Source organism: Stutzerimonas stutzeri (assembly GCF_009789555.1).
Lineage (GTDB): Bacteria > Pseudomonadota > Gammaproteobacteria > Pseudomonadales > Pseudomonadaceae > Stutzerimonas > Stutzerimonas stutzeri_R.
Genome location: NZ_CP046902.1, coordinates 1,548,412 through 1,775,083 on the forward strand (window position 1 = coordinate 1,548,412; position 226,672 = coordinate 1,775,083).

210 protein-coding genes, 5 tRNA genes, 1 other RNA gene and 2 pseudogenes (2 of these 218 running past the window's edge) are annotated in these 226,672 nt (G+C 62.5%); 124 read left to right on the forward strand and 94 right to left on the reverse strand.

The window, feature by feature from the left end:
* From GQA94_RS07225 to exaC, 3 genes are all read right to left on the reverse strand, one after another.
* Nucleotides 1-556: the 5' end (the start) of an ethanolamine ammonia-lyase subunit EutB gene (locus GQA94_RS07225; RefSeq protein WP_158187373.1), read on the reverse strand. It extends 839 nt beyond the left edge of the window; 556 of the gene's 1,395 nt are visible here — the first part of the coding sequence; it begins with the start codon at nt 554-556; its stop codon lies off the left edge, out of view.
* Nucleotides 557-637: 81 nt separating this feature from the next.
* Nucleotides 638-2,086: an ethanolamine permease gene (gene eat / locus GQA94_RS07230; RefSeq protein WP_158187374.1), complete on the reverse strand. Its 1,449-nt coding sequence runs from the start codon at nt 2,084-2,086 to the stop codon at nt 638-640.
* Nucleotides 2,087-2,292: 206 nt separating this feature from the next.
* A complete protein-coding gene (gene exaC, locus GQA94_RS07235) occupies nt 2,293-3,813 on the reverse strand; it encodes an acetaldehyde dehydrogenase ExaC (RefSeq protein WP_158187375.1) in 1,521 nt (506 codons plus the stop codon).
* 203 nt (nt 3,814-4,016) lie between these two features.
* Between exaC and mpl the strand changes: the two genes are divergently transcribed.
* From mpl to GQA94_RS07250, 3 genes are all read left to right on the forward strand, one after another.
* Nucleotides 4,017-5,366, forward strand: coding sequence for a UDP-N-acetylmuramate:L-alanyl-gamma-D-glutamyl-meso-diaminopimelate ligase (mpl, locus tag GQA94_RS07240; protein WP_158187376.1), 1,350 nt, complete (start codon nt 4,017-4,019; stop codon nt 5,364-5,366).
* 101 nt (nt 5,367-5,467) lie between these two features.
* Nucleotides 5,468-6,097 (forward strand): flavin prenyltransferase UbiX, encoded by a 630-nt coding sequence (gene ubiX, locus GQA94_RS07245; protein WP_158187377.1) that lies wholly within the window; start codon nt 5,468-5,470, stop codon nt 6,095-6,097.
* 54 nt (nt 6,098-6,151) lie between these two features.
* Nucleotides 6,152-6,451, forward strand: coding sequence for a YceK/YidQ family lipoprotein (locus tag GQA94_RS07250; protein WP_158187378.1), 300 nt, complete (start codon nt 6,152-6,154; stop codon nt 6,449-6,451).
* Nucleotides 6,452-6,483: 32 nt separating this feature from the next.
* On the opposite strand, the gene queG is transcribed toward GQA94_RS07250, so the two are convergent.
* Nucleotides 6,484-7,557 carry a tRNA epoxyqueuosine(34) reductase QueG gene (gene queG, locus GQA94_RS07255; RefSeq protein WP_158187379.1) on the reverse strand — a complete coding sequence of 358 codons (1,074 nt, stop codon included), beginning with the start codon at nt 7,555-7,557 and terminating at the stop codon, nt 6,484-6,486.
* 151 nt (nt 7,558-7,708) lie between these two features.
* On the opposite strand from queG, the gene GQA94_RS07260 reads away from it, so the two are divergent.
* The 11 genes from GQA94_RS07260 to GQA94_RS07310 all read left to right on the forward strand — a co-directional run bounded on the left by GQA94_RS07260 (nt 7,709) and on the right by GQA94_RS07310 (nt 20,644).
* Nucleotides 7,709-9,208, forward strand: coding sequence for an NAD(P)H-hydrate dehydratase (locus tag GQA94_RS07260; protein ID WP_158187380.1), 1,500 nt, complete (start codon nt 7,709-7,711; stop codon nt 9,206-9,208).
* Nucleotides 9,196-9,666, forward strand: a complete 471-nt coding sequence (tsaE, locus tag GQA94_RS07265; protein ID WP_158187381.1) for a tRNA (adenosine(37)-N6)-threonylcarbamoyltransferase complex ATPase subunit type 1 TsaE — start codon at nt 9,196-9,198, stop codon at nt 9,664-9,666. The genes GQA94_RS07260 and tsaE overlap by 13 nt, the downstream gene beginning before the upstream one ends.
* A 17-nt stretch (nt 9,667-9,683) precedes the next feature.
* Complete coding sequence (locus GQA94_RS07270; protein WP_158187382.1) at nt 9,684-11,099, forward strand: N-acetylmuramoyl-L-alanine amidase; 1,416 nt, start codon at nt 9,684-9,686, stop codon at nt 11,097-11,099.
* Entirely contained in the window at nt 11,096-12,973 is a 1,878-nt protein-coding gene (mutL, locus tag GQA94_RS07275) for a DNA mismatch repair endonuclease MutL (protein WP_158187383.1), read from the forward strand. The genes GQA94_RS07270 and mutL overlap by 4 nt, the downstream gene beginning before the upstream one ends.
* Nucleotides 12,974-13,048: 75 nt before the next feature.
* Nucleotides 13,049-14,020, forward strand: a complete 972-nt coding sequence (miaA, locus tag GQA94_RS07280; RefSeq protein WP_158187384.1) for a tRNA (adenosine(37)-N6)-dimethylallyltransferase MiaA — start codon at nt 13,049-13,051, stop codon at nt 14,018-14,020.
* 90 nt (nt 14,021-14,110) lie between these two features.
* Entirely contained in the window at nt 14,111-14,365 is a 255-nt protein-coding gene (gene hfq / locus GQA94_RS07285) for an RNA chaperone Hfq (RefSeq protein ID WP_158187385.1), read from the forward strand.
* Nucleotides 14,366-14,377: 12 nt separating this feature from the next.
* Complete coding sequence (gene hflX / locus GQA94_RS07290; protein ID WP_158187386.1) at nt 14,378-15,679, forward strand: ribosome rescue GTPase HflX; 1,302 nt, start codon at nt 14,378-14,380, stop codon at nt 15,677-15,679.
* Between the two features lie 97 nt (nt 15,680-15,776).
* Nucleotides 15,777-16,958 carry an FtsH protease activity modulator HflK gene (gene hflK / locus GQA94_RS07295; RefSeq protein ID WP_158187387.1) on the forward strand — a complete coding sequence of 394 codons (1,182 nt, stop codon included), beginning with the start codon at nt 15,777-15,779 and terminating at the stop codon, nt 16,956-16,958.
* On the forward strand, nt 16,958-17,830 hold the full coding sequence (hflC, locus tag GQA94_RS07300; RefSeq protein ID WP_158187388.1) for a protease modulator HflC: 873 nt from the start codon (nt 16,958-16,960) through the stop codon (nt 17,828-17,830). Before hflK ends, hflC begins: the two co-directional genes overlap by 1 nt.
* A gap of 243 nt (nt 17,831-18,073) precedes the next feature.
* Nucleotides 18,074-19,261: an ATP phosphoribosyltransferase regulatory subunit gene (locus tag GQA94_RS07305; RefSeq protein WP_158187389.1), complete on the forward strand. Its 1,188-nt coding sequence runs from the start codon at nt 18,074-18,076 to the stop codon at nt 19,259-19,261.
* An 87-nt stretch (nt 19,262-19,348) separates the two neighbouring features.
* A complete protein-coding gene (locus GQA94_RS07310; RefSeq protein ID WP_158187390.1) occupies nt 19,349-20,644 on the forward strand; it encodes an adenylosuccinate synthase in 1,296 nt (431 codons plus the stop codon).
* A 156-nt stretch (nt 20,645-20,800) separates the two neighbouring features.
* Here the strand turns inward: GQA94_RS07310 and GQA94_RS07315 are convergent.
* Together GQA94_RS07315 and GQA94_RS07320 are read right to left on the reverse strand one after the other, a co-directional pair.
* A tRNA-Leu gene (locus GQA94_RS07315) sits at nt 20,801-20,887 on the reverse strand.
* Between the two features lie 105 nt (nt 20,888-20,992).
* Nucleotides 20,993-21,079 (reverse strand) — tRNA-Leu (locus tag GQA94_RS07320).
* Between the two features lie 204 nt (nt 21,080-21,283).
* Between GQA94_RS07320 and rnr the strand changes: the two genes are divergently transcribed.
* The 11 genes from rnr (at nt 21,284) to GQA94_RS07370 (ending at nt 34,264) form a co-directional block, all read left to right on the forward strand.
* Nucleotides 21,284-23,815 carry a ribonuclease R gene (gene rnr, locus GQA94_RS07325; RefSeq protein WP_158187391.1) on the forward strand — a complete coding sequence of 844 codons (2,532 nt, stop codon included), beginning with the start codon at nt 21,284-21,286 and terminating at the stop codon, nt 23,813-23,815.
* The gene (gene rlmB / locus GQA94_RS07330; protein ID WP_158187392.1) at nt 23,812-24,561 is read left to right on the forward strand and encodes a 23S rRNA (guanosine(2251)-2'-O)-methyltransferase RlmB; all 750 of its coding nucleotides are present in this window, start codon (nt 23,812-23,814) and stop codon (nt 24,559-24,561) included. The genes rnr and rlmB overlap by 4 nt, the downstream gene beginning before the upstream one ends.
* A 195-nt stretch (nt 24,562-24,756) precedes the next feature.
* Nucleotides 24,757-26,145: a PAS domain-containing protein gene (locus GQA94_RS23615; protein ID WP_423835398.1), complete on the forward strand. Its 1,389-nt coding sequence runs from the start codon at nt 24,757-24,759 to the stop codon at nt 26,143-26,145.
* 4 nt (nt 26,146-26,149) lie between these two features.
* On the forward strand, nt 26,150-26,932 hold the full coding sequence (locus GQA94_RS23620) for a response regulator (protein ID WP_423835434.1): 783 nt from the start codon (nt 26,150-26,152) through the stop codon (nt 26,930-26,932).
* Between the two features lie 179 nt (nt 26,933-27,111).
* Complete coding sequence (gene rpsF, locus GQA94_RS07340; protein WP_158187393.1) at nt 27,112-27,534, forward strand: 30S ribosomal protein S6; 423 nt, start codon at nt 27,112-27,114, stop codon at nt 27,532-27,534.
* A 28-nt stretch (nt 27,535-27,562) separates the two neighbouring features.
* Nucleotides 27,563-27,793 (forward strand): 30S ribosomal protein S18, encoded by a 231-nt coding sequence (rpsR, locus tag GQA94_RS07345; protein WP_019340128.1) that lies wholly within the window; start codon nt 27,563-27,565, stop codon nt 27,791-27,793.
* 34 nt (nt 27,794-27,827) lie between these two features.
* A complete protein-coding gene (locus tag GQA94_RS07350; protein ID WP_158187394.1) occupies nt 27,828-28,721 on the forward strand; it encodes a hypothetical protein in 894 nt (297 codons plus the stop codon).
* A 21-nt stretch (nt 28,722-28,742) separates the two neighbouring features.
* Entirely contained in the window at nt 28,743-29,189 is a 447-nt protein-coding gene (rplI, locus tag GQA94_RS07355; protein WP_158187395.1) for a 50S ribosomal protein L9, read from the forward strand.
* A 104-nt stretch (nt 29,190-29,293) separates the two neighbouring features.
* The gene (dnaB, locus tag GQA94_RS07360) at nt 29,294-30,688 is read left to right on the forward strand and encodes a replicative DNA helicase (protein WP_158187396.1); all 1,395 of its coding nucleotides are present in this window, start codon (nt 29,294-29,296) and stop codon (nt 30,686-30,688) included.
* 99 nt (nt 30,689-30,787) lie between these two features.
* Nucleotides 30,788-31,867, forward strand: coding sequence for an alanine racemase (alr, locus tag GQA94_RS07365; RefSeq protein ID WP_158187397.1), 1,080 nt, complete (start codon nt 30,788-30,790; stop codon nt 31,865-31,867).
* Nucleotides 31,868-31,978: 111 nt separating this feature from the next.
* Nucleotides 31,979-34,264, forward strand: coding sequence for a YgiQ family radical SAM protein (locus tag GQA94_RS07370; RefSeq protein WP_158187398.1), 2,286 nt, complete (start codon nt 31,979-31,981; stop codon nt 34,262-34,264).
* A 49-nt stretch (nt 34,265-34,313) separates the two neighbouring features.
* Here GQA94_RS07370 and GQA94_RS07375 read toward each other — a convergent pair whose 3' ends face one another.
* Both GQA94_RS07375 and GQA94_RS07380 read right to left on the reverse strand, forming a co-directional pair.
* A complete protein-coding gene (locus tag GQA94_RS07375) occupies nt 34,314-36,278 on the reverse strand; it encodes a methyl-accepting chemotaxis protein (RefSeq protein WP_158187399.1) in 1,965 nt (654 codons plus the stop codon).
* Between the two features lie 48 nt (nt 36,279-36,326).
* On the reverse strand, nt 36,327-37,940 hold the full coding sequence (locus GQA94_RS07380; protein WP_158187400.1) for a response regulator: 1,614 nt from the start codon (nt 37,938-37,940) through the stop codon (nt 36,327-36,329).
* Nucleotides 37,941-38,154: 214 nt separating this feature from the next.
* Here GQA94_RS07380 and GQA94_RS07385 point away from each other — a divergent pair, with 214 nt between their 5' ends.
* Entirely contained in the window at nt 38,155-39,210 is a 1,056-nt protein-coding gene (locus GQA94_RS07385; RefSeq protein ID WP_158187401.1) for a DUF2333 family protein, read from the forward strand.
* 34 nt (nt 39,211-39,244) lie between these two features.
* On the opposite strand, the gene GQA94_RS07390 is transcribed toward GQA94_RS07385, so the two are convergent.
* The 4 genes from GQA94_RS07390 to GQA94_RS07405 form a co-directional block, all read right to left on the reverse strand.
* A complete protein-coding gene (locus GQA94_RS07390; RefSeq protein ID WP_158187402.1) occupies nt 39,245-40,585 on the reverse strand; it encodes a sigma-54-dependent transcriptional regulator in 1,341 nt (446 codons plus the stop codon).
* Between the two features lie 111 nt (nt 40,586-40,696).
* Nucleotides 40,697-42,289, reverse strand: coding sequence for a sensor histidine kinase (locus GQA94_RS07395; protein ID WP_158187403.1), 1,593 nt, complete (start codon nt 42,287-42,289; stop codon nt 40,697-40,699).
* The gene (locus GQA94_RS07400) at nt 42,279-42,515 is read right to left on the reverse strand and encodes a PP0621 family protein (RefSeq protein ID WP_158187404.1); all 237 of its coding nucleotides are present in this window, start codon (nt 42,513-42,515) and stop codon (nt 42,279-42,281) included. The genes GQA94_RS07395 and GQA94_RS07400 overlap by 11 nt, the downstream gene beginning before the upstream one ends.
* Nucleotides 42,516-42,612: 97 nt before the next feature.
* Nucleotides 42,613-43,620, reverse strand: a complete 1,008-nt coding sequence (locus GQA94_RS07405; RefSeq protein WP_158187405.1) for an outer membrane protein assembly factor BamD — start codon at nt 43,618-43,620, stop codon at nt 42,613-42,615.
* A gap of 292 nt (nt 43,621-43,912) precedes the next feature.
* Between GQA94_RS07405 and rluD the strand changes: the two genes are divergently transcribed.
* The 6 genes from rluD (at nt 43,913) to GQA94_RS07435 (ending at nt 48,831) form a co-directional block, all read left to right on the forward strand.
* Complete coding sequence (gene rluD / locus GQA94_RS07410) at nt 43,913-44,887, forward strand: 23S rRNA pseudouridine(1911/1915/1917) synthase RluD (RefSeq protein ID WP_158187406.1); 975 nt, start codon at nt 43,913-43,915, stop codon at nt 44,885-44,887.
* A complete protein-coding gene (pgeF, locus tag GQA94_RS07415) occupies nt 44,884-45,618 on the forward strand; it encodes a peptidoglycan editing factor PgeF (protein WP_158187407.1) in 735 nt (244 codons plus the stop codon). The genes rluD and pgeF overlap by 4 nt, the downstream gene beginning before the upstream one ends.
* Before the next feature lie 185 nt (nt 45,619-45,803).
* Nucleotides 45,804-48,374, forward strand: a complete 2,571-nt coding sequence (gene clpB, locus GQA94_RS07420) for an ATP-dependent chaperone ClpB (RefSeq protein ID WP_158187408.1) — start codon at nt 45,804-45,806, stop codon at nt 48,372-48,374.
* 214 nt (nt 48,375-48,588) lie between these two features.
* A tRNA-Asn gene (locus tag GQA94_RS07425) sits at nt 48,589-48,664 on the forward strand.
* Nucleotides 48,665-48,673: 9 nt separating this feature from the next.
* Nucleotides 48,674-48,750: transfer RNA gene (locus GQA94_RS07430), tRNA-Pro, on the forward strand.
* 5 nt (nt 48,751-48,755) lie between these two features.
* Nucleotides 48,756-48,831 (forward strand) — tRNA-Lys (locus tag GQA94_RS07435).
* Nucleotides 48,832-48,978: 147 nt separating this feature from the next.
* On the opposite strand, the gene GQA94_RS07440 is transcribed toward GQA94_RS07435, so the two are convergent.
* The 3 genes from GQA94_RS07440 to GQA94_RS07450 form a co-directional block, all read right to left on the reverse strand.
* The gene (locus tag GQA94_RS07440; RefSeq protein ID WP_158187409.1) at nt 48,979-50,274 is read right to left on the reverse strand and encodes an NAD(P)/FAD-dependent oxidoreductase; all 1,296 of its coding nucleotides are present in this window, start codon (nt 50,272-50,274) and stop codon (nt 48,979-48,981) included.
* 60 nt (nt 50,275-50,334) lie between these two features.
* Nucleotides 50,335-50,508: a DUF3094 family protein gene (locus GQA94_RS07445; protein ID WP_158187410.1), complete on the reverse strand. Its 174-nt coding sequence runs from the start codon at nt 50,506-50,508 to the stop codon at nt 50,335-50,337.
* Nucleotides 50,509-50,644: 136 nt separating this feature from the next.
* Nucleotides 50,645-52,930, reverse strand: coding sequence for a DUF1631 domain-containing protein (locus tag GQA94_RS07450; RefSeq protein WP_158187411.1), 2,286 nt, complete (start codon nt 52,928-52,930; stop codon nt 50,645-50,647).
* 337 nt (nt 52,931-53,267) lie between these two features.
* Between GQA94_RS07450 and nadC the strand changes: the two genes are divergently transcribed.
* On the forward strand, nt 53,268-54,116 hold the full coding sequence (gene nadC, locus GQA94_RS07455; RefSeq protein WP_158187412.1) for a carboxylating nicotinate-nucleotide diphosphorylase: 849 nt from the start codon (nt 53,268-53,270) through the stop codon (nt 54,114-54,116).
* Nucleotides 54,117-54,156: 40 nt separating this feature from the next.
* Here the strand turns inward: nadC and GQA94_RS07460 are convergent, their stop codons facing one another.
* The gene (locus GQA94_RS07460) at nt 54,157-54,588 is read right to left on the reverse strand and encodes a YhcB family protein (RefSeq protein WP_158187413.1); all 432 of its coding nucleotides are present in this window, start codon (nt 54,586-54,588) and stop codon (nt 54,157-54,159) included.
* Between the two features lie 253 nt (nt 54,589-54,841).
* Between GQA94_RS07460 and GQA94_RS07465 the strand changes: the two genes are divergently transcribed.
* The 3 genes from GQA94_RS07465 (at nt 54,842) to zapE (ending at nt 58,171) form a co-directional block, all read left to right on the forward strand.
* Nucleotides 54,842-55,468: an alpha/beta hydrolase gene (locus GQA94_RS07465; protein ID WP_233270229.1), complete on the forward strand. Its 627-nt coding sequence runs from the start codon at nt 54,842-54,844 to the stop codon at nt 55,466-55,468.
* 95 nt (nt 55,469-55,563) lie between these two features.
* Nucleotides 55,564-56,922 (forward strand): tryptophan--tRNA ligase, encoded by a 1,359-nt coding sequence (locus GQA94_RS07470; protein WP_158187415.1) that lies wholly within the window; start codon nt 55,564-55,566, stop codon nt 56,920-56,922.
* 154 nt (nt 56,923-57,076) lie between these two features.
* Complete coding sequence (zapE, locus tag GQA94_RS07475) at nt 57,077-58,171, forward strand: cell division protein ZapE (RefSeq protein WP_158190053.1); 1,095 nt, start codon at nt 57,077-57,079, stop codon at nt 58,169-58,171.
* Between the two features lie 86 nt (nt 58,172-58,257).
* On the opposite strand, the gene GQA94_RS07480 is transcribed toward zapE, so the two are convergent.
* Entirely contained in the window at nt 58,258-59,250 is a 993-nt protein-coding gene (locus GQA94_RS07480) for a GlxA family transcriptional regulator (protein ID WP_158187416.1), read from the reverse strand.
* Between the two features lie 172 nt (nt 59,251-59,422).
* On the opposite strand from GQA94_RS07480, the gene nfi reads away from it, so the two are divergent.
* The 4 genes from nfi (at nt 59,423) to GQA94_RS07500 (ending at nt 63,909) form a co-directional block, all read left to right on the forward strand.
* Nucleotides 59,423-60,151 carry a deoxyribonuclease V gene (gene nfi / locus GQA94_RS07485; RefSeq protein ID WP_158187417.1) on the forward strand — a complete coding sequence of 243 codons (729 nt, stop codon included), beginning with the start codon at nt 59,423-59,425 and terminating at the stop codon, nt 60,149-60,151.
* Nucleotides 60,152-60,223: 72 nt separating this feature from the next.
* A complete protein-coding gene (ampD, locus tag GQA94_RS07490; protein ID WP_158187418.1) occupies nt 60,224-60,775 on the forward strand; it encodes a 1,6-anhydro-N-acetylmuramyl-L-alanine amidase AmpD in 552 nt (183 codons plus the stop codon).
* A gap of 23 nt (nt 60,776-60,798) precedes the next feature.
* Complete coding sequence (gene ampE, locus GQA94_RS07495; protein WP_158187419.1) at nt 60,799-61,635, forward strand: regulatory signaling modulator protein AmpE; 837 nt, start codon at nt 60,799-60,801, stop codon at nt 61,633-61,635.
* Between the two features lie 243 nt (nt 61,636-61,878).
* Nucleotides 61,879-63,909 (forward strand): methyl-accepting chemotaxis protein, encoded by a 2,031-nt coding sequence (locus tag GQA94_RS07500; protein WP_158187420.1) that lies wholly within the window; start codon nt 61,879-61,881, stop codon nt 63,907-63,909.
* Between the two features lie 12 nt (nt 63,910-63,921).
* Here the strand turns inward: GQA94_RS07500 and GQA94_RS07505 are convergent, their stop codons facing one another.
* The gene (locus GQA94_RS07505; RefSeq protein WP_158187421.1) at nt 63,922-64,593 is read right to left on the reverse strand and encodes a response regulator; all 672 of its coding nucleotides are present in this window, start codon (nt 64,591-64,593) and stop codon (nt 63,922-63,924) included.
* Nucleotides 64,590-68,006, reverse strand: a complete 3,417-nt coding sequence (locus GQA94_RS07510; RefSeq protein ID WP_158190054.1) for an ATP-binding protein — start codon at nt 68,004-68,006, stop codon at nt 64,590-64,592. The genes GQA94_RS07505 and GQA94_RS07510 overlap by 4 nt, the downstream gene beginning before the upstream one ends.
* A gap of 388 nt (nt 68,007-68,394) precedes the next feature.
* Here GQA94_RS07510 and urtA point away from each other — a divergent pair, with 388 nt between their 5' ends.
* The 9 genes from urtA (at nt 68,395) to GQA94_RS07555 (ending at nt 77,564) form a co-directional block, all read left to right on the forward strand.
* Complete coding sequence (gene urtA, locus GQA94_RS07515) at nt 68,395-69,567, forward strand: urea ABC transporter substrate-binding protein (protein WP_423835435.1); 1,173 nt, start codon at nt 68,395-68,397, stop codon at nt 69,565-69,567.
* Between the two features lie 72 nt (nt 69,568-69,639).
* The gene (urtB, locus tag GQA94_RS07520) at nt 69,640-70,557 is read left to right on the forward strand and encodes an urea ABC transporter permease subunit UrtB (RefSeq protein ID WP_158187423.1); all 918 of its coding nucleotides are present in this window, start codon (nt 69,640-69,642) and stop codon (nt 70,555-70,557) included.
* Between the two features lie 115 nt (nt 70,558-70,672).
* Nucleotides 70,673-71,854 (forward strand): urea ABC transporter permease subunit UrtC, encoded by a 1,182-nt coding sequence (urtC, locus tag GQA94_RS07525; protein WP_158187424.1) that lies wholly within the window; start codon nt 70,673-70,675, stop codon nt 71,852-71,854.
* Nucleotides 71,851-72,612, forward strand: a complete 762-nt coding sequence (gene urtD, locus GQA94_RS07530) for an urea ABC transporter ATP-binding protein UrtD (protein WP_158187425.1) — start codon at nt 71,851-71,853, stop codon at nt 72,610-72,612. The genes urtC and urtD overlap by 4 nt, the downstream gene beginning before the upstream one ends.
* Before the next feature lie 43 nt (nt 72,613-72,655).
* The gene (gene urtE, locus GQA94_RS07535) at nt 72,656-73,345 is read left to right on the forward strand and encodes an urea ABC transporter ATP-binding subunit UrtE (RefSeq protein WP_158187426.1); all 690 of its coding nucleotides are present in this window, start codon (nt 72,656-72,658) and stop codon (nt 73,343-73,345) included.
* Nucleotides 73,346-73,575: 230 nt separating this feature from the next.
* Nucleotides 73,576-74,805, forward strand: a complete 1,230-nt coding sequence (gene fmdA / locus GQA94_RS07540) for a formamidase (RefSeq protein ID WP_158187427.1) — start codon at nt 73,576-73,578, stop codon at nt 74,803-74,805.
* An 84-nt stretch (nt 74,806-74,889) separates the two neighbouring features.
* Nucleotides 74,890-75,237: an FmdB family zinc ribbon protein gene (locus tag GQA94_RS07545; protein WP_158187428.1), complete on the forward strand. Its 348-nt coding sequence runs from the start codon at nt 74,890-74,892 to the stop codon at nt 75,235-75,237.
* Between the two features lie 106 nt (nt 75,238-75,343).
* Complete coding sequence (locus GQA94_RS07550; RefSeq protein ID WP_158187429.1) at nt 75,344-76,384, forward strand: aliphatic amidase; 1,041 nt, start codon at nt 75,344-75,346, stop codon at nt 76,382-76,384.
* A gap of 130 nt (nt 76,385-76,514) precedes the next feature.
* Nucleotides 76,515-77,564: an AAA family ATPase gene (locus tag GQA94_RS07555; protein WP_158187430.1), complete on the forward strand. Its 1,050-nt coding sequence runs from the start codon at nt 76,515-76,517 to the stop codon at nt 77,562-77,564.
* On the opposite strand, the gene GQA94_RS07560 is transcribed toward GQA94_RS07555, so the two are convergent.
* Genes GQA94_RS07560 through ada form a run of 3 tightly spaced genes read right to left on the reverse strand, consistent with a single transcriptional unit; the run spans nt 77,561 to nt 79,707 of the window.
* A complete protein-coding gene (locus tag GQA94_RS07560) occupies nt 77,561-78,340 on the reverse strand; it encodes a TatD family hydrolase (RefSeq protein WP_199270110.1) in 780 nt (259 codons plus the stop codon). The genes GQA94_RS07555 and GQA94_RS07560 overlap by 4 nt on opposite strands.
* A 34-nt stretch (nt 78,341-78,374) precedes the next feature.
* Nucleotides 78,375-78,620, reverse strand: coding sequence for a hypothetical protein (locus tag GQA94_RS07565; RefSeq protein ID WP_158187432.1), 246 nt, complete (start codon nt 78,618-78,620; stop codon nt 78,375-78,377).
* Nucleotides 78,621-78,669: 49 nt separating this feature from the next.
* A complete protein-coding gene (ada, locus tag GQA94_RS07570; protein WP_158187433.1) occupies nt 78,670-79,707 on the reverse strand; it encodes a bifunctional DNA-binding transcriptional regulator/O6-methylguanine-DNA methyltransferase Ada in 1,038 nt (345 codons plus the stop codon).
* A 158-nt stretch (nt 79,708-79,865) separates the two neighbouring features.
* Here ada and GQA94_RS07575 point away from each other — a divergent pair, with 158 nt between their 5' ends.
* Both GQA94_RS07575 and bfr read left to right on the forward strand, forming a co-directional pair.
* Entirely contained in the window at nt 79,866-80,756 is an 891-nt protein-coding gene (locus GQA94_RS07575; protein ID WP_158187434.1) for a PA4780 family RIO1-like protein kinase, read from the forward strand.
* 221 nt (nt 80,757-80,977) lie between these two features.
* Entirely contained in the window at nt 80,978-81,442 is a 465-nt protein-coding gene (gene bfr, locus GQA94_RS07580; RefSeq protein WP_158187435.1) for a bacterioferritin, read from the forward strand.
* Nucleotides 81,443-81,449: 7 nt separating this feature from the next.
* Here the strand turns inward: bfr and cueR are convergent, their stop codons facing one another.
* Both cueR and GQA94_RS07590 read right to left on the reverse strand, forming a co-directional pair.
* A complete protein-coding gene (gene cueR / locus GQA94_RS07585; RefSeq protein WP_158187436.1) occupies nt 81,450-81,848 on the reverse strand; it encodes a Cu(I)-responsive transcriptional regulator in 399 nt (132 codons plus the stop codon).
* Between the two features lie 118 nt (nt 81,849-81,966).
* On the reverse strand, nt 81,967-84,348 hold the full coding sequence (locus GQA94_RS07590) for a heavy metal translocating P-type ATPase (RefSeq protein WP_158187437.1): 2,382 nt from the start codon (nt 84,346-84,348) through the stop codon (nt 81,967-81,969).
* 149 nt (nt 84,349-84,497) lie between these two features.
* Between GQA94_RS07590 and GQA94_RS07595 the strand changes: the two genes are divergently transcribed.
* On the forward strand, nt 84,498-84,689 hold the full coding sequence (locus GQA94_RS07595) for a heavy-metal-associated domain-containing protein (protein WP_158187438.1): 192 nt from the start codon (nt 84,498-84,500) through the stop codon (nt 84,687-84,689).
* A gap of 40 nt (nt 84,690-84,729) precedes the next feature.
* Here GQA94_RS07595 and GQA94_RS07600 read toward each other — a convergent pair whose 3' ends face one another.
* Entirely contained in the window at nt 84,730-85,365 is a 636-nt protein-coding gene (locus tag GQA94_RS07600; protein WP_158187439.1) for a TetR family transcriptional regulator, read from the reverse strand.
* 203 nt (nt 85,366-85,568) lie between these two features.
* On the opposite strand from GQA94_RS07600, the gene GQA94_RS07605 reads away from it, so the two are divergent.
* The gene (locus GQA94_RS07605; protein ID WP_158187440.1) at nt 85,569-86,768 is read left to right on the forward strand and encodes a Bcr/CflA family multidrug efflux MFS transporter; all 1,200 of its coding nucleotides are present in this window, start codon (nt 85,569-85,571) and stop codon (nt 86,766-86,768) included.
* Between the two features lie 17 nt (nt 86,769-86,785).
* Here the strand turns inward: GQA94_RS07605 and GQA94_RS07610 are convergent, their stop codons facing one another.
* Nucleotides 86,786-87,799, reverse strand: coding sequence for a zinc-binding alcohol dehydrogenase family protein (locus tag GQA94_RS07610; RefSeq protein WP_158187441.1), 1,014 nt, complete (start codon nt 87,797-87,799; stop codon nt 86,786-86,788).
* A 99-nt stretch (nt 87,800-87,898) separates the two neighbouring features.
* Here GQA94_RS07610 and GQA94_RS07615 point away from each other — a divergent pair, with 99 nt between their 5' ends.
* On the forward strand, nt 87,899-88,816 hold the full coding sequence (locus GQA94_RS07615; protein ID WP_158187442.1) for a LysR family transcriptional regulator: 918 nt from the start codon (nt 87,899-87,901) through the stop codon (nt 88,814-88,816).
* 27 nt (nt 88,817-88,843) lie between these two features.
* On the opposite strand, the gene GQA94_RS07620 is transcribed toward GQA94_RS07615, so the two are convergent.
* From GQA94_RS07620 to GQA94_RS07630, 3 genes are all read right to left on the reverse strand, one after another.
* Entirely contained in the window at nt 88,844-89,794 is a 951-nt protein-coding gene (locus GQA94_RS07620; RefSeq protein ID WP_158187443.1) for an adenosine deaminase, read from the reverse strand.
* 502 nt (nt 89,795-90,296) lie between these two features.
* Entirely contained in the window at nt 90,297-90,584 is a 288-nt protein-coding gene (locus GQA94_RS07625; RefSeq protein ID WP_158187444.1) for a hypothetical protein, read from the reverse strand.
* 145 nt (nt 90,585-90,729) lie between these two features.
* The gene (locus GQA94_RS07630; protein WP_158187445.1) at nt 90,730-91,320 is read right to left on the reverse strand and encodes an IMPACT family protein; all 591 of its coding nucleotides are present in this window, start codon (nt 91,318-91,320) and stop codon (nt 90,730-90,732) included.
* 191 nt (nt 91,321-91,511) lie between these two features.
* Here GQA94_RS07630 and GQA94_RS07635 point away from each other — a divergent pair, with 191 nt between their 5' ends.
* Nucleotides 91,512-91,841, forward strand: coding sequence for a four-helix bundle copper-binding protein (locus GQA94_RS07635; RefSeq protein WP_158187446.1), 330 nt, complete (start codon nt 91,512-91,514; stop codon nt 91,839-91,841).
* Between the two features lie 44 nt (nt 91,842-91,885).
* Here the strand turns inward: GQA94_RS07635 and GQA94_RS07640 are convergent, their stop codons facing one another.
* From GQA94_RS07640 to dksA, 3 genes are read right to left on the reverse strand one after another with little or no spacing between them, the layout of a single operon-like run.
* Nucleotides 91,886-92,536 (reverse strand): DUF1826 domain-containing protein, encoded by a 651-nt coding sequence (locus GQA94_RS07640; RefSeq protein ID WP_158187447.1) that lies wholly within the window; start codon nt 92,534-92,536, stop codon nt 91,886-91,888.
* Nucleotides 92,536-93,738 (reverse strand): zinc metallochaperone GTPase ZigA, encoded by a 1,203-nt coding sequence (zigA, locus tag GQA94_RS07645; protein ID WP_158187448.1) that lies wholly within the window; start codon nt 93,736-93,738, stop codon nt 92,536-92,538. The genes GQA94_RS07640 and zigA overlap by 1 nt, the downstream gene beginning before the upstream one ends.
* Nucleotides 93,739-93,747: 9 nt before the next feature.
* Nucleotides 93,748-94,152 (reverse strand): RNA polymerase-binding protein DksA, encoded by a 405-nt coding sequence (gene dksA / locus GQA94_RS07650; protein ID WP_158187449.1) that lies wholly within the window; start codon nt 94,150-94,152, stop codon nt 93,748-93,750.
* Nucleotides 94,153-94,438: 286 nt separating this feature from the next.
* Here dksA and GQA94_RS07655 point away from each other — a divergent pair, with 286 nt between their 5' ends.
* On the forward strand, nt 94,439-95,059 hold the full coding sequence (locus tag GQA94_RS07655) for a LysE family translocator (protein ID WP_158187450.1): 621 nt from the start codon (nt 94,439-94,441) through the stop codon (nt 95,057-95,059).
* 86 nt (nt 95,060-95,145) lie between these two features.
* On the opposite strand, the gene GQA94_RS07660 is transcribed toward GQA94_RS07655, so the two are convergent.
* Complete coding sequence (locus tag GQA94_RS07660) at nt 95,146-95,949, reverse strand: helix-turn-helix transcriptional regulator (protein WP_158187451.1); 804 nt, start codon at nt 95,947-95,949, stop codon at nt 95,146-95,148.
* A 95-nt stretch (nt 95,950-96,044) separates the two neighbouring features.
* Here GQA94_RS07660 and GQA94_RS07665 point away from each other — a divergent pair, with 95 nt between their 5' ends.
* Both GQA94_RS07665 and GQA94_RS07670 read left to right on the forward strand, forming a co-directional pair.
* A complete protein-coding gene (locus tag GQA94_RS07665; protein WP_158187452.1) occupies nt 96,045-96,503 on the forward strand; it encodes a carboxymuconolactone decarboxylase family protein in 459 nt (152 codons plus the stop codon).
* 249 nt (nt 96,504-96,752) lie between these two features.
* Nucleotides 96,753-97,778, forward strand: coding sequence for a CNNM domain-containing protein (locus GQA94_RS07670; protein ID WP_158187453.1), 1,026 nt, complete (start codon nt 96,753-96,755; stop codon nt 97,776-97,778).
* 77 nt (nt 97,779-97,855) lie between these two features.
* Here the strand turns inward: GQA94_RS07670 and GQA94_RS07675 are convergent, their stop codons facing one another.
* The 6 genes and pseudogenes from GQA94_RS07675 to GQA94_RS07700 form a co-directional block, all read right to left on the reverse strand.
* Nucleotides 97,856-99,157 (reverse strand): PQQ-dependent sugar dehydrogenase, encoded by a 1,302-nt coding sequence (locus GQA94_RS07675; protein WP_158187454.1) that lies wholly within the window; start codon nt 99,155-99,157, stop codon nt 97,856-97,858.
* Entirely contained in the window at nt 99,154-99,582 is a 429-nt protein-coding gene (locus GQA94_RS07680) for a DUF2231 domain-containing protein (RefSeq protein ID WP_423835401.1), read from the reverse strand. Before GQA94_RS07680 ends, GQA94_RS07675 begins: the two co-directional genes overlap by 4 nt.
* 403 nt (nt 99,583-99,985) lie before the next feature.
* Nucleotides 99,986-100,354: pseudogene (locus GQA94_RS07685) on the reverse strand (hypothetical protein); the annotation flags it as partial.
* 133 nt (nt 100,355-100,487) lie between these two features.
* On the reverse strand, nt 100,488-100,952 hold the full coding sequence (locus GQA94_RS07690) for a DUF2214 family protein (RefSeq protein WP_158187455.1): 465 nt from the start codon (nt 100,950-100,952) through the stop codon (nt 100,488-100,490).
* A gap of 3 nt (nt 100,953-100,955) precedes the next feature.
* Nucleotides 100,956-102,335, reverse strand: a complete 1,380-nt coding sequence (locus GQA94_RS07695; protein WP_158187456.1) for an MATE family efflux transporter — start codon at nt 102,333-102,335, stop codon at nt 100,956-100,958.
* A gap of 106 nt (nt 102,336-102,441) precedes the next feature.
* Nucleotides 102,442-102,735, reverse strand: coding sequence for a hypothetical protein (locus GQA94_RS07700; protein ID WP_158187457.1), 294 nt, complete (start codon nt 102,733-102,735; stop codon nt 102,442-102,444).
* Between the two features lie 213 nt (nt 102,736-102,948).
* On the opposite strand from GQA94_RS07700, the gene GQA94_RS07705 reads away from it, so the two are divergent.
* The gene (locus GQA94_RS07705; protein WP_158187458.1) at nt 102,949-103,881 is read left to right on the forward strand and encodes an SdiA-regulated domain-containing protein; all 933 of its coding nucleotides are present in this window, start codon (nt 102,949-102,951) and stop codon (nt 103,879-103,881) included.
* A gap of 18 nt (nt 103,882-103,899) precedes the next feature.
* Here GQA94_RS07705 and GQA94_RS07710 read toward each other — a convergent pair whose 3' ends face one another.
* The 5 genes from GQA94_RS07710 to GQA94_RS07730 all read right to left on the reverse strand — a co-directional run bounded on the left by GQA94_RS07710 (nt 103,900) and on the right by GQA94_RS07730 (nt 106,690).
* Complete coding sequence (locus GQA94_RS07710; protein WP_158187459.1) at nt 103,900-104,349, reverse strand: DMT family transporter; 450 nt, start codon at nt 104,347-104,349, stop codon at nt 103,900-103,902.
* Nucleotides 104,350-104,423: 74 nt separating this feature from the next.
* On the reverse strand, nt 104,424-104,984 hold the full coding sequence (locus tag GQA94_RS07715; RefSeq protein WP_158187460.1) for a DUF4136 domain-containing protein: 561 nt from the start codon (nt 104,982-104,984) through the stop codon (nt 104,424-104,426).
* A 34-nt stretch (nt 104,985-105,018) separates the two neighbouring features.
* Nucleotides 105,019-105,618, reverse strand: a complete 600-nt coding sequence (locus GQA94_RS07720; RefSeq protein WP_158187461.1) for a DUF4136 domain-containing protein — start codon at nt 105,616-105,618, stop codon at nt 105,019-105,021.
* 20 nt (nt 105,619-105,638) lie between these two features.
* A complete protein-coding gene (locus GQA94_RS07725; RefSeq protein ID WP_158187462.1) occupies nt 105,639-106,388 on the reverse strand; it encodes a methyltransferase domain-containing protein in 750 nt (249 codons plus the stop codon).
* Nucleotides 106,385-106,690, reverse strand: a complete 306-nt coding sequence (locus GQA94_RS07730; RefSeq protein ID WP_158187463.1) for a nucleotide pyrophosphohydrolase — start codon at nt 106,688-106,690, stop codon at nt 106,385-106,387. The genes GQA94_RS07725 and GQA94_RS07730 overlap by 4 nt, the downstream gene beginning before the upstream one ends.
* Nucleotides 106,691-106,793: 103 nt before the next feature.
* Between GQA94_RS07730 and GQA94_RS23375 the strand changes: the two are divergent.
* A pseudogene (locus tag GQA94_RS23375) lies at nt 106,794-107,034 on the forward strand (hypothetical protein); the annotation flags it as partial.
* Nucleotides 107,035-107,126: 92 nt separating this feature from the next.
* On the forward strand, nt 107,127-109,532 hold the full coding sequence (locus tag GQA94_RS07740) for a membrane-bound PQQ-dependent dehydrogenase, glucose/quinate/shikimate family (protein WP_158187464.1): 2,406 nt from the start codon (nt 107,127-107,129) through the stop codon (nt 109,530-109,532).
* A 261-nt stretch (nt 109,533-109,793) separates the two neighbouring features.
* Here the strand turns inward: GQA94_RS07740 and GQA94_RS07745 are convergent, their stop codons facing one another.
* Nucleotides 109,794-111,377 carry a peptide chain release factor 3 gene (locus GQA94_RS07745; RefSeq protein WP_158187465.1) on the reverse strand — a complete coding sequence of 528 codons (1,584 nt, stop codon included), beginning with the start codon at nt 111,375-111,377 and terminating at the stop codon, nt 109,794-109,796.
* 624 nt (nt 111,378-112,001) lie between these two features.
* Here GQA94_RS07745 and GQA94_RS07750 point away from each other — a divergent pair.
* Nucleotides 112,002-113,165, forward strand: a complete 1,164-nt coding sequence (locus GQA94_RS07750) for a type III PLP-dependent enzyme (RefSeq protein WP_158187466.1) — start codon at nt 112,002-112,004, stop codon at nt 113,163-113,165.
* Between the two features lie 770 nt (nt 113,166-113,935).
* On the opposite strand, the gene GQA94_RS07755 is transcribed toward GQA94_RS07750, so the two are convergent.
* Nucleotides 113,936-114,763 (reverse strand): tetratricopeptide repeat protein, encoded by an 828-nt coding sequence (locus tag GQA94_RS07755; protein ID WP_158187467.1) that lies wholly within the window; start codon nt 114,761-114,763, stop codon nt 113,936-113,938.
* Entirely contained in the window at nt 114,764-115,444 is a 681-nt protein-coding gene (locus GQA94_RS07760; protein ID WP_158187468.1) for a Fe2+-dependent dioxygenase, read from the reverse strand.
* A 164-nt stretch (nt 115,445-115,608) separates the two neighbouring features.
* Here GQA94_RS07760 and GQA94_RS07765 point away from each other — a divergent pair, with 164 nt between their 5' ends.
* Entirely contained in the window at nt 115,609-117,897 is a 2,289-nt protein-coding gene (locus GQA94_RS07765; RefSeq protein ID WP_158187469.1) for a TonB-dependent receptor, read from the forward strand.
* 197 nt (nt 117,898-118,094) lie between these two features.
* Here the strand turns inward: GQA94_RS07765 and GQA94_RS07770 are convergent, their stop codons facing one another.
* From GQA94_RS07770 to GQA94_RS07795, 6 genes are all read right to left on the reverse strand, one after another.
* Nucleotides 118,095-119,660: a sulfite reductase subunit alpha gene (locus tag GQA94_RS07770; RefSeq protein ID WP_158187470.1), complete on the reverse strand. Its 1,566-nt coding sequence runs from the start codon at nt 119,658-119,660 to the stop codon at nt 118,095-118,097.
* A 187-nt stretch (nt 119,661-119,847) separates the two neighbouring features.
* Nucleotides 119,848-120,723: a DUF4198 domain-containing protein gene (locus tag GQA94_RS07775; protein ID WP_158187471.1), complete on the reverse strand. Its 876-nt coding sequence runs from the start codon at nt 120,721-120,723 to the stop codon at nt 119,848-119,850.
* Nucleotides 120,724-120,737: 14 nt separating this feature from the next.
* Nucleotides 120,738-121,247: a DUF2271 domain-containing protein gene (locus GQA94_RS07780; protein ID WP_158187472.1), complete on the reverse strand. Its 510-nt coding sequence runs from the start codon at nt 121,245-121,247 to the stop codon at nt 120,738-120,740.
* A 9-nt stretch (nt 121,248-121,256) separates the two neighbouring features.
* Nucleotides 121,257-121,850 carry a PepSY-associated TM helix domain-containing protein gene (locus tag GQA94_RS07785; RefSeq protein WP_158187473.1) on the reverse strand — a complete coding sequence of 198 codons (594 nt, stop codon included), beginning with the start codon at nt 121,848-121,850 and terminating at the stop codon, nt 121,257-121,259.
* Between the two features lie 163 nt (nt 121,851-122,013).
* Entirely contained in the window at nt 122,014-124,215 is a 2,202-nt protein-coding gene (locus GQA94_RS07790; RefSeq protein WP_158187474.1) for a TonB-dependent receptor domain-containing protein, read from the reverse strand.
* A 249-nt stretch (nt 124,216-124,464) separates the two neighbouring features.
* Complete coding sequence (locus GQA94_RS07795) at nt 124,465-125,154, reverse strand: SIMPL domain-containing protein (RefSeq protein WP_158187475.1); 690 nt, start codon at nt 125,152-125,154, stop codon at nt 124,465-124,467.
* A 149-nt stretch (nt 125,155-125,303) separates the two neighbouring features.
* Between GQA94_RS07795 and GQA94_RS07800 the strand changes: the two genes are divergently transcribed.
* The 6 genes from GQA94_RS07800 (at nt 125,304) to GQA94_RS07825 (ending at nt 130,134) form a co-directional block, all read left to right on the forward strand.
* Nucleotides 125,304-126,557 (forward strand): ATP-binding protein, encoded by a 1,254-nt coding sequence (locus GQA94_RS07800; RefSeq protein WP_158187476.1) that lies wholly within the window; start codon nt 125,304-125,306, stop codon nt 126,555-126,557.
* A 32-nt stretch (nt 126,558-126,589) separates the two neighbouring features.
* Nucleotides 126,590-127,150: a response regulator transcription factor gene (locus tag GQA94_RS07805; RefSeq protein WP_158187477.1), complete on the forward strand. Its 561-nt coding sequence runs from the start codon at nt 126,590-126,592 to the stop codon at nt 127,148-127,150.
* A 115-nt stretch (nt 127,151-127,265) separates the two neighbouring features.
* Nucleotides 127,266-128,207, forward strand: a complete 942-nt coding sequence (locus GQA94_RS07810) for an AEC family transporter (RefSeq protein ID WP_158187478.1) — start codon at nt 127,266-127,268, stop codon at nt 128,205-128,207.
* 169 nt (nt 128,208-128,376) lie between these two features.
* Nucleotides 128,377-129,360 carry a M23 family metallopeptidase gene (locus GQA94_RS07815; protein ID WP_158187479.1) on the forward strand — a complete coding sequence of 328 codons (984 nt, stop codon included), beginning with the start codon at nt 128,377-128,379 and terminating at the stop codon, nt 129,358-129,360.
* Entirely contained in the window at nt 129,341-129,697 is a 357-nt protein-coding gene (locus GQA94_RS07820; RefSeq protein ID WP_158187480.1) for a hypothetical protein, read from the forward strand. The genes GQA94_RS07815 and GQA94_RS07820 overlap by 20 nt, the downstream gene beginning before the upstream one ends.
* Before the next feature lie 14 nt (nt 129,698-129,711).
* Nucleotides 129,712-130,134 (forward strand): bactofilin family protein, encoded by a 423-nt coding sequence (locus tag GQA94_RS07825; RefSeq protein ID WP_158187481.1) that lies wholly within the window; start codon nt 129,712-129,714, stop codon nt 130,132-130,134.
* Between the two features lie 56 nt (nt 130,135-130,190).
* Here GQA94_RS07825 and GQA94_RS07830 read toward each other — a convergent pair whose 3' ends face one another.
* From GQA94_RS07830 to gatC, 6 genes are all read right to left on the reverse strand, one after another.
* On the reverse strand, nt 130,191-131,279 hold the full coding sequence (locus GQA94_RS07830; protein ID WP_158187482.1) for a calcium/sodium antiporter: 1,089 nt from the start codon (nt 131,277-131,279) through the stop codon (nt 130,191-130,193).
* 28 nt (nt 131,280-131,307) lie between these two features.
* Nucleotides 131,308-132,393 (reverse strand): calcium/sodium antiporter, encoded by a 1,086-nt coding sequence (locus tag GQA94_RS07835; protein ID WP_158187483.1) that lies wholly within the window; start codon nt 132,391-132,393, stop codon nt 131,308-131,310.
* A 33-nt stretch (nt 132,394-132,426) separates the two neighbouring features.
* Nucleotides 132,427-132,810 (reverse strand): septal ring lytic transglycosylase RlpA family protein, encoded by a 384-nt coding sequence (locus GQA94_RS07840; protein ID WP_158187484.1) that lies wholly within the window; start codon nt 132,808-132,810, stop codon nt 132,427-132,429.
* Between the two features lie 169 nt (nt 132,811-132,979).
* Nucleotides 132,980-134,425 carry an Asp-tRNA(Asn)/Glu-tRNA(Gln) amidotransferase subunit GatB gene (gatB, locus tag GQA94_RS07845; RefSeq protein WP_158187485.1) on the reverse strand — a complete coding sequence of 482 codons (1,446 nt, stop codon included), beginning with the start codon at nt 134,423-134,425 and terminating at the stop codon, nt 132,980-132,982.
* A 10-nt stretch (nt 134,426-134,435) separates the two neighbouring features.
* Nucleotides 134,436-135,887, reverse strand: a complete 1,452-nt coding sequence (gene gatA, locus GQA94_RS07850; RefSeq protein ID WP_158187486.1) for an Asp-tRNA(Asn)/Glu-tRNA(Gln) amidotransferase subunit GatA — start codon at nt 135,885-135,887, stop codon at nt 134,436-134,438.
* A gap of 14 nt (nt 135,888-135,901) precedes the next feature.
* Nucleotides 135,902-136,189, reverse strand: coding sequence for an Asp-tRNA(Asn)/Glu-tRNA(Gln) amidotransferase subunit GatC (gatC, locus tag GQA94_RS07855; RefSeq protein WP_158187487.1), 288 nt, complete (start codon nt 136,187-136,189; stop codon nt 135,902-135,904).
* Between the two features lie 313 nt (nt 136,190-136,502).
* Here gatC and mreB point away from each other — a divergent pair, with 313 nt between their 5' ends.
* The 8 genes from mreB to tldD all read left to right on the forward strand — a co-directional run bounded on the left by mreB (nt 136,503) and on the right by tldD (nt 147,660).
* Nucleotides 136,503-137,540 (forward strand): rod shape-determining protein MreB, encoded by a 1,038-nt coding sequence (mreB, locus tag GQA94_RS07860; RefSeq protein ID WP_025242938.1) that lies wholly within the window; start codon nt 136,503-136,505, stop codon nt 137,538-137,540.
* Between the two features lie 265 nt (nt 137,541-137,805).
* On the forward strand, nt 137,806-138,765 hold the full coding sequence (gene mreC / locus GQA94_RS07865; RefSeq protein ID WP_256371961.1) for a rod shape-determining protein MreC: 960 nt from the start codon (nt 137,806-137,808) through the stop codon (nt 138,763-138,765).
* Nucleotides 138,762-139,250 carry a rod shape-determining protein MreD gene (gene mreD / locus GQA94_RS07870; protein WP_158187488.1) on the forward strand — a complete coding sequence of 163 codons (489 nt, stop codon included), beginning with the start codon at nt 138,762-138,764 and terminating at the stop codon, nt 139,248-139,250. The genes mreC and mreD overlap by 4 nt, the downstream gene beginning before the upstream one ends.
* An 85-nt stretch (nt 139,251-139,335) precedes the next feature.
* Nucleotides 139,336-139,926 carry a Maf family protein gene (locus tag GQA94_RS07875; protein WP_158187489.1) on the forward strand — a complete coding sequence of 197 codons (591 nt, stop codon included), beginning with the start codon at nt 139,336-139,338 and terminating at the stop codon, nt 139,924-139,926.
* 87 nt (nt 139,927-140,013) lie between these two features.
* Nucleotides 140,014-141,471, forward strand: a complete 1,458-nt coding sequence (gene rng / locus GQA94_RS07880; protein ID WP_158187490.1) for a ribonuclease G — start codon at nt 140,014-140,016, stop codon at nt 141,469-141,471.
* 49 nt (nt 141,472-141,520) lie between these two features.
* Nucleotides 141,521-145,324, forward strand: a complete 3,804-nt coding sequence (locus GQA94_RS07885; protein ID WP_158187491.1) for a YhdP family protein — start codon at nt 141,521-141,523, stop codon at nt 145,322-145,324.
* A gap of 45 nt (nt 145,325-145,369) precedes the next feature.
* On the forward strand, nt 145,370-146,215 hold the full coding sequence (locus tag GQA94_RS07890) for a carbon-nitrogen hydrolase family protein (protein ID WP_158187492.1): 846 nt from the start codon (nt 145,370-145,372) through the stop codon (nt 146,213-146,215).
* A 2-nt stretch (nt 146,216-146,217) separates the two neighbouring features.
* Nucleotides 146,218-147,660, forward strand: a complete 1,443-nt coding sequence (gene tldD, locus GQA94_RS07895; protein ID WP_158187493.1) for a metalloprotease TldD — start codon at nt 146,218-146,220, stop codon at nt 147,658-147,660.
* 54 nt (nt 147,661-147,714) lie between these two features.
* Here tldD and yjgA read toward each other — a convergent pair whose 3' ends face one another.
* On the reverse strand, nt 147,715-148,236 hold the full coding sequence (gene yjgA, locus GQA94_RS07900) for a ribosome biogenesis factor YjgA (RefSeq protein WP_158187494.1): 522 nt from the start codon (nt 148,234-148,236) through the stop codon (nt 147,715-147,717).
* A 106-nt stretch (nt 148,237-148,342) separates the two neighbouring features.
* On the opposite strand from yjgA, the gene pmbA reads away from it, so the two are divergent.
* Complete coding sequence (pmbA, locus tag GQA94_RS07905; RefSeq protein WP_158187495.1) at nt 148,343-149,689, forward strand: metalloprotease PmbA; 1,347 nt, start codon at nt 148,343-148,345, stop codon at nt 149,687-149,689.
* A gap of 16 nt (nt 149,690-149,705) precedes the next feature.
* On the opposite strand, the gene GQA94_RS07910 is transcribed toward pmbA, so the two are convergent.
* The 10 genes from GQA94_RS07910 to GQA94_RS07955 form a co-directional block, all read right to left on the reverse strand.
* Entirely contained in the window at nt 149,706-149,978 is a 273-nt protein-coding gene (locus GQA94_RS07910; protein ID WP_158187496.1) for an HPr family phosphocarrier protein, read from the reverse strand.
* 8 nt (nt 149,979-149,986) lie between these two features.
* Nucleotides 149,987-150,844: an RNase adapter RapZ gene (gene rapZ, locus GQA94_RS07915; RefSeq protein WP_158187497.1), complete on the reverse strand. Its 858-nt coding sequence runs from the start codon at nt 150,842-150,844 to the stop codon at nt 149,987-149,989.
* A gap of 129 nt (nt 150,845-150,973) precedes the next feature.
* Nucleotides 150,974-151,438: a PTS IIA-like nitrogen regulatory protein PtsN gene (gene ptsN / locus GQA94_RS07920; protein ID WP_158187498.1), complete on the reverse strand. Its 465-nt coding sequence runs from the start codon at nt 151,436-151,438 to the stop codon at nt 150,974-150,976.
* Nucleotides 151,439-151,444: 6 nt separating this feature from the next.
* Nucleotides 151,445-151,753, reverse strand: coding sequence for a ribosome hibernation-promoting factor, HPF/YfiA family (gene hpf / locus GQA94_RS07925; RefSeq protein ID WP_158187499.1), 309 nt, complete (start codon nt 151,751-151,753; stop codon nt 151,445-151,447).
* A 79-nt stretch (nt 151,754-151,832) separates the two neighbouring features.
* Nucleotides 151,833-153,344, reverse strand: a complete 1,512-nt coding sequence (locus GQA94_RS07930; protein WP_158187500.1) for an RNA polymerase factor sigma-54 — start codon at nt 153,342-153,344, stop codon at nt 151,833-151,835.
* Nucleotides 153,345-153,492: 148 nt separating this feature from the next.
* Entirely contained in the window at nt 153,493-154,218 is a 726-nt protein-coding gene (gene lptB, locus GQA94_RS07935; protein ID WP_158187501.1) for an LPS export ABC transporter ATP-binding protein, read from the reverse strand.
* Entirely contained in the window at nt 154,218-154,766 is a 549-nt protein-coding gene (gene lptA / locus GQA94_RS07940; RefSeq protein ID WP_158187502.1) for a lipopolysaccharide transport periplasmic protein LptA, read from the reverse strand. Before lptA ends, lptB begins: the two co-directional genes overlap by 1 nt.
* Nucleotides 154,753-155,325 carry an LPS export ABC transporter periplasmic protein LptC gene (lptC, locus tag GQA94_RS07945; RefSeq protein WP_158187503.1) on the reverse strand — a complete coding sequence of 191 codons (573 nt, stop codon included), beginning with the start codon at nt 155,323-155,325 and terminating at the stop codon, nt 154,753-154,755. Before lptC ends, lptA begins: the two co-directional genes overlap by 14 nt.
* Before the next feature lie 9 nt (nt 155,326-155,334).
* Nucleotides 155,335-155,856 carry a KdsC family phosphatase gene (locus GQA94_RS07950; protein WP_158187504.1) on the reverse strand — a complete coding sequence of 174 codons (522 nt, stop codon included), beginning with the start codon at nt 155,854-155,856 and terminating at the stop codon, nt 155,335-155,337.
* Nucleotides 155,857-156,831: a KpsF/GutQ family sugar-phosphate isomerase gene (locus tag GQA94_RS07955; RefSeq protein WP_158187505.1), complete on the reverse strand. Its 975-nt coding sequence runs from the start codon at nt 156,829-156,831 to the stop codon at nt 155,857-155,859.
* Between the two features lie 259 nt (nt 156,832-157,090).
* Here GQA94_RS07955 and GQA94_RS07960 point away from each other — a divergent pair, with 259 nt between their 5' ends.
* The 11 genes from GQA94_RS07960 to hisC all read left to right on the forward strand — a co-directional run bounded on the left by GQA94_RS07960 (nt 157,091) and on the right by hisC (nt 165,708).
* The gene (locus GQA94_RS07960) at nt 157,091-157,906 is read left to right on the forward strand and encodes an ABC transporter ATP-binding protein (RefSeq protein ID WP_158187506.1); all 816 of its coding nucleotides are present in this window, start codon (nt 157,091-157,093) and stop codon (nt 157,904-157,906) included.
* Nucleotides 157,899-158,696: a lipid asymmetry maintenance ABC transporter permease subunit MlaE gene (gene mlaE, locus GQA94_RS07965; protein ID WP_158187507.1), complete on the forward strand. Its 798-nt coding sequence runs from the start codon at nt 157,899-157,901 to the stop codon at nt 158,694-158,696. The genes GQA94_RS07960 and mlaE overlap by 8 nt, the downstream gene beginning before the upstream one ends.
* Nucleotides 158,696-159,154: an outer membrane lipid asymmetry maintenance protein MlaD gene (mlaD, locus tag GQA94_RS07970; protein ID WP_158187508.1), complete on the forward strand. Its 459-nt coding sequence runs from the start codon at nt 158,696-158,698 to the stop codon at nt 159,152-159,154. The genes mlaE and mlaD overlap by 1 nt, the downstream gene beginning before the upstream one ends.
* Before the next feature lie 11 nt (nt 159,155-159,165).
* Nucleotides 159,166-159,816 (forward strand): MlaC/ttg2D family ABC transporter substrate-binding protein, encoded by a 651-nt coding sequence (locus tag GQA94_RS07975; RefSeq protein ID WP_158187509.1) that lies wholly within the window; start codon nt 159,166-159,168, stop codon nt 159,814-159,816.
* Nucleotides 159,809-160,135, forward strand: a complete 327-nt coding sequence (locus tag GQA94_RS07980; protein ID WP_158187510.1) for an STAS domain-containing protein — start codon at nt 159,809-159,811, stop codon at nt 160,133-160,135. Before GQA94_RS07975 ends, GQA94_RS07980 begins: the two co-directional genes overlap by 8 nt.
* Nucleotides 160,132-160,614 (forward strand): phosphate-starvation-inducible protein PsiE, encoded by a 483-nt coding sequence (locus GQA94_RS07985; RefSeq protein WP_158190057.1) that lies wholly within the window; start codon nt 160,132-160,134, stop codon nt 160,612-160,614. Before GQA94_RS07980 ends, GQA94_RS07985 begins: the two co-directional genes overlap by 4 nt.
* Nucleotides 160,615-160,712: 98 nt before the next feature.
* A complete protein-coding gene (locus GQA94_RS07990; RefSeq protein ID WP_025242912.1) occupies nt 160,713-160,952 on the forward strand; it encodes a BolA family protein in 240 nt (79 codons plus the stop codon).
* 101 nt (nt 160,953-161,053) lie between these two features.
* Nucleotides 161,054-162,319 (forward strand): UDP-N-acetylglucosamine 1-carboxyvinyltransferase, encoded by a 1,266-nt coding sequence (gene murA, locus GQA94_RS07995; protein WP_158187511.1) that lies wholly within the window; start codon nt 161,054-161,056, stop codon nt 162,317-162,319.
* A gap of 120 nt (nt 162,320-162,439) precedes the next feature.
* The gene (gene hisG, locus GQA94_RS08000) at nt 162,440-163,069 is read left to right on the forward strand and encodes an ATP phosphoribosyltransferase (protein WP_158187512.1); all 630 of its coding nucleotides are present in this window, start codon (nt 162,440-162,442) and stop codon (nt 163,067-163,069) included.
* 131 nt (nt 163,070-163,200) lie between these two features.
* Nucleotides 163,201-164,511: a histidinol dehydrogenase gene (gene hisD, locus GQA94_RS08005; protein WP_158187513.1), complete on the forward strand. Its 1,311-nt coding sequence runs from the start codon at nt 163,201-163,203 to the stop codon at nt 164,509-164,511.
* A gap of 129 nt (nt 164,512-164,640) precedes the next feature.
* Nucleotides 164,641-165,708: a histidinol-phosphate transaminase gene (gene hisC, locus GQA94_RS08010; protein ID WP_158187514.1), complete on the forward strand. Its 1,068-nt coding sequence runs from the start codon at nt 164,641-164,643 to the stop codon at nt 165,706-165,708.
* 36 nt (nt 165,709-165,744) lie between these two features.
* Here hisC and algW read toward each other — a convergent pair whose 3' ends face one another.
* Nucleotides 165,745-166,902 carry a Do family serine endopeptidase AlgW gene (gene algW / locus GQA94_RS08015; RefSeq protein ID WP_158190058.1) on the reverse strand — a complete coding sequence of 386 codons (1,158 nt, stop codon included), beginning with the start codon at nt 166,900-166,902 and terminating at the stop codon, nt 165,745-165,747.
* Nucleotides 166,903-167,115: 213 nt separating this feature from the next.
* Here algW and GQA94_RS08020 point away from each other — a divergent pair, with 213 nt between their 5' ends.
* From GQA94_RS08020 to cysN, 3 genes are all read left to right on the forward strand, one after another.
* Nucleotides 167,116-167,874, forward strand: a complete 759-nt coding sequence (locus GQA94_RS08020; protein ID WP_158187515.1) for a Nif3-like dinuclear metal center hexameric protein — start codon at nt 167,116-167,118, stop codon at nt 167,872-167,874.
* A gap of 177 nt (nt 167,875-168,051) precedes the next feature.
* Nucleotides 168,052-168,969, forward strand: a complete 918-nt coding sequence (gene cysD / locus GQA94_RS08025) for a sulfate adenylyltransferase subunit CysD (RefSeq protein ID WP_158187516.1) — start codon at nt 168,052-168,054, stop codon at nt 168,967-168,969.
* Between the two features lie 12 nt (nt 168,970-168,981).
* Nucleotides 168,982-170,880, forward strand: coding sequence for a sulfate adenylyltransferase subunit CysN (gene cysN, locus GQA94_RS08030; RefSeq protein WP_158187517.1), 1,899 nt, complete (start codon nt 168,982-168,984; stop codon nt 170,878-170,880).
* Nucleotides 170,881-171,303: 423 nt separating this feature from the next.
* Here cysN and GQA94_RS08035 read toward each other — a convergent pair whose 3' ends face one another.
* Nucleotides 171,304-172,965, reverse strand: a complete 1,662-nt coding sequence (locus GQA94_RS08035) for a PglL family O-oligosaccharyltransferase (RefSeq protein ID WP_158187518.1) — start codon at nt 172,963-172,965, stop codon at nt 171,304-171,306.
* Between the two features lie 75 nt (nt 172,966-173,040).
* Complete coding sequence (locus GQA94_RS08040) at nt 173,041-173,484, reverse strand: pilin (protein WP_158187519.1); 444 nt, start codon at nt 173,482-173,484, stop codon at nt 173,041-173,043.
* A gap of 224 nt (nt 173,485-173,708) precedes the next feature.
* Here GQA94_RS08040 and pilB point away from each other — a divergent pair, with 224 nt between their 5' ends.
* The 5 genes from pilB (at nt 173,709) to yacG (ending at nt 178,747) form a co-directional block, all read left to right on the forward strand.
* On the forward strand, nt 173,709-175,412 hold the full coding sequence (gene pilB, locus GQA94_RS08045) for a type IV-A pilus assembly ATPase PilB (RefSeq protein WP_158187520.1): 1,704 nt from the start codon (nt 173,709-173,711) through the stop codon (nt 175,410-175,412).
* A gap of 1 nt (nt 175,413) precedes the next feature.
* Nucleotides 175,414-176,631, forward strand: a complete 1,218-nt coding sequence (locus tag GQA94_RS08050; RefSeq protein WP_158187521.1) for a type II secretion system F family protein — start codon at nt 175,414-175,416, stop codon at nt 176,629-176,631.
* 3 nt (nt 176,632-176,634) lie between these two features.
* Nucleotides 176,635-177,501, forward strand: a complete 867-nt coding sequence (locus GQA94_RS08055; RefSeq protein WP_158187522.1) for a prepilin peptidase — start codon at nt 176,635-176,637, stop codon at nt 177,499-177,501.
* 443 nt (nt 177,502-177,944) lie between these two features.
* Entirely contained in the window at nt 177,945-178,553 is a 609-nt protein-coding gene (gene coaE, locus GQA94_RS08060; RefSeq protein WP_158187523.1) for a dephospho-CoA kinase, read from the forward strand.
* A complete protein-coding gene (yacG, locus tag GQA94_RS08065) occupies nt 178,550-178,747 on the forward strand; it encodes a DNA gyrase inhibitor YacG (protein WP_102836851.1) in 198 nt (65 codons plus the stop codon). The genes coaE and yacG overlap by 4 nt, the downstream gene beginning before the upstream one ends.
* A 49-nt stretch (nt 178,748-178,796) precedes the next feature.
* On the opposite strand, the gene GQA94_RS08070 is transcribed toward yacG, so the two are convergent.
* Both GQA94_RS08070 and GQA94_RS08075 read right to left on the reverse strand, forming a co-directional pair.
* Nucleotides 178,797-179,492 carry an energy-coupling factor ABC transporter permease gene (locus GQA94_RS08070; protein ID WP_158187524.1) on the reverse strand — a complete coding sequence of 232 codons (696 nt, stop codon included), beginning with the start codon at nt 179,490-179,492 and terminating at the stop codon, nt 178,797-178,799.
* A 115-nt stretch (nt 179,493-179,607) separates the two neighbouring features.
* Nucleotides 179,608-180,645, reverse strand: a complete 1,038-nt coding sequence (locus GQA94_RS08075) for an NADP(H)-dependent aldo-keto reductase (RefSeq protein WP_158187525.1) — start codon at nt 180,643-180,645, stop codon at nt 179,608-179,610.
* Nucleotides 180,646-181,038: 393 nt separating this feature from the next.
* Here GQA94_RS08075 and rplM point away from each other — a divergent pair, with 393 nt between their 5' ends.
* The 7 genes from rplM to GQA94_RS08110 all read left to right on the forward strand — a co-directional run bounded on the left by rplM (nt 181,039) and on the right by GQA94_RS08110 (nt 185,868).
* Nucleotides 181,039-181,467, forward strand: coding sequence for a 50S ribosomal protein L13 (gene rplM, locus GQA94_RS08080; protein ID WP_019342644.1), 429 nt, complete (start codon nt 181,039-181,041; stop codon nt 181,465-181,467).
* 14 nt (nt 181,468-181,481) lie between these two features.
* The gene (gene rpsI / locus GQA94_RS08085) at nt 181,482-181,874 is read left to right on the forward strand and encodes a 30S ribosomal protein S9 (RefSeq protein WP_158187526.1); all 393 of its coding nucleotides are present in this window, start codon (nt 181,482-181,484) and stop codon (nt 181,872-181,874) included.
* Between the two features lie 248 nt (nt 181,875-182,122).
* The gene (gene petA, locus GQA94_RS08090) at nt 182,123-182,716 is read left to right on the forward strand and encodes a ubiquinol-cytochrome c reductase iron-sulfur subunit (protein WP_158187527.1); all 594 of its coding nucleotides are present in this window, start codon (nt 182,123-182,125) and stop codon (nt 182,714-182,716) included.
* Entirely contained in the window at nt 182,716-183,927 is a 1,212-nt protein-coding gene (locus GQA94_RS08095; protein WP_158187528.1) for a cytochrome b, read from the forward strand. Before petA ends, GQA94_RS08095 begins: the two co-directional genes overlap by 1 nt.
* On the forward strand, nt 183,927-184,736 hold the full coding sequence (locus GQA94_RS08100; RefSeq protein WP_158187529.1) for a cytochrome c1: 810 nt from the start codon (nt 183,927-183,929) through the stop codon (nt 184,734-184,736). The genes GQA94_RS08095 and GQA94_RS08100 overlap by 1 nt, the downstream gene beginning before the upstream one ends.
* 88 nt (nt 184,737-184,824) lie before the next feature.
* Entirely contained in the window at nt 184,825-185,442 is a 618-nt protein-coding gene (locus GQA94_RS08105) for a glutathione S-transferase N-terminal domain-containing protein (RefSeq protein ID WP_158187530.1), read from the forward strand.
* 12 nt (nt 185,443-185,454) lie between these two features.
* Nucleotides 185,455-185,868, forward strand: a complete 414-nt coding sequence (locus GQA94_RS08110; RefSeq protein WP_158187531.1) for a ClpXP protease specificity-enhancing factor — start codon at nt 185,455-185,457, stop codon at nt 185,866-185,868.
* A gap of 92 nt (nt 185,869-185,960) precedes the next feature.
* Here the strand turns inward: GQA94_RS08110 and GQA94_RS08115 are convergent, their stop codons facing one another.
* The 4 genes from GQA94_RS08115 to GQA94_RS08130 all read right to left on the reverse strand — a co-directional run bounded on the left by GQA94_RS08115 (nt 185,961) and on the right by GQA94_RS08130 (nt 189,382).
* Nucleotides 185,961-186,539 carry a BON domain-containing protein gene (locus GQA94_RS08115; protein WP_158187532.1) on the reverse strand — a complete coding sequence of 193 codons (579 nt, stop codon included), beginning with the start codon at nt 186,537-186,539 and terminating at the stop codon, nt 185,961-185,963.
* A complete protein-coding gene (locus tag GQA94_RS08120) occupies nt 186,536-187,129 on the reverse strand; it encodes a phosphoheptose isomerase (RefSeq protein ID WP_158187533.1) in 594 nt (197 codons plus the stop codon). Before GQA94_RS08120 ends, GQA94_RS08115 begins: the two co-directional genes overlap by 4 nt.
* A 106-nt stretch (nt 187,130-187,235) precedes the next feature.
* Nucleotides 187,236-187,604 carry a YraN family protein gene (locus GQA94_RS08125; RefSeq protein WP_158187534.1) on the reverse strand — a complete coding sequence of 123 codons (369 nt, stop codon included), beginning with the start codon at nt 187,602-187,604 and terminating at the stop codon, nt 187,236-187,238.
* Nucleotides 187,601-189,382 carry a penicillin-binding protein activator gene (locus tag GQA94_RS08130; protein ID WP_199270111.1) on the reverse strand — a complete coding sequence of 594 codons (1,782 nt, stop codon included), beginning with the start codon at nt 189,380-189,382 and terminating at the stop codon, nt 187,601-187,603. The genes GQA94_RS08125 and GQA94_RS08130 overlap by 4 nt, the downstream gene beginning before the upstream one ends.
* Before the next feature lie 120 nt (nt 189,383-189,502).
* Here GQA94_RS08130 and rsmI point away from each other — a divergent pair, with 120 nt between their 5' ends.
* From rsmI to lpxC, 18 genes are all read left to right on the forward strand, one after another.
* Nucleotides 189,503-190,378: a 16S rRNA (cytidine(1402)-2'-O)-methyltransferase gene (rsmI, locus tag GQA94_RS08135; RefSeq protein ID WP_158187535.1), complete on the forward strand. Its 876-nt coding sequence runs from the start codon at nt 189,503-189,505 to the stop codon at nt 190,376-190,378.
* A gap of 93 nt (nt 190,379-190,471) precedes the next feature.
* An RNA gene (rnpB, locus tag GQA94_RS08140) (RNase P RNA component class A) lies at nt 190,472-190,830 on the forward strand.
* A 290-nt stretch (nt 190,831-191,120) separates the two neighbouring features.
* A complete protein-coding gene (mraZ, locus tag GQA94_RS08145; RefSeq protein WP_158187536.1) occupies nt 191,121-191,576 on the forward strand; it encodes a division/cell wall cluster transcriptional repressor MraZ in 456 nt (151 codons plus the stop codon).
* A complete protein-coding gene (gene rsmH, locus GQA94_RS08150; protein ID WP_158187537.1) occupies nt 191,573-192,520 on the forward strand; it encodes a 16S rRNA (cytosine(1402)-N(4))-methyltransferase RsmH in 948 nt (315 codons plus the stop codon). Before mraZ ends, rsmH begins: the two co-directional genes overlap by 4 nt.
* 17 nt (nt 192,521-192,537) lie before the next feature.
* Nucleotides 192,538-192,807 (forward strand): cell division protein FtsL, encoded by a 270-nt coding sequence (gene ftsL, locus GQA94_RS08155; protein WP_423835436.1) that lies wholly within the window; start codon nt 192,538-192,540, stop codon nt 192,805-192,807.
* Nucleotides 192,804-194,531, forward strand: a complete 1,728-nt coding sequence (locus GQA94_RS08160) for a peptidoglycan D,D-transpeptidase FtsI family protein (RefSeq protein ID WP_158187539.1) — start codon at nt 192,804-192,806, stop codon at nt 194,529-194,531. The genes ftsL and GQA94_RS08160 overlap by 4 nt, the downstream gene beginning before the upstream one ends.
* Nucleotides 194,531-195,994: a UDP-N-acetylmuramoyl-L-alanyl-D-glutamate--2,6-diaminopimelate ligase gene (locus tag GQA94_RS08165; RefSeq protein ID WP_158187540.1), complete on the forward strand. Its 1,464-nt coding sequence runs from the start codon at nt 194,531-194,533 to the stop codon at nt 195,992-195,994. Before GQA94_RS08160 ends, GQA94_RS08165 begins: the two co-directional genes overlap by 1 nt.
* On the forward strand, nt 195,987-197,363 hold the full coding sequence (locus GQA94_RS08170) for a UDP-N-acetylmuramoyl-tripeptide--D-alanyl-D-alanine ligase (RefSeq protein ID WP_158187541.1): 1,377 nt from the start codon (nt 195,987-195,989) through the stop codon (nt 197,361-197,363). Before GQA94_RS08165 ends, GQA94_RS08170 begins: the two co-directional genes overlap by 8 nt.
* On the forward strand, nt 197,363-198,445 hold the full coding sequence (gene mraY, locus GQA94_RS08175; protein ID WP_158187542.1) for a phospho-N-acetylmuramoyl-pentapeptide-transferase: 1,083 nt from the start codon (nt 197,363-197,365) through the stop codon (nt 198,443-198,445). Before GQA94_RS08170 ends, mraY begins: the two co-directional genes overlap by 1 nt.
* A 6-nt stretch (nt 198,446-198,451) precedes the next feature.
* Nucleotides 198,452-199,795 (forward strand): UDP-N-acetylmuramoyl-L-alanine--D-glutamate ligase, encoded by a 1,344-nt coding sequence (gene murD, locus GQA94_RS08180; protein WP_158187543.1) that lies wholly within the window; start codon nt 198,452-198,454, stop codon nt 199,793-199,795.
* A complete protein-coding gene (gene ftsW, locus GQA94_RS08185) occupies nt 199,795-201,027 on the forward strand; it encodes a putative lipid II flippase FtsW (protein WP_158187544.1) in 1,233 nt (410 codons plus the stop codon). Before murD ends, ftsW begins: the two co-directional genes overlap by 1 nt.
* Nucleotides 201,017-202,087 (forward strand): undecaprenyldiphospho-muramoylpentapeptide beta-N-acetylglucosaminyltransferase, encoded by a 1,071-nt coding sequence (gene murG / locus GQA94_RS08190; RefSeq protein ID WP_158187545.1) that lies wholly within the window; start codon nt 201,017-201,019, stop codon nt 202,085-202,087. Before ftsW ends, murG begins: the two co-directional genes overlap by 11 nt.
* A complete protein-coding gene (murC, locus tag GQA94_RS08195) occupies nt 202,080-203,540 on the forward strand; it encodes a UDP-N-acetylmuramate--L-alanine ligase (protein WP_158187546.1) in 1,461 nt (486 codons plus the stop codon). The genes murG and murC overlap by 8 nt, the downstream gene beginning before the upstream one ends.
* Nucleotides 203,537-204,481 (forward strand): D-alanine--D-alanine ligase, encoded by a 945-nt coding sequence (locus GQA94_RS08200; protein WP_158187547.1) that lies wholly within the window; start codon nt 203,537-203,539, stop codon nt 204,479-204,481. The genes murC and GQA94_RS08200 overlap by 4 nt, the downstream gene beginning before the upstream one ends.
* 2 nt (nt 204,482-204,483) lie before the next feature.
* Nucleotides 204,484-205,341, forward strand: coding sequence for a cell division protein FtsQ/DivIB (locus GQA94_RS08205; protein WP_158187548.1), 858 nt, complete (start codon nt 204,484-204,486; stop codon nt 205,339-205,341).
* A 12-nt stretch (nt 205,342-205,353) separates the two neighbouring features.
* Complete coding sequence (gene ftsA / locus GQA94_RS08210; protein WP_158187549.1) at nt 205,354-206,601, forward strand: cell division protein FtsA; 1,248 nt, start codon at nt 205,354-205,356, stop codon at nt 206,599-206,601.
* Between the two features lie 47 nt (nt 206,602-206,648).
* The gene (gene ftsZ / locus GQA94_RS08215; RefSeq protein ID WP_158187550.1) at nt 206,649-207,836 is read left to right on the forward strand and encodes a cell division protein FtsZ; all 1,188 of its coding nucleotides are present in this window, start codon (nt 206,649-206,651) and stop codon (nt 207,834-207,836) included.
* A gap of 111 nt (nt 207,837-207,947) precedes the next feature.
* Nucleotides 207,948-208,859 (forward strand): UDP-3-O-acyl-N-acetylglucosamine deacetylase, encoded by a 912-nt coding sequence (lpxC, locus tag GQA94_RS08220; protein ID WP_158187551.1) that lies wholly within the window; start codon nt 207,948-207,950, stop codon nt 208,857-208,859.
* A 93-nt stretch (nt 208,860-208,952) separates the two neighbouring features.
* Here lpxC and GQA94_RS08225 read toward each other — a convergent pair whose 3' ends face one another.
* Genes GQA94_RS08225 through GQA94_RS08235 form a run of 3 tightly spaced genes read right to left on the reverse strand, consistent with a single transcriptional unit; the run spans nt 208,953 to nt 210,148 of the window.
* Nucleotides 208,953-209,486 carry a ferritin-like domain-containing protein gene (locus GQA94_RS08225; protein WP_158187552.1) on the reverse strand — a complete coding sequence of 178 codons (534 nt, stop codon included), beginning with the start codon at nt 209,484-209,486 and terminating at the stop codon, nt 208,953-208,955.
* A gap of 41 nt (nt 209,487-209,527) precedes the next feature.
* Complete coding sequence (locus GQA94_RS08230; RefSeq protein WP_158187553.1) at nt 209,528-209,737, reverse strand: hypothetical protein; 210 nt, start codon at nt 209,735-209,737, stop codon at nt 209,528-209,530.
* 12 nt (nt 209,738-209,749) lie between these two features.
* Complete coding sequence (locus GQA94_RS08235) at nt 209,750-210,148, reverse strand: Rho termination factor N-terminal domain-containing protein (protein ID WP_158187554.1); 399 nt, start codon at nt 210,146-210,148, stop codon at nt 209,750-209,752.
* Between the two features lie 370 nt (nt 210,149-210,518).
* Between GQA94_RS08235 and rfbD the strand changes: the two genes are divergently transcribed.
* A complete protein-coding gene (rfbD, locus tag GQA94_RS08240; RefSeq protein ID WP_158187555.1) occupies nt 210,519-211,445 on the forward strand; it encodes a dTDP-4-dehydrorhamnose reductase in 927 nt (308 codons plus the stop codon).
* A gap of 138 nt (nt 211,446-211,583) precedes the next feature.
* Complete coding sequence (locus tag GQA94_RS08245; protein ID WP_158187556.1) at nt 211,584-212,483, forward strand: AEC family transporter; 900 nt, start codon at nt 211,584-211,586, stop codon at nt 212,481-212,483.
* Nucleotides 212,484-212,495: 12 nt separating this feature from the next.
* Here GQA94_RS08245 and GQA94_RS08250 read toward each other — a convergent pair whose 3' ends face one another.
* The 12 genes from GQA94_RS08250 to aroQ all read right to left on the reverse strand — a co-directional run.
* Nucleotides 212,496-213,251, reverse strand: coding sequence for a VC0807 family protein (locus GQA94_RS08250; protein WP_158187557.1), 756 nt, complete (start codon nt 213,249-213,251; stop codon nt 212,496-212,498).
* Between the two features lie 89 nt (nt 213,252-213,340).
* Complete coding sequence (locus tag GQA94_RS08255; RefSeq protein WP_158187558.1) at nt 213,341-214,291, reverse strand: lysylphosphatidylglycerol synthase transmembrane domain-containing protein; 951 nt, start codon at nt 214,289-214,291, stop codon at nt 213,341-213,343.
* A 318-nt stretch (nt 214,292-214,609) separates the two neighbouring features.
* Nucleotides 214,610-217,408, reverse strand: coding sequence for a hybrid sensor histidine kinase/response regulator (locus GQA94_RS08260; protein WP_158187559.1), 2,799 nt, complete (start codon nt 217,406-217,408; stop codon nt 214,610-214,612).
* A 115-nt stretch (nt 217,409-217,523) separates the two neighbouring features.
* The gene (gene purD / locus GQA94_RS08265; RefSeq protein WP_158187560.1) at nt 217,524-218,813 is read right to left on the reverse strand and encodes a phosphoribosylamine--glycine ligase; all 1,290 of its coding nucleotides are present in this window, start codon (nt 218,811-218,813) and stop codon (nt 217,524-217,526) included.
* Nucleotides 218,814-218,989: 176 nt separating this feature from the next.
* Nucleotides 218,990-220,594, reverse strand: a complete 1,605-nt coding sequence (gene purH, locus GQA94_RS08270) for a bifunctional phosphoribosylaminoimidazolecarboxamide formyltransferase/IMP cyclohydrolase (protein WP_158187561.1) — start codon at nt 220,592-220,594, stop codon at nt 218,990-218,992.
* A gap of 84 nt (nt 220,595-220,678) precedes the next feature.
* Nucleotides 220,679-220,999 (reverse strand): DNA-binding transcriptional regulator Fis, encoded by a 321-nt coding sequence (gene fis, locus GQA94_RS08275; RefSeq protein WP_131649971.1) that lies wholly within the window; start codon nt 220,997-220,999, stop codon nt 220,679-220,681.
* On the reverse strand, nt 220,996-222,009 hold the full coding sequence (dusB, locus tag GQA94_RS08280) for a tRNA dihydrouridine synthase DusB (protein WP_158187562.1): 1,014 nt from the start codon (nt 222,007-222,009) through the stop codon (nt 220,996-220,998). Before dusB ends, fis begins: the two co-directional genes overlap by 4 nt.
* 197 nt (nt 222,010-222,206) lie before the next feature.
* Nucleotides 222,207-223,496 carry a zinc-ribbon and DUF3426 domain-containing protein gene (locus GQA94_RS08285; RefSeq protein WP_158187563.1) on the reverse strand — a complete coding sequence of 430 codons (1,290 nt, stop codon included), beginning with the start codon at nt 223,494-223,496 and terminating at the stop codon, nt 222,207-222,209.
* Between the two features lie 114 nt (nt 223,497-223,610).
* On the reverse strand, nt 223,611-224,492 hold the full coding sequence (gene prmA / locus GQA94_RS08290; RefSeq protein ID WP_158187564.1) for a 50S ribosomal protein L11 methyltransferase: 882 nt from the start codon (nt 224,490-224,492) through the stop codon (nt 223,611-223,613).
* Nucleotides 224,493-224,638: 146 nt separating this feature from the next.
* Nucleotides 224,639-225,988 carry an acetyl-CoA carboxylase biotin carboxylase subunit gene (accC, locus tag GQA94_RS08295; protein WP_158187565.1) on the reverse strand — a complete coding sequence of 450 codons (1,350 nt, stop codon included), beginning with the start codon at nt 225,986-225,988 and terminating at the stop codon, nt 224,639-224,641.
* A gap of 17 nt (nt 225,989-226,005) precedes the next feature.
* Nucleotides 226,006-226,464 carry an acetyl-CoA carboxylase biotin carboxyl carrier protein gene (gene accB / locus GQA94_RS08300; RefSeq protein WP_158187566.1) on the reverse strand — a complete coding sequence of 153 codons (459 nt, stop codon included), beginning with the start codon at nt 226,462-226,464 and terminating at the stop codon, nt 226,006-226,008.
* Between the two features lie 79 nt (nt 226,465-226,543).
* Nucleotides 226,544-226,672 carry the 3' portion of a type II 3-dehydroquinate dehydratase gene (gene aroQ, locus GQA94_RS08305; RefSeq protein ID WP_158187567.1) on the reverse strand. 315 nt of this gene lie beyond the right edge of the window, so the window shows 129 of its 444 coding nt (coding positions 316-444); the start codon falls outside the window, past its right edge; the stop codon is at nt 226,544-226,546.

Sequence of the window (226,672 nt, forward strand, 5' to 3'; positions counted from 1 at the left end):
TACCGTAGAGCAGGCCGTCGACGATGCTGGCGGCGATGCCGGCGCCGTCGTCGGTGGGGTGGTTGGGCTGCAGGCGGGTAGACATGCGTCCGCGTAGGCCGATGGTGTTGCGAAAACGGCTGACCACGCGCACCTTCTGCGCAACCAGGATCAGGTCCTGCACGCGCATGATCTTCGATACCGCAGCGACCATTTCGGGTGTCAGCCCAGGCGCAAGCGCTGCCAGTGAGGCTTCGTTGGCGTCTTCGCCCAACAACCAGTTGCGGAAATCGCCAACGGTCAGGTGGCTGACCGGGGCGAAGGCCTGAGCGTCGTGGCCGTCGATGATCAGGCGGGTGACCTCGTCGGTTTCGTAGGGGATCAATGCGTGTTCAAGGAATTGCCTGAGCGGAATCTGCGCCAGGCACATCTGCGCAGCGACCCGCTCGGCATCGCTGTCCGCCGCGATTCCGGCAAGAACGTCGCCGGACCGCGCCGGGCTGGCTTTGGCCATCACGTCGCGCAGGCTGTCGAATCGCCACTGGGTGCCGCCTACGCTGTGGGTATATCCCGCCATGCCTTGTCCCCCGGTCCGCAGGCCGTCGTTCGGCCGCCTTTGCCATGTCCGCCCTTGTCGGCTACCTGTTGGACAACGCTGTCAGTGCAGCGATGCCTCGGCGTTCTCGATCGCGGCGAACTCCTCTTCCGGCGTGCCGGCGACCAGGTGGTGCCGGCTATACAGCGCGAAGTAGGCGATGAAAATGCCGTAGATGATCGCGGCCGCAATGACCACTCGCGGGTCGACGAGAAAGCCGGCGACCACGGCGATGCAGGCCAGCACGAGCGCGACGCCCGAGGTCAGCATGCCGCCGGGCGTCTTGTAGGGGCGTTTCAGATCCGGACGGCGCACGCGCAGGGCGATGTGTGAGGCCATCATCAGGACGTAGGAAATGGTTGCTCCGAACACGGCGACCAGGATCAGCAGATCGCCCTGGCCGGTCAGCGACAGCAGGAAGCCGATGACTCCGGGGATAACCAGCGCCATGACTGGCGCCTTGTTGCTGTTGGTCAGCGACAACCTGCGAGGCAGGTAACCGGCGCGAGACAGCGCGAAAATCTGTCGCGAGTAGGCGTAGATGATCGAGAAGAAGCTGGCGATCAGGCCGGCCAGGCCGACCAGGTTGACGAAGCCGCTCATCCAGGTCGACGAGCCATAGGCGGTGGTCAAGGCTTCGACCAACGGATTACCGGACGCCACCAGGGTGCTGGAGCCCGCGCCGCCGGGACCGACCAGCAGGATCAATCCGGCGAAGGCGACCAGTATCAGCATGGCGCCAATCAGCCCGCGCGGCATGTCGCGTTGCGGGTCCTTGGTTTCCTCGGCGGCCAGCGGCACGCCTTCGACCGCGAGGAAGAACCAGATCGCGTAGGGTATCGCCGCCCAGATACCAACGTAGCCATAGGGCAGAAAGCTGCTGGCGCCAGCGGCGGTGGTCGGTGCGATGTCCAGCAGTTTGTCGACGGAGAAGTGCGGCACCATTGCGACGATGAATACGCCCAGCGCCAGCGCGGCGACCGCGGTGATGATGAACATCAGCTTCAGCGCCTCGCCGACGCCGAAGATGTGGATGCCGATGAAAATAATGTAGAACGCCAGATAGATCGCCCACCCTCCGATCCCGAACAGGGACTCGCAATAGGCTCCGATGAACACCGCGATCGCGGCCGGGGCGATGGCGTATTCGATGAGGATCGCCGTGCCGGTGAGAAAGCCTCCCAGCGGGCCGAAAGCGCTACGGGCAAAGCCGTAACCGCCGCCTGCGGTGGGAATCATCGATGACAATTCGGCCAACGAAAAACACATGCACAGGTACATCGTCGCCATCAGCAAGGTGGCGATGAACAACCCGCCCCAACCGCCCTGGGCGAGCCCGAAATTCCAGCCGGCATAGTCACCGGAGATCACATAGGCGACGCCAAGGCCGACCAGCAGCACCCAACCGGCGGCGCCTTTCTTGAGTTCGCGTTCCTTGAAATAGGCACTGCCAACTGCTTCGAAATCGATGGTGCGTGTCGGGGGTGTCGCACTGCTGTGTTCGAGAGCCATGGGAATCATCCTCTGAAGGGTCGAGTACGGCTGGAACCTGGAAACCTGCCGATGCTTGCCGCCAGCGGCGACGAAGCGTTCGCAGTGTCGAGTGCAAACGTTGTGCCCAGCGACGGATGCCTGGATACGCCTGACGACCGGCCTGTGCGGGCACGACGCGCACCAGCCCGACGCCATCAGGCGCGGGCGGGCACTTTTTCAGCGCGCTAGAAGAACCCCAGTGGATTGATGTCGTAGCTCACCAGCAGGTTCTTGGTCTGCTGGTAGTGGTCGAGAATCATCTTGTGGGTTTCGCGACCTACGCCTGACTTCTTGTAACCGCCGAACGCTGCATGCGCCGGGTAGAGGTGGTAACAGTTGGTCCATACGCGACCGGCCTTGATCGCCCGGCCCATGCGATAGGCGCGATTGATATCGCGGGTCCAGACACCCGCACCGAGGCCGTACTCGGTGTCGTTGGCGATCGCCAGCGCCTCGGCTTCATCCTTGAAGGTGGTCACGCCGATCACCGGCCCGAAGATTTCCTCCTGGAACACCCGCATCTTGTTGGTGCCCTTGAGCAGCGTCGGCTGGATGTAATAGCCGGTCGCCAGACTGCCTTCGAGTTTCTCCACGCCGCCACCGGCAAGCACCTCGGCGCCTTCCTGCTGGGCGATTTCCAGGTAAGACATGATCTTGTCGAACTGCTGCTGGCTGGCCTGGGCGCCGACCATGGTGTCGGTGTCCAGCGGATCGCCGCGTTTGATCTGCGAAACCTTCTTCATCACCGCATCCATGAAGGGCGCGTAGATCGATTCCTGCACCAGCGCCCGCGACGGACAGGTGCAGACTTCGCCCTGGTTGAAGAAGCCCAGTACGAGGCCTTCGGCGGCTTTCTCGATAAACGTGGGCTCGGCCTGCATGATGTCTTCGAAGTAGATGTTCGGCGATTTGCCACCCAGTTCCACGGTGCTCGGGATGATGCTTTCGGCGGCGCGCTTCATGATGTGCGAGCCCACCGGGGTGGAGCCGGTGAATGCGATCTTGGCGATGCGCTTGCTGCTGGCCAGTGCCTCACCGGCTTCACGACCATAGCCCTGCACGACATTGAGCACGCCAGGGGGCAGCAGGTCGCCAATGAGTTCCATCAGCACGGTGATGCCCAGCGGTGTCTGTTCAGCCGGTTTGAGCACCACGCAGTTGCCGGCCGCCAGGGCGGGCGCGAGTTTCCACGCGGCCATCAGGATCGGGAAGTTCCACGGAATGATCTGGCCCACCACGCCGAGCGGCTCGTGAAAATGATAGGCCGCCGTGTGTTCGTCGATTTCAGCGCTGGTGCCTTCTTGGGCGCGGATGCAGCCGGCGAAGTAGCGGAAGTGATCGGCCGCCAGCGGAATATCGGCATTCAGTGTCTCGCGTACCGCCTTGCCGTTGTCCCAGGTTTCGGTGATGGCCAGTCGTTCGAGATTCTGCTCGATGCGGTCGGCGATCTTCAGCAGGATCAGCGAGCGCGCCTGCACGCTCGTCTTGCCCCAGGCATCGGCGGCAGCATGGGCGGCGTCCAGGGCCTTTTCGATATCCGCGGCGTCAGAGCGGGGAAACTCGGCGATAGGTTGGCCGTTTACCGGGGACAGGTTGGTAAAGTACTGACCATTGACCGGCTCGACGAACTCGCCGCCGATGAAGTTGCCGTAGCGGGCTTTGAAGGAAACGACAGCGCCTTCGCTGCCGGGATGGGCGTAACGCATGGTGAGTCTCCGGGTCTTGTAATTGTTGGGACTGCTGTGTTCCAGCGTAGAACAAAGCCCGTTCGTCGGTTGGCGAGGCGACGTGCGGCGCGGGGGCTGGCGGATCGGCGCTGTGCTAATCTGCGCCGCAGTTTTCGGCGCCGAGAGGCGCAGCTGAGCCGCCTGATCCGATTGCCTGGCGCGGCGTTTTCCAGAGGTCATTCATGCACATTCATATTCTCGGCATCTGCGGCACCTTCATGGGATCGCTCGCGGTGCTCGCCAAGGAACTGGGCCACCGGGTCACCGGCTCCGACGCCAACGTCTATCCACCGATGAGCACGCAGCTCCAGGCCCAGGGCATCGAGCTGACCCAGGGCTACGAGCCGAGCCAGCTCGAGCCGGCCCCGGATCTGGTGGTCATCGGCAATGCGCTTTCGCGCGGCAACCCGGCCGTTGAATATGTACTGAACAAAGGCCTGCCCTACGTATCGGGCCCGCAGTGGCTGGCAGACCATGTGCTTCAAGGGCGCTGGGTACTGGCGGCGGCCGGCACCCATGGCAAGACCACCACCAGCAGCATGCTTGCCTGGGTGCTCGAGCACGCCGGCATGAGCCCGGGGTTTCTCATCGGCGGCGTGCCGCAGAATTTCGGCATTTCAGCGCGCCTGGGCGGCACGCCGTTCTTCGTGGTCGAGGCCGACGAGTACGACAGTGCCTTCTTCGACAAGCGCAGCAAGTTCGTTCATTACCGTCCACGAACGGCGATTCTTAACAATCTTGAGTTCGACCACGCGGATATCTTCCCGGACCTCGCCGCCATCGAGCGGCAGTTTCACCATGTGGTGCGCACTGTGCCCAGCGAGGGGCTGGTCATTCATCCGCAATCCGAACACGCACTCAAGCGCGTGATCGGCATGGGCTGCTGGACGCCGGTACAGACCACGGGCGAAGGCGGCCAATGGCAGGCCAATCTGCTCAGTGCCGACGGCTCGCGTTTCGAGGTGATCTTCGAGGGTGTCGTGCAGGGCGTGGTGGATTGGGAATTGACCGGGCAGCACAACGTCAACAATGCCCTGGCCACGCTCGCGGCGGCGCGTCATGTGGGTGTCCTGCCGAAGCAGGGCGCCGAGGCGCTGAGCGAGTTCCGCAGCGTCAAGCGCCGCATGGAAAAGGTCGCGCAGGTGAGCGGGGTGATCATTTACGACGATTTCGCCCATCACCCGACCGCCATCGCGACGACACTCGACGGGCTGCGCAAGCGCGTCGGCGATACGCCGATCATCGCGGTGATCGAGCCGCGCTCCAACTCCATGAAGCTCGGCGCGCACCGGGAGGGCCTGGCCGACTCGGTGGCGTTGGCGGATCAGGCCATCTGGTACGCGCCCGCCAACCTCGGCTGGGATCTGGCGGCGACGGTGGCCGGTTCGCCGGTCGCGACGACGGTCTGCGATTCGCTGGAGTCGATCATCGCCAAGGTGAAAGCCGACGCCACGGCGGGCACCCAGGTGGTGGTGATGAGCAATGGTGGTTTTGGTGGTCTGCACCTCAAATTGGCTGAGGCGTTGAAGTAGGGCGGGCGCCTCCCGCCGATACGGTGCCGAGGCCGCATTCCGCTCGGTGCCACCGCATTCCACGCCGTACACGCAAGCGCAGCAGCTTTGGGAGCACATTCATGAGTGGACCGGAACGCATCACGCTGGCCATGACCGGCGCATCGGGCGCCCAGTATGGCCTGCGCCTGCTGGACTGCCTGATTCAGGAAGATCGCGAGGTGCATTTCCTGATCTCCAAGGCGGCGCAGTTGGTCATGGCCACCGAGACCGACGTGGTGCTGCCGGCCAAACCGCAGGCCATGCAAGCGTTCCTCAGTGAATACACCGGCGCTGCGGCAGGGCAGATCCGCGTGTTCGCCAAGGAGGACTGGATGGCGCCACCGGCCTCCGGTTCCGGCGCGCCGACGGCGATGGTGGTGGTGCCGTGTTCGACCGGAACCCTTTCCGCGATCGCCTGCGGTGCTTGCAACAACCTGATCGAACGCGCCGCCGATGTCGCGCTGAAAGAGCGCCGCCAACTCATCCTGGTGCCGCGCGAGGCGCCGTATTCCAGTATTCATCTGGAGAACATGCTCAAGCTGTCCAACCTCGGCGTGACCATTCTGCCCGCGTCGCCGGGGTTCTATCACCAGCCGCAGACGCTCGATGACCTGGTCGACTTCGTCGTCGCGCGGATTCTCAATCTGCTCGATATTCCGCAGGACATGCTGCCGCGCTGGGGTGAGCACCATATCGTCAGCGATGATTGAAACCGTGGCCGGACTCATGCGCGCCGTGATCGGCGTGTGCAGCCGAGGCCTGCGATGAGGCGCTCGACTGCGCGGCTGGTGCCGACGATGCTCGCCGTCCTGCTGCTCGGCGGCTGCGCCACGGTGCGCACCCTGGATGCGGCCAAGCCGGGCGCGCCAGTCGTCTACTCCGGCACACGCCTGGACTGGTACAGCCTCAACGGTGGCTGCTGCCCGCTCGACCGTTTCGGGGCGCGCGCGCCGAAACACGCGGCGCTCGACCTGCCCGCCAGCCTGTTGCTCGACACGCTGCTGCTGCCGCTTTCGCTGGCCACCGTGCTCGGCCTGGGCCTGAACGTGCAAGGCGGCTTGTGAACGGGCTGAATGACTCGTCTGCTGGCTGAGGTTCAGCCGTTCTGACGAGCGGCATGCTGCGCCAGCGCCCATTGCACATGCTCGCGCACCAGTTCAGACGGGTCGTCGCGGCGTGCCTGGAGGGCTTCGAGCACCGGGATGGTCGAGGGCGCGTTGCCCAGCCCCACCGCCAGGTTGCGCAGCCAGTTCTGGTAACCCGTCCGGCGCAACGGCGAGCCCTCGGTGCGGCTGAGGAATTGCGCCTCGCTCCAGCGGAACAGCGCCGCCAGTTCGGCATTATCCAGGCTGTGCCGCGGCTGAAAGTCGCTTTGTTCGGTTGGCTTGGCGAAGCGGTTCCACGGGCAGACGATCTGGCAGTCGTCGCAACCGAACACCCGGTTGCCGATTTTCGAGCGCAACTCGACCGGGATCGGACCTTTCAGCTCGATGGTCAGGTAGGAGATGCAGCGCCGCGCATCGAGCACACGCTCGCCCACGAAGGCTTCCGTGGGGCAGATATCCAGACAGGCGCTGCAACTGCCGCAGTGATCGCGCGCGGTGGGCTCGTCGATGGGCAGGTCGATGTCGACGAACAGCTCGCCCAGAAAGAACCAACTGCCGGCCTTGCGGTTGAGCACCAGCGTGTTCTTGCCGATCCAGCCGAGGCCGGCTTGCTGCGCCACGGCCTTTTCCAGCACCGGCGCGCTGTCGACGAAGGCACGAAAGCCGAACGGGCCGATGGTTTGCTGGATGCGCTCGGCCAAGTGTTGAAGGCGCTTGCGGATCAGTTTGTGATAGTCGCGGCCCAGCGCGTAGCGCGACACATAGGCGTTCTCCGGCGTCGCCAGCTGCTGCGCCATGCGGGTATCGCCTGGCAGATAGTCCATGCGCAGCGAGATGACCCGCAAGGTCCCGGGCACGAGCTGTTCCGGGTGCGAACGCTTGCTGCCATGGGCCGCCATGTAATCCATCTCGCCGTGATAACCGGCTGCCAGCCAGCGCTCCAGGTGCGCTTCGTGCTCGGCCAGGTCGATGCCCGTGATACCGACCTGCTGAAAGCCGAGCTCGCGTCCCCACGCCTTGATGGCCTGAGCGAGAGCGACGGGGTCGAGAGAGTGGCTGGACATGAGGCGGGTCTTCGAGGGATGGCGGCTGCGTATGGATGGCCTGGCGCTCGCCGGAATGTGCGCTTCGAGCGGCTGCGATGAAGTTCGACGCGCACAGGCAGGCGGTAAGGCGCATGCGTATAATTCTGCCAGATATTCGCTCGGGTGATTCATGTCTCAGACCACCGATACCCTGCCCACCTCTTTATATTCAGCCGCACAAGTGCGTGCACTCGACGCGCGCCTGATCGCCGCCGGAACGCCCGGCTTCGAGCTGATGCAGCGTGCGGCGCATGCCGCCTGGCGTGCGCTACGCCGCCGCTGGCCTGGCGAGCAGCACATTACCGTGCTGGCAGGGCGCGGCAACAACGCGGGGGACGGCTATCTGATCGCGGCCTTGGCGCAGCGTGCCGGTCGTCGGGTTCAGGTGCTCGCGGTGGGTGATCCGCAGCAGTTGCAGGGCGACGCCGCGCTGGCCTTCGCCGAAGCACAGGCAGCCGGTGTGACGCCGCTGCCCTGGACACCGGACGCGATGCTGCGGGGCGTTCTGGTTGATGCACTGCTGGGCACCGGGCTCTGCGGTGAGGTTCGTGAGCCGTATGCGACGGTCATTCGTTCGATGAATCAGAGCGCGCTGCCGATCCTGGCGGTCGATCTGCCATCCGGCCTTTGCGCCGATACCGGGCGCGTGCTGGGGCAGGCGGTGCGCGCCGACCTGACGGTGACCTTCATCGGCCTCAAGGTTGGACTGTTGACCGGCGAAGGCCCGGACCGGGTTGGCGAGCGGGTGTTCGACGATCTGCAGGCCGACGCCGCGATCCTCGAACAAGCCCAGGCCCGCGCCGAGCGTTTATGCGTGGCGAATCTTCCTGTGTTGGCCCCTCGATCGCCGACCGCGCACAAGGGCAGTTTTGGCCAGGTGCTGGTGATCGGCGGCGATCTGGGGACAGGCGGTGCGGCCTTGCTCAGCGCCGAGGCGGCGCTGCGGACCGGGGCGGGGATGGTGACGCTGGCGACCCGGCCTGAACACGTGACGGCTGCGTTGGTTCGACGGCCGGAAATCATGTGCAGCGGCGTCGAGTCGACCTACGGCCTGGCAGCGCTGGCTCGGCGCGCCGACGTGGTGATAATCGGGCCAGGGCTGGGACAAGCCCCGTGGGGGCGCAGCCTGCTGTCACTGGCGCCGCAGTGCCGGGTGCCGCAAGTGTGGGATGCCGATGCGCTGAATCTGCTGGCCGAAGGCGCGGTCGAACCGCCGGCCGATTGCCTGCTTACGCCGCACCCAGGCGAGGCCGCGCGTCTGCTGGGTATTTCGGTCGCCGAGGTCCAGGCGGATCGGCCCGCCGCAGTCCAGCAGTTGGCCATCCGTTACGGCTGTAGCGTGCTGCTCAAAGGCGCGGGTACGCTGATCGCAGACCCAACGGGTCGCTTGATGTTGTGTGATCGTGGCCATCCGGCGATGGCCAGCGCAGGCCTTGGCGATGTCCTGGCGGGTGTCGCAGGGGCGTTGCTGGCACAAGGATTCGTGCCATTCGATGCGGCGTGCCTGGCGGTCTGGTTGCATGCCGTGGCCGGCGAGCGTGTCGGCGCGCAGGGCCGGGGGCTGGCTGCCGCCGATCTGATTCCCGCCATCCGCCAGTTGCTCGAGGAACAATCGCCATGCAGGACGTGACGCTGTTTGCGGCAGATGAATCGGAGATGCTCGCGTTGGGTGCGCGCATTGCCCAGGCGACCGGTGGTCGGGGCGTGATTTATCTGCACGGTGATCTCGGGGCCGGCAAGACGACGTTGTCACGCGGGCTGATTCGTGGGTTCGGCCATCAGGGCAAGGTCAAGAGTCCGACGTTCACCCTCGTCGAGCCCTACGAAACGCCGGGGGCGCGTGTCTTCCATTTCGACCTGTATCGGCTCGTCGACCCGGAGGAGCTGGAATTCCTGGGCATTCGCGACTATTTCGAAGGCGACGCGCTGTGCCTGGTAGAGTGGCCAGAACGTGGCGCCGGCATTTTGCCAAAGGCCGACCTGGACATTACCATTACGCCCGAAGGCGCCGCCCGCTCGCTGCGTCTGACGCCGCGGGGCGAGCGCGGGGTTGGCTGGTGTTCTGTCCTGACCATCGGTAATCAATGAACAACATGGGGTTGGGTATGCGCATGCGCGCGCTGGTAAGTGGTTTGGCATTGATGCTCGCGGCCGTGCAGGTCCTGGCTGCTTCCGACGTGCAGAGCGTGCGTTTGTGGAGAGCGCCGGACAATACCCGTCTGGTGTTCGATCTTTCTGGCCCGGTTAAACACAACGTCTTTACCCTGACGGCCCCGGATCGCATCGTGATCGATGTCGACGGCGGTAATCTGCCCAGGCCGTTCGAGCAGTTGCCGTTGAAAAACACGCCTATTTCCGGTCTGCGTGCGGCCAAGTACGACGCCGATACGCTGCGCGTGGTCATCGACCTTTCGGCGCAGGTCACGCCCAAGAGTTTTACCCTCACGCCCAATCAGCAGTACGGCCATCGACTCGTGGTCGACCTGTATGACGAGGGCGCCGAGCCGTCGGCGACGTCGGACGTTCCTGCCACGAGTTCGCCAGGCACGCCTGCCGCGCCCGTGTCGCCAACCCTGCCAGCGCTGAAGTTGCCGCCATTGCCGAGCAGCAAGCGTGACATCGTTATCGCCATCGACGCCGGCCATGGCGGCGAAGATCCTGGAGCGATCGGGCCGGGCAAGGTCTACGAAAAGAGCGTGGTGCTGCAGATATCCAAGGAGCTTCAGCGCCAGATAAATGCCGAAAAGGGCTTTCGTGCCGAGCTGGTGCGAACCGGCGATTATTTCATCCCGTTGCGCAAGCGCACCGAGATCGCACGCAAGAAGGGCGCGGATCTTTTCGTCTCGATACATGCCGATGCCGCGCCGCGCTCGGCGGCCTATGGCGCGTCGGTGTTCGCGTTGTCGGATCGCGGCGCGACTTCGGAAACCGCGCGCTGGCTCGCCGACAGTGAAAACCGTTCGGACCTGATCGGCGGGGCCGGCAATGTCAGCCTCGGCGACAAGGATCAGATGCTTGCCGGTGTCCTGCTGGACCTGTCGATGACGGCGTCTTTGTCGTCCAGCCTCAATGTCGGTCAGAAAGTGTTGAGCAACATGGGGCGCATCACCCCGTTGCATAAAAGCCGCGTCGAGCAGGCTGGATTCATGGTGCTGAAATCCCCTGACATCCCGTCGATCCTGGTGGAGACAGGCTTCATTTCCAACCCGTCCGAAGCACGCAAGTTGCAGACTGCGTCCCACCAGCAATCGCTGGCTCGCTCGATTCACAGTGGCGTGCGGCAGTTCTTCCACGAGAACCCACCCCCCGGCACCTATATCGCCTGGCTGCGTGATTCCGGCAAGATTGCCAGCGCCCCGCGCGAGCATGTTGTCCGCTCCGGCGAAAGCCTGGCGTTGCTTGCCGCGCGCTATCAGATCAGCCTGCCGGCATTGCGCAATGCGAATGGTCTGAAAAGCGATGTGATCAAGGTCGGTCAGACGCTGAACATTCCGGCCACGACCCTGGCTTCGCAACCATGACCGAAGCAGCGCGCATCCAACTGCTCAGCCCGCGCCTGGCCAACCAGATCGCGGCAGGCGAAGTGGTCGAGCGACCTGCCTCGGTCATCAAGGAACTGCTGGAAAACAGCCTCGATTCGGGCGCCACGCGCATCGAAGTGGATGTCGAACAGGGCGGCGTGAAACTGCTCCGGGTGCGCGACGATGGCTGTGGCATCCCGGCCGATGACCTGCCGCTGGCCCTGGCGCGCCATGCGACCAGCAAGATTCGCGATCTGGAAGACCTAGAACGGGTCATGAGCCTGGGCTTTCGGGGTGAAGCGCTGGCGTCGATCAGTTCGGTCTCGCGCCTGACGTTGACGTCGCGCACGGCGGACGCCGCAGAAGCCTGGCAGGTCGAAACCGAAGGCAGGGACATGCAGGCGCGTGTCCAGCCGGCTGCGCATCCGGTCGGCACATCCGTCGAAGTGCGCGATCTGTTTTTCAATACGCCGGCGCGTCGCAAGTTTCTGCGCACCGAGAAAACCGAATTCGATCACCTGCAGGAAGTCATCAAGCGGCTGGCGCTGGCTCGCTTCGATGTGGCCTTTCACCTGCGTCACAACGGCAAGGTAGTACTCGCACTGCATCAGGCCAATGATGCGGCTTCGCGGGCGCGGCGCGTGGCTTCGGTGTGTGGCCCGGCTTTTCTCGAGCAGGCGCTGCCGGTGGAGATCGAGCGCAACGGTCTGCATCTCTGGGGCTGGGTCGGCTTGCCGACGTTTTCCCGCAGCCAGGCGGACTTGCAATATTTCTACGTCAATGGGCGGATGGTCCGCGACAAGCTGGTCGCCCATGCGGTACGCCAGGCCTACCGCGATGTGCTGTTCAACGGTCGCCATCCGACCTTCGTGTTGTTTCTGGATGTCGATCCGGCAGTGGTGGATGTGAATGTGCATCCCACCAAGCATGAGGTGCGTTTCCGCGATAACCGCATGGTGCACGATTTCCTCTACGGCACGCTGCATCGTGCGCTCGGTGACGTGCGCCCGGAAGATCAGCTCGCGGCACCTGCCAGTGTGACGCCCGTTACCCAGGTCACCGGCCTGGCCGCCGGAGAGTTCGCCGGGCAGAACGAGATGAGTCTTGCGGCCAGTGTGCTGGAGCAGCCGCAAGCCGAACAGCCTGCCTGGCGCGGGCCTGGCGCGGGCTATCAGTCGCCTCGGCCGTTGCCGGCGGGCCATGTTGCCGAGGCGCAAGGCGCCTATCGCGAGTTCTTTTCGCCGCTCGCCGAGGCAGCCCCGGCGCCCCTGCCTGATACACGAGATGACGTCCCGCCGCTCGGCTATGCGCTGGCTCAGCTAAAGGGCATCTATATCCTGGCGGAGAACGCGCACGGCCTGGTGCTGGTGGATATGCATGCGGCTCACGAGCGGATCATGTACGAGCGGCTGAAAACGGCCATGGCCAGCGACGGCCTGCGTGGCCAGCCTTTGCTGGTGCCTGAGTCGATCGCGGTGAGCCAGCGCGAGGCAGACTGCGCCGAAGAACACGCCCAGTGGTTCCAGCTGCTGGGTTTCGAATTGCAGCGATTGGGCCCCGAAAGCCTGGCGATTCGACAGATTCCGGCTTTGCTCAAGCAAGCCGAGGCGACCCGCCTGGTCCAGGACGTTCTGGCCGACCTGCTCGAGTACGGCACGAGTGACCGTATCCAAGCGCACCTGAACGAGCTTCTCGGCACCATGGCCTGCCACGGTGCCGTGCGTGCGAATCGGCGTCTCACGCTGCCGGAAATGAATGGCCTGCTGCGCGATATGGAAAGCACGGAGCGCAGTGGTCAGTGCAACCATGGGCGCCCGACCTGGACTCAGATGGGCATGGGCGATCTGGACAAACTGTTCCTCAGGGGGCGATAGCTTGCCGTTGTGCGGCATCCCTGCCCGCGGATCGATCCACGCCGTCTAACCGAACCACTTCCAGTCGAGCCCTCGATGTCCCGATTACCCCCTGCCATCTTTCTCATGGGTCCCACGGCCGCCGGCAAGACCGACCTGGCCATCGAGCTTGCCCGGCAGTTGCCCTGCGACTTGATCAGTGTCGATTCGGCGCTGGTGTACCGGGGGATGGACATCGGTACTGCGAAGCCGTCAGCCGAGGTGTTGCGGGCGTTTCCGCACCGACTGATCGATATCCGCGACCCGGCGCAAAGCTACTCGGCGGCCGACTTCGTCGAGGATGCGCTGGCGGCGATGGCGCAGAGCACTGCGGCTGGACGCATCCCGTTACTGGTTGGCGGGACCATGCTCTACTTCAAGGCGCTGAGCGAGGGGCTCGCGGACATGCCCGCTGCCGACGTCGCGGTGCGCGCGGAGCTGGAGGCGCAGGCGCGCGTGCAAGGGCTGGCGTCTTTGCATCGGCAACTGGCCGAGGTGGATCCGGAGTCGGCGCTGCGGATTCACCCCAATGATCCGCAGCGCCTTGTCAGGGCGCTGGAGGTCTACCGGGTCAGTGGTATCAGCATGAGTGAGCACCGTGCCCGACAAAGGTTGCAAAAAGCTGGAGCGGGCACGCCAGACGGCCTCGTCTTGCCTTATACTGTCGCGCAGTTGTCCGTTGCGCCCGCGCAGCGACACGTCTTGCACCAGCGTATCGAACAACGCTTCGTGGCAATGGTTGAACAGGGCTTTGTCGAAGAGGTCGAAGCCCTTCGTAGGCGTAGCGATCTGCATCCCGAACTGCCTTCCATGCGCGCCGTAGGCTATCGTCAGGTCTGGAATTATCTGGATGGTGCCTGCTCGCGAGAGGAAATGGTTCAGCGCGGCGTCATCGCTACTCGGCAATTGGCCAAGCGTCAATTGACCTGGCTGCGAGGATGGGAAGGCGTTCACTGGCTGGAAAGCTCGGCCTGCGACAATCTGCCGCGAGCATTGAAATACTTGGAGAGGCTCACCATATTGAGCTGACACTGCAATTTGACCGGCTATATTCAATCCTTGATCGGCCGTGTTCGATTCTAAAAAATTAATGAAAAGATCCTTTAAGGAGTGCGGCACATGTCAAAAGGGCATTCGCTACAAGACCCTTACCTGAACACTTTACGTAAGGAACGCGTTCCGGTTTCCATCTACCTGGTCAACGGTATCAAGCTGCAGGGCCAGATCGAATCATTCGACCAGTTCGTCATCCTCTTGAAGAACACTGTCAGTCAGATGGTCTACAAGCATGCTATCTCGACCGTCGTTCCCGGTCGTCCGGTGCGCCTGCCCGCGGCCGGCGATGCAGAGCAGACCGAGTCGGGTAACGACTAAAGGGGGCTTTCTTTGTTCTTCGAACGTCCCGGTGGTGGTGAGCGGGCTATCCTGGTTCATCTGGATGGTCAGGATCCAGCGGCGCGTGAAGACCCTCAGGAGTTTCGGGAGCTGGCACGGTCAGCCGGCGCCGAAACCGTCGGTTTCGTCAATGTGGCCAAGCATCAGCCTTCCGCCAAGTTTCTGATCGGCAGCGGAAAGGTCGAAGAGCTGCACGATCTCGTCAAGGACGGCGAGGTTGAGCTGGTCATCTTCAACCACACGCTGACTCCCAGTCAGGAGCGCAACCTCGAGCGCGCGCTCGAATGCCGTGTGCTCGATCGAACCGGCCTGATCCTCGATATTTTCGCCCAGCGAGCCCGCACCCACGAAGGCAAGCTGCAGGTCGAGCTGGCTCAGTTGGAGCACATGAGTACGCGGCTTGTGCGTGGCTGGACTCACCTTGAGCGGCAAAAGGGTGGTATCGGTCTGCGTGGCCCGGGTGAGACCCAGCTGGAAACGGACCGTCGCCTGTTGCGTGTGCGTATCCGTCAGATCAAGCAGCGCCTGGAAAAGGTTCGTGGCCAGCGTGAGCAGGCCCGCCGCGGGCGTCGCCGTGCCGATATTCCGCTGATTTCGCTGGTGGGCTACACCAACGCGGGTAAGTCCACGCTGTTCAATGCCTTGACCGACTCCGAGGTCTACGCGGCCAACCAGCTGTTCGCCACGCTCGACCCGACCTTGCGTCGCCTGGAACTGGACGATCTGGGGCCGGTGGTGCTGGCCGACACGGTGGGCTTCATCCGTCATTTGCCGCACAAACTGGTCGAATCCTTCCGGGCCACGCTTGAAGAGTCGAGCAATGCCGACCTGCTGCTGCACGTTATCGATGCGCACGAGCCCGAGCGAGATCAGCAGATCGAGCAGGTGTTGGCGGTGCTGACCGAAATCGGCGCGCATGAGTTGCCGATTCTGGAGGTCTACAACAAGGTGGATCTGCTGGACGGTATCGAGCCGCAGATCCAGCGTAACGCCGACGGTGTGCCGCAGCGCGTCTGGGTGTCGGCCCAGCAGGGGCTGGGGCTCGACCTGTTGAAGCAGGCGGTCGCGGAGTTGCTCGGCAATGACCTGTTCGTCGGCACGCTTCGGCTCTCGCAGGACCTTGGCCGCTTGAGGGCGCAGCTGTTCGAACTGGGTGCGGTGCAATCCGAGTCGCATGACGACGAGGGTGGCAGTTTGCTGGATGTGCGGTTACAGCGTGTCGAGTTGCACCGCCTGATCAGTCGCGCAGGCTTCGAGGCGGAGCAGTTCTTCGAGCAACACACTTTGCAATAAAGCTCGGGGGGCTTTTGAGCCGTTCGATCCGGGCTTTCGGTAGCATTGGCGGGCGCGCCGTTGGCGCGTCTTTAGCTTTATTTGAATGGAGAGCGCTATGGCTTGGAATGAGCCGGGTGGCAACTCGAACAACCAGGATCCCTGGGGGAGCGGTGGCGGTGGTCGTCGCGGCGGTGGCGATCAAAAGGGTCCGCCGGACCTGGATGAGGCTTTCCGCAAATTACAGGACAGCCTCAATGGCATGTTCGGCGGCAAGAAGCGCAGTGGCGGTTCGCCCGGTGGCGGCACTGGCCGGCGTGGCGGATTCGGGCTGGTCTGGGTCGGTCTGGTATTGCTGCTCGCCGTCTGGCTGTTCAACGCGATCTATATCGTCGACGAGCAGGAACAGGCCGTGGTGCTGCGCCTGGGTAAATATCACGAGACCGTAGGGCCGGGTCTTAACATCTATTTCCCGCCATTCGACCGCAAGTACCAGGCTAACGTCACCCGCGAGCGCTCCTACAGCAAGCAAGGGCAGATGCTCACCGAGGACGAGAACATCATCGAAGTGCCACTGACCGTGCAGTACAAGATCAGCGATCTGCAGGCCTTCGTGCTCAATGTCGAAGAGCCTGAAGCGTCATTGCAGCATGCGACGGATAGCGCCGTGCGCCACGTGGTGGGTTCGACCGCCATGGATCAGGTGTTGACCGAAGGCCGTGAAGCCATGGCGGGCGAGGTGAAAGAGCGGCTGCAGCGTTTCCTCGACAACTACGGTACCGGCATCATCGTGACCCAGGTCAACCTGCAGAGCGCGGCGGCCCCGCGTGAAGTGCAGGAAGCCTTCGATGATGTGATCCGTGCGCGTGAAGACGAGCAGCGCGAGAAGAACCAGGCCGAGTCCTACGCCAATGGCGTCATCCCCGAGGCTCGTGGTCAGGCCCAGCGCATGCTGGAAGAGGCGAGCGGCTACCGTGATGCGGTGATCTCTCGTGCGCAGGGTGAGGCAGACCGCTTCTCCAAGCTGGTTGCCGAGTATCGCAAGGCGCCGGATGTGACGCGTGAGCGCCTGTACCTGGAAACCATGCAGGAGTTGATGAGCAACACCAGCAAGGTGCTCGTGACCGGCGAAAGTGGGCAGAACAACCTGCTCTATCTGCCGCTCGACAAGATGATCAACAGTCGTGGTGCCACCACCGAGCGGTCTGCGCCGGCATCCACCTCGGGCGCTTCGACTCAGACTACACGGCTGCCTCCGGAGCTGGATCCGCGTGAAGTGCGTACAAGGGAGGTCCGCTAATGAGCAATAAGTCCCTGACCGCCCTGATTGTGGGGGTCGTGCTGGCGATCGTGATGTGGAACAGCTTCTACATCGTCTCGCAGACCGAGCGTGCGGTGATGCTGCGCTTCGGCCGTATCGTCGAGCCCGATGTGAAGCCGGGTCTTCATTTGAAGATTCCTTACGTGAACAGCGTACGCAAGTTCGACGCGCGCCTGATGACGCTTGATACCAGCACGGCACGCTTCCTGACGCTGGAAAAGAAAGCGTTGATGGTCGATTCCTACGCCAAGTGGCGTGTGGATGATGCCGAGCGGTTCTACACCGCAACGTCCGGTATGAAGCAGATTGCCGATGAGCGCCTGGCGCGTCGCCTTGAGGCTGCGCTGCGCGATCAGTTCGGTAAGCGAACCCTGCACGAATCGGTGTCGGGTCAGCGCGATGAGCTGATGAGCCTGGTGACCAACAGCCTGAATCGGGCGGCGCAGCAGGAGCTTGGAATCGAGGTGCTCGATGTGCGCGTCAAGGGCATCGATCTTCCACGTGAAGTGAACCGCAGCGTGTTCGAACGCATGAGCTCCGAGCGTGAACGTGAGGCACGCGAGCATCGGGCCAAAGGTAAGGAACTGGCCGAAGGCATCCGTGCTGACGCCGACCGTCAGCGCCGGGTGCTGCTGGCCGAAGCCTTCCGCGAAGCCGAGGAGCTGCGTGGTGACGGTGATGCTCAGGCGGCTGCCATCTACGCCGCGGCTTACGGTCAGGATCGCGAGTTCTATGCGTTCCATCGTAGCTTGCAGGCCTATCGCGAAAGCTTCGCCACCAAGGAAGATGTGCTGGTGCTCGATCCCAAAAGCGATTTCTTCCGCTATCTGGAATCTTCCACGGCACAATGAGCCTGAGTTCACCCGCCGGACGATGCCGTCCAGCGGGTGACCCATTGGCGAAACATTGTTATGATCGACAAGCCGGGCAAAACCCGGCTTTTTTGCGTCTGCGCCCCAGTGGAAAGCAGACTGATCCGTGCATGGTTAGCCATGGTTCGAACACAATCGCACGCGACCGATGGGCAGCTCAGGCTATGGCCCCGGTGTTCGTCTGCTTGACTAGGCTTGCCGTATCGAGAGGTGATTGGCGAAATGGCAACGGTAGACCGCTGGCTACTGCCAGATGGCATCGAAGAGGTGCTGCCGCCGGAGGCGGCGCGTATCGAAACCGCACGACGTCGTGTATTGGATCTGTTCCAGCGCTGGGGCTACGAGCTGGTCATCACGCCTCACGTGGAGTTTCTCGAGTCGCTGCTCACGGGCGCGGGGCAGGATCTTGATCTGAAAACCTTCAAGGTCATCGATCCGTTGTCGGGACGGCAGATGGGCTTGCGCGCCGACATCACGCCGCAGGTAGCACGCGTCGATGCCCACACCTTGCGCCGCGAAGGTCCGAGCCGGCTGTGTTATGCCGGTAGCGTACTGCATGCCAAGCCGCAGGCGCTCGCCACGTCCCGCAGCCCGATTCAGCTGGGCGCGGAGCTCTACGGCGATAGCAGTACTTCCAGTGACCTCGAGGTGATCAGCCTGATGCTGGAAACCCTCAGCCTCGCCGATGTGCCGGACGTGCACATGGATCTGGGGCATGTGGGGATCTATCGCGGATTGGCGCGCGCGGCAGGCCTGTCCGGCGACGCCGAGCAGCGCCTGTTCGATGCGCTTCAGCGTAAAGCGATGGACGAGATTTTCGTATTGACGGCCGATGTCGAGCCTGCCCTGGCCAGCATGCTGCGTGCCTTGGCGCGACTCTGTGGCGGACGCGAGACGCTCGATGCGGCGCGCGCCGTCCTGGCTGAGGCGCCGGCGGTGGTGCGCGACGCGCTCGAGGGACTGATTCATATCGCCGACCAATTGGCGGTGCGCTATCCGCAATTGCCGTTGTATTTCGATCTCGGCGAACTGCGCGGCTATCACTACCACACCGGCGTGGTCTTCGCGGTATTCGTCCCAGGTGTCGGCCAGTCGATCGCTCAGGGCGGCCGTTATGACGACATCGGTGCGGATTTCGGCCGGGCGCGTCCGGCGACGGGGTTTTCGACGGACCTGAAGACATTGGTCAGCCTGGGTAATGCCGCGCTCGTGACGTCTGTAGTGGGAATATGGGCGCCATACGGCACCGATCCTGCGCTGTGGCAGGCGGTCTGTCGTCTGCGTGAGCAGGGTGAGCGTGTCGTGCAGGCGCTCGATGGCCAGCAGGATGATGCGGCATCGGGCGTGGGCTGCGACCGGCAGCTATTGTTGCATGAGGGTTCCTGGACCGTAGCGCCGCTGGCCCGCTGATGCGGGCCCTGGCTGAGCGCGCCAGGCTGTTTTCCAGATTTTTTCGCCGGTCCTGGACCGGTATGCTTCGCCAAGAGGACAAGGTTTATGGGTAAGAACGTCGTGGTCCTGGGCACCCAGTGGGGTGATGAGGGCAAGGGCAAGATCGTCGATCTGCTGACCGACCAGGCAGCGGCCGTGGTTCGTTTCCAGGGCGGCCACAATGCGGGTCACACCCTGGTCATCGACGGCGAGAAAACCGTGTTGCACCTGATCCCGTCCGGCATTCTGCGTGAAAACGTCCAGTGCTTGATCGGCAACGGCGTGGTCGTTGCGCCGGATGCCTTGATGCGCGAAATCACCAAGCTGGAAGAAAAAGGCGTACCGGTACGCGAGCGTCTGCGCATCAGTCCGGCCTGTACTCTGATCCTGCCGTACCACGTGGCGCTGGATCAGGCGCGCGAAGCGGCGCGCTCGGAAGGCAAGATCGGCACCACGGGCCGTGGTATCGGTCCCGCCTACGAGGACAAGGTGGCTCGTCGGGGGTTGCGTATCGGTGATCTCTTCAACCCGGAGCGCTTTGCCGTGAAGCTGCGGGAGCTGCTCGAGTATCACAACTTCATCCTGCAGAATTTCTACAAGGTCGAGCCGGTCGATTTCCAGAAGACCCTGGACGAGGCGCTGGGCTATGCCGAAATACTCAAGCCGATGATGACCGATGTCTCGGCTCGCCTGCACGAGCTGCGCAAGCAGGGCGCGCGCATCATGTTCGAAGGTGCCCAGGGTTCGCTGCTGGACATCGACCACGGCACCTATCCGTACGTCACCAGCTCCAGCACCACGGCTGGCGGTACTGCGACCGGTTCCGGTTTCGGGCCGCTGTACCTGGACTATATTCTGGGCATTACCAAGGCCTACACGACGCGGGTGGGCTCCGGTCCGTTCCCGACAGAATTGTTCGACGATGTCGGTGCGCGTCTGGCGGAGCGTGGCCACGAGTTCGGCTCCACTACGGGGCGCGCGCGTCGCTGCGGCTGGTTCGATGCGGTGATTCTGCGTCGCGCCATCGAAATCAACAGCGTCTCGGGCATCTGCCTGACCAAGCTCGATGTGCTCGATGGGCTCGAAACCATTCGAATCTGCGTGGCCTACAAGGATCGCAATGGCGAGATGCTGGTCGATGCGCCAACGGATGCGGATAGCTACCAGGGCTTGCAGCCGGTCTACGAAGAGCTGCCGGGCTGGTCCGAGTCCACCGTTGGCTTGAAGTCGCTCGATGAGCTGCCTGCCAACGCGCGCGCCTATATCAAGCGGATCGAGGAGCTCGTCGAGGCGCCGATCGACATCATTTCGACTGGTCCGGATCGCAACGAGACGATCGTGTTGCGCCACCCGTACGCCTGATCAATCTGGCGTTGCAAAAGGCCGCCCTTGGGCGGCCTTTTTCTTTTCAGGGGCTGGCGTCGTCAGGTGTGCTGGGCGCCTGGACAGGCCGCCCTGTATGCGCGCGCGGGGCAGAAACGAAAAAACCGAGCCAATGGCTCGGTTTTTTCTGAAGAGTGGTGCCCAGGAGAAGACTCGAACTTCCACGATGTTGCCATCGCTAGGACCTGAACCTAGTGCGTCTACCAATTCCGCCACCTGGGCACATTGCGATGATTGCTCACCGACTTCTTGTCGATTGCTGGTCGAGGTCGACAGCCTCGTTACCTATGAGACGCTTGCGAAGCGCAAGAATTTCATCGAAATAAATGGTGCCCAGGAGAAGACTCGAACTTCCACGGTGTTGCCACCGCTAGGACCTGAACCTAGTGCGTCTACCAATTCCGCCACCTGGGCACTGCAAACGATGATACTTCATCGTTTCCGTGTTACAACGTCTACCAGACATTGTGGGCGCGAACTATACGGGCGAGGTTATGCCTTGTAAAGCCCCGTGCAGGAAAAATAATTCGCGCGAAACGTGCCGCCGACGTGCGTTTCGCGCTTCAATAGATATAGGGCGTTCTGCCTCTATAAATGAATGAAAGGTGACATCTCTTAATGGCCGATTGGCAATCCCTCGATCCCGAGGCCGCCCGTGAAGCGGAAAAGTACGAAAACCCCATTCCTAGCCGCGAGCTGATTCTCCAGCACTTGAGCGAGCGTGGCTCGCCGGCGGCACGTGAGCAGTTGGTGGAAGAGTTCGGATTATCTTCCGAGGATGACATTGAAGCTCTACGCCGCCGTTTGCGTGCGATGGAGCGTGACGGTCAGCTCATCTATACCCGGCGCGGCACCTATGCCCCGGTGGACAAGCTGGACCTGGTATGCGGTCGCGTCAGCGGCCATCGCGACGGCTTCGGTTTCCTGATTCCCGATGATGGCAGCGACGACCTGTTTCTCAGCCCCGCACAGATGCGTCTGGTCTTCGATGGTGATCGTTGCCTGGCGCGTGTGGCTGGCCTCGACCGCCGTGGTCGCCGCGAAGGTGCGATCGTGGAAGTCATTAGCCGCGCGCATGAAACGATCGTTGGGCGTTATCAGGAAGAAAGCGGAATCGGCTTCGTCATGGCCGACAATCCCAAGATCCAGCAGGAAGTACTGGTGACGCCGGGCCGCTCCATGGACGCCAAGCCCGGTCAGTTCGTCGAAATCAGAATCACCCATTGGCCGACCCAGCGTTTCCAGCCGCAAGGCGACGTGGTGGAGGTGATCGGCAATTACATGGCGCCGGGTATGGAAATCGACGTTGCGCTGCGCAGCTTCGACATTCCCCATGTCTGGCCTGATGCGGTCAAGCGCGAGGCGGCCAAGCTCAAGCCGGAAGTCGAAGAAAAGGACAAGCACAAGCGTGTCGACCTGCGTCATCTTCCCTTCGTCACCATCGATGGCGAGGATGCGCGGGATTTCGACGACGCCGTCTATTGCGAGAAACTCAGCGGCTGGAAGCTGTTCTCCGGCGGTTTTCGCCTGTATGTGGCGATTGCGGACGTCTCGCACTACGTCAAGGTGGGCTCGGCCCTGGACAAGGAAGCCGAGTTGCGTGGCACCTCGGTGTACTTCCCTGAACGCGTCGTGCCGATGCTCCCCGAGGAGCTGTCGAATGGTCTCTGCTCGCTGAATCCGCATGTCGACCGCCTGGCCATGGTTTGCGAAATCACCCTGAGCAAATCGGGGAAGATGACCGACTACCAGTTCTACGAGGCCGTGATCCACTCTCACGCCCGGCTGACCTACAACAAAGTCAGCAGCATGCTGGAGCAGCCATCTTCGGCCGAAGGCAAGCGTCTGATCGGCGAGTATGGGGATGTGCTGCCACACCTCAAGCAGCTCTATGCACTGTACAAGGTGTTGCTCAAGGCCCGCCATACGCGCGGTGCGATCGACTTCGAAACCCAGGAGACGCGGATCGTCTTCGGCGCCGAGCGCAAGATCGCGGCGATCAAACCCACCGAGCGCAACGACGCGCACAAGCTGATCGAGGAATGCATGCTGTGCGCCAACGTCGCCACGGCGCGCTTTCTTCAGGACCATGATCTGCCCGGCTTGTACCGTGTTCATGACGGTCCGCCTTTGGAGCGCCAGGAAAAACTGCGCGCCTTCCTTGGTGAGCTGGGCCTGACGCTGCACAAGGGCAAGGAGGGTCCGACGCCCAAGGATTACCAGGCGCTGCTGGAGCGCATCCAGGGGCGTCCGGATTTTCATGTGATCCAGACGGTGATGCTGCGCTCGCTCAGCCAGGCGGTCTACAGTCCGGACAACAACGGGCATTTCGGCCTGAACTACGAGGCCTACGCGCACTTCACCTCGCCGATTCGCCGCTATCCGGATCTGCTGATTCACCGTGCGATCCGCAGCGTGATTCGCTCACGCCGCGATACGTCGCACGTGCGCCGCGAAGGCGCCACGAGCATGCCCAAGGCGCGCATCTATCCGTACGACGAAGCCGCCCTGGAACAGTTGGGCGAACAATGCTCGATGACCGAACGGCGTGCTGACGAAGCGACCCGCGACGTGGTGAACTGGCTCAAATGCGAGTTCATGAAGGATCGGGTCGGCGAGAGTTTTCCGGGCGTCATCACGGCGGTTACCGGCTTCGGTCTGTTCGTTGAACTCACTGATATCTATGTCGAAGGCTTGGTGCACGTGACCGCCATGCCAGGCGATTACTACCACTTCGATCCCCTGCATCACCGGCTCTCCGGTGAGCGCAGCGGGCGTAATTTCCGACTCGGCGACAGCGTCGAGGTGCGGGTGATGCGCGTCGACCTGGACGAGCGCAAGATCGACTTCGAATTGATCAGCGGCGGCAGCAAGAGCGGAACGGGTGATCGTGGCGCGGCGGATGCTCGTGGTGCTCGCAAGGATGGGCGCGGCAAGAAGTCGGAGACATCGACCGCCAGGGAGCGGGAGCCGGTCAGTGCGGACGTCCGCAAGAGCCGCGAGATGAAAAAGGCCTTGCTTGACGACGCCAAGGGCGGCCGGCCGGCGAAGAGCAAACCCAAGCGCAGCTCATCGAAGCCCAAGGCCGCAGGCAAATCGTCGGCCAAGCCGGACGGTAGCGCGCCGCGCAAGCGTAAGGCCAAGCCATGAGCGATCTGGAAAAGATCTACGGCCTTCATGCCGTAGAGGCTTTGCTGCGGCATCATCCGAAGCGGGTCAAGCAGGTCTGGCTGGCCGAGGGGCGCGACGATCCGCGGGTGCAGGCGCTGGTCCAGTTGGCCGCGCAGGCCAAGGTGCGCGTCGGCCAGTGCGAGCGGCGCGAGATGGATGCCTGGGTCGAAGGTGTGCATCAGGGCGTTGTCGCCGACGTCAGCCCCAGCCAGGTCTGGGGCGATGCGATGCTCGAGGAGTTGCTGGATCGAACCGAGGGTCCGCCGTTGTTGCTCGTGCTCGACGGTGTCACCGACCCCCATAATCTCGGCGCCTGTCTGCGAACGGCCGATGCGGCCGGCGCGCTGGCCGTGATCATTCCCAAGGACAAGTCCGCCACCCTGAACGCTACGGTGCGCAAGGTGGCCTGCGGTGCGGCGGAAGTCATTCCCCTGGTCGCGGTCACCAACCTTGCACGGACGCTGGAAAAACTCCAGCAGCGCGGGCTGTGGGTCGTGGGGACGGCGGGTGAGGCCGAACAGGACATCTACGATCAGGATCTCAGCGGGCCCATCGTCCTGGTGATGGGGGCCGAGGGCAAGGGCATGCGCCGCCTGACTCGGGAGCACTGCGATTTCCTGGTCAAGCTGCCAATGGCCGGAAGCGTAAGCAGCCTCAACGTATCGGTCGCCACAGGCGTCTGCCTGTTCGAAGCGCTGCGCCAGCGCCGCCCGGCGAGCCGCTGACACAACGCGACGGCGCCGGCAGGCGCCGATCCTGCGCCAATGCCCGCTCCCTCGAAACCGATCGTGCCCTGTGCGGTCAATTATCTGTTCCGGGGCTGTCTGGCGGTCTCTGAATCAATATTTGGTCGGTGCCTGGTTCTGCCTGGCGCCAGTGTTTGATCGCAGCCGGCGACAGGCTCGCATCATGGAGGTTGTATGCCGCAACGCCCGCCTTTCGAGGCATTGTTCAGGAATTCTCCGAACGCCTACCTGCTGCTTGATCGCGAGCTGACCATCCTGGATGCCAACGAGGCGTACCTGAAGCTCACCGATCGTGCGCTCGAAGACATCGTCGGGCGGCGTATACATGATGCGTTCGCCGCTGATCCGCAGGCGCCGGAAACCACTCACGTCGACGAGCTGCTGGAATCGTTTTCACGCGTTCTGCGTAGCAAAACCGTCGATACGCTTCCGGTCATTCGCTATTCGATCGCGGTGAGTTCGGCTACCGGGACGGCGTACCAAGATCGCTACTGGAGCGCGACACACACGGCGATACTCGACGAGCAGGGGGAAGTGAGCGCCATCCTGCAGCACACTGTGGACATCACCGAGCTGCAGTCGCTGAAAGCGTCGCTGCGTTCGGCCGAGCTGCGTGGCCAGCCCCTGCAGCAGATCGAGGCTGCGATCATGTCGCGTGCCCGGTCGATGCAGGATGAAGGCAATCAGTTGCGCCAGTTGTTCGCCCAGGCGCCGGGCTTTGTCTGTTTTCTGCGCGGCCCGGAGCATGTATTCGAGCTGGTCAACGAGGCCTATCAGCAATTGACAGGCCATCGCGAGCTGCTTGGCAAGCGGGTACTCGATGGCTTGCCCGAATTGCAGGGGCAAGCCTTCATCGATCTCCTGGATCAGGTCTACCGGTCCGGCGAGCCGTATATCGGCAGGGGAATGCGGGCGCTGCTGCAGCGCCATCCCGGCATGGCGCCTGAGGAGGTGTTCGTTGACTTCGTGTTCCAGCCGATCATCGAACGCGACGGGCGCGTGTCGGGCATTTTCGTGCAGGGCAGTGACGTAACCGAGCAGCAGCGCAGTCAGTGGGAGTTGCAGGAGCATCGCGAGCATCTCGAGGAACTGGTTCGCGAGCGCACGCGCGAGCTGATGCATAGCGAGTCCGAGCGGCGAGTGGCCGAGGCGGCGTTGATGCAGTCGCAGAAGCTCGAGGCGGTGGGCAAGCTGACCGGCGGCATCGCGCATGACTTCAACAACATGCTGCAGATCATCGGCGGAAACCTTCAATTGCTGCGCCGTAACCTGGGTGCGGACGAGACCGCGCAGCGGCGCCTGGAGTCGGCTGTCGGCGGTGTGGAGAAGGGCGCCCGCCTGGCGTCCCAGCTGCTTGCCTTCGCCAGCCGCCAGCCGCCAGCCGCTACAGCCCCAGTCGGTCGACCTGGGCGAGCTGCTCGGGCAGATGAGCGAGTTGATGAGTGGCGCGCTGGGGCGGGCGGTGCAGGTGGATGTCGATATCCAGCCGAACCTGTGGCCGGTTTTCGCCGACGTGGGCAATCTGCAGGCGGCGATCCTCAATCTTGCGGTCAATGCGCGTGATGCGATGACCGATGGCGGTGACTTGTTCGTGCGCTTGCGCAATCGCTCACTGGATGCCGAGCAGGTTGCGTCTCACCCCAATGCTGCGGCGGGCCCCTACGTCGAGCTGAGCGTCATCGATGAGGGCGAAGGCATGCACCCCGAGGTGCTGGAGCGCGCGTTCGAGCCGTTCTTCACGACCCGCCAGGACGCCAATGCTTCCGGGCTTGGCTTGAGCATGGTGTACGGCTTCGTCCGGCAAACGGGCGGTTTCGTCGTGCTGGAGAGCGAGGAAGGGCGCGGTACGTCCGTCCGGGTCTACCTGCCGAGCAGCGTCGGCGAAGGGGCGCACGCGGCGCACGAAACGGCGCAGGCCGATGGTCGCGGCTCGATGGTCGAGTCGGGCGCCTCCGACTCGGCGCCAGCGCCATCGGGTGGCATGCGTATTCTTTTCGTCGAGGATGACCCTACGCTGCGCATGTTGACGGGCGAGGTGATGGAGGAACTCGGTCACGAGGTCAGTCTCTGCGAATCGGCCGAGGCTGCGATCGACCTGCTCGAGCAGCGTCGCTTCGATGTGCTGGTGACCGATGTGGGGCTCGCCGGCATGAGCGGTATCGAGCTGGTGCGCCAGGCGAAGGCGCGCGATGCGGCGCTGAGCGTCGTCATCGCTTCCGGTTACGCCATCAATGCCCGGGACGAAGGGCTGGACGACCTGCGTACGATGCTCAAGCCCTACGACATCCATCAGGTCAGGTCGCTGCTCGATAGCATCCGGGCTGAGCGGACAATGGCTGGGCACGGCTGAGCAGCGTTGGTCAAATATTCACCACAGCGCCTTGCGCGCTTGGCCGGGCTTCTCTAGAATTGCGCCCCTTGCCCGGATGGCAGGCGTTTGCGCGCCTCTCTGGCAGGCAAGACAACATACTCATTCACTCCTTGCCTGATCCGTATCGTGCGGCAGGCTGCAACCCGTAAGGAGCAACAATGCGTCATTACGAAATCATCTTTCTGGTCCACCCCGACCAGAGCGAGCAGGTTGGCGGCATGGTGGAGCGTTACACCAAGCTGATCGAAGAAGATGGCGGCAAGATCCATCGTCTGGAAGATTGGGGCCGTCGTCAGCTGGCTTACGCCATCAACAACGTCCACAAGGCTCACTACGTGATGCTGAACGTCGAGTGCAGCGGCAAGGCACTGGCCGAGCTGGAAGACAACTTCCGCTACAACGACGCCGTCATCCGTAACCTGGTCATTCGTCGCGATGAAGCCGAGACTGAACAGTCCGAGATGCTAAAGGCCGAGGAAAACCGTAGCGAGCGCCGTGAGCGTCGTGATCGCCCTGAATCTGACTCTGTCAATGAAAACGACAGTGACAGCGACAGCCGCGACAACAACGCTGACGAGTAATCCACGGACCTATTGAGGAGCCTATTTCATGGCACGTTTTTTCCGTCGTCGTAAGTTCTGCCGTTTCACCGCAGAAAACGTGAAAGAGATCGATTACAAGGATCTCAACACACTGAAGGCCTACATTTCCGAAACCGGCAAGATCGTTCCTAGCCGTATCACCGGAACCAAAGCACGCTATCAGCGCCAGCTGGCCACCGCTATCAAGCGCGCCCGTTTCCTGGCCCTGCTGCCCTACACCGACAGCCACGGCCGTTGATCGAACTGTTCGACAGACGTAAAGGATAAATCGCATGCGCGCCCTGGCTGACTTCATCATGCGCGGCCGTATGCAGGCGATTGTTGTAGTGGCTGGCTCCGCGGCGCTGCCGATGTTGTTCTGGCTGTGTGCCGCTGCAGGAAGCCTGGTGTTGTTGCGTCGCGGGCTGAATGACGCGCTGGGCGTATTGGTCTGGGCTGTATTGCCCGCCCTGGTCTGGTGGTATTTCGGCGATCCGCGCACGCTGTTGGTATTGCTGGGATCGTTCGGGTTGGCGCTGTTGTTGCGCAACCAGCGTTCCTGGCGCCAAGTGTTGTTGTGCAGTGTGGGGCTCGGGTTGCTGTATGCCTGGGCCCTTGGAATGGTTTTCGGCGAGCCGATCGCGGCGCTCGCCACCGAATTGCAGAAAGTGCTTCCTGACATGCTGTCGGATGCCTATCAGCAGCTTTCGGTGGAAGAGCAGGCGCGCTTGGGTGCGTTGCTGACACCGGTTCTGACCGGTTTGCTGGCGGCGCTGCTGCAGATCACGACGCTGCTCAGCCTGATGCTTGGACGATACTGGCAGGCGTTGCTGTACAACCCGGGTGGTTTCGGGCTCGAGTTCCGGGCGCTGCGTTTTTCACCAGTGCCGGCGATGCTGCTCCTGGTGGGCATGTTGCTTGGACCGAGTCTCGGCGTGCAGGTGGCGATGCTGGCTCCGCTGTGCAGTGTTCCACTGGTGTTTGCCGGTATCGCACTGATGCATGGACTGGTGGCGCAGAACCGGATGTCGCGGTTCTGGCTGGTGGGGCTTTACGTCACGCTGGTGTTGTTCATGCAGTTGATTTATCCGCTACTGGCCGTCTTGGCCATTGTCGACAGCTTGTTTGATTTTCGCGGTCGGGCATCTCGTGATGACGATGCGGGACCTGCGAACGGTGAAGGTTAAAAGTTAAGAGGTAAGACTCAAATGGAAGTCATCCTGCTGGAAAAAGTCGCGAACCTGGGCAACCTGGGCGACAAGGTAAACGTCAAGTCTGGTTACGGCCGCAACTATCTGCTGCCGCAGCGCAAGGCTACTGCTGCGACCCCGGCCAATATCGCCGAGTTCGAAGCGCGCCGTGCCGATCTGGAAAAAGCTGCTGCCGAGCGTAAGGCTTCCGCCGAAACTCGCGCTGCCCAGCTGTCCGAACTGGAAGTCACCATCACCGCCACTGCGGGCGATGAGGGCAAGCTGTTCGGTTCCATCGGTACGCACGACATCGCCGACGCCCTGACCGCCTCCGGCGTTGAAGTGGCCAAGAGCGAAATCCGCCTGCCAAACGGAACCATCCGTCAGGTCGGCGAATACGACGTAGCCGTGCATCTGCACACCGACGTCGAAGCGACCGTGAAGCTGATCGTGGTTGCTGGCTGAGACCGGCCTGCGTCTGGCACCCCTGGTGCCTGACGCGTAACATCGGGCACGTTTCCACGCGAGTGGAACGTGCCTTTTGTTTTTCTGAACGAAATTCGAGTGCCATGAACGACATCAGTGTGCCCCAACAGTACGACCTGGAAACCGCAGCGCTCAAGGTGCCGCCTCATTCCATCGAGGCCGAGCAGGCCGTACTGGGTGGGCTGATGCTGGATAACAACGCCTGGGAGCGCGTGCTTGACCAGGTGTCGGATGGCGATTTCTACCGCCACGACCACCGGCTTATCTTCCGTGCCATCTTCACCCTGGCCGAACGCAACTCGCCGTTCGACGTCGTGACGCTGTCCGAACAGTTGGACAAGGAAGGTCACCTGTCGCAAGTGGGCGGCCTCGCTTATCTGGGCGAACTGGCCAAGAACACACCGTCAGTAGCGAACATCAAGGCCTACGCGCAGATCATTCGTGAACGCGCGACGTTGCGCCAGTTGATTGGCATCAGCAACGAAATTGCCGACAGCGCCTATGCGCCGCAAGGACGCACGGGCGAGGAAATTCTCGATGAGGCCGAACGGCTGATCTTCCAGATCGCTGAAGCCCGTCCCAAGACGGGCGGGCCGATGGGGATCAACGATATTCTGGTGAAGGCGATCGACCGGATCGATTCGCTGTTCAATGCCGGTGAGGCGATTACCGGTATATCGACCGGTTTCACCGACCTGGACGAGGCCACCAGCGGCCTGCAGGCAGCCGACCTGATCATCGTGGCTGGCCGTCCCTCGATGGGTAAGACCACCTTTGCGATGAACCTGGTGGAAAACGCGGTCCTGCGTTCCGACAAGGCGATTCTGGTGTTCTCGCTGGAAATGCCTGCCGACTCCATCGTGATTCGTATGCTGGCCTCGTTGGGCCGTATCGACCAGACCAAGGTGCGGACCGGTAAGCTCAGCGATGACGACTGGCCGCGATTGACCTCGGCGGTCAATCTGCTCAACGACCGCAAGCTGTTCATCGACGATACCGCCGGCATCTCGCCCTCGGAAATGCGTGCCCGTACCCGGCGCCTGGCGCGCGAGCACGGCGAAATCGGCATGATCATGGTCGACTACCTGCAGCTGATGCAGATTCCCGGTTCCAGCGGCGACAACCGGACCAACGAGATTTCCGAAATTTCCCGCTCGCTGAAAGGCCTGGCGAAGGAATTCAACTGTCCGGTGATCGCGCTGTCGCAGCTCAACCGCTCGCTGGAGCAGCGGCCCAACAAGCGTCCGGTCAACTCGGACTTGCGTGAATCGGGAGCCATCGAGCAGGACGCCGACATCATCATGTTCGTCTACCGGGACGAGGTCTATCACCCGGAAACCGAGTACAAGGGCGTTGCCGAAATCATCATCGGCAAGCAGCGGAACGGCCCTATCGGCACCACGCGGCTGGCATTCCTCGGCAAATACTCGCGCTTCGAGAATCTGGCGCCCGGCAGTTACCAGTTCGACGACGAGTAAGCCGCTGTCGCGACGAGCCGATGTCTTTTCACGGCTTGCGGCGCTGGCGAAAGGCGCCGGACAATAGGCGCTGCCTGTTCCCATTCCCAAGGACTACCCATGCGTCCCCTGGTTGCCACGGTCGATCTGACAGCCCTTCGCCATAACTATCAACTTGCCAGGCAGTGCGCGCCGGGCCGCAAGGCGTTCGCCGTGGTAAAAGCCAACGCGTACGGTCACGGCGCGCCGGCAGCCGTGCGCTGTCTGGCAGATATTGCAGATGGTTTCGCAGTCGCTTCGCTGGAGGAGGCCGAGCAAGTGCGGGCCGTCGACCGGAGCGCGAGACTGTTGCTGCTCGAAGGCTGCTTCGAGCCGGGCGAGTACGTCAGGGCGGCCGAGCTTGGACTGGATGTGGCGGTTCAGGGCGAGGCGCAGGCTAACGCGTTGCTGCAGGCCTCGCTATGCCGCCCATTGAACGTGTGGTTCAAGCTCGACTCCGGGATGCACCGGCTGGGATTCACGGCCCCGGCTTTGCGCCAATGGTACCCGCGATTGGCTGACGCGCCGCAGGTCGCCGAAATCAATCTGATGAGTCATTTCGCTTGCGCCGATGAGCGCGGCCATCCGCTCAACGAAGCTCAGCTCGAGCAGTTCACCGGTCTGTTGGACCTGGATTTCACTCATCGCTCGTTCGCCAATTCAGCGGCTGTACTGACGATGTCGGCTGCGCATATGGATTGGCTGCGTCCTGGCATCATGCTGTACGGCGCATCGCCCTTCGCGGACTTGAGCGCTGCGACATTGGGCCTGAAGCCGGTGATGACCTTGACCGCTGCGATCATCGCGATACGCGACGTCGCTGTGGGGGAATGCGTCGGCTACGGTGCCAGTTGGGTGGCGCAGCGTCCATCGCGTATCGCCACCGTCAGTTGCGGTTACGCCGACGGTTATCCCCGTACGGCGCCACCCGGCACCTGTGTGGCGATTCGTGGTGAGCGGGCGCCTCTGGCCGGGCGGGTGTCGATGGATATGCTGGCGGTAGATGTCACCGATCTGCTGCAGGTGGCGCTGGGCGATGAGGTGGAGCTGTGGGGCGCGCGAGTACCGATCGATGAACTGGCCCAGGCCTGCGGCACAATCGGTTACGAGTTGCTGACCAAAGTCACCCAGCGCGTCCCCCGGCGCTACGTCAGCGACTGAGCGGCGTTTCGTCTGATCTCGTTCGGATAAAAGCCGACTGATACGGTCGGCCTTCCTGATCATTTTTTGTGCTATATTCCGCGCCCGTTTTCGTTGCCCCGGTTCCTTGCCATGCACGCCGCCAAACCCCTGTTCGACTATCCCAAGTACTGGGCCGAGTGTTTCGGTCCGGCGCCATTCCTGCCGATGAGCAGGGAGGAGATGGATCAGCTCGGCTGGGATTCGTGCGACATCATCATTGTCACAGGCGACGCCTACGTAGACCATCCGTCGTTCGGCATGGCGATCATCGGCCGCCTGCTGGAGGCCCAGGGATTTCGCGTGGGGATCATCAGCCAGCCCAACTGGCAGAGCAAGGACGACTTCATGAAGCTCGGCGAGCCGAACCTGTTCTTCGGGATCGCGGCCGGCAACATGGACTCGATGATCAACCGCTACACCGCTGATCGCAAAATCCGGTCCGACGACGCCTATACGGCCGGTGGCCTGGCAGGCAAGCGTCCGGACCGGGCGAGCCTGGTCTATAGCCAGCGTTGCAAGGAGGCCTACAAGCACGTGCCGGTGGTGCTCGGCGGCATCGAGGCCTCCCTGCGGCGGATCGCCCATTACGATTACTGGTCGGACAAGGTGCGCCGCTCGATCCTGATGGACGCGACCGCGGACATCCTGCTCTATGGCAACGCTGAACGCGCCATCGTCGAGGTGGCCCAGCGGCTTGCGCGGGGCGAGACGGTCGAACAGATCACCGATGTGCGCGGTACTGCCTTTATCCGCAAGGATGCGCCGCAGGACTGGTTCGAAATCGACTCGACGCGCATCGATCGGCCTGGCAAGGTCGACAAGATCATCAACCCCTACGTCAGTACACAGGACCTGCAGGCCTGTGCGATCGAGCAGGAGAAAGGACCCACCGAGGATCCTAACGAGCCCAAGGTCGTCCAGTTGCTGCCCAATCCTAAAATCGAGCGTGATCGAACCGTGATCCGCTTGCCTTCGTTCGAAAAGGTTCGCAACGACCCGGCGCTGTATGCCCATGCCAACCGGGTGCTTCACCTGGAAACGAACCCGGGCAACGCCCGTGCGCTGGTCCAGCGGCACGGCGACCATGACATCTGGCTGAATCCGCCACCGATACCGTTGACCACCGAGGAAATGGACTACGTATTCGCCTCGCCGTATGCGCGGGTGCCACATCCGTCCTATGGCGAGGCGAAGATCCCCGCCTACGACATGATCCGTTTTTCGGTGAACATCATGCGTGGCTGTTTCGGTGGCTGCACCTTCTGTTCGATTACCGAGCACGAAGGGCGAATCATCCAGAACCGCTCCCACGAATCGATCCTGCACGAGATCGAGGAGATGAAGAAACTGCCCGGCTTCACCGGTGTGGTCTCGGACCTGGGCGGCCCGACTGCGAATATGTACCGCATCGCCTGCAAGAGTCCGGAAATCGAACAGCACTGCCGCAAGCCGTCGTGCGTGTATCCGGGCATCTGCGAAAACCTCAATACCGACCACAGTTCCCTGATCGAGCTGTACCGCAAGGCCCGCGCGTTGCCGGGCGTGAAGAAAATCCTGATCGCCTCGGGCCTGCGCTATGACCTGGCGGTGGAATCGCCGGAGTACGTCAAGGAGCTGGTCACCCATCATGTCGGCGGCTATTTGAAGATTGCTCCGGAGCACACCGAGCGCGGGCCTCTGGACAAGATGATGAAGCCGGGGATCGGCAGCTATGACAAGTTCAAGCGGATGTTCGACAAGTATTCGAAGGAAGCGGGCAAGGAGCAGTACCTGATCCCGTACTTCATCGCCGCGCATCCCGGAACCACTGACGAGGACATGATGAACCTCGCGCTGTGGCTCAAGGCCAACGGCTTCCGCGCCGACCAGGTGCAGGCCTTCTATCCCTCACCCATGGCCAGCGCCACGGCGATGTACCACAGCGGCAAGAACCCGCTGCGCAAGGTGACGTACAAGAGCGAGGGCGTCGTGATCGTCAAGAGCGAGGAACAACGTCGGTTGCACAAGGCGTTCCTCCGCTATCACGACCCCAAGGGTTGGCCGATGCTGCGCGAAGCGTTGCAGCGCATGGGGCGGGCCGATCTGATCGGCAGCGGCAAGCATCAGCTGATTCCTGTCCATCAGCCGGCTAGCGAAGGCTACCAGAGCGCGCGCCGCAAGAACTCGACGCCCGCCGGCAGCAAGAAGGCCGGGCAGGGCGGCCAGATTCTTACCCAGCACACTGGCTTGCCGCCGCGCAGTCACGACGGCAACGCCTGGGACAAGCGTGAGCAGGCCAAGGCCGCCGCCGAGGCGCGACGCAAGGCGGCTGCGGGTGCCGGAAAACCATCGGCAAAGAACCGCAAGCCATCGCAGCGTCCCGTCGCTCCCCGCTGAAAGGGCTCAGTACGGGACGCACGCGCGCCGCTGGCTGCACGGGTGTCGTTCAGCACTTGAATGCCAGCGTCGCCTGACTCAGGTCGTTGGCCAGCTTCAACATCTGTTCGCTTTGCTCGCGGCCACGGCCGATATGCGCCAGGTTGCTATCGCCCAGGTGGTGGATGCGTTCGCTGTGTTCGCGGATTTCGCTCACAGCGTCGCTCTGCTGCGCGGTGGCCTGCGCGATTCGTTCCGCCATCTGTTCGATGGTGCCGATGGTGGTCACGATCTCGTTTAGCGCCAGGTCAGCCGTTTCAGCGAGTCCAGCGGTGGCTTCGGCATGATCGACCTGCACGCGCATGGCCTGGACGGACTGATGGGCGGCCTTCTGCAGATTGCCGATCAGCTGCTGGATTTCCTCCGTGGCCCCGCTGGTACGCTGTGCCAGCGTGCGGACTTCATCGGCCACGACGGCGAAACCACGGCCTTGCTCTCCAGCCCGCGCGGCTTCGATGGCCGCGTTCAACGCCAGCAGGTTGGTCTGCTCGGCAATCGAGCGGATCACGATCAGCACTTTGCCAATGACGCTGGTTTCGTCGGCCAGATGCTCGATGGCCTGGGCATTGTGCTGGACTTCGCTGACCAGGCCCTTGAGGCCCGCGAGGCTCTGGCTGATGACCCTTTGTCCATGACTGACGGCCTGTCCCGCCGCCCGGCTGGCATCTGCGGTCTGGCTGGCACCATTGGCGACGTCCTGGATGGTCGCCTCCAGTTCACCCAGCGAATCGCGTATCTGTGCCGTATCGCCGGTCTGGCGACTGGCGCCCTGGTGAAGATCGCTGCTCATCTGCGCAAGGCTTTGGCTACCGCTGTTGACCTCTTGCGCGTGCTGGCGCAGCGTGCCGACCAGCATCAGCAGGTAGCTGCGTAGCTGATTCAGCGAGGCGGCAATCTCGACCATTTCAGGCGTCTTCGATTCCAGCTGCGCCGTCTCGCCAAAGTCCCCCTGGGCCCAGGCACGCAGGGCTGGGGCGAGCTGGCCCAGCGCGCGGGTCACTTTGCGCTGCAAACGATCGATGGCGAGGGCGACCAGTAATATCAGTGCGATGATCGTGCCCTGGATCAGACGCACCTCCGACTGGATGCGCCCATGCTCGGACCGTATCACCGGTTCAAGCTCGGTAAGTGCGTGTTGCAACGCGGTGACCTTCTGCTCGCTGCTGGCCATCAACGCGCTGCGCTGGCGGATCAGGTCGCGGGTCCGCTGAAGCTCGGCCGGATAGCGCTTGATCAGGCCGAGCAGCTCGCGCTTGAGGGCGATGCCCTGATCTTCGCCGGCGTGTTCCGGCTGCTCTCCCTCGAGGTCGAGCAGTGCGGCGAACGCGCTGGCGCCTGTACGCCGTTCGCCTGCGATGCCGAGTAGAGGCAACGCCTCGAGTGCATCAGCCTCCCTGCTCAACGCCTGCAGGGTCTGTTCAACGTCTGCCGCCAGTTCGTCTCGTCCGCTGCTCGTCAGCTTGTCGCGCGCGTGGCTCAGGCGCAGCAACTGGCGGCTGGCCTCGAACAGAGGCGCCTGGTACCGGTTGGCCGAAGCCTGGGTGCTTTGCGCCGCGTAACGATGCAACTGTAGCAGTGCGCTGGCCATTTCCCGCTCGGCTTGCAGCAGCAGACCTTGCGGATCGCCGGCAAGCTTGCCGGCGGCGAGCAGCTCGGTCGCGGTAAACCCGTTGAGCTGCTCAAGGCTCGGTTGCAACCGCTCGGCGAACTGCTTCGGCAGGGCTGCAACGTCCGCCGCAAGACTGTCCAGCGCTTGCATTGCCGCGTTATGGCGGACCGCGTTGCCGTTGGCCAGGTAATCCTGGATGTTGCTCGCGACCTGGTGCTCGAAGCGTTGGGAAAGCCCGAGGTAACGATCCATCAACTGATAGGGACGCTGCAGCGCGCGCTCCGACCACCAGAGCGTGACGCCCAACGCGAGGCAGATCGCAACGAGCAGCAAGGTGTTGAGTGTGGTGAGCGACTTCAGACGCATCCTGACCTCCGGTTGATGGGGAGGTCAGCAATATATGGCTATTTGATGTCACTCACGTGACAGCGTGAACCGCTCCACACGGTTGCGTCCGCCATGTTTGGCCCGATAGAGGGCTTCGTCGGCCTGCTGGGTCAGCGCCTTGACGTCGGCCTCGAGGGTCAACTCGGCGATGCCGCAGCTGAACGTACAGGAGAGATCGGCCGGTTGCGCAGGGTAATGGATCTCGGCAAAGCGCTGGCGGATCTCGTCGAGGACCTTTACCGCGTCTTCCGCCCGGGTGTCCGGCAGGACGACGGCGAACTCCTCGCCTCCATAACGGCCAATATGGTCCGTCTTGCGCAGACGTTGCTTGAGGAACAGGGCCAGGCTCTTGATCACCCGGTCGCCCATGGGGTGCCCGTAGGTGTCGTTGACCCTCTTGAAATGATCGATATCGATCATGGCGAAACACAGGGACTGGCCGTCACGCCGGGCCCGCGAGCTGGCGTCTTCGAGCAGCTGCAGGCTATGGGTATGGTTGTAGAGCCCGGTCAGGCTGTCGCGCACGATCCGGGCCTTCAGGTGGCGCGCGCGTTCGGCGCGGGTCCGCACCGTGGCGATCAGGTGGCTGGGCTTGATCGGCTTGGTCAGGAAGTCGTCGCCTCCTTCGTTCATCGCATCGAGCTGTTTGTCGAGGTCGTCTTCCGCGGACAGGTAGATGATGGGCACGCTCACGTAGCGTTCGTGCTGGCGAATGACCTTGGCCAGTTCCGTGCCCATGCATTCGGGCATATACATGTCGAGGATGATCAGGTCGGGCTGGAAGTCTGCCAGGTGGCTGATCGCCTGAATCGGCTCATTGAGCGTCTGGGTGATGATCCCCGCATTGTTCAGGACCCGTTCGGTATGGGTCGCCTGCGCACGCGAGTCGTCGATGATCAGCACTCGGAAAGGTTCGTAGTGGGCGGTGCGGGTAAAGATCTCGATCTTTTCCAGCAGGCTGGAGGCGTCGATGGTGCCGGTGAAGAAGTCCAGTCCGCCGGCGCGCACGGCGGCCAGGCGCATCGGCGTGTCGGTTTCTTCATGGCTGAAGAAGATCACGGGCAGTTTCTCCTCCAGGCCCTGTTGTACGCGTTCGACGAGCCGCAGGCCCTCGCCTGGGCCGTTGAAGTCGACGTCCATTACCAGCGCCGCGGGATGGCGCTCGTGCATGGCGGCGCGAAACTCGCTGTCGCTGGAGAACGCCCGGGCGGCCATGCTGAAGAACTCGAGTTGCCGCACCACATGCTTGGCGCGCTCATGGTCTTCGAGGGCGATATAGACGGGCTTGCTCAATGGCGGAACGTAGCCCGACTGGCCACGTGGATCGCTGTGGCGAAGCCCGGTTCGTCCGAGGCGGTAGACCAGTTGGCTGAGGGTGGCGATGGTGTTGCTGGACAATCGGCCGCGGTTGTCCTGAATGTCGTCCAGGCAATTGTCGATGCCGATGGCCAGTTCCCGATGCTCGGTCTGCTCGAAGCGCTCGGCAAATCGGCGCAAGCGCTGGTTGGCATCGGTGAGCGCGGCACGGTAGCTGTCGTTCCACTCGCTACGCTGCAGTTGCTGCCAGACCTCCAGCACTTCCCGTGCCTGGTGGATGACCCGTTGCGCGAAATGCTGTTTGAGTTCTTCCTGATCCGACATGTCCGTTCCCTGGCCGCTGCGGCAGTGCATTCAGAGGCCTCTTTGGTGGCTTCATGCTACCACCGTTCGAGGCGTTGCAAGACGCTGCATAAGGCGGTCTGGTTCTCATTATGCGGCTTGCCCGGGATCAGCTGCGTTATAGTGGTTCACATGCCGCGACGCTCATCGCTATCGGCGGTCGAATCTCTGAATTCCGAAAGAAGGACAGACGCCCATGTTGGATTGGAAGAACCGCTTTGGCCGCCTTGGCTCATCGGCAAGCACCGCCAGAGCGCAAGGGCCGGCGCGCAATCCGCTCGTGCTGGCACTCGCCGTGGTGGTGGGGCTCTATCTGCTGGTTGCGCTACTGGTGGGCTGGTACTGGAGTTCCGAGCCTGACCGTTTCCCGGTGCAACAGCATGTCCGGCAGGCGGCCGATGCGTCGCAACGACAGATCGTCAATGGTTTCACGACGGTCGAAACCCTCAAGCGGGTCGCCAGCACGCTGCTCGACAAACCCGGCGGCTACCTGACCAATGACGTTGCGCCGCCCGGCCTGTGGCTGGACAACATGCCCAGCTGGGAATACGGGGTGCTGGTTCAGGTCCGCGACCTCAGCCGTGCGCTGCGCAAGGATTTCGCCCGCTCGCAATCCCAGTCGACCGAGGACGCCGACCTGTCCAAGGCCGAACCGCTGTTCAATTTCGATAATCGCAGTTGGGCCTTGCCGGCCAGCGAATCGGAATACCGTAACGGTATCCGCTTTCTGGACCGCTACCTGGCGCGTTTGAGCGATCCGGCGCCCAAGGCGCAGTTCTATTCGCGGGCAGACAACCTCAATAACTGGCTGGGCGATGTCGGCACCCGGTTGGGGTCGCTGTCGCAACGTCTGTCGGCCAGCGTCGGTCGGGTGCGCCTGGACCCTCAGGTCTCGCCTGACATGGAGCGTGACGGGGTACAGCAAGTGGTCGAGGAAGCCCGCGTCGAGACCTCGTGGTTGCAGATTGATAATGTCTTCTACGAAGCGCGCGGACAGGCCTGGGCCTTGTCGCATCTGCTGCGCGCCATCGAGGTCGACTTCGCCGATGTGCTGGCCAAGAAGAACGCCACGGTAAGCGTCAGGCAGATCATCCGCGAACTCGAGGCCGCGCAGGAGCCACTCTGGAGCCCGATGGTGCTCAACGGCAGCGGCTATGGTGTGCTCGCCAACCATTCGCTGGTCATGGCGAACTACATCTCGCGCGCCAACGCAGCGATCATCGATCTGCGCAATCTGCTGTCGCAGGGCTGAGGGGGAGCGACCCTTCGGGGTCGCAGCGGGCTGCTCAGTCCAATCCGAGCTTTTTCAGGCGATAGCGCATCGAGCGGAACGACAGGCCGAGCCGTTGGGCGGCGGCGGTGCGATTCCAGCGTGTTTCCTCCAGCGCCTGCATGATCAGCTTGCGCTCGACCTCCTCGAGGTGGTCTTCGAGGTTGTCGATCTGCGCCAGGCTCGCCTCGCCGTTTTCGGGCGCACCTGGGGCTTCGGATAGGCGCAGGTCGCTGGCTTTGATCTCCTCGCCCTCGCACAGCGTATAGGCGCGCTCGAGCATATTTTCCAGTTCGCGCACGTTGCCGGGGAATCGGTAGCTCTGCAGCTTTGCCAGCGCGTCGGGGTGCAGCCGCGCGGGCGGGGCGCCACCGTCCTGAGCGAGGCGGCGAAGCATCACTTCGGACAGTTGGGCAATGTCCTCACGGCGTTCGCGCAAGGGCGGAACGCGCAGCTCGATGACGTTCAGGCGATAGTACAGGTCCTGGCGGAACCGGCCCGCGGCCACTTCGCAGGCCAGATCCTTATGCGTGGCGCAAAGGATCCGTACGTCGACCACAACCTCCTTGGCGCCGCCCACCGAGCGCACGGCCTTTTCCTGGATCGCACGCAGCAGCTTGACCTGCATGGGCAGGGGCAGGTCGGCCACCTCGTCGAGGAACAAGGTGCCGCCGTCCGCCGCCTGGAACAATCCCGGCTTGTCCTCCATCGCCCCGGTAAAACTGCCTTTCTTGTGCCCGAAGAACTCGCTTTCCATGAGCTCAGACGGGATGGCCCCGCAGTTGACCGGAACGAATGGGCGCTCGTGACGTGGGCCTTGCTCATGGATCAGCCGCGCCACCAGCTCCTTGCCGCTGCCCGACTCCCCGCTGATGTACACCGGTGCCTGGCTGCGCGCCAGCTTGCCGATCTGCTTGCGTAGCACGTTCATGGGGGGCGAGACGCCGAGCAGGCGGCTGTCGACCGTCAGGTCGTTCGGGTTCGGATTACGCAGCCGCAGCGCGGTGTTGACCAATTCGCGCAGGCGGCCGAGATCCACCGGTTTGGTGAGAAAGTCGAACGCCCCCGCCTTGAGCGCGCCAATGGCCGTGTCGAGGCTGCCGTAGGCCGTGATCATGGCCACGGGTAGCTGCGGATACTGCTGCTGGATGAACTGCACCAGTTCCAGGCCGCAACCGTCGGGCAGGCGCATGTCGGTCAGGCACAGGTCATAGTGTTCGCGCGACAGGCATTCTCGGGCTTCCTTGAGGTTGCGCGCGCTGCGGGTGTCCAGTTTCATACGCCCGAGGGTGATCTCCAGGAGTTCCCGGATATCGGGCTCGTCATCGATGATCAACGCTTTCTGGCGGGCAGTCATGGTCTTGGTCTTCTGGCTTGCGGGTGGCGCTGGGCTTGTAATGTTAACGCTACAGCGCGTGCTTTGTACGCTGAGCTGACCGATGTGTGACCCTTGCCTCCCTGGCAGGCCTCAGCTCAGTTTGCGCGGGTGTGCGAAGACGATGCGAAAACAGCTGCCACCCTCGTCGCGCTCGCGGTAGTCCAGGCGGGCCTGGTTGCTTTCGCACAGCTCCCGGGAGATATAGAGGCCAAGGCCTGTGCCCTTGCTCTCGGTCGTGAAAAAGGGCTCGAAAATGTTCTGCAGCTGCTCTCGTGGCACCCCCGGCCCGTCATCCAGCACTTCGAGCACCGGCAAATCGCTCGGCTCGTCGCGCGACACCTGCAGCCACACCTGCGCGTGACCGTGTTTCTGGCCGCTGTAGCGCAGGCCGTTCTGAACCAGATTGGTCAGTACCTGGATCAACTGGTTCGGGTCCATGCGGGTCTGTAGCGAACTGCCCCGGGTCTCGACGTGCACGCTCTGGCCAGGCGGCAAAGTGCCGCGGAACTCGCTGGCGAATCGGTGCACCCAGTATTTCAGGTCCAGCAGCTGTGGCTCGGCCTGACGTCGACGTGACAGCTGAAGCACGTTCTCGATGACCAGGTTCATGCGGCGCGAATGATCCTGGATGATCTGCGTGAGCCTCAGATCCGCGGCGTCCAGCGCTTCGGATTCCTGCAGCAGCTGGGCGGCGTGGCTGATGGCGCCAAGCGGATTGCGAATTTCGTGGGCGATGCTGGCGGTGAGTCGACCGAGCGAGGCGAGCTTGAGCTGCTGGGCCTTCTGCGCGATCTGCGACGTGTCTTCGAGAAAGACCAGCGTGTCCTGGTTTTTGCCATGTTGCAGGGAGGCGAAGCTCGGCTGCAGCGTGGCGCCGTCCGGCGTGGCTTTGAAGTTGCGCGGACGCAGGGTGGGATTGTCGCGCCATTGCTGCAGCCCTTTGATCAGCTCAGGGCAGCGAGGTGCCAGCCGTTCCCCGGTCAGTGACTGCTGGCCGAGCAGTTCCAACGCGCCTTGATTGGCGAGCAGCACGCGCTCCCGGGCGTCGAGCACGATGATCCCCGTGCGCATGCGTTGCAGGATCAGCGCGTTGAGCGCTTCGAGATTGGCAACTTCTTCGGCGCGCTGGCGAGCCAGCGTTTCGCTGACCTGCAATCGTCGCGTCAGGCCCTGCACCAGTAGCGCGGCGGCGAAGCATAGCGTCCCCAGCGCAGCGGCCTGGACGTATTGGCTGCTCGCGGCGGGGTCGCTGAGGCTGAGGTAGAAGGTCAGGTAGATCAGGCCGGTGGCGGCCACGGCCGCAATGAAAAACCCCACGCGGCCATGCAGCAGGATGTTGGCGATGGCGACCGCGACGATCAGCAGGTTACCGATGCCGCTTGGGGTGCCGCCGGCAAAGTAGAACAGCGCGGCGAGCAGCGTCACGTCCATCAGCGCCAGCGCCAGTACCGGCAGCTCCCGTTTGGGGTTTTGCAGCAGTACGGCAATGACGATGTTGAAAATCAGGTAAAGCCAGGCGCCATAGCGAAACGCTGCCGGATTGGCCATGCGCATCAGGTCATTGTGCAGGTCGCTGCTGACCAGCAGGACCAGCACCAGCCCGATTGCGACGCGATAAAGGTGGTAGAGGCGAAGGATTCGCCGGCCCTGATGGCTCAGTAACGCCAGTCCTTCAGTGGCCACCCGACTGGCTGTCCTGTTCCAGGTGGGCCTGGCTGCAATACCAACGGTCCTGGCTTTGCAGCGCCCGGTCGCGCGGCAGGTGAACACCGCACTGGGCACAGCGAACCGTCGTTACCGTGGTTTCATGTGGTTTGCCGGGCGACTTGGGCTTGCTCGTCAGGCGGCGCCAGAGCCAGAACGCGGCAGCAATCAGAACGATCCAGAACAACAGACGAAACAGACCCATATCTTTTACTTCCTGGCTAAGCCATGCGGGCCTGCCGGTCTGGCAGGCTCCGTGCGTCGTGCATCCTGATCGATGGAATCCGACGCCGCGTCTCGTTTCAGTCGAGCAGGCCGAAGGTCAGGTAGCTCCACCAGGAGCGGCCCTCGCGTTGCTGTTCGCTCTGCGCTTGCGCTTCAGCCTCCCTCAATACCGGGCGCAGCTCGTCAGGCAGGTCCTGCGCCGCGCTCTCGTATTGACGGACCACGTCGCGGTTCGATTGCGAGCTGTCCGGGGCCTTGTTTTCCGTTTCGATCAGGCCGAGCGTGGCTCGAGACAGCCAGCTGCGGTTGTCGGCTTCCTGCTGGCGCGGCACGAACTCGCCGTCTTCCAGGCTTGGATGTTCAGGGTAGTTGTGTTTGAGCGTTTCCAGGCTGGTGGTGGCCAGCTCGTCGAGCCCGAGGCGCTGGTAGGCTTCGGTCATCACGGCCAGGCCGTCGCCCACGGCAGGCGTGCCCTGGAAGTTTTCGACGATGTAGCGTCCACGGTTGGCGGCGGCGACATAGGCCTGGCGGCGCAGATAGTAGTCGGCGACATGGACCTCGTTCGCCGCCAGCAGATTGCGCAGGTAGATCATTCGCGCCTTGGCATCTGGCGCGTAGCGGCTGTTCGGGAAGCGTGTCGTCAGCTGGGCGAACTCATTGAACGAGTCACGCGCGGCACCGGGATCACGTTTGGTCATGTCCAGCGGCAGGAAGCGCGCGAGCAGACCGCGGTCCTGATCGAAGGACGCCAACCCTTTGAGGTAGTAGGCGTAGTCGACGCTGGGGTGCTGCGGGTGCAAGCGGATGAACCGCTCGGCCGAGGAGCGTGCGGCTTCCGGCTCGGTGTTGCGGTAGTAGGCGTAGATCAGCTCCAGCTGCGCCTGCTCGGCAAAACGACCGAAGGGGTAGCGCGACTCCAGTGTCTTCAGTTTATTGATGGCGCTGGTGTAACTCTTGTTGTCCAGGTCGGCCTGCGCCTGTCGGTACAGCTCCGCTTCGCCGAGGTTTTCGCTAATGGTTTCGTTGGACGAACAGGCAGCGGTAAGGGCGAAAATGGCGATCAGCAGCAGGTGTTTCACTTGCATGGCGGCTTGCGTCCCTGTGACGGCTGGCTGTCTCGCGCTGAGCCGTCCTGTTATGATGGGCGCCCCGGCTGGCCGGGACAAAGACGCCGTATTTAAACACAAGCGTGTTGCCGAAACCAAAGGCCCCGCCTGCTTCGCTGCCGAAGGGATGTCTGCGCGTCGGGCGGCCCGACCCTACGGCATGCCAGTCGATCCGGGCATCGTGACCGCCGCCTTGCGCGACGGCCATCAGCCTGTCACCTCTAGTCGAACCGCACCGTTGCCTCTTCCTACTTATGAAGCGCCCTTAATTATGTCCACGAACTCTCCGCAGGCCATCCATCTCCGCGCCGAGGTGCCGTTCGACCTCGGCGGGCAGCGCCTCGATCAGGTCGCGGCGCAGCTGTTTTCCGAACACTCCCGCTCGCGCCTGGCGGCATGGATCAAGGATGGACGCCTGACGGTCGACGGCGCCGCGCTGCGGCCCCGTGACACGGTGCATGCCGGCGCCGTGCTGGAGCTTTCCGCCGAGCAGGAGGCGCAGGGTGAGTGGGTCGCGCAGGACATCCCGCTGGACATCGTTTTCGAGGACGACCACATCCTCGTACTGAACAAGCCGTCCGGGCTGGTCGTGCACCCGGCCGCCGGCCATGCCGATGGGACCTTGCTCAACGCGTTGCTGCATCATGTGCCGGACCTCATCAACGTGCCGCGCGCAGGCATCGTGCATCGCCTGGACAAGGACACCACCGGGCTGATGGTCGTTGCCAAGACGCTGCAGGCACAGACGCGCCTGGTCGAGCAATTGCAGGCGCGTAGCGTCAGCCGGATCTACGAGGCCATTGTCATCGGCGTGATTATCACCGGCGGCACGGTCGACGCGCCGATCGGGCGCCATGGTCAGCAGCGTCAGCGCATGGCCGTGGTCGAAGGCGGCAAGCCCGCCGTCAGCCACTACCGGGTACTGGAGCGGTTCCGTTCGCATACTCATGTTCGGGTCAAGCTTGAAACCGGACGCACCCACCAGATCCGTGTGCACATGACCCACATCGGTTATCCATTGGTAGGCGATCCGTTGTACAGCGGGCGCTTCCGCATTCCGCCGGCGGCCAACCCGACGATGGTACAAACGCTGCGCGATTTTCCGCGTCAGGCGCTGCATGCGCGCTTCCTCGAGCTGGACCATCCGGTCACCGGGGAACGGATGAAATGGGAGTCGCCGCTCCCTGATGATTTCGTCTGGCTGCTGGCACTGCTGCAGCAGGATCGTGAGGCGTTCGTCGGGTGAGAGGCTGGCCTGGCGACTGGATCGTCCCGGATTGGCCGGCGCCAGCGCGCGTGCGGGCGTGCGTCACCACCCGTAGCGGTGGCGTGAGCCAGGCGCCATTCGACACGTTCAACCTGGGTGATCATGTGGGCGATGCGCCTGATGCGGTGGCTGCCAATCGATCTCAGTTGCAACAGCTCATCGGCAGCGAAGCGGCCTGGATGAGTCAGGTGCATTCGAGCGCCGCGGTCGAGGCCGATCCTCGAACCTGCCGCACTGCCGATGCCAGTTGGACGAGCGCACCTGGCGTTGCCTGCGCCGTGCTGACCGCCGACTGCCTTCCCGTGCTGATCTGCGATTTAGACGGGACGCGGGTGGCGGCCGCCCATGCCGGCTGGCGCGGGCTGGCCGCCGGTATACTGGAAGCGACCGTGGCGGCCATGGCGGCGCCCGGCAGCCACCTGATGGCCTGGCTTGGCCCGGCCATCGGGCCTGCCGCCTTCGAGGTTGGCGCCGAAGTGCGGGAGGCCTTCGTATCACGCCATGCCGCAGCATCCGACGCCTTCGTCGAGAGTCGCAACGATGGACGCTACATGGCCGATATCTACCGGCTCGCCCGCATTCGCCTGGCTGACTGCGGTGTCACGGCCGTGTTCGGTGGCGGCTTCTGCACAGTCCACGACCAGCGTTTCTACTCCTATCGCCGCGCTGCCCGGACCGGTCGCTTCGCCAGTCTGATCTGGCTGGACTGAGCTCCGGGCCCGTCCCGACCTGACCGTTCGGTCAATCCGCCCGCTTGAGCGGAGGCCCAGATGATCTGGGTCAATGCCATCCGGCTTGAATCTCCAACAATCAACCTCATCTATGTTCCATCTCGCAGGCTTTTGTCGAGGTGCGATTGAATGCGCCGGCCTGCCTAACCAGAAAAGGTGATTACATGCGTATCGATCGTTTGACCAGCAAGCTGCAGCTTGCGCTCTCCGATGCCCAATCCATCGCCGTCGGCCTCGACCATCCGTCTATCGAACCGCTGCATCTGATGCAGGCGCTGCTCGATCAGCAGGGGGGTTCGATCCGGCCGCTGTTGATGCAGGTGGGTTTCGATATCAATGGCCTGCGCCAGGCGCTGACCAAAGAGCTGGACCAACTGCCCAAGCTTCAGAATCCGACCGGCGACATGAACATGTCGCAGGACCTGGCGCGCCTGCTGAATCAGGCTGATCGCCTGGCACAGCAGAAGGGCGACCAATACATTTCCAGCGAGCTGGTGCTGCTCGCAGCCCTGGACAGCAACACTCGCCTGGGCAAGCTGCTGCTGGCCCAAGGGGTGAGCAAGAAGGCGCTCGAGAACGCCATCAGCAATCTGCGCGGGGGTGACGCCGTCAACGACCCCAACGCCGAGGAGTCGCGCCAGGCGCTGGACAAATACACCGTCGACATGACCAAGCGCGCCGAGGACGGCAAGCTCGATCCGGTGATTGGACGTGATGATGAAATCCGCCGGACCATCCAGGTGCTGCAGCGGCGCACGAAGAACAATCCCGTGCTCATTGGTGAGCCCGGCGTCGGCAAGACCGCCATCGTCGAGGGGCTGGCGCAGCGTATCGTCAACGGCGAAGTGCCTGACGGGCTCAAGGACAAGCGTTTGCTGGCCCTGGACATGGGCTCGCTGATCGCGGGTGCCAAGTTTCGCGGCGAGTTCGAAGAACGCCTCAAGGCGGTGCTCAACGAACTGAGCAAGCAGGAAGGTCGCGTCATCCTCTTCATTGACGAGCTGCATACCATGGTCGGCGCCGGCAAGGCCGAGGGCGCAATGGACGCGGGCAACATGCTCAAGCCTGCGTTGGCTCGTGGCGAACTGCATTGCGTCGGCGCGACCACGCTCGATGAATATCGCCAGTACATCGAAAAGGACGCGGCGCTGGAGCGGCGCTTCCAGCGTGTGCAGGTCGATGAGCCGAGCGAGGAAGACACCATCGCGATTCTGCGTGGCTTGAAAGAGCGTTACGAGGTGCATCACGGCGTCTCGATCACCGATGGCGCGATCATCGCCGCGGCCAAGCTGTCGCATCGCTACATCACTGACCGGCAGTTGCCGGACAAGGCCATCGACCTGATCGACGAGGCGGCCAGCCGTATCCGCATGGAGATCGACTCCAAGCCGGAAGAACTGGATCGCCTCGATCGACGCCTGATCCAGCTGAAAATCGAGCGTGAGGCGCTGAAAAACGAAGACGATGAGGCCACCAAGAAACGCCTGGCCAAGCTCGATGAAGAAATCGTCAAGCTCGAGCGTGAGTATGCCGATCTCGAAGAGATCTGGAAGTCGGAGAAAGCCGAGGTCCAGGGGTCGGCCCAGATGCAGCAGAAGATCGAGCAGGCCAAGGCCGATCTGGAGGCGGCGCGGCGCAAGGGTGACCTGGCGCGCATGGCCGAGCTGCAATACGGCGTCATCCCCGACCTCGAACGCAGCCTGCAGATGGTCGATCAGCACGGCAAGACCGACAACCAGCTGTTGCGCAACAAAGTGACCGACGAGGAAATCGCGGAGGTCGTCTCCAAGTGGACGGGCATCCCGGTCTCGAAAATGCTCGAAGGCGAACGCGAAAAATTGCTGAAGATGGAAGACCTGTTGCATCAGCGGGTGATCGGGCAGCACGAGGCGGTCGTTTCGGTCGCCAATGCGGTGCGTCGGTCGCGCGCCGGATTGGCCGACCCGAATCGGCCCAGCGGTTCCTTCCTGTTCCTTGGCCCGACCGGCGTGGGCAAGACCGAGTTGTGCAAGGCGCTGGCCGAGTTCCTCTTCGATACCGAGGAGGCGATGATCCGCATCGACATGTCCGAATTCATGGAGAAACATTCGGTGGCGCGTCTGATCGGGGCACCACCCGGCTATGTCGGCTACGAGGAGGGTGGTTATCTGACCGAGGCTGTGCGTCGCAAACCGTACTCGGTGGTGCTGCTGGACGAGGTCGAGAAGGCCCATCCGGACGTTTTCAACATTCTTCTGCAAGTGCTGGAGGATGGACGCCTGACCGATAGTCACGGGCGCACGGTGGATTTCCGCAACACCGTGATCGTGATGACCTCTAACCTGGGGTCGAGCCAGATTCAGGAGCTGGTAGGCGATCCGGACGCGCAGCGGGCTGCGGTCATGGATGCGGTGAGTACCCACTTCCGCCCTGAGTTCATCAACCGTATCGACGAAGTCGTGGTGTTCGATCCGTTGGCGCGTGAGCAGATTGCCGGTATCGCCCAGATTCAGCTGGGTCGCTTGCGCCAGCGTCTGGCCGAGCGCGAATTGAATCTGGAACTCAGTGACGAGGCCATGGATAAGCTGGTGGCCGTCGGCTACGACCCGGTGTACGGCGCCCGGCCACTCAAGCGCGCGATCCAGCGCTGGATCGAGAACCCGCTCGCTCAGAAAATCCTCTCCGGTGCATTCGAGCCGGGCTCGACCATCATCGGCAAGGTGGAGGGTGACGAGATTCAGTTCGCCAAGGCGTGAGCCTGCTGACGGAGCCGCGCCGAGGGGCGGCTCCGCTGGCGTGTCGCAAGGGCTTGCGGTGTCGTTTGGCCCGAGGCTGGAGCTCACTCGCAACGCATTGTACTAAATCGCATTTTTTCTGTTGACAGGCGCGTCGAGAACCGTAAAATGGCGCGCCTCTGAGGGGGGTTTGCAAAGCAGTACAGCAAGCCAACCAACGAGCTGGAAGAGTAGTTCCGCGATAGCTCAGTCGGTAGAGCAAATGACTGTTAATCATTGGGTCCCAGGTTCGAGTCCTGGTCGCGGAGCCAATTTCCAATCGGGGTATAGCGCAGTCCGGTAGCGCGCCTGCTTTGGGAGCAGGATGTCGGGAGTTCGAATCCCCCTACCCCGACCAATTCTGGGTCGTTAGCTCAGTTGGTAGAGCAGTTGGCTTTTAACCAATTGGTCGTAGGTTCGAATCCTACACGACCCACCAAATAGCCTTTCAGTAGGCATGAGAACCGGAAGACTCCGAAAGGATCTTCCGGTTTTTTATTGCCCGGACGTTTTTGCAGCATGAGCGCTCGGCTTATCGCTTCCGGCCAGCGCCTTGCTTGCAAACGGCGCTGGCCGAGCGTGCCGGTCAGTGCAGCTTCAGGCGCGGCACCGTGCTGGTGCTGAGTTTGTCGCCGATCATCATCAGCCCGGTGCGGGCGATTCCATACAGTGCGATCTGGTGCATCCGGTACAGCGAAACGTAGAACATCCGCGCCAGCCAACCTTCGAGCATGACGTTGCCGGTGAGGTTGCCCATCAGGTTGCCGACGGCCGAGAAGCTCGACAAGGAAATCAGCGAGCCGTAATCGCGGTAGCGATAGCTGGGCAGGCTTTGGCCCTGGAGGCGCCTGGCAAGCGATTTGGCGAGTAGCGATGCCTGCTGATGCGCCGCCTGGGCTCGCGGGGGGACGTTGCGGTCACTGTCCGGTTGTGGGCAGGCAGCGCAGTCGCCGAACGCGAAGATGTTCTCGTCTCGAGTGGTTTGCAGCGTCGGCAGCACCTGTAGCTGGTTGATCCGATTGGTTTCCAGGCCGTCGATTTCGCGCAGGAAACTGGGGGCTCTGATGCCGGCGGCCCATACCTTCAGGGTGGCGGGCACGAAGTCGCCATTGCGGGTTTGCAGCCCTTCTTTCGTCACCTCGCTGACCGCCGCGTCGGTCAGCACCGTGACGCCCAGATCGCGAAGCGTCTGGTGCACCGGTTGGCTGATGCGCTCCGGCAGAGCGGGCAAGACCCGCGGACCTGCTTCTATGAGTGTGATGTGGACGTTTTCCGGCTTGATGCCGTCCAGGCCGTAAGCGGCGAGCTCACGGGCCGCATGGTGCAGTTCGGCTGCCAGTTCGACCCCGGTTGCGCCGGCGCCGACGATTGCCATGTTGATGGTGCCGTGATGGCCCTCGCTGGCATGAGCGCGCATGTAATGACCGAGCAGTTGACGGTGGAAGCGTTCAGCCTGCTCGCGTGTGTCGAGGAAAATGCAGTGCTCGGCCGCGCCCAGGGTACCGAAGTCGTTCGTGGTACTTCCGACCGCGATCACGAGTGTGTCATAGGCCAGTGTGCGAGCCGGAACCAGTTCGACGCCGTGCTCGTCGCACGAGGCTGCCAGGTGGACGCACTTGCGCGCGCGCTCCAGGCCGCTCATCCGCCCCATCTGGAACTCGAAGTGGTTCCATTTCGCCTGTGCCACATAGTTCAGCTCATCGGCGGACGAGTTCAGCGAGCCGGCTGCGACCTCATGCAGCAAAGGCTTCCAGATATGCGTCAGGTTGGCGTCGATCAGCGTGATGCGGGCCTTGCCGCGCTTGCCCAGGGTTCTACCCAGGCGGGTAGCAAGCTCCAGGCCGCCGGCGCCCCCGCCGACGATTACGATGCGATGTGTCATGGGATGAACTCATAAGGCTTTGCGGAATTCGGGCGAGCCGCTGGGGGAGCGAAGGATTGCTCATGACACCAGGTGACTCAGGAAGCGGCTCAGCAGGCCCAGTCCAATGACCACGACGAGTACCAGCACAAGAAGCAGCCAGGGTCGGAAGGGCTGGCGCTCGACCTGGTGCTGAGGTGCGCTGAGATACTGGTCAACGCGTTTCTGGTCTTCGGGATTCAGGCGGCTGGGCATACGCACCTCGAAAGGGGATGCAGGCATTCTAGCGGTGCGGGAGCAAAAGCCAAGCACGGCGGTGCGTTCGTGCACCGGTGCAAGGCGGAATGGCGGGGGGGGGCCGTGCAGGCGACAACCTGCACGGCGCGTTCGCCTAGCGTCCGTTGTTCTTCAGGCTGCGCAGGTTGCCGATAACCGACTCCAGTGCGCGATCGAAGAGCAGCGCATCGTTGAGCAGGCGGATAGCGCCGCGCCGGAATTCGATGGCAAGCCCCATCCGGGTCTTTTCCAGGACCTTCATGCCAGTGCGATTGACAAAGATGTATTTGCCCGTGGGCTTGATCACGGCGGCCAGCTTGCAGCGCAGCTTATGGTCCTCGTCTTCCTGGAACTCCACCCAGCTACCGACTCGCAGGTTGTCGACCTGCGCCAATGCTTCATCGTGATCGGCCAGATCGATCTCGGGCTCCTGCTCGCGGCTTTCGCCGGGCGCCAGCAAGACGATTTCTTCGCTGACCTCGACCATGGCGGGCGTGTCCGCTTCAATGGCGTGATCGTCGCGTGGCGGCAGTTCCAGCTTTTGTCCGGTTGCGATCTCGTCCCGAACCCGGTCATCGATGGGGGCGGGTCGAGCTTGCTCGATGGGCTGGTCGAACTGCTGCATCGTCTGGACATGCAGTGCTTCGAGCCGGGTGAAGAAATCGCTGGTGGAGAAGGGATCGAATGCGGCGCTGACCAGCCCTTCACGAAGGTTTTTCAGCAGGCTCGGAACCAGTTCCAGCAGTTGCGCGCGCGATTCGGGCTCGTCGTGCGGCGTGACGCTCCATATCAGGTCGTCCATCGTGGACAGGGCGGCCTGCCATTGTTCGGACTGCGTGCCGTGTTTCAGGCATGTCAGCAACAGCACTTTGCTCCACGCCTCTTGCAGTAGGCGGACCACGACTTCGGGAAGGGTCTTGCCGAGCAGGCGCTCGTTGAGTGCGTGTTCGACTTCCTGGCGGGCCATTTCGGCCTTGGCACGTCCTTCTTCGGCGTCCCGTGTGCGCTGTTCGAGGAGTTCGCTGCGCCGACGCTCGTCGCCGGTGAACGCAAGGAAATCGGCAAGCAGCTCGGAGAAGATGGCCGGGTCGTCGACAAAATCGTTCAGCAGGCGAGACACGACCTGCTCGATCTTCTGGTAGAGGCTGTCGCGCTGCGCCTCGTCCTGATCGACCCAGCCCATGGCGGCTGAAGCAATCTCGTTGAGCAGGCGGCGGGCCGGGTGACTGCCCCGGCTGAAGAAGGTCTTGTCGAGGACAGCGACCTTGAGCACCGGGATCTGCAGGCGCCCGATCAGCGCCTTGAGCGAGTCGGGTAAGGTGCGGTCGTCGAGAATGAACTCGAACAGCATCGACACCAGGTTGATGACGTCTTCGTCGACCTCGCCAACCACGCGCGACTTGCCACTCTTGGCGCTGACGCGATGCAGGAGTTCCTCAAGCTGGCCTTGCAGGTCGTATTCATCCACCTGCTGAGGTGCCCGCGACTGCAGATGCGAGAGCAGCCGCATCAGGTCGTTGCTCGAGATCGGAACGGCATCGCTGGGCAGATTGCGGGCGGGCAGCGCACTTCCGCGTAGCTCCGAAAGCAATGCCTGCAACGTGCCGAACGCCTCGTGCACGCCCTCGTCCGTATAGGCCGGCGACTCGCCGAAGCCCGACCGCGGGGTGCTGCCGCTCGCTGCGCCAGGGCGGCTTGCGCGACGCGGCTGGGCCGACTGCAGTTCCGGCAGGATGCCGGCGGCAACCAGCGTCTGGTTCGATTCGGCGTACAGCTGTTCGAGGTCCGTCAGTACGTAGCGCTCGAAGAGCTTGAGGATGATCAGCTTGACCTTGATCTCGACGCCCAGGCTGCGGCAGGCCTCGAGGAAGTATTCACACAACTGCTGGGGACCCAGCGGATTGCTTTTGTCGTCCAGTTTTCTGCTGACCAGCACGTTCATGCGCGTGGTGAGGTGGCTGAGCGGCTGGCTGGCGCGGCTCATGACCTTGGCGACCATGGTGTCGATGGCAACCGACTCTTCCAGTTCGTCGTTCTGCACCAGCGCCAGGCTTTCGAAGGATGCTTCGGGCTGCGGCGGCTTGCCGATTTCATACTGATTGAGTTTGGCGAAAGACTCGAACACTTGCTGCAGGAAGCTGCGTTCGATTCCGCGACGCTTCATGCGCAGGTCGCGCATGGCTTCGAAGAAGGCGTTCTGTTCAGCGTTGCTGGTGGCGCGGTCGGCAATCTCGAAGAGCGAGTCGTCTGCGTTGTCGAACAGTGTCTGCAAGGCCAGCCGCAACTGCTGCGCTGCCTTGTCGCGCACACTGATGAGCGCGACAGGTAATCTACCTGCCGGCGAGGTCGGCTTTTGCTCAGGGGCAGCCTTCAGGTGCACCACTTTCGCATCGGTTCGCATCAAGACTCTCCGGTCGCCTGTGATTCAAGCGCTCAACACCGCTTAGCATGCCGCTGATCATGGGCAGGGGCAACGGCTCGTCCATTTGGCAAAGGGGTTCGCCATTTCCGTGGCGCCAATTTATGAGTCCATTATATGCAGCTTGTTCATTAGCCTAGCGCGGTTTTGTTTTGGACATGATGCAGCTCACAGATACTTGAGCGAATTCCTACGGGCGGTCGGAAAAAATGCGAGTCGCATAGTCGTAATCGCTGATTGCTCTCGCTCCGTATGCCACACCCATGCTGCTGGGGTCGTTTGAACCTTATACTCTCTGCGAATTTTATGGGAGGCCGTCGTGACCAATATCACCCTTGCTGACTTGTCTGCGGAAATCGAAACCAACGTGCGCAAGGCACTGACCGAGGATGTCGGTACCGGCGATATCACGGCCATGCTGATCCCGGCCGAGCGCCTGGCCCATGCCACGGTCATCACGCGCGAAGCGGCGGTCATCAGCGGTACGGCCTGGGTCGATGCAGTGTTTCGCCAGTTGGACCCGCGGGTCGCCGTGCATTGGCAGGTGACCGATGGCGAACGGGTAGCGGCCGATCGGGTGCTGTTTCATCTCGAAGGGCCGGCGCGCGCGCTGCTCAGCGGCGAGCGCGCGGCGCTGAACTTCCTGCAGACGCTTTCGGGCGTTGCGACTCGCTGCCGGCATTATGCCGACCTCGTCGAGGGCACCGGGGTGCAGTTGCTCGACACCCGTAAAACGATTCCGGGCCTGCGACTGGCGCAGAAATACGCAGTGACCTGTGGCGGCTGCCATAACCATCGCATCGGTTTATACGATGCGTTCCTGATCAAGGAAAATCATATCGCCGCCTGCGGTGGCATCGCCGAAGCCGTGGCGGCCGCGCATCGCATCGCACCGGGCAAACCGGTGGAAGTCGAGGTGGAGAGTCTTGAGGAACTGGAGCAGGCGCTACGTGCTGGCGCCGATGTGGTGATGCTCGATGAGCTGAGTCTGGCCGACATGCGCACCGCCGTTAACGTGGCGGCGGGTCGGGCCAAGCTTGAGGCCTCCGGCGGAATCGACGATGAAACGCTGCGCGCAATTGCCGAAACCGGCGTGGATTACATTTCCATCGGGGCCTTGACCAAGCACGTTCGGGCAGTCGACCTGTCGATGCGCCTGACTCAATAACGCCGGTATGAAAGGCGGCACACAGGTGCCGCCCTCCGGCTCAATGCTTGCCTTTGAGGCCGAAGTTCTCGTGGAGTGTGCCGGGGACATCGGAGTCCTTCGGTGCGTAATCCTTCGGCGGCTCGGTGAACGTCGGCGAGTTGAGGCGTTCGCGGTGGCTGTGGTTTTCTTCGCTGTGCAGCGCGGCGAGTAGACGCTGGCGGGTCTGTTCATCCAGCGCGAGTTTGTCCGCGCCTTCGGACAGATGATCCTGCATGTCCTGATAGCTGTTGGTCAGCTTGCGCAACAGGCTGGCCGTCGTGTTGAAATGCGTCACCACTTCGCTTTGATAGGTGTCGAAGCGCTCCTGCAGCTCATCCACCTGACGCTGTGTGCTGTTCGGCGCACTGTTTCGCGCGATCAGATAACCAATGGCGATGCCGGCAATCACGCCGACAATTGGGAGCAACCAGGTCGCGAGGGTCTGTTCCACGAGTACTTCCTCTATATAAACGGCATGCTTTCAGGCCGTGACAAAAACCGTGTGGTGGCGATCAGGCAGGGCGGCTATCAGGCCAGGCCGCAACTGATATCCGGGTTCTGCAGCGCCTTGTGCAGTGGTTTTCCCACGGCCTGATACGTTAACGTCTCGTACCTGCCCTGTATACCGCGAAGCGATGCGAGCGGCCTCAGGCGACGTCAAAGCAAGACGAGTCGACTTGCCCCAAGGTCACGGAGTTATTTTCTTGAAACGTGAAACCCCTGTTTCGATCAACGGCCCGGCCGGTGTGCTGGAAGGTTTGTACTTCGATCAGCCTGATGCGCGCGGACTGGCACTGATCTGCCACCCCAACCCCGTGAAGGGCGGGACCATGCTCAACAAGGTGGTCTCGACGTTGCAGCGCACGGCGCGCGACGAAGGCTACGCAACGCTTCGCTTCAATTTTCGTGGGGTGGGCGGCAGTGAAGGCAGCCATGACATGAACACAGGTGAGGTCGAGGATGCCGAGGCTGCGCTGAAGTGGCTGCGAGCGCAGCATCCCGAGCGGCCGTTGACCTTGCTCGGCTTTTCGTTCGGCGGTTTCGTGGCCGCGACGCTGGCGGGGCGGGTCGAGGCGCGTGGAGAGCCGCTGGACAAACTGTTCATGGTCGCGCCTGCGGTCTCGCGACTGGCGGATCAGCCGCTGGCCGAGCGTTGCGCGCTCACCATCATTCAGCCGGACGACGACGAAGTGATCGAGCCGGGCTCGGTGCATGCCTTCTCGGCAGCGCTTGGGCGTCCCCACGAGCTGCTGAAAGTGGCAGAATGCGGCCACTTTTTCCATGGCAAGCTGGTAGAACTCAAAGAGCTGGTGGCGCCCCGGCTGGCGTAAGGCGCTGACCTACGCAGGCCGTGCCGCCGGGCGTGCGTGTCACGCCCTTTGAACCGTCCACTGGCCGCTTGCGCAGACTGACTCGAGACGATCGTATGAAAACCCGAATTCTTACCGGCATCACCACCACGGGCACGCCCCATCTGGGCAACTACGCGGGGGCCATCCGCCCGGCGATCGTCGCCAGCCGAGAGGCCGATGCCGACTCCTTTTATTTCCTCGCCGATTACCATGCGCTGATCAAGTGCGACGATCCGCTGCGTATCCAGCAGTCGCGACTCGAGATCGCCGCCACCTGGCTGGCCTGTGGTCTGGATGCGGAACGGGTGACCTTCTATCGCCAGTCCGATATTCCCGAAATTCCTGAACTGACCTGGCTGCTGACCTGCGTTGCGGGCAAGGGCCTGCTGAACCGCGCCCATGCCTACAAGGCTTCGGTGGACAGGAATGTCGAGCTGGGTGAAGACCCTGACGCCGGTGTCACCATGGGATTGTTCAGCTACCCGGTGCTGATGGCCGCGGACATCCTCATGTTCAATGCGCACAAGGTGCCGGTCGGGCGCGACCAGATCCAGCACGTGGAGATGGCGCGCGACATCGCCCAGCGTTTCAATCATCTGTTTGGCAATGGCAAGGAGTTGTTCACCCTGCCGGCCGCCGTGATCGAGGACGGGGTGGCGACGTTGCCGGGCCTCGACGGTCGCAAGATGTCCAAGAGTTACGACAACACCATCCCGCTGTTCGCCAGTGCCAAGGCACTCAAGAGCACCATTGCCCGTATCGTCACCGACTCCAGGCTGCCGGGCGAGCCGAAAGATCCCGACGACTCCCATCTGTTCACGATCTACCAGGCATTCGCGACGCCGGCGCAACTGGCCGAATTCCGCGCCGAGCTGGTCGGCGGGCTGGCCTGGGGGGACGCCAAGGCACGGCTGTTCCAACTGCTTGATAACGAGCTGGGTGAGGCGCGCGAGCGCTATCACACACTGCTTCAGCGTCCCGGTGACCTGGAAGACATTCTGCAGGCCGGCGCAGCCAAGGCGCGCAAGATCGCCAAGCCGTTCCTCGGTGAGCTGCGTGAGGCCGTCGGGCTGCGCAACTTCCGCAGCGAAGTGGCCAGCGCCGCTCCGGCGAAGAAGAAAGGGGGCAAGATCGCCCGCTTCGCCAGCTTCCGCGAACGCGATGGCAGCTTCCGTTTTCGCTTTTTCGCAGCAGACGGTGAAGAGCTGCTGCTGTCACGCCCGTTCAGCGATCCCAAGGCGATCGGGGCGATCAGCCAGCGTCTGATCGCCCAGGGCGTGGATGCGTTGGAACTCCGTGCCGACGAAGACAATCAATTCACCTTGTGGCTGGATGGGGAATGCATCGCCGACAGCCCGGCCTATGCCGATGAACCGGCATTGGAAGCCGCCATGCTGCGCCTGCGCCAGGCGCTGGCGACGCTCATGGTGTAATTGGCGCAGGAACACGCCGGGCACCGTTCGTACCGGCACGATGCTGCGAAACGCTGATAACTGGAGGCCCAAGCGCTTGAACGACCTGCGTAAATTGCCAACCACCGAGGGCGCGGCTAAAGTGTCGGCCCCGTTTCACTACCCAGACCCCGCCATGACCCCGCTTGAGCGCTATCAGGAAGACCTGAAACGTCCCGATTTTTTCCACGATGCGGCGCAGGAAACGGCCGTGCGCCATCTGCAGCGTCTGTATGACGACCTGGTTGCCGATGACCGCAACAAGGCCGGGTTGCTTGGCAAACTGTTCGGTCGGAAACAGCAGCAGCCGGTAAAAGGGCTGTATTTCTGGGGGGGCGTCGGCCGCGGCAAGACCTATCTGGTCGATACCTTCTTCGACTCGCTGCCGTTTGAGCAGAAGACCCGTACTCACTTCCATCGCTTCATGAAGCGCGTGCATGAAGAAATGCGCACCCTCAAGGGCGAAAAGAATCCCCTGACCATCATTGGCAAGCGCTTCGCTGACGAGTCGCGAGTGATCTGTTTCGACGAGTTCTTCGTCTCCGATATCACCGATGCGATGATCCTGGCGACCCTGCTCGAAGAGCTGTTCAAGAACGGCGTAAGCCTGGTGGCGACCTCCAACATCGTCCCGGACGGCCTGTACAAGGATGGTCTGCAACGTGCTCGCTTCCTGCCCGCCATCGAACTGTTGAAGAAGCATACCGAGATCGTCAACGTCGACAGCGGCATCGACTACCGCCTGCGCGCGCTCGAGCAGGCGGAGCTTTACCACTTCCCGCTGGACGCCGAAGCGGAGCAGAGCCTGGAAAAGAGCTTCCGCAGCCTGCTGCCGGAGCAGTGCCGGGTGCAGGAGAACGAGGCGCTGATGATCGAGAACCGCGAGATCGTTGCGCGCAAGACGGCGAGCGGCGTCGCCTGGTTCGAGTTTCGTGAACTCTGCGATGGTCCGCGCAGCCAGAACGACTACATCGAGCTGGGCAAGATTTTCGATGCGGTGCTGGTTTCCAACATCGAGCGAATGGATGTGTCCAAAGACGACATGGCGCGTCGCTTCATCAACATGGTGGACGAGTTCTACGACCGCAACGTGAAGCTGATTCTCTCCGCCGAGGTTGAACTCAAGGACCTCTATGCCGGTGGGCGCCTGGAGTTCGAATTCCAGCGCACCCTGAGTCGCCTGCTGGAAATGCAATCGCACGAATATCTGGCGCGTCCACATAAGCCGTAGAGCGCGACTGTCCGCTGGAAGCAGGCGGATGCCCGGGCGTAGGGAAATGCAGCCGATATCTTCCTACGCGTGTGGCGCTTCCAGCTTCAGCTGTTCTTGAACCTGTACTGCTGCCGGTACTGGTTAGGCGACAGTTCGGTGTGTTGGCGGAACAATCGCGCGAAGAAGCTCGCGTCGTCGTAGCCCACTTCATAGCTGATCGTCTTGATGCTCTTGCGGGTGGTGGACAGCAACGTCTTGGCCGTTTCGATACGCAGCCGTTGCAGATAGTGCAGCGGTTTGTCACCCGTTGCCGTCTGAAAGCGCCGCATGAAGTTGCGGATGCTCATGCCATGGTCGCGGGCCACGTCTTCGAAGCGGAACTTCTCGGCGAAATGCTCTTCCAGCCATTCCTGGATCTGCAGGATGCGAGTGTCCAGATGAAGTTTCTGGCCGCCGAAGCCGATGCGTCCGGGACTGTAGTTGCGCTGTACTTCGAACAGAATGTCGCGCGCCATGCCCTGCGCGATGTGCGCGCCGCAGAAGCGCTCGACCAGATGCATGTACAGATCGCACGCCGAGGTGGTGCCGCCTGCGCAGTACAGGTTATCGCTGTCGGTCAGGTGCTTTTCCTGGGTGAACAGCACTCGCGGAAAGCGTTCGGCGAACTCCCGCGCGAAGCGCCAGTGGGTGGTGCCTTCGCGTTCGTCGAGCAATCCCGCCGCTGCCATCCAGAACGCGCCGGAGGCTTCGCCGCAGATGGCGCTCCCGGCTTCGTGTCGAGCCTGTAGCCAGGGGCCCACCTGTGGATACTGGCGGCAGAGCGCATCGAAATCGCCCCAGAATGCCGGAAGGATTACCGCATCGGCATCATCCAGCGCCCCGTCGACCTCGATACGTGGCCCGCTGAATGTGCTGACCGGCTGACCATCGGGACTGACCAGTACCGTTTCGAAGGCGGGTGTCAGGTCCAGGCCGAGTTGCTTGCCATATCGCAGGCTGGCCATGTGAAAGAAATCCTTGGCGTGCAACAGGGTGGACGCAAATACCCCGTCGGTGGCCAGAATGCTGATACGTTTCAAGGGTTGGGCGGTGGGCATGCTCAGGGTCTTCTGACTGTTCCGTTTATTTTTGTATAGGCAAAGCAGGGTAAAACTGCCGCAGTCCGGCGGGAGCGTCTTATTTTTTTGCATGACTGTCCAGTCGAACGTGAGTCTAAGATGCTTGAAGGGCCGACACGCGGCGAGTCGGAACAGACATCAGAGGGTTTGCATGACCGTAAACACACCACGACCCCGAGCCGATGCGTTCAGTGAGTGGGATGGCAGCCCTGCGGCGGCCAGGGAAATTCAGAAGCAACTGGCCGGCAAGGTTGTGCTGGAGGACGATTTCGGCCCGCTGCGGCTGATCGCGGGGGTCGATGTCGGCTTCGAGGCGGGCGGCGAAATCACCCGCGCGGCGGCGGTGTTGCTCGATGCGGAAACGCTCGAGCCGTTGGCGCAGGCATTGGCGCGAATCCCCACGTGCATGCCCTATATTCCCGGCCTGTTGTCGTTTCGCGAACTGCCTGCGGTGCTGCAGGCGCTCGATTCGCTCGGGTACACCCCTGACCTGATCCTGTCCGACGGGCATGGCATCGCCCATCCCCGTGGTCTCGGCATCGCCGCGCACCTTGGCGTGATCACCGGACTGCCGACGATCGGCGTGGCGAAGAAGATCCTCACGGGGCACCACGCGCCACTCGGCGAGCGGCGCGGCGAGCGGGTCGACCTGCTGGACAAGGGGGGCAGCGTGATCGGCAGCGTGTTGCGAAGCAAGGACAAGGTGCGTCCATTGATTATCTCGCCGGGCAATCGGGTCAGTCTGGCGAGTGCGCCACAATTGGTGCTGCGCTATGTCACCCGCTACCGGTTGCCGGAACCGACGCGGCTGGCGGATCGCCTGGCTTCGCGACGCGATGAAAAGCGCGCCGATGCCCCGCAGGCGACGGACGGCGAATAGCCCAGGCGGCTTGCAGGCTGCCGCTCGCAGGCGCTAGCCTGCAAGCCCGCCGATCACCCAGGTTTCACGCTCATGCAGTTGGATCACGCGACAGGCTGGTGCCGAGGCATTCGCCATTGCCCCTCGCCCAACTTCAACCAGCGTCCTGATGGCGAAATATCGCTGCTGGTCATTCACAACATCAGCCTGCCGCCTGGTTGCTTCGGGACCGGCAAGGTCCAGCAGTTCTTCCAGAACTGCCTGCCCACCGATGAGCATCCCTTCTTCGAAGAGATCGCGAGCCTGCAAGTGTCGGCACATTTCCTCATCGAACGTGATGGCGCCATCACTCAGTTCGTCTCCTGTCTGGATCGTGCCTGGCACGCCGGCGTGTCGTGCTTCGGCGAGCGCGAGGGCTGTAACGACTTTTCCCTCGGTATCGAACTGGAAGGCACGGATGACACACCCTTCAGTGAAGCCCAGTACGAGAGTCTGACTCGCCTTTGCCAACTGCTGCAGCAAGCCTACCCGGGGATCACTCCGGAGCGGGTCTGCGGCCATAGTGATATCGCACCGGGGCGCAAGACCGACCCTGGCCCGGCATTCGACTGGCAGCGCCTGCGCGCGGCCTCGATCGTTGCCTGAGACCGCCCTCATAGGATACGAACATGATTTTTCTCGTGGTGCTGCTGGTTCTGCTTATCGACAAGCTCACCCACTGGCGGCGAGACGTGCAGCACGACGGAGCCTGGCTGCGTCTGCTACAGCGGGTCGAGGGCGATGCCGGGACGGTCGCCAGGCCCTGGTTGGGCCTGTTGCTGCTGGTGCTCGCGCCGGTGCTGCTGCTCGGTGTATTGCTGATGGCGCTCGAACCTCTGGCGTATGGCTGGCTCAGTCTGCCGCTTCATCTGCTGGTGTTGCTCTATAGCCTGGGGCGCGGCGAGGGCAAGCGCGAGTTCGGTGCATTTCGCGATGCCTGGCGGCGGGGTGACGACGAGGCCGCCGTGCTGGTGGCCGAGCGCGACTTGGGACTCGGCGCGCCGGACGCGCCGAGCTTGCTGCGGGCGGTTGAGGCGCAACTGCTCTGGCGCAGCCACCAAGGCTTCTTTGCGGTGATTTTCTGGTACGTGCTGCTAGGCCCCATGGCCGCGCTGGCATACCGGCTGCTTGCGTTGACCGTCGAGCATGCGCGCAGTGAAGACATGCGCGAGCGGGCCGGGCAACTGCGTCATGCGTTCGACTGGCTGCCGGTGCGGGTCCTGCTGGCCAGCTTCGGCCTGGTCGGCAACTTCGTCGCGGTCAACCGCGCCTTGCTGCACGACCTGTTGCACTGGGACATCCCGGCGCCCCGGTTGCTGGCCGAGGTCGGTCCGGCGGCGGCCGACCTGCGCGAGCCCTTCGAAGGCGAGGCGGGCATCGCCCGGCTCGACAGCCTCGCCGCCCTGCTGGTGCGTACTCGCATGCTCTGGTACACAGCCATCGCGCTCTGGGTCCTGCTGTTCTAGGGGCGGCGAACGGGGTAACGCGCCGCCCGGTCATGGTCGCGACCCTTACCGGGCGTCGGATAAACAGGGTGGATATGCCGGAATCGGCGCGCCTTCTGCCACTTGTTGAGCTATCACCCTGCCACTACCTTAAGTTACATAAACGGCGACCGATATCCCGTATAAGTGTGCTCGCGCCACTCTCTGACGAGCCCCGCTGCAGCCCCGATGCTGACGGCAATAATAAGAATTGGGAGACGTCTCTTGAACAGTCTGTTGTATCCCGCGATCGCATTGATGAATCGTCTGAGCTTCGGCATGAAGTTCAGCCTGATCAGCGTGCTCTTCTTCGTCCCCATGCTGCTGACCAACTTCTACGTGGTGCGTGACTCGTACCGGGAATTCGTGGGCACCCGTACCGAGCTGCAGAGTCTGGAGCTGATGGGCACCGCGTTGCAGCTGCGTCGGGAAATGGAGACGTGGAGGGACTTGGTGGAGATCGAGGGCATCATCGGCCAGACCGGCGAAGTGCAAGCACTCGTGACCCGGTTGGCCAATGTCGAACGGGCGCTCTCCGAGCGGATGCAGCGGCTGGCGCCGGTGAGTGAAAACCCCGAGCAGGTCGCCGAATTCAACACCCGCCGGGATGAGCTCGATGCCGCACTGCGCGAGGCGCAGGCGCAGCAGTCCTTGCAGGCCAAGGTGGCGATGGCGCGTGCGCTGTTGGGCAAGGCGCAGGTAATGATCAAGTTGATCGCCAGCCAGTCGGGGCTGAGCCAGGACGGCCAGCGCGACGTGCGGATGCTGGCCGAACTGCTGACCTCGGTGACGCCCTCGATCACCGCCGCGCTCGGCGAGGGCCGCGCGGTGGGTTCCTATACCTTCGGCCAGGGTTTCCTGAATTCCGACGCCAGCAACACCCTGGACAACCTGCTGCTCGAGCTGGAGAAGCAGCACGCCCAGTACGGCGCTCAGTTGCAGGACGTGCTCGGCGGCAGCGCCGCTGCGTTGCGTCAACTCGAAAGCTACGCCGAAGCCAGCCGGGGCTCCCTGCAGACCAGCAGTGATATTTTCCAGGATCAGGTGATCATGGCCGAGGCACTCGATCGTCCCTGGGAAAGTTTCTACGACCAGATCGGTACCGAGATGGCGAAGACCTACGCGCTCAATGACGCCATTCTCGGCTTTCTCGATGATGAGCTCGAGCAGCGACTGGAGCAAAAGCGTCTGTTGATGATCCTTCTGCTCGCCGCACTGGCGCTGGTATTCCTGCTCGTGGTCTACCTCTATAGCGCTTTCTACATGTCAACCCGTGCATCGCTGCGCAGCCTCGGCGCGATCATGGACCGCGTGGCCGCAGGCGACATGACGGCGCGTTTCACCGTTCAGAGCCGCGATGAGCTGGGCGAGCTTGGCCAGGTGTTCAACGACACGGTGGCCAGGATTCGCGAGCTGATCGAACGGGTCGGCCAGACGGTTGGCGAAGTGCAGCGTCAGGCGTCACGGGTCGAAATGGTCTCGGGCGAGAGCAACCAGACCGTGTCGCAACAGCGCGGTCAGATCGAGCAGGTCGCCACCGCCATGAATGAGATGTCCGCGACCGCTCAGGAAGTAGCCACCAGCGCCGAAGCGGCCGTCGGCAGCGCTCAGAGCGTCAACGATGAAACCGCCAGCGGTCGGGGGCTGGTGGTCGCCCAGGTCGGTGGAATCGGACGCTTGGCGGCGGAGATCGAGCAGTCGGTCAAGGTGATCAATCAACTGGCCAGCGACAGCAAGGCCATCAGCCAGGTGCTGGATGTCATCAAGGGTGTGGCCGAGCAGACCAACCTGCTCGCGCTCAATGCCGCGATCGAGGCGGCGCGGGCCGGTGAACAAGGTCGTGGCTTCGCTGTGGTTGCCGATGAAGTGCGCAGCCTCGCCAAGCGTACCCAGCAGTCGACCGAGGAGATCGAGCACATGATCGCGCGGTTGCAGGGCGGCGTCGGCGCGGCGGTCAAGACCATGCATGCGAGCCATTCGATGGCCGAAGAAACAGTCAGCCAGTCGGCTCAGGTACAGCAGGCGCTGGATAATATCCTTGGTGCCGTCGGTATCATCGTCGATCAGAACCAGCAGATTGCCGCGGCTGCGGAGCAGCAGACTGCCGTCGCGCACGACATCGACCGGAATATCGTCGCGATCAACGAAGCCGGACAACGCACCGCCGAAGGCGCAGGGCACACCGAACAGGCGAGCCGCGAGCTGACCGAGCTGGTTGCCCGTCTGCAGCAACTCATCGGAGCGTTCCGCGTCTGAGGCGCCGCCAGCTCAGCGAGACATGCCCGCGGACATGGCAACCGCCGCCGCGGCGGTTCGCGTCTCGACGCCGAGCTTCACGTAGACGTGTTCCAGGTGCTTGTTCACCGTGCGAGGGCTGAGGCCGAGGATGTCGCCGATGTCCTTGTTGGTCTTGCCGCAGGCGACCCAGTGCAGCACCTCGATTTCCCGGCTGGTGAGCTGGAAGCGCTGGCTCAGTGCCGCCTGGGTCCGGCCTTCATCCGCCGGCGTGGCAGGAGCCAGGCCGATCCTCGCCGATTGCAATGTACGCGCGGTACGCAGGTGCGCCGCGACCCGCGCCAGGACCTGTTCGGCATGGATGGGTTTGGTGACATAGTCATTGCCGCCGGCGGCAAACCCGGCAAGCACGTGTTCGCTTTCGGTCAGGGCGGTCATGAACAGTACCGGTATGTCTTGCAGGTCGGCTGAGGCCTTCATCTGGCGGCAGGTGTCGAAACCGTTCAGCCCCGGCATCAGCGCATCCAGCAAGACGATATCCGGGCGCAGGCGCTGCATGCGCTCCAGTGCGCTGACGCCGTCCATTGCGACCAGCACCATGTAGCCGGCGCGCTCCAGCGCATCGGATAACAAGGCGAGGTTGTCCGGAACGTCGTCGACGATCATCACGGTGCCTTGCTGGTCGATGGCGTGCGCCAGGTTCATTGACTCTGCTCCTCTGTCGGGTCGGTCTGTTCGGCTCGGCCGGGGGCTTGCGCGGCGAGGGTCAGCTGACGTGTCAACTCGTTCAGCTGGAAGCGTTTGGCCAGCTTCTGCAAACTCATGATGAAAACCCCGCAATCGGGTTCGCTTTGGGCGAGCTTGTCCAGGTGATCGAGCAGGCCTCGCACGTAGCCGAGCGAGGCCAGTTCCTGCAGCTCCTGTATCGCCTGGAGGGGAAGCAGGGCCATCGTCGGCGCGGGCACTTGGCTCATGTCGCGCTTGACCCACTCCAAGGCGAGGTGGGTCTGTATTTTTTCCAGCAGTACGGGTGTGTGCACGGGCTTGGCAAGGTAGTCCGTGCAGTGTCCGGGCGCGCTCGTATCACGGTCGTCGGCGAAGGCGTTGGCCGAGACGACAATGACGGGCGCGGTCGATCCGACGGATTCGCGGATCAACCGGCTGGTCTGCCAGCCGTCCATGTGCGGCATCGACAGGTCCATCAGGATCAGATCGGGGTTGAGCAGCGAGACCTGGCTCAAGGCTTCCTGCCCATTCGCCGCCATCGCGACTTCGAAGCCCAGCGGCGCCAGCATCCCGGCCAGTACCCGCCGATGGTCGAGGTGATCGTCCACCACCAACACGCGACGGCGTGGACCCTGATAGCCAATGATGTCGTGTTCGACATGCACCACCGCTTGGGGGGCCCGTACCTCCGACAGAAACAGCCGAACCTGGAACGCGGTGCCCTGGCCCACGTCGCTTTTGACCTGCAATTCGCCACCCATGAGCGCGGTGAGCATCCGGGTGATGGTCAGTCCCAACCCCAGCCCGCTGTCCTGGCGCAGCGGATCGCCGCGTTCGAAGGGCTGGAACAGTCGTTCGAGCTGCTCGGGTGCGATGCCGACGCCGGTGTCGATGATTTCGAAGGTCGCCGTTTCACGTAGATAGCTTGTGCGCAACCTCACACTGCCCTGGTCGGTGTAGCGCACGGCATTGCCGAGCAGGTTGATGAGGATCTGGCGCACCCGCTTTTCGTCGCCGCGAACCACTGATGGGATGCGTCCGCGCGTCTCGAAATCCAGGCTCAGGCCTTTGTCCTTCGCTTGTGGGGCGACCATCTGTTGCAGCTGCGTGAGAAATTCCGGAAAGGGAATCTCCGAGGGTTCGAGGTTGAGTTTTCCCGCTTCGATCTTGGCCACGTCCAGCAAACCGTCAATCAGCGAAAGCAGGTGCGCACCGCTGCGGTAGATGGTGTCGAGTGAGTCTCGATGGTGGGGCGGCATGGCGGCGTCGCGCTGGAGAATCTGGGCATAGCCGAGGATGCTGTTCAGCGGTGTACGCAGCTCATGAGAAAGACCGGTCACGTAGCGGCTCTTGGCGGCGTTGGCCGATTCCGATGCCTCCTTGGCGCGTTGCAGTTGCTCATCCGTCTTGCGGTGCGCCTCGATTTCCTGCATCAGCAGGGCGGTCTGACGATCGGACTCCTGCTGCGCCACGCGCCGGCTTTCGCGTGTCAGGACCAGCCACCAGGCGAGAATTCCGGCAAACAGCGACAGCGTCAGGAAGCCCTTGAAAAACGCCTGATCCAGCGCCTCGAAGGCTTGTGCCTGATTGGCGGCGACGCCTTGCGATACCTGGCTGTAGATCAGCCACAGGGCCAGGAACAATAAGCCGATGATCAGCCCCAGCACGCTGAGGTAATGGACCAGGCGGGTGTGCAGACGGGGCACCGAGGCCTGAGGAAATACCCATCTGATGAAATCATCGAACTGCTCGGTCAGCCGTGCGCGTGGTTTGCAGGCATCGCCGCAACGGGCATCGAGCGAACAGCACAGTGAGCAGATCGCACAGCCATAGGCCGGACAGGCGGCCATGTCTTCGCGCTCGAACGCGTTGCTGCACAAGCCGCAGACCACGCCATCCTGGCTGTCGGGATAGATCAGTTCGGGCGCGCTCTGGCGCGCGATGTAATAGCGGCCACGGGTCAATCGCGCGATCAGCGGTGCACAGAGCATCGCACTGCCCAGGGCGATTACCGGTGAGCCTGCCTGGGCCAGGTCGCCGAACGCGCCAAAGTGCGCCAGGATCGACAGCAGCGAGGCGATCAGCATGGCGCCGACGCCCACCGGGTTGATGTCATACAGATGCGCACGCTTGAATTCGATGTGCCTGGGCGAAAGCCCCAACGGTTTGTTGATCACCAGGTCCGCGACCAGGGCGCCGATCCAGGCCAGCGCCACGTTGGCATACAGCCCCAACACCTCCTCGATGGCGGCGAATACCCCCAGCTCCATCAGCATCAGCGCAATCGAGACGTTGAAAACCAGCCAGACCACGCGCCCCGGATGGCTGTGGGTGACGCGGGCAAAGAAGTTCGACCACGCCAGCGAACCGGCGTAGGCGTTGGTCACGTTGATCTTGATCTGGGAGACCACGACGAACAGCACCATCGCCGCCAGCGCCCACTCGGGCGAGGTGAATACATAGCTGAAGGCCACCAGATACATCTGGGTCGGCTCGGCCGCTTTCTCGATGGGAATCTGATGTTGCAGCGCAAGGAACGCGAGAAACGCCCCGGCAAGCATTTTAAGCGCGCCGGGAATAATCCAGCCGGGACCGGCCAGGATGACCGCGGCCCACCAGCGCTTGCGGTTGTGCTGGGTCTTTTCCGGCAGGAAGCGCAGATAATCCACCTGCTCGCCAATCTGGGTGATGAGCGCCAGCCCGACCGTGCAGGCGGCTCCGAAGGACAGCAGGCTGAACGCGCCGCCGTTGGCTTCGCGACCGGCAAAGGTGGTGAAGTCGGACAGCGCATCAGGGTTCTTGAACAGGACGAAGGCGTAGGGCAGCAACAACAACGTGAGCCAGACGGGCTGTGTCCAGAATTGCAGACGGTTGATCAGGGTGATGCCGTAGGTCACCAGCGGAATCACGATGATCGAACACACCACATACGCCAGCGCCAGCGGCATGCCGAAGTACAGCTCCAGCGCCAGCGCCATGATGGCGGCTTCGAGGGCGAAGAACAGAAAGGTGAACGTCGCGTAGATCAGCGAGGTGATGGTCGAGCCGATGTAGCCGAAACCGGCGCCACGGGTCAGCAGGTCCATGTCCAGGCCGTAGCGGGCCGCGTAATAGCTGATCGGCAGCCCGGTCAGGAAGATTGCGAGACTGACCGCAATCACCGCCCACAGGGTATTGGTAAAGCCGTAACTCAGCGCCAGGGTGCCGCCAATCGCCTCCAGCGCCAGGAACGAGACCGCGCCCAGCGCCGTGTTGGCAATGCGGAACTCCGACCATTTGCGAAACGACTTCGGTGTGAAACGCAGCGCATAGTCTTCCAGCGTCTCGTCCGCAACCCAGCGGTTGTAGTCGCGACGAATCTTGACGACTCGCTGAGTACCTGTGGGATGCACGTCGAGACTCTCGGTCGATTGGGTCTCTCCATCAAGCAACTTGCATGCCCTCCGATTGCGTGTTCGCCGCGTTCGCGCAGGCGTTGTCCCCACGTGGTGATTTCGCTGGGAGAAAACACGCGCGCCGCCCTCTGCGTAGCGCGCAGCATGCACCGGTTTCGGGCGTTGGCGCGCTACGTCAGATGACGTATGGGGTTACGTCAATCTGCGTATACCGAGGATCGCTGCCCCACCGCATCCTTGCTCTCGACCCGATGCCGGCCCGTCGCAGCTTGCGGCAAACCACGCACGGCCCACCGAGACAGGAGCACAGATCATGGATTCAAAACTGACGGGTTCGTCACTTCGTCTACCCCGCCGATTCGCGCAGGGAGCCGCGGCGCTGTCGATGCTTGCCTTGAGCGTTTTCGCATCGTCCACCATGGCCCAGGACGTGAATTCCACGGGCCTGGCCGTTACCGACACGGAAGTGGTCGTGGGGCAGTTGCACTCCGCAACCGGGACCATGGCGATATCGGAAACCGGATCGATCCAGGCCGAGCGCCTGGCCATCGACCAGATCAACGCCAGCGGTGGCATCCTCGGCCGGCAGATCAAGGTCATCCAGGAAGACGGCGCGTCCGACTGGCCGACCTTTGCCGAGAAGGCCCGCAAGCTGCTGGAGCGTGACAAGGTCGCGGCGGTCTTCGGCTGCTGGACATCCGCCTCACGCAAGGCCGTTCTGCCAATCTTCGAGCGTCAGAACGGGTTGCTCTACTACCCGACCTTCTACGAGGGTCTCGAACAGTCGAAGAACGTCGTCTACACCGGCCAGGAAGCCACCCAGCAGATTCTTGCCAGCCTTGACTGGATCGCCAAGGAGAAGGGCGCCAAGACCTTCTACCTGCTGGGTTCCGACTACATCTGGCCACGCACCTCGATGAAGATTGCGCGCAAGCACATCGAAACGGTGCTGGGCGGCAAGGTGGTCGGCGAGGAGTACTACCCGCTCGGCAATACCCAGTTCGGCTCGCTGACCAACAAGATCAAGCTGAGAAAGCCTGACGTGATTTTCGCCGCCGTGGTCGGGGGTTCCAACGTTGCGTTCTACAAGCAGCTCAAGGCCGCCGGCATCACCGCGGACAAGCAGACCCTGCTGACCCTGTCGGTCACCGAGGACGAACTGCTGGGCATTGGCGGTAACAACATGGAAGGCTTCTACGCCTCGATGAAGTATTTCCAGAGCCTGGATAACCCGAACAACGTCGCCTTCGTCAAAGCCTTCAAGGAAAAGTATGGCGCCGATTCGGTCATCGGCGACGTGACCCAGGCGGCCTATCTCGGCCCCTGGCTGTGGAAGGCGGCGGTTGAAAAGGCTGGCAGCTTCGACGTCGACAAGGTGGTCGCCGCGTCAGCTGGTCTGGAACTCGACACCGCGCCGGAAGGCTACGTCAAAGTCCACGACAACCAGCATCTGTGGAGCAAGACCCGCATCGGCGAAGTGAAGGCCGATGGTCAGTTCACCGTGGTCTACGAGTCCGACCTGATCGAGCCGAACCCATTCCCCAAGGGTTATCAGTAACGCCCGAAAAACCCGAGCGTCCGACCCACATCGTCGGACGCCGGGCTTCTGCGGCTTTTCGAGGACACCACTATGCAATGGCTATCGGAGTTCGGCGCCATCACCGTCATGCAGGGGTTCAATGGCCTGTCGGTGTTCTGCGTGTTGCTGCTCATGGCGCTGGGACTGGCGATCATCTTCGGTCAGATGGGCGTGATCAACATGGCCCACGGCGAATTCCTGACCGTTGGCGCCTACACCACGTATCTGATTTCAACCCTGACGCTGCAATTCGTGCCTGGGCTGCAGCCGTACTACTTCTTTTTCGCCATCGTTGTTTCGTTCGTGATTGCCGGAGCGCTCGGCTGGCTGGTCGAGTGGGCGATGATCAGCAAGCTCTACCACCGCCCGCTCGACACCCTGCTCGCGACCTGGGGGCTTTCGCTGGTGATGCAGCAGACGTTCCGCTCGATCTTCGGCGCACGCGAGGTCAGCGCCGAGTTGCCCGAATGGCTGATGGGCTCGTTCAACCCCACCGACGCCATCGATATTCCGCGCAACGGCCTGTTCATGATGGCGCTGGTGCTGGTGCTGACCTCGACGATCTTCTTCCTCCTGTATCGCTCGCGCTGGGGCTTGCAGGTTCGCGCCACCATGCAGAACCGGGTGATGAGCCGCGCGGTCGGGATCAACACGAAAAAGGTCGATCGCATGACCTTCGCGCTGGGCTGCGGCGTGGCCGGCGTGGCCGGCGCGGCCTTTACCACCATCGGCTCCACCGGGCCGACTTCCGGCTCGCTGTATATCGTCGATACCTTCCTGGTGGTGGTTTTCGGTGGCGCGCAGAGCCTGTTCGGCACCATGGCATCGGCATTCGCCATCGCGCAGACGCAGTCGATATCCGAATTCTTCATCAGCGGTTCCATGGCCAAGGTGCTCACCCTGTCCGCGGTGATCCTGATTCTGATGATGCGCCCGCAGGGGCTGTTCTCGATCAAGGTGCGCAAATGAGTCGCCGCGTGCTGTCGCGTTCGAGCCGGTGCGCCGCGATGGCCGGTCGGTCCTGGCGTGGACGCGCCGCTGCGCAGGCGTGTGTACATGAACCATATTGCAGAGGGCTCCGCTCATGAAACGCGCCTACACGAATCTGCTCGGCGGCAGACAGGGAGCGGTTGGCCTGTTGGTACTGGCCGCCCTGATCCTGGTGGTCTTCCCGCTGTTGCTCGACAGCTTCAGGCTGAACATGGTCGGCAAGTACCTGACCTACGCGTTCGTCGCGGTCGGCTTGGTGCTGTGCTGGGGCTACGGCGGCATTCTCAGCCTCGGCCAAGGCATATTCTTCGGTCTGGGCGGCTATTGCATGGCGATGTTCCTCAAGCTGGAGGCGTCGGACCCGGAAAGCACCAGCATCCAGTCGACGCCCGGCATTCCGGACTTCATGGACTGGAACCAGCTCACCGAGCTGCCGCTGTTCTGGGAACCCTTCCACAGCTTTGGTTTTACCTTGCTCGCGGTGGTCGCGGTGCCGGTGATTCTGGCGCTGGTCATCGGCATGGCGATGTTCAAACGGCGCGTGGGCGATGTGTATTTCTCCATCGTGACCCAGGCCATCGCGGCGATTCTCACCATCCTCATCATCGGCCAGCAGGGCCTCACCGGCGGGGTCAATGGCATCACCGACCTGAAGACCCTGATGGGTTGGGATATTCGCGGCGACGAAGCCAAGGTCACGCTCTACTTCGTCTGCGCGGTGCTGTTGCTGTGCTGCATCCTGCTAGGCCGTTTCATCCTCACCTCCAAGCTGGGGCGACTGCTGATGGCCATGCGCGACAAGGAGGAGCGGGTGCGCTTTTCCGGCTACGACGTGGCCAGCTTCAAGATCTTCGTGTTTTGCGTGGCCGCCGCGTTCTCCGGAATCGGCGGCGCGCTGTTCACCTTGCAGGTCGGCTTCATGTCGCCCAGCTTCGTCGGCATCGTGCCCTCGATCGAGATGGTCATCTTCGCGGCGGTGGGCGGGCGCATGTCGCTGCTGGGCGCGGTGTACGGCGCCTTGCTGGTCAATTACGGCAAGACGGTGTTTTCCGAGAGCTTTCCGGAACTGTGGCTGTACTTCATGGGCGGCCTGTTCATCGTCGTGGTGATGTATTTCCCCAATGGCCTGGCCGGGCTTTACCAGAGTCACGGACGCAAATGGCTGGCGCGGTTATCGGCGAAACGCGGGATCAGCCCGCCAGCGACCACCGCCCGGGCCGAGCCTGTTTCGCCCGTCGAAACCGACAGCCGCAAGGAACTGGAGACCACGCCATGACCGCCACAGCCGCGTTTCATATGCCCAAGCCGGTGCTGGTCGTGGAGGGCCTGACGGTCTCGTTCGATGGCTTCAAGGCAGTCGATGACCTGAATCTGTATCTGGATCGCAACGAAGTGCGAGTGGTCATCGGCCCCAACGGCGCTGGCAAGACCACCGTGCTCGATCTCATCTGCGGCAAGACCAAGGCCACTGGTGGCAGCATTCAGTTCAACGATCGTGAACTGACGAAAATGCGCGAGTACGACATCGTCCGGGCCGGCGTGGGGCGCAAGTTCCAGAACCCTTCGATCTACGAAAACCTGTCGGTGTTCGAGAATCTCGAAATGTCCTATCCGGTGGGCCGCAAGGTCCTCGGCGCGTTGTTCTTCAAGCGCACCGCCGAGGTGGTCGCACGGGTCGAGGAGGTCGCCGGGGAAATCTTCCTCTCCGATTTCCTGCACCAGCAGGCCGATCTGCTTTCCCACGGGCAGAAGCAGTGGCTGGAAATCGGCATGTTGCTGATGCAGAACCCGGAGCTGCTGATGCTGGACGAACCGGTGGCCGGCATGAGCGTGTCCGAGCGCGCGCAGACGGCCGAGCTGCTCAAGCGCATCAGCCAGGGGCGCTCGGTGCTGGTCATCGAGCACGACATGGAATTCGTCAAGAGCATTGCCCACAAGGTCACTGTGCTGCATCAGGGCAAGGTGCTCGCGGAGGGCAGCATGGATGCGGTGCAACAGAACCCGAAAGTGATCGAGGTCTACCTGGGGCATTGACCGGTGCTGCAAGCGGTCGTGGCGCCATTCAAAGGAGAAAAGCATGTTCAAGGTCAGCAACCTCGCATCCGGTTACGGTCAGAGCCAGATACTTCACGACCTCAGCCTGAACGTGGACAAGCGGGAAATCGTCGCGATCATGGGCCGTAACGGCATGGGCAAGACCACGTTGTTCAAGACGCTGATGGGCATCATCGAGCCGAGTGCCGGCAGCGTTCGGGTCGATGGCCAGGAAGTGGGCGATCTGCAAACGCATCAACGCGTCGAGCGCGGTGTCGCCTATGTCCCCCAGGGGCGGATGATATTTCCCAGTATGAGCGTGCTGGAAAACATCCAGACCGGGTTGCCGGCGTCGGCTCACGGCAAGGTTCCCGAGGATATCTATGCGCTGTTTCCCGTGCTGCACGAGATGCGCAAGCGCAAGGGCGGCAATCTGTCCGGCGGTCAGCAGCAGCAACTGGCGATCGCCCGGGCGCTGGCGACCAACCCCAAGGTGCTGTTGCTCGACGAGCCCACCGAGGGCATCCAGCCGTCGATCATCAAGGACATCGCGCGCACCCTCAAGGAGATCCGCAACCTGCGCGACCTCACCATCGTGGTCTCGGAGCAGGTGTTGTCGTTCACCATGGAAATCGCTGACCGCTTCCTGGTGATCGAGAAAGGTCGCTTCGTGCTGGAAGAAACCCGCGGCAAGGTCGACGAGCACCTCATCAGCCGCTACCTCTCGGTGTAGACCGCGCGGGCCCGAAGGCATGCGGACAGGCGCGACCTGCCGCATGCCGACGCCGCAACCGTGACGTGATGTCACGGTGATCCAGCGTGCCTGAAGCGCTGGAATCGCCCGTCACTGCTGGCCTCTGGCCCTACGTCATCCGACGTATTCCGCAAAATCGCCCTTCGGAAAAGACTAGCCCGGTACTCAGCGAGACCGCTGATTTCCCCACGGGTCCCAGGAGCTTCGTCATGACCGAAACGCTGATCAAGGTCGATTTGAATCAGGCCGCCACCGAGAACGAAAACATCCACAACCGCTGGCATCCCGATATCCCGATGGCCTGCTGGGTCAAGCCGGGCGATGACTTCATCCTCGAAACCTACGACTGGACCGCTGGCGCCATCAAGAACGATGACGACGCCAGCGATGTGCGCGACGTCGACCTGTCCACCGTGCATTACCTGTCCGGTCCGGTAGGCGTGCAGGGCGCCGAACCGGGTGATCTGCTGGTAGTCGATCTGCTCGATATCGGTGCCCGTCAGGATTCGCTCTGGGGTTTCAATGGCTTCTTTTCGCAGCAGAATGGCGGCGGTTTCCTCACCGATCATTTCCCCCATGCGCAGAAGTCCATCTGGGACTTCCAGGGCATGTTCACCCGTTCGCGGCACATCCCGGGTGTCAACTTCGCCGGCCTGATTCATCCTGGCCTGATCGGCTGCCTGCCCGATCACAAGATGCTCGCCGACTGGAACAAGCGCGAACAGGAACTGATCGACAGCAACCCCACGCGCGTGCCGCCGTTGGCCAATCCGCCGCTGGCGGCGACCGCGCACATGGGCAAGCTGACCGGCGAGGCGCGCGACAAGGCTGCGCTGACCGGCGCCCGCACCGTGCCGCCACGCGAACACGGCGGCAACTGCGACATCAAGGACCTGTCGCGCGGCTCGAAGATTTTCTTCCCGGTCTATGTGGACGGCGCCGGGCTGTCGGTGGGCGACCTGCACTTCAGTCAGGGGGACGGGGAAATCACCTTCTGCGGCGCCATCGAAATGGCTGGCTGGGTGCACATGAAGGTGGAACTGATCAAGGGCGGGATGGCCAAGTACGGCATCAAGAACCCGATCTTCAAGCCCAGCCCCATCGTGCCCACCTACAACAACTACCTCATCTTCGAGGGCATTTCGGTCGACGAGGCGGGTAAGCAGCATTATCTGGACGTCAACCTTGCCTACAAGCAGGCCTGCCTGAACGCGATCAACTACCTGACCAAGTTCGGCTACTCGCCCGCCCAGGGCTACTCGCTGCTTGGCTCGGCGCCGGTACAGGGGCATATCAGCGGCGTGGTCGACATTCCCAACGCCTGCGCGACCCTCTGGTTGCCGACCGAAATCTTCGAGTTCGACATCAACCCCAACGCGTCCGGCCCGATCAAGCATCTGGATGGCAGTGTCGACCTGCCGATCGCCCTGGACAAATGAGTTCGCTGCCCGCGTGTATCCGGTGCTTTGGACGGCGGCCAGGTACGCGCGGGTGGTGGGCGCCACGACCGCGAGGAGTTCGTCATGCCGATCTATGAATACGACTGCGCGCAATGCGGCGACTTCAGTGTGCTACGGCCCATGGCCGAGCGCGACGAGGTCTGCGCGTGCCCCTGCTGCGCGGGTGAAAGCCAGCGCGTGATTCTCTCGGCGCCGGGTCTGGCAACCATGGCCGGCAGCCAGCGGCGCGCGATTGAAACCAACGAGCGCGCCGCGCACGCACCGCAAACCCTTGCCGAGTACGCGAGCAGGCGCAAGCACCCGGCCGGCTGCAATTGCTGCGGCCCGAGCAAGCCGAACGTGCCGACCAAGGCCAACCCTCATGCCATGAAAGGCAAACCGGCCGGTCGGCCCTGGATGATCAGCCACTAATTCCATCAACTGCGGGTGGCTTCAGGCCGCCCTTGTGCGGTTGGGGAAAGCCCATCCCGCGCTACCCAACGCACGGTCGCCCGCCGTGGATACCGAGGAGAACAACATGCGTCACGGAGATATTTCCAGCAGTCCCGATACCGTCGGCGTTGCCGTCGTCAACTACAAGATGCCGCGCCTGCACACCAGGGCAGAAGTCCTGGCGAATGCACGCCAGATCGGCGAGATGATCAAGGGCATGAAACTCGGCCTGCCGGGCATGGACCTGGTGGTGTTTCCCGAGTACAGCACCATGGGGATCATGTACGACCCCGCCGAGATGATGGAAACCGCGACGACCATTCCCGGCGAGGAAACCGCGATTTTCGCGGCTGCCTGTCGCGAGGCGAAAACCTGGGGCATCTTTTCACTGACCGGCGAACGCAACGAAGACCCCGGCAAAGCCCCGTACAACACGCTGATCCTGATGAACGATCAGGGTGAGATCGTGCAGAAATACCGCAAATGCATCCCGTGGTGCCCCATCGAGGGCTGGTATCCGGGCGACCGCACCTATGTCTCCGAAGGCCCGAAGGGCATGAAGATCAGCCTGATCATCTGCGACGACGGCAACTACCCCGAAATCTGGCGTGACTGTGCGATGAAGGGCGCCGAGTTGATCGTGCGCTGCCAGGGTTACATGTATCCGGCCAAGGAGCAGCAAGTGCTGATGTCCAAGACCATGGCCTGGGCCAACAACTGCTATGTCGCGGTGGCCAATGCGGCGGGCTTCGATGGCGTCTACAGCTATTTCGGTCACTCGGCGCTGATCGGTTTCGACGGACGCACGCTGGGTGAGTGCGGCGAGGAAGAAATGGGCATCCAGTACGCACAACTGTCGGTTTCGCAGATCCGCGACGCCCGCGCCAATGACCAGTCGCAGAATCACCTGTTCAAGCTGTTGCACCGTGGCTACACCGGCATGCACAACTCCGGCGACGGTGACCGTGGCGTCGCCGATTGTCCTTTCGAGTTCTACCGCACCTGGGTGCTCGACGCCGAGAAAGCCCGCGATGAGGTGGAGGCCATGACCCGGACGACCGTCGGCGTAGCGGATTGCCCGGTTTACGACCTGCCTCACGGCGGTCGGGAAAAGACGGTGGGGTAGGGCGACCTTGGTCCGCCGCAGACGGCCACGTAGCCCGTCGGCGGCGGCTGTCTTGATCGCAGCGCTGCGTTGAAGCGCGTTCTCGGGCTTCGACGCCGCTGCACGCTCGCTCCCCTTCCGGAAATGACCCATGCCTTTCGTCAACGACCTCATCGATTACAACCGAGAGCAGGCGGCACGAGGCGTCGAAACGGCCCGTGCGAAGCCTGGCGCTTCGCGCTATCTGTTCGAGCCGGCCGAGGTCATGGCCTTGTTGCGCAGCCGCATCGTGGGGCAGGAGACGGCCCTGGACGCGATCGAGGCCACGCTCAAGGTGATCAAGGCCGAGATCGGCGCGCCAGACCGACCGCGTGCCGTGATGTTGTTCCTCGGTCCCACCGGTGTCGGCAAGACCGAGACCGTCCGCCTGCTGGCCCAGGCCATTCATGGCAAGCCCGATGCGTTCTGTCGCATCGACATGAATACCCTGGCCCAAGAGCACTACGCGGCGGCCCTGACCGGCGCCCCACCGGGTTACGTGGGAAGCAAGGAAGGCACCACCTTGTTCGATATCGAGGCGATCCAGGGCAGTTTCAGCCGCCCGGGCATTGTCCTGTTCGATGAGCTGGAAAAGGCCAGCCGCGAGGTCGTGCGCAGCCTGCTCAACGTGCTCGACAGCGGCCAGCTGACACTCTCGGCAGGGTCCCGCACGATCGACTTCCGCAACAGCCTGATATTCATGACCAGCAACATTGGCGCGCATGAGGCGTGGCTGGCGCGGAGCCGCTACCAACGTGGCTGGCGGCGTTGGCTTGGCATGCGTGCGGTCGATGATGCGCAGGTGCTGGACGATGCGTTGCACCGGGATTTCGAGCCTGAATTTCTCAATCGGATCGACCGCATACTGCGCTTCGAGCGCCTGGACGATCAGTGGCTGCAGGCGTTGCTGGATATCGAGTTGGGCAAACTCGATCAGCGTCTCGCCCGGCGCGGATGCAGGCTCATGCTCAGCCCTGCCGCACGGCAGCTGCTGTGCGTCGCGCACGATCCTCGCTTCGGCGCGCGGGAATTGACGCGCAGGGTGCGCACGCTGCTGGAGCCGGCGCTGGCCGATGCACTGCTGCAGCACCCGGCTGCGGCGACATTCGAGGCCGACGTGGAAGGTGAGCAATTGCGCGTGCGGCCTGTTCCGGCCGCTTAGCCCCAGCCAAACAGTTCGCAGCTGTTTCGGTAGCTCGCCTCGGCCAGTTGCTCAGGGCTGATGCCTTTGATGTCGGCCAGCTCGCGGCAGATATCAGGCAGGAACTCCGGACTGTTGCGCTGGCCAGCATGGCTGTGGGGCGCGATGTCGGGTGCGTCGGTTTCCAGCACGATGCTGTCCAGCGGAAGCTGCTGGAGCACCCGGTGCATGCGGTGCGCCTGCGGCCAGGTGCCGGCACCGCCGAGGCCCAGCTTGTAGCCGAGGCGAATGTACTCGCGCGCTTCCTCCCAACTGCCGCTGAAGGCATGGGCGATACCGGCGCGCTTGAGCTTGTGCTGCTTCAGGGTGGCAATCATTTGCGCATGGGCGCGGCGCACATGCAGCAACACCGGCAGTTCGAATTCGTCAGCCAGATCGAGCTGGGCGTCGAGCAACTGTTGCTGGCGCGCCTTGTCAGGGGCTTCGATGTAGTAGTCCAGGCCAATTTCGCCGATGGCACAGAGTTTGTGCTGCCCTTGCAGCCGTACCAGCCAGCCGCGCAATTGGTCGAGGTGCGCCGGTTGGTGGTCGTGCAGAAACACCGGGTGCAGGCCCAGCGCGGCGTACACCGACGGTTCGTCCAGCGCCATTTGCCACACGCGCGCCCAGTTCGCCTGATGCACGCCGAGCACCAACAGCCGCTCGACACCGGCTTCGCGGCAACGCGCCAGCACCTGATCGCGGTCAGGGTCGAAAGGGTGGAAATCGAGATGGGTGTGCGTGTCGATCAGGCGCACGACCGGCTTCTCCTGGTCTGGCTGGATGGGGGGATCAGCGGCTCGGTTCTTCCTCGATCTGGATGTCGCTGACACCCAGCTCCGCCATGCGGCTGTGCTCGCTGGGCCGCGTTGGAATCTCCCAAGGGGCATCCGTTGCCGCTCGCGGCTCGCGGACATGATGCAGGAGAATCTCCAGTTCGGCTTGTTCCATGTCCGGTTCTTCGAAGGCGCTGAGCGTGAACGAGGCCGGTTTGCCGTTGATCAGGTAGTGGATGCGATAGCGTTTCAGTTCGGTCATGGCGGCTCTCGATTCCGGGGTCATGGAACATCGGACCGCCAAATCGCCGTCAGGCTCCCGTGTCTTCGCGCTCCGATTCGAGTAGCGCCGCCTTGCGCTCCAGCCCCCATCGATAGCCGGTCAGCGACTGGTTGGCGCCAACGACGCGATGACAGGGCACCAGCAACCCGACGGGATTGCTGGCGCAGGCCCTGGCGACCGCGCGGGCGTGGCTGCCGAGGTGTTCGGCCAGCTCGCCATAACGTCGGGTCTGGCCCACCGGGATGGCTTGCAAGGCTTGCCAGACGCGCTGCTGGAACGCGCTGCCACGCAGATCGAGCGGCAACCGGGCGGCGCGAGAGGGCTCCTCCAGTTGCGTCAGGATCGAGCGCAACCATTCGCCGAGCCCGTCCTGGTCGCGTACGAGCTCGGCGGCAGCGAAGCGTGATTGCAGCTCGCTCAAGAGTTCGTGCTCCAGCTCGCCAAACAGCAACGCGCAGATTCCGCGCTCGCTGGCCGCGATCAGCAGCAGCCCCAACGGACAGGCGCTGGTGGCGTAGCGCAGCGATTCGCCGGCCCCTTTTCGACGGCGCTGCGCCGGGCTCAGCGCCGTGCTGCTCTGATAGACGCCGCGGGTGCTGCCGTAGCCGGCCTCCAGGGCTGCGTCGAGCACCGAATCGGCGGCCGGCAGGCGTGTTTCCAGCCGCTCGCGGCGTCGACCGGCCGCCCAGGCGCGTGGCGTGAGGCCGGTACGCGATTTGAACGCCCGTGCCAGATGCGACGCGGACAGGCCGATACGTGCGGCCAACTGGTCGAGAGTCACCGGCTCGGCACGCTCATCCAGCAGCCGACAGGCCGCGACGACCAGCGCGTCCAGCTGTTCGGCCGGGCTCTGGCCTTGTGGCGAGCAGCGCTTGCAGGCACGGTAACCGGCGGCTTCGGCATCCGCGGCAGTGCTGAAGAAGCTGACGCCGTCACGCCTCGGTCGGCGCGCCGGACAACTGGGACGGCAGAAGATCCGGGTCGAACGCACGGCGAACACGAAACGATCGTCATAGCCTGGATCGCGGTCGCAGAGTGCTTGCCAACAGTGGTCGAAATCGAGCATTGCGGTGCTCCCTGGGTGGTTGATTCGAATTGTCCGCCCTGCTCATCGTGGATGCCAATCCGCAACGCGCTTTTAAACTTGGCGGCGACCATGGAAGCCCGATGACGATTACCGTAACCTGCAATCCTGCATAGTCGAAAAGGGTCTATACGCTGCTGATGAAAACGCCAAAACGACTCGAGCCGCTTGTCGAGGATGGGCTGATCGACGAAGTGCTGCGGCCGCTGATGAGCGGCAAGGAAGCAGCGGTCTATGTGGTGCGCTGCGGCGACGAGCTGCGCTGCGCAAAGGTCTACAAGGAGGCCAACAACCGGAGTTTTCGCCAGGCCGTCAAGTATCAGGAAGGTCGCAAGGTGCGTAGCAGCCGCGATGCCCGTGCGATGGCCAAGGGCTCCAAACACGGGCGCAAGGAAAAGGAAGAAAACTGGCAGAACGCTGAAGTCGCTGCGTTGTTCCGCCTGGCCGATGCGGGCGTGCGCGTGCCCAAGCCTTACGATTTTCTCGACGGTGTGCTGCTGATGGAGATGATCACGGGCGACGATGGCGATGCCGCGCCGCGTCTCAACGACGTCGATCTGCATCCTGACGATGCGCGCGAATTCCACGCGTTCATGATCGGCGAGGTAGTGAAGATGCTTTGCGCCGGTCTGGTCCATGGCGATCTGTCCGAATTCAACGTGCTGCTCGACGGCTACGGGCCGGTGATCATCGACCTGCCGCAGGCGGTCGACGCTGCCGGCAACAACCACGCGTTCGAGATGCTCGAGCGCGACGTGGGCAACATGTCGGCGTACTTTGGCAGGTTCGCCCCTGAACTCAGGTTCACCCGCTATGCCAAGGAAATGTGGGCGCTCTATGAAGACGGCAAGCTCACCCCGGAAACAGAGCTGACCGGCGAATTCGCAGAACCGGAAGACGCCGCGGATCTCGACGCGGTGATGCGCGAGATCAAGGCGACCCTGGCTGATCAGACTCGCAAGGAGGCGCTGCGCAACGCCACGGACGAGCCGACTGACGAACCGCCTACGCCGCCGTGGATGCGTAACTGACCGAGCTGGCCATCGACCGTTCCGACGGTCGGGTATCGCACCGGCTGGCGTGGCGCACGGCGCTTTCGGTGCGGAGCGTCCTGCGGTCAGCGCTCTGGCTCGGGTATCGGCCCATGCTCGGATGACCGGGCACTGGCCCGTCTGCAGCAACGCACGTCGGTTCGTCAGCCGCCGATTGGGCGTATCATGGTCGCTGATTCAACTCGAGCGGGAGCGTCGCAATGCAAGGTCAGCCACAGGTCATCGAATACCTCAAGGAACTGCTGCGTGGGGAGCTGGCCGCGCGCGATCAGTATTTCCTGCACTCGCGGATGTACGCCGACTGGGGCTTCAGCAAACTCTACGAGCGCATCAACCACGAGATGGAAGAGGAAACCCAGCACGCTGACGCATTGCTGCAGCGCATCCTGTTCCTCGAAGGTACGCCCGACATGACGCCCGAGCCGCTGAACGTCGGGCACACCGTGCCGGACATGCTGCGCAGCGACCTGGCACTGGAATACAAGGTGCGGGCCGCGCTGGCCAAGGGAATCGAGCTGGCCGAACAGCACGGCGACTATCCGACGCGCGACATTCTCGCCGCGCAACTGATGGATACCGAAGAAGATCATGCCTACTGGCTGGAGCAGCAGCTCGGGCTGATCGATCGCATCGGCCTGCAAAACTACCTGCAATCGCAGGCGTAATCGCCGCTCAACAGCAGCCGCCGGACTCCAGATCCTTTAGGATCGGGCAGTCCGGGCGGTCGTCGCCGTGGCAATGGTCGATCAACTGTTGCAGCGTGTCGCGCAGGCCCACCAGCTCGGCGATCTTCTGGTTCAGCGCGTCGATATGCGCGCCGGCCAACGCCTTGACGTCGGCACTGGCGCGCTGGCGGTCCTGCCAGAGCGTCAGCAGCTTGCCTACTTCCTCCAGAGAAAACCCAAGGTCCCGCGAACGCTTGATGAAGGCGAGGCGGTGCAGGTCTTCCTGACCGTAATGGCGATAGCCGTTGGCACTGCGCCCGGCGGGGCTGATCAGGTCGATGGATTCGTAGTAGCGGATCATCTTCGCCGACAATCCGGTTTTCTTCGCCGCTTGGCCAATGTTCATGCGGGTCTCCCCAGGTATCTCAGGGTGGGTTTGTGTGGGTGCCGGTGGGTATCGCCGCGCAAAGGCGCATCCTTCGTCGTGTGCGATCCGTCGGTGCGGGCGCAGGGCGTAACCGTCATCACGCCCCCGGCTTCCAGCGTCTGAGCAAGAGGGCATTGCTGACCACGCTGACGCTGGACAGCGCCATCGCTGCCCCGGCTACCACCGGGCTGAGAAAGCCGAAGGCCGCCAGCGGGATACCCACGAGGTTGTAGATGAAGGCCCAGAAGAGGTTTTGCTGGATCTTGCGATAGGTGAGCCGGCTGATCTCCAGGGCCGCCGGCACCAGCCGGGGGTCGCCGCGCATCAGCGTGATGCCGGCGGCATGCATGGCTACATCGGTCCCGGTGCCCATGGCGATGCCCACATCGGCGGCGGCCAGGGCCGGAGCGTCGTTGATTCCGTCGCCGACCATGGCCACGACCGCGCCGCCTTGTTTCAGCGCTGAAACGGTGGCGGCCTTGTCCGCTGGCAAGACCTCGGCGTGCACGCTGTCGATGTGCAGCGCCTCGGCCACCGCGCGGGCGCTGCCTCGGTTGTCGCCTGTGATCAGGTGGCTGCGGATATGCCGTGCCTCGAGGTCGGCAATGGCCTTGGCTGCACCCGGTTTGAGGCTGTCACCGAAGGCGAACAAGCCAAGCACCCGTGACTGCGGAGCCGTCTCGATGAGCCATGACAGGGTGCGCCCTTCGGCTTCCCAGGCGTGCGCGTCGGCGTTCAGTGCGCCTGGTTGCAGCCCGCTGTCATCGAGCAGTCGCCGGTTGCCCAGCGCGAGAGAACGGCCATCGAGTTCACCGGCAATGCCGCGCCCTGTCAGTGACTGGCTTCGGCGTACCGTGGCGATCGCCAGGCCCTCCTCGGCGCAGCGGTGGAGCACCGCCTGAGCCAACGGGTGTTCGCTGCCACGTTGCAGCGCACCGGCCTGTTGCAGGAGGCTCGCCTCGTTGCCGTCCACCGCCAGCAGATGAACGATGCGCGGTTGGCCGGAGGTCAGGGTACCGGTCTTGTCGAAGGCCACGGCGTTGACGGCATGAGCGATTTCGAGCGCCTCGGCGTCCTTGATCAGGATGCCGTGGCGCGCCGCCACGCCGGTACCGGCCATGATCGCCGCCGGGGTGGCCAGGCCGAGCGCGCAGGGACAGGCGATGACCAGCACGGCAACGGCGTTGATCAACGCGACGTCGGCCGGGGCGCCGGCCAGCAACCAGCCGGCCAAGGTGAAACAGGCAATGATCAGTACGGCCGGGACGAACACCTGGCTGACTTTGTCCACCAGCTTCTGGATCGGCGCTTTCGCTGCCTGCGCGTCTTCGACCAGCCGGATGATGCGCGCCAGCACGGTCTCGCCGCCCAGTGCGGTGGTGCGGACCAGCAATCGACCTTCGCCGTTGATTGCACCGCCCGTGACGCGGTCTCCCGGCGTCTTGGCCACGGGCAGGCTTTCGCCGCTGATCAGTGCTTCGTCGGCCTGGCTCTCGCCTTCGACCACCTCTCCATCGACCGGAAAACGTTCACCTGGCTTGACCAGTACGTGGTCGCCCAGCCGTATCGCGGCGATGGCGACGTCCTCTTCGCGGCCATCGACGACCCTCACCGCGCGCTCCGGGCGCAGTGCTTCGAGTGCGCGGATCGCGGCGCTGGTCTGACGTTTGGCGCGGCTTTCGAGGTATTTGCCCAGCAATACCAGGGCGATCACCACTGCCGAGGCTTCGAAATACAGATGCGGCACCTGCCCGGCTGGCGCCGCCCACCACTGATAGAGGCTCAGGCCATAACCGGCGCTGGTGCCGATAGCGACCAACAGGTCCATGTTGCCGGCACCCGCGCGCACGGCCTTCCAGCCGGCGATATAAAAGCGCGCACCGAGGATGAACTGCACGGGGGTTGCGAGCAGCAATTGCAGCCACGGCGGCAGCATCCAGTGGAGGCCGAACAGTTCGCCGAACATCGGTATCACCAGCGGCGCCGACAATGCCAGCGCGGCGATCACCGCAGCGCGCTCGCGGCGCATACGGCGTCCTGCATCGCCCGTGTCCGGTCGTTCGGTGCCGCTGGTGCGGGCCTCGTAGCCTGCGGCTTCGACGGCCTGGATCAGTGCCGTCGGATCGACGGCGCCGAGCACGTCGACATGGGCACGCTCGCTGGCCAGGTTGACCGAGGCGCTGCGGACCCCGGGGACCTTGAGCAGGGCGCGTTCGACGCGGCCGACGCAGCTGGCGCAGGTCATGCCGTCGACCGCCAGTTCCAGCGTGTGTACCGGCACGCCATAGCCGGCGTCCTCCACGGCCTGGATAAGCTCGGCGACGTTGCCTGCGGCGGTCTCCACCCGCACCTGTTCGGCCGCCAGGTTCACGGCTGCGTGTTGTACGCCGGACACTTTCAGCAGGGCGCGCTCGACCCGTCCGGCACAGCTGGCGCAGGTCATTCCGCTAATGGGCAGGGTGTAGGTTGAGATGGACATGATGGGCTCCGAATGGCGACTCGTCCACGATGCTCAACCTTTACCTTATGGGAATGTCAAGTCCAGTACCAGGTTGTCGCAGCAAGGGCCGACGACCTCGACTTCATGGCAAGCTTGGACATCATCACGAACAGACACGGGAAACCACGATGCAGACCTTCAACGTACACGGCATGACCTGCGCGCATTGCGAACGCGCGGTAACACGGGCTATCCAGGCGCTAGATCCCCAGGCGGGGGTCCGCGTAGACCTGGATGCCGGGGTGGTTCAGGTCGAAAGCGCGCTAAGCGATGCGGCGATTCGCGAGGCGATCGAGCAGGAGGGTTATCGGATCGAATGACCGCACGGCGGCAGCCTCGGCTGCCAGCCTCGCTGAATCGTCAATTGACTACCGTGGCCGCGGTGTCCCAGTCGCGCACCAGACCCCGGAAGAGCGGGTCGACCAGCGCCGGGCCGTCGATTTGTGGGTCGAACAGCCCTGGGTCCCGGGTCCAGTCGCTGAACAGGCCGACCATCAGTCCGTGCACCGTGCGCGCGGCCAGTCGCGGCGTCACGCCCGGATACAGGCAGTCCGCGGCCTGTTCCAGCAGTTTTTCGCAGAGTTCGATGAACAGGTTGATGAAGGCGTGGTGGCGCTCTTCCGCTTCGCGAAGTTCCTCGGTGAATTCACAGCGGTGCAACAGGATGGTCAACACCCGGCGCTTCTGTTCGTCACGGCCCAGCGCGCCAATGCCCTCCAGGCAGAGGTCGCGCAATGCCTGCAGAGGTTGCGCCTGGGTACAGCTGCAGAGTCGCTCGGTCATCTGCTCCGGCGGAAGGCGTACCTGATTGAGCATCTCGTGAAACAGATGGGCTTTGTTTTGAAAGTGCCAATACACGGCCCCGCGGGTCACGCCGGCATCGCGGGCGATCTGATCGAGGCTGGTATGCGCCACACCCTTGTCCAGAAATAGTCGCTCGGCGGAAGCGAGCAGGGCGATACGGGTCTTTTCGGCGTCTTCTTTGGTTCTTCGCATGTCTGAGCTACGGCAGCTTCGGGCTGCGTTGGGACCCTGTCGGGCGGATGGTGCGAAGCCGATCCCTCGGCTCACTGCAACTTTGGCTGTTTACAATCGTCTCTGTATGTAACAGCATCTTGGCTTCTCTGCAAATGTTCGATATCAGCCACACCCCGGTCGTGCGCTGGCGAACCGCCTTTCTTGTTCTGCGAGTTTTTTCAATGCCCCTTGCGATTCTGCTCATTCTGGGCGCTCTCAGCGCCTTCGGCCCGTTGGCGATCGATTTCTATCTACCCGCGTTCCCGGCTATGGCGCGCGCTTTTGCCACAGACGTGGAGCACGTTCAGCTGTCGCTGGCAGCCTATTTCGTCGGTCTGGCCTTCGGTCAGCTGATTTACGGGCCATTGGCCGACCGGTACGGGCGGCGCTGGCCCCTGTTGGTCGGCGTCACGCTGTTTACCCTGGCCTCGCTCGCGTGCGCATTCGCACCTTCGCTGGACGGGTTGATCGCAGCGCGTTTCGTCCAGGCGCTGGGTGGCTGCGCGGGCATCGTGGTGACCCGTGCCGTGGTGCGTGACAGCTGCGATCCGGTGCAAGGCGCCAAGGTTTTTTCACAGCTGATGCTGGTCATGGGGCTGGCGCCGATTCTCGCCCCGCTGGCGGGTGGGATCTTGATGAATGCCTTCGGATGGCAGTCGATCTTCGTATCGCTGACCGTGTTCAGCGCGCTTTGCGGAATTGCGGTTGCACTGCGGCTGCCGGAAACACTGCCGGCCGATGCCCCGAAACACCCGCTGAGCGGTACCTTGGGGCGCTACGTCGCCTTGTTCCGCGACCGTGAATTCATTGCCTTCGCGCTTGCCGGTGGTGTGGCGATGGCGGGCATGTTTGCCTACATCGCCGGCTCGCCGTTCGTCTTTATCGAATTGTACGGCGTACCGGCCGAGCATTATGGCTGGCTGTTCGGCAGCAATGCGGCGGGATTCATCCTGGTCTCGCAGATCAACGCGCGGTTGCTGCGCCTGCGAGGGCCGGGCTTCTGGCTACGGCGCTTCGTCTGGTTCTACTTCGCCTGTGGTGCGACCTTGCTTGTCATCGCCCTGGCCGAGCCGGACGCACTGTGGCCGTTGCTGATCCCACTGTTCGCCGGGTTGGCGAGCCTCGGCAGTATCCTGCCGAATGCGACGGCCTGTGCCATGGCCAGGCAGGGCCAGCAGGCGGGGCTGGCCTCGGCCCTGATGGGCAGCCTGCAGTTCTGCGTGGCTGCCATCGCCTCGGCCATGGTCGGTTGGCTGCACGACGGCACGGCCATGCCGATGGCGCTGCTGATCACGGTATGTGCGCTGGTGGCGGCGTGCCTGGCCTGGTACACCGGCCAGAGCGCCGTTTCGACGCGCAGCGAGGACATCGCCTCATCCTGAGCTGGCCGCGGCCGACCTCAGAACCCTTCGAGCACGATCTTGCCCTTGGCCTTGCCGCTTTCGATGAACGCATGAGCGCGGCGCAGATTCTGCGCATTGATCGTGCCGTAGTGCTCGCCCAGGGTGGTCTTGAGCACCCCGCGGTCGACCAATTCGGCGACGCGGTTGAGCAGTTGATGCTGGGCAATCATGTCGGGCGTCTGGTACAGCGAGCGGGTGTACATGAACTCCCAATGCAGCGACAGGCTCTTGCGCTTGAGCAGGCTGACATCCAGGCTCGCCGGGTCGTCGATCAGCGCCAGGCGACCTTGAGGCCGCAGCGCCTCGACGATCTGTGGCAAATGCGAATCGGTGTGGGTCAGGCTGGCCACGTGAGTGACGTCGTCGATGCCCAGGCGCCGGAGTTCTTCGGCGAGCGGCTGGCTATGATCGATCACTTCGTGGGCACCGAGTTCGCGAACCCAGCGGCTGGTGTCGCTGCGCGACGCGCTGCCTATCACCTTGATCCCGGTCAACTGCCGCGCCAACTGGGTGAGGATGGAGCCGACCCCACCGGCTGCGCCGATGATGAGCAGGCGCTGATCCTGATCCTCCTTCCCTTCGCGGATTTGCAGGCGTTCGAACAGCAGTTCCCAGGCGGTAATCGATGTGAGCGGCAGTGCCGCTGCGGCGGCGAAGTCCAGCGAGGCAGGCTTGCGCCCAACGATGCGTTCGTCGACCCGATGCAGTTGGCTGTTCGCACCGGGGCGGTCCAGCGCGCCGGCATAGAAGACCTCATCGCCCGGCTCGAAAAGCTCCACCTCGCTGCCGACTGCCCGCACCACGCCGGCCACGTCCCAGCCGAGTACCTGGTACTGGCCATCTTCCGGCTGGACGCGCATGCGAATCTTGGTGTCGACCGGGTTCACCGAGATGGCGCGCACCTCGACCAGCAGGTCACGCGGTCCGGGCGTGGGTTCGGGCAATTCGACGTCGAGCAACGAGCGTGGATCGTCAATGGGTAATGACTGTCGGTAACCGATGGCTTTCATGGATGCGCTCCGTTGATGAGTGAAGCGGCCATGGTCGTCTTTCGGGCTGTGAATAAAAACTGCATATTTAACTGAGGCTCTTTCAACGGAATATTGAAAATGCTGCGATCCGATGATTTGCAGGTGTTCGTCCTGACGGCGGAGCTGGGCAGCTTGTCCGCTGCGGCCCGGCGAATGGAATTGTCACCGGCGGTGGCGAGCGCCGCGCTGAAGCGGCTGGAAGCGGGGCTGGGCTGTCGCTTGCTGGTGCGTTCGACCCGCAGCCTCCGGTTGACGGCCGAGGGCGATCAGTATCTGGGGCACGCCCGCGCGGCCCTGCAGAGCCTGGCAGAGGGACAACAGCTGCTGACGGGCGGCAGGGCGTCGATCAGCGGCCAGCTGCAACTGGCTGCACCCTCGGACTTTGGCCGCAATGTGCTGTTGCCCTGGCTGGACGACTTCCAGCTTCAGCACCCGCTGATCAGCCTGCGACTCTTGTTGGCCGACCGAAATGCCGATCTGTTTCGCCAGCCCGTGGACGTCGCTTTGCGCTATGGACCGCCGGACGATTCCAGCCTGGTGGCCCTTGCAGTGGCGGCCGCCAATCGACGCGTGCTCTGTGCCGCGCCGGGTTACCTGGCACGGCATGGCGCGCCACAGCGGCTGGGCGAACTGGCCGATCACAATTGTCTGCGCTTCATGCTGGCCGGCCGGGTTCATGGCCGCTGGCGTTTCCAGGACGGTCGCAAGGAGTTGGTGCAGGAGGTGCGCGGCGATCGCATCAGCGACGATGCCGACGTGGTGCGTCGCTGGGCACTGGCGGGGCGGGGCGTGGTATATAAATCCTGGCTCGATGTGGCCCAGGATGTTCAGGCAGGACGGCTGGTCGTACTGCTGCCGGAGCTGTTGGGTGAGCCGGCGCCGCTGAACCTGATCTGTGCGCACCGAGCGCACCTCGGGGAAACCCTGCGGCTGCTGCGTGAACATCTGGTTGCGCGTTGCCGCGTGCTGCTCGAGCATGCACCCTTCATACCGTGAGGCGGGCTGCGCGGGCGGCCCGCTGCCTCACTTGGCCAGCCGTGCGTCGAGGCTGTTCTGCGCCAGGCGCCGCGCCTGCTCTTGCGTCATGCCGAGGCTCTCATGCAGCGCCATGAAGTTTTCGGTCACGTAACCGCCAAAGTAGGCTGGGTCGTCAGAATTCACTGTCACCTTCACCCCTTGCTCCAGCAGCCGCAGGATGTTGTGCTGGCTCATGTCGTCGAATACGCAGAGCTTGGTGTTCGATAGCGGGCAGACGGTCAGCGGTATCTGCTGTTCGATGAGGCGTTCGACGAGCTTCGGGTCCTCGGCGGCGCGAACGCCATGGTCGATTCGGCTGACCTTGAGCAGGTCCAGCGCTTGCCAGATATAGTCCGGTGGGCCTTCTTCGCCGGCATGCGCGACCGCGAGGAAACCTTCGGCACGCGCCTTGGCGAAGACCCGCTCGAATTTGCTCGGCGGATGGCCCATCTCCGAGCTGTCGAGGCCGACCGCAAAGAAGGCATCGCGAAACGGCATCGCCTGTTCCAGTGTCTTGAAGGCTTCTTCTTCGGGCAGGTGACGCAGGAAACTGAGGATCAGGCCGCTACTGATGCCCAGCAATTCACGGCCATCGGCCAGGGCCCCGCTGATGCCGCGCATGGCGACTTCAAAGGCGATACCACGGTCGGTATGGGTCTGCGGGTCGAAGAAGGGCTCGGTGTGGACCACATTCTGTTCTTCGCACTTTTGCAAGTACGCCCAGGTCAGGTCATAGAAATCCTGCTCGGTACGCAGCACATCGGCGCCGGCATAGTAGAGGTCCAGAAACTCCTGCAGGTTGCCAAAGGCATAGGCGCTGCGCAGCGCATCGACGGTGTCCCAGGGCAGGGCGATCTTGTTGCGCTCGGCGAGACGAAAAAGCAATTCAGGTTCGAGAGCGCCTTCGAGGTGCAGGTGCAGCTCGGCTTTGGGCAAGGCATTGAGCCATTCGTACATGTTGGAAACCTCGTCCGTAAAACCCACATTCTAACCGCGTTGAGACGGCTGACCCCAGAGTCAACGTTGGGCTTCGTTGCCCTGCGTTCATGCAGCGGACGCGGCGGGCCGCAGATGCCTGCCTATGGAACGACCACAGGCCTGCAAGCGAGAACGGACCGGGGCGCGCGTCTTCTGTCCAACGGATATCCACAGGGTTCTCCACGCCTTCTGTTTATAACTGTCGGATCGGGTGGCGTTTGATCGCACCGCGGGACGGCCGGATCTTCTGACGTAACGGCTTGATTGGCGACGGTTTATCGTTCAAAAAGGATAGTCGTACCGCGCTGGCCAAAAATTGCTCGCTTCCTTGAACCGCCCGTGGCCAGTGGGCTGGCGCGCTCGTTCCCAAGGTTATCCACAATGAAATGCACACATATGGTGGAAAACCTGCGCATGAAAAAGCCATGCGCGATCGGGTCGGCATGGCTGTGTTCGTCGGCCTCGACGGGCCGCGTGCGGATCAGTTTTGTGGGGCCGGCGCGGTAGCTGGCTCGCGAGGCTCGACGGGCTCACCCATGTCCGGCTCGTCGTCGGGCATGGTGACGTCCACATCCGGCACGGTCACGGTCTTTTCCTTGGTGCCGACGTCGACTTCCGGTGCGTCCACGTCGTACTTGGGCATGTTGCCGCCTTCAACGTCGACGTCAGGCAGCTTGCCTTCTTCGGTCTTTTCCGCATCGCAGCCGGCAAGGCCCAGGGCTGCGAGCAATACGGCCCCCGGGATGAGCCATCTGAAATTGCCTTTCATGGTTGGACTCCTCTAGAAACGGAACGCGCGTTCAGCATGGCCACCGATTCGGTGGAGCGAGACGCACAGTCGAACGGCTGACCCAACGGCAACGCCGATGTAATAAGGACTTCCCGCGCTGGGCGCAGTTCAGCGAACGGGACGCTCAGCCGTCGAGCGAGCGCAGCACACTTCGCCCGCGGCTGATATCGGCGAGCAGTTGCGCCAGCCGTGGTTGTTGTTCAGGTGGCAAGGCCAGCACCAGTTCGGCGCCCTCGGCATCGAATGTCTCGCTTTCGAGCAGGGCGTCGTGTTCGTTCAAACGCGCCTTGAGCAGTGGCAGCTCGGCGAAGCGGCAGTGACAGTGGTAGCGATCTCGTCTAACCAGCTCGATGCGCTCACCGGCCTGCAGGCATTTGGCAACCGACCCGCCGTACGCGCGGGCCAGGCCTCCGGTACCGAGCTGAATGCCGCCAAACCAGCGGATCACCACGACCACGACCCGGTCGCAGGCCTGGCCCTCTATCGCAGTGAGCATCGGCCGTCCCGCGGTTCCGCCCGGCTCGCCGTCATCGCTGAAGCGATACTGGTTGCCAATCTTCCACGCCCAGCAGTTGTGCGTTGCGCTGGGGTCGCTGACAGCCTCAAGGAAGGCCTGGGCTTCTTCGGCGCTGTTCACAGGGGCGGCCTTCGCGAGAAAGCGGCTCTTGCGGATGATTTCCTGGAATTCACAGGGCGCGGCAAGGGTGTACGGCATCGAGGCAGGCATGCGTGGTGATGTGGAGCGCCATTGTAACGGCGGCTGCGGCGTCGCTGTGGGTTGCACGGTGTCGCGGGGTCCGCCGAGTCGATCAGGCTGAACTTTAAAGCGCCCCCGGTCCCCCAATGAAAGGACCCATGCTCGCCGAGAGGGCGACCGATCCAGCAACCGACCGAGGAGAAACAACTATGCTCAATTCCAAGTATCAGGCGTGTATCCAGGCGTGCTCCAACTGTGCGCTGGTCTGTGAAACCTGTGCGGCCTCCTGCCTGCGCGAGGACGAGGTGAAGATGATGGCTCGCTGCATCCAGCTGGATCGCGACTGCGCCGACCTGTGCGCCATGGCCGCGCTGCTGATGACTCGGGACAGCCCTTATGCGTCGGCGTTCTGCAAGCTCTGCGCAGGCGTCTGCCGCGATTGCGCGGAGGAATGCGCCAAGCACCAGATGGACCATTGCCAGGCCTGTGCCGATGCCTGCCGCACCTGCGCCGAGGAATGCGAGAAGATGGCGGCCTGATAGCGTGCCCGCTCGAAGGGGGCGGACCTGGCGTCCGGCCCCTTCTAGGCCAGCCAGTCCAGCGTGAGGATCAGCCGGCCATTGCCGGGTGCGGCCTGGGGCGAGCGATGGACGATGCCAGCCCCTTCGTTGCCCTGCCATTTTTCGCCTTTGAACAAGGCGACCTCGCCAGGCTGGAGGTGCTCGATATCGGCGTCCGAGATCGGCCCAGCGCCTGGATCGCCCAGTTGGCTGCGAGGCATGCTGTCTTCGCGTAGCCACTCGCTGCCGGCGCCTGCATAGGTCGTGATCAGCCGCAGTGGCACCTGGTCCACATGAAACCGCGGGCACATCGGCTTATCCAGTACCCGCAGGCGCAGCCCGATGCGGCGGGCATCCAGCAGGCAGGCGAATGCCTGCACCAACCAGGCCACATCGGCGACGAATCCGGCGTGTCCGGCAAGGCTCCGGTAGCCCGACGCCAGGGAGCGCAGTTGCAGGTCGCACTCAGCGTCGGCATCCGGTTCGAGCGTGAGCGACTCGGCCAGCGGCTCGCCGAGCGCCAGCAGCGTCTGGGCAAAGCCGGCGATGTGCAGCGGCAACTGGCGTTGCCATACCGCAAGGTTCACCGCGTCGCTCAGCGCCTCGGCCAACACCGCGGGCGTATCCCCGAAGCGCTGCTGCGGGCGTGGGCGTGGCATCTCGCGAGCGATCATCACGCGACGTCCTGGTGCCAGGGAGCGAAGGGGTCGGGCAGCCGCAGCCAGCGTTCCGGACCGAGGTTCCATTCCTGCTCGCTGAGCAGGCACGCGTCGAGTTCGGTGCGCAGACGATCGAAATCGATGTTCTGACCGATGAACACCAGTTCCTGCCGGCAGTCACCGCTTTCAGCGTCCCATTTCATCCTGATGGCCTCACGCGACTGCTCATCGGCGGGCCATTGCGCCTCCGGCGTGAAACGCCACCAGCGGCCGGCGTACTCGTAGCGCATCAGCCCGCCGGCCTGGGACCAGCTGCCCGCCTCTTGCGGGCGGCTCGCCAGCCAGAAATAGCCCTTCGAGCGCAGCAGCCGGCCGTTGCTCCACTCGCGATCGAGGAAGTCGTGAAAGCGTTGCGGATGGAAGGGGCGCCGCGCGACATATGCGGCGGACGCGATGCCGTACTCCTGGGTTTCGGGCAGGTGCTCGCCGCGCATTTCCTTGAGCCAGCCCGGGGCTTCGGCAGCGCGCGCGAAGTCGAAGCGACCGGTGTCGAGAATCTTCGTCAGGGATACCTTGCCCATGCTCATCGGCAAGATATCGGCATGGGTGTTCAAGCGGCCAATGATCGCGATGAGTTCCTCGCGGTCTGCGCTTGATATCAGGTCTATCTTGCTGATGAGAATGACGTCGGCGAACTCGACCTGCTCGATCAGCAGATCGGTGATCGAACGTTCATCCTCTTCGCCGAGGGTCTCGCCACGGCTCGCCAGGCTCTGCGCAGCCTGGAAATCGTGCAGGAAATTGACACCGTCCACCACCGTAACCAGGGTGTCCAGGCGCGCCAGGTCCGCCAGGCTCTGGCCCCTGTCGTCCCGGAAGGTGAAGGTTTCGGCCACCTGCAGGGGTTCCGAGATGCCGGTTGATTCGATCAACAGGTAGTCGAAGCGGTCCTCGCGTGCCAGCTTGGCGACTTCGTCGAGCAGGTCTTCGCGCAGGGTGCAGCAGATGCAGCCGTTACTCATCTCGACGAGCTTTTCTTCGGCGCGGTTAAGGCTCACGTCGCGTTGCACCTCGCTGCCGTCGATGTTGACCTCGCTCATGTCATTGACGATCACCGCGACCTTGAGGCCCTCGCGATTTTTCAGGATGTGGTTGAGCAGGGTGCTTTTGCCGGCACCGAGAAAGCCGGATAAAACGGTTACAGGGAGGCGGTTCATGGTGATCTCTCAGGCGCTTCGTTGGTGTTTTTCACGGGCTTCCTGCCGCTCTTTCGCTTCGATGCATAACGTCGTGGTAGGCCGTAGCAGCAATCGCCTGAGCCCGATGGGATCGCCGGTTTCCGTGCACCAGCCGTATTCCCCACGGGCGAGTCGGTCGAGCGAATCATCGATCTTGTCGAGCAGTTTCTTTTCCCGTTCCAGCAACCGGAGCTGCCATTGGCGCTGCTCCTCGGCGGTACCGACGTCAGATGGATCGCTGCTGGGCTCCTGCTCTCGCAGCAGTTGGAACTCATCGGCGATGCGCACTTGCAATTGTTCGCGCTGGCACAGCAGCAGTGCTCGAAAAAACGCTTGTTGCGCCTCGTTCATGTAGGCGTCGGCGGGTTGGGCAAGGAGTTCGGCTTCGGTCATGGCGGTTGTGCTGTGACGATAAAACGGTAGTTATAACATAACATTTATATGGCGTGAATCGCTGCCATCGCGCCCTACGCGATCAGGGGAAAACAGCCGCGAGCGGCATTTCCTGACCAGGCCGCGCAACGGCGCATCGAATGGGAACGCCGGACGGGTGAACGCCACCCGCCAAACCGGTAAAATCCGCGTGGCCGGCTTTGCACCCGCCACGCTTGGCTACGGCGTCCGCCGGATGACGTGGGGGCGATGGGGCCTGCGCCGTGGGTACGCCAGGGGATACACCATGAACGTGACGACACTGTTGCTCTTCCTGCCGGCATGTTTTGCACTGAACATGGCGCCCGGGCCGAACAATCTGCTTTCGATGGCCAACGCAAAACGTTACGGCGTCCGTGTCGCCTGTTACGCTGGTATCGGTCGGCTCGTGGCGTTCGTTGGCATGATTACCCTGGCGGCAACAGGCCTTGCGTCGATTCTCTATGCATCGGAAACACTGTTCCTGGCGATCAAGGTGGTCGGCGGGCTCTACCTGTTCTGGCTGGCGTTCCAGCTATGGAACGCGGCGGCCGTCGACGGCGACATCGTCCAGGAGGCGCACAAGAGCCTGTTCGGGCTTGCGAGGCAGGAATTCCTGCTAGCCGCCGGCAATCCGAAAGCCATCCTGATCTTCACGGCGTTTCTGCCGCAGTTCGTCGACCCGGCCGGTGACGTGGGCGTTCAGTTCCTGGTGCTCGGGGTTTGCTTCGTGATACTCGAATGGCTGGCGATCGCGGCTTATGCCTACCTGGGGAGCGTGCTGCGTCACTGGTTCTCACGTCCATCGATGAGGCGGCTGTTCAACCGGGCGTGCGCCGGATTGCTCGCCAGTGCGGGCGCAGGACTGCTGGTTGCGCGCAGGGACTGAAAAGCAGCCGGCCAGCTGACGCTGACGATAAGCTCGGCAATTGGCGAAGGCGTTGAACCGCACGCCGACGTGCCGCGGTCAGGCGCTCATTTCGCACGGCCTTGCGCGCGAAGCCGGTACTGGCCTGGCGTCATGCCGACCACCGCCTTGAAATCATGTATGAAATGCGCCTGGTCGCTGTAACCGCACGCCAGCGCCGTATCCAGCAGCGATCCACCTGACCTGAGCTCGCGCCGCACCAATGCCACACGCTGGATGCGGCTGAACTGTTTGGGCGTCAGCCCGACCTGATAGCGGAACAGGCGCTCGAGCTGTCGCTGGCCCAGAGGCACGCTCTGCATCACCTCGGCCAGACGCTCGCGGCCATCACGGGCCGCGATCTGCGCGAGCAGCTGCTGGACCGGCGAGCGATGCGTCTGTGCGCGTTGGAGCTGGGCCAGCAGCTCCCGCTCGACCAGTGCCTGCTGGGCTTCGCGGTCAAGTTCTGCCAATGCGTCGACGAGACGGGTCAGCCGCAGTCCGGGCCAATCGCTACCGTGAAAGCCGGACAGTTCGTCAAGGCCGATCCCGAAGAAAGGCGTGCCCATGCCAGGGCGAAAACGCACGCCCATCAGGCTCACCCGAGCCGCCAATTGCATGCGACAGCTCGTCAGTTGCGGTCCGACGATCAGCGCGGCAGGTGCGTGCGCGATCCCGTTCAGGCTCAGCGGCTCGGCGAAGTTGAAAATCACACCGCTGCCGCCGTCCGGATGTAACAACTGCGCGTCGTAGGCCGTTGCCATCTCGCCTTCCAGCCACCAGAAACGCTGGACATGAGCAGCCAGCGCCGGGCTTGGCGGTCGTGCGATGAAGCCGTGGAGCGGCGGTACGCGCTCGTGCAACGAAGACATGACGGCCCCGTGTTCGAAGATGTCGAAATTCTACAATAGCGCGTGCTGACGGCTGCGTAGGCTGGACTCCACATTCAAACCGAGGAGACACCACCATGCGCATGAATTATCAAGCGGCGGCCCCTGATGCGGTGAAAGCGATCATGGGCCTGGAAACCTACCTGGCCCGCCAGAGCCGCAGCGAAGAGGGCGTCGACAAGCCCTTGATGGAGCTGGTCAAGATCCGCGTTTCGCAGCTCAACCAGTGTGCGTTCTGCATCGACATGCATACCAAGGACGCGCGCGCTATGGGCGAAACCGAGCAGCGTATCTATGCCTTGAGCGCCTGGCGCGAAACGCCGTTTTTCTCTGACCGCGAGCGCGCTGCGCTGGCCTGGGCGGAGGCGAATACGTTGCTGCCCAACGGGGTCGGACACGCCCTGTTCGATGAGGTGCGCCAGCATTTCTCCGAGCCGCAACTGGTCAACCTCACGCTGGCGGTGGCGACCATCAATGTCTGGAATCGCTTCGGCGTGTCCTTCGCCCCGGTGCCCGGCGGCTACCAGCCGAGCTGAGACCCGGCGCAACCATTCGCCTGGCTTGGATAACCAGGGGCCGCAGCTGTCGCTGGGAGGGTCCGCCAGCGACAGCGACACGCGACGCCACGACGTGGCCAGGGTTGTCTTGCGCGTTGCACCGTGCCGGCAGGGACGGATCAGAAAGGGCGAGGAAATGAAATGTTGCAGCGTCGATCGCCAGGGTTCGTCATCGCCTTGCGCATTTGCTGTAGATTGGACAGCCCTTGGTAACGATACTTTTGGCTCATGACACTCCTGATAGCGTTCGCTGTCTTATCCATCCTGGTTTCCTTCGTCTGTTCGATCCTGGAAGCCGCACTGCTCTCGCTCACCCCTAGCTTCATCGCCAACCAGAAGGCCTCCAGGCCAAAGCTCTACGAGCGGCTGAAAGCACTCAAAGACAAGGTCGATCAGCCTCTGGCTGCCATCCTGACGCTCAATACCGTTGCTCACACGGTCGGAGCGACCGGTGTCGGTGCGCAGGTCACCGTCGTGTTCGGCAACGGCTACGTCGGCGTCGCATCCGCCGTCATGACCATTCTGATTCTGGTCCTGTCGGAGATTCTTCCGAAAACCATCGGCGCCCGGTATTGGCGTGTCCTCGCTCCGTATCTGCCGCCGCTGTTGACGGCCATGATCTGGATGCTCAAACCCTTCATCCTGCTCTCGGACATGATCATGCGCCTGTTCGGCGGGAAGGAGCCCGAGCATGACATCCGTCAGGAGATCAAGGCCCTGACCGTGCTGGGCCGCGAAACGAAAAGCCTCGATGAGGATGAGCAGCGCGTCATCAGCAATATCCTGGATCTGCACGAGATCAAGGTTCGCGACATCATGACGCCTCGCACGGTTTGCGATTGCACGGCTCCGGAGATCGCCATTGGCGCGTTCAAGGACAAGGTGGTCGACAGCCAGTTCTCGCGCTACCCGGTGATCGGTGAGGACGAGACCCCGCTTGGCGTCATCTTCCGATATGACGCGCTCGCGGCGGCCGATGACGAGGCACCGGTATCGTCGATCATGAAGCCGGTAAAGGTCGCGCCTGAAACGATCAGCGTGGAAACACTCATGACCCAGTTGTTGCACGAGCGTCAGCACATGTGCCTGGTGTATGACGAATTCGGGAGCTGGCGCGGACTGGTCACGCTGGAAGACATCATGGAAACCATCATCGGCAAACCGATCATGGATGAAACCGACGACATCCCCAATATGCGTCGTTTCGCCAAGCGCCGTTGGGATCATCGGATCAAAAGGGCCCGCGAGAGCTGACCGCCGCCTGATCCGTCTGCAAGTGGAATGGCGCCGACGCCCAAGCGGACGCCGGTGCCTCCCGGCCTCACCGGGTGTCACTGGGTGCGGGTCACCCGCCACAGCGTGTTCGCCAGGTCGTCCGCGACGATCAGCGCACCGCTCGGATCGACAGTGACTCCCACAGGCCGGCCGCGGGTCTTGCCATCAGCTGTGCGAAAGCCGGTCATGAAATCGACGGGCGGTCCTGAGGGGCGCCCGTTGCTGAACGGCACGAAAATCACTTTGTAGCCGACCGGATTCTTGCGGTTCCAGCTGCCGTGCTCGCCGATGAATACGCCCTCGGCGAACTGTTCGCCCATCGCCGGCTCGGAGAAGTCCAGGCCGAGGGCGGCGACGTGCGAGCCCAGGGCGTAATCGGGCGTGATCGCGGCGGCAACCTTTTCAGGGTCCTGCGGGCGTACACGGGTATCCACGTTCTGGCCCCAGTAGCTGTAGGGCCAACCGTAGAAACCGCCTTCGCGCACCGACGTCAGGTAGTCCGGTACCAGGTCCTCGCCCAGCTCGTCCCGCTCGTTCACTACCGCCCAGAGCTGCCCGGTCCCGGGCTGCATCGCCAAGGCCGTCGGGTTGCGCAAGCCGGTTGCGTAGGGCTTGTAGGCGCCGGTCCGGGCATCGATCTGCCAGACCAGGGCACGGTCGACTTCGGCCTCCATCCCACGCTCGGTGATGTTGCTGTTGGAACCGATGCCCACGTACAGAAAACGCCCGTCGGCGCTAATGGTCAGTGCCTTGGTCCAGTGGTGGTTGATCGCCGACGGAAGGTCGGTGACCTTGGTCGGCGATCCGCTGGCTTCGGTCTGGCCCGGCTGGTAGTCGAAGCGTACCAGGGCGTCCTGGTTCGCCACGTACAGGTTGCCCTCGAACAGGGCCAGTCCATACGGTGCGTTCAGGTTGTCGGCGAATACGGTCTGTATCTCGTAGGTTCCGTCTCCGTCGGCGTCGCGCAGTAATGTCAGGCGATCGCCGCTTTCCACCGAGGTGTTGCCCCGCGCCTTGATATAGCCGGCGATCACGTCCTTCGGTTTGAGCTTCGCGGCGTTGCCACCGCGACCCTCGGCGACCAGGATGTCGCCGTTGGGGAGCACGAGCGTCTGGCGAGGGATTTTCAGTTCGGTCGCGATCGCCGTGACGCTATAGCCTGGCGGCACGGTCGGCTGCTGGTCGCCCCACGGCGCCGGTTCCGCAATCTTCATGCTCGGCAGCAGACCGCGCTCGGGTTCGGGAAGCTTCGGGTCGGCACCGTGCAACTGGGCGTTATCCAGCTCCTCACTGTCGCCGCCGCATGCACCGAGCAGTAGCGCGAGAGTCAGGGTGGTCAATGCGCTGGCGTGTTTCATGCTGTCTCTCCCGCTCGCTGATCAGTGAGGCCGATCCATGTCGCCAGACAGGCGAGCAAGGTGACGACCACCGATAGAACCAGGCCCGCGGGCATGGTCGCCCATGCGTCCTTGGCGTGCTCGAGCGCGTTGATGAAGCCCAGCACCCAGGTCGCCAGCAAAACCAGCAGGTAGACCAGAGGCCGTCCTGCCTTATGGCGGGCGCGTATCAGGTTGACGATGGCGAACACAAGCGCCAGTCCGCAGAAGACCAGTCCCCCGGCGATCAGCCAGGAGGAGAAGTTGCTCCATTGAATCTGATAGCTGCGAAAGTAGGCGATATCACTCAGCAGGGCGCCGAGAAACAGGGGGACGGTTCCGGCGAGCAACGTCGCATGCAGCGGGTTGGGCATGCTCGGGTAGGTGTGAGGGGTGGTTGCGGTCACGGCAGTTCCTCATCGCTGGGCGAGCCGTGCGTGAATCAACGCGGATGCGCTGGCCCGCCAGGCTCGCTTTGAGTGTGCATAAGAGGGGATCGTACCGCTGGCTCATAAGTTCACTTCGATCGGTGAGCGGAGGCCGCCGGGCGAGGGTCCGAGCGTCGCCGGTGCCGTGAAGCCGGCGCCTGGGCAAACCCGACCGGCCGGTGCTATTGGCCGGCACAGGATCGATCGGCGAGCGGTCGTCTCGCCCGTCGATGGATGACGGGGCGGCGACTCAGCGATCGCGGCCGGACGCGTCTCGAGAACGCGTCGAATCGTTTCCATCGGCCGGAGTGGAGGGCGTTGCAGGCTCGGCGGCGGGTTCTGCGCCGGGTTCGCTGGAGGGGACCGGGCTCTGCGTCCCGACGCTCTGATTGGCGGCGCGGCAGGTCAGCTCGGCAAAAGGCTTGTCGGGGGAGTAGTCGCCGGGAACCCGTTCGACCCGTTGGCTATTGGACGTGACGGTGAACACCGGTGGAGCCGAGGTGTCCGCCCTGGCTTCGTCCGGCACGTGGAACTCGCATGTCACGGTGTCTTCGCTCTTGTTCATGACGCGGACCGCCCGAATACCGACCAGCTCGACACCGGCGTCGGATGTCGAAGTAGGAACACCCATGGCGCTGACTTCCACGTCGAGCCCGTTCAAATGCGTGATGACTTCGGGTTTCGGTGTCTGGGCCAAGGCCAGTGGCGCCCACAGGGCGAGGCCGCAGGCGATGAGAGGTGGTCTGGTCATGGGGAACCTCCTGGAGTCGTGTGTGCTTAGAAGGGATCGATGGGTGAGGGTTCGGCTCTGGCAAACGGGATTGGTTGCAAAATGATTGAACGGTGTGCCTGTTGAGAGCCGCTGTCAGCGAGCGCGCCGGGCCTCACGAGCCCTGCGCAATGACGCCGAAACCGCGAGCCATCAGCGTGGCAAACAGTGGGATCAGCAGCAGTGCGAGCAGCTCGATGCGGATGATCAGCTTCACCCAGCGCGCGCTGGCTGGGCTGATGGCCGGGACCTGACCGGCCTTCAGTGCGGGGCGCCAGCGCAGGAAGGTGACGGTGGGGTAGATCGACAACAGTGCGACGACCACGAACAGGCCGATCTTGGCATGAAAGAAACTGTTGTTGAGGTAGTAGTCCATTCCCTTGCCGTAGCGCATGGCGCGGGCGGCGCCGGTGATCAGCACCAGGCCGGCGACGATGCCGAACGCGGTGTCGGCGCGGAACAGGCTGCGTGCCCGCGCCAGATTCAGCGGCTGGCTGAACAACTGGTGCTCCAGCAGCAGCAGGGCGAAGAGCAGGAAGATCGCCACGAAGTGCAGGTAGGCGGCGACGGCGTAGGCCATTGTTCAGTGTCCTCTGGATGGGGTTGCTGCCGCTGTGGCATGGGTCGCGGTGAACCATTGCTGTTGGCGCTGAAGGCGTCGGGCGATACTGCCGAGGCAGAGGCCTCGCAGCAGCATGAAGGCGAGAAAGGCCAACCACAATCCATGATTGCCCAGCGCACGCAGCAGCCAACCCAATGGTAGCGAAATCGCCACGGCCAGAAGCATCGCATTGCGCATTTCGCGCGCTCGGGTTGCGCCGATGAACAGGCCATCGAGCAGATAGCTCCAGACAGCGACCAGGGGCAGCGCCGCCAGGTACGGCAGGTAGGTGATCGCTGTTTCGCGCACGGCGGGAATATCGGTCTGCAGGCCGATGAACAGCTCGCCGCCGAACAGGAAGAACAGGCCGAAGGCAAGGCTGGCGAGCAACGACCAGCCCGCGGCAACGGTGAGGATACGGCGCAGTTCGGTTCGGTTCTGCGCGCCGATGGCATGGCCGCTGAGGGCTTCCACTGCGTGAGCCAGGCCGTCGAGGGCGTGAGCGGTGAGCATCAGACCGTTGAGTAGCAGCGCATTGGCAGCGACGGTGGCATCACCGAGTCGTGTGCCTTGGACGGTGATCAGAAAAAACACCAGTTGCAGCGCAAGCGACCGCAGGAATATGTCCCGGTTGACCGACATCAGCGCCTTCCAACTGGCCCAGCGCCGCAAGGCGTGCCTGTCCAGGCGGCCGGGATAGCGCACCAGGGCGCCGCGGGTGAGGGCCAGGCCGACCGCCACGCCGCTCCATTCGGCAATCACCGACGCCCGTGCGGCGCCTGCCACGCCCCAGTCAAGGCCGATGACGAACCAGAGGTCCAGGGCGACATTGGTCAGGTTGGTGGTCAGCAGAATCGCAAGGGGCGCGCGGGCGTTCTGGGTGCCGAGAAACCAGCCGATCAGCGCGAGGCTCGCCAACGCTGCCGGCAAACCGAACAGGCGCGTATGGAAATAGCGTTGGGTCAGGTCGTCGAGTTCGGCGGACGGTTGCATCAATTGCAGGGCGTAGCCCTTGAGCGGCAGCGCGAAAAGGCTCAGCAACAGCGCAAAGCCGAGCGCCAACAGCAGCCCTTGCAGCAATACCTGGCGCAGTGCGCCGCCATCGTCGCGCCCCGCGGCCTGGGCGGCGAAGCCGGTCGTGCCCATGCGCAAGAAGCCCATGACCCACACCAGCAGCGTATAGAGGCTGCCGCCCACCGCAACCGATGCCAATTGGTGGGCATGCGGCAGATGGCCGATCACGGCGCTGTCGACCAGCGCCACCAGCGGCACGGAAAGATTCGACAGAATCATCGGCGCAGCCAGCGCCCAGACCCGTTTGTGGGTGGGGGCGTGCTGCCAGGCGGTCAACAACCGAGACATTGAGGGCTCCAGGGCAGCCCGGAATGATACGTGGCCGTAACCCACGCGGCCAGCAGCCCGAAGCCGGAGTGGTGCAGTGTCGTACGGAGGTCAGTCTTTGGTACGCCTAGTGGATCAACCAGCTCAACAGCCAGAGCCCCAGGAACAGATAAATGACACCGGCGATGATCGAGCGACGGAAGAACGCCCGAACGGCCGCCACCAGAAGCATCAAACCGATTGCCAGGGCGACCAGGCTGATCAACGAGCGGTCCATGCCCAGGGTCCGCGACAATCCCTCCAGAAAATTGGCCCCGGCGTCGGCGAACAGGCTGAAGAAGCCGCTGAGCGCATCGACGATGTAGCGAATCACCGTACCGAGCGCCTGGCCCAGCCATTCGAAAAAACTTTCCACCCGCATATTGCTCTCCTGCCGTACGATCGGGGTGCAAGCGTAGCCGTTCCCCGGGGCATTGGGCTATCGATCCGTCCGGCAGTTCCCATGGCTGGACGTTGAACCCGCTCCCGGACGGTGGGTCAGTAGAGGCAATTTGGCGCCAGGTGGCCCAATCGTCACATAACGGTAATCTTTCCTGAGCAGGCTATTGGCCACTGCTCTTTCGAGAAAACGACAATGACTGTTACCAATGCACGACCTCAATGGTGGCCGAGCACCCGTCCAGGTGCCTGGGCGCTGGGGTTGCTGGCGGCCGGTTCGCTCTATGCCGCCGCGACCTTTCACTTGGATGAGCGGGTGTTCTACGCGCTTCAGTCGGCCTGGAACGAAAACAGCTGGGAAGCCCGCAGCCTTTGGCTCCCCGAATACAGGGTGCGGGTCGATGCGTTGCCGGTGGCGTCGGTGTCCGACAATCTTTCCGGGCTGACGTACGACGAGGGTCGCAACCATCTCTGGGCGGTCATCAACAACCCAGAGGAGCTGATTGCGCTGGATCAGGACGGCAACTTCATCGCTCGCTACCCGTTGCAAGGCTTCCAGGATGTCGAAGGCATCACCTATCTGGGCGACAACCTGCTGGCGGTAACGGAAGAGCGCAGCCAGTCGGTGGTGATCCTGCCCGTGCCGGATCGACCTGGTGCGTTGCAGCGCGAAGATTACGCCAGCGTCTCGCTGGCCCTGAACGAGCAGGGCAACGCCGGTTTCGAGGGAATTGGCTATGACCGCGCCGGCGATCGGCTCTTCGTGGTCAAGGAACATTCACCGCGCAAGCTCTACGAGATCCAGGGCGTCAAAGCCAGTCTGCACGGCCAGTTGAATCTCAAAATAATCGATCGTGAAGCCTGGATCGAAGACAAGGGCATGGCCAGCGACCTGTCGTCGGTGCACTTCGACGAGCGTACCGGCCATCTGGTGCTGCTCAGCGACGAAGCGAAGATGATCCTGGAACTGGACGGCAATGGCGATCTGGTCAGCTTCCGCTCGCTGTGGAGTGGCTTCGCGGGATTGAGCAACAGCGTGCCACAGGCCGAGGGTATGACCTTCGACGCGCGCGGTGACATGTATCTGGTCAGCGAGCCCAATCTGTTCTACGCGTTCGAGCGTAAATAGCCGTTTCGATCCGCCGCCTCAGCCGCGGCGAATCATCCACACCCCACCGAAGATCAGCACCAGCCCGGCGACCTTGCCGAGGCTGATCGACGATTGCCGGAAGCCCGCCCAGCCGAAGTGGTCGAGCAGCAGCGCCATGCCCAGTTGCCCGGCCAGTACCAGCGCCATGAACAGCAATGCGCCGATACGCGGCCCGGCGTAGGCTGCGGTGGCGATGAAGAACATGCCCAGAAGGCCGGCGCACCAATGCCACCCGCTCAAGCCGCGCAAGGCTTGCAACCCCGGTAGTTCACGCTGGAACAGGACGATGCAGAGCAATGCCAGGGTGCCCACGGCGAACGACAGCATGGCCGCGCTCATCACGCTGCCGAAATGCTTGGCCACCTGTCCGTTGATGCCGGCCTGCAACGGTAGGAAAGCCCCGGCGACGAAGGGCAGGACGAGGAGCCACCAGGCAACGACGGGCATGCGAATCACTCCGATAAAACGATAAAAAGAAGCCCGCCGGACGCGGCGGGCGGAACCAGGCTGCGCCGAGGCGGCTAATGCGGTGGGTATTGCGACAGTACCTTGTGAACCGTCTCGCGGAACATACCCGCACGTTCCTGCGGGCTGCCCGGATCATCACGCAGGACCTGTTCGGCACTGCCGCGCCACACCAGCTTGCCGTCCGCCGCGTCGTAGAAATCGACCTGCAGCGTACCGACCTGGTAATGGATGGTCCGGGTGTCGCTGTACATCGGTCCGCCCCAGAAGCCGTGCCATGGGTTACCCCAGGCCCCCATCGACGCGGTGGTGTATTGCTGGGAACGTTCATCGACGATGAACCAGGCCTGGACCAGCACGTCCGGCTGGCTGCCGGCCTGGGCCTGACGCAAGCCGCGCTGGTCGAGCTGCTCGCTGACCGCGCTGCGAATACGCTGTTCGGTGAGGTCACTTTTGACTCGCGGGTCGTCCGGGCGGTACTGCAGTGCCGGCTCTTTCCAATGCCAGCTGCGATAGGCGGAAAAGTCCCGCTGTGGATCGAAATCGCGTTGTACCTGCGTGCTCTGGCAGGCCGCCAGCGGCAACAGCAGGGCGAGCATCATCAATTGCCGGACCATGTCGGTTCTCCTCGTAACACCTTCTAGCCTGCATTCAGCGCGGAGGATATTGCGCCAGCGCGCGGTTCACCGCGTCACGTGCCGCATCCTTGCGTTCGGCCTGATCGCCGCCACTGCGCGCTTCGGCGCGGTTGCTCCAGATGGCCTGCCCCGAGCTGCCGTCGTACATCTGGATGTGCACCGAAACCACCTGCTCCTCATAGCTTCGTATTATCGGCGCACTGCCCCCGATGCCATAGCCGGTGCCGTATCCACCGTAGCGGCCCGCGCCGACGTAGGGCCCGTAATCGTCATAAGTCTGTCGCACCCGGGTCTCCATGCTGGCGCTGGCACTGATTTGCACGTCGCCACGGGCGTTATCGGGCGCAGGTCGCAGCCCCCGCTGATCGAGGGCACCGGCGACCATCTCCTGCAATTGCTCGCCTGCCAGCGATGCGGTTCCGGCTGGCGGAGTGCGCCAGCTCCAGCTCTGGTAGGCAGAAAAGTCCCGTGGCGCGGCCGGGTAGCTGGGTGACTGGATCTGCTCGACCGGAGGCGCTGGCGGAATGGGTTCGGACTCGCTGGTGTACGGGTTGCTGCCCTGGCAGGCCACGAGGCTGACGCACAGAAGGGGCAGTGCAGCACGGATCAACATGGAAACCTCCCGGCCGGCGCTCAGTTTGGCCGGCACAACCAGTGCAGGTATCGCCCGAGGCCGGCGAAGGCGGGATGGCGGCGGTAAGCCAGTTCCATCTCGATCAGGTCGGCAGGCTCGGTGCGCGCCTGGAAATCGGCGGGCATGTAATCGTGAAACACACGCACGCCACTGCATGATTCGACCCGCCAGTCTGGTGCGAGTTGCGCCGCCAGCTCCCGAGGATCGAGCGGGCGCTGCGGCGTGAGACTCTGACGTTCACCGGCGAACGATTGTGTGCGCAGTTTCTTGAAATGGCCCTTCAGCAGGTTGCGGTAGATCAGCGCATCGCGGTTGTAGAAGGCCAGGGACAGCCAGCCATCGGCTGCAACCAGGCGGTGCAGCACCGGCAGGATCGCTTGCGGTTCGGCGAGCCATTCCAGAACCGCGTGGCAGACGATCAGATCGAAACGGCCCTCGACCCGAGCGTCCAGGTCCTGCCAGGCGGCCTGAATGAACGTGCCCGGCTGGCCTGCCTGGGCGAACCGTTCACGCGCGCCGGCGAGCATCGGTTCAGCGGGTTCGGCGAGGGTCACCTGATGGCCCTGTTGCGCCAGCCAGAGGGCCATGTGGCCAAGACCGGCGCCAATGTCGAGTACACGCAGCGGGCGTTGCGGCAGCGTCTCGGCAAGGTCCGCCTGCAACACGGCGAGACGGATCGCACCCTTGGCGCCGCCGTAGATCTTCTCGGCGAAGCGCGCGGCGAGTTCGTCGAAATGGCGATCGCTCATCGGGCGAACCGCCGCTCGTTGTCGGCCAGCTTGGCCAGCAGTGCCTGTTCCATATCGATGCCCAGTTCGGCGCACATCAGCAGCAGGTACATGAGGATATCGCCGACTTCCTGCCCGGCGTGTTCCAGCTTGTCAGCCGGCAGCCGGCGTGACTCGTCCTCGCCCAGCCACTGGAATATTTCCAGCAGTTCGGACATTTCCACGCTGGCGGCCATGGCCAGGTTCTTCGGGCTGTGAAAGCGTTGCCAGTCGTTGCGATCCCGGATCGCATGCAGGCGCTGGGTGATCTGTTCGATGTTCATCAGAAGGCGGCTCATTCGGAGGCGGCTAGCTTCGGCCACTGTGCCGTTGCCCGCAAGGGGCAGCGGCGGTCATGTGCTTGCTGCGCTGCGGCGCACACGCAACACCATGGCCGCCGGGATGGTACCGCCGATCGGCATGGGAATCGCCAGCCTGATCGCGCGCGGCACGTTCGCCCAGGCGAGCGCGAAGCGGCCAAAGCCGCGCTGGTGCCGGGCTGTACCTGCTGGCGATTTTGGCCGGTCGTCTGCTGACCGGCGTGATCTACGCGGTGCTCAAAAGGCCCGAGGTACGGCCTTTGGCTGTCGGCGCGGTGCTCGATCGACGCCGCCAGAGGCTGAACTAAGGTCTCGCTGCCGTATCCACTGATAACGGTCATAACTTTGTTTCAGAAGGTTTCGCTGACAGCGGATGAACCCACTCGGCAGGAGAGTCTGGATGAGCATCGAATACGGGCCTCGCCCCTTGCGTATCACCCTGACCGCCGGGGTCATACTGCTGTTGGGCGCGCTGATGACGATCGGCGGTGGCTACCTCGCCCTGTTGGGTGGCTCCTGGTACTACCTGACGGCCGGCTTCGGGCTGCTGGTCGTGGCGGGCCTGCTGTTCGTTCGACATCGCGCGGCGATCTGGTTGTATGCGCTGCTGCTGCTGGGGACGCTGATCTGGACGATCTACGAGGTCCGTTTCGACTGGTGGCAGTTGGCGCCGCGGATCGACCTCTGGTGCATCCTTGGGCTCTGGTTGATCCTGCCCTGGGTCAATCGCTACGTGAGTGATGAATTAGTCTGGCGCGATGGCGCCAGCGGTCTGCTCGCGCTTGGCGTACTGGCGGGCGCGCTGATGGCCGGCTATTCGCTGACACAGGATTACGGGTCGATCGAGGGTGAATTCAGCGACGCCCAGATGCAGGGCCTCCGCCCCGACGGGCAGGCCGGCCGTTCGGCGAACGAATGGACTGCCTATGGCGGCTCCAGCCGCGGCGATCGCTACTCGACGGCTGATCTGATCACCCCTGAGAATGTCGATCGGCTGAAAAAGGCCTGGGAATATCACACCGGCGATCTGCCGGGTGAGGGCGATCCGGGTGAACTGACCAACCAGGTCACCCCCCTCAAGGCAGGCGACAAGCTGTTCATCTGCACGCCCCACAGCATCGCCATCGCACTGGATGCCGATACCGGCGAGGAGCGCTGGCGATTCGACCCGAGCATCAACCGCGACGCGCAGTACTACCAGCACATGACCTGTCGCGGCCTCGCCTACCACGATGCCGCTGCCTATGGCGCGGCGACCCGCTCCGCACCCCAACCGGACCCGTCCACCGCTCGCTGTGAGCGCCGACTGTTCCTGCCCACCAATGACGGGACCCTGGTCGCGCTCGACGCCGAGGATGGCAAGCCCTGCGAGGATTTCGGCGACGCCGGCGTGGTTGACCTCAAGGCCGGCCTCGGTGAAGGGGCGCTAGGCGTCTACTTGCCGACATCCCCTCCTGTGGTGACCGAGAAGCTGGTCATCGTCGGCGGCTCCATCACCGATAACGGGGCAGTGGATTCGCCCGGCGGCGTCATTCGTGCCTACGACGTACGCAACGGGCGGCTGATGTGGAATTTCGATCCGGGCAATCCGGACGCCACCGAGCCGCTGGCGCCGGGAGAAACCTACGTGCGTAGCACGCCGAACGCCTGGACCATTGCGACCGCGGACGAAACGCTCGGGCTGGTCTACATCCCGACCGGCAATCAGACGCCCGACCAGTGGGCCGTGCCCCGCACACCTGAATCGGAGCGTTTCACCGATACGCTGGTTGCGCTGGATCTGGCGACCGGCAAGGTGCGCTGGGAATTCCAGACGGTGCATCACGACCTCTGGGACCGCGACTTGCCATCGCAACCGACGCTGGTCGACATCGACGGACCGCAGGGCACGGTGCCGGCCATCATCCAGCCGACCAAGCGTGGCGATCTTTACGTGCTGAACCGTCGCACCGGCGAGCCGATCGTTCCGGTCGATGAAATACCCGTGCCGCAGGGGACGGTAGAGGGCGACTACGCCGCGCCGACCCAGCCCGTGTCGGCATTGAGCTACGCGCCCGATGCGCCGCTGCAGGAAAAAGACATGTGGGGCGGCACGCCGCTGGACCAGATGATGTGCCGCATCCAGTTCCGCAAACTGCGCTACGACGGCGATTTCACTCCACCGTCCGAGCAGGGCTCGCTGATCTATCCGGGTAACGTCGGCACGTTCAACTGGCCGTCCGTGGCGGTCGATCCGAGCCGACAACTGCTGTTTGGCGCGCCGAACTATCTGGCATTCATCTCCCAACTGGTCAAACGCAGCGAAGTCGATCCGCAAGAGCGCACCGGCGGCGGCGAGACAGGCCTGCAGCCCAACCTCGGGGCGCCTTACATGGTGCGGCTGCAACCCTTCATGTCGGTGCTCGGGCTGCCGTGCCAGACGCCGCCGTGGGGCTTCGTCAGTGCGGTCGATCTGCGCACCATGCAAAAAGTCTGGATGCACAAGAACGGCACCAGCCGCGACAGTGCACCGCTGGGTATTGCGCTGCCGGTCGGCACGCCTGCGCTGGGCGGACCGATCGTGACGGCTGGCGGCGTTGCCTTCATGAGCGGCACGCTGGATTACTACCTGCGCGCCTACGACCTTCAGAGCGGCAAGGAATTATGGAAAGGCAGGCTGCCCGCAGGCGGCCAAGCCACCCCGATGACTTACGTTTCGGAAAGCACCGGCAAGCAGTACGTGGTGCAGATGGCTGGCGGCCATGGATCGTTCGGGACTCGAATAGGAGACTCGGTGTTGGCGTGGACGCTGGACGAAGCGCAATAGCGAGGCAGAACGCCGGCGTCGGGTCGAGTTCGCGGCAGGTGTCGCCGCGCCGGCCCGCAGCGTCCGCGCAGTAAAAAATGGTGCTGGCGGCGAAACCTCGTCTCCACCAGGCCAGGGTTGCGTAGGATGGCGCACGGCAGGCGCTCGCGCTCAGTCGGTTGGCTGCGCAGGCGCTTGGCGAATGGTCGTTGCTCGGGCGAGGCACGTTCGCTCGGCATTTCACGGCCTTGTGAAATGCCGCTGGGCTTGCGCAGTCGCCGATCAGTGGTGCTCGCGTGTTGCGCGGAATTTCACGTCCGGCCAGCGCTCTTCCATCAGGCTCAGGTTGACGCGGGTCGGCGCCAGGTAAGTGAGGTGGCCGCCTCCGTCGATGGCGAGGTTTTCGTAGGCCTTGTTCTTGAAGTCGTCGAGCTTCTTCTTGTCATCGCACTCGATCCAGCGAGCCGACCAGACGTTGATCGCCTCATACGCGCATTCGACCTTGTATTCCTCCTTCAGGCGGCTGGCGACGACGTCGAACTGCAGGACACCGACCGCGCCCAGAATGATGTCGTTGTTTCGCTCGGGGAAAAAAACCTGGGTGGCGCCTTCCTCGGCCAGTTCCTGGAGACCCTGGCGCAGCTGCTTGGATTTGAGCGGGTCTTTCAGGCGGACGCGGCGGAACAGTTCCGGGGCGAAGTGCGGAATACCGGTGAACCCGAGATTTTCACCCTCGGTAAAGGTATCGCCGATCTGGATCGTGCCGTGGTTGTGCAAGCCGATGATGTCGCCGGCCCAGGCTTCTTCCAGCTGCTCACGCTCGCTCGAGAAGAATGTCAGGGCGTCGGCGATGCGGATGTCCTTGCCAATGCGCGCGTGGCGCAGCTTCATGCCCTTTTCATACTTGCCCGAGCAGATGCGCATGAAGGCGATGCGGTCGCGGTGCTTGGGGTCCATGTTCGCCTGGATCTTGAACACGAAGCCGGTGAACTTGTCCTCGACCGGCTCGACGACGCGCTCGTTGGCCGCACGGGGCAGCGGGCGCGGCGCCCAGTCAACGACCGCATCGAGCACATGGTCGACGCCGAAGTTGCCCAGCGCCGTACCGAAGAACACCGGCGTCAGTTGACCCTTGATGAACTCGTCCTGATCGAACTCGTGGCAGGCGCCCTGGACCAATTCCAGCTGCTCGACGAAGCGGTCGTACTCGTCGCCGATGTGCTTGCGCGCCTCGTCGGAATCGAGTTTCTCGATGATTTTGACGTCGGTGCGCTCGTGCCCGTGGCCCGGCGTGTAGACGATGATGTAGTCATCCTTGAGGTGGTACACGCCCTTGAAGTCGCGGTAGCAACCGATCGGCCAGGTGATCGGCGCGGCCTTGATCTTGAGCACTGCTTCGATCTCGTCGAGCAGTTCGATAGGGTCGCGGATATCCCGGTCGAGTTTGTTGATGAAACTGACGATGGGCGTGTCGCGCAGTCGGCAAACGTCCATCAGGGCGATGGTGCGCGGTTCGACACCCTTACCGCCGTCGAGGACCATCAGCGCCGAGTCCACCGCGGTCAGGGTGCGATAGGTGTCTTCCGAAAAGTCTTCGTGGCCGGGGGTGTCGAGCAGGTTGATCATGTGCTCGCGGTAGGGGAACTGCATCACCGAGGTGGTGATGGAGATGCCGCGCTGCTTTTCCATTTCCATCCAGTCGGAGGTGGCGTGACGGTCGGATTTACGCGACTTCACGGTGCCTGCCACCGCAATCGCCTTGCCCATCAGCAGCAGCTTTTCGGTGATGGTGGTCTTGCCCGCGTCGGGGTGGGAAATGATGGCGAAGGTGCGGCGCTTCGCGACTTCGGCGGCCTGAGAGGTCATGGCGGTCCCGGTATTGAAAGCGTGTCGGAAAAAGCCGGCGATTATAGCGCAAAGGTCGCGCCCCGGCGTGGCCCGTCAAGGCGGCAGGGTTGGCCGGCCCTCCCTGGCGGGGCGGGACGAACGGAACATCGGCGCAGCACATCTGTCGGTTTGAGTAGGGTAGGTTCGCCAATGCGGCAAAAAATGGAGCGAGTGCGGATTTTTCATTGATCTGAAACAGCTGTGGTTCTAAAGTTCGCGCCCGAACGTCCATGCTGGCAACGATCCATCCGGCTCAAGTACTGACGACGAGAGATCAGGAATCACCAAGTCACTGCATCCGATGCCGTCGATTTGGCCGTGATACTCGGCGACATGCCTTGGGAAGTAGGCGAACCAAAGTGGGGAAACTGATCAGGCGTTCTAGTTAGGGTCTGTTTCCGTCCAGTCGCGGCTGCGGCCGCCCGTCCCTTGCGGGGTGCGCGACAGATGCACCGTGCGGTGTCATGGGACGCGGCAAGGAAACGAGCATACCGGCGTCCCGCGCCTTGCCTGGCGTCATTTGGCGCAACGCGGCTCGCAGTGAAACGGGAATAGACCCTAGTCCCCTCATCCGACTTTACGTTTCCCGATTTGGAGCCATGCATGTCGATCAAGATCGAAGATTACTATTCCCGATCCACTTTTCAGAAAATGAAGTCTTTCGCTGACCAGCACGAGACGCCATTCGTGGTCATCGACACCGAGACCATCAGCACCGCCTATGACGATCTGCGCGCCGGTTTCGAGTTTGCCAAGGTCTATTACGCGGTGAAGGCCAATCCGGCGGTCGAAATCATCGACCTGCTGCGCGACAAGGGCTCGAACTTCGACATCGCCTCGATCTACGAGCTGGACAAGGTGATGTCCCGCGGCGTCGGTCCGGAGCGTATCAGCTACGGCAACACCATCAAGAAAGCCAAGGACATCCGCTACTTCTACGACAAGGGCGTGCGCATGTTCGCCACCGACTCGGAAGCCGACCTGCGCAACATTGCCAAGGCCGCACCGGGCTCCAAGGTGTACGTACGGATTCTCACCGAAGGCTCGACCACGGCGGACTGGCCGCTGTCGCGCAAGTTCGGCTGCCAGACCGACATGGCGATGGACCTGTTGATTCTCGCCCGCCAGTTGAAGCTCGAGCCTTACGGGATCTCCTTCCACGTTGGCTCGCAGCAGCGTGACATTTCCGTATGGGACGCCGCGATTGCCAAGGTGAAGGTCATCTTCGAGCGCCTGAAGGAAGAAGACGGCATCGAGCTGAAAATGATCAACATGGGGGGCGGCTTCCCGGCCAACTACATCACCCGGACCAACAGCCTGGAAACCTACGCCGAGGAAATCATCCGCTTTCTCAAGGAGGACTTCGGTGACGACCTGCCGGAAATCATCCTCGAGCCGGGCCGTTCGCTGATCGCCAACGCGGGCATCCTGGTAAGCGAAGTGGTGCTGGTGGCGCGCAAGTCGCGTACCGCCGTCGAGCGTTGGGTCTATACAGACGTCGGTATGTTCTCCGGTCTGATCGAAACCATGGGCGAAGCGATCAAGTTCCCGATCTGGACCGAGAAGAAAGGCGAGATGGAAGAAGTGGTGATCGCCGGGCCGACCTGCGACAGCGCCGATATCATGTACGAAAACTACAAGTACGGACTGCCGCTGAATCTGGCGATCGGCGACCGCATGTACTGGCTTTCGACTGGCGCATACACCACCAGCTACAGCGCGGTGGAGTTCAATGGCTTCCCGCCGCTGAAGGCCTACTACCTGTAAGCAGCCGCGCGACATAGCGTAACCCGCATTCGCCGCGAGTCGCGCCTCCCACATGTTTGGGCCTTCCACGGGCTTGACGTGGCGTGGGAGGCCCGCCCCCGGGGCGAAGCTTTTCTGTCTGGTATCGTCGATCCCACCCATCATTTGGCCCTGCCCGGCCCTTTGCTCCGCATTCGCCGCGGGTCGCGCCTCCCACAGGTTTGGGCCTTCACTGGCTTGATGTGCTGTGGGAGGCCCGCCCCCGGGGCGAAGCTTTTCTGTCTGGGATCATCCGATCCCACCCATCATTGGGCCCTGCGCGGCCCTTTTGGTCCGCATTCGCCGCGAGTCGCGCCTCCCACAAGTTTGAGCCCTTCACTGGCTTGATGTGCTGTGGGAGGCCCGCCCCCGGGGCGAAGCTTTTGTGTCTGGGACCATCCGATCCCACCGAGCGTTGGCCCTGCGCGGCCCTTTGCTCCGCATTCGCCGCGAGTCGCGCCTCCCACAGGTTTGGGCCTTCAGTGGCTTTGAAGTGCTGTGGGAGGCCCGCCCCCGGGGCGAAGCTTTTCTGTCGGGGACCATCCGACTCCCATTAGCGTTGGGCCCTGCGCGGCCCTTTGCTCCGCATTCGCCGCGAGTCGCGCCTCCCACAGGTTTGGGCCTTCCACGGGCTTGACGTGGCGTGGGAGGCCCGCCCCCGGGGCGAAGCTTTTCTGTTTGGGATCATCCGATCCCACTAGCGTTGGGCCCTGCGCGGCCCTTTGCTCCGCATTCGCCGCGAGTCGCGCCTTCTACAGGTTTGGGCCTTCAGTGGCTTTGGATTCGGTTGGCGAGGACTCGGCGATCTGGCGGGCGATCAGTCGATCGCCCTGATCACCGATATCGGCGCAGCGGGCCACATAGGCCATTGCGATATCGGCAATCGGCCCGATCCGCGCGGCCAGTAGTTCGTCCCGCGCCTTGCGCAAAAACATCAGATGGCCGAGCGACAGGGCCTGGGTCAGCCAGTGACGGGCGTCTTCCCAGCGCCGCTGGGCGATCAACACCGCGGCATGGCTGAACTGGCCGCGAAAATCGCCGCCCTCGGCTGAGCGCCGGTACCAGTCCCAGGCTGCGGCCTGATCGGCCGGCACCACCAGGCCCTCTTCAAGGTAGCGGCCCAGCAGGTTCATCGATTTCGCATGCCCAAGCTCGGCGGCCCGGCGGTACAGGTGCAACGCCTGCGCCTGGTCCTGCGTGACGCCTCGACCGGTGGCGAGCAGGTTGGCCAGGTTGTACATGCCCCAGTCAAGGCCCCGTTCAGCCGCCTGGCGGTACTCGCGCGCCGCCGCCGAGGGGTTCGGCTCGCAGCCCCAGCCATGCTCGAGACAGCGCCCGAGCATGTTGTGCGCCATTGGGTGGCGGTGCTCGCGCGCAATCCGAAACCAGCGCACCGCCAGCTCCGGGTCGCGCTGGATGCCCCGGCCTTCCAGCAATATCTGGCCGAGCATGACCTGGGCGTCGGCCAGGCCCGTTTGTGCGGCGGTGAGGATGGTGCGCGCCGCTTCGCGCGGTGCGCCGGCCAGCAGATCGGCCAGCCGGTCGGCGGACACCTCTTCGCGACGAGGAAGATAACGCACCTAGACGTCCGACCATCGGCGCAGCAGGTTGTGGTAGGTGCCGGTCAATTGCACGAGTGACGGATGCTCCGGGACGTCCTGTGTCAGTCGCTGGATCGCCTGGTCCATCTCGTAGAGCAGGGTGCGTTGACCGTCGTCGCGCACCAGGCTCTGGGTCCAGAAGAATGAGGCGATGCGCGCCCCACGCGTTACCGGCTCGACCTTGTGCAGACTGGTTGCCGGGTACAGCACCAGATCGCCCGCGGCAAACTTGACCCGCTGGGTGCCGTAGGTGTCCTGGATTACCAGTTCGCCGCCGTCATAGTCGTTCGGATCGCTGAAAAACAGCGTCGCGGAGACATCGGTGCGCACGCGCTCCGGGCTGTTCTTCACCTGGCGGATGGCGTTGTCGATGTGATAGCCGAAGGCGCCGCCCTCGGTGTAGCAATTGAACAGCGGTGGAAACACCTTGTGAGGCAGGGCTGCGGACATGAACAGGGGATTCTGCCAGAGGCGCTGGAGCATCGCCTCGGCAATCTCCCTGGCCAGCGGCGCATCCTCCGGTAGCTGGAGATTGTGCTTGGATCTGGCCGACTGGTAGCCCGCCGTGACCTTGCCGTCGACCCACTGGGCTTGCTCGAGTGCGGCGCGGATGCGTATGGCTTCGTCGGAACTGAAGACAGCGGGGATGTGCAGCAGCATGTCGATCGCACTGGAAGCTGAATGGGTCGCAAATGATAATTAGTCTCAGGCCGCTTGGCGACACCTTCGGAAACATTCAGTAAATTTTTTTCTTGCGCTAATTGATATCGATTATCGTTTGTTCTAGATTTCGCGACCTCAGACTTCCTTCAACGAGAACAACGATGTCTTCGATGCCTTTGGATCGCCCCGTTTCCACGCCGCGTCTTATCGCCACCGCCGTCGGTGTTGCCATGACCGGCATTTCAGCCGCACCGCTGGCACAAGCCGCTCAATCCGAGCCACTCAGCCTGGGCACCACGACCGTGACGGGCGATGCGGTGGACAATGGCGATTACCGGGTCGATCAGGCGCAGTCATCCAAATACACCGCGCCGTTGCGCGATACGCCACGCTCGGTCACCGTCGTGCCTCAACAGGTGCTCAAGGACACCCACTCGCTGAACCTGCAGGACGCGTTGCGTACCGTGCCAGGTATCACCATGGGGGCGGGCGAGGGCGGTAACCCGACGGGTGACCGTCCGTTCATTCGTGGTTTCGACTCGCAAAGCAGCATGTACCTGGACGGTGTTCGTGATACCGGTGCGCAGAACCGCGAAATCTTCGCCATCGAGGCGGTGGAAGTGGTCAAGGGGTCGGACTCGGCCATGGGCGGACGCAACGCGGCGGGGGGCAGTATCAACCTGGTGAGCAAGAAGGCGCATCTGGGCAATTCGCTCGACGGCGGCTTCACCTGGGGCTCGGACCAGACCCAGCGCTACACCCTTGACGGCAACTACCAGCTCAGCGATACCGCCGCCGGGCGTTTGAATCTGATGCGCCATGAAAGCAACGTCGCCGGTCGCGATGCGGTGAACAACGACCGCTGGGGCCTGGCTGCTTCGCTCGCCTTCGGGCTGGGTACGCCCACGCGTGTTTTCCTCGATTACTACCACATGGAAAACGACGATCTGCCCGATTCGGGTATCCCCTACAGCCTGAACGCGGGCTCGACGGCCGGACGCACATCGGCCAACCCGGACAAGCCGACCGATGGTGGCGACAGCAGCAATTTCTATGGCCTCAAGCATCGCGACTTTTCCAAAGGGCGCGCCGATATCTCGACGATTGCCATCGAGCACGACCTGAGCGACAACCTGACGGTCAAGAACACCCTTCGTCATGGCAGCTCCATGCAGGACTACATCTGGAGCCAGCCGGATGACAGCAAGGGCAATATCCTCAACGATCAGGTGTTCCGACGCGCCAACCAGCGCGTGAGCAATACCACCGGCACCCTCAACCAGACCGAGCTGTTCGGCGAAACCGTGATCGCCGGTTTCAAGAACAGCTTTTCGTTCGGCGTGGAGCTGGGTCGCGAGTCCGTGGATCGCTCCGGCTATAGCCTGCCAGGCACCAATGCCGGTACCTGCACGCCCGCACTCGTTGCTTCCGGCGACTGTACGTCGCTGTCGAACCCGAACCCGGACCAGGCTTACACCGGCGCTATCACGCGTAATTACTACGGCACCGAATCCGATGCCGATACGCGGGCGCTCTGGGCATTCGACACGCTTGAACTGACCCAGCAATGGCTGCTGAACATGGGCCTGCGTTACGACTACTTCGAGACCCAGGCCAAGACCCGCGCCGCAACCGGCGTGACCCGTATCGAAGATACCAGCGAGTTCATAACCGGCCAGCTGGGCCTGGTTTACAAGCCGGTCGAGAACGGCAGCTTCTACGTGTCCTATGCGACATCGGCGACGCCGCCCGGCTCCACGCTGGGCGAAGGCGCGGAACCGAACTCGCTGAACAACGGGAACGGCACCGCTGGAAGCATTCGTAGCGATATGGAGCCCGAAGAAACCACCAATTACGAGATCGGTACCAAGTGGGATCTGCTCGACAACCGGCTGTCCCTCGCGGCGGCGGTGTTCCGCACTGAAAAGGACAACGCGCGCGTGCTGGCCACCGACTTCACCTACGAAAACGTCGGAAAGACCCGCGTGGACGGTTACGAGCTGACCGCCACCGGACGTCTGACGCCCAAGTGGAACGTCTTCGCAGGGTACAGCTATCTGGACAGCGAGCTCGTCGAAGGCGGCGCGGTCGGTAACCGGGCGGGCGCCGTCACCAGCCCGACCAATCCGGACAATGGCAATCAGTTGGCGAACACGCCGAACCACTCCTTCAGCCTCTGGACTACCTATGATGTGACCGACAAGCTGGTCGTCGGTGGTGGGGCGTTCTACGTCGATGAGGTCTACGGCAACACCGCCAACACGGTGATGGTCGACTCGTACTGGCGTTACGACGCGATGGCCAGTTACAAGGTCAGCAAGCATCTCGACCTGCAGGTCAATGTGCAGAACCTGACCGACGAGACGTATTACGACAGGGCCTATGGCGCGCACTATGCCAGCCAGGCCGCGGGTCGTACGGCGCTGCTGAGCACCAACTTCCACTTCTGATCGACGTTTCAGGCACGGCCGCTTGCCCGCGGTCGGGTCGAGGACGAGCCCCGCCGATAGGCGGGGTTTTTTTCAAGGCTTCGTTCCTGGCCCGCCTTGCCGTGACGGGCTCCAGGGCGCGGTCAACGCCCGTTGGGTACCGGCCGCGGGTCCGGCAGCGGATCGCCGGCTGACATCACAACGACTCCCGCAGCGAATCAGTAGAGATCGCGCCGGTAGCGGCCTTCGTCGCGAAGCGCCTGCAACCGCCCCGCGCCCAGCACACCGGCGAGAATCTGCTGCACCTCGCGTCCCATCCCTTCGAGGCTTCCACAGACATAAACGGCGGCGCCCTCGTCGATCCACTGGCGCAGCTCATCCGCCGCATCACGGAGTACATGCTGGACGTAGATTTTTTCCGCCTGATCGCGTGAAAACGCCAGGTCGAGCCGTTGCAGATGGCCCGATTGCAGCCATCCGTGCAGTTCGTCATGCAACAGTTGGTCATGCGCCGCGTTACGCTCGCCGAACAACAGCCAGTTGCGTGAACCCGGTGTAGCGGCACGCTCGCGCAGGTGAGCGCGCAGCCCGGCCAGGCCGGTGCCGTTGCCGATCAGGATCATCGGGCGCTGCGGCTCCGGCCCGTGAAAACCGGGGTTGCTGCGAATGCGAAGATCGATAGGATCACCCGGCACGGCATGCCGGCAGAGCCAGCCTGAGCCCAGGCCGAGCTGACCATCGGCATGCCGCGTCTCACGCACCAGCAGCTGTATACGGCCCTCCTCGGGAATCGAGGCGATCGAATATTCACGGTGCGGCAGCTGTGGCAGTGCCAGCAGCGCCTCGATATCCAGATCGTTCAGCCCATCGGAGGCCGGTGGCAGCCGCTTCGAAGCCAGCACGGCCGCCAGCGTCTGCCCGCCTTCGACTGGCTGGGCGGGGTCGAAGCCGGCGTGTCGAAGCCGTTGCGCAACGGAGGCGTCGGCGTGGCGTGGCCCGATCTCGGCGATATCGCCGGCGCGCCATGGCGGCGTAGAGTCGGTCGGATAAAGCGTCAGCTGGAAGATCGCGGCGCCGGCACTGCCTGGATTCAGCAACTGGCGGCTGTCCAGCCGCCAGGGTCGATAGGGCGCCGGCTGCCAATCGACGAAGTCGCTGCGGCCGCTGAGGTGTCCGAGCTGATGTTGCCAGTGGCGCAGCGCGCCGGCATCGCTGCGATCCACTTCCAGGCTGTCGAACAGTGGCTGGGCACCCAACTGGCGGAGCCGGGCATCGAGTCGCCGGCCGAAGCCGCAGAAGCGGGTGTACTGACGATCGCCGAGCGCGAGCAGGGCGTATTCCAATGTGGGAAGGCCGCTGTTCATGTTCGACAGGCGTCGTTCGAAATGGGCGGCGTTGTCCGGCGCTTCGCCTTCGCCGTAGGTGCTGACGATAAAGAGCATGCGGCGCTGCGTCGCGAGTGTCGTCGCGTCAATCCGGTTCAGCGCCCGGCTTTCAACCTCCAGCCCTGCATCGCGCAACTGGCTGACGCTGCGTTCGGCCAGCTCGCGGGCATGCCCGCCTTGACTGGCATAGGCAACCAGCAGCGTGTCGGTGCCCGGCTGCGCCTTGGCTGGCGTGTTCCGCCGATGACGATGCCAGACCAGCAGGCATATGCCGAGATAGGCCGCGATCACCAGTATCGCCGAGACGTGTCGCGGCGGCTGCCACTCGAAAAGCACGACGGCCAGTAGCGCGCACGCCAAAGGCGGGGCCCAGGACTGGAGCGCGGGGAAGCGAGGCAAGGTAGACCGTCTCCTGCGGTTGACGAACGGTGGGTACGTGCTGTGAGTTGTGGACGATCATCGAGCAGGCGCAGCGCATAGTCGGCTGGCCGCAGCGTACCGCGCCTGTGCATGCCCTGCGCGGCATGGGTTCACGCGGTAGCCGACGAGGCAGCGGCAGCCCGTCGCCGCTGCCGTTCGCGCACCGTTAAGGCGCGAGCACTTCCAGCGTGGCGCTGTAGCTGGCTCGGCGCTCGGTGGCGGGCTGGGTGACGCCCTTGTCGGTCTTCAGTTCCGCCTCCAGCCAGTACATGCCGGCTTCCGGCCAGGTGATGCTGACCTTGCCTTGTTCATCGGTTTTTGCATTGATCTCGCCGAGCTGGTCGCGATAACGATTGCCGCCAGGAATCACGCTGATCTCGACGCCGGCTGCGGGCTTGCCGTCGAGCAGGAAGGTGAACTCGGCCGCTTCGCCGGCGAACAGGTCATTGGGGTGAGTGATCGGAGCCAGTTCCAGACCCTTGCCCGTGGTTTTCAGTACCGTCTCGGTGGGGTTGCCGGAGGTCACGAAGACTTCCATGCGGCTGCTGGTCTGGCTCACCTTGAGGTCGTCGGCCTTGGCCGGAACATCCTTGGCGAAGCTGTCCGGGCTGCCCATCCAGCGCCGGGATTGGCCGTTTTCCTTCCAGCTGGCGAACAGCCCGTCGTTTGCAACGGCCAGCTTATAGGTGCCTTTTTGCGTCAGATGCAGGTCGAAGGTGCTGCGGTAGCGCCCGAGATTGCCGTTTTCGGCCTTGAGCGTCGAACCATCCGGTGCGAGCAACTGAAGCTCGGGGGCCGGGCGTGGGCGCATGCCCGGAGGGCCGCCAGCCGGCGCGTCATCGAGATTGCCGATGCCCTTGAGGCGTAGCGGGAAGTGTTCGAAGTAGAACAGGTCGTTGGAGACGGCTGCGTCCACGGTGATCCAGGGATCTTCGCCAGACAGGACGGTCGCCGACGGCAGCATCCAGGCACGGTGGGCCTGGGCGGAGAGGGGCAGGCAGACCGCCAGTGCCAGGGCGGTCCATTTGATCATTGGTTTCATATCGGCTTCCTGAGTCAGGGGGTGACAGTGACGGAAATGGCGCCCAGTTCGCTTTCGCCCTGGGCCTGGTGGGTCTGCGGTCGGGTGGGCGGCCAACTGAACGGAACACGCAGCAATTCGCGCCCCCCCACCTCCCGGGCGGCTTCTACAACCAGGCGGTACTCGCCGGGCGCCAGGTCTTCGAGCGGAGCCTGATCGCCATCGAAGGACAGGCTATGGTGGCCGACGGCGCGGGTCGCGGCGCTGACACCGTCAATCGGCAATTCGACGGTGCGTCCGCTGCGTCGCCACCACTGGCGCAGGTCCTTCAGCCATTTCTCGCCTTCCTTGTCCTTCAACTTCGTGTCGTACCACACCGCCAGGTTGGCGGCGTGGCTCTGGTCCGGACGCTCCAGCCAGATCGCCACGTAGGGGCGGTGATACTCGGCGACCTGCAGTCGCGGAATCTCGACGGAAACTTGCAGATCGGCCGCCATCAGCGGCGCGCTGAACAGGGCGAGGGGCAACAGCACGGATTTACGCATCGCGGGTCCTTAGTGAATGAACAGCAGGGCCAGCAGCACCGGAATCACCAGGCCCAGCCCGACCAGTGGCCAGGTGCCGGGGCGGCCGGTTGCATGTCGCTGCAGCAGCAGCAGTCCGGTGAGGCTGAAAATGACGCAGGCTACGGCAAAGATATCGATGAACCAGCTCCAGGCCGTGCCGGTGTTACGACCCTTATGCAGGTCGTTGAGGTAGGAAATCCAACCACGGTCGGTAGATTCGTAGAGCAACTCGCCGTTTTCCAGCGCCAGGCTCAGCCAGGCATCGCCGCCAGGGCGGGGCAGGGCGACGTAGAGTTCGCCGTCGCTCCATTCGGCGTCCCGGCCGGTCAAGTCGATGCTCAGCTCGTTCTCCAGCCAGCCTTTCAGATCGTCCGGCAGGCCTTCGGCGGGCGGATCGGCCATTAGCGTTTGCTGCAAGGGCGCCGGCAGCGACGCCTCTCGTTCGATGATCGTCGGCTTCGCCTCGATCTGAGACGCATGGTTCAAGGTGATTCCCGTAACGGCGAACAGCAACATGCCAACCAGGCACAGCGCGGAGCTGATCCAGTGCCATTGGCGCAGGGTGCCGAGCCAGAGTTGCATGGAAATCCTTTGTTCGAATGGGCGGTGGCGCGATTCTAGGGTGCTTCCAGGTTGAATGCTAAAGATTTACAGACAGCATACATTCGCGTCTGCGAACCCCGGCTCCAGCCTCACACAACGAAGCCGGGCAGGCCCGGCTTCGTTGCGTTGCGTTGTGCGTGGATCAGAAGGTGAAGTTGGCGGACATCCAAAGGCGACGGCCTTCGGGGATATAGCCTGCGGTGGAGCGGGTGCTGTGGCTGTATTCGCTGACGTAGTCCAGGCCACTGCTGCCGATATAGGCGTCGCTGCGCAGGAAGTCCTTGTCGAACAGGTTGTGGATGGTCGCCTGCAGCGTCAGGTTCTCGGTCGCCCGATAGGCGGCGCCCAGATGGAACAGGCTGTATGCGCTCAGCTCGTTGCCGACCTGATCGTAAACGGCAGCGTCGTTACCGGTGAGGTTCGCACGGGCATCGAGATAGCGCAGGGTGTCGCTGCGGTATTCATAGGCCAGCCAGGTTTTCAGGCGGTCGGTCGCCTGCCAGTTGAGGCGAGCGTTGAGCATGTGATCCGGTGTGTTGGTCAGCGGACGGCCCTTGTTGTCGCCGCTTTTCTGTTCGCTCTCGGTGTAGGTGTAGTTGGCGTTGACCCACCAGCCGGCGGCGATCGGAACTCGGGTGGCCAGTTCGATGCCTTGGGTCTCGGCTTCGCCGACGTTGACCAGTTGGCCGTATTCGGTTTGCGGTGTGCCGACCAGCAGATCGCAGTAGGTGCCGCCTGGATTGGTCAGACAGTTGACCGGCGAGTCGTTGACGATCTTGTCTTTGAACTGCGTGTGGAACAGCGTGGCGTTGGCATTGAATCCGCTGTAGTTGTCGTAGTAGACACCCATCTCGTAGCTGGTTGACTCTTCAGGGTCGAGGTCCGGCGTACCGACAGTGATGATCTCGCCTTGGCCTGTGACACCATTGATACCGTCGTGCAGGTCATTGATGTTGGGGGTCTTGTAGCCTTTGCTGACCCCACCTTTCATGGTCCAGGCGTCGGTGGCGTTCCATACCAGATAAGCGCGCGGGCTTATATGACCGCCGAAGGATTCATGGTCGTCATAGCGCGCGCCCAAGGTAAGCGCCAGGTCATCACGCATGCGCCACTCGTTTTCGGCGAACAGTGCCCACGTGGTTTGCTCGAACGTTTCCGGGGCGATGGCATCTTCCATTTCCGCTTCCCACCACTGGCCGCCGACGGTCAGCAGGTTGGCGTCGCCGATGGGCGTGACCAGTTTGCTATCGAACACCAGGTTGGTGGTTTTCAGGCCACGGTCGTCGCCGACCCGTACGCCGGGTAAGCCGGCGTTACCGCCAATGGGTTCGCCCGGAATGGTGCGGCCAATGGTTTTGGTGGTGTTGCGCATCAGGCTGGAATCCAGCGTACCGAACGCGAGGCGGGCCGTGTGAGCGAGGGTCGCCTGTTCACGTTCGAAGCGAAGCTCGTCGCTGTAACCGTTGGCGGCCAACGGGTCGGGTGCGCAGACTCTGTTACGTCCGTCCAGGGTGCCTAGCTGGCATTCGTCGTTGCCGTAAGTCTGTACGGAACGGTCGAGATCCAGCGTGATGTCGTGATCCTGGGTCGGCGTGTAGGACAGTCGCCCACCCGCGCTCCAGTTTTCGGCTTCGACCGGCGACGGTCCGCGACTGCTCAGCGGAACGTGAGAGTCGGAAAATTCCAGGCTGGAGCTGTCGCGGTCGTAAAAGCTGCCGCGTAATGCCAGGCCGAGCGTGTTCTCGATCAGCGGGCCGCCAGTGTAGAAGTTGATTTTCGAGCTGTCGCCGTAATCGTGGTTTTCCTGCAGCGTGTGCTCGACGCCGATTGCCGAACCCCACTCGTTGCCGACCTTGCGCGTAATGATATTGACCACGCCGCCCAGCGCATCGGAGCCATACAGGGTGGACATCGGGCCGCGGATCACTTCGATCCGCTCGATTGCCGAAGGCGGTGGCATGAAGCTGGTCGAGGTTTCGCCAAATCCATTCGGCGCCACGTCCCCCGGCGCGTTCTGGCGACGCCCGTCGATGAGAATCAGGGTGTACTCGCTGGGCAGGCCGCGCATGCTGATGTTGAGCCCACCGGTCTTCCCGGTGTTGCCGCGCACGTCCACGCCCTCAACATCCTGCAAAGCCTCCGCGATGCTGCTGAATCGCTTCTCCTGCAACTCCTCTCGGGTGATCACGCTGATGCTCGCCGGCGCTTCGGTGATCTTTTGTTCGAAGCCCGAGGCGCTGACCACGGTGTCACTCAGCGTGACAGGATCGGTCTCGGCGAGAGCGGGGAGGCTGCAGCTGAGCAGAGCGGCGGCAAGCGCGGAGCGAGTGAACGGGGCATGCATGCGCAGTAAATCCTTTTTTGAGAGAACCTGTGGTGCGCATGATAGTGATTCGCGATTGCTGCTGGGAATGATATCGCTTCTAGAACGCCGGCAAGACCCCCTCCGCTGGGCTGGGGGCCTTGCGCCGTCCGGCTTTGCGGAGGTGTTTCAGAGTGTTTCTGCAGGCGCCCCGGCTGACCTGGCCAGACGAAGCCGCCGGTGAAGGGCGCGCCGGTGCCCGCCCGCAACGCTATCGACAGGAACGCGGCCTCAGGGCATCTGGACTTCGATGACGCCGTCCGCGTTGATGCTGACCTGACGGGTGCCGGCCTCGACCTCGGGCGTCGGCATCGAGTCCATGGCCTTCATGGCGAAGTTGCGCATGACCGGCTGGTAGCCGCCGCTGCTCAGGTTGAGGCTGACAATCTTGTAGTCGCTACCGCCGAGCGCTTCGGTGGCCAACTGGGCGCGGGCGCGGAAGGCGGCAACGGCATCCTTGAGCAAGGCATCTTCGTTCTGCTTGCGGATTGCGTCGGAAACGCTGAACTGCATGCTGCCCATCTTCAGGTCGTGCATCAGTTCGCCGGTCAGCTTGGAGAGGGCGGCGAAATCGCCGCTTTCCAGGCGCAGCTCGGCGCGTTCACGCCAGGCGGTGATCTGCTGGCCTTTTTCTTCATAGACCGGATAACTGCTGCGGCTACCCTGGCTGACGACAATGTCCCTGGCCTGACGCGCACGCTGCAACGCTTTGTTCATGGCCTCGGTCGTCTGTGCGGCCAGCTGTGCCGGGTCTTCGTGCTGGGCCTCGCTGTAGAGCGTGACGTGCATGCGGTCGTGGGCGACTTCACTACTGGCTTCGGCGCGAAGGGCGATCTGGTTGTAGTGCTGCTCGTCGGCAGCGGCGGGCAGGCAGGCGATGCAGGCGAGCAGCGCAACGCTGCGAGGGGCGGAAACGAACATGGAGACTCCTGGATTCGATGGCACCAGCGGTGCGGCGCACAGACTTTAGCCCGTCGACAGGTCATATGCAGGTTTTCATGCGTCGCGTTGCCGCAGATGAGCTGGCTATCTGGCGGCTTGGTTATACTCGCGAATCCTTTGGAGAGTCTATGTACGCCACCGTCCATCTGCTGTCTGCCAGTCGCCAGAACCTCCGTCTGCTCACGCTGATCCGCGTCCTCGTACTGGCTGCCCAGGCCGGCGCGGTGGGGCTCGCCTACGCCACTCAGATGTTCGGGTTGCCGTGGTTCCATCTGGGCGTCACGCTGGCCGTTTCCGCGTTGATCTGCCTGGGCACGGCGTTGCGCCTGCGTGGCCCGTGGCCGGTCACCGACCTTGAATACGCCGCGCACCTGGCCACCGACCTGCTGATCCACAGCGCACTGCTGTATTACTCGGGCGGCTCGACCAACCCTTTCGTTTCCTACTACCTGGTGCCGCTCACCATCGCCGCGGCGACACTGCCCTGGCTGTACTCGGTGGTGCTGTCCGGCCTGGCGCTGGTGGGCTATACCTTGATGCTGGTGTGGTACGACCCGGTCATCGCCCCGCCGATCGATCGCACCACGCTGCTGGTCTACGGAATGTGGCTGAGTTTCGCCCTGGCTGCGGCGCTGATTACTTTCTTCGTCGCACGTATGGCCGAGCAGTTGCGCCGCCAGGAGCAGTTGCAGGCCCAGCGTCGCGAAGAAAGCATGCGCGATCAGCAACTACTGGCCGTGGCGACACAGGCGGCCGGTGCCGCACATGAGCTGGGAACGCCTCTGGCGACCATGAGCGTGTTGCTCAAGGAACTGCGCCAGGAATACCAGCAGGGTCCGTTGAACGAAGACCTGGCGTTGCTGCAATCGCAGGTCCAGTTGTGCAAGGAAAGCCTGCGGCAGCTGGTCCGCGCGGCGGAGGCGGACCGCCGGCAGGCAATCGTCGAACAGAGCGTGCGCGCCTGGGTCGAGTCGGTGCTGCAACGCTGGCACCTGATGCACCCCGAGGCAACCTATCGCTTCCAGTGTCTGGGCAAGGGCACGCCGCCTCGTTTGATGCCGCCAGCTGATCTGGGGCAATCTCTGCTCAATCTGTTGAATAACGCCACCGATGCGAGCCCGGATAATCTGGACATCCGCCTGGACTGGGATGCACAGTGGATCAAGCTGACCATCCGGGATCATGGCGCTGGCGTACCCTTGGCCATCGCCGAACAGATCGGCAGGCCCTTCATCACGACCAAAGGCAAGGGATTCGGCCTCGGTCTGTTTCTGAGTCAGGCCAGCGTTACGCGTGCCGGCGGTACGGTGAAGCTCTACAATCACGAAGACGGTGGCACTTTGACCGAGTTGCGCTTGCCGCATGGCTCGGTCAGGGCATGAGCCTGACGTGTCCCTATGCGAGGAATGCAAACATGAGCGAAGAGTTGCAGCACGAAGGAGAAGAACAGCCTCATCTGCTGCTGGTGGATGACGACCCGACATTCACTCGGGTAATGGCCCGCGCCATGAGTCGCCGTGGTTTACAGGTCAGGATCGCCGGGTCGGCCGAGGAAGGGCTGGAGCTGGCCAAGCAGGAACTGCCCGATTACGCGGTGCTGGACCTGAAGATGGAGGGCGATTCCGGGCTGGTCCTGTTGCCGAAGCTGCTCGAACTCGACCCTGAAATGAAGGTGCTGATCCTCACGGGCTATTCGAGCATTGCCACCGCCGTCGAGGCCATCAAGCGTGGCGCCTGCAACTATCTCTGCAAGCCGGCCGATGCCGACGATGTCCTGGCTGCATTGCTGTCAAAGCATGCCGATCTCGACACGCTTGTGCCGGAAAACCCGATGTCCGTGGATCGCCTGCAATGGGAGCACATTCAGCGCGTGCTCGCCGAGCATGATGGCAATATATCGGCTACAGCCCGCGCCTTGGGCATGCATCGGAGGACGTTGCAGCGCAAACTGCAGAAGCGCCCGGTGAGGCGATAACCGCTGCGGCCCATTGTCCGCCGCCCTGATCGAAACGCATGGCCGTAGCCTTGGCTTCAAGCTGATGGTTCAACTCCGGTTAACATAGCGCGGCCCGTCATCCCAGAGTTCGCCCATGCTTTCCGTCGTCATCCAGACCCTGAGCGTCACCGCCCCGGTCTTCGTCATGCTGTTTGTCGGTGTAGCGCTCAGGCGACTGGGCTGGATCGATGCAGCCTTTATCCAGACGGCCTCATCGCTGGTATTCAACGCCACGATGCCGACGCTGCTGTTCCTCTCGATCATCCGGGCCGATCTGGACGCGGCCTTGCAGCCGGCCCTGTTGAGCTACTACGTCTTCGCCACCGTGACGATGTTCTTCCTCGCCTGGGCCTGGGCGCTGTGGCGCTGCCCGCAGGTGGATCGCGGCGTCTATGTTCAGGGGGCGTTTCGCGGTAACAACGGGATTGTCGGCCTGGCGCTGGCGACCAGTCTTTACGGGGACTACGGCTTGTCGCTGGGCGGTGTGCTGGCGGGCGTGGTGATACTGGTCTACAACAGCCTCTCCGCCCTGATCCTGGCCATCTACAATCCCGACGGACAGGCCCGGGCCGGCGCGATCCTGCTCAGCATCCTGCGTAACCCGCTGATCATTGGCGTGACCATGGCCGTCCCCTTCGCCTATTGGCGGATTCCGCTGCCGGATTGGCTGATGACCTCCGGCCAGTACTTCGCGCAGATGACTTTGCCGCTCGCGCTCATATGCATTGGAGGCACGTTGTCGCTTTCAGTCCTGCGCGAGAGCAGCCGAATGGCGATGAGTTCGAGCCTGATGAAAATGGTCTGGCTTCCCGCGCTGGCGACCGTCGGCGCCTGGCTGTTCGGCTTCCGCGGCGCGGAACTGGGGATTCTGTTTCTCTATTTCGCCAGCCCGACGGCCTCCGCCAGTTTCGTCATGGCGCGGGCGGTGAATGCCAACCATCAGCTGGCTGCGATCATCATCGTAGTCACGACATTGATGGCGGCGGTGAGCATCAACCTCGGGCTATTTCTGCTGGGCTGGCTGGGCTGGATCTAGGCATCGGCTCCCCGGTTTGTGACCGGGGTTGGCTTTTCGGCTTAAGAGATGCGCCGGGATGGTCGTAATCGGACTATAGCCTCAGAAAAAAGTTCCGGCTTGCCTGACATTGCTCCGGATGATCGACGGCTTGCCAACTGAGGTTGGCCCCTTGTTTCCGGAATTGATGATGTCGTTTTATTCACCTTCGAACCGAGCACTGACGCGCGATGCCAACCGCGTCGTCAGTCAGCGTCGCAGGCTCGCCCCAGGGCTGGCGTTGCTGTTACTGCTCAATCTCGTCACGTTCGCAGGCGGTGTCTGGATCGGGCGGGATGTAGACGACGAGCCCGCAGCGGTTCGTCTGGATGAGCCGGACCTGGATCGCGAAGGGCTGTTCGCCGTCGCGCGCGTAGGCAAAGTGGTCGGGCGGCTCAAGTCCCTGGAATCCGATGTGCTCGCGCTTCAGGAAATGATGGCCGAGCAGCGTATTCTGAGCGCGCAACTGTCGGCCCTCGACCCGACCCTGCTGCCTGCGTTGGTACCCGACCGCTCGACCCATGAGCACGCCGGGCAGGGCGGTATCCTGTTGCCGCCAAGAGCCTGCTCGGAAGACCTGTCGTTGGACCCCGATAGCGTATCGCTGGAAGACCTTGAGCGTACCGAGGCGTCCGCGCGCTGCATGCGTGCGGTGCTGGACGGGATGATGCAGCGCGTCGCCGAGCGTAATGCGGCGCTGATGGCCATTCCCTCGCGCCGTCCTGTCGGTGACGCACGGCTGGGTTCGGCCTTCGGCAACCGCATCGACCCATTTCGAAAGCAGGTGGCCTTTCATTCCGGGGTGGACTTTGCATTGCGTACCGGCTCCGACGTGCTCGCCGCCGCGGGTGGTCGGGTTCGCTTTGCCGGCACCCGCGGCGGGTACGGCAAGCTGATCGAGATCGACCACGGCAACCGACTGGTGACGCGCTACGCCCATCTGTCGCGCATGCACGTGCAGGCGGGCGACGTGGTGACCCCCGAGCAGCGGATCGGCGCGGTTGGGTCCACCGGTCGGTCCACCGGCCCGCACCTTCATTTCGAAGTGCTGCACAAGGGGCGTTTCGTCGACCCGCAGCGCTTTCTGGCCCTCGGCGATCTGGAGCGAGTCAGCGATGCTCAAGCTGACGACTAGGCCGCCGGATACGCGCAAGTTGGTGCGCGCCGAGCATCGCTTGCTGACCGCACGTCCCGGCCGCCCCTGGCTATGGAGTATCGCCGCGTTGCTGTGCCTGGTGGCCGCGCTGCTCTACCTGCGCATCGAAGAAGACGCGTCCCACGCGCAGCAGCTTGCTGCGCTGGTTGCCCAGAATCACGCGCTGGACGATGCGCTCGAGCAGGCCCGGCTGCAGCGTCGGGAAGCCGAAGCGACGCACGAGCAACTGTTGGGGCGCATTGCCCTGTTGTCCACGCAGATCGAGCGGTTGCAGACCGACCTGGCGTTCTTCCGGCAGCAGAAGAACGCCCGTTAAGCTTGGAGTAAATGATGTTCAGCAAGAAGAAGCCGGTACGCCTCACGATCGACCAATTCTCTAGCCTGATTTCCGGCAACGTATCGCTGACGGGCGACATGGTGTTTGAGGACGGGTTGAAGGTCAGCGGCACGATCACCGGAAACGTCTGCCACAAGCCCGGAACGCACAGTCTTCTGGCGCTGAGCGCCGAAGGCCGGATCCAGGGCAGCGTCAGCAGCCACGACGCGCTCATCGATGGCACCATCGAGGGTGATCTGGTTGTCGAGCACGTGCTCGAACTGCATTCCAACGCGCGGGTGCGGGGCAACATTCGCTACCGCCAGCTGAGCATGGAGAACGGTGCCGTGGTCGACGGCACGTTGAGCCGGATGAGCGACGAAGCAGACACCGGGCAGGTCGTGGAGTTGCCACGGCTGCAGGCCCGTGAAGGCTGAGCCGAGGCGCTTGCCGAGCCGCCGGGACCCGCGCTATCCAGGCGGCATGGGTCGTTTCAGCGCTGCTGCTTCCAGGCTCGGCTGGCAATGACCAGCAGGGTCACCGCTGTCAGCGGGATGACGTAGCCGATCATCGCGTCGCCGAGGGTTTCGGCAAACGGGCGTCCGGTGCTGACCATCACCAGGTAGAGCGTATAGGCGACGTAGTAGGCGAGAAACAGCAAGCCTTCCCAGCGGTTGATGGTATAGCCGGTGAAAAAGATCGGCAGGCAGGCCAGGGCCACCGCGATCATGACCGGGAAATCGAAAGCCAGCGCGTTGGCGGCGACGGTAATCGCTTCAGGCGACACCAGGGAAGCCAGCCCCAGGACGCAGAGCAGGTTGAAGATATTGCTACCGACGATATTGCCCACGGCGATGTCACGCTCACCGCGGATGGCGGCGAGGATCGAGGTTGCCAGCTCCGGAAGCGAGGTGCCGATGGCGATCACCGTCAGCCCGATCACCAGCTCCGACAGCCCCAATGCGCGCGCCAGCGATACGGCGCCCTCCACGAGGAAATTCGAGCCGGTCACCAGTAGAACCAGGCCGGCGATGACCAGGCCGGCGTTGATCAGCGTGGCATGGGGTTTTGGTGTTTCGTCGAGGCCGAACTCCTTGGCGAATTCGTCGTCGGCTGTCGCCGCGGCACTGGCGCGTCGGCTGCTGACGATCAGAAACAGGGTGTAGGCGATGACGGCGGAGAACAACAGCGCGCCGTCCAGGCGACTGAGCGAGCCGTCCCAGGCCAGGGCATAGGTGACCAAGCTGGCGCCGATCATGATCGGCACATCGAGGCGGATCAACTGTCGGGACACGATCAGCGGCGCGATCAACGCGGTCATGCCGAGGATCAGCAGCACGTTGGCGATATTGCTGCCGATTACGTTGCCGATGGCGATATCGCCGCTGCCATTCAGCGAGGCTTGCACGCTCACCGCGGTCTCCGGTGCGCTGGTGCCGAAGGCTACGACGGTGAGGCCGATGATCAGCGGCGGAATGCCGAACTGTGCAGCCAGCTTCGCCGCGCCCCGTACCAGTACCTCGGCACCCGCGACAAGAAGGACCAGGCCTGCAATCAAATAGACGAATGTCATCAGGGACACGAAAGGGGCGCTCCAGGAAAAGGGGGGCTCAGCGCTGGTGTTTCCAGGCGCGCAGAAAGATCACCAAAAGCGTGATGGCGGTCAAGGGCAATACGTACCAAGTCATTGCATGGCGCAACAGGTTGATGGCGGGCAGGCCGGTGGAGAACATCACCAGGTAAAGCGTGTAGGCCATGTAGTAGCCAAAGAACATCGCGCCTTCCCAGCGGTTGATTCGATAGCCGGAGAAAAAGATCGGCAGGCAGGCCGCGAATACCGCAAGCATGACCGGGAAATCGAATGCCAGCGCATTGGGAGAAATGGACAGGCCGCTGGTCGAGACCAGCGCGCCTGCACCCAGCACCAGTAGCAGATTGAAGATGCAACTGCCGACGACGTTGCCGACGGCGATGTCGCGCTCGCCACGGTAGACCGCCAGCAGGGACGTCGCGAGTTCCGGCAGCGAGGTGCCAACGGCGATCACAGTGAGTCCGATCACCAGTTCGGACAAACCAAGCGCACGCGCCAGGGCTACCGCACCCTCGATCAGCAGGTTGGAGCCAGCGACCAGCAGGCCCAGGCCAAGCAATACCAGCAACAGTTGGGGGACCCAGGCGAGCGCGCTCGCCTGGCTGTTGACCCCGTATTCGATTGTGAACTCATCCACCTGGGCACGCTGCTTCTCGCGTTTGCTGGCGATGACCAGAAACACTGTGTAGAGCAGCAGAAGTGCGAGCAGGATGCAGCCATCGAGCCGGCTGACGTTGCCGTTCCAGGCAAGGGCGAAAGTCAGTACACCGGCGCCGATCATCACCGGCACGTCGAGGCGCACCAATTGGCGCGATACCAGCAACGGTGCGATCAGGGCCGACAGTCCCAGGATCAGGAGAATGTTGGCGATGTTACTGCCGATCACATTGCCGACCGCGATGTCGCCGCTGCCGTTCAGCGAGGCCTGTATGCTGACAGCCGTTTCCGGTGCGCTGGTACCGAACGCGACAACCGTCAGGCCAATGATCAACGGCGAGATGCCAAAGCGCGCCGCCAGTTTCACCGCGCCGCGTACCAGGGCCTCGGCGCCTGCCACCAGCAATACCAGTCCGCCGATCAGGTAGGCGAATATCATCAAACTCATCGCAACTCCGTGTCTGTCGGCGTACAGGAACTGTCAGTCCACCGTTTCGATCTTGACCCTGACGACGCCGTCTTCGAGCAGGTCGAGGTCGGCCGCCGCAACCCGGGACAAGTCGATGATGCGTCCCGGTTTGAATGGGCCACGATCGACGATGCGAACCGTGACCTGTTTGCCATTGTCCAGGTTGGTCACTTTCACCCGCGTACCGAACGGCAGGGTCTTGTGCGCGGCAACCCGTTCGTTCTGATTGAAGGTTTCGCCGCTGGCCGTCTCTTCACCATGGAAGCTGCGAGCATAGTAGGAAGCCTTGCCTTCCTGGGTGAAGGTGCTTTGTACGTTCGAGTCGGCATCCTGCCGTTCGCCGCAACCGGCCATCAGGCCGAAGAACAGCGGAACGAGCAATCGTCTGGTTCGCATGCGCCAATCCTTCCTGGACCGTCGGCTGGATATCCGGCTGGCGGCGGGCTCTAAGGTCTCGAAAGGCTTTGAGCGTCAACCGAGGCAGCCGTTCAACCGCGAGCGCCGAGGCGAGGCCGAGCCCCGGATCGGCGCAAGCGAGGCGAACCAAAGGGTCCGCCTTGGGCGGTCACCCCTCGAGTTTGCTTTTGAGCAACTGATTGACCTGGGCGGGGTTTGCCTTGCCTTTGGACGCCTTCATCGCCTGGCCGACGAAGAAGCCGAACATCTTGCCGCGCTTGGCTTCATCGCTGGCGCGATATTGCTCGACCTGCTCGGCATTGGCGGCGAGTACCTCGTCCAGCATCGCTTCGATGGCGCCCGAGTCCGTGACCTGCTTGAGGCCCTTGTTCTCGATGATTTCATCGGCCGTGCCTTCGCCTGCCGCCATCGCCTCGAACACCATCTTGGCGATCTTGCCGCTGATGGTGTTGTCCTTGATGCGCTGAATCATGCCGCCCAACTGCTCGGCAGACACGGGCGATTGCACGATGTCCAGATTGTCCTTGTTGAGCAGGCTGGACAGCTCGCCCATCACCCAGTTGGCCGACAGCTTGGCGTCGCCGCAGGTGCGCTGGACCTGCTCGAAATAGTCGGCCAGCTCGCGGCTGGCGGCCAGGACGTCTGCATCGTAGGCGGACAGGCCGAACTCGCGCTGGAATCGCTCGCGCTTTTCTACCGGCAGTTCGGGCAGGCTGGCGCGGACCTCATCGAGGAACCGCTGTTCGATCACTACCGGCAGCAGGTCGGGGCAGGGAAAGTAGCGATAGTCGTTGGCTTCTTCCTTGCTGCGCATGGAGCGCGTTTCATCCTTGTTCGGGTCGTACAGGCGCGTTTCCTGCACCACCGTGCCGCCGTCCTCGATCAGCTCGATCTGCCGCTGGACTTCGTGATTGATCGCCTTCTCGATGAAGCGGAAGGAGTTGACGTTCTTGATCTCGGCGCGGGTGCCGAATTCGGCCTGACCCTTGGGGCGAACCGACACGTTGCAGTCGCAACGCAGCGAGCCTTCGGCCATGTTGCCGTCGCAAATCCCCAAGTAGCGCACCAGCGCATGGATCGCCTTGACGTAGGCCACCGCTTCCTTGGCGCTGCGGATATCCGGCTCGGAGACGATTTCCAGCAGCGGGGTGCCGGCACGGTTGAGGTCGATTCCGCTCATGCCGTGGAAATCTTCGTGCAGGCTCTTGCCGGCGTCTTCTTCCAGATGCGCGCGGGTGATGCCGATGCGTTTCTGCGAGCCGTCTTCCAGAGTAATGTCGAGGAAGCCCTTGCCGACGATGGGGTGATCCATCTGGCTGGTCTGGTAGCCCTTGGGCAGGTCCGGGTAGAAGTAGTTCTTGCGAGCGAAGACGTTCTTTTCGGCGATCTCGGCGTCGATTGCCAGGCCGAACTTGCAGGCCATGCGCACGGCTTCGGCATTGAGCACGGGCAGGGTGCCGGGCATGCCCAGATCGACCAGGCTGGCCTGGGTGTTGGGTTCGGCACCAAAGGTCGTGGCGCTACCGGAGAATATCTTCGACTGGGTGGCGAGCTGTGCGTGGATTTCCAGCCCGATTACGGTTTCCCATTGCATCATTAATTCCTCAGAATCCGGCCGGGGCGCGCAGGTGCCAATCGGTAACCTGCTGGTACTGGTGCGCCACGTTGAGCAGGCGCGCCTCCTGGAAATAAGGCGCCAGTAGCTGCACGCCTACCGGCAGCCCGTCGATGAATCCGGCGGGCATCGAAAGGCCCGGAATACCGGCCAGGTTGGCGGTGATGGTGTAGATGTCTTCCAGATAGGCCGAAACCGGATCGGCGTTCTTCTCGCCAAGCTTCCAGGCCAGATTCGGCGTGGTCGGGCCGAGAATCACGTCGACTTCGTCGAATGCGCGGACGAAGTCGTTCTTGATCAGTCGGCGAATCTTTTGCGCCTTCAGGTAGTAGGCGTCGTAGTAGCCCGCGGACAGCGCATAGGTGCCGACCATGATGCGACGCTTCACCTCGTCACCGAACCCTTCGGCGCGTGAGCGCTTGTAGAGGTCGGTCAGGTCGACGGGGTCTTCGCAGCGATAGCCAAAGCGCACGCCGTCGAAACGCGACAGGTTGGAGCTGGCTTCAGCAGGCGCGATCACATAGTAGGAAGGGATCGCGTGCTGCATGTTCGGCAGGCTGATTTCTTTCACCGTCGCGCCGAGCTTCTTCAACTCGTCCACGGCGCGCATCACTGCATCGGCGATCTTCGGGTCGAGACCTGCGCCGAAATACTCCTTCGGCAAGCCGATGCGCAGGCCAGCCAACGGCTTGTCGAGTGCGGTGAGGTAATCATCCAGCGGCTGGTCGACGCTGGTGGAGTCCTTCGGATCGAAGCCGGCCATGGCCCCGAGCATCAGTGCGCAATCTTCGGCAGTGCGCGCCAGCGGGCCGCCCTGATCGAGGCTCGATGCGTAGGCGATCATGCCCCAGCGCGAAACCCGTCCGTAGGTGGGCTTGAGTCCGGTCAGGTTGGTGAGTGCGGCGGGCTGGCGAATCGAGCCGCCGGTGTCGCTGCCGGTGGCGGCGGGCAGCAGGCGCGCTGCAACCGCAGCCGCCGAGCCGCCGGAGGAGCCGCCTGGCACCCGGCTCAGGTCCCATGGATTCTTGACCGCGCCGTAGAAGCTCGACTCGTTGGCCGAACCCATGGCGAATTCGTCCATGTTCAGTTTGCCCAGGGATACGGCGCCAGCCGCCGCGAGCCGTTCGACGACGGTAGCGTCGTAGGGTGACTGGAAACTGTCGAGAATCTTCGAGCCGCAACTGGTGCGCACGCCCAGCGTGCAGAACAGATCCTTGTGACCAATCGGCGCGCCCAGCAGCGCGCCATCCTCACCCTTGGCACGGCGTGCATCGGCTGCGCGCGCCTGATCGAGCGCCTGTTCTTCGGTGACGGTGATAAAGCTGTTCAATTGCGGATCGAGCGACTGGATGCGCGTGAGCAGCGAGCGGGTCAGCTCTTCGGCCGAGAAGCGCTTGTCGGCCAGGGCGCGCGCGATTTGCGCGAGGGTCAGTTGATGCATGTCGGCGTCCTTCATCACTCGATCACCCGCGGAACCAGATACAGACCGTTCTCGACAGCCGGTGCGATTGCCTGGAAGGCCTCACGCTGATTGCGCTCGGTGACGTCATCGGCGCGCAGGCGCTGTTGGGTTTCCAGCGGGTGGGCGAGCGGCTCGACGCCGGTCGTGTCGACCGCCTGCATGCGGTCGATGAGGCCCAGGATGTTGTTCAGGGTCTCGGTGGTACGGGGCAGGTCGTTTTCATTCAGGCCCAGACGGGCCAGATGAGCGATCTTTTCCACCTCGGAGCGTTCAAGCGCCATCGGGATTCTCCAGCGGGAAGCGAGTCGGGTACGCCTTCCGTCGGCAAAGGCCGACGCAAGAGCGGCAGGGTCGAGCCGCGGCGGTGGGCATTCAGGCCCGGAAAAGCCGTCAATCTTACATGCCTGCGGCGCTTGTCGGTAGCACGGCTGCGGCTTGCCGGTTATCGGCGGCTGTTTCGCTTCTGGTCATATTTTGAGCGGTAGCGCACGTCCGCTTCGAGCTGCGCCGACGTGCGCCTTGCCCTAACTTCGCACCATTGTTAGAGTTTGCGGCACTTTTTTCCCCACGCGTTTGCCCCAGGGCCCTTTCCCCATGTTCAAGAAACTGCGTGGCATGTTTTCCAGCGATTTGTCGATCGACCTGGGCACTGCCAATACCCTCATTTATGTGCGCGACCGCGGCATCGTTCTGAACGAGCCGTCCGTGGTTGCCATCCGTTCCCACGGCAACCAGAAAAGTGTCGTCGCGGTGGGCACCGACGCCAAACGCATGCTCGGCCGGACCCCGGGCAATATCAACGCCATACGGCCCATGAAGGACGGCGTGATTGCGGACTTCAGCGTATGCGAAAAGATGCTGCAGTACTTCATCAACAAGGTTCACGAAAACAGCTTCCTTCAGCCCAGCCCCCGCGTCCTGATCTGCGTGCCCTGTAAGTCGACCCAGGTCGAGCGCCGCGCGATTCGTGAATCGGCCCTCGGTGCTGGCGCGCGCGAAGTCTTTCTCATCGAAGAGCCGATGGCCGCGGCCATCGGTGCCGGGCTGCCGGTCGACGAGGCGCGCGGTTCGATGGTGGTCGATATCGGCGGCGGCACCACGGAAATCGCGCTGATTTCCCTTAATGGCGTGGTCTACGCCGAATCCGTGCGGGTTGGCGGCGATCGTTTCGACGAGTCCATCGTCACCTATGTGCGTCGCAACTATGGCAGCCTGATCGGTGAATCCACCGCAGAGCGGATCAAGCAGGAAATCGGTACCGCGTTCCCCAGCAGCGATGTGCGCGAAGTCGATGTTCGCGGGCGCAACCTGGCCGAAGGCGTACCGCGCAGCTTTACCCTCAATTCGAACGAGGTCCTCGAAGCACTGCAGGAATCGCTGGCCACCATCGTCCAGGCGGTCAAGAGCGCGCTGGAGCAATCGCCGCCCGAGCTGGCTTCGGATATTGCCGAGCGCGGCCTGGTGCTGACTGGCGGTGGCGCATTGTTGCGTGATCTCGACAAGTTGCTGGCGCAGGAGACCGGCCTGCCGGTCATCGTGGCCGAAGAGCCGCTGACGTGCGTGGCACGCGGTGGCGGCCGGGCGCTGGAAATGATGGACCGGCACGCGATGGATCTGTTGTCCACGGAGTGAGTGACAAGCGCTAGCAGGCCGTTAAAAAACTAGCTGCGTTGGCAATACTTCGTTGAAACCAGCCTCAGAATGCTCAGAAACCTAAACTGCGCTTCTTCGGCTGTTTTCGCCTCGTCTTGCCTGCCTCGCCTACGTGTTTCAACGGCCTGATAAGCTCCAAGCGCAAGCCGATAGCAGGGTCGTCCTGCTCTCGGCTTGTCGCGTTTAGTTTGAAGCCTTCAGCTGCGAGGACTCGCCCATCAAACCACTGTTCGCCAAAGGACCCTTGCTCGGAGTGCGCTTGCTGGTGCTCTCTGTGCTCTGTGTTGCGTTGATGGTGGTGGATGCGCGCTTCGAGACGCTGAAACCGTTGCGCAGCCAGATGGGATTGGTGCTCACACCTTTCTATTGGCTGGCCGACCTGCCGGTGCGCACGTGGCAACGCGCGACCGAGCAGATCAGCAGCAGCACCAGCCTGGTGGCCGAGAATGAGAAGCTCAAGGCCGAGGCGTTGCTGATGCAGCGCCGCTTGCAGAAGCTGGCGATGCTGACCGAGCAGAATGTGCGGCTGCGAGAGCTGCTCAATTCCGCCGCCCTGGTCGACGACAAGGTGATCGTCAGCGAGCTGATCGGGCTGGACCCCAATCCCTTTACTCATCGCATCCTGATCGACAAGGGCGAGCGCGACGGGGTATTCCTTGGCCAGCCGGTGCTCGACGCCAGCGGCCTGATGGGGCAGGTCGTCGAAGTCATGCCCTATGCCGCTCGGGTGCTGTTACTGACCGATGTGACCCATAGCATCCCGGTGCAGGTCAATCGCAATGGCCTGCGGGCAATCGCAGTGGGCACCGGTAGCCCGGATTATCTCGAGTTACGCCATGTCGCCGAGACGGCGGACATCAAGGAGGGCGACCTGCTGGTCAGCTCCGGATTGGGACAACGCTTTCCCAGCGGCTACCCGGTTGCCCAGGTCACCGAAGTGGTACGCGGTTCCGGCCAGCCGTTCCTGATCGTCCGCGCCATACCCACCGCCATGCTCAATCGCAGCCGGTATCTGTTGCTGGTGTTCAGTGATTCGCGTACGCCGGAAGAACGCGCCACCGCGGCGGCGCAGGCACAGGAGTCCGCCGACCGGGAGGCTGCCGAGCAGGCGACGAGCGAGCCGCTGGAAACGCCACCGCCGGCAGCGCCGGCAGCCACACCGTCGGCCCCGCCGGCCGCGTCAGGTAGCGAGGAGCAGCCATGATCCATGGGCGCCTGAACAATGGCTGGGTGATCTGGTTATCGTTGGTGCTGGCGCTGTTGCTCAGCGTGGCGCCCATGCCCGCCAGTCTCGGTTTGGCGCGCCCGCTCTGGCTCGGCATGGTCATCGCCTATTGGGCAATCACCTTGCCTCATCGTGGCGGGATGGTGGCGGCATTCTTCTTCGCGCTGATGCTCGACGTGCTCTCCGGTACCCTGTTGGGACAGAACGGTTTGCCGCTGATCCTGATCACCTTTCTGGTGCTCAATCTGCAGCAGCGCCTGCGGATGTTCCCGTTGCTGCAGCAAAGCCTGGTGCTGATGGTCATTCTCGGGATCGGTCAGCTGGTGCAACTGTGGTTGAACACGCTGACCGGTAATCGCCCGCCGACCCTGCTGTTCCTCATTCCCGTGCCGGTCAGCGCCTTGCTCTGGCCGTGGGTGTTCGTCGCCCTGCAATGGGCGCGTCGACGCTTCAACGTCTATTGAGCCCTGCCGGGGCGGCGCCAGGCCGCTTCCGGGGGCTGCCTGGATATGCGACCCTGCTCCGCTCGTTCGCTTTCAAGGAGCCGGCATGCCCGCACTGTTTCTTGCCTCCGCGTCGCCGCGACGCCGTGAGCTGCTCACCCAGATCGGCGTTCCATTTTCCCACCTTTCGGTCAGCATCGATGAGACGCCTGCCGCCTCGGAGCCGCCGGACGTCTATGTGCAGCGCGTGGCGCGCGAAAAGGCACTGGCAGGGCTGGCGCGGGTGACGGACGCCTCGGCCTGCGTGCTGGGCGCCGACACCACGGTCGTGCTGGACGGGCGGATTCTGGGCAAGCCAGCCGACAAGGCGCAGGCGCTGGCCATGTTGCACGCCCTGTCCGGGCGCGAACACCAGGTAATGACAGCCGTCGCGCTGGCCAGCTCGTCGGGCTGCGTGACGCGGCTGGTGACCAGCCGGGTGCGCTTTCGGCCGATCCGGTCCGACGAAGCCGAGGCCTATTGGGCCAGCGGTGAGCCGCAGGACAAGGCGGGTAGCTACGCGATTCAGGGCTGGGGGGCGATCTTCGTCAGTGCGCTGGAGGGCAGCTACTCGGGTGTGGTCGGCCTGCCGTTATGCGAAACGGCACAGTTGCTCGCCGCGCATGGGATCGAGTACTGGACTAAAAGCTCCGTTTAGAGCCTGTGGCTTGACGGCGTATGCCGTTAGAATCGAACCCATCCGTCAGCTTCGGCTGGTTCATCCGCCCATCGGCCGAGAATAACAATGAGCGAAGAGATCCTGATGAACATCACCCCCATGGAGTCGCGGGTGGCGGTGGTGGAGAATGGTGTGCTGCAGGAAGTCCATGTCGAGCGTACCCAGCGCCGCGGCATCGTCGGCAACATCTACAAGGGTAAGGTGGTGCGCGTGCTTCCGGGCATGCAGGCGGCGTTCGTCGACATAGGCCTGGAGCGCGCGGCGTTCATCCATGCGTCGGAAATTTCCAGCCGTGAAGGTAACGCCGTCGAGCCCATCAGTGCGCTGGTCCATGAGGGCCAGGCGCTCGTGGTGCAGGTCACCAAGGACCCGATTGGCACCAAGGGTGCGCGGCTGACCACGCAGCTGTCGATACCTTCGCGGTATCTGGTGTACATGCCCAAGACCAGTCATGTCGGGATATCCCTGCGCATCGAGGACGAAGCCGAGCGGGATCGCCTCAAGCAAGTGGTTGCCGAATGCATCGCGGCCGAAGGCATCAAGGAAACCGGCGGGTTCATCCTGCGCACCGCCGCAGAAGGCGCCGGCAGCGACGAGATCCTCATGGATATCCGTTATCTGCGCCGTCTGTGGGAGCAGATCGACGGGCAGATGAAAACGGCCGGCGCGCCCTCGCTCATCTATGAAGACCTGTCGCTGGCCATGCGTACCTTGCGCGACCTGGTCAATCCACGTATCGAGAAGATCCGGATCGACTCGCGGGAGAATTTCCAGAAGGTCAGCCAGTTCGTTGGCGAGTTGATGCCCGAGCTGAGCGAGCATCTGGAACATTACCCGGGCGAGCGGCCGATCTTCGATCTCTACAGCGTCGAGGACGAGATTCAGAAGGCGCTCGAGCGCAAGGTCATGCTCAAGTCGGGCGGCTACCTGATCATCGATCCGGCCGAGGCGATGACCACCATCGACGTCAATACCGGCGCATTCGTCGGCCATCGCACGCTCGAGGAAACCATCTTCAAGACCAATCTCGAATCGGCGACCGCCATTGCCCGTCAGCTGCGCCTGCGCAATCTCGGCGGAATCATCATCATCGACTTCATCGACATGGAGGACGAAGAGCATCGGCGGCAGGTCCTGCGCACGCTCGAAAAACAGCTGGAGCGCGATCACGCCAAGACCAACATCATCGGCATTACCGAGCTGGGGCTGGTGCAGATGACCCGCAAGCGCACGCGTGAAAGCCTCGAGCAGGTGCTCTGCGAGCCCTGTCTGTGCTGTCAGGGACGTGGCAAGCTGAAAACCCCGGAAACGGTCTGCTATGAAATCTTTCGTGAGATCCTTCGCGAGGCCCGCGCCTACCAGCCCGAGGGCTACCGCGTGCTGGCGAACCAGAAGGTCATCGATCGGCTGCTCGACGAGGAGTCAGGCAATGTCGCCGACCTGGAGAGCTTCATCGGTCGCTCGATCAAGTTTCAGGTCGAATCCATGTATTCCCAGGAACAGTACGATGTGGTGCTGCTCTGAATAGAAGCACGCCTGGCCATGCAGGTCCGGGCATGCGGAGCGTATCGGTATGAGTCGGCTGCTGACTCTCGTTCTCGGTTTCCTGCGCCGCAGCCTGTGGCTGGCCGCGATCAGCCTGATGTTGCTGGCGCTCTATGTGAGTCTGGGCCGGCAGTTGGTGCCGCTGGTGGCCGAATACCGCCTCGAGGCGCAGGACAAGGCGCGCGCATTGCTCGACGTGCCGGTCTCGATCGGCAGGCTGGAGGGGCGCTGGGAGGGCCTCTCGCCACGGTTGCTGGCGCACGACGTGATCCTCGGCGAGGGCGATGCGGCGATGCGCCTCGATCGCCTGGCGGTGGTGCCGGATGTGGCCGCCAGCATCCTGGCTCGGCAGCTGCAATTGAAAACGCTGGAATTCGCCGGTGTGCACCTGAGCCTGATCCAGGATGCGGACGGCCAATGGCGCGTCGGTGGCCTGCCCGCGCGTGACGACCAGGGGCCGACCGACCTGCCGGCGTTTTTTGCCGAGTTGCGCACAATTCGCTACCTGCGGTTACTCGACAGCCAGATCACGATCGAGGCGCACGCCGAATCGCCATTGACCCTGACCTACGCCAATCTTCAGCTGCATAGCGTCGGCGAGCGTCTGCGCCTGGACGGTCGCGTGCTACTACCGGATGGCCAACCGTTGAGGCTGCGTGCCCAGGGGCGCGTGCAGGCCGAGGACTGGCAGGCCAGCGACGCCGAGCTATACCTCAGCCTGCCGCAGAGTGATTGGGCGGGCTGGATTCCGGCGAGCGTGACCGGCAGCTGGAACCTCGAGCATCTGCAGGCGGGCGGCGAGGTGTGGCTCGACTGGCGCGCGCGCGGATTGGCCCGCGCTGTTGCCCGATTGAACGTGCCGGCCATGCAGGCAGGACGAACCGAGCGCGATCCGGTCCAGATCGAGGATCTGACCGTAAATGCCTATCTCGACAGAGCCGACGAAGGCTACCGATTCCAGCTCGATGGCCTGGCTTTCACGTTCGACGAAAAACGTTGGCGCGATACGTCTGTGGTGCTCCAGCAGCACCTCGCCGAGAATCGCTGGCGGCTACAGGCCGATCACATCGCCGTCGGACCGGTAGCGGCGCTGGTCCATGCGATGGCACCGCTGCCCGATCTGGCGGACGAGTACCTGATCGGGCTGGCGCCGAGCGGGGCGCTGCGTAATCTTCAGCTGGACTATCGTCCGGCGGCCCCATCAGCCGAGCGCCTGGCCTTCACCGCCAACCTCGACGCGGTGAGCATCGCCGCGCACGGCTGGGTGCCGGCCGTGCGCAATGTCAGCGGCGCGGTACAGGGCAATCTCGGCGGCGGTGAGCTGCGTTTCGACAATCGAGCGTTCGGGCTGCACCTGGCCCAGCTGTTTCCACGCGTATGGGACTATCACCGCGCCCGTGGTATTTTCCGATGGTCGCTCGACGATCGAGCGGTCACGCTCGCCTCGCCCTATGTGCAGGTCGAGGGCGACGAAGGGCATATCGCTGGCGACTTCCTGATCCGGTTGATGCGCGATCCGGCAATCGAGGACTACATGGACCTGCGGGTCGGAATCCGCGACGGCGATGCTCGCTACACGCAGAAATACCTGCCGACACGCTCGCCCGCGATGTCCCCGGCGCTGAGCGAATGGCTGGATACGGCGATCCAGGCCGGTACCGTCGAACAGGGGTATTTCCAATACCAGGGATCGCTGAACAAGGCATCCGAGGACACCGCGCGCAGCCTGAGCCTGTACTTCAAGGTCAGGGAGGCCGAGCTTGCGTTTCAACCCGGCTGGCCGACGTTGCGTGATGGCCGAGGCGAAGTACTGATCGAGAACAGCGGCGTGAGGGTACGGCTTGCCGAAGGCCGTATGCTCGACAGCCGGGTGCATGACGCGACGGCCACGATTCCAAGGGGCCACGATGCTCAGGTATCGCGGCTGACTATCGAGGGGCAGGTGGACGGTCATCTTCGCGACGCCCTGACGCTGATGCAGGTGGCGCCGATCGGCACGCAAGAGCTGTTCGCCGGCTGGCGCGGCGACGGCGCGGTGAGCGGGACACTCGAGCTGGGCATTCCGCTGGCCACGGATGGGCGCCCCCAGGTCGTCGCCGAGTTTTCCAGCACCGACGCCTCGTTGTTCATTGCCCAGGCCGATCTTCAGCTCGATGCCCTGACCGGCGAGTTTCGTTATGACAGCGAGCGCGGTTTCAGCGCCAAGTCGTTCCGTGGGCGCGCGCTGGGCAGTTCGGTACAGGGCAAGGCCGTAGCCACCGGGAAGGTGGACAGCCCGTCTACACGGATCGAGGCGTCGGCCACCGTGGCGCTTAAACGGCTCCTCGCGTGGCAGAAGATCGATCAGCCGCTACCCGTGTCAGGTGAGCTGCCGCTCAGGCTCAGCCTTTTCCTGAGCGCCGCCGATAGCCATCTCCAGTTCGATTCGTCACTGCTGGGGACCGTCCTGGCCCTTCCGGCACCGTTCGGCAAGGCGGCCGGAGAGCGGCGCGACACCTCGCTGCGGATGACCTTGGGTGGTGAGCGGCAGCGCTATTCGATCCGGCATGATGCGCTGGCGGCGCTGACGTTCGCCGTGCCGGCCGGTCACTGGGCCGAGGGGGGCGGTGAGCTGGTATTGGGCGGGGCCGCCGCGAATCAACGCACCGACAGTGGACTTTACGTGCGCGGCAGCCTGCCGCGGTTCGATCTGAGCCAGTGGCAGGCGTTGCTGGCTACCTACGGCGGGACGTCAGCGGATCGAACGGGCGCTTCGATACTGCGGCAAGTGCGTCTTGAGATAGGTGTGTTCGAAGGTTTTGGTACGCAGATCGACGCCCTCGATGTCGATTTGAGGCGTCTTTCCGCCGGCTGGCGGCTTGGCCTGGATAGCGAGACGGTGGCTGGGATCGTCCAGCTGCCGGATGCCAATGGCGAGCCCATCGCTCTGGACTTGTCACGCCTGCGACTGCCGGCGGCCGACCCGAACACCGCGCAAACGCAGTCTGGCGATCCATTGGCTGCGTTCGATCCCAAGGCTCTGCCAGCGATGGATATCGCCGTGGCGGAGGTCTTGCGCGGTGACGAGTCGCTGGGGCGCTGGGCGTTGAAAATGCGGCCGAGTGCCAATGGCGTGGCGTTCTCGGGTATCGACCTGGACCTTAAAGGGTTGAAGCTCGGTGGCGAGGGCGGCTGGGACGGCGCACGGACCTGGTACAAGGGTCGACTGGAGGGCGGCAATCTTGCCGATGTGCTGCTGGCGTGGGGCTTCGCGCCTTCGACGACCAGCGAAGATTTCCATCTGGATGTGGATGGCAGCTGGCCCGGCTCGCCGGCGTTCTTCGGCCTGAATCGGCTGTCCGGCACGCTCGACGCCCGGCTGCGCAAGGGCCAGCTCCGTGAAGTGGATGGCGGCGCGCAAGCGCTGCGGATTTTCGGTCTGCTGAATTTCGATTCGATCGGTCGGCGGTTGCGCCTGGATTTCTCGGACCTGTTCAGCAAGGGGCTGAGTTACGATCGGATCAAGGCGCAGTTACAGGCCACCAACGGCCTGTACGTCACCTCGCAGCCGCTGACGGTGACCGGACCCTCGAGCAACCTGGAGCTCGAGGGTCGGCTGGATCTGGTCAACGATCGAATCGACGCCAAGCTGCTCGTGACGCTGCCGGTCAGTAACAATCTGCCATTGGCGGCGCTGATCGTGGGTGCGCCTGCCATCGGCGGCGCTCTGTTCGTCGTCGACAAATTGCTCGGCGACAGGGTGGCACGCTTCGCCAGCGTTCAATACAAGGTCGAGGGGCCTTGGCAGGCGCCCCGGATTACCTTCGACAAACCCTTCGAAAAGCCCAACTGAACCTGTTTCCAACAGGCGGCTGAGCGCCGCCAAGGGTAGGCATGCATGACCCTAGCCGTCATCCAGATGACCAGCCAGGCCGACATCCAGGCGAATCTAGCCAATGCCAGACGATTGCTGGAGCAGGCTGCCAGTGCCGGCGCTCGGCTCGCGGTGCTGCCGGAAAATTTCGCTGCCATGGGGCGGACCGATCTGCCTGCGGTCGGCCGCGCCGAAGCGCAAGGGCAAGGGCCGATCCTGCCGTGGTTGAAACGGGCCGCTCGCGACCTCAGGTTATGGATAGTCGCCGGTACGTTGCCGCTGCCGCCGGATGACCAGCCGCAGGCGAAAGTCAGGGCCTGTTCGTTACTGGTGGATGATCAGGGCCAGCGGGTTGCGCGTTACGACAAGCTGCATCTGTTCGATGCCGAGGTGAGTGATGCGCGAGGACGCTATCGCGAGTCTGACGACTACGCGGCGGGAGATCGGCTGGTGGTGGCCGATACGCCGGTGGGCCGGCTGGGCATGACGGTTTGTTATGACCTGCGTTTTGCCGAGCTGTATTCGGCCTTGCGTCTGGCTGGCGCCGAGCTGATCAGCGCGCCCTCGGCCTTCACCTGCATAACCGGGCAGGCGCATTGGGAGATGTTGATACGCACGCGGGCCATCGAGACGCAATGCTATATGCTGGCCGCCGCGCAGGGTGGCGAACACCCTGGTGGACGGCTGACCCATGGGCATTCGTCTATCGTGGATTACTGGGGGCGCGTGTTGAGCGAGCGGGCCACTGGAGAAGCGGCGCTTACCGCCGACCGAGACGCAACCGAACAGGCTGCGACGCGCCAGCGCATGCCGGTGTCGAATCATCGCCGATTCGCCGCGCCCCATATTGTCACAGGCACTTTGGAGTAAATATGAGTGAACTGTTGTTACCTGTCACCGAGCGCCTGCTGACACCGGGCGGGCTTGGGCTCGACGATCTGCCGGGTTTGCTCGGCGAGTTGGCCGGCCCCGGCATCGATGCCGCGGATCTGTATTTCCAGGACCAGGTGACCGAATCCTGGGTCTTGGAAGACGGCATCGTCAAGGAGGGCGGCTTTCATCTGGAGCAAGGGGTGGGCGTCCGAGCCTTGTCTGGTGAAAAGACCGGCTTCGCCTATAGCAACGCGATCACCGCCGATGCGCTGCGCCAGGCAGCCATGGCGGCCCGCTCGATAGCCAGGGGCGGGCAGCAGGGACGCGTCGAGGTGCTGTCGAAGGCAGCGTTCGCTCCGCTGTATGGCCAGGACAATCCGCTGGATGGGCTCGGTCGGGCCGAAAAAGTCGAGCTGCTCAAGCGTATCGACGTCGCCACGCGGGCGCTGGACCCTCGCATCAAGCAGGTGACGGTGAGCCTGGCGGGCGTCTGGGAACATATTCTGGTGGCCGGCCTGGACGGCGGCATGGCTGCCGACATACGTCCACTGGTGCGCTTCAACGTCAGCGTCATCGTTGAGCAGAATGGGCGGCGCGAGCGCGGCGGGCAGGGCGGCGGCGGACGTACCGGCTACGATTATTTCCTCACCGAGGACCGCGCGATGGGTTATGCCCGCGAGGCGTTGCGCCAGGCGCTGGTCAACCTCGAGGCGGTTGCAGCACCGGCCGGGACGCTGCCCGTGGTGCTCGGGCCGGGCTGGTCCGGAGTCCTGCTGCATGAGGCGGTCGGCCATGGCCTGGAAGGCGATTTCAATCGCAAGGGCAGCTCAGCCTACAGCGGCCGGGTCGGCCAGCGAGTCGCCTCCAGCCTGTGCACGATCGTCGATGACGGCACGTTGGCGAACCGTCGAGGTTCGCTGAGTGTCGATGACGAGGGCACGCCCACCCAGTGCACCACACTGATCGAGAAGGGTGTGCTCAAGGGCTACATCCAAGACAAGCTCAACGCGCGGTTGATGGGCGTCGCCCCCACCGGCAACGGTCGCCGTGAGTCCTATGCCCATCTGCCGATGCCGAGGATGACCAACACCTACATGCTGGCGGGTGACAGCGACCCGGAAGAAATCATCCGCTCGGTGAAAAAAGGCATTTACTGCGCAAGCCTCGGCGGCGGTCAGGTGGATATCACCAGCGGAAAGTTCGTGTTTTCCACCAGTGAGGCTTATCTGATCGAGGACGGCAGGATCACCGCGCCAGTCAAGGGCGCTACGCTGATCGGCAACGGTCCGGAGGTGATGAACAAGGTCTCGATGGTTGGCACCGACCTGGCACTGGACAGCGGTGTCGGCACCTGCGGCAAGGATGGACAGTCGGTACCGGTTGGCGTGGGCCAACCGACGTTGAAGATCGACGGCATAACCGTCGGGGGAACGGGCGCGTGAAACCGCGCACAAGCGTGGCTGGCCCATCGTGCCGCTCGAAGCCTGCTGCGGCTGTCAGCGCAGCCCGCGTTGGGTCTCGTCCAGTCCGCGGATGTACTTGAAGATCTTGCGGCTGGCGGCTGGCGGTTTGTTGCGTGCCGCTTCGTGCTGGGCATGGCGGATCAGGCCACGCAAGTGCTGGCGGTCGGTCTCGGGGAATTCGGTGACGAACGCCTCCAGCGTTTCATCGTTACCGGCGATCAGGCGGTCGCGCCAGCGTTCCAGGGCATGGAAGCGTTCGTTGTATTGGCGGGTCGAGGCATCGAGCTGGTCGACCAATGCCAGGATGGCGTCGACGTCCTGGTCGCGCATCAGCTTGCCGATGTATTGCAGGTGGCGTTTACGCGCGATGTGCGCGGTGTGCTTGGGAGCATCGGCCAGCGCCTTGCGCAGCGCATCGGTGAGCGGCAAGCGGTCGAGCACGTCGGGCTTGAGCGTCGTGAGGCGTTCGCCCAGTTCCTGGAGCGCATGCAGTTCGCGCTTGACCTGGGTTTTGCTTTTTTCCTCGAAGCCGTCGAGATCGGAAATATCAGACATGGGGCGGGTCCAGTAGGTAATGCCGCCATGATAACAGCAGCCTTGCCGTGGAGCTCAGTCGAGCACGATGGGCTGCGATTTGATCGAATCAGTTGTTGGAGTGTTTATGAGCGAAGTTGAGGGGATCGGTCCGCAGGCATTGCCCGGATTACGCGAGAAAGTCGCGCGAATCATCGAAGAAGCCAGCCGGCAGGGCGCCAGTGCTTGCGAGGTGTCCGTCTCGATGGAGCAGGGCCTGTCGACCACAGTTCGCCAGCGTGAAGTCGAGACTGTCGAATTCAATCGCGATCAGGGCTTTGGTATCACGCTGTACGTTGGCCAGCGCAAAGGTTCGGCGAGTACGACTGGCAGCGGTGATGAAGCGATTCGCGAAACCGTGGCAGCCGCGTTGGCGATCGCCAGGCATGCCTCCGAAGACGAGTTCGCCGGGCTCGCCGATCCGGCCTTGATGGCCAGGGACGTGCCGGACCTTGATCTCTATCATCCCTGGACCATAACCCCGGACCAGGCCGTGGAGCTGGCGCTCAGCTGCGAGGCGGCGGCGTTCGCCGCCGACAAGCGCATCCTCAACGCGGACGGTACCAGTCTCAGCACTCATCAGGGCTGTCGCGGCTACGGCAACAGCAATGGATTCATCGGCGCTTATTGCAGTACTCGCCACAGCCTCAGCAGCGTGATGATCGCCGAGGCCGACGGGCAGATGCAGCGCGACTATCACTACGACGTCAGCCGCGTCCCTGGCGATCTGGCCAGCGCCGAGTCGATTGGCCGTCGTGCCGCCGAACGTGCGGTCCGTCGTCTGGGCGCGCGACCGGTACCGACCTGCGACGTGCCGGTGCTGTTCTCGTCGGAATTGGCGACGGGGCTGTTCGGGCATTTTCTCGCCGCGATCTCTGGCGGCAATCTCTACCGCAAGTCCTCGTTCCTGGAAGGCTCGCTGGGGCAGACGCTGTTCCCCGAGTGGTTGAGTCTCGACGAGCGCCCTCATCTACCGCGTGGTTTGGCCAGTTCGGCCTATGACGGCGACGGTCTGGCAACCTACGCCAAGCCGTTCGTCGAGAATGGCAGGCTGCTTTCCTACGTGTTGGGCACTTACTCGGGACGCAAGCTTGGCATGCCCAGCACCGCTAACGCCGGCGGCGTGCACAACCTCTTCGTCACCCATGGCGCCGAAGATCAGGCGGCGCTGATCCGTCGCATGGACCGTGGACTGCTGGTGACCGAGCTGATGGGCCAGGGATTGAATCTGGTCACCGGCGACTATTCGCGCGGCGCGGGCGGCTTCTGGGTGGAAAACGGGGAGATTCAGTTCCCGGTGCAGGAGGTGACCATCGCGGGCAACCTGCGCGACATGTTCCGCCAGATCGTCTCGGTGGGCTGCGACGTAGAGACGCGCAGCAGCATTCACACCGGTTCGGTGCTGATCGAGCGAATGAAGGTGGCGGGGCAATGAGCGCGGCGCGCGGTGGCTACTCGCCTTCCTCGAAGTAGTTTTCGATCAGCGCGATCAGCGCATCGAGCGCGTCCTGCTCCTGTTCGCCTTCGGCGTACAGATGCAAGGGCGTGCCTTTGCTGGCGGCGAGCATCATCACGGCCATGATGCTCTTGCCGTCGACGAGGCTGGACGGGCAGCGTCCGACCCGGATATCACAAGGGAACTGGTTGGCAACGCCGACGAACTTGGCGGCCGCGCGGGCGTGCAGGCCCAGCTTGTTGATGATGGTGATCTCGCACGAGGGCATGTGAATTCCTAAGCCAGATCGCGATGGCGGACCTGGACGTTCTTCAAGGGTTCGCGCAACGCCTCACCGAGCCGCTCGGCCAGGTAGACCGAGCGGTGATGCCCGCCGGTACAACCGATGGCGACCGTCACATAGGCACGATTGCTGGCAGCGAATCGCGGCAGCCATTTGCTCAGGTAGGCGAAGATGTCCTGAAACATCTCCTCGACGTCCACTTGAGCGGCGAGGTACTCGATGACGGGCCCGTCCAGCCCGGAAAAGTCGCGCAGATCGGCTTTCCAGTACGGGTTGGGCAGACAGCGCACGTCGAACACCAGATCGGCATCCACCGGCATGCCTCGCTTGAAACCAAAGGACTCGAAGAGAAACGCGGTGCCCGGTTCGGGCTTGTTCAGCAACCGCAGCTTCAGCGTATCCCTCAGCTGGTAGAGGTTCAGGTGCGTCGTGTCGATCTTCAGGTCGGCGTGATCGATGATGGGGGCGAGCAGCAACTCTTCGTCACGAATGGCTTCGGCCAGCGAGCGGTTCTGATTGGTCAGCGGGTGTCGCCGGCGCGTTTCTGAAAATCGCTTGAGCAGGGTTTCGTCCGCCGCGTCCAGATACAGCACATCGCACTGGATATAACGGGCCCGCACGTCCTCGAGCAGCTCGGGGAAGCGCTTCAATTGGCTGGGCAGATTGCGGGCATCGATCGATACGGCGACCTGCGGCTGCAACAGCTCCGTATGCAGCAGCGCCCGTTCGGCCAATTCGGGCAGAAGGCCGGCGGGAAGGTTGTCGATGCAGTAGAAACCGTTGTCCTCGAGCACATCGAGCGCCGTGCTCTTGCCCGAGCCGGAGCGACCGCTGACGATGATCAGGCGCATTGCTTGGCGACGCCTGGCAGCCTGCAGGCTCGAAGGGGAGCGCTTCGCTGCACGCAGCGCCGGCGGGGTGGGGGTGGGCAGATAGGACGCACGTCTCTTTCCTCACTCGGCGTAGGCGATGTCGTTGCGCTAGCGACCGCTTTGAATATCGACCACGGTCTGGTACAGATCCTGTCCTGTGGCGGCCTGGCGTAGACGTTCGCGAACGTCGTCGCGATCCAGCATGCTGGCGATCTGACGGAGCAATTCGAGATGCTCATCGGTCGCCGCTTCCGGGACCAGCAGGACGAACAGCAAGTCGACCGGGGCGCCGTCGATGGCGTCGAAATCCACTGGCGCATCGAGCCTCAGCACCGCACTGAGCGGCGACGTGCAGCCCGGCATGCGGCAGTGCGGGATGGCAATACCATTGCCGAAGCCCGTGGAGCCAAGCTTTTCGCGGGCGATGAAGCTTTCGAAGATGGCTTGAGAATCCAGGTCGGGAAGGTCTTGGCCCAGCACCTTGGCGATCTGCTCCAGGACGCGTTTCTTGCTGCCGCCCGGTACGTTCACCAGGGAACGTCCGGGGGTCAGGATGTTTTCGATTCGGATCATGATGGGTCAGCGAGCTAGGACGCCCTGGTTATGGTCGAGCTGTTTTTCTTTGTGTTTGATCAACTGCCGGTCGAGCTTGTCGGCAAGCAGGTCGATGGCTGCGTACATGTCGCCGTGTTCGGCATTGGCAACGACTTCGCGCCCGGCAACGTGCAGGGTGGCTTCGGCTTTCTGCTTGAGCTTTTCGACCTGGAGAATCACCTGGACGGCAATGATGCGGTCGAAGTGCCGCTCCAGTCTGTCGAATTTCTCCTCAACGTAGTCACGCAGGGCTTCTGTGATTTCCAGGTGAAGGCCAGTGATGTTGACTTGCATACTGCATCTCCTTTTTGCCACGTGCGAATCGGCGAGCTAAACACCCGCCACCGGAAGAAATCGACCAGGTCGCCTGGCATTACATCAACCGCTTACGCTCGCTGGACGGCGCGATACCGAGTGACTCGCGGTATTTGGCTACGGTGCGGCGTGCAACTTGAATACCCTGTGCCTCCAGTAAACCAGCGATCTTGCTGTCGCTCAATGGCTTTTTAGGGTTTTCGGCGGCGACCAGCTTCTTGATGATCGCGCGTATGGCGGTGGACGAGCACTCGCCACCCTCGGCGGTGCTGACGTGGCTTGAGAAGAAGTATTTCAGCTCATAAATGCCACGTGGCGTATGCATGTATTTCTGTGTAGTGACCCGGGAGATCGTCGATTCGTGCATGCCCACGGCCTCGGCGATGTCGTGCAACACCAGCGGCTTCATGGCTTCGTCGCCGTGCTCGAAAAAGCCGCGCTGATGCTCGACGATCTGCGTCGCGACCTTCATCAGTGTCTCATTGCGGCTGAGCAGGCTCTTGATGAACCAGCGCGCCTCTTGCAGCTGGTTGCGCATGAAGGTGTTGTCTGCGCTGGAGTCGGCCCGCTTCACGAATCCGGCATACTGCGCATTCACTCGCAGACGGGGCATCGCTTCCTGGTTCAGTTCGACCAGCCAGCGGCCATTGTGCTTGCGCACGATCACGTCGGGCACCACGTATTCCGGCTCGCCCGCTTCGATCTGGGAGCCGGGTCGCGGGTTGAGCGTCTGGATCAGGTCGATGACCTGGCGCAGCTCGTCTTCCCTGAGTTTCATGCGGCGCATCAGCAGGCTGTAGTCGCGCCCGCCGAGTATGTCCAGGTGGTCGCTCACCAGCCGAATCGCCTCGCTCAGCCACGGGGTTCGCTCGGGCAACTGGCGAAGCTGCAGCAGCAGGCACTCGCGTAAATCGCGGGCGCCGATGCCGGCAGGTTCGAACTGCTGGATGCGGCGCAGCACCACTTCGATCTCATCGAGTTCGATTTCGAGTTCGGGATCGAACGACTCCAGTACTTCTTCGAGGGTTTCGTCGAGATAGCCCTGGGGGTTGATGCAGTCGATCAGCGTGGCAGCGATGAGGCGGTCGGTGTCGCTCATCGGTGCGAGGTTGAGCTGCCACAGCAGATGGCTCTGCAGGCTTTCGCCCGAGGATGTGCGGGTGGTGAAATCCCACTCATCGTCGTCGTTGCTGGGCAGGCTGCTGGCGCTGGTCTGGTAGATGTCTTCCCAGGCGGTGTCCACCGGCAGCTCGTTTGGGATGCGATCGCCCCAATCGCCTTCCTCGAGGTTTTCCACCGTGTTGATGGGCTCCTCGTAGTGGCTCTCTGGCTCGCTTTGTTCGTTCGACGTGCTGCTGTCTGTCTTCTTTTCGATCGACTCGGCCATCGGATCGGAGTTGTCGAAATCGTCCCCGTCCTCTTCGCGCTCGAGCATAGGGTTCGAGTCCAGCGCTTCCTGGATCTCCTGCTGGAGATCGAGCGTGGATAACTGGAGCAATCGTATGGCTTGTTGCAGCTGCGGTGTCATCGTCAGCTGCTGGCCCATCTTCAGGACTAGCGAAGGTTTCATGGCAGAGGACTTCGAACCTTGTATTGCCGGCGCAACCGCGCCTGTTCCGATTTCGCTGGCGCCGTGGGCGCCGATGTAAGCAAATTATATGCCTGCCAACGAAGCCTTTGCCTACCCCTAGATGCTCGTCTTGATGGAAAAACTCAGCTCAGAGTCGGAATTCGTGTCCGAGATAGACTTCCTTGACCAGTTGGTTGGCCAGGATCGTCTCTGCGTCACCTTCGGCGATCAGCTGGCCGTCGTTGACGATGTATGCAGTCTCGCAGATATCCAGCGTCTCGCGCACGTTGTGGTCGGTGATGAGCACGCCGATGCCCTTTGCCTTGAGGTGATGGATGATCTGCTTGATGTCCCCGACCGAGATCGGGTCGACGCCGGCGAAGGGTTCATCCAGGAGGATGAACTTGGGGGCGGTGGCCAGTGCGCGAGCGATTTCGACGCGGCGTCGCTCGCCGCCGGAGAGGCTCATGCCCAGGCTGTCGCGAATGTGATGGATGTGGAATTCCTGTAGCAGGCCCTCGAGCGCCTGCTGGCGACCGCTGCGGTCCAGGTCCTTGCGGGTTTCCAGGATTGCCATGATGTTGTCGGTCACCGACAGCTTGCGGAAGATGGAGGCTTCCTGTGGCAAGTAGCCGATACCGGCCCGCGCGCGGCCATGCATGGGCAGGTGAGTGACGTCCTGCTCATCGATCAGCACGCGGCCCTGATCGGCCTTGACCAAGCCGACAATCATGTAGAAACACGTGGTCTTGCCTGCGCCGTTCGGGCCAAGCAGACCGACGATCTGCCCGCTTTCGATGGAGAGGCTGACATCACGAACGACCTGGCGGCTTTTGTAGCTTTTCGCCAGGTGCTGGGCCTTGAGGATCGCCATTACTCGGTCTGCTCCGCGGCCTGCTGTTCCTTTTTGCGTGGCTGGATGACCATGTCCACGCGCGGGCGCGGCGTGGTGACATCGGTATCGGTGGCACGACCGGCGTTGACGATCTGCCGCTGGGTGTCGTAGACGATCTTCTCACCCTCGAAGGTGTTGCCTTCCTGTACGACCTTGGCCTGATCGATCAGTACGATGCGTTCGTTCGCCGCGAAATACTGAATGGTCAGCCCGTATGCCTTGACGATCTGCTTGTCTACCGCAGGCTGCTGTTCGTAATACGCAGGCTTGCCGATGGAGGTGAACACCTCGACATCGCCATTGTTGTCCTGGGTGATGGTTACGGTGTCGCCGGTGATCTTCATGGTGCCCTGGGTGATGACGACATCGCCCCGATACACGGCAACGCCCTGCCGATCATCGAGTTCCGCCGTATCGGCCTGCACACGGATCGGCTGATTGCGATCTTCCGGGAGTGCATGGGCATTCGAGCCGAGCAGAAAGATGCTCAAACCGATCAAAAGGGGGAGAGTCTTAACGCAGCTCATGCTGGCCTCTTACATTGGATAGCAGGAGCATCCTGCCTTCATTCAGATACGCTTTCATGCCCGTGGCGGTGGTCACGCCGTTTGCGGCGACGATTCTAACGGGTTGGCGGGTCTCGGCATAATCCTTCTCGGGAAGTACCGTCATACGAGTGGTGGTGACAATCGTCGAGCGTCCCTTGGCGTCGGTGCGTTCGACCCGTACGTTATCGATCAGCTCGACTTCTTCGCCCTGGGGGCCGACTTCGCCGCGCTCGCTGGTCACATGCCATGGCAACTCGGTGCCCCGATAGGAGCGCAGGTCGGGCCGGGTCAGTAGGCTCACGTCGCTGGCTTTGAGGTGCTCCATCCGCTCGGCGGACAGCTCGTAGTTGCGCTTGCCATCAGGCTGATACTGAACGGTGCGGGAGTTGGTGACATAGAAGTCGATAGGCGACTGCTCGCCCTGGACCGCTGGCGCTTCCTGCATGAAACTCTCTGGTCGGATGTTCCAGTAGCCGATCGCGACCAGCAGCAATGCGATCAGCAACAGGATGGCAGGAAAGCGGATTCTGCTCAGCATTGGAACCTCTTAAAGATAGGCGGCCTGAGCGGCTTCGAGGGTGCCCTGGGCACGCATGATCAATTCGCAGAACTCCCGCGCCGCGCCATCGCCACCGCGCGCGGCGGTAACGCCATGGGCATGCTGGCGAACGAAGGCATCGGCGCTGGCAACGGCCATACCCAGACCCACCCGGCGGATAACCGGCAGGTCAGGCAGATCATCGCCCAGGTAGGCGACTTCAGCGTAGTCGAGTCCGAGTTCGGCAAGCAATTCGTCGAGGACCACCAGCTTGTCCTCGCGGCCCTGATACAGATGCTGGATACCCAGATTCTGCGCCCGACGCTCGACCACTGGCGTCTTGCGACCGCTGATGATGGCGGTGCATACGCCGGAGTTGATCAACATCTTGATGCCGTGGCCATCGAGCGTGTTGAAGGTTTTGAATTCGCTGCCATCGACGAGGAAGTACAGCTTCCCGTCCGTGAGCACACCGTCGACATCGAAGATGGCCAGGCGAACATCGCGGGCACGCCGCAGTAGATCGTTCACTTACATCACCCCCGCGCGCAGCAGATCATGCATGTTCAGCGCTCCGATCGGGCGGTCGTCTTCATCGACGACCACCAGTGCGTTGATCTTGTTGTCTTCCATTATCTTCAAGGCTTCGGCGGCCAGCATGTCGGCACTGGCGGTCTTGCCATGAATCGTCATGACCTGATCGATCAGGGCCTGGCGCACATCGATACCCTTGTCCAGCGTGCGGCGCAGATCACCGTCTGTGAAGATGCCGGCCAGGCGGCCGTCGGTCTCCATCACGGCCGTCATGCCGAGCCCTTTCTGGGTCATTTCCAGCAGCGCCTCGCGCAGCGATGTGCCGCGGTCGACCCGCGGCAGGCGGTCGCCGGCGTGCATGACATGCTCGACCTTAAGCAGCAGGCGTCGGCCCAGGGCGCCGCCGGGGTGCGAAAAGGCGAAATCCTCGGCGGTGAACCCGCGAGCCTCGAGCAGTGCGATCGCCAGCGCGTCGCCCAGTACCAGGCTGACGGTGGTCGAGGAGGTGGGGGCCAGGTTCAGCGGGCACGCCTCGATGGCGACACTTGCATCGAGGTTGACGGCTGCCGACTTCGCCAACACCGACTCGGGATTGCCCGTCATGCTGATCAGGGTGATGCCCAGACGCTTGATCAGCGGCAGCAATGTCACGATTTCGTTGGTGGTGCCCGAATTGGACAATGCCAGCACGACGTCGTCGCGGGTAATCATGCCCATGTCGCCATGGCTGGCTTCGGCCGGATGCACGAAGAATGCGGTGGTGCCGGTGCTGGCGAGCGTGGCGGCAATCTTGTTGCCGATGTGCCCGGACTTGCCCATGCCGACCACGACGACGCGGCCCTTGCACTGAAGGATGAGTTCGCATGCCTTGACGAACTGCGCGTCGATGCGTGTCTTGAGTTGCTCGACTGCCTCTATCTCCATGCGGATAGTGCGCTGGGCAGTCTCGATCAGTTGGCTGCTCTGGCTCATGGTCGCGTCGTCGCCTGAATGAAACGCGCGATTATAACGGCAAACCCTTCGCTGCTCACCGAAAAGCTTTCGGGCCGATCGTCGCGTCCGAAGCTGAACTCGAGCTGAACGAATGTGCGCCTGCTCATGCGCCGATACAGACACTGGCTTGGGAGGCATGAGGCGCGATGCTATAGTTCGCGCCGCCAAAACGGCTCTGCGAAGTATCTCCGAACGCTCGGAGGGCGTCTGATTCGCAGGCCGTATTCAAGGAGATCCGATGAGCGCCGCCAACGCCAACGCCGTCGAGCTGAAGGGTGTCACCTTCATGCGCGGTGAGCGCAGCATTTTCAATAATGTCGATATCGCGATACCGCGAGGCAAGGTGACGGCCATCATGGGGCCGTCCGGCTGCGGTAAGACCACGCTGTTGCGGCTGATTGCCGCTCAGCTCAGGCCCAGTCGCGGGGAGGTGTGGGTCGCCGGGACCAACCTGCCTACACTGTCGCGCCGCGAACTGTTCGACATGCGCAAGCAAATGGGCGTGCTGTTCCAGAGTGGCGCGCTGTTCACCGACCTCGATGTATTCGAGAACGTGGCCTTCCCGTTGCGGGTCCATACCCGGCTGCCGGACGAGATGATTCGTGACATCGTCCTGATGAAGCTCCAGGCCGTGGGGCTGCGCGGTGCGGTCGACCTGATGCCGGACGAGCTGTCCGGTGGCATGAAGCGTCGTGTGGCGCTGGCGCGCGCCATCGCGCTGGACCCGCAGATACTCATGTACGACGAGCCCTTCGCCGGTCAGGATCCGATTGCCATGGGTGTGCTGGTTCAGCTGATTCGCTTGCTCAACGATGCCCTGGGAATCACCAGTATCGTGGTTTCCCACGACCTGGCCGAAACCGCGAGCATTGCCGATTACATCTACGTGGTGGGCGACGGCCAGGTGCTCGGTCAGGGCACGCCGGCCGAGTTGCGCGATTCGACCAATCCACGGATTCAACAATTCATGAAAGGGGCTGCGGACGGTCCTGTGCCTTTCCATTTTCCGGCACCGGCCTACGCCGACGATCTGCTGCGAGGCTCCGATGCGTAAGCGTTCATTGATCGAGCGGGTCCGGATGTTTGGCGAGGCCGGATTGAACGTTGTCGCGGCGCTGGGGCGGGCGACCCTGTTCCTGTTCCATGCTTTGTTCGGGCCCAGCGGGCTGGACAACCGCTTCTCTCTGCTGGTGCGTCAACTCTATTCGGTGGGCGTGCTGTCGCTGGCGATCGTCGTGGTGTCCGGAATATTCATCGGAATGGTCCTGGCGCTGCAGGGCTACAGCATTCTCAGCAGCTATGGGTCCGAACAGGCGGTGGGCCAGATGGTGGCGCTGACGCTTTTGCGTGAGCTGGGGCCTGTGGTAACCGCGCTGCTGTTCGCCGGGCGTGCCGGGTCGGCGCTGGCAGCCGAAATCGGCAACATGAAATCCACCGAGCAGCTGTCGAGCCTGGAAATGATCGGCGTCGATCCGCTGAAGTACATCATCGCGCCGCGGCTGTGGGCCGGCTTCATTTCCCTGCCACTGTTGACCGTGATCTTCAACGTGGTCGGCATCTGGGGTGGCGCGATGGTTGCGGTGGACTGGCTCGGGGTTTACGAAGGCTCGTTCTGGGCCAACATGCAGAACAGCGTCACCTTTACCTCAGATGTGCTCAACGGTGTCGTCAAGAGCATAGTGTTCGCCGTAGTGGTTACCTGGATCGCAGTATTCCAGGGCTATGACTGCGAACCGACATCCGAGGGTATCAGCCGCGCCACCACCCGAACCGTCGTTTACGCCTCGCTGGCGGTGCTCGGCCTCGACTTTATTCTGACCGCCTTGATGTTTGGAGATTTTTGATGCGTATCCGCACCCTGGAAATCGGTGTTGGCCTGTTCCTGCTGGCGGGCGTTCTGGCGCTCCTGTTGTTGTCGCTGCGGGTAAGTGGGCTGAACGTTGACAGTACCGGCACCTACAAGCTGTACGCCTACTTCGACAATATCGCGGGTCTGAGTGTCCGATCCAAGGTCACCATGGCCGGCGTGACCATTGGCAAGGTGACGGCGATCGATCTGGATCGCGAGAGCTACACCGGGCGCGTCACGCTGGAAGTTCAGCAGGATGTCGATATCCTGCCGGTGGACTCCACCGCGTCGATCCTGACCGCCGGTTTGCTGGGCGAGAAGTACATCGGCATCAGCGTGGGCGGCGAGGAAGAAACCCTGGGCGACGGCGATACGATTCGCGATACCCAGTCGTCCCTGGTACTGGAAGAGCTGATCGGCAAGTTTCTGCTTAATTCGGTCAATAACGAGTGAGGAGTATCTCGATGATGAATGTCCTGCGCCGCGGCTTGCTGGTGTTGCTGGCCTGCCTGCCTATGTTGGCCCTGGCGGCCCCAAGCGCTCACGAAGTGATCCAGAAAACCACGGATGAACTGCTTGCCGATCTGAAGACCAACAAGGACCAGTACCGGCAGGATCCGAATGCCTTCTACGAGTCGCTGAACGAGATTCTCGGGCCCGTGGTCGACGCTGAAGGGATTTCCCGCAGCATCATGACGGTCAAGTACTCGCGCAGCGCCAGTGCCGCGCAGATGACGCGCTTCCAGGAAAATTTCAAGCGCAGCCTCATGCAGTTCTACGGTAACGCGCTGCTGGAGTACAACAATCAGCAGATTCGCGTGTTGCCCGCCAGCGGCAAGCAGGATGCCGAGCGTACCAGTGTCGGCATGGAAGTGACGGGCCGTCAGGGTGAGATCTATCCGGTGTCGTACACCATGGTCAACCAGGGTGGCGAATGGCGCGTACGTAACGTGATCATCAATGGCATCAACATCGGCAAGCTCTTCCGCGACCAGTTCGCCGATGCCATGCAGAAGAACGGCGGCGACCTGGACAAGACGATCGATGGTTGGGCCGACGTGGTTGCACGCGCCAAGGATACCGAGGCCGGTCAGCAGGCGGCGGGCGATGAGTGACGGGCGCGTCGAAAGCGGCGCCAGGGGCGAGCTACGGCTCGGTGGCGTGCTCGATTATCGGTCCGGCCCAGCCCTGCGGCGGGCTGGTCAGGCCCTGATTGGCGCGGCCAAGGGCGAGCCGCTGCTGATCGATTGTTCAGCGGTGGAGAAATCCAGTAGCGTCGGGCTTTCCCTGCTGCTGGCGTTCACCCGCGATGCGACCGCCCTTGGACGTGACGTAGCGATCGTCGGTATGCCTGGCGACATGCTTGAAATTGCCAGGGTGTCCGGGCTTCTGGACGTGCTGTCGCTGGCGGACGAAACGCGGGGAGTCGCCTGATGCTGCGCTGGGCCGAAGCCGCCCGTGGCAGGGTGCACGCAATCGCCGAGTCGCTGGGCAACCTGCTGGTCGAGACTTTTCATTACCTGGCGCTGTTCGCCATCGGGGCTGTCACCGCCTGGGCCGGGCTGGTGGCCTTCCTGGGGATGATCGACAAGGGCAGCATCAGCGTCGACGATATTCTGCTGCTGTTCATCTACCTCGAGCTCGGCGCGATGGTGGGTATCTATTTCAAGACCAACCACATGCCGGTGCGCTTCCTCATTTATGTGGCGATCACCGCGCTGACGCGCTTGCTCATCTCGGACGTGTCGCATCATCACCGTCCGGACATGGGGGTCGTCTATATTTCCGGAGCCATCCTCTTGCTGGCGGTGGCGATCCTGGTCGTGCGCTTTGCATCTTCGAGGTTCCCCGCGGTCGCCTCTGGCGGTCGTCCACGACGGCCGTCCGATAGCGAGGCGGAGGTCATCGAGTAGGTGAGCTTCGTCAGGCGGGATGGCTTCGGGGTTCGCAGCCTTCGGGCTTTTTTGTATGATGGCCGACCGCGCGCGTCCGGCGCCGATCGAGGTTGAACATGCAGGCCGTAGAAGTTAAGAATTTTCTGGAAGAGAAGCTTCCAGGTGCACAAGTGGAAGTCGAAGGCGAAGGCTGCAACTTCCAGTTGAACGTGATCAGCGACGAGTTGGCGGGCCTGGGCCCGGTCAAGCGTCAGCAGCAGATCTACGCTCATCTGAATCCGTGGATCGCCGACGGCAGCATTCACGCCGTCACGATGAAATTCTTCAGCCGTGCCGACTGGCTTGCGCGTAGCTGATTGCCGGTCGCGACAGACCTATTCCAGCTTGTGCGCAGGCTTGACGCCGCGCACGGCACCTCTTCGCACGCACTTCGAGCCTGCGGGTTACGGGAACATCCATGGATAAATTGATCATTACCGGCGGAGCCCGCCTCGATGGCGAGATTCGCATTTCCGGTGCAAAGAACTCGGCTCTGCCCATTCTGGCGGCCACCTTGCTTGCCGACACCCCGGTTACCGTGTGCAATCTGCCGCATCTGCACGACATCACGACCATGATCGAACTGTTCGGTCGCATGGGCGTGCAGCCGATCATCGACGAGAAACTCAGCGTCGAAGTCGATGCCAGCAGCATTCAGACGCTGGTCGCTCCGTACGAACTGGTCAAGACGATGCGCGCATCGATCCTGGTGCTCGGCCCCATGGTGGCGCGCTTCGGCGAGGCGGAAGTCGCGCTGCCGGGCGGTTGCGCCATCGGGTCGCGTCCGGTGGACCTGCACATCCGTGGCCTGGAAGCGATGGGCGCGCAGATCGATGTCGAGGGCGGTTACATCAAGGCACGGGCGCCTGCTGGCGGCCTGCGCGGCGCACATTTCTTCTTCGATATCGTCAGCGTGACCGGTACCGAAAACATCATGATGGCGGCGGCGCTGGCCAACGGTCGTAGCGTGCTGGAAAACGCAGCGCGCGAGCCGGAAGTCGTCGACCTGGCGAACTTCCTCAATGCCATGGGCGCACAGATTTCGGGTGCGGGCACCGACACCATCGTCATCGATGGCGTGAAGCGCCTGGGCGGTGGCCGCTACAGCGTGATGCCGGACCGCATCGAGACGGGCACCTACCTGGTGGCCGCGGCCGCGACGGGCGGTCGTGTGAAGCTCAAGGACACCGATGCCACCTTGCTTGAGGCAGTGCTGCACAAACTCGAGGAGGCCGGGGCCCACATCGACACCGGCAGCAACTGGATCGAGCTGAACATGAAGGGTAATCGGCCGAAAGCGGTCAACGTCCGCACCGCGCCATACCCCGCGTTCCCGACCGACATGCAGGCACAGTTCATCGCCATGAATGCGGTCGCCGAAGGCACTGGCACGGTTATCGAGACGGTGTTCGAGAATCGCTTCATGCACGTCTATGAAATGAACCGCATGGGTTCGCAGATCCTCGTCGAGGGCAACACCGCCATCGTTACGGGCGTACCGAAGCTCAAGGGCGCGCCTGTCATGGCTACCGATCTGCGGGCTTCGGCGAGTCTGGTGATCGCGGGTCTGGTCGCCGAGGGCGATACCCTCATCGATCGCATCTACCACATCGACCGTGGTTACGAGTGCATCGAGGAAAAGCTGCAGCTGCTGGGCGCCAAAATCCGCCGCGTACCGGGCTAGCGATCGGCGACAGACCATAGCCACCGCGCCGTTGCGTCGGCGGCTATGGCGCACGACCTGCACACGCTGCCCCTGCCTGCGCCAAGGCCGCCACCAACAGGCTCCAAGGAACAACCGTCCATGCTCACCATTGCCCTTTCCAAAGGCCGCATCCTCGATGACACGCTGCCGTTGCTGGCCGCAGCCGGTATCGTGCCCACCGAAAACCCTGAAAAAAGTCGCAAACTCATCATCCCGACCACCCAGCATGACGTGCGTCTGCTGATCGTGCGGGCCACTGACGTGCCGACCTATGTCGAACACGGCGCGGCGGATCTCGGTGTGGCAGGCAAGGATGTCCTGCTGGAATACGGCGGGCAGGGTCTGTATGAGCCGCTGGACCTGAAAATCGCCAACTGCAAACTGATGACGGCCGGCAAGGTCGGTGCGGCGGAGCCCAAGGGTCGCCTGCGAGTGGCGACCAAGTTCGTCAATGTCGCCAAGCGCTACTATGCCGAGCAGGGCCGCCAGGTCGATATCATCAAGCTCTACGGATCAATGGAACTCGCGCCCCTGGTAGGCCTGGCCGACAAGATCATCGACGTCGTCGACACCGGCAATACCCTGCGCGCCAACGGGCTGGAGCCCCAGGAGCTGATTGCCATGATCAGTTCCCGCCTGGTGGTCAACAAGGCATCGATGAAGATGCAACATGCACGCATCCAGGCGTTGATCGATGCATTGCAGAGTGCAATCGCGGATCAGGGTTGAGTGTTCCGCTGGCTGCCGATCAGCCGGTTCGCCTATCGGTGTCATCGCCTAAATTCTCGGGTGCCGCCACGGCTGGCTTGTTAATCTAGGCGCCTGAAACCCGCTTGTACGCATCTCTCATGAGGCCCGTTATGACCGCTCCACTCGACATTCGCCGACTCAATGCCTCCGATCCCGATTTCTCGCGGCATCTGGAGCACCTGCTGAGCTGGGAAAGCGTGTCCGATGAGGGCGTCAATGAGCGGGTGCTGGATATCATCAAGGCAGTGCGTGAGCGCGGCGATGCGGCGCTGGTCGATCTTACGCAGCGTTTCGACGGCCTCCAGGTGTCCTCGATGGGTGACCTGATCCTGCCTCGCGAGCGCCTCGAGTTGGCGCTCGAGCGCATCAGCCCCGCGCAGCGCCAGGCGCTGGAAACCGCTGCCGAGCGCGTGCGGACCTACCACGAAAGGCAGAAGCAGGATTCCTGGAGCTACACCGAGGCCGACGGCACGGTGCTGGGCCAGAAAGTCACGCCCCTCGATCGCGCGGGGCTCTACGTGCCGGGCGGCAAGGCTTCGTATCCTTCCTCGGTGCTGATGAATGCCATCCCGGCGAAAGTGGCCGGTGTGCCGGAAGTCGTCATGGTCGTGCCGACGCCTCGCGGCGAGATCAACGAACTGGTCCTGGCGGCTGCCTGCATCGCGGGGGTCGACCGGGTCTTCACCATCGGCGGCGCGCAGGCGGTGGCCGCGCTGGCCTACGGGACACAAAGCGTGCCTGCGGTGGACAAGATCGTCGGACCGGGGAATATCTACGTCGCGACCGCCAAGCGCCATGTGTTCGGCAAGGTCGGGATCGACATGATCGCCGGGCCGTCCGAGATTCTGGTGGTCTGCGATGGCCAGACCGATCCGGACTGGATTGCCATGGACCTGTTCTCCCAGGCCGAGCACGACGAGGATGCCCAGTCGATTCTGGTGAGCCCGGATGCGGCGTTCCTCGACCGGGTTGCCGAGAGCATCGCGCGCCTGCTGCCGAGCCTCGAACGCAACGAGATTGCTCGCGCATCGCTGCAGGGTCGCGGAGCGCTGGTTCTCGTCGCCGACATGCAACAGGCAATCGAGGTCGCCAACCGCATCGCGCCCGAGCACCTCGAACTCTCCGTGGCCAACCCCGAACAGTGGCTGCCGGAGATCCGCCATGCGGGTGCGATCTTTATGGGACGTTATACCGCCGAAGCGTTGGGGGATTATTGCGCCGGGCCGAATCACGTCCTGCCGACATCGGGTACGGCGCGGTTTTCATCGCCGCTGGGGGTTTATGACTTCCAGAAGCGCTCGTCGATCATCCACTGCTCGGCTGCGGGCGCCTCTGAGCTGGGCAAGATCGCCTCGGTACTGGCCCGCGGCGAATCGCTGACCGCGCACGCACGCAGTGCCGAGTACCGGATCAAGCCGTAAGGCGACGGCGGCGGGAGGGCGTGGCGGCGGCGTAGGGAATGACGTTCGCTTGCCACTATCCCAGCGCGCCGCGCCCTCACATTCAGCCTGTGCGATCCAACCGATTGAATACCGAAGGAGAAAAGGGCAGTGAGCAAATTCTGGAGTTCCTTCGTCAAGGAACTGGTGCCCTACGTGCCGGGCGAGCAGCCGAAGCTGGCGAACCTGATCAAACTCAACACCAACGAGAATCCCTACGGCCCGTCGCCGAAGGTAATCGCCGCGATGCAGGCCGAACTCAATGACAGCCTGCGGTTGTATCCGGACCCGAACGGCGAGCGCCTCAAGCGCGCCGTAGCCGAATATTACGGCGTGCAGCCGGAGCAGGTATTCGTCGGCAACGGGTCGGATGAGGTGCTCGCCCATGCCTTCCACGGCCTTTTTCAGCACGGCAAGCCGCTGCTGTTTCCCGACGTGACGTATAGCTTCTATCCGGTCTACTGCGGGCTGTATGGCATTGAGTTCGAAGCCATTGCGCTGGATGCGCAGTTCCAGATCGACGTGGACGATTATGCCAGGCCAAACGGCGGCATCATCTTCCCAAACCCCAATGCACCGACCGGCTGCCTGCTGGCGCTCGATGCGATCGAACGACTGTTGCAGGCCAATCCCGACTCTGTGGTGGTGGTGGATGAGGCCTACATCGATTTCGGTGGCCGTTCGGCCATTGCGCTGGTCGACCGCTATCCGAACCTGCTGGTCACGCAGACCTTGTCGAAGTCTCGTTCACTGGCGGGGCTGCGTGTTGGCCTGGCTGTTGGGCATCCGGAACTGATCGAGGCGCTGGAGCGCATCAAGAACAGCTTCAATTCATACCCACTGGACCGCATCGCCATCGCTGGGGCCGCCGCGGCTTTCGAAGATCGCGAGTACTTCCATCAGACCTGTGGGCAGGTCATCGCCAGCCGCGAAACCGTTGTTTCGGCGATGCAAGGGTTGGGCTTCGAGGTGCTGCCGTCGGCGGCGAACTTCGTCTTTGCCCGCCATCCGCAGCGCGATGCGGCACGACTCGCCGCCGGGCTTCGCGAGCAGGGCGTCATCGTGCGGCATTTCAAACAACCGCGCATCGAGCAGTTCCTGCGGATCACCATTGGGGCACCGGAGCAGAACCAGGCATTGCTCAACGCCTTGGAAAAGCTCGACGACGACCTCGCTTGACCCCACCGACCGCAGGTGGCGACGGCTGCTTGCGGTTTACTGGGGGCTCTTCTCGACCAGCGGCCGCATGCCGACCTCGGCGGTCAGCGTCAAGGGTTTGCCATTGCGCAGGATGTCGATATCGATCTCATCGCCCGGTCGCGCCCGTGCGACCTGGTTCATCGAGCTGCGACCGTCGCTGGCCTGCTGTCCGTCGATGCTGAGAATCAAGTCCCCTGGCAATAATCCGGCGCGCTCGGCTGGGCCGTCTCGATAGACCCCGGCAACGACGATCCCCGGTCGTCCGGCCTGGCCGAACGACTCCGCCAGTTCAGGCGTAAGCGATTGCACTTCGACACCGAGCCAGCCGCGAATCACCTGGCCGTGCTCGACGATCGACCTCATTACCTCCATCGCAAGCTTCACCGGGATGGCGAAACCGATGCCCTGCGAACCGCCGGATTCGGAAATGATCGCCGTGTTGATGCCGATCAGATGGCCAGCGGTATCGACCAGTGCGCCACCCGAGTTGCCGCGATTGATGGCAGCGTCGGTCTGGATGAAGTCCTCGTACGTATTGAGGCCCAGCTGATTGCGCCCCGTGGCGCTGATGATGCCCATGGTCACCGTCTGACCGACCCCGAACGGATTGCCGATCGCCAGCGTCACGTCACCGATGCGGATGCCGTCGGAGCGGCCGATGGTAATGGCCGGCAAATCGGCCAGATCGATCTTGAGCACCGCCAGGTCCGTTTCCGGATCGCTGCCGATTACCCGCGCGAGGGTTTCCCGGCCGTCGCGCAAGGCCACGACAATCTGCTCGGCATTGGCCGTGACATGGTTGTTGGTCAGCAGATACCCCTCCGGGCTCATGATCACCGCTGAACCCAGGCTGGACTCCATGCGCCGCTGGCGGGGCAGGTTGTCGCCGTAGAATCGCCGGAACAGGGGATCGTCCTTGAGCATTGGCGGCTGGCTGGAGCTATCGATCACCTTGGTCGTGTAGAGGTTGGCCACCGCTGGCGCCGCGCTGCTGACGGCATTGGCGTACGAATAAGGGCCTTGTTGCGGTATGCCAACCAGCGGTGCTTGCTGCAGCCGGTATGCCGGCTCTTCGCTCAGGCCCACGAGATGCGGGTAGCGCTGAATGACCAGCAGGGCCACGAGCAGGCCTACCAGCAACGGCCAGCCGAGAAAACGCAGGGCATTGATCATCGCGATTGGAAATCCGGACAGGTTGCAGAGGGCCATGGTGCCCCTTAAGGTGGCGGCATTATACGAAGCTGGCGACGAATTGCAGCCTCGCCGATGGTGAATCTGCGTCCATCGGCGAAGCGATTGTGTACGGCTTTTTTCGGAGGGGCGAGCGTGTCGTCTGCCTCCGGTCGCCCGCATCGACTCATTGACATCGACATAAGGAACGCTCACATGGCCGTTGCGCTGACTACGCTGGTCGAAGAGGCTGATCGCTACCTGAATGCTGCAAAAATTTCCGACTACTGCCCGAACGGGTTGCAGGTGGAGGGACGGCCGCACGTCCGGCGCATCGTCAGCGGCGTTACCGCCAGCCAGGCGCTGCTCGATGCGGCGGTCGAGGCGCAGGCCGACGTGGTGCTGGTGCATCACGGCTATTTCTGGAAGAACGAAGACCCGCGCGTCATAGGCATCAAGCAGCGCAGGCTGAAGACGCTGCTCAGCAACGACATCAGCCTGCTCGCCTACCACCTGCCGCTGGACGTGCACCCCGAGGTCGGCAACAACGTGCAACTGGCGCGGATGCTCGGGCTCACCGTGGCAGGCACGCTGGAGCCGGACAATCCGCGCTCGGTCGGTCTCGTTGGCTCGCTCGATGTACCCCTTGCACCCTCGGATTTCATGCGTCGGGTGCAATCCGTGCTCGGGCGCGAGCCACTGATGATCGAAGGGCCAGGGCCAATCAGGCGGATCGCCTGGTGCACGGGCGGCGCACAGGGATATATCGACCAGGCCGTGACAGCGGGTGTCGACGCCTACCTGACCGGTGAAGTGTCAGAACCCACGGTGCATATCGCTCGGGAAAACGGGCTCAGCTTCTTCGCAGCCGGGCACCATGCCACGGAGCGTTATGGTGTCCAGGCGCTCGGCGAATACCTGGCGAAGCGGTTTGCCCTTGAGCATCTGTTCATCGACAGTCCGAATCCCGCCTGAACGGCCATGCGCGCTGGGCTGTAGCACGCAACACGAATCAGCGGCGATGGGATTCGCGCGGCATAAAGCTAGAGCATTTCGATCTAACAGACGGCCTGATTAGAATTTTGCGCCGTGCTAAAGTTGCGCCCTCGTTCCGGCCGTGCCGGCCGTCCACCTGCAAATTCGTGAGTAGCCATGGTCGACAAACTGACGCATCTGAAACAGCTGGAGGCGGAAAGCATCCACATCATCCGTGAGGTGGCCGCCGAGTTCGACAATCCGGTGATGCTGTATTCCATCGGCAAGGATTCGGCTGTGATGCTGCATCTGGCACGCAAGGCGTTCTTCCCGGGCCGTCTCCCGTTCCCGGTCATGCATGTCGACACCCGCTGGAAATTCCAGGAAATGTACCGCTTCCGCGAGAAGATGGTCGCTGAAATGGACCTGGACCTGATCACGCACATCAACCCGGATGGTGTCGCGCAGAACATCAACCCGTTCACGCATGGCAGCGCCAAGCACACCGACATTATGAAGACCGAGGGCCTGAAGCAGGCACTCGACAAGCATGGTTTCGACGCAGCGTTCGGCGGCGCCCGGCGTGACGAAGAAAAATCACGCGCCAAGGAACGCGTCTATTCCTTCCGCGACAGCAAGCATCGCTGGGACCCGAAGAACCAGCGCCCCGAGCTGTGGAACGTCTACAACGGCAAGGTGAAGAAGGGCGAATCCATCCGCGTCTTCCCGCTGTCGAACTGGACCGAACTGGATATCTGGCAATACATCTACCTGGAACAGATCCCGATCGTGCCGCTGTACTTCGCCGCCGAGCGCGAAGTCATCGAGAAGAACGGCACGCTGATCATGATCGACGACGAACGCATCCTCGAACACCTCAGCGACGAGGAAAAAGCGCGCATCGAAAAGCGCATGGTTCGTTTCCGTACCCTGGGCTGCTATCCGCTGACCGGCGCGGTCGAATCCACCGCCGCGACGCTGCCGGAGATCATCCAGGAAATGCTCCTGACGCGTACTTCCGAACGTCAGGGCCGCGTTATCGACCACGATGGCGCAGGTTCGATGGAAGAAAAGAAACGTCAGGGCTACTTCTAAGGATTACGCACCATGTCTCATCAGTCTGATTTGATCAGCGAGGACATCCTCGCGTACCTGGCCCAGCACGAGAGCAAGGAGCTGTTGCGCTTCCTGACCTGTGGCAACGTCGACGATGGCAAGAGCACCCTGATCGGGCGCCTGCTGCACGACTCCAAGATGATCTACGAAGACCATCTCGAAGCCATCACCCGCGACTCGAAGAAGTCCGGCACCACCGGCGATGACGTCGACCTCGCGTTGCTGGTCGATGGCTTGCAGGCCGAGCGCGAGCAGGGCATCACCATCGATGTCGCCTACCGCTATTTCTCCACCGCCAAGCGCAAGTTCATCATCGCCGACACCCCCGGCCATGAGCAGTACACGCGCAACATGGCGACCGGGGCATCCACCTGCGATCTGGCGATCATTCTGGTCGACGCCCGCTACGGAGTGCAGACCCAGACCAAGCGCCACAGCTTCATCACGTCCTTGCTGGGCATCAAGCACATCGTCGTGGCCATCAACAAGATGGACCTGATGAATTTCGATCAGTCCGTCTTCGAACGCATCAAGGCCGATTACCTGGCGTTCGCCGAGCGCATCGAGCTGCAGCCGACGTCGCTGCACTTCGTGCCGATGTCGGCGCTCAAGGGCGACAACGTCGTCAATCGCTCCGAACGTGCGCCCTGGTACGAAGGCCAGTCGCTGATGGAAATTCTCGAAAGCGTCGAGATCGCTGGCGACCGCAACTTCGATGATCTGCGCTTCCCGGTGCAGTACGTCAACCGGCCCAACCTAAACTTCCGTGGCTTCGCCGGCACCCTCGCCAGCGGTATCGTGCGTAAGGGCGACGAAGTGGTGGTGCTGCCCTCCGGCAAACGCAGCAAGATCAAATCCATCGTCACCTTCGATGGCGAGCTGGAACAGGCCACGCCGGGCGAGGCCATTACCCTGACCCTGGAAGACGAGGTCGACGTATCGCGTGGCGACATGCTCGTGCATGCCGACAATCAGCCGCGCATCGTCGACAGCTTCGATGCCATGCTGGTGTGGATGGCCGATGAGCCGATGCTGCCGGGCAAGAAATACGACATCAAGCGTGCCACCAGCTACGTGCCGGGCTCGATTGCCAGCATCATCCATCGCGTCGATGTGAACACCCTCGAGCATGGCGCGGCCAGCAGCCTGCAGCTCAACGAGATTGGCCGGGTCAAGGTCAGCCTGGACGCCGCCATCGCGCTGGATGGCTATGCGCAGAACCGTACCACGGGCTCCTTCATCGTCATCGACCGCCTTACCAACGGCACGGTGGGTGCGGGCATGATCATCGCCGACCCCGTTTCGCAGGGCACGTCCGGGCACCATGGTGCGTTGGCGCACGTCTCCACCGAGGAGCGCGCCACCCGCTTTGGCCAGCAGCCGGCCACCGTGCTGTTCACCGGGCTTTCCGGCGCGGGCAAAAGCACGCTGGCCTATGCGGTCGAGCGCAAGCTCTTCGATATGGGGCGCGCAGTCTTTGTGCTGGATGGCCAGAACCTGCGGCACGACCTCAACAAAGGCTTGCCGCAGGATCGCGCCGGGCGTACCGAAAACTGGCGTCGTGCTGCTCAGGTGGCGCGTCAATTCAATGAGGCGGGGCTACTGACATTGGCGGCATTCGTCGCGCCGGATGCGGAAGGCCGCGAGCAGGCCAGGGCGCTGATCGGCAGTGATCGGGTCGTAACCGTGTATGTCCAGGCGTCTCCGCAAACCTGCCAGCAGCGCGATCCGCAGGGACTGTATGCCGCAGGGGGCGACAACATACCGGGCGAGTCCTTCCCGTACGATGTGCCCGGCAACGCCGATCTGGTCATCGATACCGAGTCGTTGACGGTGGAAGAGAGCGCCAGGCAGGTCATCGACCTGCTGCGCAAGCGCGGCGCTATCTGATCGGCTAGGAAAAGCACAACGCCCTGCACGCGGGCGTTCAGGCTGGTGACAAAGACAAACCCCGCTTCTTGGCGGGGTTTTCTTTTTCGGTCTTACCGATTGGTGTGTGCTCGCCGCGAGGGCGCGCCTCCCACCACCCAAGACACCCGCTGTTTTTTTGTAGGAGGCCCGCCCCGGGGCAAAAGCTTAATCGTCACCCGAGTCGCAGATGCTGGAGACTGCCAAGCAGGACATCGGCACTGTCGCGTAAGAGCGGCGCTCTGAGTTGAACCATGGCGAAAGAAACTCTGCCGATGCGGTTTTTAACCTTTTCGAACCGTCTCTTTATTGCCACTCGCAAACTAAATGATGTGGATGAAGGTTCTCGGTTTTAGCTATTCTCATTTCTGCGTTACATCAGTTGTTAATCTAAGTTAGCTTGGTTTAGTTTTGTTTTGCTTGTTCGTAAGCGGCTTCGCCATGAAGTTTTCTGATTAGTTCTAGATAATCGCTCTCTTTTTTTGGTGTGTCGCTCAGTTTGGAGATCAATTTTATTTTATATAGATTCGCGAGATAGGGAAAGCGTTCGGTTATGTGTTCAAGATTCTTTATCTCCTCTTGAGTCATTTTTATTGGTGTGGTTCTTCTAAGGTTCTGCAGCGCTCGCAGGTGAGTCAGTAAATGGATATTGCGTAGATTTTCCGCTGGGAATCCTTTAACTTTTGCGGAGGATATTTGATATGCGAACTGGTCGCGTTGCAGCGTCTTATATTCGACGGCGATTTGGGCTAGTAGAAGCAGCCCTGCAGCACCGGCTGCTGTAACTACATATGGTTTGATCGGGAGGCTAAATCTCGCGGTCGCAGTTGATGCGATGCCAAGGAACAAGCCCAAGGGTATTAAAAAGTAAGCATAGCTATGAGGGAATTCAACCATGGAATGGGTGAGAATTATTCCTGCCGCTAGGAGTGAGTAGATTTTGTGTATGTCATTAGCGCAGTAGTTTAGGCGAATAAGCCATGCGCCTAAGCTGCCAATAATTATGATGCCCGCGAACGGTCCCGTCCAAAGAAGGATGTCGAGTATTAAATTGTGGCTATAAGTTGCCATCATTCCTGCTGGAATAGTGGAAGTATTTGCAAGTTGAGCACTGCTTATCTGGTTCCATCCATAGCCTAGGGCCGGGCTGCTAAGTATGGCAGTAATGAAATGATCCCATAGTTCTAAACGCTGCAAAGAAGTTGCTCTGCCTACCAGATCAACACTGTGCAGCATCAGTGCTTTGGCCGTGATCGGCAGGAGTATCACGCATAACGCGTAAAGAAGTGTCCAGCATGTAAGCGCTGTCAGAGTTAATCTTGGTTTAAGCGTCTTTTCTTTATAGGCCCAGAAAACTAAAAAGACTCCGCAGACCAACCAGGGTGTACGCGATTGGGTGATGGTTACGCCTGCAATCAGGAATAGTGTTAATAGCCCGGCGGAGAATGTGCTTAGCATCCTTCTTTCAAAAAAATAAAGGATGCTTGCCAGTGCCAAGCATAATAGGGTAGCTAGGTTGTTTGGCTGAGCTAGGTTTCCGAAGGGGCGTGATCCGCTTAGATTTATCTCATATATTGAGTCAGCCAATCCAAACCATTGACGAAGCGCGATCCAGGTCGACGCGATAGCGGCAATCGTGAACGCAGAAGCCAAGCATGTAGTGAGGATGTCGCGAGCGCGAGGCGCCTGCGCTATATTATAACCTGAAAACACAGCGGCGCAGAACGCAACTAAATATGACGTCGCAAGCCATGCATCGCCCGTAAATCGGAGAATGCCAAGTTGAAGTTGCAGGGCGGGAGTGGCCGAAAGAGCTAGCAGACCGAATACTGCTGGTTCTGCTTTTAGTGTCTTGGTTGTAAGGATAGCAGGGATTAATATTATTAGTGCTATAAAGCACAATGATTCTTGTTCGAAGGTTGCCCAAGGTGCGGTGTGAAAGGGCCAAAGCCAAGCAAGAGTAAAGCAAGTGGCTGCTGCTATTATGGCGTATCGACTGGCTCTTTGGATATTGGGATTTTTACTTGTTCCGAATGCTCTTATAGTTTCGTCGTTTTGATATCGCACTTAAATGGCTCGAATTAAAAAAACCGATGCGCGGCGGGCCGCGCATCGGTGGTTCAAAGGCTGATAGCTTACTGCTTAAGCTTCGCAGCCAGCTGGGCGATATTTTGCATCAATGCCTGAGCTCACTTTGCACTCATAGAGACCGTCAGTAGTGCGATCAAAGCTAATGGTGGCGCCGGTGCCGAGGCGGCCCGGATTATTGATAGTGCAGGAAATCGCTCCTGTAGCCGCTCCGGTGGTGGCGTTCGGTGCAGTAATTGTGATTGAAGAACAGTTGCCGGTAGTTACGCCGAGGCCAATCGTTGTGGCTGTGCCAGATATCGCTGCTGCACCTTTTTCGGTGTAAAGAAGCTCATAGTTGGTTTTGCCGGCGGCAATATCTGCCAAGGCTGCTGTTGCCTTAGATTTCGAGACGTAGTCTTGATAAGCCGGAATAGCAATAGCGGCAAGAATGCCGATGATCGCGACGACGATCATCAGTTCAATCAGAGTAAAACCTTTTTGCATCTGGGCTTTCATGTGTTTCTCCTTGAATGAGCAGGCGTTGGGCCTACAGTCTCTCTTGCAGCCAGCGTGCCAAGTCTCCTGTGCCGTAATTTACGGGGCTTTCTCCCTCACTGTGAACCATGCACGCTGCCTAGAATCGTGTCCTTTTGACAAATTTCGTCACATCGAAAGACGCCGTTTGGCACCCTTCGTTATCTGCGCTATAAGGCGTTGCATTAACTAGAGGGAACCATGCCATGGCGGACGACGTCGCCCTTTCCGGCCTTGCTAAACAAATGGTGCTGAGCGGCCTGCTCGATGACAAGACGGCGCTTCACGCGCAACAGCAGGCAGCGCGCAACAAGCTGTCGCTGGTGACCTATGTGGTACAAAACAAGCTCGCGAATGGACGTGCGGTCTCGGAGCTAGCGGCCGACCAGTTTGGCGTGGCCTATATGGATCTCGACGCGCTGGACAAGGAAAGTCTGCCAAAGGATATCGTTAGCGAGAAGCTGGCGCGCCAGCATCGAGCTTTGCCGCTGATCAAGCGTGGCAATAAGCTCTTTGTAGCGGTCTCCGACCCGACCAATCACCAAGCCGTTACAGATATTCAGTTCAGTACAGGTCTGACCACCGAGGCGGTTCTGGTGGAAGACGACAAGCTTGGGCGGGCTCTCGACAAGTTTTTTGAAAGCGCGACGTCTGGCCTAGAGGGCCTCGGTGATGTGGATCTGGACGGTGTGGACGTCCAAACCGTGTCGGATGACGGCGTAAGCGATGATGCTGGTGAGGCGGCCGACGACGCGCCAGTCGTGCGTTTCGTCAATAAGATGCTGCTCGATGCCATTCGCGGCGGGTCTTCCGATTTGCACTTCGAACCCTACGAGAAAGCCTACCGGGTCCGGTTCCGTACGGACGGTATCCTGCATGAAATCGCCCGTCCTCCAATTCAGTTGGCGCCGCGAATCTCCGCACGGCTGAAGGTAATGGCGGGCCTGGATATTTCCGAGCGCCGTAGGCCGCAAGATGGTCGGATCAAGATGAAGCTATCGAAGACCAAGGCTATCGACTTCCGTGTGAATACCCTGCCTACCTTGTGGGGCGAGAAGGTCGTGATGCGGATTCTCGACCCCAGCAGTGCGCAGATGGGCATCGATGCGTTGGGCTATGAAGAAGATCAAAAGGCGCTGTACATGCAGGCGCTCCAGCAGCCGCAAGGCATGATCCTGGTAACCGGGCCTACCGGATCAGGCAAAACGGTTTCCCTTTATACCGGCTTGAACATCCTCAATACGGTCGATGTGAATATCTCCACGGCGGAAGATCCGGTGGAAATCAACCTGGAGGGGATCAACCAGGTGAACGTCAACCCCAAGCAGGGTATGGATTTTTCCCAGGCGCTACGTGCGTTTCTGCGCCAGGACCCGGACATCATCATGGTCGGGGAAATACGTGACTTGGAGACGGCCGAGATTGCGATCAAGGCAGCGCAAACCGGCCACATGGTGATGTCGACGCTTCACACCAACAGTGCGGCGGAAACCCTGACGCGCCTGCGCAACATGGGTGTGGCGGCGTTCAATATCGCGACTTCGGTGAACCTGATCATCGCCCAGCGGCTTGCGCGCAAGCTGTGCAATAGTTGTAAAAAGGAAGTCGATCTGCCGCGTGACGCTTTGCTGGAGGAGGGCTTCCCGGCGGACAGGATCGGAACCTTCAAAATCTACGGTCCGGTCGGCTGTGACAATTGCACCGGCGGATACAAAGGTCGTGTCGGTATTTATGAAGTGGTTAAAAACACGCCGGCACTGGCCAGGATTATCATGGAGGACGGCAACTCCATCGACATTTCCACCCAGATGCGTAAAGACGGCTTCAATGACCTGCGTACGTCGGCTTTGCTGAAAGCCATGCAGGGCGTGACCAGCCTGGAAGAAGTCAACCGGGTGACCAAGGACTAACATGGCGCAGAAAGCGGTAAAAACCAGTGTCTTTACCTGGGAAGGGACGAACAAGCAGGGCGCAAAGATAAAAGGCGAGCTCAGCGGTATCAGCCCCGCGCTGGTCAAGGCGCAACTTCGCAAGCAGGGCGTCAATCCGCAGAAGGTCCGTAAAAAGTCGGTATCGCTGTTCAGTGCCGGCAAGAAGATCAAGCCGATGGACATTGCCCTGTTTACTCGCCAGATGGCGACCATGATGAAGGCCGGCGTGCCGTTGTTGCAGTCCTTCGACATCATCGGCGAGGGGTTCGATAACCCGAACATGCGAAAGCTGGTGGACGATCTGAAGCAGGATGTGGCGGCAGGCAACAGCTTTGCGGCGGCGCTGCGCAAAAAGCCTCAGTACTTCGATGATCTGTATTGCAACCTGGTCGACTCGGGTGAGCAGTCGGGCGCGCTGGAAAGCTTGCTCGATCGCGTCGCGACGTACAAGGAAAAGACCGAGGCGCTGAAGGCGAAGATCAAAAAAGCGATGAACTACCCCATCGCGGTGGTGCTTATTGCTGTCATCGTGTCAGCGATACTGCTCATAAAGGTCGTTCCGCAGTTTCAGGAGGTCTTCGCCAATTTCGGTGCTGAGCTGCCCGCGTTTACGTTAATGGTCATCGGAATTTCAGAAGCGCTACAGACCTGGTGGCACGTGGTATTGCTTGGCTTGTTCGGTACTGCTTATGCGTTTAAAACGGCTCATGGTAAGTCCGAGGGTTTTCGTAACTGGTTTGATCGGTTCTTGCTCAAGGTTCCGGTTGTAGGTGACATTCTCTACAAATCGGCGGTGGCGCGTTTCGCTCGCACGTTGGCGACTACCTTTGCTGCCGGTGTGCCGCTTGTTGATGCGTTGGACTCGGTCGCAGGTGCTACCGGCAACGTGGTATTTCGCAACGCTACGATGAAGGTCAAGAACGATGTTTCCAGTGGCATGCAGCTGAATTTCTCCATGCGAACCACTGGAACCTTCCCGAGCATGGCGATCCAGATGACAGCCATTGGCGAGGAGTCAGGTTCTCTGGATGAGATGCTTGCGAAGGTCGCAACTTTTTATGAGGACGAAGTGGATAACATGGTAGATGGGCTCACTGCCCTGATGGAGCCGATGATTATGGCGGTTCTTGGCGTGTTGGTCGGGGGCTTGATCATTGCGATGTACCTGCCGATTTTCCAGCTAGGGGCTGTGGTGTAACTAATGGACGTGGCAATTTTTCTGGCCAGCAACACGCTGGCCTTTGTTTTTTGCGCGCTCGTGCTGGGCTTGTTGGTCGGCAGTTTTCTCAATGTCGTGATCCATCGCCTGCCGCTCATGATGCAGCGGGATTGGCGCGCTCAGGCGCGTGAGTTTCTCGACTTGCCGGGCGAGCCGTCCGCGACGTTCAATCTGGTTTTGCCTCATTCCCATTGCCCGCATTGCGATCACGAAATTCGCCCATGGGAAAACATTCCGCTGGTGAGTTGGCTCGCGTTGCGGGGGCGGTGTTCGTCCTGTCGTGCGCCGATCAGTCGACGCTATCCTTTGGTGGAGCTGCTCTGCGGGCTATTGTCCGCTTACGTCGCCTGGCACTTCGGCTTTTCCTGGGAGGCGGGTGCGATGTTACTGCTGACCTGGGGGTTGCTGGCGATGAGCATGATCGATGTCGATCACCAGCTCTTGCCTGATTCCATCGTGCTGCCGTTGCTATGGCTGGGGCTGATCGCCAATCAGTCCGGGCTGTTCGCTTCGTTGCCAGACGCGCTCTGGGGGGCGATTGCCGGGTATCTCAGCCTGTGGTCGGTGTACTGGTTGTTCAAGCTGGTGACCGGCAAGGAGGGCATGGGCTACGGGGACTTCAAGTTGCTGGCCATGCTGGGAGCCTGGGGTGGCTGGCAGGTTCTGCCGTTGACCATTCTGCTGTCGTCCGTGGTGGGCGCGGTGCTGGGTACGATCATGCTGCGTATGCAGAAGGCCGATACCGGCACGGCGATTCCCTTCGGCCCCTATCTCGCGATTGCCGGCTGGATCGCGTTGCTATGGGGCGACCAGATCACCTCGAGCTATCTGCAGTTCGCCAGGCTCTAACGGCAAGGCGTGCCTGATAAGGTAATCCGAACCTGACGCCCGACCTCCGTCGCCACCGCTCCTGTGGGAGGCGCGCCTCGCGGCGAATGCTGGCGCCAACTCACGGCGGAAGCGTTCGCCCCGGGGGCGGGCCTCCTACGTGAAGACATTCGAGGCCGGCGCCGAAGCTCCGTCCCTGATCGCTCCTGTGAGAGGCGCGCCTCGCGGCGAATGCGTGGGCTGCCAGCTCATGGCGGAAGCGTTCGCCCCGGGGCGGGCCTCCTACGTGAAGACATTCGAAGTCCGCGCCGAAGCTCCTTCCCTGACCGCTCCTGTGGGAGGCGCGCCTCGCGGCGAATGCGTGGGCTTGATCGTTGAACCGGTCTTGACCGGTCTCGTGCTCTTGCATCCTCGCTTTTCAGGCGTTACTACTGCGCGTCGTTTTCCGGTCAGGACGGTTTGTGATGAAGCCTTGGGTGCTTGGGTTGACGGGGGGTATCGGCAGCGGCAAAAGCGCTGTGGTGCAGGAGTTCGGTCGGCTCGGCGTGCATTGGGTCGACGCCGATCATGCCGCCCGCTGGGTTGTGGAGCCCGGCAGACCGGCGTTGAGGATGATCGCCGAGCGCTTTGGTGAGGCGGTTCTGGCGCCCGACGGCAGCCTGGATCGTGCGAAACTGCGCGAACTGGTTTTCCGAGAACCGGCGCAGCGTAAGTGGCTCGAAGAACTGTTGCACCCCTTGATCCGCCAGGAAGTCGCCGAGCATCTGGCTCGAGCCACCTCCCCGTACGCGATCATGGTGTCGCCGCTGCTGGTGGAGTCCGGCCAGTATCGGCAGGTAGACCGTGTCCTCGTGGTGGATGTGCCCGAGGCGTTGCAGCTGGAGCGTGCCATTCGGCGTGATCAGTCCAGTGAAGAGCAGATTCGCGCCATCCTCAAGGCTCAAGCCAGCCGCGAGGAGCGCTTGCGCCATGCCGATGATGTGCTGGTCAATGACCGTGATCTGGCATGGTTGGGCGCTGAGGTCGAGCGTCTACATAATTTCTATCTGACGCTACGAGGAGGTCAGGAATGAGTACTACGGTTGTCGAATGCCCGACCTGTGGCGCACCGGTCGAGTGGAGTGTGAAGAGCCCGAATCGCCCGTTTTGTTCGGAGCGTTGCAAGTTGATCGATCTGGGCGCGTGGGCCTCCGAGGAGCATGCGATCCCCGGCAATGAACTCGAGGATGACCTGTTCTCGGATGACATGCCGCCGCGCCAACACTGAATCGGTGATTGGGTCTGTCGCTGCGGCGGTGCGCGGGCGCGGGACGGGTTCAGTCCTGTCCGTCACCGTCGTCGTCCTTCCAAGGGGCTTGTAGGTAGCGGCTGCGGTTGAAGGTTTCCATCCAGTCCGGATAGAACACGACCAGGGCGCTCACCGCGGTTCCGTTGATGAACGCCTCGGGAAACATCACCAGCCAGATGTAGCCGGCAAAGTCGTCCAGCCAGGGCGGCATCGGATAGCGGCCATCGAACAGTAGGACGCCCAGCCCGGCGAGTATGCAGAAAAGCGCCGCAAGGCCGGCTGCGAAGAAACCCGAAAAGAATATGTAGACGAACAGATTGCGAGGCTGGGTGCGCTCGACGGCTATCGCGCAGAGTTCGGTGACCGTGACCGGTATCAGCACCAGCAATACGCCGTTCAGTCCAAGGGCTGCGAGTTGTTGGTGACCGGTCGCCACCAGGCCGAGCTGGGCGACGAAGGCGGCCAGAATAGCCAGTGGCCAGTCCAGCAGCAGCGTCACGGCGGTGAGGCCGATGAAGTGAAAGGACAATCCCGAGTCGAAGTCCCGACGAACCAGCCACAGCAGGAAGACCGCCAGGACGGCGCCAAACAGCAGATGCTGGCGCCGGGTATCGCTGAACAACTCGACCCAGGGGGCGCGGATGCAGGCCCAGGTCAATCCGGCGGCATAAAGCAGCCAGCCCAGAAAAAGACTCGACGGCGCGAGCAGTTCGGCGGCAATCATCTTCAAGGCTCCTCGCGCCAGGTGCTTGCGGTGGCGATCGCAGCAGGGTCACTGCGGACCTTCCGGCCGAACCCGCTCGCCTGCGGCGCGGGCGGGCAGCCCTGAAGGTTGTGCGTCAGGGGGCGGGGTTGGGTTGTTCGGTGTGAATCGACTCGATGGCCTCGAGCACCTCGGTGGACAGCTGCAGCTCGGTACTGGCGATGTTGTTGTCCAATTGTTCGAGCGAAGTGGCGCCGATGATATTGCTGGTGACGAAGGGTTGCCGGGTCACATAAGCCAGCGCCATCTGGGCCGGATCCAGGCCGTGCTCACGGGCCAGCGCAACGTAACGGGAGCAGGCCGCCTGCGACTGTGGATTGGTATAGCGCGCAAAACGGCTGAACATCGTGATGCGGGCCCCGGCCGGGCGCGCGCCTTGCTCGTATTTACCGCTGAGCATGCCGAAGGCCAATGGTGAATACGCGAGCAAGCCACACTGCTCGCGAATCGCGATCTCGGCCAGGCCGACCTCGAAGCTGCGGTTGAGCAGGTTATACGGATTCTGGATCGAAACGGCGCGGGGCCAGCCCCTGGCTTCGGCAAGCTGGAGGAATTTCATGGTGCCCCAGGGCGTCTCGTTGGACAGTCCTATATGACGGATCTTCCCGGCCTTCACCTGTTCGTCGAGCGCCTCGAGGGTGTCCTCGAGGGGGGTGAAATCCTGATCCTTATGGCGATAGCCGAGCTGGCCGAAGAAATTGGTGCTGCGTTCCGGCCAGTGCAGTTGATACAGATCGATCCAGTCCGTCTGCAGTCGCTGGAGGCTGGCGTCCAGTGCGGCGACGATATGCTGCCGGTTCATTTTCAATTGCCCGTCACGGATGTGGCTGATGCCATTGCCGGGGCCTGCGATCTTGCTGGCCAGTATCCAGTCGGCACGGTTTCCGCGGGCCTTGAAGTAGTTGCCTATATAGCGCTCGGTGGTGGCGTAGGTTTCCGCTCGTGGCGGCACCGGATACATTTCGGCGGTATCGATAAAGTTGATGGCCGCGTCCTTGGCACGATCGAGCTGGGCGAACGCCTGGTCCTGATCGTTCTGCTCGCCCCAGGTCATGGTGCCCAGGCACAGCGAGCTGACCTTCAATTCGGTGCGGCCTAGTTGGCGCCGTTCCATGCAGTATCCTTTTTCGTCGGTTGGGGTTGTGGATCGGATTATGGGAACGAACGATAAGTTTCGTCCCGATCGATGCCAGGGAGAGGCCGAGTGTGGCGCTCGATTATGCCTTGACGGCTGGCGAGGCGAAAATCCTTGGCGATTCGCCTGTCGATCATGCTTGCTATTTTGCGCGTAATCCGGATAATTCCGCAGCCTGTCGCCGGGGATGCCTAGCCCGCTGACGCAAACACAAGGTAGGGGATGCCTAGCCTACCGAACACTGCCGTAGCGGACGCGCTGACCCGAGCCCCCGATAGCGTCTGTTTCCGGCTGTCCTGGTCTTGCCAGGGCGAGCACCATTCAGTAAGATTCGCCGTCTTATTTTCAGGGCGGCCCCTGAGGCTATAACGAATGAAGACTTTTACTGCTAAACCGGAAACCGTCAAGCGCGACTGGTTCGTCGTCGACGCTGCCGGCCAGACCCTGGGTCGTCTGGCAACCGAAATCGCTAGCCGCCTGCGTGGCAAGCACAAGGCGGAATACACCCCTCACGTCGATACCGGTGACTACATCGTCGTTATCAATGCCGAGCAAGTGCGTGTTACCGGTGCGAAAACCACCGACAAGATGTACTACTCTCACTCCGGTTTCCCGGGTGGCATCAAGTCGATCAACTTCGAGAAGCTGATCGCCAAGGCGCCAGAGCGTGTGATCGAGACCGCGGTCAAGGGCATGCTGCCCAAGAACCCGCTGGGTCGCGACATGTATCGTAAGCTGAAGGTGTACAAGGGTGCCAACCATCCGCACACCGCTCAGCAGCCCCAAGAACTGAAGATTTAACGGAATAGTTCATTATGTCGGCGACTCAAAACTACGGCACTGGCCGTCGCAAGACTGCAACCGCTCGGGTGTTCCTGCGCCCGGGTACTGGCAAGATCTCCATCAACAACCGCGAGCTGGACAACTTCTTCGGGCGTGAAACCGCTCGGATGGTGGTTCGTCAGCCCCTGGAACTGACCGAGACCGTCGAGAAATTCGACATCTACGTGACCGTTCTCGGTGGTGGTGTGAGTGGTCAGGCCGGTGCGATCCGTCACGGTATCACTCGCGCACTGATGGAGTATGACGAGTCCCTTCGTCCTGCTCTTCGCAAGGCTGGCTTCGTTACTCGCGATGCTCGCGAAGTTGAACGCAAGAAGGTCGGTCTGCGTAAAGCGCGCAAGCGTCCGCAGTACTCGAAGCGCTAATTCGCTTCACGAGAAACGCCCAGCTTTATCCGAAGCTGGGCGTTTTTTTATGGGCTGATTTTGTCCATGCGACAGCGTGTCGCGTTTATGGAGCCCCGATTTTCGGGGCTTCGCGGCCAGTTGTGTCCGGTTATTACCTTGTCATGCGAGGGGCTTTTCTTTACCATTTGGCGAATTTTTTCGCGGCTGTTTTACGTAGTAGACGCCTGCTTTCGGTAGGCCATAAGAAACTGATGGGAGACGACTGAATGAGCAATGACGGCGTGAATGCTGGCCGGCGTCGCTTCCTCGTAGCCGCTACTTCGGTAGTAGGTGCTGCAGGAGCGGTGGGTGCCGCGGTCCCGTTCGTGGGATCGTGGTTCCCGAGTGCCAAGGCCAAGGCAGCCGGTGCACCGGTTAAGGTAAATATCAGCAAGATCGAGCCAGGCCAGCAGATGGTCGCCGAATGGCGCGGTCAGCCGGTGTTCATCGTGCGTCGTACCGAGGAGGCGCTGGCCAATCTGGACAAGCTCACCGATACGGTTGCCGACCCGAAATCCGAAGCGTCCGAGCAGCCGACCTATGTCGATCCCACGGTTCGCTCGATCAAGCCGGAAGTGCTGATCCTGGTTGGATTGTGTACGCATCTCGGTTGTTCCCCATCCTTCCGTCCGGAGGTTGCGGCGCCTGATCTGGGTGCCGATTGGCTCGGCGGTTACTTCTGCCCGTGCCATGGTTCGAAATATGACATGGCTGGCCGCGTCTACAAGGGGCAGCCTGCGCCCTTGAACCTGCCGGTTCCCCCTCATTCGTACGAGACGGACTCTTTGGTCGTCATCGGCGTGGACCAGGAGAACGCGTGATGAGCAAGTTCATGGAGTGGGTCGATGCGCGCTTCCCCGCGACCAAGATGTGGGAAGACCATCTCAGCAAGTATTACGCACCGAAGAACTTCAACGTCCTGTACTTCTTCGGCTCATTGGCCCTGCTGGTTCTGGTCAACCAGATTCTCACCGGTATCTGGCTGACGATGAGCTTCGAGCCCTCGGCCGAAGGTGCGTTCGCGTCCGTCGAATACATCATGCGTGACGTGGAGTACGGCTGGATCATTCGCTACCTGCATTCGACGGGAGCTTCGGCGTTCTTCGTCGTGGTCTATCTGCACATGTTCCGCGGCATCCTCTACGGCTCCTACCAGAAGCCGCGCGAGCTGGTGTGGATCTTCGGGATGATGATCTACCTGGCATTGATGGCCGAAGCCTTCATGGGCTACCTGCTGCCGTGGGGCCAGATGTCCTACTGGGGCGCGCAGGTGATCATCTCGCTGTTCGGCGCCATTCCGGTCATCGGCGCGGACCTGACGCAGTGGATTCGGGGTGACTACCTGATCTCCGGCATCACGCTGAACCGCTTCTTCGCGCTGCATGTCATCGCGTTGCCGATCGTGATCCTCGGGCTGGTCGTGTTGCACATCCTGGCGCTGCACGAGGTCGGTTCGAACAACCCGATGGGTGTGGACATCAAGAAGAGCAAGGACGAGGCGGGCGTGCCGCTTGATGGCATTCCGTTCCATCCCTACTACACGGTCAAGGATATCGTCGGTGTGGTGGTGTTCCTGTTCGTGTTTTGCGCAATCGTGTTCTTCTTCCCGGAGATGGGTGGTTACTTCCTCGAGAAGCCGAACTTCGAAGTGGCGAACGCCTTCAAGACCCCTGAACATATCGCGCCGGTCTGGTACTTCACGCCTTACTACGCAATCCTTCGGGCGGTTCCGGACAAGCTCCTCGGCGTAATCGCCATGGGTGCTGCCATCGCCGTGCTGTTCGTGCTGCCGTGGCTGGATCGCAGTCCGGTGAAGTCCATGCGCTACAAGGGCTGGATGAGCAAGATCGCGCTGGTGTTGTTCTGCATCTCCTTCATCATCCTTGGCGTACTCGGCGTGCTTTCCCCTACGCCTGAGCGTACGTTGGTATCTCGGATCTGTACTGCTATCTACTTCGGTTACTTCATCCTGATGCCGTTCTACACCAAGCTTGAGAAGACCAAAGTAGTTCCGCAGAGGGTGGCTGGCTGATGAAAAAGCAAATTGCTGCATTGATTCTTGCACTGGTGCCGGCATTTGGTTTCGCCGCTGTTGGTGGTGCTCCCCTTGATAAGGTCGATATCGACCTGACCGACAAGGCGGCGTTGCAGGATGGACTGAAAACCTTCGCCAACTACTGCATGGGTTGTCATGGCGCGCAGTACCAGCGTTACGAGCGCGTCGCGACTGACCTGGGTATCCCCGAGGACGTCATGCTCGAGAATATCGTCTTCAGTGACGCCAAGATTGGTGACCACATGAAGATCGGCATGACACCCGAGGAAGGCAAGACCTGGTTTGGCGCGGCGCCGCCGGACCTGACGCTGGTGGCACGGGTTCGTGGCAATGATTGGCTGTACACCTACCTGCGCAGCTTCTACGAGGACCCTGCGCGTCCGTATGGCGTCAACAATACCGTGTTCCCGAACGTGGGCATGCCTCACGTACTGGCGCCGCTGCAGGGCCGTCAGGTGCTGCCAAGCAAGCTGCCAGAAGGCGAGTCGGTGGCATGCAAGCAGGTTCAGGTCGTCGAGGATGGTCGTAAGCAGTTCGATCCGCTGACCGGCACCCCGATCACGCACGAAGATTGTCACGCTATGACGGTCGTGCCCGGCACCGGTGAGTTGACCGAGGCGGAGTACGACGAGAAGGTCAAGAATCTCGTGACGTTCCTGGCCTACTCGGCAAACCCGGTCAAACTGGAAAGCCAGCGCATTGGTACTTACGTGCTGCTGTTCCTGGCGTTCTTCTTCGTATTCGCCTATCTGCTCAAGCGGGAATACTGGAAAGACGTCCACTGATCCCTTGCTGTTTTGCGGTACCCTGCGCGCGCCCTGATGGGCGCGTGCTTTTTTCTGCCATCTGATAATTCCAATGAGGAGGGACCCTATGGCCGCTACCAATCGGTTGGCCTGCTATTCCGATCCCGCCGACCATTATTCGCATCGCGTGCGCTATGTGCTTGCCGAGAAAGGCGTCAGTGTCGAGATAATCGATGTCGACCCTGCGCACTGTCCGGTCCGGTTGACCGAGGTGAATCCTTACGCCAGTGTTCCGACGCTGGTGGATCGTGACCTGGCGCTGTATGAGCCGAACGTGATCACGGAGTATCTGGAGGAGCGTTATCCGCACCCGCCATTGCTTCCGGTGTACCCCGTGGCCAGGGCTAATACCCGGCTCCTGGTGCACAGGGTCCAGCGAGACTGGTGTGCGCTGGTGGACCGGATTGCCGATCGCCGTACTGCCGATGGAGCAAGGGTGCAGGCGCGAAAGGAACTGCGCGAAAGCCTGACCGGCGTATCGCCGATATTCGCTGAGCGACCGTTCTTCATGAGTGATGAGATCAGCCTGGTGGACTGCTGTCTGTTGCCCATCCTGTGGCGTTTGCCCAAACTCGGAATCGAGTTGCCGCGGGCGGCGAAGCCGCTGCTCGACTACATGGAAACGAATTTTGCTCGGGAGGCCTTTCAGGTCAGTCTATCCGCCGTTGAGCGCGGCATGCGCTAAGAGAGGCTGTATATGACTTCAGGTCGTCCTTATCTGGTACGGGCGTTGTATGAGTGGATCGTGGATAACGATTGCACCCCGCACCTGCTGGTCAATGTCGAACATCCGGGCGTTCAGGTGCCTGATGGCTTCGCCAGCGACGGTCAGATCGTGTTGAACGTGGCGCCCAGCGCGGTTCGTCATCTGCAGATGGACAACCGGGCGATCAGTTTCGAAGGTCGCTTTGGTGGTGTCCCGCATAGCTTGCACGTTCCGTCCGCGGCGGTCATGGCGATCTATGCGCGCGAGAACGGCCAGGGGATGGTGTTCGAGATCGAGCCTACCCCGCCGGATGACACCCCGCCGGCTGACGATTCGCCCGCTGACAACAGCGCATCCTCACGCCCCGCTTCGTCCGGGCGCCCTAGCCTGAAAGTCGTCAAATAAGCAGCGGTTCGAGTTCGTTCCTGGCGGCGAGAGACTCGCGAGCCGGGCAGCTGGGTTGCAATGCATCACCCGACCTGCCCGTCGCTTGCGGCCTAGTCGATGTATTCGAAGAGCTTGACGATGCGTTGCACGCCGGAAACGCCTTGCACCACGCTCGTGGCGCGGTTGCCTTCCTCGCGGGTCACGAGGCCTAGCAGATACACGATGCCGTTCTCGGTGATGACTTTGATGCGCGAACCCGGAACGCTCGCATCGGTAAGCATCTGGGCCTTGATCTTGGTCGTTAGCCAGGAATCATTGCTGCGAGCCAGGGCAGAGGAGGGAGTCAGTATCTGCAGCTCGTTGTGCACGCGCTTGACGCGTTGCACCGAGCTGACAGCCTGCTCGGCCATCTGCTTGAGCTCTGCACGTGGGACCTGACCGGCCAACAGCACCACACCGTTGTAACTGGCGACGACGATGTGGGATGCCCGATCCAGGTCTGGATGGGCCTTGGCGATATTCACGGATGCTTTGGTTTCGATCAGCGAGTCGTCGATGGTGCTGCCGATCGTTCGAGTGCCTCGGTTGTCATTGATGGGGTCGTCGCGCGTGGCGGTCAGCACCGAGCTGCAGCCGGTAACGGCTATGCACAGGGCGAGCGTAAGTGCGTGCAGTCGAACCGAATTCATTCTTCGCTCCCGAACAGTTGGTTGTCGATCAGGTCGCACAGGCAGTGAATGGCGAGCAGATGGACTTCCTGAATACGCGCCGTGACCTTGGCCGGCACGCGAATCTCGACATCTTCCGGTAGCAGCAGCGAGGCCATTCCGCCGCCGTCGCGGCCTGTGAGCGCGACCACTATCATCTCGCGGTCATGTGCCGCCTGTATCGCCTGGATGACGTTGGCCGAATTGCCGCTGGTGGAGATTGCCAGCAGCACGTCGCCCGGCTGGCCCAGTGCGCGGATCTGTTTGGAAAAGACCTCGTTGTAGCTGTAGTCGTTGGCGATCGACGTCAGCGTCGAGCTGTCTGTGGTCAGGGCGATGGCGGGCAGGCTCGGGCGCTCGCGCTCGAAGCGGTTGAGCAGCTCCGAGGAGAAATGCTGGGCATCGCCGGCTGATCCGCCGTTGCCGCAGGTCAGAATCTTCCCTTCGCTGAGCAGTGTGTTGACCATGACCTGTCCGGCCTGCTCGATGCTTGGGGCGAGGACTTCCATGGCGCTCTGCTTGGTCTCGATGCTGGCCTGGAAAAGCTGACGTATACGGGATTGCATGTCCATCGGTGTTTAACCTTCCGGTGTCGGGCCGGGCGGCAGGGCCGGGCCGTAATAAAGCTTGAGTGGATGCGGTGTCGGCATATGCCGCAGCGTGACTGCCAGGGGTGACTCAGCTATCGAACGCATTGCGGATCCAGTTGGGCGGCTGTGCCGCCCCGGTCGTTGCGCCTATGGCGACGACGTCGAAGCGGCAGGGGTGTTTTGCCCAGCGGCTCTCCTTCATCAGGAACAGCTGCGCTGCCTTGATCAGTTTCTGCTGTTTGCGCACATCGACGCTCTCGAGCGCACCGCCCCATCCGGCGTGGCGCCTGTAGCGAACCTCGACGAATACTACTGTATCGCCATCGAGCATGACCAGATCAAGCTCGCCGCTACGGCATGTCCAGTTGCGGCACAGCAGGCGCAGACCATGCCGCTCCAGAAGGCGCTGCGCCTGGTCTTCGGCGAGCTGCCCGCTGACTTGCCTGCTGGTGGTCAATAGGGCGTTTCCGGGAGCGGTTGAACCTGGCCGTCACGGAACTCGGCCCATGGCAGGTGTCGTTCGATGCGATGTTCTGGCGTAATGCTCAGCGTGCCGGATAGGCCCTCGAGCTGTGTCTCCGGCAGTGCCAGTAGCTGATTCAGGCGTGGCGCCAGCAAATAGGCGTCGGCGCCCATGGCATAGAGCCTGCCGAGACTGCCGCGCGCTTGAGGCCACTTGCGCTCGATCTCCTGGCGAAGGGGGAGTGCGGGGTCGAGCAGCCAAGGTGTTTCGGTGAAGCGAATGCCTTCGAGATCGAGGTATTGGGTGCGGTTGTCGGTGGCGGCATGCAGGTGCGAGGTGGCATAGACCGGTAGGTCGCCCGCATACTGGAAGATCAGGGTGGGCCTGACTTGCTGCGCCTGCTGCGGAGTGGCTGCCAGGAACAGGAAGTCGACATCCTGGCGGCGCGTCGGCTGGGGTTCGGAGGTGCTGCGCTGACTGCTGCTGTCGCTGCTGCGTACCTGCAGCAGGTCGGCGATCTGGCTGGCCAGTTCAATAGGCTCGGCAAGGGGTTCTGCTGCAACCACTGTCCCGCCGAGTTCCTGCCACTCCTGGCGAAACGCCTGGAACACTCGATTGCCCCAGTCGCCACGAGGTGTCAGGGCGACCGCGCGACGGTGTCCGTCGGCCCATGCCCGGCGCGCCACTTCCCGCGCTTCGTCTTCGGCAGCCAGGCCGAACTGGAATAGCTGAGGGGGTGCCTTTTGATCTGCGTCGCTGTAGTTGAGCGCCAGGGTGGTGATCGGCAGCTGCTCGCGGTCGGCCAGTTGGCGCACCATATCCTTTTCCAGAGGGCCGATGACCAGTTCGACTCCAGAGGCACTCGCTTGCCGGTAGAACTCGTCCAGCGAGGACAGGCGGGTGCTGTCGAACAGCTCGATTTTCAGGTCTTGCTGCTCGGCCAGGTGAGCCGCGAGAAAGCCGTCACGCAGGGCGCGCGCAACGCTGGCCAATGACCCGTCCATGGGCAGCAGGAGCGCTACGTGGGACAAGGGTTTGTCTGCCAGCTCCCGAAGCTTTATCAGCGGTTCTGGCAGGCGTTGTGCAGCGGGATGGTTAGGGTGCTGCTGGACCCATGCGTCGATACCGCGCTGCTGCTGCGTGAGGGTGCCGGCCTGTTTGACCGTGGCCGCCAGCGACAGCCAGCCGGACAGGTCCGCGTCGGCGGTCGGTTGCAGCTGCTCGGCCGGCAGCGCCGATACCAGCGACCAGATGGTTTCGTGATTTTCCTGTGCCGCAGGGCCGCTCAGCAGGGGTGCGATGAAGGTGCGCTCGCGCGCCGCATCGAGTGGCTGGCCATTCGCTTCGAATGCGCGGGCGCGTGCCAGTTGGGTGCGCAACTGTTGTTCCACGGGTAATTCCGCGAGGCGTGCGAAGGCAGGGTGTTGCAGGGCTTGAAGGGCGCGTTGCGGGTCGCTATCGGCCAGCGCCAGTTCCGCTTCCAGGGTTTTGGCGAACATCTGTTGGGCTGGCATCAGTTGCTCGACGGCGACCTGGTCGAGTATCTGCCGGGCTTGCGCCTGGTTGCCTTGCTGCATGCTCTGGTCGGCCGCTGACAGCCGTAACAGGGCGGCTTCGGCTGGGTCGCTGGCATCGGCTTCCTTCAGCAATTGTTGCGTTGTGGCCTGTGGCGTGCGCGGAAGCTCGCCCAGGGTCGAGGTCGGCGAGGTGGCACAGGCCGAAAGCACGGCAGCAATGCATAAAAAGAGAAACGGGCGAAAGCGAGCCATCATGTGATCAATCCTGGAGGCGCTGGCGGGACGAGCGATTGTACCCAAGCGTTGCCGGTGCTGCGATGTCAGGGCCGCTAAACGGGCTACAATGGGCGTTTTAAGATATCGAGGTACCGCCCTGTGACTGCGCCAGATGCCGTGAATTCCGCTGCGGGCACCCTCTATGTCGTGGCCACGCCCATCGGCAATCTTGAGGATATCAGCGCGCGGGCGCTGCGCGTGTTGGCGGAGGTGGCGCTGATTGCCGCAGAAGATACCCGTCATTCCGCTCGGCTGTTGCAGCATTACGGCATCACCACGCCATTGGCCGCCTGCCACGAACACAATGAGCGGGACGAAGGCAGCCGCTTCATCAGGCGGCTTCTGGCCGGCGAGGACGTGGCGCTTGTTTCCGATGCGGGAACACCTTTGATATCCGACCCTGGCTACCATCTGGTCAGGCAGGCTCGCCAAGCTGGGATCAAGGTTGTTCCATTGCCGGGAGCCTGTGCGTTGATCGCCGCGCTATGCGCTGCAGGCCTGCCGTCCGATCGTTTCGTTTTCGAGGGGTTTCTGCCTGCCAAGCAGGTCGCGCGCTGCGCTCGGCTGGAGCATCTGCGCGAGGAGCCGCGCACGCTGATTTTCTATGAAGCGCCGCATCGTATTCTGGACGCTCTGTGCGACCTGGAGGCGGTGTTCGGGGCGGATCGACCGGCTGTGCTGGGCCGTGAGCTCACCAAGACATTCGAGACGCTGAAGGGGCTGCCGCTCGGCGAGCTGCGTCACTGGGTGGCGGGCGACAGCAATCAGCAGCGCGGCGAGTGCGTGCTCGTCGTGGGAGGATGGCAGGCGCCCCAGGGCGATGAGGCGGTGGACGCAAACGCGCGCCGCGTGCTGCAGCTGCTGTTGGCCGAGCTGCCGGTCAAGCGTGCCGCGGCGGTTGCCGCCGAGATAACTGGCGTGAGAAAGAACCTGCTGTATCAGCTCGCTCTGCAGGACAAGGGCTCGAACCAATGACGGCCATGAAGGGCGCCGAGCATGCCGTCTCTCTGCCCGTTGGGCGGTGATCAGCTTGCAGGCGCGGGCGCAGCCAAGTACTCTGGCCGCCGGAGAGTCGATCGGACAGTCGCTGTCTCTTTTTGTTCCGCAAGAAGGGAGGGAGGAAAGTCCGGGCTCCATAGGGCAAAGTGCCAGGTAACGCCTGGGAGGCGCGAGCCTACGGAAAGTGCCACAGAAAATAACCGCCTAAGCGCTTCGGCGCCGGTAAGGGTGAAAAGGTGCGGTAAGAGCGCACCGCGCGACTGGCAACAGCTCGTGGCTAGGTAAACCCCACTTGGAGCAAGACCAAATAGGGATCCATTGGCGTGGCCCGCGCTGGATCCGGGTAGGTTGCTAGAGGCAGTCAGTGATGGCTGTCGTAGAGGAATGGCTGTCCTCGACAGAACCCGGCTTACAGATCGACTCTCCGACCCCTTCCCGTACCGCCCGCTTTTTAGACCAAAATATTCTTGCTCTTAACAAAGTACTTTAACTTTGTGGTGCAGGTTTTTGGCTTGTCTGGATATATCTTCCGCGCCGCTGCTCCGCTTTACCGTTTATCCCCTCTTCGCTCGCTAAATTCCCGTCCCGTAAGGATTTTTCCCGCTCGGCTCACCTTGACGGTGGGGCTACTGCGTTTCTATAGTGCGCAGAAGTGGTAGAAAGTGGAACGAAGTGGGTATTTATGGACATGAATCGCTAATTCAGGGGAAGCGCAGCCGTGTTTCGCGGAGCAAACGCCATCAGTCTCGATGCCAAAGGGCGGCTAGCTATGCCCAGCCGGTATCGTGACGAGCTTGTTTCGCGTTGCGAGGGCCAGTTGATCATCACCATCGACGCCGTTGATCGCTGCCTCTGCATCTACCCGCTTCCGGAATGGGAACAGATTGAAGCCAAGCTCCGCGAGCTGCCGTCGCTGCGAGAGGAAAGTCGACGACTGCAGCGCCTGCTGATCGGTAATGCAGTCGATCTGGAGATGGACGGCACTGGCCGGGTACTGGTGCCGCCCCGTTTGCGTGAATACGCGGGTCTGGACAAGAAGGCCATGCTGGTAGGCCAGCTGAACAAGTTCAGCTTATGGAACGAGGACGACTGGAACGCGCAAGCAGATGCGGACCTGGCGGCCATTAAACAACCCGGCGCATTGCCGGAAGAATTGCGTGATCTAATCCTGTGAGCCAGACCAGCAGCTATAACCATGTGACCGTGTTGCTCGACGAGGCCGTTGCGGCCCTCGCGGTGCGCCCGGATGGCCGCTATCTGGACGGAACCTTCGGGCGCGGCGGACATAGCCGTCTTCTGCTGCGGCAGCTTGGGCCTGATGGCTGTTTGCTAGGGTTCGACAAAGACCCGCTAGCGATCGCTACGGGGCAAGCACTGGCGGCCGAGGATGGCCGCTTTGTCGTTGTGCAGAGAAGTTTCGCCGAGCTCGGTGCCGAAGTCGCGCAACGCGGCTGGATCGGCACTGTCAGCGGCGTGCTGCTGGATTTGGGTGTGTCGTCGCCGCAGCTCGACGATCCCGAGCGCGGCTTCAGTTTTCTCAACGATGGTCCGCTGGACATGCGCATGGACCCCAGCCGCGGTGTCAGTGCCGCCGAGTGGATCGCCACTGCCGGCGAAGAAGACATCGCGCGGGTTTTCAAGGATTACGGCGAGGAGCGCTTCGCCAAGCGCATGGCCCGTGCTGTCGTTCAGCGTCGAATCGAGCGGCCCTTCGAGCGCACGGCCGATCTCGCGCAGGTACTGACAGTCGCCAATCCCGCCTGGGAGAAGGGCAAGAACCCGGCCACTCGTGCCTTCCAGGGGTTGCGTATTTTCATCAACAACGAGCTTGGCGACCTGGAAGCCGGGCTTGATGCCGCGCTGGAGGCGCTCGAAATCGGCGGGCGACTGGTCGTGATCAGCTTTCACTCGCTTGAAGACCGCATCGTCAAACAGTTCATGCGTCGTCATGCCAAGGGCGAGGCCGATACCCTGCCGCGCGATCTGCCGATCATCCCCGAGAAGTTCGTGCCGCGCCTCAAGCTGCTGGGTAAACCTCAGTACGCGTCTGCCGAAGAGGTCAAGGCCAACCCTCGCTCACGCAGTGCCGTGATGCGCGTAGCGGAGAAGCTACGGTGAATCAGCTGCGCCGTGCCATGCCCAACGGCAGCCTGCTGATGCTGGTGCTGTTCATTTCCGTGCTGCTGTCGGCAATTGCGGTTGCCTATAGCGCGCACTGGAACCGCCAACTGCTCAATGAGCTGTATGGCGAGCTGAGCGTGCGCGACAAGGCGCAGGCCGAGTGGGGGCGCCTGATACTGGAGCAAAGCACCTGGACGGCGCACAGTCGTATCGAGACGCTGGCCTCCGAGCAGTTGAAGATGCACATCCCCGAAGCGGCGGATGTCAGGTTGGTGGCCCAATGAAGCTCCAGGGCGCGCTTTATCCGTGGCGTTTTCGCATTGTGCTGGCATTGCTGGCGCTGATGATCGGCGCCATTGCCTGGCGCATCGTCGACCTTCAGGTCATCGATCAGAGCTTCCTGAAAAACCAGGGTGACGCGCGCAGCGTTCGACATATTCCGATACCCGCACATCGCGGCTTGATTACCGATCGCCACGGTGAACCGCTGGCGGTCAGCACGCCAGTCACCACGCTCTGGGGCAATCCACGCGAGCTACAAGCGGCTCAGGCGCGCTGGCCGGAATTGGCCGCGGCATTGGGGCAGGAGCCTGCTGTCCTTGTGCAGCGGCTCAAGGAGCAGGCCGAGCGAGAATTCATTTATCTGGTGCGGGGGCTGACGCCTGAGCAGGGTCAGCGCGTGCTCGACCTGAACATTCCTGGCGTGTATGCACAGGAAGAGTTTCGCCGTTTCTACCCGGCTGGAGAGGTCGCCGCTCACGTGGTCGGCTTCACGGACATCGACGATCGTGGCCGCGAAGGCCTGGAGTTGGCGTACGACGAGTGGCTGGCGGGCGTGCCCGGTAAGCGGCAGGTTCTCAAGGACCGCCGTGGACGGCTGATCAAGGACGTGCAGGTGACCAAGAACGCCAAGGCCGGCAAGGCACTGGCGTTGTCCATCGATCTGCGTTTGCAATATCTGGCGCACAGCGAGTTGCGCAAGGTCGTGAAGGAATACGGCGCCAAGGCCGCCAGCCTGGTGATGGTGGACGTGCAGACCGGTGAGGTCCTCGCCATGGCCAACCAGCCTACCTACAACCCGAACAACCGCCGCAACCTGCAGCCTTCGGCGATGCGTAACCGGGCCTTGATCGACGTGTTCGAGCCTGGCTCGACGGTCAAGCCGTTCAGCATCGCGGCAGCGCTCGGGACCGGGAAGTACCACCCGGAATCGGTCATCAATACATTGCCGGGCTGGATGCGTATCGGTCGTTACACCATTCGCGACGTGTCGCGCGGGGGCATGCTCAACCTGACCGGCATCCTGATGAAGTCCAGCAACGTCGGGATCAGCAAGATAGCACTGGATATCGGTCCCGAGCCGGTGCACAGCATCATGCAACAGGCAGGGTTCGGTCAGTCCACCGGCCTTGGGTTCCCCGGCGAGCGGGTCGGAACGCTGCCCAACCATCGCAAATGGCGTGATGCGGAAACCGCTTCGCTCGCCTACGGCTATGGCCTATCGGTCACCGCTGCTCAGCTGGCGCATGCCTACGCGGTCCTGGGCAACGAAGGCAACAACGTACCCCTGTCGCTGCTGCGCCTGGATCAGCCGCAGGAAGGCGTGCAGGTGATCGACAAGGCCATCTCCAGGACTGTCCTGAAGATGTTGCAGTCAGTCGTCGAGGAAGAGGGCGGCGGCGGCGCGCGAGCCAAGGTGCCGGGATACCACGTCGCCGGCAAGAGCGGCACGGCGAAGAAAGTCTCCGGAACCGGCGGCTATACGCAGAATGCCTACCGTTCTTTCTTCGCGGGCGTGGCGCCGGTTTCCGATCCGCGCGTGGCGATTGTCGTAGTGGTCGATGAGCCCAGCGAAGGTGGCTATTTCGGCGGCCTCGTCGCCGCGCCAGTATTCGGTAAGGTCGCGGCTCGCGCCTTGCGTCTGATGAACGTTGCGCCGGATAACCTGCCGCCGCCGGCCGACGTCCAGACTGCCGAGACCACCAAGGCCAAGGGAGGGCGGATCTGATGCCGATGCCGTTGAACCAGTTGCTGCCGCAGGCGACCAGCGCCACGTTGATCCGGGAGCTGACCCTCGATAGCCGCAAGGTGCGTCCGGGCGATCTTTTCCTGGCCGTTCCCGGTCATCAGCAGGACGGCCGAGTACACATTGCGGACGCGATTTCCCGCGGTGCGGCGGCGGTCGCCTATGAAGCCGAAGGCGCCGTCGAGATGACTGCCGCCAGCGCTGTGCTGGTGCCTGTCCGCCATCTGGCGGAGCAGTTGTCCGCCATTGCCGGACGCTTCTACGGCGAACCCAGCCGCAGCCTGCATCTGGCTGGTGTAACCGGGACGAACGGCAAGACCAGCGTGACCTATCTGATCGCGCAGGCCCTGGATCGTCTGGGCGAGCGTTGCGGCATCATCGGAACCCTGGGTACCGGCTTCCACGGTGAGTTGGTGCTCGGCCAGCACACGACCCCCGATGCCATCGGTGTACAGGCAAACCTGGCCGGTCTGCGCAAACAGGGCGCACGGGCGGTGGCGATGGAGGTCTCGTCCCATGGGCTGGCGCAGGGTCGCGTAGCGGCTCTGGCATTCGATGTCGCGGTGTTCACCAACCTTTCGCGTGACCATCTGGACTATCACGGTTCGATGGAGGCTTACGCAGAGGTCAAGGCTCGACTGTTCAGCATGCCCGGGCTCAGCTGCCGAGTGATCAATCTGGATGACGCCTTCGGGCGGGTGCTTGCGAAAGAGCATCCCGAGTCACGGCTGATCACCTACAGCCTGGACGATGCGTCCGCCTACCTGTACTGCCCCGAGGCGCGCCTGGACGATAACGGAATCCATGCGCGACTCGTGACCCCGCAAGGTGAGCGCTCGCTGCGTAGTCCGCTGCTCGGTCGCTTCAATGTCAGCAATGTGCTCGCGGCGGTCGGCGCCCTGCTGGGGATGAACTATCCGCTGGACGAAATCCTTGCGGTGCTGCCGGAGCTCGACGGGCCGACCGGCCGGATGCAGCGTCTGGGGGGCGGCGATCGTCCGTTGGTGGTGGTCGATTACGCCCACACGCCCGATGCGCTGGAGAAGGTACTTGGGGCGCTGCGTCCGCATGCTCGCGGCAAGCTACTGTGTCTGTTCGGGTGCGGCGGGGATCGCGATCGCGGCAAGCGTGCGCTGATGGCTCAGGTCGCCGAACGCCTGGCGGATGGTGTCGTCGTGACCGACGACAACCCGCGTAACGAAGACCCCATGCAGATTCTCGACGACATTCGCGCCGGCTTCAGCGCGCCCGAGCGCGTCGCTTTCGTGCCGGGCCGCGCCTCGGCCATCGCCGGATGCATCGCTGGCAGTGCGCTTGACGACGTCGTCCTGCTGGCGGGCAAGGGACATGAGGATTATCAGGAGATCAAGGGCGAGCGCCTGCCGTTCTCGGACCTCGATCAGGCCGCAATGGCCCTCGCTGCCTGGAGGACCTGCAATGCTTGATGCCATGCGTTTGAGTGATCTGGTCGAGCCGCTGTCGGCCCTGTTGATCGGTGCCGACGCGGCGTTCAGTTCCGTCAGCACCGACAGTCGCGCGATTGAGCCGGGGCAATTGTTCGTCGCCCTGACCGGACCTCGCTTCGATGGCCATGCATACCTGCCCGAGGTCGCGGCGAAAGGCGCCGTGGCTGCGCTGGTCGAACGGCCGCTCGCTGACGTTTCCCTGCCGCAGTTAATAGTCGCCGATAGCCGTATGGCCCTGGGGCAGCTGGGCGCCTTGAACCGCGCCGCGTTCACCGGCCCGGTCGCTGCGATCACCGGCTCGAGCGGTAAGACCAGCGTCAAGGAGATGCTCGCGAGTATCTTGCGCGCCGCCCATGGTGCCGATGCGGTACTGGCCACGCGGGGCAACCTCAACAACGATCTTGGCGCTCCGTTGACGCTGCTGGAACTGGGGCCCCGCCACCAGGCGGCGGTGATCGAGTTGGGGGCGTCGCGCGTGGGGGAGATCGCCTATACCGTCAGCTTGACGCGGCCGGATGTCAGCCTGATTACAAACGCCGGCACGGCGCATGTCGGTGAGTTCGGAGGGCCGGAAAAAATCATCGAGGCCAAGGGCGAGATACTCGATGGGCTCGGCATCGATGGCATCGCCGTGCTCAATCGCGATGATCGCGCCTATTCGGTGTGGGAGCGGCGGGCGGCGGGCAAGCGCGTGGTGAGTTTTGCGATACAGAGCCCGCTGGCCGACTTCCATCCCGCCTCGATTGCCTACGATCAGCGTGGCTGCCCGAATTTCGTCCTCACCGGCCCACGCGGCTCGGTGCGCGTCCAGCTCAACCTGCTCGGCCGCCACAGCGTCGCCAATGCACTCGCGGCCGCCGCAGCCGCGCATGCGCTGGGCGTCGCGCGCGAACACATCGTCACAGGTCTGGAAAACCTGCAGCCGGTCAAGGGCCGAGGTGTCGCGCAAATGCTCGGCAACGGCGTGCGGCTGATCGATGACACCTACAACGCCAACCCGGCGTCCATCTGCGCAGCCATTGACGTGCTCGCCGGTTTCGCCGGAAGAACGCTGCTGGCGCTGGGCGACATGGGTGAGCTGGGCGAGTGGGCCGAACAGGGCCATCGCGAAGTGGGCAGCTACGCGGCCGGCAAGGTGGACGCGCTGTTCGCCGTGGGTCCCCTTATGAAACATGCCGTCGATGCCTTTGGTGCCAACGGTCGCCATTTTCCCGATCAGCAAAGCCTGATCGACGCGCTGCGCCTGGAGCAGGGCAACGCCACCACCATTTTGATCAAGGGATCACGCAGCGCCGCGATGGACAAGGTCGTCGCAGCGCTATGCGCGTCCGGCACGGAGAAACACTGATGCTGCTGCTACTCGCCGAGTATCTGCAACGATTCCACACGGGCTTCGCGGTCTTTCAATACCTGTCCCTGCGTGGAATTCTCGGCGTGCTCACCGCGCTGGCACTTTCGCTGTGGATGGGACCCTGGTTGATCCGCCTGCTGCAATTGCGCCAGATCGGCCAGGCCGTACGGACCGACGGGCCGCAGACGCACCTGTCCAAGTCGGGGACGCCAACCATGGGCGGTGCGTTGATTCTCAGCGCGATTGCCATCAGTACGCTGCTCTGGGCCGACCTGGCCAACCGCTATGTCTGGGTAGTACTGGCGGTGACGCTGCTGTTCGGCGCGATTGGCTGGGTCGATGACTATCGCAAGGTGATCGAGAAAAATTCCCGTGGCCTGCCGAGTCGCTGGAAGTATTTCTGGCAGTCGGTGTTTGGCCTCGGTGCGGCAATCTTCCTTTATATGACTGCTCAGACACCGGTTGAAACCACGCTGATCCTGCCGCTGCTGAAGAATATCGAGATCCCGCTGGGCATCGGCTTCGTGGTGCTGACCTATTTCGTCATCGTTGGCTCGAGCAATGCGGTCAACCTCACCGATGGTCTCGACGGCCTGGCCATCATGCCGACCGTGATGGTGGGCGGCGCGCTGGGCATTTTCTGCTACCTGTCCGGCAACGTGAATTTCGCCGACTACCTGCTTATCCCCTATATCCCAGGTGCGGGCGAGCTGATCGTGTTTTGCGGTGCGCTGATCGGCGCCGGGCTTGGCTTTCTCTGGTTCAACACCTATCCGGCACAAGTGTTCATGGGCGATGTCGGCGCGTTGGCGCTCGGCGCGGCGCTGGGGACCATCGCGGTGATCGTCCGGCAGGAAGTCGTGTTGTTCATCATGGGCGGTGTGTTCGTGATGGAAACGCTGTCGGTGATCATCCAGGTGGCGTCCTTCAAGCTGACCGGCAAGCGGGTCTTCCGCATGGCGCCGATCCATCATCATTTCGAACTCAAGGGCTGGCCCGAACCCCGGGTAATCGTGCGCTTCTGGATCATCACGGTGATTCTGGTGCTGGTCGGTCTCGCTACGCTGAAATTGAGGTAACAAAGAGTGCTCATCGCTTCCGATCAGTTCCGCATCGTCGTAGGTCTCGGCAAGAGCGGCATGTCTCTGGTTCGTCATCTGGCGAGCCGCGGTGTGCCGTTCGCCGTGGCCGATACGCGCGCGAATCCGCCGGAGCTTGCCACTCTCAGGGCGCAATACCCGAATGTGGAAGTCCGTTGTGGTGAACTCGATCCGCAATTTCTCTGCCGAGCCAGTGAGCTGTTGGTCAGCCCCGGCCTGCCGATCAGCACGCCCGCGATTCAGGAGGCCGCCGCGCGGGGTGTGAAACTGTCTGGCGACATCGAACTGTTCGCCCGTGAAGCCAAGGCACCGATTATCGCCATTACCGGATCGAACGCGAAAAGCACCGTGACCAGTCTGGTTGGCGAAATGGCCGTCGCGGCCGGCCGCAAAGTGGCCGTGGGTGGAAACCTGGGCACGCCGGCGCTCGATCTGCTCGACGATGCGGTTGAGCTCTACGTACTCGAATTGTCGAGCTTCCAGCTGGAGACGACCGACCGCCTGAACGCGGAGGTCGCGACCTGTCTGAATGTCAGTGAAGATCACATGGACCGCTATGACGGGCTGCCAGCCTATCACCAGGCCAAGCACCGGATCTTCCGCGGCGCACGCCAGGTCGTCATCAACCGCGACGACCGCCTGAGTCGCCCGCTGATCGCCGATGACGTTCCGGCCTGGTCCTTCGGGCTCGGAAAGCCTGATTTCAAGGGGTTCGGATTGTTCGAGGAGAAGGGCGAAAAATACCTCGCCTTCCAGTTCGATGCGCTGATGCCGGCCAACCAGTTGAAGATTCGCGGCGCCCACAATCAGTCCAACGCATTGGCGGCGTTGGCCCTCGGCCACGCGGTGGGGCTGCCGTTCGAGCCGATGCTCGCCACGCTGCGCAACTTCGCCGGGCTTGCCCACCGTTGCCAGTGGGTCGGTGAACGCAAGGGCGTCAGCTATTACGATGACTCCAAGGCGACCAACGTCGGCGCCGCGCTGGCCGCAATCGACGGCTTGGGCAGCGATATCGGCGGTGAGCTGATATTGATTGCCGGTGGCGACGGCAAGGGCGCTGATTTTTCGCCGCTGCACAGCCCGGTCGCCCACCATTGCCGGGAAGTCGTCGTACTGGGGCGCGACGCCGAGCGGCTGGCCGTAGCGCTCGACGGCGCAGCACCGATCCATCGCGTCCAGACCCTTCAGGACGCCGTGCAGCTTGCCTCGAAGCTGGCGAAGCCGGGCGATGCGGTACTGCTTTCGCCGGCCTGCGCCAGCCTCGACATGTTCGAGAATTTCGAAGATCGCGGACGCCAGTTCGCCGCTGCGGTGGGGGCGCTAAGCTGATGCTCGCCTTTCTGCGCAGCGCGCCGTCCCCCCTGTTCAGCCGTCGCGGCCTGGACCTGGATTTTCCGATGCTCGCCGGGTGCCTGGCGCTGCTGGGACTGGGGCTGGTGATGATCACGTCGGCCTCATCCGAAGTCGCTGCGGTGAACGCGGGCAATTCGATGTACCACATGGTTCGCCATCTGGTGTACGTGCTCTTGGGCCTGGGCGCCGCCGCCGCCGTGCTGATGGTGCCGCTGTCGGCTTGGCAGCGGCTGGACTGGATGCTGCTGCTGGGCGCGTTTGCGCTGCTGATTCTGGTGCTCATTCCGGGTATCGGTCGCGAGGTCAACGGTTCGATGCGCTGGATCGGATTCGGTGCCTTCAACGTGCAACCGTCCGAGTTGGCCAAGCTCTTCGTCGTGGTCTATCTCGCCGGCTACCTGGTGCGCCGCCAGCAAGAGGTGCGCGAAAGCCTCTGGGGCTTCCTCAAGCCGTTCCTGGTTCTGTTGCCGATGGCGATGCTGCTGCTGCTCGAGCCCGACTTCGGTGCGACCGTGGTCATGATGGGGGCGGCGGTGGCGATGCTGTTTCTCGGCGGCGTTGGCTTGATCCGTTTCAGCCTGCTGGTCCTGCTGGCTGTCGGCGCTGTGTTCATCCTGGTTCAGACGCAGGAGTATCGCCTGCAGCGGCTGATCACCTTTACCGATCCCTGGGCTGATCAGTACGGTGCCGGTTATCAGTTGACCCAGGCCCTGATCGCCTTTGGCCGTGGCGAATGGCTCGGGGTCGGTCTCGGCAATAGCGTCCAGAAACAGTTCTATCTGCCCGAAGCGCATACCGATTTCGTGTTCTCGGTCCTGGCCGAAGAGTTGGGAATGGTGGGCGCGCTGCTGACTATCCTGCTGTTTGCCTTCGTCGGGGTGCGAGCCCTGTACATCGGGCTGGCGGCCGAGCGCGCACGCCAGTTCTTCGCGGCTTATATCGCGTGGGGTGTCGCCTTCCTCTGGTTGGGTCAATTCCTGATCAACGTCGGGGTGAACGTCGGACTTTTGCCGACCAAGGGCCTGACGTTGCCGTTCCTCAGCTACGGTGGCAGCTCCCTGGTGGTGACCTGTGCCAGCATGGCGCTGCTGCTGCGCATCGAGTGGGAAAGCCGCACGGTACTGGGCAGCGAAGACGCCGAGTTCAGCGAGGACGACTTCGCCGAAGTGCCTGCCCCCAAGGCCAAGGAGGTCGCACATGGGCGCTAATGTGCTGATCATGGCCGGTGGAACCGGCGGACACGTGTTCCCCGCACTGGCTTGCGCCCATGAGTTCCAGAGCCGAGGCTACAGGGTGCACTGGCTGGGCACGCCCCGTGGCATCGAGAACGAGGTGGTTCCGGCAGCCGGCCTTGCGCTGCACCTGATCCAGGTCAGCGGCCTGCGCGGCAAAGGCTTGGCGCCTTTGCTCAAGGCGCCGTTCCAGTTGCTGCGTTCACTCGGACAGGCACGGCGGATCATGCGTGACCTTCGACCGGTCTGCGTGCTGGGGCTCGGCGGCTACGTGACGGGGCCCGGTGGGCTGGCGGCGAAGCTTGCCGGCGTACCGCTGATCATCCATGAGCAGAACGCCGTCGCCGGAACCGCCAACCGTAGCCTGGCGCCTTTTGCCGCACGGGTTTGCGAAGCGTTCCCGAATACCTTCAGCGACAGCGCCAAGCGGCGTACGACTGGCAATCCGGTGCGTCACGAGCTGTTTCTCGAAACACCCAGGCAGACGCTGCAGGGCCGCAAGCCCCGCTTGCTCGTGCTCGGCGGCAGCCTGGGCGCCGAACCCTTGAACAAGCTGTTGCCCGAGGCGCTCCGTCAGTTGCCCGTTGAGCTGCGGCCCGAGGTGTTCCATCAGGCCGGTAAACAGCATGCCGACATCACGCAAGAGCGCTATGTCACGGCGGGTGTCGAGGCCGAAGTCGCCCCCTTCATCAAGGACATGGCACGGGCCTACGCCTGGGCCGATCTGGTGATCTGCCGCGCTGGCGCCCTGACGGTGTGTGAGCTTGCGGCGGCCGGCCTGCCTTCGTTCCTGGTGCCACTGCCGCATGCCATCGACGATCACCAGACACGCAATGCCGAATATCTGGCGAAGGAGGGCGCAGCCGTTCTTCTCCCCCAAGCACAAACCGATGCTGCCGCGCTGGCCGCGCAGTTGACCGAGGTAATGATGCAGCCGGAAAAACTCAAGGCCATGGGCGCCATGGCACGTCGCCTGGCCCGGCCCGACGCGACCCGTACCGTCGTCGATATCTGCCTGGAGGTGGCGCATGGCTAAGTCGCCTGCTGCGGTCAAGGCAGAAGTACGGCGCATGCGCCGCATCCGCCGTATTCATTTCGTCGGGGTCGGCGGCGTCGGCATGTGCGGCATCGCCGAGGTGCTGCTCAACCTCGGATACGATGTTTCCGGCTCGGATCTGAAAACTTCTGCAAGCACTGAGCGCCTGCAGAATTTCGGTGCGCAGATCTACATCGGCCATCAGGCCGGCAACGTGGCCGGGGCGGACGTGCTGGTGGTGTCCAGTGCAGTCAACGCCACCAATCCGGAAGTGGCGTTCGCCCTCGAACAACGGATACCGGTGGTGCCGCGAGCCGAGATGCTTGCGGAACTGATGCGTTATCGACATGGCATTGCCGTTGCTGGCACGCATGGAAAGACCACGACCACCAGCCTGCTGGCTTCGGTGTTCGCCGCCGGGGGGCTGGATCCGACGTTCGTCATCGGCGGGCGCCTGACCGCTGCCGGTACCAACGCGCAATTGGGCACCAGCCGCTACCTGATTGCCGAAGCCGACGAAAGCGATGCGAGCTTCCTGCATCTGCAGCCGATGGTCGCGGTCGTGACCAATATCGATGCTGACCACATGAGCACCTACGGCGGGGACTTCGGCAAGCTGAAGCGGACCTTCGTCGAGTTCCTGCACAACCTGCCGTTCTACGGTCTGGCAGTGCTTTGCGTGGACGATCCCGTGGTACGCGAAATCATTCCCCAGGTGGGCCGACCGATGACCACCTATGGCACTCGCGAAGACGCCGATGTACGTGCCATCAACATCCGGCAGGAAGGGATGCGTACCTACTTCACCGTTCTGCGTGACGGCTTCGACGCGCTCGATGTGTCGGTCAACATGCCGGGCAACCACAACGTACTCAATGCATTGGCCACCATCGCCATCGCCACCGACGAGGGCATCGACGACGAAGCCATCGTGCAAGGACTGTCGCAGTTTGGCGGTGTCGGTCGGCGGTTCCAGGTCTACGGCGAGCTACCCGTCGAAGGCGGCAGTGTGATGCTGGTCGACGACTATGGCCATCACCCGCGCGAAGTGGCCGCCGTGATCCAGGCGGTTCGTGGCGGGTGGCCCGAGCGCCGGTTGGTCATGGTCTACCAGCCCCATCGGTTCAGCCGTACCCGGGACCTGTACGACGATTTCGTGCAGGTGTTGAACGACGCCAATGTGCTGCTGCTGATGGAGGTTTATCCGGCCGGCGAGGTGCCCATTCCGGGAGCCGACAGCCGCCATCTGGCTCACAGCATCCGCCAGCGTGGGCAACTGGACCCGATCTATATCGAGCGAGGCATCGAACTCGCCCCGTTGGTCAAGCCGCTGCTACGCCCTGGCGACATCCTGCTTTGCCAAGGTGCCGGCGACATCGGCGGCCTGGCCCCGCAACTCATCAACAGTCCCCTGTTTGCTGGCGATGCAAGCGCCACGAGGAAAAGCGAATGACCGGCCTGCAATCGACCCGTGACCCCCAGGCCTTTGGCCGGGTTGCCGTGCTCTACGGCGGCAAGAGTGCCGAACGCGAGGTGTCCCTGAAATCCGGCGCTGCAGTGCTGGCGGCACTGCAGGCCGCCGGTGTCGATGCGTTCGGCATCGACGTGGGCGACGACTTGCTGACGCGCCTGAGCCAAGAGCACATCGACCGTGCCTTCATCGTGCTGCACGGACGTGGCGGTGAGGACGGCAGCATGCAAGGCCTGCTCGAATGCGCCGGGATTCCGTATACCGGCAGCGGCATTCTGGCCTCGGCACTGGCCATGGACAAACTGCGCACCAAGCAGGTGTGGCAGAGCCTTGGCCTGCCGACCCCGCGCCATGCCGTGCTCGCCAGTGAGGCTGATTGCCACGCCGCGGCGCAAAGCCTGGGTTTCCCGCTGATTGTCAAGCCGGCCCATGAGGGATCGAGCATCGGCATGGCAAAAGTAGGCGGCATCGCCGAGCTGATCGCCGCGTGGCGCGCCGCCAGTGCATACGATGCGCAGGTACTGGTCGAGCAGTGGATCCAGGGCCCGGAATTCACCATCGCCACCCTGCGCGGAGCGGTGCTGCCACCGATCGGCCTGGGCACCCCTCATACCTTTTACGACTACGACGCCAAATATGTCGCCAACGATACCCAGTACCGCATTCCCTGCGGCCTGGATCCGGCGAAGGAACAGGAGCTTAAAGAGCTGTCCGCCCGCGCCTGCGAAGCGGTGGGCATCCAGGGGTGGGCGCGTGTCGATGTCATGCAGGACAGCGACGGCGCCTTCTGGCTGCTCGAAGTCAACACCGTTCCTGGAATGACCGATCACAGTTTGGTGCCGATGGCGGCGCGCGCGGCTGGCCTGGACTTCCAGCAGCTGGTGCTGGCCATCCTCGATGCCAGCCTGGCGGCAGGGAACTGAACATGATCACCACGCTGCGTCACTCGCAACCCGGGACCGGCCGCGCTTCGCGCAAGCCGGCGCAGCGGGGCGCGAGTCGCCTGGTGCAACGCGAACCGCTTTCGGCGCGCTTGCCGCGGCCCAGCTTGAGTTCGCTCAAGCGTGTCCTGTGGCCGGTGCTGCTGGTGGGGCTGGTGTTCGGGTTGTACGAACTGGGCGAGCATCTCGCCCCCTATGCCGACCGGCCTATCGCCAAGGTCAGTGTGCGAGGCGAACTGACCTACGTCGACCAGCAGGCGGTGCAGGCGCGCATGGCGCCGTTCGTCGAGGCCAGCTTCTTCAAGGTTGATCTCGATGCGCTGCGTCGCGACCTTGAGCAGATGCCTTGGATTTCGCATGTCGAGGCACGCCGGATATGGCCCGATGAGGTCATGGTGCGCCTCGACGAGCAACTGCCCATCGCGCGCTGGGGCGACGAGTCGCTGCTCAACAACAACGGCCAGGCCTTTGCGCCCAATGACCTGCGCCAGTATGAACACTTGCCGCAATTATATGGTCCGAAACGGGCCCAGCAGCGGGTCATGCAGCAATACCAGATGCTCAGCCAGATGCTGCGGCCGCTCGGTTTTTCCATCGCCCGCCTGGAGCTGCGAGCGCGGGGCAGCTGGTTCCTGACGACCAAGCAGGGCGTCGAGCTGCTACTGGGAAGAGACCAGATAATCGAAAAAATGCGGCGCTTCACTGCGATTTACCAGCAAGAGCTGGTGCAGCAGAGCGAAAGAATTGCGCGGATCGACCTTCGCTATGCCAACGGCCTCGCCGTGGCGTGGCGGGAGCCGAGCCCGACCGCGGCGGAAGAAACCGCCGTTGCGAAGAATTGAGGAATGAAACACATGTCTAGCGTGCAAAGCGGCAAGATGATCGTCGGTCTCGATATCGGCACCTCCAAGGTGGTGGCGCTGGTGGGCGAAGTGACGCCGGACGGCGAACTCGAAATCGTCGGGATCGGTACCCACCCCTCGCGCGGGTTGAAGAAGGGCGTCGTGGTTAATATCGAGTCGACCGTCCAGTCAATCCAGCGGGCTGTCGAAGAAGCACAGCTGATGGCAGGCTGCCGCATCCATTCCGCCTTCGTGGGCCTGGCCGGCAACCATATCCGCAGCCTCAACTCCCACGGCATCGTCGCCATTCGCGACCGCGAAGTCAGCAACGCTGACCTCGAGCGTGTGCTCGATGCGGCGCAAGCGGTGGCCATTCCGGCGGATCAGCGTGTACTGCACACCTTGCCGCAGGACTACGTGATCGATAATCAGGAAGGTGTCCGCGAGCCTCTGGGCATGTCCGGCGTGCGTCTGGAAGCCAAGGTCCATGTGGTTACCTGCGCGGTCAACGCAGCACAGAACATCGAGAAATGCGTTCGCCGCTGCGGCCTTGAGGTCGACGACATCATCCTCGAGCAACTCGCCTCGGCCCATGCCGTGCTGACCGATGACGAAAAGGAGCTGGGCGTCTGCCTGGTGGATATCGGTGGAGGCACCACCGACATCTGCATCTTCACCGAAGGCGCGATACGACACACCGCCGTCATCCCGATTGCCGGTGATCAGGTCACCAATGACATCGCCATGGCGCTGCGTACGCCGACCCAGTACGCCGAGGAAATCAAGATCCGCTATGCCTGCGCCCTGGCGAAACTGGCGGGCCCCGGCGAAACCATCAAGGTACCGAGCGTCGGAGAACGTCCACCACGGGAACTCTCGCGTCAGGCATTGGCCGAAGTCGTGGAGCCGCGTTATGACGAGCTCTTCACCTTGATCCAGGCCGAACTGCGTCGCAGCGGCTACGAGGATCTGGTTCCGGCGGGGATCGTCCTCACCGGCGGCACGGCAAAGATGGAAGGCGCTGTCGAGCTGGCCGAGGAAATCTTTCACATGCCGGTGCGCCTGGGCGTACCGCACAGCGTCAACGGACTCACGGACGTGGTCCGCAACCCTATCTATTCAACGGGCGTGGGCCTGTTGCTGTACGGCATGCGCAAGCAGACCGACGGCACCTCCATGTCCGGCCTCGGCAATTTCGCCGAAGAACCCAAAACATCTGTCGTGGACCGGCTTAAAAGCTGGATCCAGGGCAATTTCTGAGCAGTACGGCTGTACCTAAAACTAGAAAGCTGGAAGGAGAGAGGGAAATGTTCGAACTCGTAGATCATACCCCGCAAAGTGCAGTGATCAAGGTCATCGGCGTAGGCGGAGGTGGCGGCAACGCCGTCAATCACATGGTGCGCAACAGCGTCGAAGGCGTGGAATTCATCTGCGCCAACACCGATGCACAGGCACTGAAGAAAATCGAAGCGCGGACCGTTCTGCAGTTGGGGTCCGCTATCACCAAGGGACTCGGTGCAGGCACCAATCCTGATATCGGCCGTCAGGCTGCGATGGACGACCGTGAGCGCATCGCCGAGGTGCTGCAGGGCGCCGACATGGTGTTCATCACCACCGGCATGGGCGGTGGAACCGGTACCGGCGCCGCACCGGTAATCGCATCGGTTGCCAAGGAAATGGGCATTCTCACCGTCGCCGTGGTAACCCGTCCGTTCCCGTTCGAAGGCCGCCGCCGTATGCAGGTCGCCGACGAGGGTATTCGCCAGCTGTCCGAATGCGTCGACTCGCTGATCACCATCCCCAACGAGAAATTGCTGACCATCCTGGGCAAGGATGCGAGCCTGCTGGCGGCTTTCGCCAAGGCGGACGACGTGCTCACCGGCGCCGTGCGTGGCATTTCCGACATCATGCAGCGCCCCGGCCTGATGAACGTCGATTTCGCCGACGTGAAAACCGTCATGGGCGAAATGGGCATGGCGATGATGGGAACTGGGTGCGCAACTGGCCCGAACCGTGCGCGCGAGGCCACCGAGGCTGCGATCCGCAACCCATTGCTCGAAGACGTCAATCTGCAGGGTGCTCGCGGCATTCTGGTCAATATCACCGCTGGTCTGGATCTGTCTCTGGGCGAGTACGCTGCGGTGGGCGAAATCATCGAGGCGTTCGCGTCTGATGAAGCCACCGTCAAGGTCGGCGCGGTGATCGATCCGGACATGCTCGATGAACTGCATGTAACGGTCGTCGCGACGGGCCTTGGTCCGCGCAATGAAAAGCCGGTCAAGGTGGTCGACAACACCCTGCAGACCGCTGCCGTAGCGCCTCAGGCCGCGCCGGCCCCGCGTCAGGATCAGGCCGCTGTGAATTACCGCGATCTGGATCGCCCGACCGTCATGCGCAATCAGGCCCATGCCGCCGCTACCGCGGCCAAGATGAATCCACAGGAGGATCTGGATTACCTGGATATTCCGGCTTTCCTGCGTCGCCAGGCCGATTGATTGAATGTATCAGGAGTATAGGGGTGATTGGTATTCAGCAAACTGGGGTTCTGCTATGATCGCCACCTTTGTTGGAAACCATTCGCAACAGCGCAATAGCGAAACCAAGCCATGATCAGACAACGCACCTTGAAGAACATCATCCGCGCCACTGGCGTCGGCCTGCATTCCGGGGAAAAGGTATACCTGACCCTGAAGCCGGCACCTGTGGACACTGGGATCGTGTTCTGTCGCACCGATCTCAACCCGCCGGTGCAAATCGCTGCGCGGGCTGAGAACGTGGGCGAAACCACCATGTCGACGACGCTGATCAGCGGCGACGTCAAAGTCGATACGGTGGAGCATTTGCTTTCGGCGATGGCTGGGCTTGGCATCGACAATGCCTATGTCGAGCTTTCCGCGTCGGAAGTGCCAATCATGGACGGTAGCGCTGGCCCCTTCGTGTTTTTGATTCAATCGGCCGGCCTGCAGGAGCAGGACGCCCCCAAGAAGTTCATCCGCATCATCCGCGAAGTTTCGGTGGAGGACGGCGACAAGCGCGCCACGTTCCTGCCATTCGAAGGCTTCAAGGTGAGTTTCGAGATCGATTTCGACCATCCGGTTTTCAGGGGTCGCACCCAGACCGCCAGCGTGGATTTCTCCAGTACGTCCTTCGTGAAGGAAGTCAGCCGTGCACGGACCTTTGGTTTCATGCGCGACATCGAGTTTCTCCGCTCGCATAATCTGGCCTTGGGTGGCAGCGTCGATAACGCGATCGTGGTCGACGAAGACCATGTGCTCAACGAAGACGGCCTGCGGTACGAGGACGAATTTGTAAAGCACAAGATTCTCGATGCAATCGGTGATCTGTACTTGCTGGGCACCAGCCTGATCGGCGAATTCCGCGGCTTTAAATCCGGACATGCATTGAACAATCGTTTGCTGCGCACCCTGATGGAACAGAAGGATGCGTGGGAAATGGTAACGTTCAACGACTCCCAGACCGCACCGATCTCCTACATGCGTCCGGCAGCTGCCGGCTGAGCAGTACTCTCTTTCCTTTTTAAGGCCACCTTCGGGTGGCCTTTTTTTATGCGGTACGGATGGCTCGCTCGGTGTGCGCCAGATAACCAGGACTCAATTCATGCCGTCGAGCAGGCCGGCCATGTCATCGGCGTGTTCTTCTTCCTGGGCGAGGATATCCTCGAAGATCCGTCGAGTGGTCGGGTCCTTGTCGCCGATGTATTGAACGATCTCACGATAGCTGTCGATGGCGATACGCTCGGCCACCAGGTTTTCAAAGACCATGTCACGCAGGCCGTTGCCCTCGGCATACTGTGCATGCGCACGCTCGGTCAGCCCGTCGGGGTTGAAGTCGGGTGCTCCGCCAAGCTGGACGATGCGTTCGGCCAAGCGGTCGGCATGCTCCTGTTCTTCGTTGGCGTGCTCGAGGAACTCATCGGCGGCAACGCTCGATTTAAGGCCGGTCGCCATGTAGTAGTGACGCTTGTAGCGCAGGTAGCAAACCAGCTCGGTGGCCAGCGCCTCGTTGAGCAGCTTGATCACCATGTCGCGGTCTGCCGAATAGCTCTCGGTCACCGCCCCGTTCTCGACATGCTGTCGCGCACGTTCGCGTAGTGTCTGTTTGTCACTCAATTGTACGTAGCTCATCACGGTTTCCTTGATTCTGTCACGGGTGATTGGTGGGTCAGTCACGCAGGCCGGCGCGCCTGGTGGCGTCTCGCTGGACCCAAAGCTGTGATAGGTGCGGCGGCGGAAAATTCAGTGGCATCCGCCTTCTCGGGGCGCTCGGGTTTGCCAGGTTCTTCGATGGGGACCGGTTCGTCGGGGTCCTTGCGCTCGGGGTCGGGGTCGGGGACAGGACCGGGCGTTCCGTCGTCGCGTGGATCGGGATCGGACATGGGGTTGCTCCTTCAACTGAGCGCTTTGATCAGCTCGTCCTTGCGCATTTTCGAGCGACCGCGTACGTCGCGCTCGCGTGCCTTTTGCATCAGCTCGTCGCGGGTGAGATCGGTGAGCGAGGTACTGCCGGTGCGGTTGCTGCGGGCCGAGCCCTTGTTGGGCGACGCGCCGGAACGCGATTTGGCCGCTCGATGCGCCGAATCCTTGCGGTCGGCTCGCTTGGCTGTCTCGCTTTTTTCCTGTCCCGAGCCTCCCTTGCGCTCGCCGCCGCCTGATTGCTTGTTGACGGTGGCCCAAGCGCGGGCTTCGGCCTCTTTCTCTGATACGCCGCGCTCTTCGTAACTTTGCTCGATATGCTCGGCCTTACGTTGCTGCTTGTCGGTGTACTTGGATTTTTCGCCTCTGGGCATGATGGCGTCCTCGTGCCGATAGAAGATCGCAGGCGCTCTGGGACTGCTTTCAAGTGAATCTCATCACCGCGCCTGTTCTGTTTGGTCCCCGTAGCCGCAGTTGAGTTTCACCGTGTTAGCATTGCCGGTTCCTTCAGCGGCGCAACGGCCCAATCGGGCGGTGGATCGGGTTACTGAGGCGTGCCGATGACGTAGATGTCGGTCGCCCTGACGGTTGGCTTCACATCGGCGGAACAAAATTCGTTTATGCTGGCCTCAACGATGCACGGACCGCGCTATCTCGGGAGTTGTAGCGCGTTGTGCTGCATCGAATCTGTTGTACAAATCCATGCTCGCCATCACCGGTGAGCTTTGAATGAGGCATAACCAGATGCGAATCCTTGTATGCGGAGCCGGTGGCCAGGTCGGCCACGAGTTGGTAGACCGTGCCGGTACGTATGGTCTCGAGGCGCTTGGCATGACACGTGAGCGTCTGGATGTCACAGACGCTGATCAGGTGTCCGGCGTCGTCCGCGAGCTCAATCCGGGTATGATCATCAATGCCGCTGCCTACACGCACGTCGACAACGCAGAGACGCACAGTGAGCGCGCTTATGCGGTCAACCGCGATGGCGCGGCGGCCTTGGCACAGGCCGCCCGGCAAGCCTCCATCCCATTGCTGCATATCTCTACCGATTACGTGTTTTCTGGCGAAGCCCGGACGGCTTATCGCGAAGAAGACGAGATCGCCCCAACGGGTGTGTACGGCGCGAGCAAGGCGGCGGGTGAGGCAGCGGTTCAGGCTGCGCTGGACGAACATCTGATCCTTCGGACCAGTTGGGTCTATGGCGAGCATGGCCATAACTTCGTCAAGACCATGTTGCGGCTGGGACGCCAGCGCGACTCGCTGTCGGTGGTGGCCGATCAGTCTGGCTGCCCCACCCAGGCCGGCAGCATTGCCGATGTCCTGCTGCAGCTGGCCCAACGGTATGCGCGCGAAGGTACGCTGGCCTGGGGGCTTTATCACTACAGCGGCCGGTCCCCCTGCACCTGGTTCGATTTCGCGGTGGAGATATTTCGGCAGGCAGAGGCCAAGGGCATGCTTGCCAAACAGCCGCAGGTGTCGTCGATCACCACTGCGCAGTACCCGACGCCTGCCCGTCGGCCCGCCTGGTCGGTGCTCGATTGCAGCAAGTTCGAAGCGACGTTTGGCATCGACACCCGTGATTGGCATGACGACCTCTCCGTCGTGCTCGACGCATTGGCCCGCGCTGAAGCGAGTTCGGCAACTGCCGCGGTCCAGCATTCCCAGGTCTGATCAGCCCGGCCACCGGGGCTGATTTCCCTTACGACGCAGGGCCGCGCTCAGCGGGGTGATCTGGCTCGCGACTCAGGGTATTCTTTGCGACCTTTTTTCCGGGCGACATGACGTCGCGCCGGTTGCTGGAGAAGCCGCGTGGTCGTGTTTCAGGCAATTGTGCCCATCTTTGGCTTGATCATGCTCGGCTACCTGCTGGGCTGGCGCCGCTGGCTCGCTGGGGAAGCGGCCAGCGGGCTTGCCAATATCACATTCAAACTGTTCATGCCGGCGGTGCTGTTCACCGGCATTGCCCGCGCACAGCTGAGCGATGGCATGTCGCTGATGCTGCTGCTGGCCTATTTCGGTCCCGTGCTGGCCGTTTTCATCCTGGTCGGGCTGGTGGCTCACCATGTGCTCCGCCGTGCGTCGCCGCTGGGACTGACGGCGGCCTATTCCAATAACGTACTGGTTGGCATTCCCCTGGTGACTACCTTGCTCGGGCCGCATAGCCTGGTGTACGTATTCGCCATCCTGGTGTTTCACAGCCTGATTCTGTTTTCGTTGCAGAGTTTCTATAACGCGTTCGGCTCAGGGCAGAAGGTCAGCGGCACGGCCTTGCTGAAGAACCTCGCCAACCCCCTGATCGTGGGCTTGTCCCTGGGCGCATTGCTGAACGTGTCGGGGCTGGGCCTGCCGCAGCCGATATGGCGCGTCGCCGACTGGCTGGCTCAGGCGGCTCTGCCGTGTGCGTTGATCGTGCTGGGTATCAGTCTGTCGCGTTACCGCCTGCGCCCCAGCGCCACGGCGCTCGGACTGACGTTGGTCAAGTTAGGCCTGTTCCCGTTGCTGGTGTGGTATCTCGCGGGTCTGTTGCCAGGGCTGAACCACGAGGCACGCAGCGTGCTGGTACTGCTCGCGGCCTGCCCCAGTGGCGTCAACGTACTGGCCTTCGTGGTCAATCAGGAGGACACACGGGCGGTCAGTTCCACCGTGTTCCTGTCGACGCTGCTTGCGGCAATCAGCCTGCCGCTATGGCTGCTACTGGTGTCGGCTTGACCACGGGCGCGGTCAGGATTTGTTGCCCTGCCGATCCGGGTGCGCGTGATTCGCGATGATGTCTTCGAGGCGCAGCCCGGTCAGGCCGTGGATGGTTCGCCAGAGGTAGTAGAAAATCGCCATCATCATCACCATGCTCGGGATCGCGATCATCGGATAACTGAGCAAGGTCATGCGCCCCAGTTCGGCGTTGAACGCCTCGCTGCCGGCCGGGCTGTTGACGATCCATTTGGCCAGCACGTAGTTCATGAAGGACGAGAAGAAAAAGGTCCCACTTAGAAAATAGGTGGCCCGCAGCAATCGCGTTTCGAAGTGGGCGGTCTGACCGTTGCGCTCGAGCTGTTCATGAACCTTCGCGACGTTCAACACCTTTGGGTTGTAGAGCAACGTGCGGATCAACGGGAAGCGAGTGCGGGTCGAGGCCAGCACGGCGATACCGATAATTCCAGGGATCGCAGCCTCCTTGATGGCCAGCCATTGGGGGTCGAGCTGCAGCAGGCCGATGCCGCCGGTCAGCAGCACGCTGATCAGCCCCAGCAGCGCTATCCAGTTGAACTTGCGGTACTTGGCCAGCTCGAACAGCCCCCAGCCGAGCGGGAAGGCCAGCGCCAGCAATAGCGCACCGTCGGCGCCGAGGCGATCTTCGCCGCTGAGCTTCATCAGTATCAGCGACGGGATGACGATGCTGATAGCCAGGTCCATCAAGGGCCGAGGTTTGTGCTCGGCCGGCTGGTCTGGGCCGGAGCGGTTGGTACGGGGATCGGTCATGTGTTCGGTTTCGTCTCGGAAGAACGCGAATGATCGCCCGGAAGCGCGCATATGGCCATAGTGCAATGGTGGTGTTCCATGACAGCAGATTACTGGCCGGCGGCGCCTTTGCGCCGCCTCTGCGTCCATTGTGCCCCTTCGAACACGGCCACCACCAGGATGGCGAGGGCGAAGGGCACCAGCAGATACAAGGTCCTGAATACGATCAATGCAGCCAGCACGTCAGCCGTCGGTAGCTCCGGAAGGGCGGCGAGGAACGTCACTTCCAGTACACCGAGGCCGCCCGGTGCGTGCGACAGCAATGCCAGTGAGAACGAGGCGAGAAATACCCCCAGCACAGTCAGGTAGCCGGGATTCTGCGCTTCGGGAAGGGCGAAATAGATGATCGCGGCGGCGCAGGCCAGTTCAAGTGGCGCTGCGATCAATTGCTTGCCGACGATCGGCAGTCGAGGATAGGTGATTCGCCACTTTCCGATCTGCATGGGGGCGAAGTGCCGCCAGGCGCCGATCACGTAAAGACCGACCAGGCACAACAGCGACGCACCGATTGCGGTCGACAGCCACGGATCGGACTCGATGAGTCTGGTCAGCAGATCCGGCCGCAGGACCAGTACCACACCACCGGCCAGCAAGGTGCCGAGCACGAAGGTCAGCGAGCAGAACACGATCAGCACGCCGATTTCCTGTGGTGTGAGGCCTTTGCTGCGATATGCGCGGTAACGCACCACCGCACCTGAAAACACCGACGCCCCTACGTTGTGTGCCAGTGCGTAGGTGGTGAACGAGCAAAGCGTGATGAACCACCATGAAATGTTCTTGCCCAAATGGGCTATGGCGATCCGGTCGTACCAGGCAAGGGCGCTATAGGCGCCCAGCGTGGCCAGGCCGGCAAGCAGCCAATTGCGGTGGCTGATGGCCTCCAGGCTGTCGGTGAGTTCAGCCAGCGAAAGATTACGAATCTCCTGATAGAGCAGATAGCCGGAAAGCAGTACCGCCATGATGCCGACAAAGGTCCAGGCGACATCGCTCCTCTTCATCATTGTGTTGGCTCCTTGGCGACGCATTTGCCTCGAAGCGAAGGTCGGCAGTGGATGACGCGCGCGTCGCGGAATAATTCGGCCGGTCTTTTATCGGCAGCGAACCGCGCGTTTTGTTCATTCTCGCTCGGCGCGCGACGGCGCTTGTTGAGCCAGGACGCCCTTTGCATGAGCGCCGAGGACGCCGCGAACCCCGGCATGCTGACACCTCGAACGGGCTACGCAGTATCGGCGCAGGATCTGCGCGTGGACGCGTCCCGAATGCGTGCGCAAGCGGACAGCCTGCTGATCGTCAGTGACGTCCGTACCGTGCTGCCGGCCTCATCGATCATCCGCGGTTGCCCGAATACGGACCCAGTAGTCGATCAGCTCGCGCAGTTGGGACATCTCGACAGGTTTGGCCATGTGCCCGTCCATGCCGGCCTCGCGGGCTCGTTCGCGGTGCTCGCTGAGAATGTGGGCCGTCAGGGCTACCACTGGGGTTCGCGGACGTCCTTCCGAGGCTTCCCAGGCGCGCAGCCGCGCTGTCGCCTCGAAGCCATCCATGATGGGCATTTCGCAATCCATCAACACCAGGTCGTAAGGTTGCGCCTTGATCGATGCGAGCGCCTCTTCACCGTTACTGGCCGTGTCTGGCTTGAGGTTGAGCTTGCTCAACATGCCGCGGATGACTTTGGTGGAGATGCTGTTGTCTTCCGCGACCAGGATGCGGAAATCGTCGGGAACGGACGGCGGTATGCTGGCCAGGGCCGAGCCGGATGGCGAGGCAACGGTGCGACGGGCGAGCTCGTCGGCCAGGGTGGTTTTCAGCGTATAACCGGCAACCGGTTTGGCCAGGATGCGTTTGATCCCGGCATTGCGCGCGATGATTTTGCTGGGCGCGTTGCTCATGCCGGTCAGCATGATCAGCAGAATGTCGTGGTTGAGACTGAAGTCTTCCTTGATCCTGCTGGCAAGCTGCATGCCGGTCATGCCCGGCATATCCTGGTCGAGCAGAACCACGTCGAAATACTCGCGCAAGTGTGCCTTGGTGCGCAGCAGCGCCAAGGCTTCCTTGCCCGAAGCCACCGTGCTGACCTCCATGCCCCAACTGCTGCACTGTTGGCTGAGCACCTTTCGGCAGGTGTCGTTGTCATCTACCACCAGCAGGCGCGCGCCTTTGAGTTGATTGTCCAGGTCGCTGCCCGGTTGTTCCGACACCTCGGCACCCAGCGGCAGGCTGATCCACAAGGTATTGCCGGCGACGCCGCCGGTCTGGATGCCGAACTCACCGTCCATGAGGTGGACGAGCTGCCTGGCGATGATCAAGCCGAGGCGACCGCCATGACGGGTCGCAGCGAGGAAGTCGCGGCTGTCCAGCGCGGCATTGAGCAGCGCATCGCGCTCCTGCGCCTCGAGTGGCCGTCCGCTGTCCTGCACGGTGATGCGCAGGCGTGGTCGTTCCTCTTGGTCGTCTACTGCAGCGATCAGCAATACCTCGCCTTCTTCAGTCTGCTTGAAGGCGTTTTCGAGCAGGTTCAGCAGTGCCTGGCGCAAGCGGGTCGGGTCGCCGGCGACGACGTGGGGCATCTGCGGCTGGACAAAGCCGATCAGCTCGACCTTTTGCTGTTCGGCCTTGGCGCGGAAGATGCCCAGACAATCCTCGATCAGGGCGTTGAGGTCGAACTGTACGTCGTCCAGTTCGACCTGTCCGGACTCCAGCTTGGAAATGTCGAGGATCTCGTTGATCAGGTTGAGCAGTTCGTTGCCGGAGCTATGAATGGTCTGTACATAGTCGCGCTGCTTGGCCGACAGCGAGGTGTCGAGCAACAGCTCGCTCATGCCCAGCACGCCATTCATGGGCGTGCGAATCTCATGGCTGATCTTCGCCAGGAAGTCGGCCTTGGTGCGCAACTCGGCGCTGGTGACCGCCTCGGCAGTATGCTGGTTGCGGCTGTCCGACTGCATCTGACGCTGGCGCTCGAGCAGTGCGAAACTGAGGATCAGTCCGGAACAGGTCGCCACGCTGAACATGATGCCGGTCAGCCAGTCGGGATTGAATGGGTTGAAACCCAGCAACATGGGGAGCATGACGACGAAGCCGCCATCGAACAACAGCATGCCGGCCACCAGCAGGCGGGCTGGATCATAGCGCTGCCGCCAATGGTGGATGGCCACCACGGTAACGGTGATGGCGGTAACCAGTACCATGAAATAGATCAGCCAGCTGAACCACAGATGGCCAGTCGCCAAAATGGTCGCCGCCAATGTGCTGACCGCTCCCGCTTGCAGCGCCAGTAGCCAGGTCACCCATCGCGTCCGCCGGTAGTGGAAGAAACCAAAGGTGAACGCCAGCAAGGAAAGGCAGCCCACCAGTGCCGCCAGGTCAGCGATCAAGGCCTGGCTGTAGAAGAATTTCGGTGACCACACCGCCAGCAGGCCAAGGTTCGCCACGGCGCAGGTCAATAGCGCTCCGTGCAGCAGGGCGAGCCACACATGGCTGTAGCTGAAGGTATAGGCGAAGCGCAGCAGGTTGTAGACCATCAGCAGTGCCAGGGCGCCGAACAGCGCCCCGAACAGATAGGCCGGGCGAGTCAGCTTGACCAGATCCGCTTCATCTACCGTATGGAACCAGGCCATGACCGGGTGCGACGATTGCAGCCGGATGTAGGCTTCACGGGCCAGGCCGTCGTTAGGCAATGAAAACAGGTACGCACGAGCCGGCAGGGGGCGCGATTCCGGCGGGCGCAACTCGCCCGTTTCCACGTGACGTTCGACCTGGCCGCCACGCAGCAGATAGAAGTCGAGGTATTGCACACGCGGGGCGAACATCCACAGCCAGTTCGGCTGCACGAACGGGGGCAGGCTCACCTGAAGCCAGACGGCACTGTCGCTGGCGGGGGCGGCATAGGAGCGTTGGTCGATGCGCTGGAAAAGGCTGCGCTGATCCAGGATCTCCTGGAGGCTGAGCTGGCCTGACTGATCGATCAGCAATCGCCAGTTGGGCTCGGTCGCCTGCGGGGCTTCGGTGGTGGGTGGGAGCGAGGACGGATCGTCGCTTGCGGCAAATGCGGGCCATGCATTCAGCGCAGCCAGCAAAAGACTGAAGGTGAACGCAATGGCGACCCGGAGTCGACGCACGATTGAAGTCCCTTCATCTGTGTGGACGGTGGATTATAACCATCGCGTTGAACCCCGGTAATGTACGCGATGCAAGATAAACCTGCCGTTGCGCACATCGCCGGAATCTTCTTGCTCAGCGTTCGCCCTGCTCGCGTGCGATGGCACGATAGCCGATGTCATGGCGGTAAAAATGGCCGTCCCACTCGATGCGAGCGGCCAGCGCATAGGCGTTCTGCTGCGCCGCCGACACCGTTTCGCCCATGGCCGTCGCGCAGAGCACACGGCCGCCGGAGGTCGTGACCAGCCCATCTTTCAACGCGGTACCGGCATGGAAGACCTTGCCTTCCAATTGGGCGGCAGCCTCCAGGCCACGAATCACGTCCCCTTTGCGGTAGTCGCCGGGATAGCCACCGGCGGCCAGCACGACGCCGAGGCTCGGACGCGGGTCCCACTGCGCCTCGACCTTGTCCAGTGCCTTGGCCAACGCCGCCTCGATCAGCAATATCAGGCTGGACTGCAGGCGCAGCATGATCGGCTGGGTTTCGGGATCGCCGAAGCGACAGTTGAATTCGATCACCTTGGGGGCGCCGCTGCGGTCGATCATCAGCCCGGCATAGAGGAAGCCGGTGTAGACATTGCCCTCAGCGGCCATGCCCTTGACGGTCGGCCAGATGACCTCGTCCATGACGCGCTGATGTACCTCGGCGGTGACTACCGGGGCCGGCGAATAGGCCCCCATGCCGCCGGTGTTCGGGCCGGTGTCGCCGTCGCCGACGCGTTTGTGATCCTGGCTGGTGGCCATCGGCAACACATTGGCGCCATCGACCATGACGATGAAGCTGGCTTCTTCGCCGTCGAGAAATTCCTCGATGACCACCCGCGCACCGGCATCGCCAAAGGCATTGCCGGAGAGCATGTCGCGCACGGCTTCCTCGGCTTCTGCCAGCGTCATGGCAACGATGACACCCTTGCCGGCCGCCAGGCCGTCGGCCTTGATCACGATGGGCGCGCCCTTCTCACGGAGATAGGCCAGCGCCGGCTCGACTTCGGTGAAGTTCTGGTAGTCGGCTGTCGGTATCTTGTGGCGGGCCAGGAAATCCTTGGTGAATGCCTTGGAACCTTCCAGCTGCGCGGCGGCGGCGGTCGGACCGAAGCAGTCGAGACCGCGCGCACGGAACAGGTCGACCACGCCTTTGACCAGCGGGGCCTCGGGCCCGACGATGGTCAGTTGCACGTTCTGCGCGGCAAAGTCTGCCAACTGTTCGATGGCCAGCACGTCGATGGCGACGTTCTCGCATTTGGCCTCGGTTGCGGTGCCGGCATTACCGGGCGCGACGAAGACCTTTTCGACGCGCGGGTCCTGCGCGACCTTCCAGGCCAGGGCGTGCTCGCGGCCACCACTGCCGATGATCAGTACGTTCATGGGATTCTCCTGAGCGCTCCCGGATTTCATTCGGGCCACGTTCTACAAAATTCGAGGTCGTGTTGAAGCCGGTAGAGGCCAGGCGCCACGGGATTCGACAAGCGGAGTTGCCTATTGGCAATGAGCATTGGCGGAACCCGGGGCAACGACGCAGATGCTGGCTTCAGTGGCCGATTTTAGTGCCTGAAATGGCGCATGCCGGTGAAGACCATGGCAATGCCTGCTTCGTCCGCGGCAGCAATCACCTCGGCGTCACGCATCGAGCCGCCGGGCTGGATCACCGCAGTGATACCGTCCTTGGCTGCATTGTCGATGCCGTCGCGGAAGGGGAAGAAGGCGTCGCTGGCCATCACCGCTCCGGGAACCGGCAACCCGGCGTGCTCAGCCTTGATCGCGGCGATACGGGCTGAATTGACCCGGCTCATCTGGCCAGCGCCGACGCCGACCGTCTGGCGGTTCTTGGCATACACGATCGCGTTGGATTTGACGAACTTCGCCACTTTCCAGGCGAAGATCAGGTCATGGATTTCCTGCTCGGACGGGGCGCGCTGGGTGACGACCTTGAGGTCGGCTTCACCAATCATCGCGATATCGCGGCTCTGTACCAGCAGGCCCCCATTGACGCGCTTGAAGTCCCAGCCCGGCGCACGCTCGGCCGGCCATTGGCCGCACTCGAGCAGGCGCACGTTCGCTTTGCTCGCGACGACTTCGCGTGCAGCGGCAGAAATACTGGGGGCAATGATCACTTCGACGAACTGACGCTCGACGATGGCTTTTGCGGTTTCACCGTCCAGCTCACGGTTGAAGGCGATGATGCCGCCGAATGCCGACTCGCTGTCGGTCGCGTAGGCCAGTTCATAGGCCTGGCGTATGCCGCCTTCAGCCTCGGGAACGACGGCGACGCCGCACGGGTTGGCGTGCTTGACGATGACGCAGGCCGGCTTGACGAAGCTTTTCACGCATTCCAGTGCGGCGTCGGTGTCGGCGACGTTGTTGAAGGACAACTCCTTGCCTTGCAACTGGCGAGCCGTGGCCACGCAGGCTTCATCGGCGGTTTCGACGTAGAACGCCGCGATCTGGTGCGGATTCTCGCCGTAGCGCATGTCCTGCGCTTTGACGAACTGAGTGGTGAAGGTGCGCGGCAGCAAGCTGCGGCCTTCGGTGGAAAGGGTTTCGGCGCTCTGGTCGACGGTGCCCAGATAGTTGGCGATCATGCCGTCGTAGGACGCCGTGTGCTCGAAGGCCTTGAGCGCCAGGTCGAAGCGCTGAGCATAGGTCAGGCCGCCGTTGCGCAGATTCTCAATGACATCGGCATAGTCGTCGGCATTGACCACGATGGCGACATCCTTGTGGTTTTTTGCGGCGCTGCGGACCATGGTCGGGCCGCCGATGTCGATGTTCTCGATCGCATCCGGCAGCGTGCAGCCGGGCTTGGCGACGGTGGCGGCGAAGGGATACAGATTGACCGCGACCAGGTCGATCGGGTTGATGCCATGCTCGGCCATGACCGCACCGTCGAGATCACGGCGACCGAGAATGCCGCCGTGGATCTTCGGATGCAGGGTCTTCACCCGACCGTCCATCATTTCCGGGAAGCCGGTGTAATCGGCGACTTCCACCGCGGCAATGGCGTTCTCACGCAGCAGCTTGAAGGTGCCGCCGGTGGAGAGGATCTCGACGCCGAGGGCGGCAAGTTCGCGGGCGAATTCAACGACGCCGGTCTTGTCGGACACGCTGATCAGCGCGCGGCGGACGGGGAGGCGAGTGCTTTGGTCGGTCATAGACATTTCCTAGGAGCTACAGGCTGCAAGCGGAAGCCCCAGGCGAAACGGCTTGCTACCGTTCCTTCGGAGCTCGCCGCTGTGTCAGAGAAGATCGTACTGCTTGAGTTTCTTGCGCAGGGTGCCGCGGTTCAGACCCAGCAGCTCGGAGGCCTTGGTCTGGTTGCCCTTCACGTAATTCATCACGGTTTCGAGCAATGGAGCTTCCACTTCGGACAACACCAGGTTGTACACGTCCGTGACGTCTGCGCCTTCGAGATGGGCGAAATAGTTGTGCAGCGCCTTTTCCACACTGCCGCGCAGGGTCTGGCCCGCTTCGCTCGGTGTGTTGAGGTGTTGCTTGAGATTCACGTTGTCGCTCACGGATGTTGTTCCAGTTACCAGTGTTTCGTTCAACAGCGTCATGCAGCCACCCCTTTTCCATCCCCTGAGTCAGGGCCTGTTCGGCGTTCGGCCAGAAATGCCCGAACACTGGCGCATTGCGCATCCCTGTCTTCCAAACCATTGAACCGGGCACGGTATTCGCGCGCTCCGGGTAGTGTTGCGAGATACCAACTGACGTGCTTGCGTGCGATCCGGACGCCCATCACATCACCGTAGAAAGCATGGAGCGCATGCAGATGCTCCAACAGGATGCTTTCGACTTCACTCAGGGCCGGCGGCGCCAACAGTTCGCCGGTCGCAAGGTAGTGGTCGATCTCGCGAAAGATCCAGGGCCGGCCCTGTGCCGCTCGCCCAACCAGCAGCGCATCGGCTCCCGTGGCATTGAGTACTTCACGTGCCTTCAATGGTGAATCGATATCGCCATTGGCAAACACCGGGATCGATACCGCCTGCTTGATCGCCGCGATGGTGTCGTACTCCGCGTCGCCCGTATAAAGGTCGGCGCGCGTCCGGCCATGTACTGCCAACGCTGCGATTCCGGACTGTTCGGCGATCTTCGCCACCGTGAGTCCATTCTTGTTTTGCCTGTCCCAGCCGGTGCGAATCTTGAGCGTTACCGGCACATCGACTGCTTCGACTACAGCCTCGAGGATCTCCGAGACCAGTCGTTCGTCCTTCATCAGCGCTGACCCTGCGGCCTTGTTACAGACCTTCTTTGCCGGGCAGCCCATGTTGATGTCGATGATCTGCGCGCCCAATTCGACGTTGCGAACCGCGGCTTCGGCCAGCATCTGCGGATCACCCCCGGCGATCTGCACGGAGCGTGGTTCCGGGTCGCCCTCATGCAGCAGGCGCAGCCGCGACTTGCGACTGTTCCACAGGCGTACGTCACTGGTCACCATTTCCGAGACCACCAGACCCGCGCCAAGGCGTCGGCATAACTGGCGGAACGGCTGATCGGTCACGCCAGCCATGGGCGCGAGGATCAATCGATTCGGAAGGGTGTAAGGGCCGATGCGTACCGCTGACATGAAGATTCCCTGCTTGGAGCCTGCTTGTTAGGTCGATCGGGACAGCAAAAAAGGGTGTGCATAATACCCGCTCCGGATGACGGGTTAAAGGCTGTTCTGAACAAATTCTGAACAGCCCCGAGCTTATAACCAGCAGCGGTGATGGCGCCAACGTGACGAGCGGCGGCGCCCCTTGCGGTGGCGGAGGTGCCGGCGGGTCAGTCGGGTGAGCGGAAGCTCAGGCTGTAGTTGACCGCTTTCGTGCCCGGGTCGAGGATGTCCAGCGCGATGTGGATGGGTATCTGGGAGGGCATTTCCCGCTGCCCGGCGAGCTCGCCGGAGAGGTACTCGCCAGGCTTGAATGTACGGCGTGCCAACGTCTGGCCCTGGATATCGGCGAAGCGGATTTCCAGCAACGGAAAGGGTTGAGCGAAAGGGGCGCGGTTGTAGATGATCGCATCGACAACCAGGGCTCCAGCGAAGTCCGGATGGCTGCGCACCACCAGGTTGCTGCTCTTGACCTGACTGATATCGACCCTGGGCGGCAGCTCGCAGCCCAATGCAGGGCAGATCCGCTCCAGCCAAGGCCGGTATTGGTCCTGCCGCGCCACTTCGTCGAAGTTGTACGCCACGTACTGTGCCGCCAGCGCCAGCAGTGCGATCAGGTTCAGCAGGCCCCAGCCGAGCCAGCGACCCCAAGGACGCTTGCGCGCCTGCCAGTCGAGCTGTAATGGCTCGTCGTCAAGTTCGAACAGTGGGTCCCCGCGCTCTCGGCGCACCGCGTGAGTCGTTTCGCTTTCGGTTACCACGTCGGCATGCTCCGTCTGAACCGGACGTGGATGCGCTTCGTCGGGCTCGATCAGGCTGTCGAGCACAGGTTCGACGCGGTCTTGCGAATCCAGATGTTCGCTCAGCGCGCCACGCGGCGTGGACAGCGGGCTGGGCGGTACGGGCCGCTCGGCGCTGACGGGAATGAAATGCAGGCCTGCTGCGCCCTTGGTTGGGCTGGTCGCCGATGCTGGCTGCGCTTGCGCAGGCTGATCGGTGGTTGATGCACCGGTTTCGGCGCTCAACAGCCGATCGGCCCACTCCTCGTCGTCGACGCTCGATGGATCGTCCGGGTGCGATCGCAGGGTTTCACCGGAACGGGGCTTGAGTTCGAGGAATTCGCGCGAGAGTTCCAGCTCCTGTCGTTCGAGCTTGGCCAGCTCTTCGTCCAGGTCCAGGCTGTCGAGGTCAAGGTCGTCGTGGATCCATAAGGTGCCGTCATCCCCCGGGGACTTCGCGGCGGGCTGCGAGTGTGCCGGTTCACGGGTGGGGGCGCGATGAGCCGCTGCTGCATCGGCCGCCATGCTCTTATCTGTATCGTCCCCCTGCAGGTGAAGCGCTGCATTGAAGTACTCCATGCATACCCCACAACGCACGACGCCATGGGCGGCGGCGAGCTGGGCGCGGCTGATGCGCAAGCAGGTGCGGCAATGCGGGCACTGAGTGACGAAGCTGGTCATGCGTTGGTCCGGCGCAAATGCCCGTAGTCTAGCGCATGCGCACCGATGAGCGGCAGTAGCCACTCACGGCGCGCGCCCAGCGATCGCAGCATTGCGAGCACGGACGGGTTGGTCTCAAGGGCGCCGTATGCCCGTGATGCGCACCCAGCCGTCCTTCTCGGCCGTCGGGTCGAGGTCGAACTGGCCGGCGTAGGCGCTGCGAACCTCTTCGGCCTGTTCGGCGAGAATCCCGGACAGGGCCAGCCGGCCCCCGGGCCTGACACGCTCGCTGATCTGCGGCGCCAGCGCCACCAGCGGGCCGGCGAGAATATTGGCGACGACGACATCGGACTGGCCCTCCGGCAACTGCTCGGGCAGGTACAGCGGGAAGCGCGCCGGGTCGATGCCGTTACGCCCGGCGTTATCGCGGGACGCCTCGAGCGCCTGTACATCGATGTCGGTCCCTAGCGCCTGTTTGGCGCCCAGGAGCAGCGCCGCGATGGCAAGGATGCCCGAGCCGCAACCGAAATCCAGAACCTGTAGGCCGTCCAGCGACTGCGCATCCAGCCACTCCAGGCACAGCGCGGTGGTCGGGTGGGTGCCGGTGCCGAAGGCAAGGCCGGGATCGAGCAGCAGGTTCACCGCGTCCGGCTCGGGAGCGGCATGCCAGCTCGGTACGATCCACAGTCGCCGACCAAACCGCATCGGGTGGAAGTTGTCCATCCAGCTGCGCTCCCAGTCCTGGTCCTCAATGCGTTCCAGCTGATGACTGGGCAGCGGGCCGTCTATCAATAGATGCAGATGAGCCAGCAGGTCGGCTTCGTCGACGTCGCCTTCGAACAGGGCCAGCAGGTGCGTGTGCGACCACAGTGGTGTGGTACCCAGATCGGGTTCGAATATTGGCTGGTCTTCGGCATCCATGAAGGTGACCGATACGGCACCGACGCCCAGCAGCGCGTCTTCGAAGGTTTGCGCCTGTTCCGGGGCGATGGCGAGACGAAGTTGTAACCAGGACATGAAAACCTCATGCAAGTTGGCGCCCGCCTTGGGTGGCGGAGCAAAAAAGGGGGCAAGCTTACTGCGCGATGGCAGCGGCTTCCATCTTCTAGAGCCAGAAACGACAAGGGCTGCCATGTGGCAGCCCTTGTCAGTTCAGCACCCGATCAGTGCTTGTCCATACCCAGTTTCTTCTCCAGGTAATGGATATTCACACCGCCCTTGCAGAAGCCCTCGTCACGGACCAGATCCCGGTGCAACGGAATGTTGGTCTTGATGCCGTCCACGACGATCTCATCCAGGGCATTGCGCATGCGCGCCATGGCTTCTTCGCGAGTGGCGCCATAAGTGATCAGCTTGCCGATCAGCGAGTCGTAGTTCGGCGGTACCGAATAGCCGCTGTACAGGTGCGAGTCGACCCGCACGCCATTGCCACCTGGCGCATGGAAGTGCTTGATCTTGCCCGGGCTGGGCAGGAAGTTCGACGGGTCTTCGGCGTTGATCCGGCACTCCAGGGAATGGCCGCGAATGACGACGTCTTCCTGCTTGACCGACAGCTTGTTGCCGGCGGCGATGCTGAGCATCTCCTTGACGATATCCACGCCGGTCACCATTTCGGTGACTGGGTGTTCGACCTGCACGCGGGTATTCATCTCGATGAAGTAGAAGCGGCCGTCTTCGTAAAGGAATTCGAATGTGCCGGCTCCGCGATAACCGATCTCGACGCAGGCGTCGGTGCAGCGCTTGAGTACTTCGGCGCGGGCCTTCTCGTCGATGTAAGGCGCTGGTGCCTCTTCGAGCACCTTCTGGTGGCGGCGCTGAAGCGAGCAGTCCCGGTCGCCCAGGTGAATCGCATTGCCCTGGCCGTCCGACAGGACCTGGACTTCCACATGGCGCGGATTGCCCAGGAATTTTTCCAGGTAGACCATCGGGTTGCCGAATGCCGCGCCAGCCTCGGTGCGGGTCAGCTTGGCCGACTTGATGAGGTCCGCTTCCTCATAGACCACGCGCATGCCGCGACCACCGCCGCCGCCAGCCGCCTTGATAATGACCGGATAGCCCACTTCCCGGGCGATCGCCAGAGCGGCTTTCTCGTCTTCGGGCAGGGGGCCGTCGGAGCCTGGAACGGTCGGTACGCCGGCCTTCTTCATCGCATCCTTGGCCGATACCTTGTCGCCCATCAGGCGAATGGTTTCGGCTCTGGGGCCAACGAAGGCAAAACCGGACTTCTCCACCTGTTCGGCGAAGTCGGCGTTCTCGGCCAGAAAACCATAGCCGGGATGGATCGCTGTCGCGCCGGTCACCTCGGCTGCGGCAATGATGGCCGGGATGTGCAGGTACGAATGGGTCGCAAGGGCCGGGCCGATGCAGACAGACTCGTCGGCCAGGGCCAGGTGCATCAGTTCGCGGTCGGCGGTGGAATGAACCGCGACGGTCTTGATTCCCAGCTCTTTGCAGGCTCGCAAGATCCGCAGGGCGATTTCACCGCGGTTTGCGATCAGTACTTTTTCCAACATCGCTGGCTCTCCGCGGTTCAAACGATGGTGAACAGCGGCTGGTCGTACTCGACCGGCTGACCATTCTCCACCAGGATGGATTCGATGGTGCCGCTGGTTTCGGCCTCGATGTGGTTCATCATCTTCATGGCTTCGACGATGCAGAGGATGTCGCCTTTCTTAACGCTCTGACCCACTTCGACGAAGTTGGCCGCTTCTGGCGAAGAGGCGCGGTAGAAGGTTCCGACCATCGGCGAACGGACCACGGTACCATTGAGCTTCGGCTGCGCGGGCGCAACGTCGGCGACAGCGGCTGCGGCGGCTGGAGCGGCTGCCGGGGCTGGCATGGGCGCCTGAGCGTAATAGGGCTGTTGCATGGCCGCCTGCTTGCTGTGGCGGCTGATGCGAACGGACTCTTCACCTTCGTGAATTTCCAGTTCGTCGATACCGGACTCTTCCAGCAGCTCGATCAGTTTCTTGACTTTGCGAATATCCATGAAGCGGTAACTCCCAGGTAAGTTCAAAGGGCATTGCTGCTCGCTTCTTCAAGGCCGGGCGCGGTCGCGCGCGGTCCTGTCAGGAAGCAGCGAGTTGTTCCAGGGCGGCCTCCAATGCCAGGCGGTAGCCGCTGGCGCCAAGGCCGCAGATCACCCCTACCGCAACGTCCGAGAAGTAGGAGTGATGGCGGAAAGGTTCACGCTTGTG

Coding starts and splice junctions, on each gene's coding strand:
- GQA94_RS07640 (WP_158187447.1), bottom strand. CDS start 92,536: ATGATCGCTCGCGAGATGCCACGCCCACGCCCGCAGCAGCGCTTCGGG.
- lptB (WP_158187501.1), bottom strand. CDS start 154,218: ATGGCGATCCTCAAGGCCCAGCACCTGGCGAAAAGCTACAAAAGCCGC.
- GQA94_RS07400 (WP_158187404.1), bottom strand. CDS start 42,515: ATGGGTCTGTTTCGTCTGTTGTTCTGGATCGTTCTGATTGCTGCCGCG.
- yjgA (WP_158187494.1), bottom strand. CDS start 148,236: ATGTCTGATATTTCCGATCTCGACGGCTTCGAGGAAAAAAGCAAAACC.
- gatA (WP_158187486.1), bottom strand. CDS start 135,887: ATGCATCAACTGACCCTCGCGCAAATCGCGCGCGCCCTGGCCGACAAG.
- GQA94_RS07450 (WP_158187411.1), bottom strand. CDS start 52,930: ATGCGAACCGATGCGAAAGTGGTGCACCTGAAGGCTGCCCCTGAGCAA.
- eat (WP_158187374.1), bottom strand. CDS start 2,086: ATGGCTCTCGAACACAGCAGTGCGACACCCCCGACACGCACCATCGAT.
- accB (WP_158187566.1), bottom strand. CDS start 226,464: ATGGATATTCGCAAAGTCAAGAAACTGATCGAGCTGCTGGAAGAGTCC.
- fis (WP_131649971.1), bottom strand. CDS start 220,999: ATGACGCTGTTGAACGAAACACTGGTAACTGGAACAACATCCGTGAGC.
- GQA94_RS08040 (WP_158187519.1), bottom strand. CDS start 173,484: ATGAAAGCCCAGATGCAAAAAGGTTTTACTCTGATTGAACTGATGATC.
- urtA (WP_423835435.1), top strand. CDS start 68,395: ATGCTTGCCTTGAGCGTTTTCGCATCGTCCACCATGGCCCAGGACGTG.
- GQA94_RS07385 (WP_158187401.1), top strand. CDS start 38,155: ATGTTGGATTGGAAGAACCGCTTTGGCCGCCTTGGCTCATCGGCAAGC.
- GQA94_RS08230 (WP_158187553.1), bottom strand. CDS start 209,737: ATGTCCGATCCCGATCCACGCGACGACGGAACGCCCGGTCCTGTCCCC.
- GQA94_RS07890 (WP_158187492.1), top strand. CDS start 145,370: ATGACCCTAGCCGTCATCCAGATGACCAGCCAGGCCGACATCCAGGCG.
- ampE (WP_158187419.1), top strand. CDS start 60,799: ATGATTTTTCTCGTGGTGCTGCTGGTTCTGCTTATCGACAAGCTCACC.
- GQA94_RS07630 (WP_158187445.1), bottom strand. CDS start 91,320: ATGCCGTACACCCTTGCCGCGCCCTGTGAATTCCAGGAAATCATCCGC.
- murC (WP_158187546.1), top strand. CDS start 202,080: ATGGCTAAGTCGCCTGCTGCGGTCAAGGCAGAAGTACGGCGCATGCGC.
- accC (WP_158187565.1), bottom strand. CDS start 225,988: ATGTTGGAAAAAGTACTGATCGCAAACCGCGGTGAAATCGCCCTGCGG.
- GQA94_RS08160 (WP_158187539.1), top strand. CDS start 192,804: ATGAAGCTCCAGGGCGCGCTTTATCCGTGGCGTTTTCGCATTGTGCTG.
- GQA94_RS07380 (WP_158187400.1), bottom strand. CDS start 37,940: ATGTCGGATCAGGAAGAACTCAAACAGCATTTCGCGCAACGGGTCATC.
- ftsW (WP_158187544.1), top strand. CDS start 199,795: ATGCTCGCCTTTCTGCGCAGCGCGCCGTCCCCCCTGTTCAGCCGTCGC.
- GQA94_RS08165 (WP_158187540.1), top strand. CDS start 194,531: ATGCCGATGCCGTTGAACCAGTTGCTGCCGCAGGCGACCAGCGCCACG.
- GQA94_RS07980 (WP_158187510.1), top strand. CDS start 159,809: ATGAGTGACGGGCGCGTCGAAAGCGGCGCCAGGGGCGAGCTACGGCTC.
- rplM (WP_019342644.1), top strand. CDS start 181,039: ATGAAGACTTTTACTGCTAAACCGGAAACCGTCAAGCGCGACTGGTTC.
- GQA94_RS08235 (WP_158187554.1), bottom strand. CDS start 210,148: ATGCCCAGAGGCGAAAAATCCAAGTACACCGACAAGCAGCAACGTAAG.
- GQA94_RS07390 (WP_158187402.1), bottom strand. CDS start 40,585: ATGACTGCCCGCCAGAAAGCGTTGATCATCGATGACGAGCCCGATATC.
- GQA94_RS07875 (WP_158187489.1), top strand. CDS start 139,336: ATGCCCGCACTGTTTCTTGCCTCCGCGTCGCCGCGACGCCGTGAGCTG.
- GQA94_RS07605 (WP_158187440.1), top strand. CDS start 85,569: ATGCCCCTTGCGATTCTGCTCATTCTGGGCGCTCTCAGCGCCTTCGGC.
- GQA94_RS07720 (WP_158187461.1), bottom strand. CDS start 105,618: ATGTTGATCCGTGCTGCACTGCCCCTTCTGTGCGTCAGCCTCGTGGCC.
- algW (WP_158190058.1), bottom strand. CDS start 166,902: ATGATCAATGCCCTGCGTTTTCTCGGCTGGCCGTTGCTGGTAGGCCTG.
- GQA94_RS07775 (WP_158187471.1), bottom strand. CDS start 120,723: ATGAAACCAATGATCAAATGGACCGCCCTGGCACTGGCGGTCTGCCTG.
- rfbD (WP_158187555.1), top strand. CDS start 210,519: ATGCGAATCCTTGTATGCGGAGCCGGTGGCCAGGTCGGCCACGAGTTG.
- rlmB (WP_158187392.1), top strand. CDS start 23,812: ATGAGCGATCTGGAAAAGATCTACGGCCTTCATGCCGTAGAGGCTTTG.
- ftsA (WP_158187549.1), top strand. CDS start 205,354: ATGTCTAGCGTGCAAAGCGGCAAGATGATCGTCGGTCTCGATATCGGC.
- GQA94_RS07825 (WP_158187481.1), top strand. CDS start 129,712: ATGTTCAGCAAGAAGAAGCCGGTACGCCTCACGATCGACCAATTCTCT.
- GQA94_RS07590 (WP_158187437.1), bottom strand. CDS start 84,348: ATGTCCATCTCAACCTACACCCTGCCCATTAGCGGAATGACCTGCGCC.
- GQA94_RS07990 (WP_025242912.1), top strand. CDS start 160,713: ATGCAGGCCGTAGAAGTTAAGAATTTTCTGGAAGAGAAGCTTCCAGGT.
- GQA94_RS07975 (WP_158187509.1), top strand. CDS start 159,166: ATGATGAATGTCCTGCGCCGCGGCTTGCTGGTGTTGCTGGCCTGCCTG.
- GQA94_RS08020 (WP_158187515.1), top strand. CDS start 167,116: ATGGCCGTTGCGCTGACTACGCTGGTCGAAGAGGCTGATCGCTACCTG.
- GQA94_RS08170 (WP_158187541.1), top strand. CDS start 195,987: ATGCTTGATGCCATGCGTTTGAGTGATCTGGTCGAGCCGCTGTCGGCC.
- prmA (WP_158187564.1), bottom strand. CDS start 224,492: ATGTCCTGGTTACAACTTCGTCTCGCCATCGCCCCGGAACAGGCGCAA.
- bfr (WP_158187435.1), top strand. CDS start 80,978: ATGCAAGGTCAGCCACAGGTCATCGAATACCTCAAGGAACTGCTGCGT.
- mlaD (WP_158187508.1), top strand. CDS start 158,696: ATGCGTATCCGCACCCTGGAAATCGGTGTTGGCCTGTTCCTGCTGGCG.
- urtD (WP_158187425.1), top strand. CDS start 71,851: ATGACCGCCACAGCCGCGTTTCATATGCCCAAGCCGGTGCTGGTCGTG.
- urtC (WP_158187424.1), top strand. CDS start 70,673: ATGAAACGCGCCTACACGAATCTGCTCGGCGGCAGACAGGGAGCGGTT.
- GQA94_RS07810 (WP_158187478.1), top strand. CDS start 127,266: ATGCTTTCCGTCGTCATCCAGACCCTGAGCGTCACCGCCCCGGTCTTC.
- GQA94_RS07885 (WP_158187491.1), top strand. CDS start 141,521: ATGAGTCGGCTGCTGACTCTCGTTCTCGGTTTCCTGCGCCGCAGCCTG.
- urtE (WP_158187426.1), top strand. CDS start 72,656: ATGTTCAAGGTCAGCAACCTCGCATCCGGTTACGGTCAGAGCCAGATA.
- mreB (WP_025242938.1), top strand. CDS start 136,503: ATGTTCAAGAAACTGCGTGGCATGTTTTCCAGCGATTTGTCGATCGAC.
- GQA94_RS07555 (WP_158187430.1), top strand. CDS start 76,515: ATGCCTTTCGTCAACGACCTCATCGATTACAACCGAGAGCAGGCGGCA.
- GQA94_RS07765 (WP_158187469.1), top strand. CDS start 115,609: ATGTCTTCGATGCCTTTGGATCGCCCCGTTTCCACGCCGCGTCTTATC.
- GQA94_RS08200 (WP_158187547.1), top strand. CDS start 203,537: ATGACCGGCCTGCAATCGACCCGTGACCCCCAGGCCTTTGGCCGGGTT.
- GQA94_RS07705 (WP_158187458.1), top strand. CDS start 102,949: ATGACTGTTACCAATGCACGACCTCAATGGTGGCCGAGCACCCGTCCA.
- GQA94_RS08255 (WP_158187558.1), bottom strand. CDS start 214,291: ATGATGAAGAGGAGCGATGTCGCCTGGACCTTTGTCGGCATCATGGCG.
- GQA94_RS07725 (WP_158187462.1), bottom strand. CDS start 106,388: ATGAGCGATCGCCATTTCGACGAACTCGCCGCGCGCTTCGCCGAGAAG.
- gatC (WP_158187487.1), bottom strand. CDS start 136,189: ATGGCGCTTGAACGCTCCGAGGTGGAAAAGATCGCTCATCTGGCCCGT.
- GQA94_RS07480 (WP_158187416.1), bottom strand. CDS start 59,250: ATGCCCACCGCCCAACCCTTGAAACGTATCAGCATTCTGGCCACCGAC.
- GQA94_RS07370 (WP_158187398.1), top strand. CDS start 31,979: ATGCACGCCGCCAAACCCCTGTTCGACTATCCCAAGTACTGGGCCGAG.
- zapE (WP_158190053.1), top strand. CDS start 57,077: ATGACCCCGCTTGAGCGCTATCAGGAAGACCTGAAACGTCCCGATTTT.
- GQA94_RS08285 (WP_158187563.1), bottom strand. CDS start 223,496: ATGACCAGCTTCGTCACTCAGTGCCCGCATTGCCGCACCTGCTTGCGC.
- GQA94_RS07840 (WP_158187484.1), bottom strand. CDS start 132,810: ATGCGAACCAGACGATTGCTCGTTCCGCTGTTCTTCGGCCTGATGGCC.
- GQA94_RS07600 (WP_158187439.1), bottom strand. CDS start 85,365: ATGCGAAGAACCAAAGAAGACGCCGAAAAGACCCGTATCGCCCTGCTC.
- petA (WP_158187527.1), top strand. CDS start 182,123: ATGAGCAATGACGGCGTGAATGCTGGCCGGCGTCGCTTCCTCGTAGCC.
- hflC (WP_158187388.1), top strand. CDS start 16,958: ATGAGCAATAAGTCCCTGACCGCCCTGATTGTGGGGGTCGTGCTGGCG.
- lpxC (WP_158187551.1), top strand. CDS start 207,948: ATGATCAGACAACGCACCTTGAAGAACATCATCCGCGCCACTGGCGTC.
- queG (WP_158187379.1), bottom strand. CDS start 7,557: ATGTCCAGCCACTCTCTCGACCCCGTCGCTCTCGCTCAGGCCATCAAG.
- urtB (WP_158187423.1), top strand. CDS start 69,640: ATGCAATGGCTATCGGAGTTCGGCGCCATCACCGTCATGCAGGGGTTC.
- rng (WP_158187490.1), top strand. CDS start 140,014: ATGAGCGAAGAGATCCTGATGAACATCACCCCCATGGAGTCGCGGGTG.
- ptsN (WP_158187498.1), bottom strand. CDS start 151,438: ATGATCCGAATCGAAAACATCCTGACCCCCGGACGTTCCCTGGTGAAC.
- GQA94_RS07695 (WP_158187456.1), bottom strand. CDS start 102,335: ATGTCTCGGTTGTTGACCGCCTGGCAGCACGCCCCCACCCACAAACGG.
- GQA94_RS08250 (WP_158187557.1), bottom strand. CDS start 213,251: ATGACCGATCCCCGTACCAACCGCTCCGGCCCAGACCAGCCGGCCGAG.
- GQA94_RS07670 (WP_158187453.1), top strand. CDS start 96,753: ATGACACTCCTGATAGCGTTCGCTGTCTTATCCATCCTGGTTTCCTTC.
- GQA94_RS07305 (WP_158187389.1), top strand. CDS start 18,074: ATGGCAACGGTAGACCGCTGGCTACTGCCAGATGGCATCGAAGAGGTG.
- GQA94_RS08115 (WP_158187532.1), bottom strand. CDS start 186,539: ATGAATTCGGTTCGACTGCACGCACTTACGCTCGCCCTGTGCATAGCC.
- cysD (WP_158187516.1), top strand. CDS start 168,052: ATGGTCGACAAACTGACGCATCTGAAACAGCTGGAGGCGGAAAGCATC.
- GQA94_RS07805 (WP_158187477.1), top strand. CDS start 126,590: ATGAGCGAAGAGTTGCAGCACGAAGGAGAAGAACAGCCTCATCTGCTG.
- GQA94_RS07955 (WP_158187505.1), bottom strand. CDS start 156,831: ATGAGCCAGAGCAGCCAACTGATCGAGACTGCCCAGCGCACTATCCGC.
- coaE (WP_158187523.1), top strand. CDS start 177,945: ATGAAGCCTTGGGTGCTTGGGTTGACGGGGGGTATCGGCAGCGGCAAA.
- exaC (WP_158187375.1), bottom strand. CDS start 3,813: ATGCGTTACGCCCATCCCGGCAGCGAAGGCGCTGTCGTTTCCTTCAAA.
- GQA94_RS07780 (WP_158187472.1), bottom strand. CDS start 121,247: ATGCGTAAATCCGTGCTGTTGCCCCTCGCCCTGTTCAGCGCGCCGCTG.
- GQA94_RS07350 (WP_158187394.1), top strand. CDS start 27,828: ATGCGCGCCCTGGCTGACTTCATCATGCGCGGCCGTATGCAGGCGATT.
- GQA94_RS07760 (WP_158187468.1), bottom strand. CDS start 115,444: ATGCTGCTGCACATCCCCGCTGTCTTCAGTTCCGACGAAGCCATACGC.
- GQA94_RS07730 (WP_158187463.1), bottom strand. CDS start 106,690: ATGAACATCGAACAGATCACCCAGCGCCTGCATGCGATCCGGGATCGC.
- GQA94_RS07700 (WP_158187457.1), bottom strand. CDS start 102,735: ATGCGGGTGGAAAGTTTTTTCGAATGGCTGGGCCAGGCGCTCGGTACG.
- GQA94_RS07545 (WP_158187428.1), top strand. CDS start 74,890: ATGCCGATCTATGAATACGACTGCGCGCAATGCGGCGACTTCAGTGTG.
- rluD (WP_158187406.1), top strand. CDS start 43,913: ATGTCCACGAACTCTCCGCAGGCCATCCATCTCCGCGCCGAGGTGCCG.
- GQA94_RS07675 (WP_158187454.1), bottom strand. CDS start 99,157: ATGAAACACGCCAGCGCATTGACCACCCTGACTCTCGCGCTACTGCTC.
- GQA94_RS07745 (WP_158187465.1), bottom strand. CDS start 111,377: ATGACCTCTCAGGCCGCCGAAGTCGCGAAGCGCCGCACCTTCGCCATC.
- GQA94_RS07595 (WP_158187438.1), top strand. CDS start 84,498: ATGCAGACCTTCAACGTACACGGCATGACCTGCGCGCATTGCGAACGC.
- lptC (WP_158187503.1), bottom strand. CDS start 155,325: ATGCTGAGCAGAATCCGCTTTCCTGCCATCCTGTTGCTGATCGCATTG.
- GQA94_RS07565 (WP_158187432.1), bottom strand. CDS start 78,620: ATGACCGAACTGAAACGCTATCGCATCCACTACCTGATCAACGGCAAA.
- GQA94_RS07660 (WP_158187451.1), bottom strand. CDS start 95,949: ATGTCTTCGTTGCACGAGCGCGTACCGCCGCTCCACGGCTTCATCGCA.
- GQA94_RS07910 (WP_158187496.1), bottom strand. CDS start 149,978: ATGCCCTCGTGCGAGATCACCATCATCAACAAGCTGGGCCTGCACGCC.
- cueR (WP_158187436.1), bottom strand. CDS start 81,848: ATGAACATTGGCCAAGCGGCGAAGAAAACCGGATTGTCGGCGAAGATG.
- GQA94_RS07250 (WP_158187378.1), top strand. CDS start 6,152: ATGAGGCGCTCGACTGCGCGGCTGGTGCCGACGATGCTCGCCGTCCTG.
- nfi (WP_158187417.1), top strand. CDS start 59,423: ATGACCGTAAACACACCACGACCCCGAGCCGATGCGTTCAGTGAGTGG.
- hisG (WP_158187512.1), top strand. CDS start 162,440: ATGCTCACCATTGCCCTTTCCAAAGGCCGCATCCTCGATGACACGCTG.
- purD (WP_158187560.1), bottom strand. CDS start 218,813: ATGAACGTACTGATCATCGGCAGTGGTGGCCGCGAGCACGCCCTGGCC.
- tsaE (WP_158187381.1), top strand. CDS start 9,196: ATGCAGGACGTGACGCTGTTTGCGGCAGATGAATCGGAGATGCTCGCG.
- alr (WP_158187397.1), top strand. CDS start 30,788: ATGCGTCCCCTGGTTGCCACGGTCGATCTGACAGCCCTTCGCCATAAC.
- GQA94_RS07715 (WP_158187460.1), bottom strand. CDS start 104,984: ATGGTCCGGCAATTGATGATGCTCGCCCTGCTGTTGCCGCTGGCGGCC.
- murG (WP_158187545.1), top strand. CDS start 201,017: ATGGGCGCTAATGTGCTGATCATGGCCGGTGGAACCGGCGGACACGTG.
- GQA94_RS07740 (WP_158187464.1), top strand. CDS start 107,127: ATGAGCATCGAATACGGGCCTCGCCCCTTGCGTATCACCCTGACCGCC.
- GQA94_RS07620 (WP_158187443.1), bottom strand. CDS start 89,794: ATGTACGAATGGCTCAATGCCTTGCCCAAAGCCGAGCTGCACCTGCAC.
- GQA94_RS08055 (WP_158187522.1), top strand. CDS start 176,635: ATGGACGTGGCAATTTTTCTGGCCAGCAACACGCTGGCCTTTGTTTTT.
- GQA94_RS07820 (WP_158187480.1), top strand. CDS start 129,341: ATGCTCAAGCTGACGACTAGGCCGCCGGATACGCGCAAGTTGGTGCGC.
- GQA94_RS07405 (WP_158187405.1), bottom strand. CDS start 43,620: ATGCAAGTGAAACACCTGCTGCTGATCGCCATTTTCGCCCTTACCGCT.
- rpsI (WP_158187526.1), top strand. CDS start 181,482: ATGTCGGCGACTCAAAACTACGGCACTGGCCGTCGCAAGACTGCAACC.
- clpB (WP_158187408.1), top strand. CDS start 45,804: ATGCGTATCGATCGTTTGACCAGCAAGCTGCAGCTTGCGCTCTCCGAT.
- rpsR (WP_019340128.1), top strand. CDS start 27,563: ATGGCACGTTTTTTCCGTCGTCGTAAGTTCTGCCGTTTCACCGCAGAA.
- GQA94_RS07710 (WP_158187459.1), bottom strand. CDS start 104,349: ATGCCCGTCGTTGCCTGGTGGCTCCTCGTCCTGCCCTTCGTCGCCGGG.
- murA (WP_158187511.1), top strand. CDS start 161,054: ATGGATAAATTGATCATTACCGGCGGAGCCCGCCTCGATGGCGAGATT.
- mpl (WP_158187376.1), top strand. CDS start 4,017: ATGCACATTCATATTCTCGGCATCTGCGGCACCTTCATGGGATCGCTC.
- rpsF (WP_158187393.1), top strand. CDS start 27,112: ATGCGTCATTACGAAATCATCTTTCTGGTCCACCCCGACCAGAGCGAG.
- miaA (WP_158187384.1), top strand. CDS start 13,049: ATGTCCCGATTACCCCCTGCCATCTTTCTCATGGGTCCCACGGCCGCC.
- mraY (WP_158187542.1), top strand. CDS start 197,363: ATGCTGCTGCTACTCGCCGAGTATCTGCAACGATTCCACACGGGCTTC.
- rnr (WP_158187391.1), top strand. CDS start 21,284: ATGGCCGATTGGCAATCCCTCGATCCCGAGGCCGCCCGTGAAGCGGAA.
- GQA94_RS08100 (WP_158187529.1), top strand. CDS start 183,927: ATGAAAAAGCAAATTGCTGCATTGATTCTTGCACTGGTGCCGGCATTT.
- gatB (WP_158187485.1), bottom strand. CDS start 134,425: ATGCAATGGGAAACCGTAATCGGGCTGGAAATCCACGCACAGCTCGCC.
- GQA94_RS08225 (WP_158187552.1), bottom strand. CDS start 209,486: ATGAGCTACGTACAATTGAGTGACAAACAGACACTACGCGAACGTGCG.
- GQA94_RS07440 (WP_158187409.1), bottom strand. CDS start 50,274: ATGACACATCGCATCGTAATCGTCGGCGGGGGCGCCGGCGGCCTGGAG.
- GQA94_RS07470 (WP_158187415.1), top strand. CDS start 55,564: ATGAAAACCCGAATTCTTACCGGCATCACCACCACGGGCACGCCCCAT.
- GQA94_RS07960 (WP_158187506.1), top strand. CDS start 157,091: ATGAGCGCCGCCAACGCCAACGCCGTCGAGCTGAAGGGTGTCACCTTC.
- GQA94_RS07260 (WP_158187380.1), top strand. CDS start 7,709: ATGTCTCAGACCACCGATACCCTGCCCACCTCTTTATATTCAGCCGCA.
- pmbA (WP_158187495.1), top strand. CDS start 148,343: ATGAGCGAAGTTGAGGGGATCGGTCCGCAGGCATTGCCCGGATTACGC.
- fmdA (WP_158187427.1), top strand. CDS start 73,576: ATGACCGAAACGCTGATCAAGGTCGATTTGAATCAGGCCGCCACCGAG.
- GQA94_RS07615 (WP_158187442.1), top strand. CDS start 87,899: ATGCTGCGATCCGATGATTTGCAGGTGTTCGTCCTGACGGCGGAGCTG.
- GQA94_RS23620 (WP_423835434.1), top strand. CDS start 26,150: ATGACCGATGGCGGTGACTTGTTCGTGCGCTTGCGCAATCGCTCACTG.
- GQA94_RS08120 (WP_158187533.1), bottom strand. CDS start 187,129: ATGGACATGCAATCCCGTATACGTCAGCTTTTCCAGGCCAGCATCGAG.
- GQA94_RS07665 (WP_158187452.1), top strand. CDS start 96,045: ATGCGCATGAATTATCAAGCGGCGGCCCCTGATGCGGTGAAAGCGATC.
- GQA94_RS07795 (WP_158187475.1), bottom strand. CDS start 125,154: ATGTTCGTTTCCGCCCCTCGCAGCGTTGCGCTGCTCGCCTGCATCGCC.
- GQA94_RS08095 (WP_158187528.1), top strand. CDS start 182,716: ATGAGCAAGTTCATGGAGTGGGTCGATGCGCGCTTCCCCGCGACCAAG.
- purH (WP_158187561.1), bottom strand. CDS start 220,594: ATGACCGACCAAAGCACTCGCCTCCCCGTCCGCCGCGCGCTGATCAGC.
- GQA94_RS07800 (WP_158187476.1), top strand. CDS start 125,304: ATGTACGCCACCGTCCATCTGCTGTCTGCCAGTCGCCAGAACCTCCGT.
- hflK (WP_158187387.1), top strand. CDS start 15,777: ATGGCTTGGAATGAGCCGGGTGGCAACTCGAACAACCAGGATCCCTGG.
- ftsL (WP_423835436.1), top strand. CDS start 192,538: ATGCCCAACGGCAGCCTGCTGATGCTGGTGCTGTTCATTTCCGTGCTG.
- GQA94_RS07635 (WP_158187446.1), top strand. CDS start 91,512: ATGCTCAATTCCAAGTATCAGGCGTGTATCCAGGCGTGCTCCAACTGT.
- tldD (WP_158187493.1), top strand. CDS start 146,218: ATGAGTGAACTGTTGTTACCTGTCACCGAGCGCCTGCTGACACCGGGC.
- mlaE (WP_158187507.1), top strand. CDS start 157,899: ATGCGTAAGCGTTCATTGATCGAGCGGGTCCGGATGTTTGGCGAGGCC.
- GQA94_RS07375 (WP_158187399.1), bottom strand. CDS start 36,278: ATGCGTCTGAAGTCGCTCACCACACTCAACACCTTGCTGCTCGTTGCG.
- zigA (WP_158187448.1), bottom strand. CDS start 93,738: ATGAACCGCCTCCCTGTAACCGTTTTATCCGGCTTTCTCGGTGCCGGC.
- GQA94_RS08105 (WP_158187530.1), top strand. CDS start 184,825: ATGGCCGCTACCAATCGGTTGGCCTGCTATTCCGATCCCGCCGACCAT.
- GQA94_RS07575 (WP_158187434.1), top strand. CDS start 79,866: ATGAAAACGCCAAAACGACTCGAGCCGCTTGTCGAGGATGGGCTGATC.
- cysN (WP_158187517.1), top strand. CDS start 168,982: ATGTCTCATCAGTCTGATTTGATCAGCGAGGACATCCTCGCGTACCTG.
- mreD (WP_158187488.1), top strand. CDS start 138,762: ATGATCCATGGGCGCCTGAACAATGGCTGGGTGATCTGGTTATCGTTG.
- ubiX (WP_158187377.1), top strand. CDS start 5,468: ATGAGTGGACCGGAACGCATCACGCTGGCCATGACCGGCGCATCGGGC.
- GQA94_RS07445 (WP_158187410.1), bottom strand. CDS start 50,508: ATGCCCAGCCGCCTGAATCCCGAAGACCAGAAACGCGTTGACCAGTAT.
- mutL (WP_158187383.1), top strand. CDS start 11,096: ATGACCGAAGCAGCGCGCATCCAACTGCTCAGCCCGCGCCTGGCCAAC.
- rapZ (WP_158187497.1), bottom strand. CDS start 150,844: ATGCGCCTGATCATCGTCAGCGGTCGCTCCGGCTCGGGCAAGAGCACG.
- GQA94_RS07310 (WP_158187390.1), top strand. CDS start 19,349: ATGGGTAAGAACGTCGTGGTCCTGGGCACCCAGTGGGGTGATGAGGGC.
- GQA94_RS23615 (WP_423835398.1), top strand. CDS start 24,757: ATGCCGCAACGCCCGCCTTTCGAGGCATTGTTCAGGAATTCTCCGAAC.
- lptA (WP_158187502.1), bottom strand. CDS start 154,766: ATGAGCTGCGTTAAGACTCTCCCCCTTTTGATCGGTTTGAGCATCTTT.
- GQA94_RS08050 (WP_158187521.1), top strand. CDS start 175,414: ATGGCGCAGAAAGCGGTAAAAACCAGTGTCTTTACCTGGGAAGGGACG.
- GQA94_RS07835 (WP_158187483.1), bottom strand. CDS start 132,393: ATGAGTTTGATGATATTCGCCTACCTGATCGGCGGACTGGTATTGCTG.
- GQA94_RS07655 (WP_158187450.1), top strand. CDS start 94,439: ATGAACGTGACGACACTGTTGCTCTTCCTGCCGGCATGTTTTGCACTG.
- hisD (WP_158187513.1), top strand. CDS start 163,201: ATGACCGCTCCACTCGACATTCGCCGACTCAATGCCTCCGATCCCGAT.
- GQA94_RS08130 (WP_199270111.1), bottom strand. CDS start 189,382: ATGATGGCTCGCTTTCGCCCGTTTCTCTTTTTATGCATTGCTGCCGTG.
- rplI (WP_158187395.1), top strand. CDS start 28,743: ATGGAAGTCATCCTGCTGGAAAAAGTCGCGAACCTGGGCAACCTGGGC.
- yacG (WP_102836851.1), top strand. CDS start 178,550: ATGAGTACTACGGTTGTCGAATGCCCGACCTGTGGCGCACCGGTCGAG.
- GQA94_RS07750 (WP_158187466.1), top strand. CDS start 112,002: ATGTCGATCAAGATCGAAGATTACTATTCCCGATCCACTTTTCAGAAA.
- pilB (WP_158187520.1), top strand. CDS start 173,709: ATGGCGGACGACGTCGCCCTTTCCGGCCTTGCTAAACAAATGGTGCTG.
- GQA94_RS07690 (WP_158187455.1), bottom strand. CDS start 100,952: ATGGCCTACGCCGTCGCCGCCTACCTGCACTTCGTGGCGATCTTCCTG.
- GQA94_RS08075 (WP_158187525.1), bottom strand. CDS start 180,645: ATGGAACGGCGCCAACTAGGCCGCACCGAATTGAAGGTCAGCTCGCTG.
- GQA94_RS07270 (WP_158187382.1), top strand. CDS start 9,684: ATGCGCATGCGCGCGCTGGTAAGTGGTTTGGCATTGATGCTCGCGGCC.
- ada (WP_158187433.1), bottom strand. CDS start 79,707: ATGCTCGATTTCGACCACTGTTGGCAAGCACTCTGCGACCGCGATCCA.
- dusB (WP_158187562.1), bottom strand. CDS start 222,009: ATGTCAGCGGTACGCATCGGCCCTTACACCCTTCCGAATCGATTGATC.
- ampD (WP_158187418.1), top strand. CDS start 60,224: ATGCAGTTGGATCACGCGACAGGCTGGTGCCGAGGCATTCGCCATTGC.
- GQA94_RS08205 (WP_158187548.1), top strand. CDS start 204,484: ATGATCACCACGCTGCGTCACTCGCAACCCGGGACCGGCCGCGCTTCG.
- GQA94_RS07505 (WP_158187421.1), bottom strand. CDS start 64,593: ATGAACCTGGCGCACGCCATCGACCAGCAAGGCACCGTGATGATCGTC.
- GQA94_RS07550 (WP_158187429.1), top strand. CDS start 75,344: ATGCGTCACGGAGATATTTCCAGCAGTCCCGATACCGTCGGCGTTGCC.
- hpf (WP_158187499.1), bottom strand. CDS start 151,753: ATGCAAGTCAACATCACTGGCCTTCACCTGGAAATCACAGAAGCCCTG.
- GQA94_RS07930 (WP_158187500.1), bottom strand. CDS start 153,344: ATGAAACCTTCGCTAGTCCTGAAGATGGGCCAGCAGCTGACGATGACA.
- GQA94_RS07625 (WP_158187444.1), bottom strand. CDS start 90,584: ATGAAAGGCAATTTCAGATGGCTCATCCCGGGGGCCGTATTGCTCGCA.
- dksA (WP_158187449.1), bottom strand. CDS start 94,152: ATGACCGAAGCCGAACTCCTTGCCCAACCCGCCGACGCCTACATGAAC.
- dnaB (WP_158187396.1), top strand. CDS start 29,294: ATGAACGACATCAGTGTGCCCCAACAGTACGACCTGGAAACCGCAGCG.
- hfq (WP_158187385.1), top strand. CDS start 14,111: ATGTCAAAAGGGCATTCGCTACAAGACCCTTACCTGAACACTTTACGT.
- GQA94_RS07790 (WP_158187474.1), bottom strand. CDS start 124,215: ATGCATGCCCCGTTCACTCGCTCCGCGCTTGCCGCCGCTCTGCTCAGC.
- ftsZ (WP_158187550.1), top strand. CDS start 206,649: ATGTTCGAACTCGTAGATCATACCCCGCAAAGTGCAGTGATCAAGGTC.
- GQA94_RS07815 (WP_158187479.1), top strand. CDS start 128,377: ATGTCGTTTTATTCACCTTCGAACCGAGCACTGACGCGCGATGCCAAC.
- GQA94_RS07785 (WP_158187473.1), bottom strand. CDS start 121,850: ATGCAACTCTGGCTCGGCACCCTGCGCCAATGGCACTGGATCAGCTCC.
- GQA94_RS08070 (WP_158187524.1), bottom strand. CDS start 179,492: ATGATTGCCGCCGAACTGCTCGCGCCGTCGAGTCTTTTTCTGGGCTGG.
- GQA94_RS07610 (WP_158187441.1), bottom strand. CDS start 87,799: ATGAAAGCCATCGGTTACCGACAGTCATTACCCATTGACGATCCACGC.
- GQA94_RS08110 (WP_158187531.1), top strand. CDS start 185,455: ATGACTTCAGGTCGTCCTTATCTGGTACGGGCGTTGTATGAGTGGATC.